The organism is Faecalibacterium prausnitzii, assembly GCF_003324185.1.
Taxonomy (GTDB): domain Bacteria; phylum Bacillota; class Clostridia; order Oscillospirales; family Ruminococcaceae; genus Faecalibacterium; species Faecalibacterium prausnitzii.
Genome location: NZ_PXUP01000001.1, coordinates 1 through 229,566, shown reverse-complemented (window position 1 = coordinate 229,566; position 229,566 = coordinate 1). Strand labels below are relative to the sequence as shown.

Genomic DNA, 229,566 nt, shown 5'->3' with positions numbered 1-229,566 from the left:
TTGCACACTTTTTGCACACCGGCGGGAAAGCCGTGTTTTTCCTTGCATTGTCTGCATTCTGTGCATCGTGAGCGTTTTTTCCATACTTTTTTCAGGCGAACAGCAGGCGGGTGAACTCACGCCGCTGCTCGGGGTTCATCTGTCGGACAACTTTCAGCATCCCTTCCGGGGTGATCTGGATGCTGTCCGGCAGATTTTCTTTTACCGGCACAGAGCCGGATTTGGGGGAGCTGATGTCCTGTGAATAGAAGTCTGCTTCCAGCTTCTCAGCCAGCTCCAACCGGGGCTTGTCCTGCGTGTGGGCGTAGGTGTCCATCAGGATGCCGGTGGTGGCGTGACCGGTGTTGCCCTGCACGGCTTTAATGTTGCCGCCGGATTCAATCAACTGGTAAGTGGCACTGGAGTGGCGCAGACCGTGGAACACGATCTTCTCAAACTCCGGGTGCTCTGCACGCCAAGTGCGGTACCATTTAGAAAGGGCTTCCGGGGCAACAGGCATACCGTTGGGCAGGCGGAAGAGCTGGCCACAGTTGCGATATCTGCCATCCATGGCAAGCTCGTCCTGACGGAGCTTTTCCAGCCAAGCCAGCAGTTCCTCCTTCAAGGGTCTTGTCAGATAAAGGGTGCGGCTGGATTTCTTGGTTTTCGGCTTCTTCAGCACCAGTGCGGAGCTGCTGCCCTCACGCTGGTCGGGGAAGATGTGGTAGATCTGATTCGGGTCGGTCTTTTCCAGTGCAGCCTTTTCGGTGCGCTGTAAGCTCCTGCCGACCGTGATGGTCCCACGTCCATCCGCTGCATCGAAGTCGATGTCTCCCGGCTGCAAGCCAAGGATCTCTCCGACACGCAGCGAGAGAATCATGCTCAGATGGACAGCGAGGTGGAGCGTGGGGTCGGTCATGGTCTGCAACGCAGCAAGCATGGTCTTTTCGTCCCAGATAGCACGTTCTTCCGAGGTCGATTTCGGGGCTTCTCTCGGAATCGGTGACTTAAGGAGCAGACCCCACTCAACGGCATAGGAAAAAGCAGTCTTGAGCATAGCGTGGACTTCCCGGATGGAAGCACCCGTCAGAAACTGCCGCTTCTGTTTGTCGGTGAGCGTTTGCTTGACACCCTGCTTATACAGTCCGCGCGGTGTCCGGCTCAAAGTGGCGTAGAACTGTTCAAGGTCATACGTCTGAACCTTCTGAATCTGTTTCTTGCCGAGATAGGGCACGACAAGATTCTGGATCATGGCTACCGTGTGGGTGTAGGTCTTGGGTGCCCACTTGTGCTTGCTGGACTGAATGGGAAGCCACTTGTACAGCATTTCCGCTACCGTCATTGCATCGGGTATGAGGAACGTACCGTCCAAGAGTTCTTTCTCTACCGAGATCTTGCGGTCTTGCGCTTCCTTCTTGGTTTTGAAGCTCTCCCAGCCTTCACAGATCCGGCCAGCATGGTCTTTGTATTTGAAACGAACGGAGTAGGAATCTCCGCGCCTGAGAATAGATGCCATAGATGTTCCCTCCCTCAGACCGCTGCAAACCAATCATCGAAGCTCTGCTTGCTTACCCGGATGCTGGTACCGAGGCGGATCACCTTGAAGTCCTTCGTGGTGTTGCACAGGTTGTACGCAGCACGGTTGGAGATCGCCAAAAGCTGGGCAATCTCCTCCACCCGGTAGACAAGCGGGGCGTGTCGGACGGTTTTTCTGGTCTGGTCAGAAGGTTCTACGGCAGGGGTTTCGGACAATTCCATTGTAGGAGATTCGGGCGCGATTTTCAAGTCCTCGCGGGTCAGTTTAGCGGAATTTTTGCGGACATTCGTCATAGGCATGTCTCCTTTGCACTTCTCCAGACCCGGCGCAGTTCCGGTTGAGCTGCACCCTGTGGGCCGGTAAATATGTAAGGGCCTGCCGCTCCTGACCCGAAGCAGCAACCCAAAAAAGTGCGAGAACTTGAATTTACGCGCCCCACGCGCCCCAAACCACACAAAAGTACCTTTCTGTGTTGATTTTATGGGGCGCATGGCTGAATTGTATGCGCCCTTTTGGGGCGCATCTTGCCTTCTCTCCCGCCCCGAAGGGCGTGTTGCCGCCCTGCATCCGCCCGGAAAGGGCAGATACGCGCCCGGAGAAAACAGCGATAACAAGTCAAAACCATGGCTTTAGGGCGCGTAGGGCGGGAGAATTTCACTTTTCGTGTGTTTTATGCCGCAGCAAAGGCGGGGTGGACGCATACGCCCCGGAAGCCGCGGTACTTTCCCTCGATGTGCTTGGAAAAGGTCAGGCCATACTTCCCTGCATTTTTCAGCAGGAACTGGCTGAACTTCTTTTGAGGAACAGGCGATTCCAGATTATCCTCGCACCACTTGGTGTAGGCGCGGTAGAGATAGGTGGAGCGTTCCTCGGTGTCGGGCTTGAAGCGGACATACGCACTGGCCTGCATGAACTGGGTCAGGTTATCGCTGTCCGCCATGGCTGCTTCAAGGTTCTGGATGGAGCGCTCGCTGATGGTGAACTGATAGCGGTTCGCCAGCAGACGGTGTAGCCCCTCCAGCATCCACAGCAGGATGCCGGGTCGCTCCTCGGACAACTCTTCGATGAGGAACGGGTTATCCACTCGGGCAGGGTCACGGTCTTTCACCGTGATGAGGATCTGTCTGCGCCAGAAGCCGTCGCTGTCATCGTGAGCAGCCACAAGGTTGCCATTGCCGAAGCAGATGAAACGAACGTACAGCAAGCCTTGGACAGCCTGCTTGTTTTTCCGCTCGATGCACAAACGGTCTTCAGCGGTAACGATGGACTTGATGTTCCGTGTTTCGGGCAAAGCCACCATATTCAGATCGTCATCGACCATGACCAGCTTGTACTCCAGATTTGCACTGGCAAAGCGGTTCGTTTCGATGCGGAGGATGGATTCGGAGTGAGAGGCTTCCCCGAACAGCTTCTTCAGCAGCAAGCCGATGCGGGATTTTCCCTCGCCGCCCTTGCCGGTCATGACCAGCATCTTCTGCGCCTTGGTAGACGGGATCAGAAGATAGCCGAGATATTCCTGCAAGGTCAGAATGTCCTCCGGGATGAGCAGACCGTCCAGAAATTCCAGCCACTTGGTCGGTGCAGGGGCATCGGGCTGGTATTCCACGGGGAGCCGGTTCAGGCAGAGTTCCTTTTCCGGCACAAAGCCCCGCTCGTCCAGAAAGTAGGTTCCGTTCTGGAGATGGATGCGGTCAAGCTGGGGTTTCCATTCAGGGGTATAGGTTTCGATACGGAGTGCGTCCAGAACCTGCTTTTCCTTCTTGGCAAGGTTGTCGAGCACAAAGTCACGGAGGTCGCTGTGGACTTCGTAGATCAGTGCGTCCTCGTCTACCTCGCCGTTCTGGTCAAACAGCTTCTGTTTCAGGCACATCATGGGATGCTTCTCTAAAAGGTACTGGCAGTAAGCGGTTTCACGCACTTTGCCCTTGCTGTCTACCCAAGGGCATTCGCATTCTTCCTCTTCTTCCAGTTCGTCCTCATCACGCCAATCTTCGTTCCTCTTTTTCCAGTCGCTCATGCAATCCCTCCCAATACTTCCGTAGCTCGTTTTCGGTCTGCGGGTCCGGGAGCACCGAACAGTCCAGATAATATTCAACGATGTCAAGGTTCTTTATCGCTTCAAGAAAGCAGGGGTGAAGTTCTTCTGTGGGTGACTGCGGTGCATATCGGACCCGCCAACGCTGCAGACAGCGGTAATAGTCCAGCAGCTGCTGCCGAACGGTGGGCGGTCTGTAGGAAGCAAGCCGCACCTTGCCGTCGGCAAGTGCCATGCCGAAGTCGTTCTTCAACTTTTCCACAGTCTTGTAGGGAGAAAGTTGAAAAAGTCTGCCGACAAAATCGATCACATCGCCATCCGCCTGACAGGCGAAACAGTGGAAACGGCTGTCTACCTTCATGCTGGGGTGTTTATCCCCGTGGAAGGGGCAGCACATCATGCCGTTCCGGTTTACGGCGAAGCCGTACAGCTCCGCTGCCTGCCGGGTCGAGATGGCGCTTTTTACGTCCGAAAAGACAGAGGAGCTACCCTCCGTCCCAATGGGTGGGGTACAGGCGAAAGGACGAAGCCCGGTGAGGGGCGTGGGTGAGGTTGGGTTTATTCACACATCGATCCGTCAGAGTGTTGTTCATTTGACCTCCTGCTGCGGTACGGCGTGGCTGCGCTCTTCCTTGCGGAAGAAGGCTTCCACGTTCTGTTGTGCGGTGCGGAGTTCACGCAGTTCGATCTGCGCTTTCTTGTAGCGGGTGTAGAACCCGTTTTTCTCCGAGGAAAGGGTCTGGTATTCGGCATCCAGCTTTTTGAGGTCCGGCAGTGTCCTGAGCCCGTTGGCCTTGAAATAGGCGCAAGCGGCCTCGTACACGGCAAGCTCTGCACGGTGCTGCTCCTTAAACTTGGCGGGATTTCGCACCGTCTGGAGCTTCTGTGCAAGAGGCTTGTACTGCCGATAGACCACAAGATGCCCGCGCAGCTCCTTGAGGGAGACCATGCGGGCATCCAAGTCTTTGACCACCGCCAGTGCATCGTCGTGCTGGGTTTGCAGTTCGGCAATGCGCTGGTGCAGGGCATCTTCGCTGAGCAGCTTCTTCTCCTGCAGGAGACACAGGGTCTGCGACCAGCGTTTGAGGTTGAACTTTTTCGCCCAACGCTCATAGCCGATGCCCTTGCCCGCAGCAACGTTCGCCTGAATGTCAACCAGTTTCCTGATCTTATCCGGCTTCTGTTCGCTGGCGGGCTGGATGGCGGTTGCAAGCTGGATGTTCTGGGAGAGGGCGGTCAGCACCTGCTCCTTTTCCAGCTTCTTGCTCAGTTTCTTGGCGGTGATGAACTTTGTCCGACCGGGCGGGCAGTAACTCAACCGGCCTCGGCTCTCCTTCACGGCGATGCCGTGTTCCTGCATGAGCAATGCAGAAAATTCCTCGAAGGTGGTGGTCTTGTTCAGCACAGCGTAGATCTGCTTTCGCAGCTTGTCCAGCTCGGTCTGGTAGACGGTCTGGGTGGGCTGCTGTCCTTCGGCGGCAAGTTTGGCGTTGGCATGGTCTAGACGGCGTTGTCCGCGCCGCTGCGCCCAATACTCGCGCTCCGAAACATGGTCGCCTTGGGCTTCCAGCAGATTGATCTGGTTCAGGTCGGCTTGCTCGCACATCTCCATGACTGCGACACGGAGGTGCCGGAGCATGGCAGAAGTGCAGCGGTGCTTCTTGCCCGCTTCCCAGTCGCACGGCTTGTCCATGAAGGGCTGCCGTTCCACGGTGCGGACACGCAAGCTGCCGATGACGATGTGGACGTGGATGTTCCCGGCACTGTTGTGCCCATCCGGGTGGGTGCAGACGATGGCGGGATGACCGGGGAAATTTTCCTTGCAGAACTGCAAGCCGAGGGCCTGCGCCCGCTCCATGGTCAGGTCGTTCTCTACTGCGTCCTTCGGGTCGAAGCTGATGATATAATGGTGGGTCTTCACGTCCTCCCGCCCGCCGTTCTTGCCGTATTTGCGATTGGCAATCAGGCAGGCCATAGCAAACGAAGATTCGCCGCACTCAAGGGTGTCGAGCAGGTACGAATCCCGCAGCTTGGGTCTGCCCTTCTCGTCCAGAATGGGCAGACCGGTGTACTCGTTGTGCTGAAAGGTGAGATAGCTTTCGGCGGCGGCATAGTTAGAGTTCTTCGAGCTTAAATGCTTGATGGTTGCCATACAGTTCACCAACCGTTTCTTCGGCTTTCAGCCGAAAGTTCGTGAGTGCGGACAGTTCCTCCAGAATTTGCGCCCGGAGCTGCTCGGTGTCTTTGCCGCCGGAGTTGAAGTGCCGTGCAAGCTGGTTGAGGTTGCTGCCCACCTTGCTGCACTGGGCAGACAAGGCGGCAAGCGCCGCCAGTGCATCCTCGCCGCCCTGCGCCACCACAACGGTGTGCTTGACGTTCACGCCGTACAGGACGCGGCGGACGAGTTTGGATTGGGTGAGGTGGAGTTCTTTGCAGGCGTATGCGATCCGCAGTTTTTCCTCTGCGGTCACTCGGACTTTGATGATGTGTGTCTTTCGTTTTCGCGGCGTGTCATTGCGGTTCTCTCGTGCGTGTGCGTTCGTACTTTTCATTTCAGCCATATTCGACCTCCTGTGAAAATGATAAATGCCCGCTCCGGGATGGAGAGGGCTATGTAAAACGACACGCCGCTTTCGCACCAACGGTGCGAAGCTAGAGCAGGGTTTGGGGAAGGCACTCCCCAACAAGACCGCGGTTGCGTAGCAACGAAAGCCCCAGTGGGGCTTTCAAGTGGCAGCGCGGTCTGCGACAGCAGATGGAGGGGCTTTGCCCCGACAAGCGCTTGCCCCAACAAGGATGACTGAGTGGACAGCAATTTTTCAAGCATTGAAAATTTGTGGCCACAGGTCGATACTTGCTTTCGCCCTTTCCGTGCAACACTGAAAATTTCAGAAGTCGAACCGCAATGCACGTTGAAAATTTTGCAGAGCAAAACGTGTGAAAAGGCAAAGCCCCTGCTCATGGTCACCGTTCACACCGAACGCAGTTCCTGCCCCTGTTTTGCAGCGGCGTTGTCCGGCTCGCCCACAGAAAGCGTGAGGTCATGGCGCAGTATCTCGTTCAGACGGCTTATGTAAGATTCAAGGTACAGTATGAAGAAAGCCGGACGCAGTGCGGACACTACAACCTGCTTCTTTCAAGCACAAGAATAACACTTTACAGTTGTGCAGTCAACAACTAAAAACAAATTTTGGAAGATTGAACAACTACATAAGATTTTATTTGTGAAAAAGAAAAATACCGCCCACGCAACGCAGCGATGATTTTGTCGGGTGAATCGGCGGCAAAATAGATCGGGTGTGTTGCGGGGCGGTAAAAATCTTCATGGGGAATAAATCCTCGCCGTTCTGTACTTTTCTGAAAGTCCGCGTTTGCGTAGCAATGAAAGCCCCAGTGGGGCTTTTAAGCGGCAGAGCGGTCTTGCGCAAGCAAGATGGAGGGGCGTTGCCCCGACAAGCTCGGTGGGATTTGCGATAAAGGGTATCATGGATTGCAGCGAGCGTCAAGATGGCTTTGCAAATTTTATTGCAGTAAAGCAGTGATAGTAGGACTTATATTTAACACACAGCAAGAAACAATTTCCGTTTCGCACATTGTAATGTTCGCAGAAAAAACTTATAATGCTTTTGAACCTGTAGGACACACAAAACGCGGAAAAGAGAGGAAATCATGAGAAAACTGTTCCTTTTGGAAGATGATCTGAGCCTGATCAGTGGGCTGACCTTTGCATTCAAGAAACAGGGCTTTGCACTGGATACAGCCCGGACGCTGGCAGAAGCCGAGGTGCTGTGGTCAGACAGAAAATATGACCTGCTGGTGCTGGATGTTTCCCTGCCGGATGGCTCTGGCTTCGATTTCTGCCAGAAGGTGCGGCGCACATCCAACGTGCCGATTCTGTTCCTGACCGCTTCGGATGAGGAAATGAATATCATCATGGGACTGGAACTGGGCGGGGATGATTACCTGACCAAGCCGTTCAAGCTGGGTGTCCTGTTGTCGCGGGTCAATGCACTGCTTCGCCGTGCAAATGCGTCCAGCGCAGGAGAACCCGTGCTGGAATCGGGCAGCATCACCGTCCGGCTGTTGCAGGGACAGGCGTACAAAAACGGAATCTTGCTGGAACTGACCGGCGCAGAGTACAAGCTGCTCTGCTTCTTTATGCAGCATCCGAATGCCGTGCTATCCAAGGAACAAATTCTGGATGCACTGTGGGACTGCGATGGGGATTACATTGACAGCAGTGCCTTAACAGTGTATATCCGGCGGCTGCGGATGAAGATTGAGGACGACCCCGGCAAACCGCAGATGCTGCTGACTGTCCGCGGCATGGGCTATAAATGGAATGGATAAAGGTGCCGTATGAAAGTATTCGCAAACCGGGAAATCCGGATTTTGTTCCAAGCCGTGCTGGCGGTCTGGGCGGTGGCATTGGCTCTCACGCAGGGCATCGTATGGCATACGACGCATGTATTTTCTTTCGGGTTACTATTGGTTTTTCTGCTTCTGGGCGGCTGTCTCTGGGGCGTGCTTTTTCGCTATTTCCAAAGGCAGAGCGCGCTTCTGGAACAGGCAGTCCAGCAAATTCAAAGCTGTCTGGATGGCAACCCGGATGCACGACTGGACTGCGACCGGGAGGGAGAACTTTACCGTCTGTTTCACTCCGTTAATGCATTGGCGGCAGTTCTGAACGCACACGCAGACAACGAGCAGCGGGAGAAGCGTTTTTTGAAAAATACCATTGCAGATATTTCGCACCAGCTCAAAACACCGCTGGCGGCGTTGAATATCTACAACGGTCTGCTTCAGGACGAAGCTGTTTCGCCGCCGGAGGTCAAAGAGTTTGCAGACCTGTCCGAACAGGAGTTGGACCGCATCGAAACGCTGGTGCAGAATCTGCTCAAAATCACCCGGCTGGATGCCGGTTCGGTCGTCTTGGAGAAGAAAAACGAAAATGTTGCTGAAATGGTGCAGGACATCGCGCGGCAGTATAACTATCGTGCAGAGCAGGAGCAGAAAAAGCTTGTTCTGTCCGGCTCAGAGGTGGTTACACTTTGGTGCGACCGTGACTGGATGCAGGAAGCTGTGGACAATCTTGTAAAGAATGCCCTTGACCACACAAAGAGCGGAGATACGATTCAGGTAGAGTGGAATGCACTGCCGTCCATGGTTCAGATCAAAGTGCGCGACAACGGCAGCGGCATCCACCCGGAAGATTTGTACCATATCTTCAAACGGTTTTATCGCAGCCGCTTTTCTCAGGATACACAGGGCATCGGGCTGGGTCTGCCGCTGGCAAAAGCCGTTGTGGAAGCCCATCACGGCACCATTGAAGTAGACAGCGAGCTGGGAAAGGGCACGACCTTTACTCTGAATTTTCCGATTCCTACAAAATTGTAGGCTGCGTGTAGGCTTGCAGTAAGGTTGACGTGTTATCCTTTTCTGCACAGACAGAGATAATCCGTCTGAATCGAAGGAACCTGCAAAGTGAGGGATACACTATGGAACTATTAGAAGTCAACCATCTCTGCAAGACCTACGGCAGCGGAGAAACCGCTGTCCATGCGCTGAAAGATGTTAGCTTTTCAGTGCCGAAAGGCGAATATGTGGCGGTCGTTGGCGAATCCGGCTCCGGCAAAAGCACCCTGCTCAACCTGATTGGCGGACTGGATACGCCGACTTCCGGCAAGGTGCTGATTGATGGCAAGGATGTTTTTGCCATGAAAGACCGGGAGCTGACGATCTTCCGCCGCCGCAATATCGGTTTTATCTTTCAGGCATTCAACCTCATCCCGGAACTGACCGTAGAACAGAACATCCTGTTCCCGGTGCTGCTGGACTACCAAAAGCCGGACAGAGCATATCTGGAAGAACTGCTGACCGTGCTGAATCTGAAAGACCGTCGGAAGCATCTGCCAAGTCAGCTTTCCGGTGGGCAGCAGCAACGGGTAGCCATTGGCCGCGCCCTGATGACCCGCCCTTCCCTGATTTTGGCGGATGAGCCGACCGGCAATCTGGACACCCAGAACACCAGCGAGGTCATTGCCCTGCTAAAAGAAACATCCCGGAAATACGAGCAGACCATCCTGATGATCACCCACAACCGCAGCATTGCGCAGACGGCAGACCGGGTGTTGCAGGTATCGGACGGCTGCCTGACCGATTTTGGGAGGTGCCGGGAATGAGCAGCACAGAAATGAAAAGCTATCTGAGCCTGATCCCGATTTCTGCCAAGGTACGCAGACGACAGAACCGTATGACGATTTTGTGCATCGTCCTTGCGGTGTTTCTGGTCACGGCGGTGTTCAGTATGGCAGATATGGCGATTCGGATGGAAACCTCAAACCAGCTGAACAAAAACGGAAACTGGCATATCATGGTAAAGGACATCTCCCCTGAAACAGCCGCAGAGCTTGCCGCACAGGAGGATGTTGCTGCATTTTCGGCGTATAGCGACATCAACGCTTCCCTTACGGAAAACTATTTTGCCGGAGATAAACGTGCCGCACTGGTAGGAGCAGATGATGCGATCCTTCAAATCTTTCCGGGAATGCAGTGCAGCACTGCCCCGGCGGATGGCGAAGTGCTCGTGACAGCAAACATCCGGGATTGGCTGGATGTTACGGTCGGTACAGCGATTCCGCTGACGCTCCCGGATGGACAGACCATTTCGCTTACTGTCGCAGGTTTCAATGAGGATACCTCCGATGCGAACCAGTATGATGCTGTTGTGCTGGTGATGAACCGCAGTACATTTTCTCAGATTGCCGCACAGGTAGAAGAATCCTTTGAAACACAGTATTTCATCCAGTTCAAGCCACGTACCAATTTGCGGCAGTCCATTGTGAACATCGAAAACAAGTACGGAATTTCAGAAGAAAAAATCTCCGAAAATACTTACCTGATGGCGTTGAACGCAAGCAGCAACAACGATTATATTGTAGGCTTATATGCGGTAGCGGCTGTGTTGGCTGGCATGGTCGTCCTTGCCGGAATTTTTATGATTACAGGCAGCATCAACAGCAATGTAGCGCAGCGTACCAGCTATTATGGAATGCTGCGTTGTCTTGGGGCAGGAAAAAATCAGGTTCGGATGCTTGTCCGGCTGGAAGCTCTTTTCTGGTGTAAAACTGCTGTTCCAGCAGGATGTGTGCTGGGAATCGTTTCCACATGGGGATTGTGTTCCTTTCTGCGTGGATTTATCGGCGAGGAGTTCAGCTCTTTACCAGTGCTTGGCATCAGCCCGGTCGGTATTATCTGTGGTTCCGCGCTGGGACTTATCACGGTTTGGTTCGCGGCATCTTCTCCGGCACGGCGGGCGGCAAAAGCTTCTCCGATCACAGCAGCAACTGGGAATGCGGTGGAAAATGCAGCGGATTTTCCGCGTCATGCCCGGTTGTTTGGAAGTCGTGCAGAGCTTTCTTTGGGCGTGAGCCATGCAACCTCGTCCCAAAAGAACTTGCTTCTGATGACAGGTTCCTTTGCGTTAAGCATTCTCCTGTTTTTGAGCTTTTCGGTTTTGCTTCGATGGGTTGGATTTGCGCTGAATCCGTTGCGGCCCTACACACCGGACTTATCGGTGGCTGAAACATCCGGGCAAAATGTCCTTGACCCGGTGCTGGTGGAGCAGCTGGAAGCTCTGCCGGAAGTCAAACACGCATTCGGGCGGATGTATTGCCCGCTCCCGGCGGAATATCAGGGAAAACAGGGGTCCATCGACCTGATTTCATACGATACGATACAGTTTGGCTGGGCGAAAAAAGACCTGATTGGAGGAATCCTTCCGCAGGAGCCGGAGGATGGCACATACCCTGTGCTGACGGTATTCGACAAAAGCAACTCCCTGACCGTGGGTGATACCATTCAACTGGAGGATGCAAAGCTCACAGTCGTGGGTGTATTGAACGACAGCCCGTTCAGTAGTACCGATTCCCCGATTGTTATCTGCACCGAAGAAACCTTCCGTCAGCTGACCGGGCAAAACAGCTATGCGGTGATCGATATTCAACTAAAAGATACCACAGCAGACGCAGCCATTGCACAAATACACACCCTGCTGAGCGACACGTTAAACAAGCAGGTTGTCTTTTCCAACCGAATCGAAGGAAATCGGATGATACAAAGCACCTACTGGGCGTTCCATCTGGTGGTCTATGCGTTTCTCATCGTGATTGCAGGAATCACCATTCTGAACATCGTCAACAGCATTTCCATGAGCGTGTCGGCACGAATGAAGCAGTATGGCATCCTGCGTGCCATCGGGATGGATGATGCACAGCTGAAACGCATGATCTCTGCCGAAGCTGGCACCTATGCGGTGTCCGGTCTTGTGGTGGGCATTGCGCTGGGTCTTGTGCTGAATCGGAAGCTGTATATCCTGCTCATCACCCATTATTTCGGTGCAGCGTGGCAGATGCCGTGGGGCTGTCTTGCCGTGATTGTCGTAGTCGTGCTGGCGGCTGTGGTGCTGGCAGTATATAACCCGGTCAGGCGAATCCTCATGCAGCCCATTACTGCAACCATCAGTGAATTATAAGCCAGAACAACAGATGCCCACCAGCTTATGGCGAAAACCATAGGTCGGTGGGCATCGTGTTCTTTATAGGGGCTTAATCTTCCGGTCTGCCGTGGTCACAGCCAAGCGACAGATAACGCTCCATCTCCCCTCTCAGTACCATCTGTGCATACTCCAAAGCAGCCAGTCCAGCTCTGCCCGCTGTGCCGGGGTGTTGCCGTACTCGTCCTCGACGGCGATGCAGTCGATGGCAAGGGTAGTGTATGACGTTCGCAAACGTAGCAATGGCCAAACCCCTTTAGCATATAATATGATTGAGTGCTTTTAAATTTAAGCGCTTGAACTTACGTCCTTTTGTGGTATAATAAAGCTAGAGGATAGCGGCATTGACCAGCTATCGGTGGCGATGAAGCAGTGGACTGGTTCGGTATCAGCCGATTGTGGAGCCAGACCGTGGGTTGAGCGATAACCACAAGCCGAATAGATTCGATGAATCGAAAGAAAACGCTTAATAGGAGCCTTGCCTTTCGGCAGGGCTTCTATTTTTTTGAGGGAAGGTGAAAATGTGCAGGACGAACAGCAAGATATTTTGTATCGGGCAGCAGAAGTCTGGAAAGAACTGACTGAGTACCACTATGTTTTCACCTACGGCTATAAGGGTGAACTGCACGAGATCAAGCTGACATTTTCACCAGAGGACTTCCCTCACCTTGCTGGGTTCCACTACCTGAAAGACATCGCCTTGCCCCGGTATAGTCCACGCAAGACGGTTGATATGATTCTGTCTGATAAGATCACCTACGACAAGGTAAAGAAGGGCACACTCTATCAGGAGTATGTGAAACCGCGTCTGCTGGCACTGGTGCGGTTGAAAGAAATACTGGAACAGGGGTTCGATTTGTTCTCCTATATGCCCCAGTTTTATCCGTTCGTGACCAAAATCAAAGCGGATTACCTGATTTCCAGCCGAATCGAACCAACTGCCTTTGTGTTCATTATCCGGGAATCTCCCTACGGCAATGCGGTATGTGACTTTCTGTGTTGTTCTACTTTTGAAGAAAGCGGCCGTGACTACCGTGCAAACCAACGTTCTCGAACGCTCCTGAAGAAAGAGCGTGTACATATTGAAACGCAGGACACGGTGGTTCTGTATGACCGCTTGCCGAAAAATCTCGATTAACAAAACGATGCCCACTCACTCATGGAAAAACCATGGGCGGGTGGGCATCACTTGTTACCCTTCTGTCAGAGCAGAAATGGTAGGTTGTCCATTTGGCATAAAATGATAGATGGGACAAGATTCAAAGAACTTCTGTGATTCTTCAGGTAGCTTATCAAAGTGAATTTTAGCCGCAACAGGATTATCTAATAGTAGATATGCACCAACGTAAATAGACTCATTGTCTTGGGCTACTTCAATAAGAGAAAGAATTTCGGCTTGTTCAGTCGAAGTCAATATGCGAGAGCGTTTGACGGACTGAAGATAGTTGAGAATAGCAATCGGATGCTCTGTATATGGATCAGAATCCTTAATCCAAAGCGCGAGGGTAGTCGCAGTGGATAGTAGCTCAATGCGACTATTTTTACTTTCATCGTATGCTTTAAGCATTTCAAGAAGAAGTGCATTGAGCGAATGAGAATAATCTTCGGAAAAAGGAACGTGCTGAACGGCATCAAGTAGCGCGTTATAGTCGATATTGCAGTACTTCAACATTGCATCTTTATTTAACATGACGAAGTGAGTGGATGGATATTCTTTATCATTTTTGTCAAACTCGCGATATATCAGTGGTACATAGTTAAAATCATAGATGTTATGGTATTCACTATTTTCTTCAGTCGGAACAACCCATAAAAGAAGTTCTAGATTAGCAATATGGCAGCTTCGAAGAAGCGATTGGCTTGAACACATCTTGATTGGTTCTTTGTCGATTAGTGCAGCTCTCAAGATGCTAAGATTAGTATTGTCTGTGACAGAAAGGGAAGAACAGTCGAGGTCGGCTGTTGCATGAACTGCCTCTAGCGTCTTTTTCACATCTAGAAGAAAGGAAAGCTTTTTTTGAAGTGTAGGAAGATTGGCACAATCAGCTTCACTGAAAGCGATTTTTCCACCATTGATTTCATAGTGATGGGCAGAAAGGGCAGCAACCATAAACTCTGCATCTTTGATACGCTCTGATAGTGTTCCGGATAAAGTAAAATTGAATTTTGTAGGCAAGGATTGCGCTGTACTGAAACTCATCTGTATTCCCTTACCAAAACGAATGACCGTAGATGATTTAGAACGTGTGACAGTATAACTCTCAAAATAAACTTTAGAATCAATGCTGATAGGAGCATCTCGTGTAAACGAAAATAACTCAATACGGTCAAGATGAGCAATGGGCAGTTCGACTTTTTGAGGGAGAACAGCATAAATGTAAGTTTCGTGGTCAAAAAAATAATCAAGGGGCAAATCGTAATGTTTTGCTGCACTAGTAGAATAGCCTAGAGAAATAGTGTTGGTGGGTAAGTCTGAATCGAAGGATAAGAGCGCGCTATTGATAGCGGCGCGTTGCCTATTCATGTGATGCGCGAAATTAAGGAAGATATCATCGATATCTTCTTTTTTGGTCGGAAAAACTTTTAATTCAATGCTTTTGCATTTAGAGAAATCTCCTTTATAGTCCTTGAGCATTTTTTTGAGGTCGAACGGAAGAAGTCCAACATAGTATATAGTATAATGCTCATCTTCCTTATCGAAATACACGACAAAAAAGATGGTTCCTCCAACATAAAGATAGTTTCTTAAATCAGAATATTGGATAGAATACTTTATGCTCTTTTTCTTTAGATTTGGTTTAATATGACCTTTGACCTGAACAGGTACTTTTAAAATCAAGTCAGCTTTTGCATGAACGTGGCCGGACTTTTTATAGACTTCTACATCTCCATCCCATGAGGGCTCTTTATCATTGGAATTGATGTGAGAAACCAAGTGACCCGTTTTGCTTATGGCAAGTTCAACATGATTTGTAGCAATCTTTTCAGAATCCATATTAGACCTCCAGATAAGGTGATTGCAGAAATATGCATGAGAGTGCAGTTTCTTGTTTGTACTGATTATACACCTAAAATCAGAAAAATTAACAAAACATCTGAAAAATCTTGAAATTGTGATAGTCTTGACAAAAACTGAATTTATGGAAGATAATGGAATAGGTCTGCTATCGGTAGCGAGTTGAGCAGAAATAAAAGGGGCATCTACAACACCGTGGTGCTGTCCGATGTCCCTTGTGACTGATTTTATCGTTGTCCGCCAACCTCAGGCTCCTATGTCCTGCATCGCTTTCGGGTTTTATCGCTGCCCGCCAGCCTCAAGCCCTTACGTCTTGCATCAGATCGGATTTTAGGTGTCAGCCACACCAGCGGAGTGACGTCCGCTCTCCTGTTTATAGTATATTCAATTGGTACTCAAATGGCAATGGCCTTTCGAAGTAATCAATCTTCCAGTCTGCCATGGTCGCAGCCAAGCGACAGATAACGCTCTATCTCTCCACCCAGCACAAGCTGGGCGTACTCCAAGGGCTTATTATACAGCAGCCAGTCCAGCTCTGCCCGCTGTGCGGGGGTGCTGCCGTACTCGTCCTCCACGGCGATGCAGTCGATGGCAAGAGTGGTGCCATCCTCGAACCGAGCTTCCACCCGGTTGGTGTCCATATTGAAGCGGCAGGAAAGCAGTTTGTTCATGGTGAACCTCATTTCTATATCAAACGGTGTCTGTTCGGATGTCCTAAACCCTGCCATAAAACCGGTGGTTGATTTGTCCATTGGGCTTTGTTTTGCCCGTCTGCACATTTTTGCACACTTTTTGCACACCTGAATAGCTGGATAACGGTTGCAAAGTATTACACTGTATGCAAACAATGCGGTGTGTGCAAAGGCGTGTTTTGCGATGATGCGATAAAAATAACGCTTCTTCGAACTTTTAAAATTTGACGAATGATGCACCTTGGATTCTTTTAATCAGAGGGCCAGGGATTCGAGTTCCCTCGAGCGCACCAAAATCCCACGAAGAATCGCAAGATTCCTCGTGGGATTTTCTTTTTATACGCCATTTGCACGGTCTCTGCACGGTTTTTGCACGGTCCGCATTTTTCGTGTCAGATGGAGTAAGTCCGTGAATTACTCTGCAATCCGTGCTATTTTTTGCAATTCAGGTCAGCAGAGCAAGGCGAAGCTGCGCTTTTACAGAGGGGTCTGCGTCCTTCAGAAGCTCCAACAGTGCCAACACGGAGATGGTCGGCTCTGCTTCAACCGGGGCAGCCTGCACAAGTGTTGCTCCCGGCTTGTAGAAGCCTTCCTCGAACTTTTTGCCCAGCTTTTTGCGGGAATCCTGCTGGATGTGTGCATAGGTGTTGACCAGAAGATTAGCGCTGGCATGGCCCGTTGTGCCCTGTACCGCTTTCACATCGCCGCCGGAGATCATCAGCTGGTAGGTGGCACTGGAATGCCGCAGGCCATGGAACACGATGCGGGTGAACTCCGGGTGTTCGTCCTGCCACTTGATGAACTTCTTGCGGATGAGGATCGGCTCTACCGCCAAACCGTTGGGCAGGCGCAGGAGCATCCCACTGTTGCGGTAGCGTTCCGGGTCAACAGCTTCGTCCATTTCCAGACGCTTTAGCCAGTGCTTCAATTCCTCTTTCAACACGGCTGTCATGAAAATGGTTCGGTTGGAAGATGCTGTTTTGGTCTTTTTGAGCACCAGCGTTGTGGTACTGCCCTCACGCTTATCTTCAAATTCTTGCAAGATGCAGTCCTTGCTCGTTTTTGCCAGCGATATCTTTTGGACACGCTGCATACACTTGTTGATGCGGAATGTGCCGGTGCCGTCCACTCCCTCAAAATCAAGATCTTCCGGGGTCAGACCAGCGACTTCGCCCTCACGCAGTGCGCCCACCAGTGCGAGGTGAACAGCCAGATGCAGAATCGGGTCCTCCATGCTGGCAAGTGCGGCCCACATCTCGTCCGCATCCCAGATGGCACGCTCTTGAATTGACTTTTTGGGGCTGTCCACCGGAACGGGGCTTTTGATGAGGATGCCCCACTCCACCGCATACTGGAACGCTGTCCGCAGCAGGCGGTGTACCTCGTGGATGGTCGTGCCGGAGAGAAACCGCTGCTGTTGTTTTTCCGAGAGTACCTGCTTTTTGCCCTCAAGATACTGGCCGCAGGGCGTTTTGCTGAGGGTAGAATACAGGTCTTCCAGATGGTAAGGCTTGAGCTTTTGCATCTGCATATCGCCGATATACGGAATAATGAGGTTCTGGACGGTTCCCAGATTGGATTGATAGGTGCAGGGTGCCCACTTGTGCTTGTTGCATTGCTTGGGAAGCCACTCCATCAAAAACTCTTTGACGGTGATGGTGGACGGAATCAGAAAGGTTCCGGCCGCCAGTTCATGCTCGATCTGTTTCTTTCGGTTCGTTGCCTCCTCTTTCGTGGAAAAACTTTCCCATTTGTTGCAGTTTTTACCCTGCTCGTCTTGGTAAGTATAGCGGACACCATAGGAGCTGCCGCGTTTCGTAATATATGCCATACGTTATCTCCTTTTTCAAGCTGCCCGGAGCCACGCATCGAAGCGGTCTTTCGGGATGCGGATGCTTCCGCCGACCCGCAGAACACGAAATTCGGTCGTGCTGTTGCACAGGTTGTAGGCAGAACGCAGGCTGATGGACAGCATCTGCGCGATCTCTTCCACCGTGTACACCAGTGTTGTGGCTTTCAGGCTGTCAGTCGGAGACTTGACGGCATTGGTTTGAGTGACCACTTCCATTGTATCGTTATTCGGAATGGTCTGCAAGATATTTTTCGTATAATACAAAGATTTCACAGTTTCGGTCATTGCTGTCCTCCTTTTGTCAGGTGCATATTCGTTTAGTGAACCAGCCGATCAACGATTTCATGGATTCCAACTTTTTCTGTGCGTTCTCTTTGCGAAGACTTGCCCCGATGCAGGAAATTGGAACGCACATTTCCAGAAGGCGGTCATAAATGCGGGCGTGAGCAGTATCCTGTGGATGCCGTATCTCGTTCAGCGGCAGGTTGGTGGTGACGATCAGCGGTTTTTGGCTGCGGTATCTGCTAGGGCTTAATTGAGCGTCCAGCAAAAACTTTGGAAATGGCAGATACCGGGGTAGCGGAGTACAAACGGTCAAATCATCAAACAAGCCAATCACCCTCCCTGTCTCTGCGATTCCAGCATTTTCAAGTGCTTCGAGCGGATAAATTCCAGATAGCGCTGCAGATTGTCAGAATACTTTTCAATTTGCTTCCAGTTTTCCTGGCCTGTCAGAAGATCTGGGTACTCACGAAACGTGAGTTCCCAATTCTCGATAAAGGCGTCATAAGCACCTTCAATCGCAGCGATGTGGATGGAATGATCCGCAGGTGCTTCAACAGATTTTTTCAGGGCTTTTTGATCACTTTCGGTCAGTGCCCTTTTGTGCCCTTGCATTTTTTGGAAATGCCGATCAGAAATCGACTTCCGTCATCATCAAAAGATTCGACCTTCACGGAAGGGCTTTTCGTAGAGGAAGCAAGCTGCTTATCTCGCTCACTTTTCGGCACGTCGTACCGTCGCAGACCCAACACCATGTTCTACGGCGATTCGTTCGCAAGTGCGTTTTTCTGAATCGATGTGATCATTTTGATCACATCGATTTACTTTATTGCAATTTCCGGGCTGCCCGCCCACTGCCAGCTTGGTTGATTCATACTCTTTGCCCAGAAGAAACTTCTTTCGTTCCGGGCTGAGATTTCTGCGGCCAAGCTGATTTTTGCAGATCCATGCAAGCGCTTCGTACTTGTTCGCAAGTTGGATTTCTTCCACTTCAAACTTGATAAAGCCGTGCTTTTTCAGGATGCGGTAGCGGGTGTGCCCGTCCAGAATGGTTTTGTTCCACACAATGATCGGGTCTGTGAGCTTTCCGTCTCGAATCATGTTCATTTTAAGCTGCTGGAGTTCATCAAAACTCAGCGGCAAAATTTGAGCGGAAAACTCGGGGTCTATTTTGAGACTGCTTAGTTTCAGCATATTGTTCGCCTCCTTTGACAACAGTGTACCGGTTTCTGCGGAAAAAGTTTATGGACTCGTAGTCCATGTTACCCACCCTCTTAGTCCATGTATTGTATACAATGAAGCAAAAATAAAAATCCGACCTGATTCTACGATGCTATAGTGTCATGTGGGTCAGATCAGGGAAACGGTGAAATTTGATAAGTCCAAAATGATGTTATTTTAAATTATGACAAATGAATTTGTAAAAAGCACTTGACATTGATAATCAAAGCAGAGTATACTTAGCCCAATGACAGAGTGAAATCCGCTCTGGCTTTCTTTTTCAAAAGCTTTTGTTCTTTATTGCACGTGACAACTGAGGTGTGAAATGAATCTTGGAGAAATTGCAGATATCCGTAGCGGACTTGTCCTTTCTCGAAAACAGGCAAGCTCCGACTCCCCGCAGGCGATACGATACCACCAGCTTAGTCTACGGGCGGTAAAAGCGGAAGGCGAGATTGATCCTGCTGAATTGGAGCCGTACTTTGCGAAAGAACCATTGTCCATGGACTATCTGACGCAGCCAAATGACATTGTAGTGCGCTTGACTGCCCCCTACACAGCAGTTTTGATTGACGACACCACACGCAACTTGGTGATCACGTCGAATTTTGTCGTAATTCGCATTCGGGGAACAGAGCTTATGCCGGGGTATCTTTATTGGTATCTGAACACGCCGAAGGCAAAAAGGCAGATCTATCAAAATACCACAAAAAGTATGATCAGCTCCGTAAACGCAAGGTATTTTTGCCGCTTGGAGCTTCAGCTGCCATCGCCGGAAATACAACGCCAGATGGAAGCGCTTCGCTTGCTGGCACAGCAGGAACTACGCCTTCTGCGTAAGTTGGAAGCTGAAAAGCGAAGCTGCTATGAGGCGATGCTGGAACAAATGAATTACGCACAGAGGAAAGGATAACGACTATGACGACAAAATCAGAAATCGAACGCGTTCTTTGGAACGCCTGCGACAGCTTTCGCGGTAAAATTGACAGTTCCCGTTATAAGGACTACATTCTTTCCATGCTGTTCGTAAAATATCTGAGCGACGTTTCGGAGGAAAAGCGAGAGCAATACCGGGAGCAATACGACGGTGATGAACGCCGTGTCGAGCGTGCCATGAGCCGTGAGCGTTTTAAGCTGGATGATACATCTACGTTTGGGTACCTTTATAAAAATCGCCATGATTCCGAAATCGGGCTGAAGATCAACACGGCACTGGCTTCTATTGAAGATCATAACAGCAGCAAGCTTCGGAACGTGTTTCGCTCCATCGATTTCAACTCCAATGTGGACTTTGGTACAGACATCAAGGCAAAAAATGCGACCCTCTGCAACCTGCTGGAAGACTTCCACGGACTTGACCTGCGTTCTTCTGCGCTGGACGGTTCTGACATTATCGGTGATGCCTACGAATATATGATCGGCAACTTTGCTTCGGACGCCGGCAAGAAGGGCGGAGAGTTCTTTACGCCGAGCAAGGTCTCCGAACTGGCAGCGGCATTGGTAGATCCGCAGGAAAATGACCGTATCTATGACCCGACCTGCGGCAGCGGTGGTCTCCTGCTCAAGGCATGCAAGCGCGTGCCGGACGGAAAAGTGGCAGTTTACGGTCAGGAATTAAACGCACAGACATGGGCTCTGTGCAAGATGAATATGTTCCTGCACGAGGTAGACGATGCCCGCATCTGGCAGGGCGATACCCTGAGCAATCCGCAGAACATCGAAAACGATAATCTAATGTTGTTCCAGTGCATTGTAGCAAACCCGCCATTCAGTTTGGACAAATGGGACAGCGGCTTCCTTTCCAATGCGGTTCTGGATGCCAAGGGAAAAAAGCCGGAAAAAATGAACGCTTCTCTGGATCCATGGGGGCGCTTTGATTGGGGCGTTCCACCATCTTCCAAGGGTGATTATGCTTTTGTTCTGCATATGCTCAACAGCCTTGACCACAGTCATGGCCGAATGGCTGTCGTGCTGCCCCACGGTGTACTGTTCCGTGGTGCGAGCGAGGGCAAAATTCGCCGCCAGATTGTTGAACACAACCTTCTGGATGCTGTGATCGGTCTGCCTGCCAACCTGTTTTATGGCACGGGTATTCCGGCCTGCATTCTGGTGTTCCGCAAGGATCGCATTAGCCGAGGTGTCGATAATGTTCTGTTCATCGACGCTTCCGCAGAGGGCAACTTCGAGAAAGGCAAGAACCAGAACCTTCTGCGAGACACGGACATCCAGAAAATTGTGGATGCCTACAAAAAGCGTGAAACCACGCCGAAGTACAGCTATCGTGCGACGCTGGATGAAATCCGGGAGAACGACTATAATCTGAACATTCCCCGCTATGTGGATACTTTTGAAGAGGAAGCTCCGGTGGATATTCAGGCGGTGAAGAAAAATATTGCGGATATCGAAGCTGAGCTGGCACAGGTACAGGAGCAGATGAAAAAGTATCTGGATGAGCTGGGGCTGTAATGGATACATTAATTTGAAAAAGGACAAAGTAAATGAAAAATTTCTTCAAAAATTACGATGCGAGCCATATTCATTTTTCGCAATCGGATGGAATTAAAGTGCGATCTATTAAGTGTGGATACTGTGAAAACACTGTTGCTCCAAATAGTGGATTTAACATGATTTATCGTGCGGATAATGCGCCGTCCAGCTATGGAACATGTTTGGCTACAATTTATGAATGTCCATTATGTGGCTGCCCCACAATCTTTTATACTGAAACCGAGGAAACTATTCCAGGAGAGCTTTGGGGAAGAACTATCAAGAATCTTCCGGATAGTATAGCGAAACTGTATGATGAATGCCGTACTTGTTATGCGAATCAATGTTATACAGCTTCGCAGATGATTGCGAGAACACTGCTGATGCATATTGCCGTGGAACAAGGGTCTGTTGAAGGACTTTCGTTTGCCAAGTATGTGAACTATTTGGAGGAACGCAACTTTATTCCACCAAACGGAAAAAAGTGGGTAGACTATATCCGAAAAACAGGTAATGTTGCCAATCATGAAATTGTCATAAAGGAAAAAGAAGAGACCAAAAGGGTTATAACATTTTTATCATCACTTTTAATGTTTATCTATGAGTTGCCGAATGAGCTTGAGGAATAAACGAATCGTAAATGATTCTACCAAATATGGAAGGCTGACAATCATGCAACAACCTATAGTACACACTTACTCGCTCGGTGAACTTTACACGGAACGAAAAGAAAAGGGCGACCCGTTGCTTCCAATTTTAACAGTATCCATTCATACAGGAGTTTCCGAAGGTGAACTGGATGAAGACAAGCTTGGAAAAAAGGTAAAACGAATCGCCGATAAAACTCAGTATAAGACTGCTCGCAAGGGGGATCTTGTTTTCAACATGATGCGTGCATGGCAAGGAGCCATTGGCGTTGTAAGGTCGGCTGGACTTGTAAGTCCAGCGTATATCGTGGCAAAACCTAATGAAAAAATATGGCCGGAGTACATGGACTACTGCATGAAAACGCCCCGAATGATCCATGCAATCCATCGACAGTCTTACGGTGTCACCGATTTTCGGCTTCGCTTGTATTGGGATTCGTTTACGCCCATCACTTGTCAGCTGCCGCCCCTTCCCGAACAGCAAAAAATCGCTACTATCCTCTCCACACAGGACAAAGTGATTGAGCTAAAAGAAAAGCTCCTTGCTCAAAAACAGCAGCAGAAAAAATATCTGATGCAGCAGTTGTTGACCGGGAAAAAGCGGCTGCCGGGATTTTGTGAGAAATGGACGAGAAAACAGCTCGGTGAGTTATTTGAAAATCGAGTTGAAATCAATCGAAGTGATCTTGGTCTCCTTGCAATAACAAGCACAAGAGGAATTTTGCCTAGGGACTGTCTTGATTTAAAAGACAATTCGAGTGAAGACAAATCAAAATATCTAAGAATTTGCCCAGGCGATATTGGTTACAATACCATGCGGATGTGGCAAGGCGTTTCTGCCTATTCGGAGTATGAAGGTATTGTAAGCCCGGCATATACCATTCTCGCACCGATGGAGGGTGTATATTCACGCTATTTTGCATATCTTTTTAAGACACAGTCTGTGATTTTTTCTTTTTACCGTTTTTCCCAAGGACTTGTAGATGATACAAGAAATTTGAAATATGAGAATTTTAAAAAGATCAGCGTGTCCATCCCTTCAAAGGTGGCTGAACAAAGAGCAATCGTTCAAATCTTAAGCACTGCCGACCACGAAATTGACCTGCTCCAAAAATCCATCGAGGCTGAAAAGCAGAAGAAAAAGGCGCTGATGCAGTTGCTGCTGACCGGGAAAGTGAGCGTGCGAATATGACATTAGAAGAAAAAACATACAAAGAACTATGCAAGCAAATTGTTGACCGAACAAATCGCCCCCTGACCGAAACACAAAAAGAAATTATAAAGGCAACAATTGATCAGGCAAGGAATCCGATTGAGTTGATGTCGTCCATAGAGGCGCTGTTAATTGTTTGGAGGTGCTAAAATGCAAGGAATTTTAGAATTTGTAAAGCAGCATTTTGATACGATTATCACAGTATCAATTACGATACTAGGTTTTATTGTGACTTATTTCATGAATAAAAAGAGTGTACAGGATGAATTGAAGAAAGACAAGGTGATGCACACTACCGAGCTTATGGAAACGCTTCCGTACGATGTGTGTCAATTTATGAATGAGTTGTTTCACAACAAAAGCAGAACTATCACGAAGCAATCTATAGATGTACATGAAAAAATATTATCTAAAATTATTGCTTATGGCAGTGTCGACGCCGTAAAACTAGCAATTGTTGTTCAGGAATGTGCGTATGAAAAAGAGCGCCAATCGTCACAGGCGGGAGTGGATGATGGAACGCGTCTAATGGCTGCATATGCGCTCCTAATTACGCAATTGAAATTTGATCTGACATCAGAAGTGATTCCTGCAACTTCGTGGTTTCGAATCAAAATCAAAGATTATGAAAAAATACGAATTAAAACTGAAGCTGCAATTAACGCACTTGTTGATGAATTGGGATTGAATAGCAAATTTAAAATCTGAAGGAGGTCACCATGAACCTCGATAAATCCATTTACTCCGAAGCTAACATCAGCAAAAAGCCTGCGCTGGAACTGCTGCAGGCCATGGGGTATACATATCTCTCCCCGGAAGAATGCCGTCAGCAGCGCGGAAGTGGCTACCGGGTGCTGTTGCGGGATGTGCTGCGCGGTCAGCTGCGGAAACTGAACCGCTATACCTACGGCGGTGTGGAAAATGAATTTTCTGCAGTCAACATTGAGCACGCCATGGATGATCTGGAAATACCGCTGACGGACGGTCTTGTGCGCACCAGTGAGAAAATCTATGATGCGCTTATGCTGGGCAAAAGCTATCCCGAAACTGTAGGCGAAGGAAGGCTGCTGAACTTCAACTTGAAGTACATTGACTGGGAGGATCCGACGCAGAACCTTTACCATGTCACGGAAGAATTTGCGGTGGAAAGCACCGATGGACAGCATGATGCCCGCCCGGACATCGTGCTGTTTGTCAATGGAATTCCGTTTGCGGTGATTGAATGCAAGGCTCCGGATATCCCGGTGGAACAGGCCATTGAGCAAACCTGCCGTAACCAGCAGCCTCACTATATCCCCCAGCTTTATGCGTTTGCGCAGATCGTAATGGCGACCAATAAAAACGAGGTACGCTATGCAACAACGGGAACACCGAAAAAGTTTTGGAGCATCTGGAAAGAGCAAGATGCAGATTTCCTGAACCGGGAAATGGCTCGACTGACCCCGGTTCGGACACCAACGGTGCAGGATAAAGATATTGTTTCTCTGTTTACACCGGTCCGTTTGTTGGAACTAACAAAGTATTTCGTGCTGTTTGACTACAATGTGAAAAAGATCTGCCGATATCAGCAATATTTTGCGGTAAAGGAAATTCTGCACACAGTCAAACAGCGTGATGAAAAAGGAAATCGGCGCGGCGGTGTGATCTGGCATACACAGGGCAGCGGAAAAAGTCTGACCATGGTGATGGTGGCGAAATATTTGCTGCTGGAGCTGCAGGCAGACCATCCACGTGTAGTGATCGTCACCGACCGAAAAGAGCTGGATAAGCAAATCACGGCGACATTCGCGCACACGCGGCTTCGCCCTGCGCGTGCTACCAACGGGCGGCATCTGCTGGGATTGGTTACGGATGAGCGGGTGGACATCGTCACCAGCATCATCAACAAATTCAGCACTGCCGAGCGGCTGGACGGTTGCAACAAATCTCGGGACATCTTTGTTCTTGTGGACGAAAGCCACCGCTCCAATTACGGCAAAATGTCACATAAAATGCGGACGGTTTTTCCAAACGCCTGCTATATCGGTTTTACAGGAACGCCCTTGATGAAGAGCGAGAAGAACACCTTGAAAAAGTTTGGCGGACTGATTCACAAGTATACGATTCAGGACGGTGTAGCCGATGGTGCAATTGTTCCACTGATCTATGAAGGCCGCTTTGTGGAGCAGAAAGTTGACGAAAAGAACATCGACCTATGGTTTCAGCAAACAACAAAACGCCTGACGGAATCACAGCGGGATGATCTCGCCCGGAAATGGAGCAGCATCCGACGGCTGACCTCTACGGATGCACGCATCAAACGGATCGCTTTGGACATCAACGAGGACTTTTGCCGAACCTATAAAAATACAGGCTTCAAGGGAATGGTCGCCACCAATTACAAGCGGGATGCCGTTCGGTATCTGGAATACTTTGAGCAATTTGGCGATCTGAACTGCGCTGTCGTAATCTCGGCTCCGGATCTGCGCGAAAGTGTGGATGATGCAGATGAAGGAGCAGACGACAAGGTAGTTGCCTACTGGAATCGGATGATGCAGCGCTATGGCAGTGCCGATGATTATGAAGAAGCAATCAAGGCACAGTATCATGCCGGAGAACTGGATCTTGTGATCGTGTGCAGTAAATGGCTTACCGGCTTTGATGAGCCGCTCTGCCAAGTGCTTTACTTGGACAAAGAACTTAAGGAGCACGGTTTGCTTCAGGCCATTGCCCGCACAAACCGCCTGTGCGAGGGAAAAAGCTATGGAATGATCGTGGATTACCGGGGCCTGATCAAAAAATTGGATGAGGCAATGGAGCTTTACAGTGGTGCCGGGCTGGAAAACTTTGATGGGCATGATCTGAAAGGCGTTGTGGTGGACGTGCTCTCTGCGATTGGAACGGTACGCAGCGATTATTCTGCACTGATGGAGTTGCTTTCGGCTGTTCCCGGTCTGACACTTGCCGGAACCGATGCAGAGGCGGTGGAGGTTTTCTTAGCGGATAGTTCGAAGCGGGAAGAGTTTTACAAACGGCTGTGTAACTTTGGTCGCTCCTTGAATCTTGTTCTGAATTCTGAAAAAACCTATGAGGCGCTGGCAGTGGAAGAGCGGGAAAAATATATCAAAGCATTCGGCTTTTTCTCTGCGGTACGGCGTAGCGTGAAACCTCGTTATGGGGATTCAATTGACAATCGGGAATACGAACCACTGATGCAAAACCTGCTGGACGTACACCTTTCAGTAGAGGGTCTGAAGCGAATCACCGAGCCGGTAGACATTCTGGACAGAGATGCGTTTGAAAAGGAATTAAACGAGTTAGGCTCACTGCGTGCCAAAGCTGATGCGATTCGCACACGGCTCGCCAAGAGTATCAATACGAAGTATCAGGAGAACCCAGCATACTATGAAAATTTTTCCAAGCGCATCAAGGAAGCGCTTGAGCTGTATAAAGCCCGGACGATAACGGAGGCAGAATATCTGGCCAAGATGCGGGATATTCTGGAGGATTACCGCACGGGAAAAAGCGCTATCGCATACCCGGATCGTATCCGAGCCAATGTCCATGCACAGGCGTTCTATGGTGTACTGACCGCGATTTTCTCCAATGAAAGATTGTCAGTGGAGCCTGATTTTGCCGCCGAGATGGCACTGGATATTACGACAATCATCGAAAAGCATAGCCAGGTGGACTGGACCCATAACCTGACGATTCATGATCGAATCTCACAGGATATTGATGATCTGTTTTACCGCTATCAAAAAGAAAAGGGCCTGGTACTTTCTTTTGATGTGATTGACATGATTATTGAAAATGTTAAAACAGTTGCGTTGCGGAGGTTTGCATGATACAGATTTGTGCGGTTGAGACTGAGCATGGTTGTATCTGCTATCAGCTAGAACGAAAGAACGTACGCAATATCAATCTTCGGATTCGGACAGATGCCTCTGTTTATGTTTCTGCTCCGAAAGATGTCTCGGAAAGCGTTGTTACGCAATTCGTGAAACGACACAGCCGTTACATTGCAGAGGCACAGCAGCATTTTCGAGAATTCCAACAGTATGCACCGCAGCCTCGACATTACATCAGTGGGGAAAGCTTTTCCGTTTTGGGACGCAGTCTGCGTCTGCGGGTAGAGCAAGGAAAAAAAGACGATATACGTTCCGATGGCGTTTATCTCTATCTTACCGTAAAAGACACAGAAGATCAGGAACAAAAAAAGCGTCTTGTTGACCGTTATCTGAATAAGATGTGTCGCGAAATATTTCAGCAGACGGTGGATCAGCTTTATCCGATATTTCGAAAATATGATGTGCCATTTCCACGAATCCATATTCGATCGATGGATACTCGCTGGGGATCTTGTCTTCCACAGAAAGCTATCATTACATTGAACCGGCACTTGCTCGAAATGCCCGTCAGTTGCATTGAATATGTAGTATTGCACGAATTTTGTCATTTTCTGTACCCAAACCACTCGAAGGATTTTTATGCGATACTGTCGACACTTATGCCAGATTGGCAGCAACGCAAAAAACTGTTAGACAAAAATGCACAGTTTGAATGGAGTCAAAAATATGAAACGTTTTGTGGTGGTGAGAGCTGAAGGGTATATGACCAGCAGACCCGCAAGCAGTGTCTTCGTATATACAAAGACCATTTTGCGTTGCAAAATACTTGTTGGGAAATCCCAAACCCTTCAAATCTGCACCGTCCCGGCGCAGGCTGCGCGATGGAATCGCTGAATAGCACAAAGGCATGTTGGAGTCCAGATGTGAAAAAACGGCAAAGCAGATAAAATCCCCTTTACAAATATTCTATTACGCTGTGATTGCGTTGGCGTTGACCTGCTTACAGCACTGACGATATCCGCTTCACCTTCAAGAACGGTCAAGAAATCAAGGTATAAAAGAACCGCCCCACCATCGGATTTACTCCGGTAGTAAGGCGGTTTTTCTGTGATATTATTCGGATTGCGTTGTTTTCAAAAATTCATCATAACTCTCCTGTAGTCTCTTATTTAAGTCACCATAGAAATATTGTTGAATCTCTTTTTTATGGGTAGGAACATATTCATCCACCCAATTTTCCAAACACGTTGTCACATTCACTAAAAGCTCATTCAGATGCATATGGTAGGACCCTTCATGCGGCTGAGCTTCCTTTAGATAATTACTCTCCATCATCGCTCTCCAAGTATCGACAAATGTATCCGAATTGTCCATTTTTTTAGCCGCCATATTGATTGCCTTTATTTGGTCCTGTGCAATTCTGTACTGTCCCAATTCATAGCACATTTGATGGAATTCTAAAGGTACTTCATAAAACAAATTGCTTTCTAAAACATTAGACCAAAACCCAACTAAATCTCTTTTTATATCTTCCGGTAAATCTTCTATTAGCCTTCTGACCGATTTTTCAGATAAACCTGTTGCTTCACAGAATCTAATAACATCTGGATTTTCACTTTTAATTGAAGATAAGCCAAACAGGTAATCTGCTGAACATCCAAAAAAATCACAATACGCTTTGACATATCTACCCTGCAATTTATCTGTACCTTCTAAATTTAAGTGTTCCTGTATTCTGCGTGTCATACTTCCTATTATAGATATCTCGTCTTCAGATGCACTGTCTACAGGGACTATCTCCTCGGCATATAAAGCCTGCGCTAATTCTCTTGCCGTTGAAAGGTTTCGCTCCTCCATCAATTTCCACAGTCTGTTATAGAAAATCTTTTCATCATCATGATTTATAGATTTGAATGCCATTATATCACCTCGCCAAAGACATATTTATCTTTTTTGTGTTTACAAACGATTGAAACAGACGATTTTAAAGATTGATTCATCCGTCATCTAGTAGTATGATATAGCTACACCAAGGAACTGTCAATCCCAGACAAACATATATTTAGGAGGTTATCTATGAACAAACAAAATACTATGCAGCCACTCGGCGAAACGAAATCTCTTCAGAACATAGTCATCGATGAAGTCTGTCAAAAAATTTCTGATGCAGTAATCGATGCCGAAGCCACATCAGAAGAGAAATATATAACAAAACAAAAATTAATTGTGTCGGCCGATGACATGAACACCCAAGAACAGCTGGATGCTATGGACAGAAATTACGACCGCAGAAATCAGGAGCGTTGGCAAAACGTACTCTATTTTGCCGTAGTATCTTTTAGTGTAGTTGGAATAGCAATTGGTAGCCCTATTGCAATCAAAAACGTCCACAGACTTCTCTCAGCCGCATAAGTTGAACTGAAAAAAGCCCGGAGTTTTCTACATTGTATGAATTTGATGTTGAAAATTCGATGCTTCGTCCTATTGACGGTTTTGTACAGAGCAGCTATAATATAATCGATATTATCATAATTCAAATTATATTAAGCAAGAGGTGAACGGTATGGACTTCATCGGCAGAACATCCGAACTGGCAACGCTGAATGCGGAGCTAGAGCACGGCAGCGGCTTTGTGGTGATTTACGGCAGGCGGCGTGTTGGAAAAACGACGCTGATCAAAGAGTTTATCAAAGATAAACGCGCGTTCTACTTTTTGGCAACCACAGAAAGTGAAGCCCAGAGCATGAAGCGGTTTGCCGGAGTGCTTTCCCGTACCACGAAGAACCCCATGCTCAGCAAAGTCACATTCACCGACTGGCTGGATTTATTCCAAGTGGTAGCAGACGACCACCCGGACGAGAAAAAGGTGCTTGTCATTGATGAATTTCCGTATCTGGTCAAAACGAACCCGGATTTTCCGTCCATCCTGCAAAACGCATGGGATGAAGTGCTGAAAGACCACAATGTGATGCTGATCCTCTGCGGTTCCCTGATCAGCATGATGAAAAAGCACGCTCTAGCCTACGACAGCCCGCTCTATGGCCGCAGAACGGCGCAGATTCGGCTGATGCCGCTGCAATTCATGGACGTGTATGCGGCGCAAAACCTGTCGTTTGAGCAGGCGGTGGAGCAGTATGCCATTACAGGCGGTGTACCGAAATATATGGAGTTTTTCCAGACGGACGAGCCGCTGGTGGAGCAGATTCGGCGTGTGGTACTGTCGAAAAATGGCTTTTTGTATGAAGAACCTGATTTCCTGCTCAACGAGGAAGTGCAGACGCCCATCAACTATTTCTCCGTGCTAAAAGCGATTTCGGACGGCAACCACAAGCTGAGCAAGATCGGCATGACGATGGAACAGGACACTTCGGCTATTACGCCGTACCTTAAAACACTGATCGACCTTGGTTTTGTTATCAAGAACGTTCCCATCACCGAAAAGAATCCAGAGCGTTCCCGGAAGAGTCTGTACTATGTTTCGGACAACTTCATCCGCTTCTGGTTCCGCTATGTGTACCCGTTCAAGGGAGAGTTGGAACTGGACAACCAACAGATCGTGCTGGACGAGATGGGCAAAGACTTTAAGCAAAAATTTGTGGCTTTCGCTTATGAGAGCATCTGCCGGAACATCTTTGCGGAGCTGTGCCGAAAGGGGCAGATCGATTTTGCACCCTCACGCATTGGTTCTTACTGGCGCAACGACAACGAGGGAGACACAGAGATCGATGTTGCAGCGGTGGACCATCAGCATAAGCGGCTGTTCCTCGGTGAGTGCAAGTACCATGCGAAACCTGTGGATGTGGCGGTCTACTCTGCTTTGCAGGAAAAGGGGCAGTCCAAAGAACTTACAGCGGCCTTTAAGGGCTACGAAATTGTGTACGGGCTGTTCTCCAAGAGCGGCTTTACAGATCGACTGGTGGAAATGGCAGCGGAGAATTCCAACCTGATTCTGATTCAGGAAGATGCAGTTTACAAGAAATAATATAATCTGGATTATCATAAGTTTAATTATATTATTGCGGGATTTTCTGTGCGCTATGTTTAGTGACCTTGGACTAAGATATAGCATCCTTTGGGCAAGGTTTAGCAACCATACCCCAAAAAAGTAGCAATCTCTGAAAAAGTTTGGCAGGTGTTCATATCTCATGGGGTACGGAAAGTGTGGAAAGTAATGCGGAAAGTGCGGAAACTTGCCATAGAAAAGTGGCAACCTCTACGCTAAAAGTGGCAACTTCATCTCAAAAAATGGCAAGCTCCATGCTAAAAGTGGCAAGCGACATATACAAAACGCCATTATACAGAACTGCCCACTCCCCTGAGAATTCCTCAGACGAGTGGGCATTCTTCTTTCCGTGTATCAAATTTACCTTTGTGGTCACTCAAATCGCCACCAAGTCATGGATCAAAAATCATCATTTTTTATTTGTCCCAGAGTAAGTGCACTGTTTTTGCACACTTTTTACACACCGGCGAGAAAGCCGTGTTTTTCCTTGCATTGTCTGCCTTACTGGAGTTTTCACTCTCCAGAACGGCCCGGTGGGCGGGCATTCTTTTGCTCCTTGGCGGTGCGCTGCACGGCGGCACTATAAAAGGCCGCCTGCAGCACTCGTCTTGGATTCGGTCTTATTTACACCACTTGGCAAATTCTTCATCCGTGCACTTGACGTAGTGGCTGCCCTCCACATGGTGGCTGGTACCCTTGGAATAGTCGATGCCGGAAGTGGCATAGTCATAAGTCTCAGCCACGCGGCGCTTTTCGACCACCGGGTTCGGCAGCGGAATGGCCGACAGCAGGCTCCGGGTGTAGGGGTGGATGGGGTGCTCGAAAATCTCCTCGGTGGTGCCGGTCTCCAGCAGATGCCCCAGATGCAGCACACCAATGCGGTCGGAGATGTACTTGACCATGGACAGGTCGTGGGCGATGAACAGATAAGCCGTGCCGGTCTCCTGCTGGATATCCTTCATCAGGTTGACTACCTGTGCCTGAATGGATACATCCAGCGCCGAGATGCACTCGTCCGCGATGATGAGCTTGGGGTTCATGATGAGGGCGCGGGCAATGCCCACGCGTTGACGCTGACCGCCGGAGAACTGGTGGGGGTAGCGCTCGGCGTGTTCCGGGGCAAGGCCGACCTTGGCAAGGATCTTTTCCACCTTTTCGCGGCGCTCTGCCTGCGTTTTGCACAGATGATGGATATCCAGACCCTCGCCGATGATGTCCTCCACCTTTTTGCGGGGGTTCAGGGATGCCATGGGGTCCTGAAAGATCATCTGCATCTGGGTGCGCAGGGTATTGTTCTGTGCATAGGTCAGACGGCCGCTGATATCCTGCCCGTCAAAGGTGATCTTGCCCGCAGTGGGGTCGTACAGGCGGATGATGCTGCGGCCGATGGTGGATTTGCCCGAGCCGGACTCGCCCACCAGACCGTAGGTCTCGCCGGGGTAGATCTCAAAACTGACATCGTCCACCGCCTTGACCGTGAAATTCTTATTGACGCGGAAATACTGCTTTAGCCCTTCGACCTTCAGCAGCGGGGTCGTGCTCTGTGCTGCCATTTATTCCGCCTCCTCGATCTTTTTTGCTTCTGCTTTCATGCGGGCAATGCGCTCCTTGAGCTCCGGCGGCATCTCCACCTTGGGGGCACGGGGGTCCAGCAGCCATGTTGCCGCATAGTGGGTATCGCTGATCTTGAACATGGGCGGGTCGATCTCGTCGTCGATGTTCAGCGCAAAGCGGTTGCGGGGTGCAAAGGCATCGCCGGGCTTCTCGTGCAGCAGGTTCGGCGGCGAGCCGGGAATGGTATACAGACGGTCGTCGGCGGTGTCAAGGTCGGGCATGGCCGACAGCAGGCCCCATGTATAGGGGTGCTTGGGGTCGTAGAAGATCTCGTCGATGGTGCCGGTCTCCACGATCTTGCCGGCGTACATCACGTCCACATAGTCTGCCACCTTTGCCACAACGCCAAGGTCGTGGGTGATGTAGATGACCGAGATGCCGCGCTCCTTTTGAATGCGGCGGATCAGCTCCAGAATTTTGGCCTGAATGGTCACATCCAGCGCGGTGGTGGGCTCGTCGCAGATGAGCAGGTCGGGGTCGCAGGAGAGCGCAATGGCAATGACCACGCGCTGGCGCATACCGCCGGACAGCTGGTGCGGGTAGTTTTTCATCCGCTTTTCGGCATCGGTGATGCCCACCTCTTCCAGCAGTTCCAGCGCCTTTTTGTAGGCTTCCGCCTTGGGCATTTTGAAGTGCCAGAGCATGCCCTCCATGATCTGCTTGCCGATGGTCATGGTGGGGTCAAGGCTGGTCATGGGGTCCTGAAACACCATAGCGATGCGCTTGCCGTTGATGTGGCGGCGGATCCACTTTTTGTCCTTTTGCAGCAGGTCTACGCTCTCCGGGCTGCCGTCGGCGTGGTGGTAGCTGAACCGGATGCTGCCGCTGTTCACGGTGGCATTCTTGGCCAGAATGCCCATGGCGGCTTTCATGGTGACGGACTTGCCGGAACCGGACTCGCCCACCAGCGCGACCGTCTCGCCCTTGTACAGGTCGATGTTCACACCGCGGATGGCGTGCACCGGGCCTGCGGTGGTCTTAAAGGTGATATCAAGGTCTCGCACCGACAAGACCTGTTCTTTTTTTGCTTCAGGCATGGGGTGTTCCTCCTTACATACTCTTCATCTTGGGGTCCAGCGCCTCGCGCAGACCATCCGCCTCGAGGTTGAAGCTGAGCATCAGCAGGCTCATGACCACAATGGGCGGGATGATCTGATAGGGGTGGGTGGTGAAGCTGTTGTACAGCTCGCTGATCAGAGAGCCCAGCGAACACTGCGGCACCGGGATGCCCAGACCCACAAAGGAGAGGAACGCCTCGGTGAAGATAGCGGTCGGGATGCTGAACATGACCTGCGTGATGATGGGTCCGATGATGTTGGGCAGCACTTCCTTGAAGATGATGAAGAAGCTGCCGGCGCCCAGCGTGCGGGAGGCCAGAACGAACTCCTGATCCTTCAGCTTGAGCATCTCCGCGCGGGCGATGCGGCTCATGCCCACCCATTCGGTCAGCATCAGGGCAAAGATGATGGTCACCATGCCGGGCTGCAATACCAGCAGCAGCAGCGTGACGATGACCAGCCGGGGGATGCCGTTGGCTACCTCCAGAAAGCGCTGCATCACCATATCCACTCTGCCGCCGAAGTAGCCCGAGATCAGGCCGTAGCTCATGCCGATGACCATATCAATGATGGCCGCCGCCACCGCGATGATCAGGGAGACCCGGGCGCCTTCCCATGTACGGGTCCAGATGTCGCGGCCGTACAGATCGCTGCCGAACCAGTAGTAGACGTCCAGCTTGTCTTTTTCCTGATAGGCGTTGGTCACCTTGGTTCCGGTGGTGGTGCTCATCTTCTCGCTGCCGTCCAGAATGCCGAACTGCTCAATGCCCGGCACGCGGGGCGCAAAGTTTTTCTGGCTCAGATCCTGCCCGGAGTAGGTGTAGCTGTTCATGCCCGGGCCCAAAACGGCCAGCAGTACGATGATCACAATGAGGACAAGCCCCAGCACGGCACTCTTCTTATTGAAAAAGCGGATGAGCGCTTCCTTCCAGAAGTTCTGCGCCGCAAAGTTGGTATCCACGCTGATCTCGTCCTCGTTGTGCTTGAGGGCAAAATCCTTTTCCGCAAAGGTATGCTCCGTGTACATTGCGTCCACGGCGCTGACAATGGCATCGGCGGTGGATTCGCCGCCCAGCCGGATCGCTTTTTCTGCCATTTAGTCGTCCCCCTTTGCCAAACGAATGCGCGGGTCGATGATGCCGTACAGCAGGTCAACGACCAGCATGATGCCAATGTACATGGCACTGTAAATAAAGCTCAGACCAATGACCACGTTGTAATCGTTGGACTGGATGGCTGTCACCAGCAGGCTGCCCACGCCGGGGATGGCAAAGATCTTTTCCACCACCAGCGAGCCGGTCATCAAATCCACGATCAGCGGTGCCAGCACCGTGATGATGGGGATCAGGGCGTTGCGCAGCGCGTGGCGGAAGATCAGCGCCGGGCCGGAAATGCCCTTACTCTCGGCCAGCAGCATATAATCCGAATCCAGTACCTCGATCATCTCACTGCGGGTAAAGCGGGCAATGGACGCCATGGTGAACATGGAAAGCGAGATACTGGGCAGCACGCTGGAGCCAAAAATGTCCTTGGCGGAAAACAGCATGGGGAACCAGCGGAACTTAAAGCCGAAGGTGTAGCTCAGCGCCAGCGCGAACACATAGGATGGCACCGATACGCCGATGACCGAGATGATGGTGGCGATGGAGTCCACCACGGTATCCCGCTTCAAAGCGGCAAGAATGCCCAGCACCAGACCTGCGATGGCACCCAGCGTGACCGCCATGCCGCCCACCTGAATGGAGATGGGCAGACGGGACTGGATGAGCTGGGAGATGGGCGTATTTTTGGAGATATTGTAGCTGACACCCAGATCGCCCCGGAGCATATTGCCCACATAGCGGAAGAACTGGATATAGATGGGCTGGTCAAGGCCGTACTTTGCATACAGGGCTGCCCGCATATCGGGCGTCAGCTTTTCATCATTGAAGGGCGAACCGGGCATCAGCTGCATCAGGATGAACAGCACCAGCAGAATTGCCAGCAGCGTGAACAGCGAGGTCAGGATTCGCTTGAGCGTATATTTTTTCACGTCGGGTGGACCCCCTTTTTCCTTCCGGGATCTCGCGGTCAGTCGTTTGTCTGCCGCGGACAGGCACAATGCCAAAAAGGCGCACAGTGGCTTTTTGCGGGCCACTGTGCGGCCTTGTTCAGTGTGCTTTCAGTTTTACTCGCTCTTAGCGGCGTTCTTGTACACGCGGTTCAGTGCCACGGGGTGGAACGCTACACCGGTAACGGCAGAGGAGACCATCTCGGCATTGCACTGACCGTACAGGGGGAAGATGACCGCCTGCTCCAGAACGATCTGCTCTGCCTCGTACAGGGCAGCCCAGCGGCCCTCGGGGTCGGTGCACAGGTCGCCGGTGGTGCACTCGTCAATGATGGCATCGTAGTCGGCATCGCTCCACAGACCGTAGTTGTTGGAGTTGCCGGTCACCCCCATGCCCAGATAGGTCATGGGGTCGGCGTAGTCGGGGCCCCAGCGGGTCAGGCCGATCTCAAAGTTGCCGTCCTGCATATCCTGCACGCGCTGCTTCTTGGGTTCCACGGTCAGGTTCAGGGTAAAGCCTGCCAACGTGGTCTCCAGCTGCTCCTTGACGACCTGTGCCACCTTCTGGGGTGCATCGTCGGCATCCACCACCATGTTGAAGGTGAAGGAGTCCTTGCCCAGCTCGCTCTTGGCCTGCTCGTAGTACTCCTTGGCCTTGTCGGCATCATAAGCGCAGAACTCTGCAAACTTGGTCTGGTCGGCGCTGAAATCGCTGCCATCGGGGCCGGTAGCAAACTGCGGCGGAACGACGGTGTAGCAGGGTGCAGAGCCGTCCTTCAGCACGTCTCCGGTAATGGCGTCACGATCCAGTGCAAAGGTGATGGCCTTGCGTAGGTTCTCGTTGGCCAGCTCCGGCACACTGCCGATGTTGGGGCTGATGTACCACAGGTAACCGGCACCCACGCTGGTAAACTCGGGGTCATCCTTGACCTGATCCACCTGCTCGCCGTTCAGCAGAGTCATGTCCAGAGCACCGGTCTGGTAGCTCATCAGTGCCTGCTGGCTGTCCTTGATGACCTGATAGGCCAGACCGTCCAGAGCGATCTTGCCGGCATCGTAGTAATCGGGGTTCTTTTCCAGCGTAAAGGCGGTTGCGGCAGGCTGGTAGTCGGTCAGCTTGAACGCACCGTTGGACAGCACCGTGTCGGGGCTGGTGCTGAAGGTGTCCTTGCAGGTGTTGTAGAACGCCTCGTTGACCGGATAGAAGGTGGGGAAGTACATCAGGCTCAGGAAATAGCTGACGGGAACGTTCAGCTGGACTTCCAGCGTCTTGTCGTCCACGGCAGTCACGCCCAGATCGGTGACGGACTTCTCGCCTGCAATGATCTCGGCAGCGTTGACCACCTGACCGATATCCGACAGCATATAGGAATACTCGGAAGCGGTGGCGGGGTCCACGGCGCGCTGCCAGCCGAACACGAAGTCGGCAGCGGTAACGGCTTCGCCGTTGGACCACTTGGCATCCCGCAGGTGGAAGGTGTAGGTCTTGCCGTCCTCACTGATGTCGTAGGTCTCTGCAATGGCGGGAACTGCTGCGCCGTCTGCATCCATCTGCATCAGACCGTCGGTGTAGTCTGCGATGACCTCAAAGGAGGTGCCGTCGGTGGCTACCTGCGGGTCCAGCGACTGGACCTCGGTCTCCAGCATGATATTCAGGGTGCCGCGCTGTGCGTTCATTTCTGCGGTTTGTCTAACGTAACGCCCAAAAAATCCCATGATTTTTGTACAATTTCAGTCCATGAGCATATTTCACTTTTAAACAAATATACTTGAACAATCGTGTTATTTCTTTTTTATCTCTTGCTTTTGAACAGTTCTATTTGTTTTATAAATCCAGTCGCACATTTTTCTTTTCGATATAAAATGCAGACAAAGCGCAGGCTTTCATTTCGCAGTTGTTCTTGTGCGGAGGACAGTTATGGGGACAAAAAGAAGCCGCCGCACAGTGTTTTGTGCGGCGGCTTTAAAAATCGAATTCGTACTGCTGTAAAAAGCGCTTACTTGCCCAGCATCTCGTGGGCAGTCTTGCAGATGGTGGCAGCGTCCAGACCGAACTTCTTCAGCAGATCCCATGCAGGGCCGGAGCAGCCGAACACGTCCTGCACGCCCACGCGGCGCACGGGGGTGGGCAGCTTCTCGCTGAGGACGGCGCAGACAGCTTCGCCCAGACCGCCGATGACGTTGTGCTCCTCGGCGATGATGACCTTGCCGCACTCCTTTGCCGCCTTGATGACGATCTCCTCGTCCAGGGGCTTAATGGTGTGGATGTTGATGACCCGGGCGTGGATGCCCTCGGCAGCCAGCTGCTCGGCAGCCATGCGGGCTTCGTTGACCATCAGGCCGGTGGCGATGATGGCAATATCGTTGCCCTCGGTCAGCTGCTCGCCCTTGCCCAGCTCAAAGTGGTAGTTGGCTTCATCGTGGAACACCGGCACAGCCAGACGGCCGAAGCGCAGGTAGACGGGGCCTTCCATGGCGTAGGCGGCGCGCACAGCGGCGCGTGCTTCGATATCATCGGCGGGGCAGATGACGGTCATGCCGGGGATGCTGCGCATCAGGGCAAAGTCCTCGCAGCACTGGTGGGAAGCGCCGTCCTCGCCCACGGAGATGCCGCCGTGGGTAGCGCCGATCTTCACGTTCAGGTGAGGATAGCCCACAGAGTTGCGCACCTGCTCGAAGGCACGACCGGCTGCAAACATGGCAAAGCTGGAAACAAAGGGCACATAGCCCATAGCGGCCAGACCTGCTGCCACGCCTACCATGTTGCCCTCGGCGATGCCGCAGTCAAAGTGACGGTCCGGGTATGCCTTCTGGAACATCCCGGTCTTGGTAGCGGCGGCCAGATCGGCGTCCAGCACCACCAGATCATCGTGGCCTTCCGCGGCCAGCTCCTTCAGGGTGTTGCCGTAGCTGTCGCGGGTCGCGATCTTTTTCACGTCTGCCATCTCAGTTCTCCTCCTGTTCCAGCGCGGCATAGGCGGCGTTCAGCTCGTTCATGGCCACCTGATACTCTTCATCGTTGGGGCCCTTGCCGTGCCATGCAACGGAATTGGTCATATAGGAAACGCCGGTGCCCTTGACGGTATCCAGAATGATGCAGGTGGGCTTTTCGGTCTCGGCGTGGAAAGCCTGCACGGCGCTCTCGATCTGGTCAAAGTCGTGGCCGTTGATGGTGACCACGTTGAAGTTGAAGGCGCGGAGCTTATCTTCCAGCGGGGCGCTGTTCATGACCGTCTCGGTGGTGCCGTCGATCTGCAGATGGTTGCGGTCCAGCATCACGCACAGGTTAGAAAGGCCGTAGTGGGCGGCAAACATAAAGGCCTCCCAGCATTCGCCTTCTTCTACCTCGCCGTCGCCCAGAATGGCGTAAACGTTCACGGCAGAGCCGGCGTGCTTTGCGCCCAGCGCCATGCCGCAGGCGGCAGAGATGCCCTGACCCAGACTGCCGGTGGACATATCCACACCGGGCACACTGTTCATGTTGGGGTGGCCCTGCAGGCGGCTGCCGATCTTGCGCAGGGTCTTGAGCTCTTCCACCGGGAAGAAGCCCCGCTCTGCCAGCGCTGCGTACAGTGCCGGGGCGGCATGACCCTTGGACAGCACCAGACGGTCGCGGTTTGCCATCTTGGGCTGGGCAGGGTCTACGTTCAGTTCCTTAAAGTACAGATAAGACAGCACGTCTGCGATGCTCAGACTGCCGCCCGGATGACCACAGCCTGCACTGTGGGTCCCTTCGATCACGCCCATGCGGATGTGGCAGGCGTGCTTTTTCAGGGTAAGTTTTTCAGCATTTGTCATGATGGTCCTCCCGTATGAACCTCAGAATTCATGCGCTCAAAAAAGCCTCTCGTCAGCGCCCCGGCGTCAAGACTGCCGCAGCGCGCTTTTTTTCAATTTTATATTATCCATTCTGCGCAAAAAGGTCAAGCTTCTTCCAGCAAAATGTACAGCCCCGGGGAAATTTTTTTGCGAACAGGCCGATTTTTGTCTATTTTGCAGACATCCTGCCCCGCTTGACAGGGGCAAAATGGTTTGTTATACTTTTGACCATCGTTCCGGCAGGAAGCCGGGCACGGGCGGGCAGCAGCCTGCCGCTTATCCCAGCAAGCATATTTTTTTAAAACAGACGCCACGAAGGGGTCTGCCTTTGGCATGGAATGCCGGGGCAGGCTCCTTTTTATTTTGCGGCTGAAAATGGAGGGACCCTTATGAAAACCAAAAACACCAAAACCGTGCGGCAGCTGGTGCTGGCTGCCCTGTTTTTAGCGCTGGCCTTTGTGCTGCCCCTGCTCACCGGTCAGGTGCCCAAGGTGGGCAATATGCTCTGCCCGATGCACTTCCCGGTGCTGCTGTGCGGCTTTGTGCTGGGCGGCCCGTGGGGGCTGGCTGTGGGCTTTGCCGCCCCGCTGCTGCGCTCGGTGCTGTTCGGGATGCCGCCCATGTTCCCGGTGGCCATCTCCATGGCCTTTGAGCTGGCCACCTACGGGCTGGTGTCCGGGCTGCTGTGGCGCAGGGCAAAGCACAGCCTGCCCGCGCTGTACGCCGTGCTGCTGACCGCCATGGTGTCCGGGCGCATCGTATGGGGCATCGTGCGCTTTGTGCTGGCGGGGCTGACCGGCGGCAGCTTCCCCTTCAGCGCCTTTTTGTCCGGGGCACTGTTCACCGCCGTGCCGGGCATCGTGGCGCAGCTGGTGTTCATCCCGCTGCTGCTCACTGCTCTGCAAAAGGCCGGGTTTGCAGACTGACTCCCTGCGCACCCCCTTTGTGCAAAAGAACGATACTTCAACCGGTTTTTAAGGCACTTTTTCCAAAAGAAACGGAAAATCGGAAAAATTGTGCCGTTTTGTGGCTTTCCGTCGGCAAATGTGATAAACTTGGACTAGATGCGGGCGTGTGCCGCTGTGCGCCGCCCACAATGAGTAAATGAAGAAGAGAGGTCGTTTATCGTGAAGATCATTCGTACAAAGGACTACGCTGATATGTCCCGCAAGGCAGCAAACATCATTTCTGCGCAGGTCATCATGAAGCCCGACTGCGTGCTGGGTCTGGCTACCGGCGGCACCCCCGTGGGCACCTATGAGAAGCTGGTGGAGCGCTACAACGAGGGAGATCTGGATTTTTCTGAGGTCACCTCCGTCAATCTGGACGAGTACCGCGGCCTGCCCAAGGAGCACCCGGAAAGCTACTGGAGCTTTATGCACCGCAACCTGTTCGACCATGTGAACATCGACCCCGCCCATATCAACCTGCCGGACGGCACCAATCTGGATGCCGAGGCCGAGTGCAAGCGCTATGATGAGGTCATCCGCAGCGTGGGCGGCGTGGATCTGCAGCTGCTGGGCATCGGTCATGACGGTCACATCGGCTTCAACGAGCCCCACGACGCCTTTGATCTGGGCACCCACTGCGTGGATCTGGCCCAGGAGACCATCGAAGCCAACAAGCGCTTCTTTGACGGCAACGTGGATCTGGTGCCCAAGCAGGCTTACACCATGGGCATCCGCACCATCATGCAGGCACGCAAGGTGCTGATGGTGGTCAACGGCGCTGGCAAAGCCGAGATCGTCAAGAAGGCTTTCTTCGGCCCCGTCACCCCCGAGGTGCCCGCAAGCATTCTGCAGCTGCACCCGGACTTCATTCTGGTGGGCGATGAAGAAGCTCTGAGCCTGATCTGATCTTCCCTATTTAAACTTTGGAGCACCGGAACACCTGCGGGCGTTCCGGTGTTCCTTTTTTTGAAGGAGCACAACGGATAGCATCCTCGCCCTCTCCGTCTTTGCTTCGCAAATCCACCTCTCCCAAAGGGAGAGGCCTTGGCAAGGAGATGAAGTTTGCGTGGACTGCCAAAGGCTCTCCCTTTGAGGAAAGACTTCCCCCGCGCCGGGGGAAGATGTCGCGCAGCGACAAAAGGGGGAATCTGGCAAAGCCGACAGGCTTTGCCTGAGAGGGCGAGCCCGCTAAAGGCAATAACAAAAATACGCTGCCCTTCTCTTTACATTCCGCCGAAAAAGCGGTATTCTTTTTTCAAGAACAAACTTTCCCGGGAGGAGACCATGGATATCCGCCAGCTGCACTACTTTTTGACCCTGTGCGAAGAAATGAATTATACCCGCGCCGCACAGCGGCTGTTCCTGTCGCGGCAGGCGCTGCGCCAAAGCATCTCTGCGCTGGAAGCCGAGATGTGCGGGCCGCTGTTTATCAGTGCCCACCACAAGCTGGCGCTCACCGACCGGGGCATGAGCCTGCAGCGCCATGCCGCCCCGGTAGTGGAGCAGTTCCAGCAGATGCAGGCCGCGCTGCGGGCGGAGATCCAGTCTGCCCAGCCGGTACGCATCGGCATCAGCGTGGCGCTGGTACCGGACTATCTGCCCGGGCTGGAGACCCAGCTGGACAAGTTCCGGCAGCAGTACCCCCATGTGGAGATGCGGTTCCGTCTGCTGGACAACGACGCCGTGGCCGATGGGGTAGAGCAGGGCGAGCTGGACGCGGGTCTGGTCATCGACCTTGGTTGTGCCGCGCCGGTGCTGGCGCGCACCACCCTGCGGGCAGACCCCGCCTGCCTGCTGGTGCCCCGGGGACACCCCTTCTGGGAAAAAGAGCGCATCCCGCTGGCGGAGCTGCGCGGGCAGCGGGTGCTGCTGCCCAGCCTGCGGCAGGATCTGTTCAGCCCGCTGTGGGCGGCCTGCGCCCGGGCGGGCTTTGCACCCAACGCCGAGATCGGCCCCAGCTTTTATCAGGCCTACTATCTGGTGCAGGAGCAGCTGTGCACCTGCCTGACCCGCTACGAGCCCGGCGCCCGCCGGGAGCTGGACCGGGTGCGGGACGTGCTGCTGGAGGATATGCCCCCGCTGTGCGTCTCGCTGGTGCAGCGGCGGGATACCAGCTCTGCCTATATCGACCTGCTGCGCAGCTACCTGTTAGAGGTTCTGGGCAGCACCGCCAGCCTGCCGCCCCGCCGGGGACGGCCCGCAAAGCCCTTCTACACCGCGCCGGTGCTTTCCAGCGCCGCCGCCAAGGCTGCCCCGGAGCATCCCGTCCCGGGCACCCAGCTGCCCTTTGCGGGCGGCAACAACTTCCGGGAGCTGGGCGGCTACCATGCCGACGAAGGCAAAACCGTAAAGTGGGGACAGATCTACCGGGGTTTTCCCACCGGGCGGCTGACCACCGAAGCCGACCGCGCCCGGCTGGACGGGCTGGGGCTGCGGCTCATCCTTGACCTGCGCAGCGGCGCGGAAGCCGCAAAGCTGCCGGACTATGTGCCGGACGGCGCGCGACTGGTGCAGATCTGCGGCCTGCGGGACGCCACCGGGCAGGAGATCGATTTTTCTCCCAACGACATCCAGCGGCTGGTGCAGAGCGCCCCCGCCGGGATGAGCCTCACCCAGCTGATGTACCGGCAGATGCTCACCGGCAACAAGGCGTTCAAAGAGCTGTTCCGGGCGCTGGAAGCCGGCGAGACGCCCATCCTGTTCCACTGCACGGCGGGCAAGGACCGCACCGGCGTAGCCGCCATGCTGATCCTGCTGGCGCTGGGTGCTTCGGACGAGACCATCTGCGCGGATTATGCCCGCACCAACCTCTGCCGCGCCGCCGAGATCGAAAAGGCCATGGCTGACCATGCGGCGGAGATCGCCGCCGACCCGGCGCAAAAGCTGCGCTGGCAGACTTCCGCCGGGGTAGACCCGGAGATTGCGCCCTTTGTGCTGCGCACCATCCGGCAGGACTACGGCAGCGCCGAGAGCTATCTGGAAGCCGAATACGGCCTGACCCCCGCCCGCCTGATGCGGCTGCGGCGGATGTATCTGGAGTGAGCCGATTTTGAATGGCCTCCGCTTGCGCTCTGGCCATGTTCAGCGGAAAAATAATTTTAAATTTCGGGGTTCAGAAACGCCTGCGGGCGTTTCTGAACCCCATTTTCACGGGGAGGGGTCGTGACGGCAAACGGCAGCTGCCGCGCTGGTTTCCTGCGGAAACAGCCGCGCGGCGGGGGAAGCCTTCATGCGGAAAATTGATTTCCGTGGTAAACGTCGATTTCCTCTTGAAAAAGAGCCTGTTGTCCGATACACTGAATATAACGAATCTTTTAAGAAGGAATGAAGCTGACCATGGCTGCAAAAACGCCTGCCCAGTGGAAAACACTGTTTGAAAACGAGCCCTTCCACCGCGAAAACTATTATACCGGCCCCCTCGGCCCGGACTACACCCCCGGCGGCACCTGTCTGCGGCTGTGGGCCCCCACCGCCGAAGCAGTCACCGTGACCTTATACCACAAGGGAGACGGCGGTGCCGTGCTGGACACAAAGCCCCTTGTGCGCGGAGCGCAGGGGGTGTGGAGCGTCTGGCTGCCCGGGGAGCAGCACGGCCGCTACTACACCTTTGCCGTCACCGTGGACGGCGTCACCCGCGAGACCGGCGACCCCTACGCCCGGGCGGCGGGGGTGAACGGCGTCCGCAGCATGATCGTAGACCTTGCCCGCACCGCGCCCTCCGGGTGGGAGCGGGATGTGCGCCCCAATATCCCCCCGGCGCAGCGCGCCGTGTGGGAGGTGAGCGTGCGGGACTTCTCACAGGATGCCGCCAGCGGGGTGCGCCCGGCGTGGCGGGGCAAATATATGGCCTTTACCCAGCAGGGCACTACCCTGCACGGCGATGGCATCCACCCCACCTGCCTGAACTACCTCAAGCGGTTGGGGGTAAAATACGTCCAGCTGATGCCCATTTTTGATTTTGGCAGCGTGGACGAGGCAAAACCCCTGCTGCGGCAGTATAACTGGGGCTACGACCCCACCAACTTCAACGTACCGGAGGGCAGCTACTCCACCGACCCCACCCGGGGCGAGGTGCGCATCCGGGAGTGCCGGGAGATGATCGCCGCCCTCCATGCGGCGGGCATCGGGGTGGTGATGGACGTGGTGTATAACCACACCTACCGCACCGAAAATCCTCTGAACAGCACCGTGCCGTACTACTTTTTCCGGCAAAACCCGGACGGCAGCTTTTCCAACGGCAGCGGCTGCGGCAACGAGTTTGCCAGTGAGCGCCCCATGGCGCGGCGGTACCTCATCGACTCCATCCTCTACTGGGCAAAGGAGTACCACATCGACGGCTTCCGGTTCGACCTGATGGGCCTGTACGATGCCGAGAGCATCAACGCGGTGCGCACTGCGCTGGACAGCCTGCCCGGCGGGCGGGACATCCTGCTGTACGGCGAGCCGTGGCAGGGCGGTGCCAGCCAGCTGCACCGGTACGAGGCCAACAAGGCGAACCTTGCCATGCTCAACGAGCGGGTGGGCATCTTCTGCGATGACACCCGGGACGCCATCAAGGGCGGCTGCTTCGATGCCCGGGAGCCGGGCTATGTGGAGGGCAAGCCCGGCAGCTTCTGGGATATCGGCGGGGCGGTGGCGGCATGGTGCCGCAGCGACCATCTGCCGCCCCACGCGCCCAGCCAGATCGTGAGCTATGTTTCCGCCCACGACAACTTCACCCTGTGGGACAAGCTGCTCTGCGTCCGGTACGAAAAGCCGGAGTTCACCGCCCGGGACACTGTGGCGCTGGCACAGAACCGGCTGGCGGCGGGCATCTACCTGACCAGCTTCGGCCTGCCCTTCATGCAGGCGGGCGAGGAGTTCGCCCGCACCAAAAAGGGCGTGAGCAACAGCTACCGTTCTTCTCCCGCCCTGAACCGGCTGGACTGGAACCGCGCCGAGCAGTACCACGCCCTCGTGGACTACTACCGGGGGCTTCTGGCGCTGCGGGCAGCCTTTCCCCGGCTGGGCAGCACCGACCGTCACGCCCCGGAGGCTTTGCAGTTCTTTGCGTTGGAGCAGCCGCTGGTGGGCTGGACGCTGCCCGCCGTCTGGGGCGACGGCGCAGCGTGGAGCGCTTTGTGCGTCTTTTATAACCCCACCGATACCGCCTGCACCGTCTCCCTGCCCGCCGGGCAGTGGAAGCTGCTGAGCGACGGCACTTCTTCCAGCCTGTGGCGCGGCCAAAGCCGCATTTTTACCGGCAAAGCCGCCCTTGCGCCGTACAGCACCACTATTTTTGGTGCGGTGTAAGACGATTTGAATGCGCGGCGCTGTGGGTGTGCCCGCTCCCCCTTGGGGGAGCTGTCGCGCAGCGACTGAGGGGATTCAAATCGGCGGAGCCGGAAAAAACGGTTAAAAGATCTTCACGCCGAACAGGCGTGAATCTTCAGTTTTTTCCGGTGTAGCCCACTTCTTTGGGGTTAAAAGGGGCGAGCAGCCCCTTTTTCGTGGCTCCAGCGCGTCGAAATCGCTGGCACTTTTCTGGTTCTCTTTTGGTGTCAAAAGAGAACATCCCTCGGCAACAGCCTCTGCCCCCGCGGAGCGCGGTACAAACAAAAAAGCGAGAGCCTTCCGAAAAAACGGAGGACTCTCGCCTTTTTACTATTTTCAGTTATTCTCTGCGCCCTTTTCGCCAAGGGTGACGTTAACGGTCTGCATCTGGCCGCCGCGTGCGACGGTGATCTCGATGGTGTCACCGGCCTTGTGGTTCTGCATCAGGGTGCCAAGGTCGCTCTGGGTGGCCACCTCGCTGCCGTCTACGCTCACGATGCGGTCACCGGCCTGCAAGCCCGCCTTGTCGGCGGGGCCGCCCTTGACCACTTCCACGATGTAGACACCATAGGCGTTCACGCCCAGCTGGGCAGCGGTCTGGGCGTCGGTCACAGCATAGTAGCTGATGCCCAGATAGGGACGCCCGGTCACATAGCCGTTTTCCAGCAGCTCCTGCGCCACCTTGACGGCGTCATTTACCGGGATGGCAAAGCCCAGACCCTCGGCATCGCTGTCGGAGGACTTTGCATTGACGATGCCCACCAGCTCACCGTTCATGTTGAACAGGCCGCCGCCGGAGTTGCCGGGGCTGACGGAGGCATCCATCTGGATCAGGGACATGGTGTTGACAGAGCTGGAACCCTGAATGCTGACGCTGCGGTTCAGGGCGCTGACGATGCCGCTGGTCACGGTGCCGCCCAGCTCACCCAAGGGGTTGCCAACAGCCATGACGCTCTCGCCCACCTTCAGGTTGTCGCTGTCACCCACGGTGGCGGGGGTCAGGCCGGTAGCATCGACCTTCACCACGGCGATATCACTGGTGGTATCCTCGCCCACCAGCGTAGCGGGGTAATCCTTGTCGCCGATGCTCACGGTGATGTTGGAAGCGCCGCTCACCACATGGGCGCAGGTGAGGATATAGCCGTCCGAGCTGATGATGACGCCGCTGCCCGCGCCGCTCTCCACCTGACTCTGGCCGTACCACGACCACTGAGAGTAGACCACCTGCTCGGTGGTGATGACCACCACGCTGGGGCTGACCATCTCGGCTACCTGTGCGGTGCTCAGGCCGGTGCCGCTGGTGGCACTGATGGAATTGCCGGTGCTGTCGGTGCTGCTGTCAGAGCTGGCCGGGCGCTCCACCTGCTGGATGACCACCTTGCTGCCGCCGCCGTATTTTGCACCCACAAAGCCGCCTGCAAAGCCCATAGCTGCTGCCAGCACCAGCGCCACGGCGCTGCGTGCCAGTTTTCCGCCGTTGAACTTCTTCTTGCGGCGGGGCTTTTCCGGCTGCGCCGGGGCGCTGTACTGCGGCTGCTCCGGCGGGGTGGGCGGCACGCTGCCGCCATCTGCCGGGGCGGTATCGGCCGGACGCACAGGCTGTGCTTCCGGCTCGTTATACTGGTTTGCCGTATTCATGCCGCTGCTGCCCACGTTGGGGTAGCCGGTCTCGTTATTGGAAGCGGAATAATCGTATTCCCACTTGTTCTCGTTTTCCATGTTACTACATCCTTCCCTCAAAGGCCGGTCCGCAGGGACATCTGTTCCTTTGAACTGTCCCTATTGTAACTGTCAAATGTGAAAATGAATCGCTTGCGCCGTGAAGAATATGTGAAATGCGGTCCTGTTTTTCCGCCCTTGACAGCAGCGTTTCCGCTTGCTATTGTAAGGGAAGAACATTGGCCCGTCAAGGAGGAGCTTTTTATGGAACTGCACCGCACTGAGCAGGGGTTTGCCCTGTATAAAGAAAAGGACTGCATCGGAGAGTGCACCCTCTCTGCCGCCCCCAAGGGCGCACGGCTTGCCGCCCTGTGCATCCTGCCCCAGTGGCGGCGCAAGGGCTACGGCTCCTACCTGTTAAAAGAAGTATTGCGCAGCTTTGGCGGCTATGACCGGGAAGCTGCCACGGTTTTTACCGCCCCGCTGCCGGAAAACGCCGCCGAGCTTGCCTTCTGGGGCAAATTCGGCTTTGCCGCCGAGGGCGGGCAGCTGGTGCGCCGCCGCACCCCGGACCTGACGGCAGTAAAATTTGTGCAGGACTTTTTAGCCGCCCGGCTGGTGCACCCGCAGCTGTGTGTGGACGCCACCTGCGGCAACGGCGGCGACACCGCCTTTCTGTGCGGGCTGACCGCCCCCGCCGGGCGGGTGCTGGCCTTTGACGTGCAGCCCGAAGCCATCCGCTCCACCCGCACCCGGCTGGAACAGGCAAATGTGCCCGCCGAGCGGTACGAGCTCATCTGCGGCAGCCACGCCGACTTATTACAGTATGTGCAGCCCGGCACTGCCGATGCAGTCATGTTCAACTTTGGCTGGCTGCCGGGGGCGGACCACGGGGTATTCTCCACCGCGCAGAGCAGCATCCCCGCCTTGCAGGCGGCGCTGCAGGCGGTGCGCCCCGGCGGCATCGTGAGCGCCATCCTGTACAGCGGGGCGGTCATCGGCTCGGACGAAAAACAGGCGGTGCTGCGTTTTCTGCGCGCACTTCCACTGAAAAGTTTCACCGTTCTGGTGTGTGATTTTGCCAATTGGGCCGAAACTGCCCCTCTGCCCTGCCTGATCCTGAAAAAATAACGAAAACCCTTGCATTATCACGCGTTTTCGTATAGAATAAGGTGCGTATGTGTAAAAATGCTTCTTCCGGCATCGCGCAGCGATGCCGGAAGAAGTTCTATCCATTTCAGGAGAAATATCATCTATGACAAATCGTGAAGAGATCGAACGCCGCAGGACGTTCGCCATCATCAGCCACCCCGACGCAGGTAAGACCACCCTTACCGAAAAGCTGCTGCTGTACGGTGGAGCCATCAATCAGGCTGGTTCCGTCAAGGGCAAGCAGAGCGCCAAGCACGCCGTGTCCGACTGGATGGACATTGAAAAGCAGCGTGGTATCTCGGTCACCTCTTCGGTGCTGCAGTTCAACTATGCCGGCAAGTGCGTGAACATTCTGGATACCCCCGGCCATCAGGACTTCTCGGAGGATACCTACCGCACCCTGATGGCGGCAGACTCTGCCGTCATGGTCATCGACGCCGCAAAGGGCGTTGAGGCGCAGACCATCAAGCTGTTCAAGGTGTGCACCCTGCGCCATATCCCCATTTTTACCTTCATCAACAAGATGGACCGCGAAGCCCGCGACCCCTTTGAGCTGATGGAGAACATCGAGGAAATTCTGGGCATCAAGACCTACCCCATGAACTGGCCCATCGGCTGCGGCAAGGAGTTCAAGGGCGTGTTCGACCGCAACGCGCGCAAGGTGCTGGCTTTTTCCAGCGATGGCCGCGCCAACGGCGTGAAGAAGGTCAGCGAGACCGAGGCCGAGCTGGGCGACCCCGCACTGGACGAGCTGCTGACCCCCTACCTGCACCAGCAGCTGGTGGACGAGATCGAGCTGCTGGACGGCGCTGCCGAGGAGTTTGATCTGGACAAGGTGCTGCGCGGTGAGCTGAGCCCCGTGTTCTTCGGCTCTGCATTGACCAACTTCGGCGTGGAGCCCTTCCTTGAAAACTTCCTGCGGCTCACCTCTGCCCCGCTGGCCCGCGTGGACAGCCTGACCGGCGAGCCGGTGGACCCCTGCCGGGACGAGTTCTCCGCTTTCATCTTTAAAATTCAGGCCAACATGAACAAGGCCCACCGCGACCGTATTGCCTTTATGCGCATCTGCTCCGGCAAGTTCGAGCGCGGCATGGAAGCCTACCATGTGCAGGAGGGCAAGAACATCAAGCTGGCCACCGGCACCCAGCTGATGGCGCAGGACCGCGCCATCGTGGACGAGGCCTACGCCGGCGACATCATCGGCCTGTTCGACCCGGGCATCTTCTCCATCGGCGACACCCTGTGCACCGGCAAAAAGAAGGTCCAGTTCGCGGGCATCCCCACCTTCTCCCCGGAGCACTTTGCCCGCATTGAGCAGAAGGACACCATGAAGCGCAAGCAGTTCGTGAAGGGTATGGAGCAGATCGCGCAGGAAGGCGCCATCCAGATCTTCCGCGAAGTGGGCGGCGGCATGGAAGAAGTGGTGGTCGGCGTGGTCGGCGTGCTGCAGCTGGAAGTGCTGGAGTACCGCCTGAACACCGAGTACAACGTGGAGATCCGCATGCAGCAGCTGCCCTTTGAGCAGCTGCGCTGGGTGCAGAACGACCCCGACACCTACAATCTGCGGGATCTGGACCTGACCAGCGACACCAAGGCTGTGGAGGACATGAAGGGCAACCGTCTGCTGCTGTTCACCTCCGACTGGGCGGTGCGCTGGGCCGAGACCCACAACGAGAGCTTGCAGCTGAGCGAGTTCGGCAACATCTGATAAAAGAGCGCTGCGGAGTGCATCTGCGCTCCGCAGCCTTTTTTATATAGCAACCAAGAATACAACATAGAATGCCAGACATCAGAATGAGGGTTCCCATTGCGGGGAACACTGCTGGCACGGAGGGTAAAGTATATGCAGAATATCAACATTGGCAAAAGCGGCATCGCCGTGCCGTTTCTGGGCATGGGTACATGGGCCATCGGCGGCGGTGCATGGTGGGGCGATAACGACGACGCACTGTCCGTAAAGGCCATCCAGACCGCCGTGGAGCAGGGCATCCAGTGGATCGACACTGCACCCATCTACGGGCTGTACCACAGCGAGGAAGTGGTGGGCGAGGCCATGAAGCACATCGACCGCGACAAGGTGGTGCTTTCCACCAAGTGCGGCCTGGAGTGGCGGCACGAGACCCCCATCCTGCACAAGGTAGTGGACGGAGTGCAGGTGTACCGCGACCTCTCCGCCAAGAGCATCATCGAGGACGTGGAGGACAGCCTGCGCCGTCTGCACACCGACCATCTGGACGTGCTGTACACCCACTGGCAGAGCCCGGACTTCGGCGTGTACCCGCTGGAAGAGACCATGGAAGCCATGATGAAGCTGAAGGAGCAGGGCAAGATCCGCGCCATCGGTGCTTCCAACGTCACTTCCGACATCATCCGGGGCTACTGCCGCTACGGCCAGCTGGACGTCATTCAGGAAAAGTACAGCCTGCTGACCCGCCGCATTGAAAAGCAGCTGCTGCCCACCTGCAAGGAGCTGGGCGTTTCGGTACAGGCGTATTCCCCGCTGGAACAGGGGCTTCTGACCGGCAAGGTGACCATGGACACCACCTACCCGGAGGGCAGCACCCGCAACACGAACCCCTGCTTCCAGCCCACCCGCCGGGCACAGGCGCTGGAACTGCTGGCAAAGTGGGACGATCTGACCGAGAAGTACGACTGCACCATGGCGCAGCTGGTCATTGCCATGACCGCCCGCATGATCCCGGGGCTGCACGTTCTGTGCGGTGCCCGCAAGCCGGAGCAGGTACTGGACAACGCCGGTGCGCTGCACATCAAGCTGGACGGCGCCGACGCCGTCCGCATGAAGTGGGACGTGGACGCGATCTCCTGAGGATAAACCAAACAACACCGGAGCATCTTCGGACGCTCCGGTGTTGTTTTTTATCTCTTATTCTCCTCTTGCCAGCGCTTGCAGTTTTTTCTTATCCAGCACCTGCACGCCGCCGCGATACAGCCGCACCCAGCCCTCCTGCGCAAAATATTTGAGCATCCGGCTCACTACCTCGCGGGCAGAGCCCATGTACTTTGCCATCTGGTCATGGGTCATGCGGAGGTCCGCGCCGCCGGTCTTGGCAAGCTCGTCGGTCAGAAAGATCGCCAGCCGCCGGTCGGCACTCATGAACAGAATCTGCTGCATCGTCCACATGGTATCGGAAAAGCGCTCTGCCGTCATCTGGTAGGCGTAGCAGCGCACATAGACGTTTTCCTGCATCAGCTGCCGGAAGATGCCCGCGCTGATGCACAGCGCTTCGGTGTCCTCCTCCGCGTCGATGTAGAGGTCGATGTTCACCGCGTCCATCACGCAGGAGGCAGACAGGATGCACACCTCCCCGCCGAACAGGCGGTACAGCGTCACGTCCCTGCCGTCCTCGGACAGCAGATAGGAGCGCAATTGCCCGCTGCGCAGCAAAAGGATGCCCACACAGCTTTCCAGCGGGCTGTGCACCCGGGCGCCCTTGGCGTAGTGCACCGGGCGGGTAAAGCGGCACAGCCGCTCCTGTTCTTCCGGGGTCAGCTGCTCCCAGAACGGAAACGCACAGGCCAAGCACCGGGCGTGCGGAGATGCTTCTGCCATACGGTTCACCCCTTTCGCAGCGCCTTGGCGGCTTCCGTACCCGCCAGTGCGCCCTCGTAAACGGCCTTTGCCACCTGCAACAGCCCGCCGGTGCAGTCTCCGGCGGCGTACAGGCCGGGCACGGTAGTCTGCATTTTGTCGTCCACCACGATGCGGCTGCCCTCTACGGCAGCGCCCAGCTTCCGGGCCAGTGCGGTGCTGCCCGCCACGCCCAGCGCCACAAATACGCCGGATACTGCCCGCACCGCGCCGTCCGCCAGCTGCACGCCGGTGACGGTCTGCTCGCCCAGAATGGCCTCCACCTTTTGGGTGCAGACGCTCACCTCGGGCGGGAAGTCTGCGGTCAGGGCTGCGCCGTTCGTCAGCAGGGTGACGCTTTTTACCACCGGCAAAAGCGCCTGCACCTCATGCAGGGCGTACTCGCCGCTGCCCAGCACCGCCACATCCTTGCCGCGGTAGAAAAAGGCATCGCAGGCGGCGCACCAGCTTACGCCGTGGCCTTCCAGCCCGGTCAGCCCCGGGATGCGGGGCACCGCGCGGGAAGCGCCGGTGGCCAGAATGACCGCGTCTGCCGGGTACGCGCCCGCCAGCGTTTCCACGGTCAGACGGTCGGTCCATGTCAGCCCCACGGCCTCGGTCTGCACGAATTGCACCCCCAGCCGCCGGGCGTTCTCGATGCTGCGGCGTTCCAGCTCCGGCCCGGAGACCGGCTGGGCGAAGCCATAATAATTTTCGATTTTTTCGGCGCGTGCCAGCGCCCCGGAGCCCTTGGTCAGCACGGTGGTCTGCACCCCGGCGCGCACGGCATACAGGGCAGCGGACACCCCCGCCGGACCGGAACCTACGATGACGATGTTGGACATGGTGTTGCTCCTTTGCATGGTTCTTTTGCCCTTATTATACACCAAAGCCGCGCAGATTTCTGTGACCGGGTCGCAAAAACTTTTTGGGCGGCGGGCACTGTTCAAGCTCCGGGGCGTGTGCTATACTGTTGTCATGTTAAAATTTCTGCCACAGGGGGCTTTTGCTTTATGTCCAAACAACGTCTGCTTTTCATCACCACCGGCGGCACCATTGCCAGCGTGCGCACCCAGCAGGGGCTGAAGCCCGTGCTTTCCAGCGAGGAGCTGCTTGCGCATCTGCCGGAATTGAAGGAGCTGTGCTGCCCGGAAACGCTGGCGCTGTGCAGCATCGACAGTACCGACCTCGGACAGGAGCACTGGCTCATGATGGCACGCGCCATTCAGGAAAACTACGCCCTGTACGATGGCTTTATCATCTGCCACGGCACGGATACGCTGGCGTACTCTGCGGCGGCGCTCTCTTATCTCATCCAGAACGCGGATAAGCCCATCATCCTCACCGGCGCGCAGCAGCCCATCTCCAACGAGATCACGGATGCCAAGAAAAACCTGCGGGACAGTGTGGTCTGCGCCATCGACCCGGGCAGCCGGGGCGTGATGGTGGTGTTTGGCGGGCACGTCATCGCGGGCACCCGCGCCAAGAAGAACAAGACCATCAGCTACGACGCCTTTGCCTCGGTCAACTTCCCGGAGCTGGCGCTGGTGCAGGGCGACCGGCTGGTGCGGTACATCCCCTCGCCGTGGCCCACCGGCCCGGTGGAGTTCAGCCGCACGCTGGACAGCCGGGTGTTCCTGCTCAAGCTGACCCCGGGCATGTCCCCGGCACTCATCCCGGAGATCTTCCACCTGTACGACTGCGTCATCGTGGAAAGTTTCGGCGTGGGCGGCATCCCGCAGCAGCTGATGGACGCCTTTGCCGCCGGGCTGGGCGATTACGAGACCACCCACAAAGTGCTCATCATGACCACGCAGGTCACCTACGAGGGCAGCGACGTGGGCGTGTACGAAGTGGGCAAGCGGGTGCGCAACCGTTTCCGCTTTTTAGAGGCCCACGATATGACCATCGAGGCGGTGGTGACCAAAAGTATGTGGCTGCTGGCGCAGAACTGTGAAAGCTTTGACCAGCTGCAGCAGCGGTTCTACCGTCAGGTGAACTTTGACACCTTCTATCACTGAGCCATTTTTCAGAACACCAGCTGCACCAGCAGTACATAACATAACGTGCCCCCGGCCACGCTGAGCAGGGTCTGGTGCTTCCACTTGTGCAGCGCAATGGTGGCCAGCAGCGCAAGCGCTTCCGGGATGCCGTGACTGCCGGAGAACGGGGTGACCCCCTTCAGGCAATAGACGATGAGCATCCCGAAGATGGCGGCGGGCAGCACCCGCCCCAGATACCGCACCACCTCCGGCGGCTGCTGCTCCTTGCTGGAAAAGATCAGAAACGGCAAAAAACGGGTAAGCATGGTGGCGGCGGTGCACACCGCAATGGTAAGCCCCATCTGAACTGCCGTCATTCCTCTACCTCCCCGGCTGCTTTTTCCATCGGACGGCGCAAGGCCAGCAGCAGCACCAGAATGCCGCCCATGGACGGCAGCAGAAAGCTGCCGGAGCCAAATACCATCAAGCACACCAGCGGCACGGCAAGCCCGATCAGGGCACTGCCGTGCTGCTGATCTTTTTCCCACTGGTTCAGGAAGATGACCGTGAACATTGCGGTCATGACAAAATCCACGCCCTCGGTGCTGAAGGGCAGCACCGTGCCCAGCGCAGCCCCAAGCCCGGCGCTGCCCACCCAGTAAAGCTGATCCAGCAGGGTGATGAAGAACATGAACCAGCCCTTGTCCACCCCTTCCGGCGGCGTTGCCGAGCAGGTGATGGAAAAGGTCTCGTCGCTCATGGCAAAGATCATGTAAAAGCTGCGCCAGCCGTAGCCCTTGTAGCGCTCCAGCATGGCAAGGCCGTAGAACAGGTGCCGCGCCTGGATCATCAGCGCCATCAGAAAGGCCGACAGCGGCGAGAACGCGCCCAGCAGCAGGCTTGCCAGCACGAATTCCAGCGAGCCGCCGTACACGACAGTGCCCATGAGCATGGGCATCCACACCGGCAGCCCCAAGGACTGCACATAGATGCCGTAGCCCAGCCCCAGCACAAAATAACCTGCCAGCACCGGGATGGTCTGCGGAAAAGCCGCCCGCAGCGCCCGCAGGCAGGGGTGCGGCAGGGTGGGGGAAACGGTTCGGGACAGATGCTGCATAAAAAAGCTCCTTGCTTTGCGGGAACAGCGGGCGGCCGCCCATATACCCACATAGATTGTATGGAATAAGTAATTTCTATTATAGCACATCCCTGCGCATTTGCAAGACGGCGGACTGCGCCCTCTCAGTCAAAGCCTACGGCTTTGCCAGCTCTCCCAAAGGGAGAGCCAAGAGCACTGCCGGAAGCTTTCTCATTTCACCTAATACTTTAGCAACGAACGTGATGGCTTGGCTCCCCCTTCGGGGGAGCTGGCGCGGGAGCGCCTGAGAGGGCGCACGCTAAAGAAAAGCAGCCAGACCGGGCGGTCTGGCTGCTTTTCTGCTTATAAAAATATTTTACTCTACCTCTTCATCCGCGAAGATCCACAGCACCTCGTTGATGTGGGAGCCGCTGCGGGAGTAGGGGGTCACACGGATGCAGAAGCTGCGGCCATCCGTCTTGCGGTAGCGATGCTCCAGCAGGTTGCTGCTGAACACGGTGCTGCGCACAAGGCCGAAATCGAACAACTTTGCAAAGTTTTCTCTGTCCTCGGGCGCTACCAGCTTGTCGCGGTAGTTGGTCAACGCAGCGCGGAAAGAGCCGCCGCAGGTGTCCAGAACGGACTGGAAGTCGTCCGGCACAATAACGGGGCGCACGGTGTCCTCCTGCAAGTCCACCACGATTACTGTCTTGTATTTGGGGGCAAGCACCTTTAAAAAGTGTTCGGCATCCCGCTTTTCCTGCAGGGTGCGCTCCATCTTTTCGTTCAGGCCTTCCAGCTGGCGGGCGCGGCCGTTGTGGTCGTAGTAAGCCTGCCGGTCCTGCCGCATGGCAGCCTCAGCCTTGGCCACAGCTTCGTCCAGATGGCGCAGGTCGGCGGTCTGCTGGATGCCTACGGAAATAACATAGTCCTTTTCCTTCAAAAAGGCGCGCATCCGGTCCGCAGTGCTCCACACGCTGTAAGGCGGCTCGTTGGGGGTCAGGATGACAAATTCATCGCTGCCGATGCGGTACACCCGGCTGGTGGCAAAGAACTTGCGGGCGGCATTTGCCAGACAGCACAGCAGGGTGTCGCCGCTGCGGTGACCCAGATGCTCGTTTACCTCGTGCATCCCCACCACATCAATGTAGGTGCACACCACGGATTCGTACCCGCTGTTGGGCAGCTCCCGCAGGTCGGCTTCGTACCGGCTGCGGTTGGCAAGGCCGGTCAGGGTATCGTGGCTGTAAGAGAAGTCCAGCTCCTCGCTGAGCTGGTCGGCCTGTGCGTCGTTGCGCACCAGCACGGTCGCCCACGGGTTCTGGGCGCAGCAGCCCCGGCAGGGCAGCACCTCTGTGGTGACCCAGATATACTGGCCGGACACGTTCTCGCGGTAGCGGTAGAACTCCGGCGCAGTGGCGTGGTACAGCACAGAGCGCAAGGCCTCCAGATCGGTCTGCTCCAAGAACAGGTCTGCGTCCTCCTCGTGCACGATCTTCTCGTTCACCAGACGGTCGCAGTAGTTGACAAAATCTTCTTCTTTTTCCAGATCCGGATCCAGCAGGCGGGCGTCCCGCTTGATCACCCGGTACGCACCGGTGGCAAGGTTCAGCAGCGCGATCACCAGCACGTTATCGGTAAAGATCTGGTAGGCCTGCAAGGCCAGCGCAGTCTTTTCGGTGCCCGGGTTCTCCACCCGGCGGTCACGGCGCATCAGGTCGCGGCGCAGATCCCAGTAATCCTGATTGGTGGGATCTGCCAGCAGTTTTTCGGCGTTTTCCACCGGCATGGGCTTGAAGAAGTAGTAGCCCTGCGAGTACAGGCAGTCTGCCGCCTGCAGCATGGACACCTGCTCCGGGGTCTCCACACCCTCGGCGATGATGGGCAGGTTCAGCCGGTGTGCCATATCCACCACCGACTCCACGATCTGCACGCCCTTGCTGCGGTTCTCCTGATTCATGTCGATGAGCTTCATGTCCAGCTTGATGGCATCGACGTTGGTATCCTTGAGCATATTCAGCGAGGAATACCCGCTGCCGAAGTCGTCCATCATCACCGCAAAGCCCTTGCGGTGCAGGCCCTGAATGGCGTTTTCCACCATCTGGGTGTCCTCGGCCACCATGGTCTCGGTGATCTCAGCCAGCAGGAGTTTGGGCTCCAGCTTATATTTTTCCACCAGATCTGCAAAGATCTGCGGCACATCCAGATTGAGGATATCCTGCACCGAAACGTTCACCGACACCGGCACAAGGTTGCTGCCGCTCTCCTGCCACTTCTGCAGGGTCTGGCAGACGGATTCCCAGATGTACTGGTCCAACCTTGTCACAAGGCCGGTGCGCTCCAGCAGCGGCATGAACTCGGCAGGGGGAACACAGCCCCGGGTGGGATGGTTCCAGCGCACCAGTGCCTCCATGCCCACGATGGCGCGGGTGATGCTGTTACACTTGGGCTGCAAAAAGAAGCAGAATTCGTGGTTGTCCAGTGCGTGCTCCAGCTCGCCCAGCAGCTGCTGCTGTTCTTTCAGCTCGTTGAGCATGGTGGGCTCAAAGCGGTGCAGGTAGCCGCTGTCGGTCGTCACACCGGCGATCTGCGCGTAGTTGCACAGGGTGGCGGCATCTGCACCGGGGTTTGCCTGCACAGGGCACACGCCCATTACCATAAAGAAGGTGACATCCTGCCTTCCGGCAGCCATGCAGGCCTGCAGCGTAGCAAGCACAGCAGTCTGCTCGGCCTTTTCGTCCGGCAGGCACAGGAAAAAGTCATCGTTTCCAAAATAGCCCACAGGATAGCCGGTCTGCCTGCTGTAACCCAGCAGACAGTTTGCCACAGTTTCCAGCAGAGCATCGCCCTTTTCGGTGCCGTAAAGCTCGTTATAAAGTTTGAAGTGCTGGATATCCACAGCGGCAACAGCCCATTCTGTTCCCTGATGCGCGGTCAGGAATGTATGCAGGGCCTGTAAAAATGCGTCCTTGCGGTCGATCCGCTCCAACGCAGCAGATGCCGGTGCGGCGGCATCTGTTTTGGTCTTTCGTTCCTCTGACATAACGATTCCTCACAATTTGGATAGTTTCAATACGGATAAGCCGATTGCGGTCGGTTTGTATACTTTATAATCAGTATAACACGGTTTAAGTCGTTTTGAAATAGTTTTTTCACACTTTTTAACAACATTATTCGAGCGAAGTGCAACAAAAATGCCACACACAGCAGCGCCGGTGTGGCATTCGGGGTCATTTGGTATTCTTGTTGTCGTCCTTGTTTTCCTGTTCGGCGCGGTGCAGCATCTCCCGCAATGTGGGCAGACTGCGCAGCTTGCTGCCGTGCCGGAGCTTCGGGTAGGCACGCAGCATACGGCGCGGGCCCACGATGCGGGGGGTGCGCAGCAGCTGCGCCTGCATTTCCTCGCTGCGGGCTTGCAGCTCTGCGGCCAGCTGTTCCAATTGCAGCAGCTCGGCGGCGCGCTCGGCAGTGCCCTTGGCAGCAAGGCGGGCGGCGTTGGCAGCTTCGGCAGCGTTCAGGCGGGCGTCCTCGCTGGCGCGGCGGGCAGCCTCGGTAGCCTCAGCGGCCTTGGCGCGGATGGCAGCCATGGTCTCACGGGCAGAGGGGCGCTTTCCGGCAGCATCCCGCGCTTCGGCGGCGGCAAGCTTGAATTGCAGCCGTCCCTCGTCCAGCTTCTTGTCGGCGTTCAGAGTGGTGGTGCCCAGCAGCTGGGTCATGGCATCGCTGACGGCGTGGATACTGTCGCCCAGCTGCTCCATGGTGTCCAGCGTATCGGCCAGCGCAGAAGCAGCAATGGCGGTAGCCACCACGTCCGCCGCGTACACGGCGTACAAAAAGCACATGAGGATAACCCCCACAAAGGGCGGGATCAGGTCTACAAGGTCAGCCACCACCGGGTGCACGATACGCATGACCACCAGCGTGCCCACGCCCCACAGCAGGCAGAATTCCAGACAGATATAGCCCCCGATATTAAAGGGAAAATCGCTGTAATCCCACCAGCGGGTGTGGTAGATCTTATACAGTGCCCAGCCGCCCACCAGTTCCAGCGCACTGGGCAGGATGACGCCGCCTATATACAGCAGCAGGATGCTGTGCTGCAAGGGCGTAAGGGCAAACAGCACGATGATCATGCCAAAGCCGTAGATGGGGCAGACCGGGCCGTTGAGGAAGCCCCGGTTCACCAGCTGACCGGTGGTGGCGGCGGCATAGATGACCTCCAGACACCAGCCTATGCAGGAATAGATCAGGAAATAGGCCAGAATATGGTACAGCGAAAAGCCGCATACCACGGTATCGGTAAGAAAGCTTACCATAGGCACCTCCGTTCTTCAGTTCTGTTTGGATACGATCTTATATTCGTCCCCCGGCTCAAAAAAGGGACAGGCAGCGGTATTATGCGCAAGATAGCGTGCCATCTCGTCCTCGTCCAGCGCAGCGCCCTGCGCACAGTAGTAGCTGCCGTATTCGTCCTGAACATTATTCAGGCACAGCTCACAGGGGTCAGACATTTTCTTCGCCTTCCTGTGCGGCGGCTTCGGCAGCGGCAGCTTCGCGTGCCATCCGCTTGAGCACCTTGGGGTCTACCCATGTCACGCTGTCGGCACCGGGCTTTTTGCGGGCAATGAGCGCTTTGATCTTGATGCCCATTTCGGTGAACATGCCCTCGTGCTCGGTGCGGATGTTCCATTCCGGCTCGTTCTCGTGGAGGTCGTAGGTGATCCACTCGATGTCGTAGCCGGAAGCGGGGAAGTACTCCACGCTGTCCCGGAACAGATCATCGTCGTCGGTCTTGAAGTAGATCTCACCGCCGTCCTTCAGAAACTCGCGGTAGGCGATCAGCTGGCGCGGGTAGGTAAGGCGGTGCTTGTGGGAGGAGTCGTTCTTGCTCCACGGGTTGCAGAAGTTGATATAGATGCGGCTGACCTCATCCTCCGGGGTGATGACGCCCTTGATGCGCTCGATATCGGTGCTCATGATCTTCACGTTGTCGATGGGGCGCCCCGCTGCCTGATAGGCGGCTTCGATCTTGCGCTTGGCAAGGATAAGCACCTTGTCAGTGATGTCGATGCCCAGATAGTTGTTTTCCGGGTGGGCACAGGCCAGCTGAGAGATGAAGCCGCCCTTGCCGCAGCCCAACTCCAGAATAAAGGGCTGCTCCGGGCGGGCATACTGGCCGTGCCACTTGCCGCCCCAGATGAGGGGTTCGTGCACATGGAAATCCGCGGCCATCAGTTCGTCGTGGGCATAGGGTTTGAAACGCATTCTCATAGTTTGTTGTTCTCCTTCAAAAATCTCTCCACCTGCTCCGGGGTGGCGGCACAGCTGCCCTGACAGATGCCGGGCTTGCCGCCGCCGCGTCCGTTCAGGGCGGCATTCAGTGCTTTGGTCAGGGCGCGCACATCGCCGTCCCGCCGGGCAAGGCAGTAACCGGTGCCCTTTTCGGTGGGGGTCAGAGCGGCGCACAGGCCGGTGGTGGCCTCGGTCAGACGGACAGCCAGCCGATGCAGCCCGTCCGGGTCCAGTCCCGGCAGGGTGCGGATGGCGTCCGCATCGGGCGCGGTCAGCTGCGCAAGGGCGTCAAACAGCTGGCTGCACAGTCCGAAGTGTGTAAACTTGAGTGCAGTATACTCGTCGTAGACCCGGTGCACCGCCACAGCGGTCTGGTCGGCCTTGGCAGAAAGCAGCGCGCCGATCTCCGCCTGCCGGGCGCGCATGGCCTGCGCCGCCGCCAGCGCACGGGCACCGCACACCACGCTCAGCCGCACACCGCCCTTGTAGTTCTCGCTGGCAAGGATCTTGATCTGCCCCACCTGACCGGTGGTGCGGGTGTGGGTACCGCAGCAGGCGCAGACGTCCGCGCCCGGGATGGTCACGATGCGCACCTGCCCCTCGATCTCTTTTTTAGAGCGGTAAACAAGGGCGGCAAGCTCCTCCCGGGTGGGGTAGCTGATGAGCACCGGCACATCCTGCCACACGATGCGGTTGGCGGCAAGCTCTGCCTGCCGCAGCCCCTCGGGGCTGATGGGCACACTGGTGTCCATGCGCACGGCCTCGGTGCCCACATGGAAGCCCACATTCTCCGCCCCGAACATCTGGTGCAGGATGCCGGAGAGGATATGCTCGCCGGTGTGCTGCTGCATCTTATCGAACCGCCAGTCCCAGTCGATGCAGCCGGCAACGGCTGCGCCGGGCGCGGCGGCAGCGGGCAGGGCATCCACCGTATGCCAGATGACGCCCGCCTGCTCGTGGACGTCCAGCACCCGCAGCACCGTGCCGTCCGGCAGGGTCAGAGTGCCCCGGTCGGCGGGCTGACCGCCGCCCTCCGGGTAGAACACCGTGCCGTCCAGCGCAATGCGCCCGCCGCCGGTCTTTTCGTCCGGCTCTGCGGCAAGGATGACGCCTTCGCATTCGGTGCGGAAAGCGTCCTGCTCAAAATATTTTTCTGTGCGCTGCATCGCGCGAGTACCTCCTGTAAAATAGAACGATTGAAAATGCCCTCCGCTTGCGCTCTGGGCATATTCAGCGGAAAATTATTTTTTATTTCGCGTTTGTCGCGCTCTGCGGAGCGCTCCAAACGCTATTTTCACGGAGAGGGGTCGTAACCCCAAACTGCATTTGCAGCGCCGCTTTCTACGAAAGCGCGGCGCTGCGGGCGAGCGCTTGCTCCCCCGAGAGGGCCGACTTCCCCCGGCCGGGGGAAGATGTCACCGCAGGTGACAAAAAGGGGAATCTGTCGCGCAGCGACTGAGGGGCTTTTAATGGAGAAGCGAAAAAAGCGTTAAAGCGATAGCGCCGACTGGCGCAGCGCTAGCTTTTTTGTGCTTCGACTTCTTCTTTAGGATTGTTAAGGGCGTGTAGCCCTTGACCCGTTGCGGGGTGGGTGGAGTCCAGAGGTAGGGAGGGGGGAGTCGGAACCCCCCTCCCTACCTCTGGCCCAGCGGAGCGTCTTTGCACGCTGAAAGCAGGCAGGAACTTTCCGGTCAAACCACAAACTTTCCAACCATGCCAAAGGCGCCCCCTTGGGGGAGCTGCTGAGCGCAGCGAAGCTGAGGGGGTATCCCATAAAAACCAGTATACCACGATTTTTGCCTGTGGAAAATAGTTTACAGTTATGTTATGATAGGAAACAACGAATATTCCCGAAAATTGACAGCGAGGAAGGTAACGGATCATGCGTGAAAGTGGTATTCTGATGCCGGTATCCAGTCTGCCCGGCCCTTACGGGATCGGCTGCTTTGGCAAGGCGGCATTTCAATTTGTGGATTTCCTGTCTGCGGCAGGGCAAACGATCTGGCAGCTGCTGCCGCTCAGCCCCACCGGCTACGGCGACAGCCCCTACCAGAGCTGCTCTGCCTTTGCGGGCAACCCCTATTTTGTGGACTTGGAAGCGCTGGAAAAAGAGGGCCTGCTGACCGCCGCAGACCTCAAGGCGGAAAGCTGGGGCAAAGACCCGCTGGAGGTGGACTACGGCACCTTGTACGTCAGCCGCTTTGCGGTGCTGCGCAAGGCCTACGCCGCATGGCGCAGCCAGTGCGCCGGGCTGCACGGCTGTAGCTACTACTACCCCGACGACTACTACGCCTTCACCCTTGCCAACGAGGACTGGCTGGAGGACTATGCCCTGTACATGGCGCTGAAGGTAGCCAACAAGATGAAGAACTGGGTGGAGTGGGACGCCCCCTACCGCCGCCGCGACAAGGCCGTACTGGCTGCCTTTGCCGCCGCAAACGAAGAGGAGATTGGCTTCTGGAAGTTTGTGCAGTACAAGTTCAGCGTCCAGTGGCAGGCAGTCAAAACCTATGCCAACAAGAAGGGTGTGCAGATCCTGGGTGATATCCCCATCTACGTCTCTGCGGACTCGGTGGACGCATGGGTGGGCGGCAAGTTGTTTGAGCTGGATGCCGACGGCCGCTTTGCCCGGGTGGCGGGCTGTCCGCCGGACTACTTCTCCGCAGACGGCCAGCTGTGGGGCAACCCCCTGTACGACTGGGCGTACCACAAAAAGACCGGCTACGCATGGTGGATCCAGCGGGTGCGCCACGCACTGGGCATCTACGATCTGCTGCGCATCGACCACTTCCGCGGCTTCGACACCTATTGGGCCATCCCGGCCACCAGCACCACCGCCCGCACCGGCAAGTGGGAGAACGGCCCCGGCATGGAGCTGTTCGATGCACTGGAGGCCGCACTGGGCAAGCTGCCCATCATTGCCGAGGACTTGGGCGAGCTGTTCCCCAGCGTGCGCAAGCTGCTGGCCGACAGCACCTTCCCGGGCATGAAGGTGCTGCAGTTTGCCTTCGGCGGCGGGGACAACGAGTATCTGCCCCATAACCACGTCAAAAACGGCGTGGTCTACCCCGGCACTCACGACAACACCACCCTGACCGACTGGTGGGAGAACGGCGCTTCCAAAAAGGAAAAGGCCACCGCCGCAGCCTATCTGCACCTGACCTCCTGCAAGCCCACCGCCAAGGAAGTGGCCGCGGTAAAGACTGCCGCTGCGCGCACCGCGCTGCTGCGGGCGGCGCTGGGCTCGGTGGCCGACAGAGCCATCATTCCCATGTACGACTGGCTGGGGCTGGGTGCCGAGGCGCACCTGAACACCCCGGGCAAGCTGGGCGGCAACTGGGCATGGCGTGCCAAGACCGGTTTTGACTCCAAAGCCCTTGCCGCACAGATCAAAGCCGAGTGCGCCGTGTACTGCCGCTGCAATGCAGACGTTCAAAACGTGAAAGAATTAGCAATTTGACAGAATTGTAAAAACTGCCGTAAAAATTTGTGCGTTTTGCTGGAAAAATCTGTATTCCAATGGTATAATAGCCGTAAGTTCCCGGATTTGTGGGAAAATTGGAATTTCGCCCGTCGGAAGCGGCGGCGCGTACGGATGATGGGGAAATTACAGATGGACAGAGAATGGACAGAGCAGGATCTGCGTACCTTTGCCGAGGGCGCACAGGCTGCGTTTGAAACGGTATTGCTGGACGAGCTGCCACAGGACACCGGCTGGCAGGACGAAGGCCTGCAGGTGAGTTATAGCCTGTGCAACGGCCGGGTAAGCTGCGTGCTGCACCGCACGGTGCGGGCAGACGGCAAGCTGTGGCGGATCACCATGTCTGCCCCGCTGGCAGGCAACCTGCTGCCGGAGGAGCGCATGAGCGCCCGCGAGCGGGAACTGTGCCGCGAGGACCTGAACCACGATTTTCTTTCCGGCGTGTACAACCGCCGCTACCTTGAGACCGTGATCGCCGCCGAGCTGGATCGCTGGGCAGAGCAGGGGCGCAAGGCCGCTGTGGCGCTGATATCGCTGGATCACGGCGCACAGCTGCGGGACACCTACGGTCAGCCGGTGATGGATCAGCTGATCTGCTTTGTGGCAAACCAGTGGAAAAAATATTTCGATATCCCGGGCAGTCAGATCGTCTGCCGCCTGACCGGCACCACCTTTGTGGTAGGCTGTCTGGACTTGGACGGCGGCCAGCTGGCCGAGCAGATGCGGAACATCTACGCCGAAATGCCCCACGAGTGCATCACCTCCATGGGCATGATGAAGCGGGTGCCCTTTACCCTGAGCGTCGCAGTGGCAGGGCTGGACGAGCTGGACAGCGCCGCCAACTGCTGGCAGCGCCTGTACGCCATCTGTGACGAGCGGCTGCGCGGCATCCAGATCTCCGGCGGCAATAAGATCTGCTGAGAAACAACGTATAAAATCCCCCTTCGGGCACATACTAGGTGCCAAAGGGGGATTTTTTTGTATGGAAAACCAGAAAAACGATAACCTCAACCTGCTGGAGGCGGTGGTGCAGAACACCGAGATGGGTAAGAACACCTTGGAGCAGATCTTACCCATGACCAGCGATGTGCAGTTCAAGGCCGAACTGCTGCGCCAGCGCAATATTTATCACCAGCTGAATCAGGAGGCGCACACCGCCATAGAAGCCTGCGGCGGCAGCGCGCAGGGGCAGAGCACCATGGCAAAGCTGAACACGAAAATGGGTATCGGGCTCAAGACCCTTACGGACAAATCCACCCGCAATCTGGCCGAAATGCTCACACAGGGCAGCGGCATGGGGGTGGTGGACTGCGTAAAAAGCTGCAAGGACTACCCCAACGCCGCCCCGGGCGCAAAGCGCCTTGCCCAGCGGCTGCAGGATTTTGAAGAGGATAACCGCATCCAGCTGGAACGGTTTTTGTGAATACGTTCCACCCCATAAAAACACAAAGTCGGGCAGCCCGCAGGCTGCCCGACTTTGCTATGATCTAAATATTTTTCCGCTATTTCGAAGCATTTACTCCCACAGTTTTTCGGGGTACTGGCCCTCGGCGGTCTTGCGGGCAATGGCCTCCACCACCAAAGGCTTATCCTCCCGGTAGGTGACGCCGAACCACTTATCCGTGCTGCGCAGCACCTGAATTTTTGCCTTGTTCTCCTCGATCAGCTCGGTCACCACCAGCGGCAGGAAATACTCGCACTTCAGGGGGTTCACCGGCAGATTCTCGGTCAGCCAGCCTGCAAAGCGCTGCTCGGCCTCGTCCAGAAAGCTCTTGCCGAAGCCCCACAGGTTCATGCTCACAGGGGTGTCGCCGGGCAGGTCCACCCAACTCTCGCCGCCGTCCTCGGTGTAATGTGCGCCGCCGTCGCAGGGCTCGATGCGGGTGCGCTCGGTCACGCTTTGCAGGGTGCCGTCCTCGTTCTTGATGCACACGCCGCGTGCCACGCTGCCGTTCTCGGACAGGGTGTTCTTCAGCAGATAGCTGACCATGCAGTAGCGGTAGAAATCATCATCGGCGTGGGTGGACAGGTAATCGTACATCACCTGAAACGCCTCCGGGCCGTAGTAGTCGTCCGCATTGATGACCGCAAAGGGGCCGTCAATCAGGGGCTTTGCAGCCAGCACGGCATGGCAGGTGCCCCAGGGCTTTACACGTCCCTCCGGCACGGCAAAGCCTGCGGGCAGCTCTTCCAGCTGCTGGAAGGCATACTTCACCTTCATCGCCTTGGCCACACGGTCGCCGATGGCTGCCTTGAAGGCGTCCTCGATCTCGTGCTTGATGACAAAGATCACGGTCTCAAAGCCGGCGCGGCGGGCGTCGTAAAGGGAATAGTCCATAATGACCTGTCCGTTGGGGCCCACCGGGTCGATCTGCTTCATGCCGCCGTAACGGCTGCCCATGCCGGCAGCCATGACGACCAGTACCGGTTTATTCATCTGCAATTCCTCCTGTATCTGCCGGGGTTTCCGGCATTGTAGCGTTCTGAGGCTATTATACACTGCTTCGCCGCCGGTGGCAAGGCACAGAAGGGGGGGAGAGGATCAGAAATGCGCGCCGCGTGCGCTTTGCGCATATTCAGCGGAAAAGTTCTTTTTTAATAGCGCAATGCCGGAGCGTCTGCGGACGCTCCGGCATTGCATTTTCACGGGAGAGGGCGCGGCAGGGCAGCTCCATCTATGAAAAAGGAGATCGGAAACGCCCGCAGGCATTTCCGATCTCCCAAATCAAACTGTTTTTCCGCTCACCCCAGCTGGCTCTGGGTCAGGGACAACCGCTGGTAGGCGATGCGCGGGGTGCCGTCCTCCACATGGATGATGCCGCAGCGGGTAAAGCCCTCGCTTTCCAGCAGGTGCTGCATCACCTTGTTGTCGGCGTGGGTGTCGGCGCGCAGGCTCTCGCAGTGCTCCAGACACCACTCCACCACCGCCTTGCCGATGCCCTTGCTCTCGCCCGCCGAAGCCAGCCGGTGCAGCGTACCGTAGGGCAAAGTGTCGTTGAGCCACTGCCCGTCCTCAATGACCTTGTAAGTGGGGTCCTCGCCAAGGACAAAGGCAAACACCGCCTGCATCTGGCCGTTCACCATGTACACGAACAGCCGGTTGGTGTCGATATCCTCTTCCAGCAGCTCCGGGCTTGGGTAATTGTCCCCCCACTGGGTGGGGTTGCCGTTTTTCGCCATGAATTCCCGCGCACGGGCATAGATATCCAAAATCCGTGCCATATCTGCTCTTACCGCTCCGCGAAACATATCCACTCATCCTCTCTTGCCCGCGCCCTGCCGCGCGGGGTACATTTATTTTAGTATAACACAATATTCCATAAAGTACCAGATTTTTCTCCATTTCGCGGCAAAAACAGACCGCCGTGCGCGGGGCAGCAGCACGACGGTCGGGGCAGCAAATCAAAAGAGGGCTTCATGCGGTGGGGCGGCGGGAAGCAGTGCCGGTGCGCACCAGCCGGTACTCCCGTGGACTCAGGCCGTAGCGCTCGTGGAACAGGCGGTAGAAGTAGCTGGTGTTCTCGTAGCCCACCTGTGCAATGATCTGCTGAATGTTCAGATCGCTGCGGCGCAGCAGCCGCGCGGCGGTCTCCATGCGGTGCTTTTGCAGCAGCTCCTTGTAGGTGCGCCCAGTCTGGGCGCGCACGCACTCGCTGACATACGCCAGCGAAACACCATAAGCCCTTGCCACATTGGAAAGGCTGGCCTCACGATAATTTTGGGTGATCTCCTGCAGCGCCGCCTGCACCAGTGCATCGCGGCTCACGGCCTCCATGCGGGCTTGCTGCGGGGAGCGTTCAAGCTTTGCCATCATTGTATCTGTCCTCCGTAACGGTGCGGCAGGCGGGGGACTGGGGGAAGCCGGACCACCCGCCGCACGATAACTGCGGAGCCCCTTCCGGGCTCTTATACCCTGAATACGAATCACCCGCCGCAAACATTGCAGAAAAGATAAAAATTTTTTAGTCAATTTTCGTTGTAGAGGGAGCTTTCCCACAGAAAAAGGCTGCCCGCCAAACGGCAGACAGCCTTTTCCAGAAGAAAATAAGGAAAACACGCGCCCAAAAGGGCAGAGTGAGTATCAGAACATGCTTTCGTCCTTGTAGCGCCCGGTGCGCACGAACTGCACCCACTCGGCTACGTTCACGGCGTGGTCGCCGATGCGCTCCAGATACTTGATGACCATCAAAAGATCCAGCGCGGCGTCCACCTTGGCGGGGTCGGCGGCGATCTCCTGTGCCAGCGTGTGCTTGATGGCGTTGAAGTCGTAGTCCACGGCGTCGTCTGCGGCGATGACGCGGCGGGCGGCGATCTCATCCTCGGCGGTCAGGGCGTCCATGGCGTCTAAGATCATCTGGTAGGCCTTACGCCCCATGGCAATGGCCTGACTGACAGCGGGGTCGCCCTCCTTGCGCACGGTGACAAGATGCGGGATGATCTCGGCGATATCCGAGGCGTGGTCGCCCATGCGCTCGATATCGGTGACCACCTTCATGGCGGTGGAAATGTGGCGCAGATCGCCCGCCACCGGCTGCTGGCGCAGCAGCAAGGTCATGCAGCGGTGCTCGATGTCCCGCTCCATGTTGTTGATGCGGTCATCCCCCTGCACGATCTTCTGGGCGGCTGCGGTGTCGGCGGTGCACAGCGCTTCCAGCGCGTTCTCCACGGCCTCGGCGGCGTTCTGCCCCATCTCCACCAGTGCGGTCTTGAGGGCTTCCAGATCGCTGTCGTATTGTTTGCGAATGCTCATTGCTTTGTTCCTCCCTGCATTAACCGAACCGGCCGGAGATGTAGTCCTCGGTGCGCTTGTCCCGGGGTGTGCTGAAGATCTGGTTCGTGGGGCCCACTTCCACCAGCTCCCCCAGCAGGAAGAAGGCGGTGCGGTCGCTGATGCGGGCAGCCTGCTGCATATTGTGGGTGACGATGACCACGGTGTAGTTCTTTTTCAGCTCGCTCATCAGCTCTTCCACCTTCATGGTAGAGCCGGGGTCCAGTGCGCTGGTGGGCTCGTCCATCAGCAGCACCTCGGGCTTGACCGCCAATGCGCGGGCGATGCAAAGACGCTGCTGCTGCCCGCCGGAAAGGCCAAGGGCGCTCTTTTTCAGGCGATCCTTCACCTCGTCCCACAGGGCTGCGCCCCGCAGCGAGGTCTCCACCAGCTCGTCCAGCTCGGCCTTATTGCGCACGCCGTGCAGCTTGGGGCCGTAAGTGATGTTGTCGTAGATGCTCATGGGGAAGGGGTTCGCCTTCTGGAACACCATGCCCACGCGGCGGCGCAGGTCGGTCAGTTCCATCTTGCGGGCAAAGATATCCTCGCCCTTCAGCCGCACATCGCCCTCGATGCGCACGCCCGGCACAAGGTCGTTCATGCGGTTCAGGGTCTTTAAAAAGGTGGATTTGCCGCAGCCGGAGGGGCCGATGAGTGCGGTGATCTCCCGCTCGCCCACGTCCAGCGAAATGCTCTTCAGCGCCTTGAAGTCGCCGTACCAGAGGTTCAGATCCTTTGCCGATATCACCGGCACATTCGTGTTTTCCATAGAGTACCTCATATTTTATAGGACGATCGCGTTTTTTCAGCATCCTCGCCCTCTCCGTCATTGCTTGCGCAATGCCACCTCTCCCAAAGTGAGAGGCCTTGGCAGTCCATGCGAAGCTTTCGGTTTCGCCAGAGGCTCTCCCTTTGGGAGAGCTGTCGAGACACGAAGTGCCGAGACTGAGAGGGCGAGGCCGCTATCAAATATCTGCAATCTTTTACTGCTTCTGTTTCAGTTTGGTTTTCGCCAGACGTGCTGCCAGATTGATCAGCAGCACCAGCACCAGCAGCACTGCGCCGATGCCCCATGCGGAGGTGAAATCGCCGTCCTCAAAGGCGCGCAGATACAGCAGCACCGACAGGGTAGCGCCGTTGGAGGTGTAGGCCTTGAACACACTCTTGGCGATCACCTCTGCCGCACCGGCGGTGAACAGCAGCGCAGCGCTTTCGCCCACGATGCGTCCTACCGCCAGAATGCAGCCGGTGACGACGCCATCGATGCTGCAGGGCAGCACGATGGTGCGGATGATGTGCCACTTGCCCGCACCCAGACCCATAGCACCCTCACGGTAGCCCTGCGGCACCGTTTTGAGGGATTCCTGCGTGGTGCGGATGATGGTGGGCAGGTTCATCACCACCAGCGTCAGACTGCCGGACAAAAGACAGGTCTGGAAGCCCAGCGCCTGACTGAACACCAGCATACCCACCAAGCCGTAGATGATGCTGGGGATACCCGCCAGCGTTTCGTTGGTGAACTCGATGATCTCGATGAGCCGCCGGTTGGAAGCGTATTCGGTCAGGTAGACCGCCGCACCCACGCCCAGCGGCAATACGATGAGTAATGTCAGCAGGATGACATACAGGGTGTTGAGGATGGCGGGCAGAATGCCGTCGGTCTTTTTCAGCACACTGGCGGTGGTGGAAAGGAATTTCCAGCTGATGTGGGGGATGCCCCGCACCAGCACCATGCCGATGATCCCGGCCACCAGCACCATCACCAGCACTGCGCTGGCCCAGACCAGCACGGTCATTACCCGGTTCCATGCCCGGCGGGAGGGCGAAAAGCCGTTATTCATCGCGGTTTCCTCCCTTCAATACCACATTCAGCACAACGTTGATGAGCATGATGAACACGAACAGCACCAGCGCGATGCTGAACAGTGCCTGCCGCTGCAAGCCGCCGGCGTAGCTCATTTCCTTGGCGATGGCGGTGGTCAGCAAAGTGACGCTGCGGAACAGGCTGTCCGGCATATTGGGGCTGTTGCCCGCCACCATCATCACGGCCATGGCTTCGCCGATGGCGCGGCCGATGCCCAGCACAACGCCTGCGGCAATGCCGCTTTTCGCCGCCGGGATGCTGATCTTGAACCATGTTTCGGTGTCGGTAGCGCCCAGCGCCAGACTGCCCTGCTCATACTCCGGCGGCACGGCGTTGAGCGCCGTCACCGACACGGACACGATGCTGGGCAGGATCATGATGGAAAGCACCACGATGGCGCTGAGCAGGCAGGCACCGGAAGCCTTGCCGAAAGCTTTTGCCACGGCGGGCACCAGCACCTGCATACCCAAAAGGCCGAACACCACGCTGGGGATGCCGGACAGCAGCTCGATGGCGGTGACCACCACGGTGCGCAGCTTGGGGTCTGCGGCCTTGGAGAGGAACACTGCCGTCAGCAGGCCGATGGGCACGCCGAGGATGGTAGCGCCCAGCGTGCCGTAGATGCTGGACAGGATAAAGGGCAGAATGCCGAACAGCGGCTCTGCCGCGGTAGACGCCCATTTTGTGCCGAAGAGAAATTTGAAAATGCCGATCTTATGGATAGCCGGCACGCCGGAGACCACCATGTACACCGAGATGAGCACCACACAGCACACCGCCAGCATTCCGCACAGGAAGAAGATGAAATTCATCACCGCTTCCAGCCAGTCGGCGGGGGTGCGGGGCAGCCGCACCCGGCGCAGAGAAGAGGTTGTATTTTTCATAACGTGATCCTATAAAAAGCCGCACCAGCCCAGCCTTTTAGGGCAGGCCGACGCGGCGGGGTATTTTGTGAACGGCCTCGCCCTCTCAGTCTCGGCACTTCGTGTCTCGACAGCTCTCCCAAAGGGAGAGCCTCTGGCGAAACCGGAGACTTTGCATGGACTGCCAAGGCCTCTCACTTTGGGAGAGGTGGCATTGCGCAAGCAATGACGGAGAGGGCGAGCCCGCTAACCGTTACTCGTTCACGGGCACAGCGCCTGCGGTGCGGATGAGGTCGGCAGCGTCCTTGCTGGTGGCAAAGTCCACAAAGGCCTGTGCCTGCTCAGACAGGGCAGCGCTCTTGTTGGTGACGAACACGAAGGGACGCTGGATTTTGTAAGTGCCGTCCTTGACGGTGTCCTCGCTGCACTCCACACCTTCCACGGTGACCATGGCAACGGTGTCGCCCACAGCGGACAGAGAAGCGTAGCCGATGGCCAGCGGGTTTGCCTCCACGGCGCTGATGACAGCGCCGGTGGCGGTCAGCTCCTGTGCGTACTTGCAGCTGTCCTTCACGTCCACGATGCTCTCAAAGCCATCGCGGGTGCCGGAACCGGCCTCGCGACCCACCAGAACGATCTCGCCGTCATCGCCGCCGACCTCCTTCCAGTTGGTGATCTCGCCGGTGAACATCTTCTTGAGCTGCTCCACAGTCAGGTCAGCGACCTTGCTGTCCTTGTTCACGATGATGGCGATGCCGTCCAGCGCCACGACAGTGCCGTCCACATCGTTCTTCTCATCGTCCTTCAGGGCGCGGGAGGACAGGCCGATGTCCAGCGTCTTGTCGGTAGCGCCGGTGATGCCTGCGCCGGAGCCGGTGGGGTCGTAGCTGACGGTGACACCCGGCTCGACCTCGGCAAAGCCCTCGGTCAGGGCAGCGATGACGTTCTTCATGGAAGTAGAACCGCCGGTCGCAACGTTGCCGCTCAGGGTGCCGGCTGCCTGCCCGGCAGCGGAAGAAGCGGTGGCGGAAGCAGAAGCAGCGGTGCTGGATGCGGAAGAAGCAGAGCCGCCGCAGGCGGTCAGGGCAGCAGCCGCAGCAGCTGCACCGCAAACGGTCAGAAACGAACGACGAGAGATCTTTTTCATGATAGAATTTCCTCCATTAAAAACCCGGGCTCCCGCCCGGCACTGTCTTTTTGTGTTTTCCTTGGGAACGGCCTTATTCTACCGCTTTGCCGCCCTTGCTGCGACCATGGACGTGCAAAAAGTGCGTAAAACTTTGTGCACAATGCCAGCCCCAATGTAAAGAACAGGTAATGCGGCACAAAACAAAAAGCCGCCGGACACTCCTGTTTCCAGAAGTGCCCGGCGGCGGGATGTATTCGGTTTTACTCTACGCGGCCCGTTACATTTTTGCCGTTATTTCCATAGAGGAATACAGCGGTTTGACCATTGTAGCGCACACGCAGTTCATAAGTGCCGGTGCTGTTCTTTTCCGGCACACCTTCCTTAGTTTCCAGATAGAACTCCTGCGAGCCATTGTAGACGGCCGTCTGCCCCGGCTCTGCGACCAGTTCCTTCCGCTTGAAATACAGCGTTTCCTTGGTGTCCGCCTCCTGGAAGATGCAGGTAATGTCCTCCGGCTTGATAACTACCCTTTCGGCGCTGTTGTTCTGGATGGTGAACTGCGTCAAGTAGGTCAGCTGCTTGACTATGCCGTCGCCCAAGCCGCCGCCCGGAAACGGCATTGCGCAGATAAAGGTGACATCACCGATCTTCGCCACACCGCTGGTCTTTTCGATCACGGTATCCCCGCAGCCGGTCAAAGTCCCTGCGGCGGTCAGCACCAGTGCCCCGGCGCTGAGCTTGAGAAATGTTCTGCGGTCGATCATAGCAATGCACCTCCTGTATTGGGCTGTTTGGGTTCAATTATGCAAGTTTGGAATCCTTCTTAATATAGCCTTCATAAACACCGGTATAGGTCTCGGTGGGATCAACGCCAACCCTAAGCTTGATATCTGCGGTTTGAGCTTCCATTGCCTGATAGAGATTTTTCTGGCTCTCATCCAGACGGAAGGTCAGAATGCCCGTTTTGCGCTCGCCCTTTTTCATGACCAGCGTGATATTGCTCAGCAGATCTCCACCCTGCAGCGCGACTTTCTGACCGTCGATCTTAAGCACAAACACGGATTTTGCGGGGAAACTGAAGCCATTGGAATCATCCAGATTATGAACGCGCACAGTCACTGCGAAATCTGCATACCAGGATTTCCCGGTACCTATGCCCTGATCATGAGGGACAGCGCTCCATTTACCCACAGCAACCGTAAAACCACCCAGATCGGTGCTGCCATCACCATCACTGCAGCCGCCCAGCAGCCCGGTCATAGATACTGCCACTGCCATTGCGGCAGAAGTCTTTAAAAACGCACGACGATCTATTTTCATAGCCATATTATAAGCCCTCCTCAAAAGCATTTTTGCACCCTAAGAGTACCACATTTTACCACGTTGTCAACTATCCGAATTCAGGTTTCACCATTTTATCGTTCCTTTATAAAAGGCAGCATAGAACGGCAGTGGGCGCGGTGTTTGCTGCCGGTCCGGGGCTGCGGTGGAAAAATTTACTTTTTTCAAACAAAATCAAAATTTGCTGTTGACAAAGGGCACTCGGTATGCTAAAATAGCCAAGTCGGGTGCGAACACCTGATGCGAAAATGGACGTATGGCCCGTTGGTCAAGCGGTTAAGACAGAGGCCTCTCACGCCTTTAACATCGGTTCGATTCCGGTACGGGTCACCATTTTATAGTAGTAAAACGGCCACGCGCCGTTTTATATAGATGCCTCTTTAGCTCAGTCGGTTAGAGCACCTGACTGTTAATCAGGGTGTCGCCTGTTCGAGTCAGGCAAGAGGCGCCAGCAAAGCGATGGAAAATTTCCATCGCTTTTTTCTTTTTCCCGGCGGCCTTGTTGACAGCACCGCCCCGGGGGGCTATACTTAGCATTATAATAAAGAAAACGGAAAAAACTCCTTCCGGCAGGGTCAGACGCCTTGCCGTACTGCCAAAGGCTCCCTCCCCGAGGGAGCTGGCTGCGAACAAGGTGAGCAGACTGAGGGAGTTTCCTGTCAAAAGGAGAACATCATGAAAAAAGTTATTCTGACCGGCGACCGTCCCACCGGCCGCCTGCACGTTGGCCACTATGTCGGCTCTTTGAAGGAGCGGGTGCGGCTGCAGAATACCGGCGAGTACGACGAGATCTTTATCATGATCGCCGACGCGCAGGCGCTGACCGATAACGCCGACAACCCGGAGAAGGTGCGCCAGAACATTCTGCAGGTGGCGCTGGACTATCTGGCCTGCGGTCTGGACCCCAACAAGGTGCACATCTTTATCCAGTCCATGGTGCCCCAGCTGACCGAGCTGAGCTTCTACTACCAGAATCTGGTCACCGTCAGCCGTTTGCAGCGCAACCCCACCGTGAAGAGCGAGATCCAGATGCGCAACTTCGAAGCCAGCATCCCGGTGGGCTTCTTCTGCTACCCCATCAGTCAGGCAGCCGATATCACCGCTTTCAAGGCTACCACCGTGCCCGCCGGTGAGGATCAGAAGCCCATGATCGAGCAGTGCTGCGAGATCGTGCACAAGTTCAACTCCGTCTACGGCGAGACGCTGGTAGAGCCCCAGATCGTTCTGCCCCAGAACGCCGCCTGCCTGCGTCTGCCCGGCATTGACGGCAAGGCCAAGATGAGCAAGAGCCTTGGCAACTGCATCTACCTGTCCGAGGAGCCGGAGGAGATCGAGAAGAAGGTCAAGTCCATGTTTACCGATCCCAACCACCTGCGCGTGCAGGACCCCGGCAAGGTGGAGGGCAACCCGGTGTTCATCTATCTGGACGCCTTCTGCCGCCCGGAGCACTTTGCCGAGTTCTGGCCGGAGTACCAGAATCTGGACGAGGTCAAGGCGCACTATCAGCGCGGCGGTCTTGGTGATATGAAGGTGAAAAAGTTCCTGAACAGCGTCATGCAGGCTGAGCTGGAGCCCATCCGCACCCGCCGCAAGGAGTGGGAGCAGCGCCTGCCCGAGGTGGTGGAGATCCTCAAGGAGGGCAGCGCCTACGCCGAAAAGACCGCTGCCGCCACACTGGACGAGGTGCGCAAGGCCATGCGCATCGACTATTTCGAGAACGATAACCTGCTGAAGTAAAATTTATGAGAGAGCCCGAAACGCCTGCGGCGTTTCGGGCTCTCTTTTGCATCGTTTACGAAAATTGCATAGAAAATGCGGTCAAACTATGCTAAAATAGCGGCAACAGGTACAGAAAGCCCCGTTCTGGGGGCGAGAAGAAAAAGGAGAACCACCATGCAAAAGACCATCTGGATCACCGGCGCAAGTTCCGGCATCGGCCGGGAGTTCGCCCGCCGGTACGCCGCCATGGGCTGCCGGCTCATCCTGACCGCCCGCCGCGCCGACCGTTTGCAGGCTCTCGCCGAGGAGCTGCACGCAGCCCATGGCACGGAATGCCGCATCGAGACTGCCGACCTCTCCCGCGCCGAGGAGTGCAGCCGCCTGTGCGAGGTGCTGGCGGACGAGCACATCGACATCTTTATCAACAACGCCGGTTTCGGCGTCTGCGGCAGCATTCTGGAAACGGAGGAAGCCCGCGAAGAAGAGATGATCCAAGTGAACGTAGCCGCTATGGCGCGGCTGTTCCGCGCCGTGGTGCGCAAGATGAACGCACAGGGCGGCGGCACCATCCTGAATGTGGCGTCCTCTGCGGGGCTTCTGCCCGGCGGGCCTTATATGGCGGGCTACTACGCCAGCAAGGCCTATGTGGTCAGCATGACCCGCGGCGTGGCTGAGGAGCTGCGGGAGATGCACAGCCCGGTCTATGTCTGCGCCCTCTGCCCCGGCCCGGTGGATACCGAGTTCAACGACCACGCCGGGGTGGTGTTTGCCCTGCGGGGCATTACCCCGGAGCTGTGCGTGGAGGAAGCTCTGCTGGGCATGATGCACCGCAAGACCATCATCGTGCCCTCTGCCTTTATGCGGCTGTGCACCAGCGCCCAGCGCCTTGTACCCATCCCCCTGCTGATGCCCATCGTGGCGCGCCAGCAGAAGAAAAAGCTGGGGTAAAAGACAAAGGTCGTCCAAACTTGTCAACAAGCCCAAATTAAGCCGGGATATCTTGTGCACCGTGACAAGGTGCGTCAGCCTGCACAAACTATCGCGCTGAAAAGCGACGGTTTTTCGTGCTGTTTTTCGGCATAAAAGCGAAAATCTAAAGAAAGTACAATAAAACTTCACAAGAATGTGCCTTGACACTTCCTGCAAAGGATGCTAGACTGGTATACAAGTAAGAGCGCACTCCGGCACGGCCGGATACGACGCGCTTTGCAAAGCAGCACGGCTGCAATTTGCGCCGTGTAGAATACGATTTTTGACAGGAGGACTTTATTATGGCACAGTGCACTCCCAAATCTTTTGACCTGACCGGCAAGGTGGCGCTGATCACCGGCGCATCCTACGGCATCGGCATGGCAATTGCAAAGGCTATGGCAGCCAACGGCGCTACCATCGTGTTCAATGATATCAAGCAGGAGCTGGTGGACAAGGGTCTGGCTTCCTATGCAGAGGCCGGCATCAAGGCGCACGGCTACGTCTGCGACGTTACCGATGAGGACGCCGTCAACGCCATGGTGGCAAAGATCACCGAGGAAGTCGGCCACATCAACATTCTGGTCAACAACGCCGGTATCATCAAGCGCATCCCCATGACCGAGATGAGCGCTGCCCAGTTCCGTCAGGTCATCGATGTTGATCTGAACGCTCCCTTCATCGTGGCAAAGGCCATCATCCCCGATATGATCGCACAGGGCGGCGGCAAGATCATCAACATCTGCTCCATGATGAGCGAGCTGGGCCGTGAGACCGTTTCTGCTTATGCAGCAGCAAAGGGCGGCCTGAAGATGCTGACCAAGAACATCGCTTCCGAGTACGGCGCTTACAACATCCAGTGCAACGGCATCGGACCCGGCTACATCGCTACCCCGCAGACCGCACCGCTGCGCGAGATCCAGCCCGACGGCAGCCGTCACCCCTTCGACCAGTTCATCGTTGCCAAGACCCCCGCAGGCCGCTGGGGCGAGGCCGAGGATCTGGGCGGACCCGCTGTGTTCCTGGCATCTGAGGCTTCTGACTTTGTCAACGGCCTGATCCTGTATGTGGACGGCGGCATTCTGGCCTACATCGGCAAGCAGCCCCAGTAAGCGCTGAGGGCACTCCGCAGTTCTGAACCCGGGGACTGCCGCACAGCGTTGTGTGGCAGTCCCCTTTTGTTTGTACGGGAAAGGATGTTATGCTATAATGGAAAAAGCACATCAGGATATCCCATGGGTGCCCCATGCCGAGATTTCCCCGGAGCCCTGCGGCCCCGGGGTGCAGCGCCGCGTGCTGGCCTACAGCAAGGACGCCATGTGTGTGGAAAACACCTTTGAGACCGGCGGCGTGGGTGCCATGCACTGTCACCCCCACACCCAGATCACCTATATCGTCTCCGGGCGATACCGCTTTACCATCGGGGACGAGACCCGGGAGGTAGGCCCCGGCGACACCCTGCTCAAGCAGAACGGCGTCATGCACGGCTGCGTCTGTCTGGAGGGCGGCGTGATGCTGGATTTCTTTACCCCCATGCGGGAGGACTTTGTATAATCCCTGCGCACCGCAGGGAAAAATAAGAAGGAGAACCATTGTTATGAAGATCGCACTTATCAACGAGAACAGTCAGGCCGCCAAGAACGGCATCATTGAAGCCGCCCTGAAAAAGGTGGTGGAGCCCATGGGTCATGAGGTGGTCAACTACGGCATGTACGCCGCCGACGATGCTGCACAGCTGACCTATGTGCAGTGCGGCATTCTGGCTGCCATCCTGCTGAACAGCGGCGCTGCGGACTACGTTGTTACCGGCTGCGGCACCGGCGAGGGCGCTATGCTGGCACTGAACAGCTTCCCCGGCGTTATCTGCGGCCACGTGGAGGACCCCGTGGATGCCTACACCTTTGCCCACGTCAACGACGGCAACGCCGTTGCCATGCCCTTTGCCAAGGGCTTCGGCTGGGGCGGCGAGCTGAACCTCGAGTACTGCTTCGAGAAGCTGTTCGGCTTTGGCCACGGTCAGGGCTACCCCAAGGAGCGCGTTGTGCCCGAGCAGCGCAACAAGAAGATTCTGGACGGCGTGCGCGCTGCCACCTTCAAGCCCCTCATCGAGTGCCTGAAGAGCATCGATCAGGAGCTGCTGAAGGGCGCTGTGGCGGGTGCCAAGTTCTCTGAGCTGTTCTTCGCCTCCTGCAAGGACGAGGAGCTGGCCGCTTACGTCAAGACCCTGCTGTAAGCTGCGGAGGAGATCATGCAAGGACTGACCCTGTTCAACCTGAACCTCACCCACCTGCTGGATGCTTTTCTGGAAACTGCAGTGCCCATGATCGCCGGTCTTGCCGAGGTGGTGGGTCTGTTCATCATCATCACCAGTCTGGCCAAGGCCACTTTTTACTATGTCCGCGCCACCTTCTTCAACGACCACCGGGACTTCCACCATGAAATGAGCAGCGGCCTGACCACCGCGCTGGAATTTCTGATGTCGGCAGAGATCGCCAAGACCTTTTTGCTGCAGAATCTGGAGTCCGTGGTGCCGCTGGCGGCCACCTTTGCGCTGCGCGCTTTGATGAGTATGCTGCTGCACTGGGAGATGGAGGGCGGCCACCGCCCGGCCAACGCCAAGGAAAAAGACAAGTCCGGCTCCCCGAAGGACGGCAAAAACGGCTGACAGGCAAAACATTTGCCAAACTTTAGCACGGCAGAGTTTCACCGTGTTGTGAAAAACGTAAAACCTTGAGATGAATACTTGACAGGTTTGCACAAAGAGACTATACTCGTGCCATCGAAAGCAAAGGCGCTGACGGAAGCAATTCCGCCAGCGCCTTTTGTGTTTTCGGGGATACTGCCGCACGGAGAGAATAGAGGGCTCCCTGTGCAAAAAAACGACCGTAGGAGGTAGGAAAGTATGTTTAGCTCCGTCAACACCTGCTGGACGCTCGTAGGAGCGTTTCTAGTGTACTTCATGCAGGCCGGATTCGCCCTATGCGAAGCCGGCTTCACCCGGGCAAAGAATACCGGCAACATCCTGATGAAAAACATGATGGATTTCTGCATCGGCACGCCCTGCTACTGGCTCATCGGCTTCGGCCTGATGTTCGGCGGCACCGGCGCACTGATCGGCGGCTTTGATCCCTTCATTCAGGGCGATTACAGCCATCTGGGTCTGGATATCCCCCTGTGGGTGTACATCGTGTTCCAGACTGTGTTCTGCGCCACGGCAGCCACCATCGTCTCCGGCTCCATGGCCGAGCGCACCAACTTCAAGGCCTACTGCGTGTACTCCGCCGCCATCTCGCTGGTGGTGTACCCCATCTGCGGCCACTGGATGTGGGGCGGCGGCTGGCTGCAGAGCATGGGCTTCCACGATTTTGCAGGCTCCGCAGCCGTGCATAACGTGGGCGGCGTCATCGCTCTGCTGGGCGCATGGATGCTGGGTCCCCGTATTGGCAAGTACGACAAGAGCGGCAACCCCCACGCCATCCCCGGCCACAACCTGACCGCCGGTGCTCTGGGCGTGTTCATTCTGTGGTTCTGCTGGTTCGGCTTCAACGGCGGCTCTTCCCTGAGCCTGTCCACCGATGCCACTATGACCCTGACCGGTCTGGTCTGCTTCAACACCAACCTTGCCGCAGCCGTTGCTACCTGCGTGACCATGATCTTCACTTGGCTGCGCTACGGCAAGCCGGATGTCTCCATGACCCTGAACGGCTCTCTGGCTGGCCTTGTGGCTATTACCGCAGGCTGCGATACTGTCTCCCCCTTTGGCGCTTTCTTCATCGGCTTTGTGGCCGGTATCCTTGTGGTGCTGAGCGTGGAATTCTTCGATAAGATCGCCAAGGTGGATGACCCCGTAGGTGCTGTTTCCGTCCACTTTGCAAACGGCGTCTGGGGCACCATTGCGGTGGGTCTGTTCTCCACCGGCTCCAACACCGCCCACGCCGGTCTGTTCTACGGCGGCGGTCTGGCACAGCTGGGCACCCAGCTGCTGGGTCTGGTCTGCGTGGATGTCTATGTTGTGATCGTGATGTTCATCATCTTCAAGATCATTGATAAGACCCTTGGCCTGCGTGTGCCCGCCGAGGTGGAGATCGACGGTCTGGACATCCACGAGCACGGTCTGGCTTCCGCTTATGCAGGCTTTGCCATCTCGGATGCAAACTCCGCTGCCATGACCCCCAACGAGAACACTGATCTGGGCGAGGATGACATCACCAAGGCTTCGGCAAAGCAGATGGATGCTGCCGTGCCGGTGGTGCGCGAGCCTGTGATCCACGATGGCGTCTACGACACCGGTATGCACAAGGTGTCCATCATTGCAAAGCTGGCAAAGTTCGACCAGCTCAAGACTGCCTTGAATGATCTGGGTGTCACCGGCATGACCGTGACGCAGGTCATGGGCTGCGGCATCCAGAAGGGTACCCCTGAAAAGTACCGCGGCGTGCCGGTGGATACTACCCTGCTGCCCAAGATCAAGGTGGAAGTCATCGTCTCCCGCATCAGCGTGGACGCTGTGGTGGAAGCCGCCAAGAAGGCGCTGTACACCGGCCATATCGGCGATGGCAAGATCTTTGTCTACAACGTGACCCGCGTGGTCAAGATCCGCACCGGCGAAGAGAACTACGCCGCGCTGCAGGATGTGGAGTAATGCTCCACAAGTTTCTCTGCTGTTCCCGCTGCGGCGGCAGCCCGGCTGCTCCGACACAGTTCCCGCCGCCCGGCGTGACAGATAGATCGTTCTCCTTTTTCCTTTTCCTTTTTCCTTTTTTTGTTCGAGTCACCAGTAAGTCGAAAGCCCCGCTCTTGCGCACAAGGGAGCGGGGCTTTTGCTGTGAAAAAAGTACCCCGGAAACGCCTGTCGGCGTTTCCGGGGCACTTATCATTTATACCTTACAGGCTGCGGGTGCGGATCTCGGTGGTGACCTTGGCGATGAAGTCCTCAAGGCTCATCTCGGTGGTCTCGCCCTTGCGGTCGCGCACGGAGATGTTGCCGGCCTCGGCTTCCTTGGCGCCCAGCACCAGCATATAGGGCACGCGGTCCACCTGCTGTGCGGCACGGATCTTGTAGCCGATCTTCTGGTTGTCGTCATCCAGCACAACGCGGATACCGGCGTCAGACAGCTTCTCGGTCACGTCCTGTGCGTACTCCAGCGTCTTTTCGGACACGGGCAGCACCTTGACCTGCGTGGGAGCCAGCCAGGTGGGGAACTTGCCCTTGGTCTCCTCGATCAGGTAGGCCATGAAGCGGTCCAGAGAGCCCAGAATTGCGCGGTGCAGCACCACAGGGGTCTTTTCAGAGCCGTCCTTGTCCACATAGGTCAGGTGGAACTTTGCGGGCAGGCAGAAGTCCAGCTGGCAGGTGGACAGGGTGTACTCGGCACCCACGGCGGGCTTCACGTTCACGTCCAGCTTCGGGCCGTAGAAAGCGGCCTCGCCGATCTCCTCGGTGAAGTGGATGCCCAGCTCGGTCAGCACTTCGCGCAGGGCCTGCTCTGCATGGTTCCACATGGCATCATCGTCGTGGTACTTCTTCTTATCGGCAGGATCACGCAGGCTCAGCACGCAGCGGTAATCGGTGATGTTGAAGTCCTTGTACACCTCAAAGATCAGGTTGCACACGTCTGCGACCTCGCTCTTGATCTGCTCCGGGGTGCAGAACAGGTGAGCATCGTTCTGGCAGAAGTGACGGCCGCGCTCGATGCCCTTCAGGGTGCCGGAGGACTCGTAACGGAAGTCGTGGGCGATCTCACCGATGCGCATGGGCAGATCACGGTAGGAGTGGGGACGATTTGCGTAGATCATCATGTGGTGGGGGCAGTTCATCGGGCGCAGAACATAGCTTTCGCCCTCCATCTCCATGGCGGGGAACATGTTCTCACGGTAGTGATCCCAGTGACCAGAGGTCTTATACAGGTTCACAGTGCCGATGCAGGGAGTCATAACGTGCAGATAGCCGCGTGCACGCTCCTTCTCCTTGATATAGTTCTCCAGCTCCTGCCAGACGGTGTAGCCTGCGGGCAGGAACATGGGCAGGCCGCGGCCCACCAGATCATCGGTCATGAACAGGCCCATCTCCTTGCCGATCTTGCGGTGATCGCGCTCGCGGGCCTCCTGCTGCTCCTTCTCCCATGCGTCCAGCTCCTCCTGATTGCGGAAAGCCACGCCGTTGATACGGGTCAGCATCTTGTTTTCCTTGTCGTTCTTCCAGTATGCGCCGGACTGCTGGGTGATCTTGAAAGCCTTCAGTGCCTTGGTGTAGGTCAGGTGGGGTCCGATGCACATATCCACGTACTCACCCTGCTGGAAGAAGCTGAACTCGGTCTCGTCGGCCAGATCTGCCATGTGCTCGATCTTGTAGTTCTCTTTGCGCTCTTCCATCAGCTTCACGGCCTCGGCGCGGGGCAGGATGAAGGGCTTGATGGGCAGGTTCTCCTTGACGATCTTGCGCATCTCTTTTTCGATGTTGGCCAGATCCTCGTCGCTCAGTTTCTGGTCGCCCAGATCGACATCGTAGTAGAAGCCGTTCTCGGTGGCAGGGCCGAAGGCAAAATCAGCCTGCGGATACAGGCGCTTGATGGCCTGTGCCATAACGTGAGCAGCGGTGTGACGGATAACGTGCAGCTCCTGATCCTGCGGGCACTCGTCCACATGACCGTCCTTGTAGATGATCTTCATAGTAGATTCTCCTTTGACAATGTGGTTTTGAACAAAAATAAAAAGCGCTTCACCCCGTAAAACTCACGGGATGAAGCGCCGATCAAATGTCTGCGTTCCACGGTTCCACCCGAATTGCGCGCTCCCCGGCGGGGAAACGCGCCCCTCGCAGTGCTGTAACGGGCACGCCCGGCAGAGGTTCGCCTCTGCACTCTGCGGTGGTAGAAGCCGGGGTCATGGCAGGCTGCTTGCAGCACCCGGAAACCCGGGGCAGCCCTCTCTGCGGCATGAAAAGCGGGGCTTCAGTTTGTCCGCATCAATGTTTTGGACAGGATGAAACTACGCTGATTGTAGCACGCCGGAGCAAAAAAATCAAGGGATAGCGGCAGAAATATACTTTTTTATGCGTTCTGTTTCTCCGCGCTGCGCACAGCCAGCGCCTTGGCGGGCTTCATCAGCAGCACGCAGACACCGTTAAAGAGCACAGAGCCCACGATGAAGATGATAAAGAACTGCGGCAGATGGGCGGTCAGGGCGGGGATATCAATGCAGGCCACGGTCAGGTAGGCAAAGCCCACGTTGTTCAGCACCTTGGGTGCGTAGGGGTGCAGGATGATGAGGATGAACAGCACCACGGCCAGCGGCAGGATAAAGCCGAGGAAATCGCCCAGAACAGGGGTCAAGGCACTGATGGACAGCAGCGCCGCCACAGTGAGCACCAGACCCACAAGGCCGCCCAGCTCCACAGTGACAAGGCGATCCTTCACATCGCCCTCCAGCGTGAACATCATGATGTTGCTCAGGAAGATCAGCCAGCTGTACTCCATGCCGGTCAGGTGGATGACGGCGTTTGCGACCAGGATCCAGACCAGCAGCATCAGGCGGAAGTAAAGCAGAAAGCGCTTGGTTACGGTCTCGTTCATAGGGGTGTCCTCTCTTTCTCGTCTGTATTGACAAGTGTTTCTTTTCAAATATGCGAACATTTTGGCAAGTAATACTTGCTTCTAACGTGATAAGTATACAATACTTTCCAGTAAAAGACAATAGTTTGGCAAGTAAAAGTTGCATTATATGTAAATTCGGTATGGCAGGGGAGCCGGAGATGCAGACCGAAGGGGTACTTCCCTGAGAGGGTTCTGTTCCTCGTCAAAACCGCAAAACTGTATTTTCTACAAGTACAGTTTTCAGGGCAGTTTTGCAAAAGCTTACAAAAAACGCCGGTTTTGGCTGTAAAATGCCTGAAAACACTTTTTCTTTTTTGCCGTATATGCTATAATGACAACTGTTCTCGTACAAGAAACAGGAAAATGTACGCGATAGGCGTACAGTTCAAGAGGAGTGTTACGATATGAAAACCTTGAAAGCGGTTGTAGCAAAATACAACCAGACCAGCCTGATCCTGCGCATCCTGATCGGCCTGGCAGTCGGTTCGGTGCTGGCGCTTGTTGCGCCGGGCGCAGGTTGGGTCGGCGAGCTGGGCAGCCTGTTCGTCGGTGCGCTGAAGGGCATTGCCCCGGTGCTGGTGTTCGTCATTGTGGCAAGCGCACTGGCACAGGGCTCGTCTAAGCTGGACCGCCGCTTCGGCACCGTGATCTGGCTGTATATGCTCACCACCTTTCTGGCGGCAGCCATTGCGGTCATCACCAGCTTTATGTTCCCGGTCAAGGTGGTGCTGGCCGATGCGGCACAGTCCGACGTGATCCCGCAGGGCTTGGGCGAAGTGCTGAGCACCCTGCTGACCAACTTTGTGGCCAACCCCGTCAGCGCCCTGATGAACGGCAACTACATCGGCATCCTGTTCTGGGCCTGTATGTTCGGCATTGCCATGAAGAAGATCGGCGCAGAGAGTACCAAGGTCTTTCTGGCAAACACCGCCGATGCTGTTTCCCAGATCGTGCGCTGGATCATCAATCTGGCACCCTTCGGCATCATGGGTCTGGTGTACACCAACGTTTCCGGCAACGGTCTGGCCATCTTTACCCAGTACGGCAAACTGCTGGCGCTGCTGGTGGGCACCATGCTGTTCATGGCGCTGATCGTTTCCCCCTTTATCATGTTCGTTTACCTGCGCCGCAACCCGTACCCGCTGGTATTCCGCTGCCTGAAGGAATCCGGCCTGACCGCCTTTTTCACCCGCAGCTCTGCAGCCAACATCCCTGTGAATATGTCCCTGTGTGAAAAGCTGGGTCTGGACAAGGATATGTACTCCGTGTCCATCCCGCTGGGCGCTACCATCAACATGGACGGTGCCGCCATCACCATTACCATCATGACGCTGGCAGCGGCCAATACGCTGGGCATTCAGGTGTCCCTGCCCGCCGCCATCGTGCTGAGCGCCATGAGCGCTTTGGGCGCCTGCGGCGCTTCCGGCGTGGCTGGCGGCTCCCTGCTGCTGATCCCCATGGCCTGCTCGCTGTTCGGCATTTCCAACGACATCGCCATGCAGATGGTGGGCGTAGGCTTCATCATTGGCGTGGTGCAGGACTCGGTGGAAACTGCGCTGAACTCTGCCGGTGACGTGGAATTTGCCGCCACCGCCGAGTATCACCAGTGGCTCAAGGAGGGCAAGCCCCTGCCGGCTTTCCTGAAGGGCTGATAACCTTTACAACATAAGCAAAGCAGCCGCTGCACGAGAAAGTGCAGCGGCTGCTTTGTTTGTTGTAATGAAATTCACCCAAACAGCACCACGGCGTAGCTTACGCCGTCCTTTACCACATAGGCAACGCCCAGTTTGGTCTTGCCCTTTGCGGCTTTGGTCATGGCTTCGGGGTAAGTGCCGTCCTTCGGCAGAACAAAGGTGATAGACTCGTCCTTCGACGACCACTCGGCGGTTTTGATATCGAAGCCCGGAACAAAATCGTTCAGACCAAAAGTCCCCATGCTCAGGTTTTCAAACGCGGCGGCATAGTTTTCCTCTTTCAAAAATGCTCGTGCCTCATTATTTGCATTACCGACGCGGTAAAGTTCGGTCTTATTAGCATTGGTCGAGCAGGACACCGAGGTGCCGGCGATCCAGTTCGCAATGCTGTAAGCTTTTTCGCTCAGGTCCTCGTTGTAAGTCATTTCCACGTTGTATGTCATTTTGAATTTATCGCACAGCGCCTTTGCGCTTTCGGCGTCCGAGCGCTTGGGGCTCATCGGTGCGCCAACGCTGGCATCGCAGGCGGTGAACACGGTCAGTGCCATCAAGCCGACCAGCAGGCAGGCCAGTAATTTCTTCCAGTTTTTCATAGAACGATGCTCCTTTCCGTTCCGGGGTCGTTGCGGGTCTGCGTCCGCACGGACGCAGTTCTTTTTGCTTTCTTCTGCATCCATGATACCTTTTTTTAACAGGAAATGCAATCATTTTGGCGCAAAAAAACAGGCTGCCGTGCAAAAAACACGGCAGCCTGCGGAAAAAGCTTTATTTTGCGTACTCCACAGCGCGGCTCTCGCGGATGACGTTGACCTTGATCTGGCCGGGGTAATCCAGCGTATCCTCGATCTTTTTGGCAATGGAGCGTGCCAGCAGGATGACCTGATCATCGCTGATGACGTCGGGCTTGACCAGAATGCGCACCTCGCGGCCTGCCTGTACGGCAAAGGCCTGCTCCACGCCCTCGAAGCTGGAGGAGATCTCCTCCAGATTTTCCAGACGCTTGACGTAGCTTTCCACGTTCTCGCGGCGGGCACCCGGGCGGGCGGCGCTGATGGCGTCGGCAGCCTGAATGATGAAGGCCAGCGGGGTCTTGGGCTCCACGTCGCCGTGGTGTGCCTCAATGGCGTGGATGATCTGGGTGTTCTCCTTGTACTTGCGGCAGATGTCCACGCCGATCTGGACGTGGCTGCCCTCGATCTCGTGATCCAGTGCCTTGCCGATATCATGCAGCAGACCGGCGCGGCGTGCCATGGTAACGTTCACGCCCATCTCGCCTGCCAGCAGACCGGCCACCCAAGCCACTTCCATGCTGTGGGTCAGGGCGTTCTGGCCAAAGCTGGTGCGGTACTTCAGCCGACCGATCAGCTTGATCAGGTCGGGGTGCAGGCCGTGGATGCCCAGCTCCATCACCGCACGCTCGCCCTCGCGCTTCATCTGCAGTTCCAGATCGTGGCGGCACTTTTCCACCGTCTCCTCGATGCGGGCGGGGTGGATACGGCCATCGCCGATCAGGCGCTCCAGCGTCATGCGGGCCACCTCGCGGCGGGTCTGGTCGAAGGAGGACAGGGTAATGGCCTCCGGGGTATCGTCGATGATCAGATCCACGCCGGTAGCGGTCTCCAGTGCGCGGATGTTGCGGCCCTCGCGGCCGATGATGCGGCCCTTCATCTCATCACTGGGCAGCGGCACCACACTGACGGTAGTCTCGCTGCAATGGTCGGCAGCGCAGCGGCTGACGGCCTGCCCGATGAGGTTGCGGGCGATGTTATCGCAGTTTTCCTTCAGGTCGGTCTCGTAGGCGGCAACGCGCACGGCCTTTTCGTGGGTCAGCTCCTCGTCCACCTTATGCAGCAGCACCTCGCGGGCGTCCTCCTGGCTCAAACCGGCCAGCGTTTCCAGACGCTCCATCTCCTTGGCGCGCAGAGCGTCGATCTCTGCCAGACGCTCCTCGGCCTCGGCAGCGCGCTTTTTCAGCTCTTCTTCCTTCTTTTCCAGCGCTTCGGTCTTGCGGTCCAGCGCTGTCTCCTTCTGGTCGATGCGGTTCTCCTGACGGCTGATCTCCGCACGGCGCTGCTTGATCTCCTTGTCGGCCTCTGCCTTCTGGGCATCGACCTCGGCTTTCAGACGGAAAGCCTCATCCTTTGCTTCCAGAACCGCTTCCTTGCGCTTCTGGTCGGCGGTCTTGATCGCCTCGTTCACCAGCCGGGTAGCCTCGGCCTCGGCGCTGCCGATCTGGGCTTCGGCGGTCTTTTTACGGTTGTTGTAACCAATAAAATAGCCCGCAGCCACACCGACAACAGCAACGATCAAGGCCACGATCACTCCGATCGCGGTCATTGCGTTCACTCTCCTTTGTTTCAATTCAATGCAAAATTAAAAGCAGGAGACGCTGCGCAGCAGGACACGGGCAATGATATAGAAAGAGCTTTCAATGCAAAAAGTGACACCAAAACCATACGCACCACCCAAAACCGGCGGCACGGGCAAAAGCATACGGCTTTTCTCTTTACGGTTCCATTTTATATCAAACAGGCACGCTTTGCCTGAAACGGGTACAGGGTCACACTGAAACCTGCGTACAGCGTCTTTGATTCCATACTACTAAATATAGTACGAAACATTTGCCCGCTTGTCAAGAGGAAAACCCTGCCCGCAGAACATTTTGTGCAGAAAAACAAAAATAAGATGACTGAGGCAGGCACCCCCTCAGTCATCGCTGCGCGATGCCAGCTTCCCCGAGGGGGGAGCTGGCACGCCGTCAGGCGTGACTGAGAGGGTTCTCTTCCCAAACCAAAAAGGCTGCCCCGGAGAACGGAGCAGCCCTTCTGGTTTATGATGAAGAGAAGAAAATGAAGGAGAATAGCTTATTATTTGGCGGCTTTTTCGCCCTCCGGGAAGATGATCTTATTCACAAAGAAGAAGATCACCATGGAGATGCCGCCGTTGAGCACGGTGGTGCCGATGTTGTAGATGAAGTCCGGTACCAGCAGCCCTGCCACTGCCACCCAGATGCAGTTGATGGAGTTGACGATGCAGGTGATGATGCAGAAGGCCAGCACATACCAGCCGATCTGCTTTGCCAGATTGCCCTTGCTGCGGAACACAAAATTGCGCTGGATGGGGAAGTTGATGCACTCGCCGATGACCATGGCGATCATGTAGGCGCAGAAGTAGGGCAGGCCGCCGTGGGCGGCATCGTAGCCGAGGATGTTCCATTTGAAGGTCTCGCCGAACAGGGTAATGTCGATGCCCGGCCAGCCGAAATCCACCATCGGCAGGCTTGCAAAGGCCTTGGGCAGAAATTGCAGCAGCAGGTACTTGAACACAGTGATGAGGTTGGACACGATGACGAACAGGCCACCCTCGCGCACCCACTTGGCAGCGGCGGGGTGCTTTGCCGCGAAGTTATTCCAGAAATTCATAGCCTGCTTCCTTTCAGCTGTTTTTCAAGCGCTCTTCCATGCGGCTGTTCAGCACGAGGTTCTTCACGGCCTCCACGATCACCCGCACAAGGCCGATGATCCAGAAGCCCTGCAGCTCCATCACGATGCCGTCCACCATGCCCATGCTGATGGCGCCGTTGGTCATTTTGGCCAGCGCCCGCAGAGGCATATTGTACTGGAACAGGATGTTCAGGTCGGGCTTGCCCTTTTTGATGCTGCGGCGCAGCAGGGTGCCCAGCACGGCAGCCGCCAGCCAGCCGATGGGGCTGCGTCCGTGCCCCATCTCGCCCAGCGTCATGTTGCGGTCGATGTGCACCTTGTTCTCCGGGATGGGACGGCCCAGCAGCGCCTCAAACTCCGCGTCCGGCACGTTCTGCACCTGTGCAGTGCGGTAATGTGCAAGGTCTTTGCCCGCGTAGGGGTCGGGTGCGCCGGTGCCCGCCACCGTGACAGCGGCAGTCAAGCGGATGTCGGCGCTGGAAGCGCCCACCAGCAGCTGATAGCTGCCGCCCTCCACCTCCCAGCGGTCGGTCTTGACGTTCCAGTAGCGGAACGCCTTATCGTCCAGCGGGATGGTGACGGTCTTGCTCTCTCCGGCTTCCAGCTGCACCTTGGTAAAGCCCTTCAGCTCCTTGACGGGGCGGAAAACTTTTGCATCCGGCTTTGCCACATACAGCTGCACCACCTCGGCACCTGCACAGCTGCCGGTGTTGGTGACAGTCAGGGTCACGCCGGTTTCGTCTGCTTTCAGGTCACTGTACGCAAAGCTGGTGTAGCTCAGGCCGTAGCCGAAGGGGAAGGCGGTGGGCACACCGGCGGTGTCGTAGTAGCGGTAGCCCACATACAGACCCTCGCGGTACTCCACAGTGGGGCCGTCGCCGCCGAAATGCGCTTTTGCGGGGGTGTCGGCGTAGCTGCGCGCCCAAGTCTCAGCCAGCTTGCCGCAGGGGTTCTGCGCGCCGGTGAGCACCTCGACCAGTGCGCCCGCACCGGCCTGACCGCCCAGGCAGCCGTAGACCAGCGCCTTGCAGTCCTTGACCCAATCGCTTTCCAGCGAGGAGCCTGCACTCAGCAGCAGCACCACGTTGGGGTTCGCCGCCGCCACAGCGGCCAGCAGTTCCAGCTGGTTTTCTGCCAGCTTCATGTCGGCGCGGTCGATGCCCTCGCTTTCCTTGATCTCGTCCAGACCCATGCACAGCAGCACCACATTGGCGTTCTTTGCCAGCAGCACCGCCTCGGCCTTCAGTGCCTCATCGGGCTTGCCCTGCCGGTCAAAGCCCTTGGCGTAGCCGACGCTGTTCAGGCCGCTCTCGGCAAGGCAGTCCAAGAAGGAATCCACCTTGATGGAGTTGACGGCGCTGGAACCTGCCCCCTGATAGCGGGGCGTCTGGGCAAAGTCGCCGATGACCGCCACCTTTTCCCCCTTTGCAAGGGGCAGCAGGCTGTTTTCGTTCTTCAGCAGCACGATGCTCTGGGCAGCAGCCCGACGTGCCAGTGCGTGGTGGGCGTCGGCATCGAACTTGCTGGGTGCGGCGTCCACCGCCGCCTTGGTGGTAAACACCAGTTCCAGCAGTTCCTCCAGCCGGGCGTCCACGTCCGCTTCGGTGATCTTGCCGGTCTGCACTGCTTTCATCAGCTCCCGGATGGCGTCCCCGCCGGGGGCGGGCATTTCCAGCGTAGAGCCGTTCTTTACGCCGAGGGCGTGGTCGTTGCTGCCGCCCCAGTCGGTGACCACTGCGCCGTCAAAGCCCCAGTCCTTGCGCAGGATATCCATGAGCAGGTGGGCGTTCTCGTTGGCGTAGGTGCCGTTGACAAGGTTATAGGCGGACATGATGGTCTTGGGCTGCGCTTCTTTGACCACCATCTCGAAGCCGGTCAGGTAAATTTCCCGCAGGGTACGCTCGTCCACAATGGAATCCGAGGCCATGCGGCGCAGCTCCTGACTGTTCACGGCAAAGTGCTTGGGGCAGGCGGCAATGCCGTTTTTCTGGATGCCGCGGACGTAGGCCGCCGCCATCTTACCGGCAAGGTAGGGGTCCTCCGAGAAATACTCGAAGTTGCGGCCGCACAGGGGGCTGCGCTTGATGTTCAGGCCGGGGCCCAGCAGCACCGACACGCCCTGTGCCGCTGCCTCTTCGCCCATGGCTGCGCCCACAGCCTCGCCAAGCTCCGGGTCCCAGCTGTTGGCCACGGTGGCTGAGGTGGGGAAGCAGGTGGCGGGCACACTGGGGTTCAGGCCCAGATGGTCCGCCGCACCGGCCTGCTTGCGCACGCCGTTGGGGCCGTCCGACAGGGTAATGGCCGGGATGCCCTTGCCCGGCAGCGCCCGGGTGGTGAACACCGTGCCGCCGCTCAGCAGGGCGCATTTCTGTTCCAGATCCAGGCTGTTGATGATATCTGTGTGTTTCATGGGTCTCTCCTGACAATCAAAAAAGGGGGCGGGCGTTTGCCCGCCGCCCCTTCTGTTCCTATGTGTTGATCAGACGGTTTTTACGTCCTCTTTCTTTTTACGGAAGCGGAGGATCGTCAGAACGACCAGAACTGCGATCAGACCGCCGCAGACACCATCCACTGCGTAGATGACCTTCTGGTAAGGCTCAACCTTTGCCAGATAGCGGCTGCCCGGCATACCGCCGTTCATCGTTTTGGAGTTTGCAATGGTGTACAGGATGTTATGGATTGCTTCACGACCGTAGTGGTAGTCTGCAACGTCATCCTTGTTAAAGGTGTACCGTGCGCCGGTGGGCAGGTTCGTCAGCTTTCCGTCTGCACCAGCCCGAATCATCTGACCCGCATCCATGAACACGCCGGTATTTGCATTATCGGTGATAATGAAGCCGTGGAAGCCCCACTCGTTGCGCAGCAGGCCGGTGATCATGTTGTAGTTGCCGCCGGCCCAGGTATAGCCAACGCGGTTGAAGGAGGTCATGATGCCGGTGACGGACGGGATCTCGGTGGTGGCATTGCTGTAAGTGCCGTCGCCGTTGTCCTTTGCATAGTTCATCTCGACCTTATCAGACTTGACGCACATCTCAAAGGGCTTGAGGTAGATCTCGCGGGCCGCCTGCTCGTTCAGGAAGGTCGCAATGCTGTACTGGCCTTCACGGTCGCCGCGGTGGTCCTCCTGATCGTTGATGGCGTAATGCTTGACAAAGACATACATACCGCGGGAGGCGACACCCTCACACTCGAGGGAAGCAATGTGACCGCCGATGAACGGATCCTCGGAGTAATACTCGCTGTTGCGGCCGGAGAATGCAGTGCGGTGCATGTTGACTGCCGGTGCATACCAGCCATCGACATCCAGATAGTAGGACTCGTCGCCAATGTTCTCGCCGTAGTGAGTGGCCAGATCATCGTTGTAGGTCTGTGCCAGAACGATCACGCCGCAGTGCGTGATGTTGCCCTTGAAGTAGAGGTTGCCGCTTGCATCAAAGCCGTAGTTGATCAGGCCGGTGGCAGTGTCGCGGTCGGTCGTGGAGGGCTTATCCACCGACTTGATGGCAGCCGTGCCATAGCCGGACTGCGTGATCAGGGTCTGATAATCGCTGGGGGTCAGCTGGTCGAGCAGTGCGTCCCACTTTTCATCATCGTAATCCAGACCGCGCATATCGATCAGACCCAGACCGTTGTCCTTGCCGTAAACGATCTCATCGGTCAGGGTGGAGAAGTCGGTGGGGTTCAGGGAATCAAAAGAATCCAGCTTTGCAAGGTCCTCCTTGCTGATCGTCTTGCGGTAGGTATAGGATGCAGCCTTGCCGCTGGCATCGGTACCATTGATGGGGTTGCCCCAGGTGCTGATCTGGTCGCTGACCTCGCCGTCAACGGTCGGCCAGGTGCCAGTCCAGTCACTGCGGGAGAGATACTGCAGCCCGCCGTTTGCATGATCCAGCTGGTTGGTGACCTCCACGCCGGTGGTGGTGTCGTTCTTATAGGTCGTGGTATCCACGGTGCCGTTGGCCGGGGTGTAGATTTCAACAAAAGCAGTGTCGCCATCCGCGGTCATACCGTCTGCCACGCTCTTTCCCTTGGCAGAGAGGATGTTGTTGACCGCTTCGTGTGCGTTTTTAGCCGCAGTGATATAGTAATCACCTGCGTCCAGAATGTAGGTCTTGGCATTGACGTAGTCGTAGGACTTCAGCTGTTCCTGGTCGAAGGTGACCGTCACGGTCTCGCTTGCACCGGGAGCCAGCTCCGAGGTCTTGGCGTAACCGACCAGTTCAACGGCAGCCTTTTCCACCTTGTTGGCCTTGTCATAATCGGTGTAAGGGCTCTGTGCGTAGACTTCCACAACGTCCTTGCCTGCAACAGAACCGGTGTTGGTGACCTTGACCGTCACGGTGCAGGTATCGCCATCCCAGCTGGTGTTGTAATCCGACCAGTCAAAGGTGGTGTAGGACAGGCCGTAGCCGAAGGGGTACATCACAGCATCGTCGTAGTTGTAATCGCCCGCATTGCCCTGACCGAGGACTTTATCCTCGTAACGGGTCTCGTAGTAGCGGTAGCCAACATAGATGCCCTCTTTGTAGCTGACGTAGTTGTACTTGGTGAGGTTGCCATTCTCATCGTAGTAGGCAAAGTCGCCGAAGTTCTGCGCCGCCGGGCTGTTCATGGCATCCACTTCATAGGTATCCACGGTGCGGCCGGAAGGATTGACCTTGCCGGAGAAGATCTCAGCCAGAGAGCACAGGCCGTAGTCGCCCATGGCAGGAGCCGAGATGACCGTGTGGATGCTGGGATAATCCTCCACCCAGCTCAGATCGACCGCTGCACTGGAGTTGAGCAGCAGCACGACATCGTCAAAGTTGTCGTTCAGATACTGCAGGATCTCCAGTTCCGTAGAATCCGGCTCCAGATAAGTCTTGGTCTTGTCCTCTTCCACATCGGTGTGGTTGTACATGGAGCGGGGCATATCACGGCCTTCGCCCGCCACACGGCTGAACACAAAAACAGGAACCGTATTCTTCATGGAATCGGTCAGACCCGGCTCTGCTTTCATAACAGACAAGGGGCATTCGTTGATGGAAAAGTCCTCGTCATCACCGTAGGAAACGGAACCAACGCCCAGACCGTAATCCTTGCCGTTGCCTTCGGAATAGAATTTCCAGAGGTCCTCGTTGACACCGAACCCGGCATCTTCAAAGGCCGTTTTCATATCGACTTTGTTGCCGCCGATGTAGCTGACTGCCGAATGGCTGACAAAACTGAAGGTGGTATCCGTGCTGTACGGCATTCTGCCTTCATCGTTCTTCAGCAGGACGATGCCCTCTGCTGCAATCTGCTTGTTCAGGGCGATCTCATCCTCAACCAGCGCATCCTCTGTGTCAAAGCCGGGCTTGCCGTATTCCATATTAATGCCTTCGGTCTTTGCCTTGCTGTTGTCGATGCCTCCGCTCTTCAGGCCCAAAATGCTCTGCACGCTGCTGGCGTTGGGCGGGATCAGCACATTGGCCGCAACTATACCGCCCGCCAATGCGACACACAACACACCCGAAACGGCAGTTTTGATGATCTTGCCCATCATCTTACCGTCCTTCTTTTTCTGTGCCATAACTGTTAACTCCTTCTCTTTTGTGTACACGACCCGGTTCATGGCTGTTCTCAGGAGTGCGTCCACTCCTTTGCTTGATGTCATTTTATCATATAAACCGCAAAACGAACCGTTCGCCGCACAATCTGTCGTTTTGGATGCATAATTTGCAGAAGTTACAATAATGTTTCAAATTTTATTGTGCACATACACAAATATCACCGTATTGCATTTGTGCACCCTGCCAGACAACAAAAAAAACGGCAGGGGATACCTGCCGTAAAAATTATTTGTTTTTGGGCAGCGGAAATAAGATCCGCAGGGTGCACCAGTTGTTTTCCCAGTGCATCGTCATGCTGCCGCCGTGCTGCCCGACGGTGGTGCGGACGCTTTTCAGGTCCGACCCCTGCTGCGGCAGACCGTCCGCATCCAGTGCGGGGGCGGCCTCTATATAATGCTCGAACCGCAGCATGGCAAAGCCGCCCTGACTGTACACCGCCACCTTGATAAGCCGCTTTTCGGGGTCCGGCTCGGCGCGCACGGCGGCAATGGCGTTGTCCAGCGCCACGCCCACGATGGTGCACAGCTCCCGGATGGTGAGAAAGCCCAGCATCCTGCCGTCTGCCACGCTGGTCATGCGGATCTGCTTTTCCTGACATTCCATGCTCTTGGCGGTGAGCAGGGTATCCAGCACCGGGTTGCCGGTCTTGTTCTCGGCCTCGTACTGGCGGATGTTCTGCTCCATGGCGGCAATGGCGGCGTTCTGCTTGGTCTGGTCCTGCTCCTCCCGGATGCGGGCAAGCTGGATCTTCAGCTCATGGTACCGCCGGTTGATGAGGTTGATGCCCTCCTTGCTGCGCTTGTACTGCTCGTACTGGCGGTGCAGTACCTCGTCCATGGCGGCAAGCTCGCTGTGCAAAGCGTTCTCCTGCAGCTGCTCGTGCTGCACAGATAAGATCAGCACGCCGGAAAAATCCACCAAGGTGCGGATGGAAAAAATGCTCATGTTGATCTCGCTGCCGGGCAGAAAGCCCAGATTGCTCACCGCAAAGGCAGTCAGCGCCAGCATGACCGCCGTCAGGGCGGCGCTGCCGCCGATCTGTAAGTGCCCGGCGGGCTGGGGACGGCGGTGCTGCAGATAGCACATAATGCCGAACAGCGCCCCATACACCAGCGCCAGCAGCAGCAAAGACAGCGGCTCCCATGGGCCGCGGGCGGGCCAGAGGGCGCAGTGCAGCTGCCACTCCACGCTGGCGGCAAGCTCTGCCAGAATAAACGCCCGTGCGCAGTGATACCCGGCTTCCAGCAGAGTAATGCTCCACACGCCCCATAAATATAAGTAAGAAAGCCCGATGGCCGTTACCATGCAGGGGATCCAGAGCCCGCCGGGCACATTGCCCGTCAGCCCCAGAAAGGCCGACAGCACCGCCGCCCACAGCAGGGTGATACCCCCGGTGACCGCTCTGGAAAAGCGGGGCGCAAGCGCCGGGGTGAACAGCAGCACCGCCAGACACTCGGCAAGGGCGGTGTACAGCCGGGGGATATCCGGCAGCGCGGTCATGAGCCTTCACCTCCGATGTAGTCGGTCAGTGCGGCAAGAAAGGCCTTGCGCTTGGGGCGGCTGACCTGCAGCTCGCAGGGGCCCACCTGCACGGTGCTCTGCCGCAGCTCCCGCACCTGTGCCAGATTGACAAGGTAGCCGCTGTTGCACCGGGCAAAGGGGCAGTCTGCCAGCTTTTCCTCAAAGGCCTTGAGGGCGCCGGGGGCGGAAAAATCGCCCTCATCGGTGTAAAAGTGCACCCGGTGCCCCTCGCTTTCCAAGTAATAGATGCTTGCGGTGTCCAGCCGGCGCAGCCCGCCCTCCACCGGCACGGTCAGGTAGTGCTTTGCCCGCTTTTCCAGCCGGGCAACCGCCTTGAGCAGCTGCTGCGAAAAGGCAAAGTAGGGCACCGGCTTCAGCACATAGTCCAGCGCTCCCACCGAGTAGCCCCGGATGGCGTACTGCGCCATATTGGTGATGAAGATCAGGATGACGTCTGCATCCATCTGCCGGATGCGCTCTGCCGTGGTCATGCCGTCCAGATGCTTCATCTCCACATCCAGAAAAATAATGTCGTAGACCGCGCGGTAATCCTCCAGAATATCCACGCCGTCCGCAAAGACCGTCACTTCAAATTCTGTCCCGTACTGCCGGGTATACCGCCGGACATACTCCTGCAATACCCCCTGCACCTCCGCGTCGTCCTCTACGATCGCCACCCGGATCATGACCGCACCTCCCTTACCACACCTTTGTGGAACTGTTACGGCTCTATTATAGCGCAATCCCGTCCGGTTTGCCAAGGGGGCACTCCGCAACAAAGGGCAGGGCAGCCCACAGCTGACCACCGTGGACGTGAACCCCTACCAGCTGGGCATGGAGGCTGCCAGCCAGACCATCAACCACATCGAGAACCCGAACCTTCTGGCCACAAAGATCATCGTGCCGCACAAGCTCATCCCCCGGGAGAGCTGCTGCCCGCCGGAGGAGCAGCGCTAGGAAGTGCTTTTTCAGCAAGACAGTGTCCGCTTCCGGGAGCTGCCGCGCAGCGCTTGCTATCCTGCCCCCAGAGTAGACAGCGTAAAAAACGCTGCATCCTCCGGAGGTATTTTTATGCCCCAAAAGGCACAAAAGAATGCCCGCCCACCTGTGGAAAACCACGGTGAGCGGGCATTTTGCGTTTTATTGTTTGTGCCGCTGTAAAAGCGTTCAGAGGGCGGTGGGCTGGGGTACCAGCCGGAAGAGCATTACGGGCAGCGCGCTGTTTGCAAAATCCAGCGTAAGGATGATCGTTCCGCGCTCTGTTTCAAACGGCATCTCCGTCTGTGTGCCGTCCGGGGCAATGCGCACAAGCGTTTTGCCTTCCAGCAATCCGGCGGGCAGCGCGAGTCTTACCCGACCGGTGGGCTGCGTCAGGCTGCCTGCGGTCTCAAAGGCCACACTCAGGTATTCCCCATTCGTCCGTGCGGTCACATCCTCCGCAGAAAGACTGCCGCTGTTAGCCCACGCCGTTGCGGCTTCGATCTTTTCCAGCTGCGCGGCGTTTTCTGCCTGCCCGCACACGGGGCAGAAGGTCAGCGTTTCGCCTTCCGCAGTGCGGAAAGTAAACTTCCGGCAATCAGTGCTGCCAGTGTGCGCGCAGCCCTGCCGCAGACAACTGGCGCTCTGAGAGCCGGTTCCGTTCGGGGACCATGCACCGAACTGGTGTCCCAGCTGATCCGTCGGGTCTGCGGTGTAGCTGTCTTTGCAGCGGCTGCAAGTAAAGATGGTATAGCCGTCTGCTTCACAGGTGGGATCTACGGTAACAGCCTGATAGTCGTGTCCCAAGATGGGCAGCTCCGCGTAGGTGGTATAGTCACAACGGGAGCAGGTTTCGTAGGCATCCCAGCCGATTTCCGTACAGGTGGGCGCTTTTGCTGCGTGCTGCTCCAAATCATGGTTCAGCGCGGGTAGCTCTGTATAGGTGGTATAGTCGCAGCGGGAGCAGGTTTCGTAAGCATCCCAGCCGATTTCCGTACAGGTGGGAGCTTGCGCTTCGTGCTGCTCCAGAGCATGGTTCAGTGCGGGCAGCTCTTTGCGGGTGGTATAGTCGCAGCGGGAGCAGGTTTCGTAAGCATCCCAGCCGATTTCCGTACAGGTGGGAGCTTGCGCTTCGTGCTGCTCCAGAGTATGTTTCAGCGCGGGCAGCTCCGCATAGGTGGTATAGTCACAACGAGAGCAGGTATCGTAAGTGTCCCAGCCCTTTTCCGTACAGGTAGGGGCTTTTGCTGCGTGCTGCTTCAAATCATGGTTCAGTACGGGCAGCAACGGAGTGGCGGAATAGTCGCAGCGGGAGCAGGTTTCGTAAGCCCAGCCCATTTGCGTACAGGTGGGGGCTTTTATCACGCGCTGCCTCAGATCATGTTTCAGCGCGGGCAGTTCCGCATAGGTGGTATAGTTGCAGCGGGAGCAGGTATCGTAAGCATCCCAGCCGATTTCCGTACAGCTGGGGGCTTTTGCATCGTGATGCACCAAATCATGATTATTTGGGTCTTTTTCGCCGTATTCCGCGCCGCATTTTTCGCAGGTTTTGCCTTTGGTGCAGGTGGGCGTTTCGGTACCGCCGGTATGTACCTGTAAATACGAAACATTGCCATCGTTGTGGCAGTTCTGGCATTCAGTTACATAAACCCTATGACTGTTCGAATCATATTTTCTGTATCCGAGGATCTCACGTGTCTCCGTACTCCCACAGCGGGCGCAGCGCCTCTGGACTGTTTCTGCCGCTTTAACGTTTAACACGGTCCCCGGTATCAGGCACACCATTGCCAGCACCGTCAAACACCGGATCAGCCATTTTTTCATGTTACTCCCTCCTTGTCATCAAACCTTGTTATCCTTTCAGATCAAACTGCACGGACAGCGATGCAAGCACGGCATCTACCACCTTCCGCGCCTCGGCAAGCATATCGATCTCCGCCACAAAAGCGATGACCTGCTCGCGCTCCTGCGCGGGGACCTGCAGCGCACTCAGGCTCATGCTCAGGAACCGCCGTATTTTACGCTCCAGCGTAAAGTAGGGGTCACACCGCCGTGCCATGTAGCCGCGCATCATGCCAGCCGTGCCCAGCTCCATCTCGTAGAAATCACACTCGGCGCACCCGGGCAGATACGCGCTGAACGCCGCCTGCAGCTCCGCCGTGGTGCTGCGGTGGATGATCTCCGCCGTAGCGGGGAAGGTGTACGCTTCCACATAGATATCCCGCAGATTCTCGCTTAACTCGCTCAGCGCCAACTGCAAAGCCGTTTCCACCGCGTAGAGGTACACCGGCGAGGGGGCGTTTGCCGCCAGCGGCCTTACCGCGCCGAACTGCCTGCTGAACATCATGCCGATCAGCTCGGTCAGCACACCGTCCTTGGTGCGGAAAATATTCTGGAACGACCCGGCGGAAACATCTGCTTCCTTTAAAATTTCTGCCACCTTGGTGTTCGTGTAGCCTTTTTCCAGAAAAAGCCGGACACAGGCGGTCAATATCCGCCGTTTTGCTTCCTTGCTGTCGTATCTGCGCGCCATTGGGAATCATCCTTTTCTATGATTGGTTTCTGACCCAATTATATATTGATTTGAGAATTGCGTCAAGTAAACTTTTAAGGGCGTATTTTGGGCAGTTTGACGAGGGAGAGCTTTCTGCGGGTGCGCATCCGGGCAAAACAAAGCGCAATGGACATTGCTGTTATCCGCTGCCGCAGCCAGACAGTTCGCGGCAGCAAAAAAGAGGCCACCGATCGGGGCGACCTCTTTTCAGCGTATTTTCAGCGTAAATCCCGCAGCAGCCCTGCCTGCGGGTCGGTAAGCTTGCCGTAAGGGGTGGGGCGAGCTTTGCGGTACTCCCGGTACCCACCATCTCCATGACGGCTCTTTTGGAGTTGCTCTTTGCGTAAGATTGCAAGATAAATCTTATTTCTGACAGAAAGAGCCGAACCCGTGCAACGAGTCCGGCTCTTTCTGTGCTTTGGTTGGATCTTGAGCAAAGTTATGGTAAATGAAGAAGTTGGCTTTGGGATTTTACAGCAGGCTCAGTGCTTCCTCGTCTGCCACAAGGATGCAGTCCGGATGCAGCTGCAGGATGCTGCCGGGGCAGGCAGGGGTCACAGGGCCGGTCACGGCGTCCTTGACGGCCTGTGCCTTGGCTTTACCGTTGGCTACCACCAGCACCTTGCGTGCCTGCATGATGGTCTTGATGCCCATGGTGTATGCCTGTTTGGGGACAAGGGCCTCGTTGCCGTCAAAGAAGCGCTTGTTGGCTTCGATGGTAGTGGGCGCAAGGTCGATGCAGTGGGTCTCCAGCTCAAAGGCTTCGCCCGGCTCATTGAAGCCGATATGACCATTGGGGCCGATGCCCAGCAGCTGCAGGTCGATGCCGCCCAGCTTGTGGATGATACCGTTGTAACGGGCACACTCGGCGGCAGTGTCCAGATTGGTGCCGTCCGGCAGGTTGGTCTTGGCCGGGTCGATATTCACCTTGCTGAACAGGTTCTCATTCATGAAATACCAGTAGCTCTGGGGATGCTCCTTGGGCAGGCCGCGGTACTCGTCCAGATTGACAGTAGTGACCTCGGAGAAATCCAAATCGCCTTTGTTGTACCAGTCCACCAGTTGGGCATAAGTGCCCACCGGGGTGCCGCCGGTGGCAAGACCCAGTACACAATCCGGCTTCATGATGACCTGTGCGGAGATGATGTTGGCCGCTTTGCGGGACATATCCTGATAATCTTTTGCGCGGATGATCTTCATAATAATGCTCCTTTTATAGTACTGTTACGCCTGCGTTCCGGCAGGCCTGTAAAAATTCTACGGGCAGCTTTCCGTCCGAGATCACAATATCAATATCGGACAGCCCGCAGATATGGAATGTGCTTTTCAGTCCGATCTTGGAGGAATCCAGCAGCACGGCTTTCTGCTCACAGCGGCGAAGCACGGTCTGCTTGAGCCGTGCTTCATCCTCCACGCCGCAGGTAAAACCGGTTTCCGGGCTGTAACTGGTCACGCCCAGCAGCAGCAGATCAAAGTTGATGCCCTCCATCGTCTGGATGCTCTGTGCACCGCAGACGCTCAGGCTGAACCGGTTCAGGCTGCCGCCCGGCAGGGACACATGGGGCTTTTCCAGCTTTGCCAGCTCCATGGCGCAGCTCAGGCCGCTGGTGTAGATGAGCATGGGCTGATCCGGGATGCACCGGGCCACTGCTGTGGCGGTGCTGCCGGAATCCAGAAACAGGGTGGTGTTGGGGCGCAGCAGAGCAGCGGCTTTTTCGGCAATGATCTGCTTTGCTTCGGCATTGCGGGCGGAACGGCGGCTCAGCAGGTCGTCTGTGCCTACCACCTGCTCCACCGACTTGACACCGCCATGCACCCGCACCACACGGCGGGCTTCATCCAGTGCTTTCAGGTCGGTGCGCAGGGTCATTTCCGAAACGGAAGGGAAAGCTTCCTTGAGCTGGGCAAAGCTAATGCTGCCTTTGCGGTTCACCAGCTCCACGATCTGATTGCGGCGTTGTTCCATGGGGGATTCCTCCTGTCTGCGTTTGTCCTGTCCCATGGCACGTTCTGCTTAGTCCTCCGGGTTGAAGTTTGCCAGCAGATATTCCTCTGCTTCCGGGCACCACAGGCCGTTGTGGGCATCCACGATGTCAGCCAGTGCGGTATAGCGGGGGTCGTTGTCCTGTTCGCCCTTGGCACGCAGATCGGTCAGGGCGATGAGGGGCATGGTCAGGTGGGTGTAGATCAGCTTTTTGCCGCCGGGGATCTTGGGCAGGTTGAGGGTGGTCTCGGCAGCGGCGTTCAGACCGCCGATGTGGGTGACCATCACAGCCGGATCGATGCGCTTAGCGGCGGTCAGCTCCAGCGACTCGATCATGTCGGCGGTATTACCGCCGGTGGTGCCCATGACATGGGTAGAATTGTAGTGCACATCGTAGAAGTTCATCTTGGCGCTGAACTGCTTGTCGGTGGGGCCTGCAAAGAAGTTCAGGCAGCCGTCACGACCCAGCACAGCACTGGACAGCTCCACCACCGGCGCGATGGGGGCGTAGCAGAACACATCATCAAAGCCGGTACCGCCGGTCAGCTCCCGCAGCTCGGCAGCGGGGTCTGCCATGTTGGCGGTATTGACGAAGTACAGGTCGATGCCGTCCTTCTCCTTGACCTCCTTCGGGGGGAAGAGGGACTCCGCACGGGCCAGACGATCCTCGTTGATATCGGTGACCACCACCATGCCGGGGCGCACATCACGGTGCAGTGCGTAGGTCAGAGCACCCAGACCCATGGGGCCTGCACCGGCCAGAATCGCCAGCTTGCCACCCTTCTTGATGCCCATATCGTGATGGTACACACCCATCTTGGTGTGGTAGGCGGCGTTGAAAGCACCGATGGAGCAGCTCATAGGCTCGGCCAGAGAAGCCTCGTAGTAAGCACGGCGCGATCCGGTTCCAGCAGGGAAGGGCTGATGCACACCGCCGGGTAATCCAGTTCCAGCGGCACGGTGGAGATAATGAAGTCGATTTTTCTCCGACGCAGGTCGGCGGCGTTCAGCTCCCGCACCGAGCAGCACCCCTCCACCTGCAAAGAGGGAAACTCGTTTCCCAGCCGGGAAGTCAGAAAGCGGCTGGAGCCCATGCCCAGCGGACAGGCCACTACCACCCGAAGCCGCAGCCGGAACATGGCATTCTGTTCCAGCACTGCGCCAAAGTGCATGGCAAGGTAGGCCGCTTCGTCGTCCGAGATGGCGGGCAGGACGAATTGCTGCTGCACCGCATCACAGGCGGCGCGGGTGGCTTTCCACAGGCCGGGGTAGGCGGTGCGGATGGTGTCCAGCTGGGGGTTTTCGGTACGAATGTTCTGCTCCACCCGCAGCAGCATGGGGCGCAGGTGGCAGTACAGGTCATCCCGCAGGGAGGTGTAACCGGAAAGGTCTGTGTGCAGCGCCTTTTCCATTTCCCGGATAAGGGCGGCTTCCAGATTCCGCAGTTCCATCTCCTGCGCACTGCCCCAAGGATCCTCCGCACCCAGATAAGCAGCGAGATAAAGTTCCAGATACTGCGCTTCCTCAGGCGGCAGGGTCAGCCCGAAGGCGCGGTTCAGCGCCGCCACCAGCCGGGCAGCATGATTGCCCGCCGGGCGCAGCCCTCTGGGGGCGCTGCCCTTGTCGCCGCCCTGCCGCAGCTGCTGAATGGTCAGGGTGCAATGGATCGCCAGCGCCAGAAAGCCTGCATCCGGCAGATGGAGCTGCTCTTCCTGTTCAAACTGCTGCAAAACCGCCCAGACCTTTTCGGCCGTTTTTGTATCCAGCAGGGTCGAGAAGATCTCGTTTTCCGGCATCCGTCCGCAGAGCACCTCTGCCAGTTCCTTTTCCGGCATACTGCTGCGCAGCAGGGCAGACACCACCCTCCGGTAGGAAGAAGCATCCCCCTGCAGCCAGACCCCCACGCCGGGGCGGCGGAACATCTCCACCCGGTAGGGGTGTAGCTTAGTCTCAAGTTCATCCAAGTCTGCAGACAGCGTGCTTTCCGAAACGCCAAGCGCCCGTGCCAGTACCGCTGTTTTGCAGGGCTCCTGTTCGCTGAGCAGCCTTGTCAAAAGCTGCTGCCGCCGCTCTGCGCGGGAAAGTTCTTTCCTGTCGCCGCTGTTCAGCTGGGTGCGCAGTGCGTCTCGCCGCTCCGGCGCTTCATCCAGCAGCAGACCCTTGCCGGGATTTCGCACAAAATGCGCCCCGGCAGCCTGCATCCACTGCTCCACAGCGGGCAGCTCCCGCAGCACGGTGCGGCGGCTGACCCCGATGCTTTCAGCCAGCGCCGCCGTGGTGGGCTGCATCTGCGGCTCGGACTACACCATGCTGATGGGCGCCATGGTCATGGGCCCTCTGGCCGGCTGGGTCATCAAGCAGTTCGACAAGAAGGTGGAAGGCCATATCCCCGCCGGTTTCGAGATGCTGATCAACAACTTCTCCATCGGCATTCTGGGTATGTTGCTGGCCATCCTCGGCTACTACGTCATCGGCCCGTTCATGACTGCCATCCTCACCGTGCTGACCGCCGGTGTGGACTTCCTTGTGGCGCACAGCCTGCTGCCGCTGGTGTCCATCTTTATTGAGCCTGCCAAGGTATTGTTCCTGAACAACGCCATCAACCACGGCATCTTCAGCCCCATCGGTGCAAGCCAGGCCGCTGAGACCGGTCGTTCCATCATGTATATGCTGGAAGCCAACCCCGGTCCCGGTCTTGGTGTCCTGCTGGCCTACTGCTTCTTCTGCAAGGACGACACCACCCGCCAGTCCGCTCCCGGTGCTGTGATCATCCACCTGCTGGGCGGCATCCACGAGATCTACTTCCCCTACATCCTGATGAATCCCGTGATCATCATCGCCCCCATCGTGGGCAACTTCTGCGCCATCCTGTTCTACTCTATGACCGGTGCAGGTCTGTCCGGTCCTGCTTCTCCCGGTTCCATCATCGCCTACATGGCAATGGCTCCCCGGGATTCCATTCTCACCGTTCTGCTGGGCGTTGTCATCGCCGGTGCTGTTTCCTTTGTTCTGTCCTCGGTCATTTTGAAAGCGACCTCCGGTCACACCAAGAGCCTGACCGACGCCCAGAACGAAATGAAGGAGATGAAGGCACAGGCTAAGGGCGAGATTCCTGAGCCTACTGCCGTAAATGTCGGTCAGATCCGCAAGATCGTCTTTGCCTGCGATGCCGGTATGGGTTCCAGCGCCATGGGTGCTACCAAGTTCCACAACCGCATTAAGGCGGAGCGCCCCGACTTGACCGTGACCAACTCCAGCGTGGATACCATCCCCGCCGACGCGGACGTGGTGGTCTGCCAGCGCGTTCTGGCTGACCGTGCCGCCAAGTGCGCCCCGCAGGCACAGCTCATCACGCTGGACAACTTCCTTGCAGATCCGCATCTGGACGCATTGTACAATGCACTGACCTCCACTACCCCGGCACTGGATGCCAAGGCCGAAGCTGCCGCCAATGAGGAGATCGTATCCGACCTGCGCAATGCAGCCGTAGCCCCTCTGGCGGCTGCCGTGACCGAGGCTTCCAAAGCCAACGGTTCCGTGATGAAGATCCAGGCGGAGGACATCCAGCTGGGTCTGCCCTCCGTCACCAAGGAGGAGGCCATCCGTGCCGCCGGTGCGCTGCTGGCAAAGCGGGGCTATGTGGATGACAGTTACGCCGATGCCATGGTGGAGCGCGAAAAGCTGGTGAGCACCTACATGGGCATGGGCGTAGCCATTCCCCACGGCACCAGCCAGAAGAAGGGCACCGTTAAAAAGTCCGGCGTTGTCCTGCTGCAATATCCGCAGGGCGTGGACTTCGGCGATGAAAAAGCCTACCTCGTGTTCGGCATTGCCGGTGTCGGCAACGACCATCTTGACCTGCTGGGCAATGTCTGCGAGATCCTTGAAGACGAGGATGCGCTGGAACAGCTCAAGACCACTTCCGATATGAACTATGTGCTGGAGCACTTACAATAACGATTCCAAGAAGGAGAGATTTTTATGAAGAGCATCGATATCACCATTCAGGACAAAGAAGGCCTGCACGCCCGTCCCGCCGGTATCCTGAGCAAAGCTGCCAAAGGCTTTGAGAGCAAAGTCACTATGACTAAGAACGGCAAAGTCGCCGACATGAAGAAGATCTTTGCCGTAATGGGTCTGGCCGTGAAGTGCGGCGAGACCGTGACCATCGCCGCCGATGGCCTGGACGAGGATGCCGCCATCGAAGAATTGACCAAGCTGTGCAAGGACGCATGACTTCTCCCTCCGTCTATGACCGTTCTGCATAAATACTGCTGACGCAAAACCGCTCCGGGCAGAACGCTCGGAGCGGTTTTACTGTCAGTATGCGTTTTTCATCACCGTGTTTTCCAGAAAGCTGAAAAACACATCGTATTCATTTGGGGTCAGCATTTTGGGAGAACGCATGATCACAAGATCATGCCCGTGGTTTCCCACATGATAGGGTGGATGAGTGTGAGAATAGGGGTTTTCCAAAACCCTCTTGACGAATTTCACATACAGTAGTATTTTTTCTGTAAATCCCACCGTCTTTGTGGATTGGTTTGAAACCACCCACAAAATGTGGTCGTGTTCATTTTGAACACAGGCACAGAAAGTGGTTGGTTATCACCGTGAGACCCACCACTTCCGTGAGGAAAAGTCCACGAAAGAACTTACCGTCCCGCAACATACCCGATTCATTTTGCCGCTTACTTCACCCGACAAAATCATCGCTACGCTGCATGGGCGGTATTTTTCTTTTATGGTCACTTGTCGGGGCGGAGGCCCCTCCATCTTGCTAACGCAAGACCGTTCGGTCGCTCAAAAGCCCCACTGGGGCTTTTGTTGCTGCGCAAACGCGGCATTTTGCTTTCCGAAGAAACAAAAAATCCGAACCCTTCTCCTATTGAGAAAAGGTTCGGATTTTCATGGTTTGGTGCGATGGAAGGGACTCGAACCCCCGGCCTACTGATTCGTAGCGCACGCCGGGCGATTCCCTCAATTTTTGGAAGTTACGTTTTAGCGTCATTTCTTTGCGATACATCGCAGGTTTTGAGCTTCGAGTTTCTGCACCCTTTGTCCGATTTTGCAACGATTTGCACCCTTTGCACGTTTTGAAACCGTGCAAAAACCGTGCAGAAACCGTGCACTTACTCCCAGACAAACTAAAATCCACTTCATCCGACAACGACTTGACGGCATTGGTTCGAGTGACCGCACACCAAAAATCAAGTCTTGGAGGATACGACTATGACGAAATTGCTTTCCTGCCGCTACAACATGGACACCAACCGGGTGGAAGCCCGGTTCGAGGATGGCACCACTCTTGCCATCGACTGCGCCGCTGTGGAGGACGAATACGGCACCACCCCGGCACAGCGGGCAGAGCTGGACTGGTTGCTGTACAATAAGCCCTTGGAGTATGCACGGATGGTGCTGAGAGGGGAGATGGAGCACTATCTGTCGCTGGGTTGTGACCATAGCAGGCTGGAAGATTGAGCCTTAGAAAACGCGCGGCAAAAATGCTAATCGCGCGGCGCGCGTTTTTATCGCTGACTTTTATTCAGGCAACATTGCACGCGCGCATTCCAGCGTGCGATTCCACTTTTCCGAAATTCAATCGTATTACAGTTTATTTTTACAAGTTCCAACTTTCACGTCGCACCTTCCCACGCATGAAGAATGCACGCCCGTGCGATCTTTGTTCGCGGTTTATTCGCGGTCAGCCGGATTTATTCGCGCTTTGTTCGCGCGATTGCGCGTTTTCAGCGTAAATTCAGCGTAAACCATGCCAAGTCAGCGTATTTTCAGCGTAAATCCCGGGAAGTCAGCGTAAACAACCATTTACCATATATAATAATGCCCGCCCACCTGTGGAAAGCCACAGTGGGCGGGCATTCTGCGTTTTCAGATGGACTGGAACCCTTTGCCGATGATCTCGCTGGAGTTGACAATGGTCAGAAAGGCCTCCGGGTCCTCCCGGCGCAGGAAATCCCGCAGCAGCCCTGCCTGCCGCCGGGTCAGCGCCACCATAATCATGGTGCGGGGCTCGCCGGTGTACACGCCGGTGGCGTTCTGCTGGGTCGCTGTGCGTCCCAGTGTTTCCGTAACGAAATGCCGGATGGGCTCCGGCCTTGAGGTGATGACCGTACACACCTTGCGGAGATTCAGGCTCTCGATAGCTGTATCCACGATGGTGCTGCGCCCGATGAGTCCCAGCACGCAGTACATCCCGGTCTGCGGGCCGTAGAGGTAAGCCGCAAACAGCACTGTGCCGATATCGCTGAGCAGCAGAGCCCTGCCGATCTCCACCTTGATGTACTTGTGCAGGATCATCGCCACGATCTCGGTGCCGCCGGTGGATGCCCCGATGTTGAATACGATGCCGCTGGCAATGGCAGGCAGCGCCACCGCAAAGCACAGCTCCAGAAGAGTGTCATCCGTCAAAGGCTGCGACACGGGAAACATCTTTTCGCACATACTGGAATAAAAGCTGAGCATGAAGGAGGAGTACAGTGTCCAACCCATGGTCTTTATGCCCAGAAAGACGCAGCCCAGCACATCCAGCACCGCATTGGTGATCCACATAAAGGTGCTGACGCTCAGAGCCGGAAAGCAGGTGGCCAGAACGATGGAAAGACCGGTGGTGCCGCCAAATACAAAGTGGTTGGGCGCACAGTAAAAGTTCAGTGCTACTGCATAGATGATAAGTCCCAGATTCAGCAGCAGAAAAAAGCGTGCGCCGCTCCACAGCTGTGCTGGGGTCAGGTTTTTGCGCAGGCCGTTCTTGATCGCTTCCATCTCAGTCCAGATGCTCCTTTACATCCATCAGCTGGGTGATGATGCAGTCTGCGGCGGACTGGTCCAGCGGCTCGCCGTGGCGGGGCTTCAGTGCCAGAACCTTTAATCCTGCCGCCTTTGCGGAGGCGATACCCGTGGGAGAATCCTCCACCGCAATGGCCTTGTCTGCCGTCAGCCCCAGTGCATTCAGCGCCTTGAGATAGATGTCCGGTGCAGGCTTATGGGCGGCGCAGTCCTCGCCGCTGAAAGCAAAATCCACCATGGCTTTCAAGCCGCCCTCCGTGAGCATCTTCATGATATCCGGTGCTGCGCTGGAGGACGCCACCGCCACCTTCAGCCCGCAGCTGCGCAGCGCATTCATCAGCGGCTCTGCCTGCGGATCGGTAAGCTTGCCGTAGGGAGTGGGGCGAGCCTTGCGGTACTCCCGATAAGCCATCAGCATCTCCTGACGGCGCACAGGGTCGTTGGGAACAATGGCTTCCCAGATGGCTTTTTCGTTGGAGCCGATGAAGTTGCCCTCCGGGATGGGGATGCCGTTTTCCAGCAGAAAGTTTTTACGGCGGTTCTCGTAGTAATATTCCGTATCCGCCAGCACCCCATCCATATCAAAAATCACTGCTTCAATCATTCTTCATTTCCCTCTTCATCAAAAAAGGGGGAGGGGCAAGCCCCTCCCCCAAGCATGGGTCTATTGATCCCGGATGACCGCTTAGTACTCCAGCTTCCACATATAGCGGCGCAGGGTCAGCGGATGCTGACGAACGTAGGACAGCTCCTCAGCATAGACGCGGAACACAGCGGTGTGCATCAGCGGGTTGAAGTAGGTGATGACGCTGCTGTCCACAGCATTGCCCAGACCGTAATCCTTTGCATCCACAACGGTGGTCAGAGCATCGAAGCGGTGCAGGAAGGTCAGTGCGCGGGCATCCACGGGACGGGTCTTGCCGTCGTTCATCAGCAGGATGAAGGGCACGTCCTTGTCCACGATCTCGAAGGGGCCGTGGAAGAACTCGCCGCTGTGGAAGGAGCCGGAGTTGACCCACTGCATCTCCATCATCAGGCAGATGGAGGTGGAGTAAGCGACCTCCATGGAAGCGCCGCTGGACATGACGTAGACGACGGGAGCGTCCTTGTACTTCTCAGCGAACTCCTTGGCAGACTTGCGGGCAGAGTTGGCAGCGTTCTCGGCAGCCTCGAACACGTTGGTCAGGCCCTCGATCATCTTGTCGTACTTGTCAAAGCCCTCCACCTGCTGCAGGATCTCCACAGCCAGTGCCAGAACGTAGCCCATCTTTTCCAGCTTGGCGGCGTAGTTTGCCTCAAAGCCGTGGACGATGGTGTAGTCAGCTTCCTTGGTCAGGGCAGAACCGGCAGCGTGGGTAACGCTGACAACGGTTGCACCGGCGGCCTTTGCCACGCTGTTGGCCTTGACGGTCTCAGGGGTGCTGCCGCCCAGAGAAGCGGTGATGACCACAGTGGTATCGCCCAGCCAATCGGGGGTATCGTAGTTGAACTCGTTGGCGGTGTAGTGTGCTACACGCAGCTTCTTGCTGCAGTTTGCAAGGAAGTACTTTGCGGGGTACAGCTCTGCCTTGGAAGCACCGCAGCCAACAAAGGCCACGTTCTCCACGTTGTGCTTTGCCACGATGTCTGCCACGATGGACTTGACGTTTGCCAGATCAATGTTATACATAATGCAATCCTCCAAATTATTTTTCTTTTTGTTCTGATGAATCACAAATTACAGGCGTACGGATATCTATGTAAGCCGGAAACCCGGTTACACCAACAGACCAAGGGCGTTGATGGCAACACCGCCCACGATGCAGATGCCCAGCAGCCAGCCGGTCTTGACCTTTTTGCGGATCAGGGTGTACATCAGCATCACGATGCCAAGGTTCAGAAGGTTCGGCAGAATGCTGTTCAGCACATCCTGCAGCACCAGACCGGTGCTTGCGAAGGTAATGGGGGTAGTCAAACCCACCATGCTTGCCACCATGGCACCAATGACCATCAGGCCTACGATGCCGCAGACGTACATCAACTTGTCCATCATGCCGCCGTTGAGCTTGGTCAGGTACTTGCTGCCCATGGTGTAGCCCAGCTTACCGGCAAACCATGTGACCAGCACAGAGGGGACGATGGAGATGATCATAGCCAGAATGGGGCCCAGAACGCTGCCCTGCTGTGCCAGAGAGATGCCCAGACCAAAAGCGATCAGGCGGACAGTGCCCTGGAAGAAGGAGTCGCCCACGCCGGACAGGGGGCCCATCAGCGAGGTCTTGACGGCGTTGATGGTCTCCGGGTTGAAGTTCTCACGGTCGGCGGCGTACTGCTCCTCCATGGAAGCAGCCAGACCCAGCGTAAAGGCACTGGTCTGGGGGGTGCAGTTGTAGAACGCCATCTCACGCTCGTAGGCTTCCTTTTTGTGCGCCAGCTGCTCGGGGTCGTTCTCGTTGGGGTACAGCTCGTCCAGCGTGGGAGCGATGCCGTACAAAAAGCCCATGTTCATCTGACGTTCGTAGTTCCAGGAGGCCTGAATGTTCAGGGAACGCCACATAAACTGGAAGTATTTCTTGAAGTCGCTGCGCTTTGCAGTCTTGGTTGCGTTGCTCATTTCAGCTTCCTCCTATCAAAGATCGTCGTCATCTTCCAGCGGGTCGTAATCCGGGTTGGCAGCAGCTGCACCGGCAGCGGCTGCGGCGGGTGCGCCCTTGCCATACTTCAGACCGGTCAGGATCACAGCCAGAATTGCGGCGAAGATTGCCACAGCGGTAACATCCAGACCCAGATAGCCCACAAAGAAGAAGCCCAGCAGGAAGTAGACGGTCAGGTCGCGGTTGAGCATGGTGGACAGCAGCAGGGCAATACCGTAAGCGGTAAGGAACTTACTGCCGAGGTTCAGGCCATCGGTCAGCCATGCGGGGATGAAAGCCACGATCTTCTGCACCAGATCTGTGCCGAAGTAGACGGACAGGAAAATGGGGATGAAGTACATCAGGCTGTACAGCACTGTGCCCCAGACGATGTGCATACTCCATGCCTTGCGGAACTTGCCTTCTGCAATGGCGTGGTCGGCAACGTGGGTCAAGTTGGACAGGATGGTGCGCATCAGCACGCCCAGCATCTGGCCCAGAACAGCGATGGGGATGGCCAGCGCCAGTGCAGTCTCGGCAGAAGCATCGGTCAGGATGGCAAAAGCTGCGCAGATGATGGCAGCCATGTTCATGTCCGGGGGTGCGGCTGCGCCGATGTTCACGATGCCAAGGCTCATCAGCTCGATGGATGCGCCAAGGGTCAGGCCGGTCTGCAGATCACCCAGCAGCGCACCGACGATGGTGCAGGTGATGAGCGGACGCTCGAAGTTCATGCGGCCCAGAATGCGCGAGTCCAGAATACAGAACACGCCAACCAGACCCAGAAGCAATGCGGTAACAAACATGGGTCAAATCCTCCTTCTTATCTCCTTACGATCAGGTGTGATCGATGGGTACTACCTTAAAGGTGGGGGTCTGCTGGCTGTAGATCTTAATGCCCATATCCAGCAGCTTCTGGGTGTCTGCCTGCTCCTCCGGGGTCAGGAATACCGACTGGTCAAAGGCCTTGGAGCCGGGCTTATTTGCCACAGCGCCGTAGTTGATCTCTTTGATCTTGGGGTATGCCTGGCAGAACTTGAGCAGCGCAGCGGTGTTGCCGAAGATCATCATGATCTTCTCGTCCAGCTGCTCCACCTTTGGCATCTTGGCGATGGCCTTGTCCACCGTAAAGATGTTCACCCGGACACCGGCAGGCTTGCTTAGCAGCAGGGCGGACTTTTTCATCTCGTCGCTGGCAGCGTCATCGTCCACCACGATGATGCGCTGTGCGCCCACATGGCCGGTCCACGAGAATACCACCTGACCGTGCAGCAGGCGGTAGTCCAGACGTACTAATTTGATCATAGGTCATCCTCCTCATCTTGGGCTGCGTTTTTCAGCAGCAGGTTGCAATCAATGATCTGCGCCTTGGCATCTGCAATGCACTCGGCCAGTTCGTCCTGTGTCAGGGCTTCGTCGTTGGAAGCAAGGGTCAGCACCAGAGAAGCGTTCATGCCGCAGATCAGGTGCACCGCCGGATACTCCGGCAGCAGGGTCAGCATCTCGTTGTTCACGCTGCCGCCCATCACATCGGTCACGATGTACACAGCATCCTCTGCTGCAAAGCCATCCAGCAACCGGCGTGCCGCCACCGTGATAGGCTCGGTCTCATCCCGCAGGGTGGCAAGGGCATAAAGGTTCGGCAACTCACCAAGGATCATCTGCACGGTGTCCTTCATTCCGGCGGACAGCCCTCCGTGCGAAGCAAGAATGATTCGGTTCATACGCATCCACGACCTTTCTTGTGTTTCCTTCATCTCTTCGACGTCTGTATCATCCTATTCGTTATAGACGTCATAATCGTCATGTACATAGTACCACATTTTGCACAGACGTCAAGAGGTTTTTCTAAAAAAATCTTTACTTTGGTAAAGTGCACAAAGCATCTCCCCTATATTTTAGCAGTTTCACCAACAATTCTCCTTGGAACGACAAAAAGAGCGTCTTTTCCGGGTGGAAAAGACGCTCTTTTTGGACAGAATTCTGCCCTTAAAACTCAAACATATACCGGCTTCCAATGTAATACTGCCGCCCGATGCACAGCGGGTGGTCATATTGGTCATGGAAGTAGGCGTTCAGATACAGCAGCGGCTCGCCCAGCGAAAGGTTGAGCAGCTGTGCCTGTTCTGCTGTGGCTCGCACTGCCTCGATACGCTGGCGGGAGGTCGTTGCAGGGCGCAGCCCGGAGATGTGCTCAATGGCGTCAAACATGGAAACATCATTGAGGTTCTCGCTCATCAGGCTCTTATAAGGCTCGTAGGGCAGGAACAGGTTCTCCAGAAAAACCGGCTGACCATCGGCGGTGCGCAGACGCTGGATATAGATGAGCAAGGCTTCCGGGCCTACATGGAAGAAGGCTTCCTCATCCTTACGCACCGGCACGATCTGACGGTTCAGCAGCCGGGCACCCGGCACCATGCCGTTTTCTTTGCAGATCTCCGTAAAGCTGGCAGCACCTCTGCCGCTGGTAAACTTGCGATGGATGCGGGGCTTACTGACAAAGGTGCCCCGCCCCTGCATTTTGACCAGATACCCTTCGGCGCACAGTTCTTCCACGGCACGGCGCACCGTGATGCGGCTGACCGAATACTCCGCGCTCAGTTCCGGCTCCGGAGGGATCTTTTCGTTGGTTTTGTACTTGCCGCTCTCGATCGCGGCACGAATGTCATCCTTTACCTGCTGGTAAAGCGGGACGACAGCACTATCATTGATCGCCATGAAATACCTCACCCTCAAATTGAGTATATCGTTATAAACATTATATTCATCTTATGGCTATGATAGTGCATATTCCGCGAATTGTCAAGTAAAACTTGCAGTCAATTTTTTGTGCGAGGTAACGGATGCGCCCCGTGCTGCACAGGGCACCCCATTTTCCAGTGCCCTGCCGGGAAGAATCCAAAGAGCGGCGGAACGCTCGTTGGCACACGACTTTGCCTGCAAAGTCTAGTGTGTTACACCTTGGTTCCGGCTGATGCGGAAAAGGGGCTGCGAGAGGCTCCGGCAAGCACCTGTTCTGTGGCAGAAGGATGCGCGGATGGGCATGGCAGTTGACGATCTCCGCCCACCCAGCGCAGGCTTTCAGAGGAACCAATGGTGTACGTTCTCCTTCCTGCCGCAGCAGCGTTTTTCCCTATCTGGCGCAGAGCAAATGATCAGCGTCTGTGCTTGCCCCGGTTGCCTGCAAGTGTCCCCGGTTTCAGCATTGCCGTTTTATAAAGGATCTTCTTTATCAGCTTTCTTTCATCTTCTGTCAGCTTATCGTAGTTGATGCCGATCGCCTTCAATGCTGTTCGAATCTTCTTTTCATCCGCAGACCCTTCATGTTTCTGTGCATCCTCCAGTTCCTTCATCAGGTTGTCGATCATTGAACCATCCGAAGTGGTCTTGTCCTTGCGGTGTTCCGTCTTGATGTTCTTCAGGATGGCCACCAACTCATCGTACAAGACCCGGCCAAAGTACTCATCTTCATCGATCTGCCCCAGCTTCAAGGTGCTCATGTATAGATCGTTTTCATCTGCTGCATACTTCTTTTTCAGCATTTGCCGGGTCGCTTCCAGACCAGCATTGAGGTTTTGAATGTTTGCGCTGACATATCCGTCCACATAGATCTCCAGATCGGTCATGAACCTCTGAAAATTCTCATGCACGATCAGCTCACACAGCAGCCGATGATTGAATTTTCCATTCCTTAATACGTCCACTGCGCCATCGCTCAGATGCAAGTCCGAAAGGACTGCATCTGGGCGTTTTTTGTTTTCCGTCACCCCCAGCAGGTAGTCCGTGGTCACGCCATAGAACTCAGCCAGCGTTGTCACTGCATAAATGCTGAGATCGGTCACGTCGTCGCTCTCGTATTTCGACAGTGCCGATTTGGACAGACCCGTCTGCTCTGCCAGCGTTTCCAGCTTCAGATTCCGCTCCACACGCAGGTCTTTGAGCCGTTCTCCCAGTGTCAGCTTGATGTTCATGGTCGCACCTCCGATGTTTTTTGCACAGTATACCACTTCCGGCGGTTCCTGTCCATAAGCGTGGAATTTTGCAGTTTCTGCACCTGTTTTCCGACATTATGGATATACGGCACAGCGGCCATTGCGGTGCTATCCTATAGACAGAAAGAAAACATATTAACTCCCCGGCAGCGAACATATTAAGGGCTTCCCGCGAAAGCCCTCTGAAATATCTTTCATAACAGGACCTTGACAACAGAATGACCGTCCGAACTGCCCAGACCGCCAAGACCTCCCATCGGGGGAGCGAGCGCCCTGCATAGGGCCGACACAGAGTCCAAAAAGATTTCCTGTCGGGAGACAGCAAGGGAGACCGGCTTCACCGAAGTTCCCATTTTGGGGAACGCCGGTGACTTTGAACGTGGCAGGGATCAAATCGATCCGTGCCAGAGCCTTTGACCAAAGGAGAAATTTTGAGTTTATATCAAAAGATCAAGTCCGCCATCACCGTTCGGCAGGTGGGAGAGATGTACGGCATGGGACCCGACCGCCATGGCATGGTGTGCTGTCCGTTCCACTCCGACAACCACCCCAGTATGATGCTGAACGAATCCTACTATTATTGCTTCGCTTGCGGGGCCAATGGAGATGCCATCGACCTCACCGCCAAGCTGTTTGACCTGAACCCCCGGCAAGCCGCCGAGAAGCTGATACACGACTTCGGGCTTGACCCGGACAAGCCGCCCGCCAATGCCATCGCTCTGCTGCCGCCCAAGCGCGGCCTGACAGACGAGCAGTGGGCAGACATCGCCTACTGCCTGCGGGTGCTGACCGATTATCTCGACCTGTTGCACGACTGGCAGGAGCGCTACAAGCCCGCCACCCCGGAGGAACCGCATGACCCACGGTTTGAAGAAGCCCTCCACACGACCGAGACCATCGAGCACCTGACGGACTGCGTTGCATTTGGGACGCCCCAGCAGAAGGCCGCTGCCGCCACACAACTGCTGTCCGGGTCGTACCTGCTGATGCTGGAGGAGCGCACCGACCGCCTTGCTCAGGCAAAGTGCGCCTGACGATTGATTCACCTGAAGTGGTAGGTCTCACCGTGAGACCCGCCACTTCACTTTTCTAAAGGAGAACCACCCTATGAAGAAAAACATTTCCCGCAACCCCTTATGGCCGGACTGGTACAACGGCAAGAAAATTGACGAAGTCCAGTTTGGACGTGCCTTTCTGGAACAGTGGCCGCTGAAATGCGTCAACGGAACGCTGTACACGCTGGACGGACCGGTGGAGGACGAAAGTGAGATCAAGCAGCGCATCTTGGAGAACATCGAGGAATACGTCACCTCCGGCCTGTCCAAAAAGGTCACCAACATTCTGGAGACCATCAAGCTGCTGGCCTTTTCCGACCCGTTTCCCATCGAGCAGGACTGCATCCACCTCCAGAACGGCGTGTACCATCTGCCGGACGGCTCTTTTCAGGAGAGTCGGCTGTTCTGCCAGAACCGTCTGCCTGTGAGGTATGACCCGAAAGCTGCCAGCCCGGACCGTTGGCTGACCTTTCTGCACGAGCTGCTGGACGATGCTGACATTCCCACCTTGCAGGAATATCTGGGCTACTGCCTTATCCCCAGCACCAAGGGGCAGAAGATGATGCTCATTGTCGGCAAGGGCGGCGAGGGCAAGTCCCGCATCGGGCTGGTGCTGAAACGGCTCATGGGAGATGCCGCCAGCAATGGCAGCGTCCAGAAAGTGGAGAACAACCGCTTTGCCCGTGCCGATCTGGAACGCCGCCTGCTGATGATCGACGACGACATGGACATGAACGCCCTGCCCAAGACCAACTATATCAAGACCATTGTGACCGCCGAAGCCAAGCTGGACTTGGAGCGCAAGGGTGTCCAAAGCTACCAGCGGGACATTTACGCCCGGTTCCTCTGCTTTGGCAACGGTGCGCTGACTTCACTGTACGACCATTCGGACGGCTTCTTCCGCCGCCAGCTTATCCTGACCACCAAGGACAAGCCTGCCGACCGCACGGATGACCCCTTCCTTGTGGAGAAGATGTGCGCCGAGTTGGAAGGCATCCTGCTCTGGTGTCTGGAAGGGCTGCACCGGCTGGTGCAGAACGATTTCCGCTTCACGGTCAGCGAACGTGCCGCCGCCAACGTGGACACCATCAAGCGCAGCAGCAACAATGTCATCGACTTCATGGAATCCGAGGGCTATTTCCGCTTCAAGGCGGACTACTCCATCAGCTCCAAGGAGTTCTACGACATTTACAAGCAGTGGTGCGAGGACAACGCCTGTCACAGCGTGTCGGCCATCCGTTTCAGCGCAGAACTGCGCCAGAACGACCGCCGCTATAACCTTGAAGCCACCAACAACATCTACCTGCCCGGTGGCCGCAGGGTGCGGGGTTTCGTGGGCATCGAGCCGCTTGTCCACCCCTGCCCGTAAAAAGTGCATTTTTTACGGAAGAAGTTCGTACAACCTGTACGGTCTGTACTTGTACGCATCTGTACGGCAAATCGAAACAAATTAAAACGTGTCATCGTTTGTATTTTAGATTTCTGTACGCCGTACAGACCGTACGGGTTATTTGAAGTTCGTACAGATTTTTTGTACACCCAAAGAAGGAGCGTGATCTATGAAAGCCCAATACGGCATTTTAAGATTCAAAAAATACAAGGGGCCTGCCATCAGCCCCATCGAGGCCCATAACGAGCGCACCAAGGAGCAGTACGCCAGCAACCCGGATATCGACACGAGCCGGAGCCGCTACAACCTCCATCTGGTGCAGCCGCAGGGCAAATACCGGGAAGAAGCCGACCGCATGATAGCCGCCGCCCACTGCCGTGTCCGCAAGGACAGCGTGCGGGTGGTGGAGGCTCTCGTCACCGCCAGCCCGGAGTTCTTCAAGGATAAAAGCAACCGGGAGATCAGGGCGTACTTTGCGTACGCCTTGAAATTTTTGGAGGGCAGACAGCGTCCGGACACTTTTCTCTCTGCCGTTGTCCACATGGACGAGAAAACGCCCCACCTGCACCTCTGCTTTGTGCCCTTGACCGCAGACGGGCGGTTGAGTGCTAAGGAGATCATCGGCAACCGCAAGAACCTTGTGAAGTGGCAAGACGAGTTCTGGCAGCACATGGTCAAGCAGTACCCGGAACTGGAACGGGGTGAAAGCGCCAGTCAGACCGGGCGAGAGCACATCCCGCCCCGCATCTTCAAGGAGATGACCCAGCTGACCAAGCAGAAGGAGCAGTTGGACGCCCTGCTGGTGGGCATCAACCCCTTCAACGGCAAGAGCCGTGCGGCGGAGATCAGCAAGGTGCTGGACAGCTATATCCCCAACGTGGCACGGATGAAGGACCAGCTGCGGAAGTACAATGTAGCCTTCACCAAGACCGCCGCCGAAAACGAAAAGCTGAAAGAGAAGAACAAGACGCTCTCTGCCTCGCTGGACAAAGCGAAGGAGGGGAGCGTCTTGAAGCGTCTGGAGGATGCCAAGCTGCGACAGGACTATGAAGCCGCCCTGAAAACGCTGGACAGCATCCCGCCGGAGGTCATTCGATTTTATGAGAACCGCACGCAGGAGCCTGCGATGCACCATGATAAGTAAGGAGCAATGCCTATGTGTAATAAAATGTACGAGAATGTGAAATCTTTGGATTATACGAAAAAGTCCTTGCAGTCGGACTCTGATCCGACTACAATGGAGGTGGTCACTCGAACCAATGCCGTCAAGTCTCCGACCAACAGCCCTAAAGCCCCGACGCTGGTGTACACGGTAAAGGAGGTCGCACAGATGCTGGCCATCAGCCAGCGTGCCGCCTACAACCTGTGCAACAGCACCACCGAGTTCCGTGTCCTGCGGGCAGGCGGAAGCATCCGCATCCCGAAAGACAGCTTCGATGCGTGGCTCTACCGGGCAGCTTGATAAGGAGGCAAATCTATGGCATATATCACGAAACGCGGCAGCTCTTACAGCGTCCGCTACACCTATCAGGACGAGCACGGCAAGAGCTGCGACAAATGGGAGAGCTTTCCCACCAAGGAGGAGGCGGTGAAACGCCAGAAACAGATCGAGCATGAGCTGGCGACCGGCAATTTCCTGATCCCGTCCACCGTGACGGTGGCGGAGTTCCTGATGGACTGGCTGCCCAAGCAGTGCAGCAAGCACAAGTGGGCACCCAAGACCTACCAGTCCAATCTGGCGCTCATCCAGAACCTCATCATCCCTTATATCGGGGAGATGCAGATGCAGAAGCTGCGGCCCTACCACATCGAAGCCCTGTACGACACCCTGAGCAAGACCCCTTGCGGACAGTATGTGGGCGGCAAGCGGCGAGACCTCTCGCCCAAGCAGCAGAAGCGCACCCTCTCCGGCACTACCCTCCATGAAGTCCACCAACTGCTGCACAATTCCTTTCTGCTGGCGGTGGAGTGGGGCATCCTCATCAAAAGCCCCGTCCCGGTGGAAGCACCCAAAAAGACCACCCAAGAGCGCAGCATCTGGGAGGTGGACGAGATGCGGGCAGCGCTGGACAGCATGGAGGACCCCATCCTGCATCTGGCGGTGCACCTGACGCTGGTGGGTGCGCTGCGAGAAGGGGAGGTGGCAGGTCTGACCCCGGAGGACATCGACTTTGATGCCGCCAACGGCATGGGCACCTTCACCGTCAACCGTTCCATGCAGCGGGTGCAGAAGGACACGCTGGCACAGGTGGACAAGGGCTGCATCCTCCGCATCTTCCCGGACAAGCTGGAGGGCAGCAAGACCTCCCTCATCCTGAAGGACACCAAGACCGAGGCCTCCTGCCGCACCATCTTCATGACCGCCGCCCTGCGGGAGGAGCTGAAGCAGTGGCTGGAACGGCTGAAGCGGGAAGAAGCCCTCGACCCGGAGCGGTACCGCAACAGCGGGATGCTGCTGCGGCTGCCCAACGGTCTGGCGGTGGAGCCGGTGCTCATCCGCAAGAAGTTCCTGAAGTGGCAGGACGCACACCCGGAGTTCCCCCGCATCGTGTTCCACGGTCTGCGGCATTCCAGTGCCACCTACCAACTAATGATCTCCGGCGGCGACATCAAGGCGGTGCAGGGGACTACGGGACACGCCAGTGCGGATATGCTGGTGAACACCTACGCCCATATCCAGCAGTCCTCCCGTGTGGAGCTGGGCAAGAAGTTTGAAAGCGGCTTCTATGCCAAGCCCGACACCCCCAGCCCGCAGGCTGTACCCGCCGCAGGCGAACCCACCATCTCCATGACGGCTCTGCTGGAGTTGCTCAAGGATGCCGACCCGGAAATGAAGGCAAAGCTCCGCCTGGCCCTGCTCACCTGATGCAAAAAAGGGCACTGATTGCAATGCAATACAGCGCCCTACATCATCGGACATGGATAACACCGACCGTGCAAAAACCGTGCAGAAACCGTGCAACCATGGCTTACAAAACAAAAAAGCCATGAAATCTTTCGATTTCACGGCATTTTCTGGTGCGATGGAAGGGACTCGAACCCCCGGCCTACTGATTCGTAGTCAGTCACTCTATCCAGCTGAGCTACCAACGCATACGTTCCGTTCGGAACATGATGTATTTTATCACGAAGGGCGGGGTTTGTCAACAGCTTTTTTAAAATATTTTTATATTTTCCAAAAAAGAACGTCTTTTCTTTGATTTTACTGCGGCTTTTCTGTAATTCTTCTGCCGCATCGGCGCAAAAAGCGGCTTCTACGGCTGCTTTTTGCCCGCCGGGCGGGGGAGAGTGGGCGTGGCGCTCAGCCCTCCTGCGCCAGCTGACGGGCGATCTTTACACCGGTGGGAGTGGCGGCAAGGCCGCCCTGACCGGTCTCGCGCAGGTCGGGGGAGAGCAGACTGCCCACGCGGCCCATGGCGTCGATGACCTCGTCGCAGGGGATGGCGTAGTCCACCCCGGCCAGTGCCATGTTGGCGCAGGAGACCGCGTTCACCGCGCCCACCACGTTGCGCTTGATGCAGGGCACTTCCACCAGACCCGCCACGGGATCGCAGACCAGACCCAGCAGGTTGCCCAGTGCCATGGCGGCAGCAGCGGCGCACTGCTCCGGGGTGCCGCCCTTCAGGTTACACAGGGCGGCGGCAGCCATGGCGCTGGCTGCGCCTACCTCGGCCTGACAGCCGCCCTCTGCGCCCGCCAGCGTGGCGCGGGCGGCGATGACCTGCCCGAAGCCTGCCGCCACATACAGTGCGTCGCAGACGGCGTCCTCGTCTGCCTGCCCGGCGCGCGCCAGCGGCAGCAGCACCGCCGGCAGCACCCCGCAACTGCCCGCCGTGGGCGCGGCCACGATGCGCTTCATGCAGGCGTTGCACTCGGCGGTCTTCAGGGCTTCTGCCGTGACAGCGGCCAGATAATCATCGCCCAGCAGGCGCCCCTGCTGCCACGCCTGCTCCACCTTGGCGGCATCGCCGCCGGAAAGGCCGCTGCGGCTGCGCTGCACGGGGTCGTATTCCTGACTGGTGGCCTGCATCACCTGCCACAAATGCCGCATGGCGGCGCGGCTGTGCGCCTCGGTCAGGCGGCTCTCCTCCAAATCGCTGCGCAGCACCGCTTCTGCCAGCGTGATCTTCTGGCTGCGGGCGGCAGCCAGCATCTCTTCACAGGACAAAAATGCCATGGCTCATTCCTCCGTTTCTTCCGGCTCGTCCACGTTCAGGCAGGTCACCTTCAGCAGACCCGGCATCACCGCCAGCTGCCGCTCCAGCGCGTGGGGGATGTGGGAGTCGCATTCCAGCACCATCACCGCATAGCCGCCCGCAGCGGCGCGGAACACCTGCATGGACGCGATATTGATGCGCCGCAGTGCCAGCGCCATGGTCACCTCGGCAATGCAGCCGGGGGTGTCCTCGTTGTGGATGATGAGGGTGTTGCTGTCCCCGCCGAAATCCGCCGGGACGCCGTCAATTTCCGTGACGCGGATGCGTCCGCCGCCCACCGACGCCGCCTTGAGCGAAAGCTGCCGCCCGGTGCGGCTGGTCAGGGTGAGCACGGCGGTGTTGGGGTGGGCAGAGCGCAGCTCTACCGGGTGGATGCTGAACTGCATCCCCCGCTGCGCGGCCAGTGCAAAGCTGTCCGGCAGGCGGGGGTCGTCCGGGCGCAGGCCCAGCAGCCCCGCCACCAGTGCACGGTCGGTGCCGTGGCCTTTGCCGGTGGTGGCAAAGCTGCCGTACAGGCCAATGTCTGCCTGCGCCGGCACCTCGCCCAGAAGCTTTTGTGCAGTATAGCCGATCTTTGCCGCACCGGCGGTGTGGCTGGAGGAGGGTCCGATCATCACCGGGCCCAGAACATCAAATAATCGCATAGGGGACAGCCTTCCTTTCCTGAGGGTTTTCCCACTTTTGCGCGGCAGCTGCTGCCGCAAAACGCGCTTTTTTCCTGCTTGAATGGACTAAAATTGCCAAAACGGCACATTTTTATCAAGTTTATTATACCGCTTTTGCTGCACTTGTGCTATAATAACTTTATTAATGTTTGAAAATGTCCCCAAAATGGCGTTCTGGCTGCTGCCTTGCAGCGCCGCCCCGCCGCCAAGGGAACAACACGGAGGGTAGATCCTATGAAACTGGTAAGCGTGGAAACTCCTGAAAAGAGTGTCTGCAAAATGACCTTCAGCGCTACGGCTGAGGAACTGGAGGCCGCCTCCAATGCGGTCTATGAGCGCACCCGCGCCACTTATACCATCAAGGGCTTCCAGAAGGGCGAGGCCGACCGCGCACAGATCGAGGCTGACCGCGGCGAGCACACCTTCTGGTACGATGCCATCAACGACCTGATGGATCAGGATGTGCCTGCTTTGTACGAGGCTGCTTTGAAGGAACACGGCTTTGCGCCGGTGGATGATCCCAGCTACGATCTGGTAAGCGTGAAGAAGGACGAGGGCTTTGTGGCTACCGCCACCGTGGCGCTGCAGCCCGAGCTGAAGCTGACCAAGACCACCGGCTTTACCTCCCAGTGCGTCACCCCGGAGGTGACCGACAAGGAGATCGACACGGTGCTGGAGCGCCGCCGCAATTACGCCGCAGAGCTGGTGCCCCACAAGGGCCCCGCTGTAAAGGGCAATGTGGTGCACATGGACTTTGAGGGTCTTCTGGACGGTGTGGCCTTTAAGGGCGGCACGGCAAAGGACCAGTCGGTGCAGCTGGGCAGCGGCCGCATGATCCCCGGTTTCGAGGATGGCATTCTGGGCCACAAGGCAGGGGACGAGTTCGAGATCAACGTCACCTTCCCCAAGAACTACCCCAACAAGGAGCTGGCTGGCAAGCCTGCTGTGTTCAAGATCAAGCTGCATGACGTGTGCGTGCGTCAGCTGCCTGCCCTGAACAGCGACTTTGCCAAGAAGATGGGCAAGGAGACCATGGAGGAGTACCGCGCTTTCGTGAAGCAGCAGCTGTTCGACGGCCGCCACGGCGGTGCGCTGAACCACGCCAAGGACATGATCCTTGGTCAGCTGGCCGATGCCGCAGAGGGCGAGATCCCCAGCATTCTGGTGGAAAACGCCTACCAGCAGCAGATGCAGGTCATCCAGCAGCAGCTGCAGATGCAGCGCATGAGCCTGACCACCTATCTGAGCCAGATCCACGAGACCCGCGAGAGCTTTACTGCCAAGGTGCGTGCCGCCGCAGAGAAGAACACCCGCGCCCGCATGGCACTGCTGCAGATCGCACAGCAGGAGAACCTGCTGCCCACCGATGAGGAGATCGACAAGCAGCTGGCTGAGCGCGCTGAAAAGACTAAAAAGACGGTGGAAGAGATCAAGGCAGGCACCGACGTTGCCGCCCTGCGCCGCAACGAGGGCATCCGCAAGGCTGCCGATTGGGTCATCGACCACTCCACCATCGAGGAAAAGGTAGAGAGCAAGTAAGCTTAAGATACAAAAACAGCCAAGCCTGCGGGCTTGGCTGTTTTTTGTTATAGATCATGAAAATTGCAGCAGGATCTCGTCCAGATTTTTCCCGATGACTTCCATGGTGCGGAAAAACGCCTCCCGGGTGGCGGCATCGGTGTTTTGCAGCAGACGGGCAAAAAAGCGTTCCTGCACCTCGCGCCCCCGTGCGATGACCGGCTGCGCCTTTTCGGTGCACAGCAGCTGGGTCTTGCGGCGGTCGCCCGCCACGGCGCGGCGCTCCAGATACCCCTCCTGCACCAAGCGGTCCACGTTTACCGACACAAGGTTCGCTTTGATCTTGCGGATCTCCACGATATCCCGGGCGGTGGTGCAGTCCGGGTTGTTGGCTAAAAACATCAGGATATCAAAGGCGGTCTGGGGCAGCTTTAGTTCCTGACACAACGGCTTGCACATGGCGCTGTACGCCTGCGCGGTCTTGAAACTGATTTCTATGGTAGGGTTCATGGAATGCTCCTTTTGTTCTTATATGGACAGTTCATTTTTGAAGTATTATAGTGCAGATGCAGGGAGATGTCAAGAGAAAAAGAGAACCAGCACATCCTGCGGACGCGCCGGTTCTCTTTTTCAATATGATGATTGCGTTCAGAACACCGCCACAGCGACCAGACGCACCAGCAGGGCACACAGCCATGCCACGGCGCACTGGTTGACCACCATGATGGTGGCCCACTTGCCGCCAAGCTCCCGCTTGACCGAGGCCACCGCCGCGATGCAGGGGGTGTACAGCAGGCAGAACACCAGCAGCGGTGCGGCCTGTGCCGGGGTGAGGGCTGTGGTCAGGGCAGCCGTAGAGCCGAAGAGGACCAGCAGCGAGGACACCACGCTCTCCTTGGCCATAAAGCCGGAGATAAGGGCGGTGGAGATGCGCCAGTCCGCAAAGCCCAGCGGGGCAAACAGCGGGGCGATATCGCCCGCGATGCGCGCCAGAATGCTGGTCTGCGGGTCGGCGGTCAGCGACAGGCGCAGGTCAAAGTTCTGCAGGAACCAGATGATGATGGTGGCACCAAAGATGACCGTAAAGGCTCTCTGCAAAAAGTCCCGCGCCTTTTCCCACAGCAGCTGCGCCACGTTTTTCAGGCCGGGCAGGCGGTAGTTGGGCAGCTCCATGACAAAGGGCACGGCTTCGCCCTTGAACACGGTGCTCTTGAGCAGCAGCGCCGCCAGTACGCCCACCAGAATGCCGGTGAAGTACAGCAGCACCATCACAAGCCCTGCGTACTTGGGGAAGAACGCCGCCGCAAACAGGCTGTAAATGGGCAGCTTTGCGGAGCAGCTCATGAACGGGGTGAGCAGAATGGTCATTTTGCGGTCGCGCTCCGAGGGCAGGGTGCGGCTTGCCATCACGCCGGGCACAGTGCAGCCAAAGCCGATGAGCATGGGCACGATGCTGCGGCCGGACAGGCCGATGCGGCGCAGCAGCTTATCCATCACAAAGGCCACACGCGCCATGTAGCCGGTATCCTCCAGCATGGAGAGGAAGAAGAACAGCACCACGATGATGGGCAGAAAGCTCAGCACGCTGCCCACGCCGGTAAAGATGCCGTCGATGACCAGCGAGTGCACCGCCGCGTTGACATTCCAGTTGGTCAGGGCGGTGTCCACAACGCCGGTCAGGGCATCAATGCCCATTTCCATGAGGTTCTGGAAGAACAGGCCGATGACGTTGAAGGTGAGGAAGAACACCAGACCCATGATGGCGATAAACGCCGGGATGGCGGTGTACTTGCCGGTAAGGAACTTGTCGATGCGGTTGGAGCGCAGCTGCTCCTTGCTTTCGTGGGGCTTGACTACCGTCTGCGCCACCAGTTCCTGAATAAAGGAGAAGCGCATATCCGCAATGGCGGCGGCGCGATCCAGCCCGCGCTCCTGCTCCATCTGCACGATGATATGCTCGATCATTTCTTTTTCGTTGGGGTCCAGCTTCAGCGCTTCCTCAATGCGGGGGTCGCCCTCCACCAGCTTGGTGGCGGCGAAACGCACCGGGATGCCCGCCGCCTTGGCGTGATCCTCGATGAGGTGCAGGATGCCGTGGATGCAGCGGTGCACCGCGCCGCCGTGGTCATCCTCGCTGCAAAAATCCATGCGCCCGGGGCGCTCCTGATACTTTGCCACATGGACAGCGTGGTCTACCAGTTCGTCCACGCCCTCGTTCTTGGCGGCAGAGATGGGGATGACCGGGATGCCCAGCATGGCTTCCATCTTGTTGATGCGCACCGTACCGCCATTGCCGCGCATTTCGTCCATCATGTTCAGCGCCAGCACCATGGGGATATCCAGCTCCATCAGCTGCATGGTCAGGTAGAGGTTGCGCTCGATGTTGGTGGCATCCACGATATTGATGATGCCGGTGGGCTTTTCGCCGATGATGAACTGTCGGGTAACGATCTCCTCGCTGGAATAGGGGGACATGGAGTAGATGCCCGGCAGGTCGGTGACCTCAGTCTCCGGGTGCCCCTTGATGGCACCGCTCTTGCGGTCCACCGTCACGCCCGGAAAGTTACCGACGTGCTGGTTGGAACCGGTGAGCTGGTTGAACAGGGTGGTCTTACCGCAGTTCTGGTTGCCCGCCAGCGCAAAGGTCAGGGTCTTATCCTCCGGCAGGGGATGCTCCCCCTCCTTGGTGTGGTATTTGCCGCCCTCACCAAGACCCGGGTGCTCCACCATCTTCTCTGCCACCGGGGCGTGCACCGCCGGGGTCTTTTCGGTGGGGGTCACGGTGATCTGTGCCGCGTCGTCCAGACGCAGGGTCAGCTCATAGCCGTGGATGCGCAGCTCCATGGGGTCGCCCATGGGCGCCAGCTTTACCAGCGTGACCTCTGCTCCGGGGATCAGACCCATATCCAGAAAATGCTGCCGCAGTGCGCCTGCACCGCCCACAGCGTCCACTATGGCGCTTTTGCCGATCTGTAACTCTTTTAACGTCATATCCGTTGCCTTCTTTTATATGTACTGTTCTTATGTGTTAGTCTGTGTTAACAAATGTAGTATAGGCTAACTGACAGCGGATGTCAATAGAGAATATAGACACAAAAAAAAGCACCGCACACTCTCAGGCGAGAATATGCGGTGCTCCGGTTCAAATCATGATTACTTCACGGTGTGGTAGCCATCGGGGTTGTTCTTCTGCCAGTTCCAGCTGTCGGCGCACATCTCCTCGATGCCGTACTCGGCCACCCAGCCCAGCTCGTTCTTGGCCTTGGTGGGGTCTGCGTAGCACTCGGCGATATCACCGGGGCGGCGCGGGTCGATGACGTAGGGGATCTCCTTGCCGCAGGCCTTGGAGAAGGCATGGATGACATCCAGCACGCTGTAACCCTTGCCGGTGCCCAGATTGCAGATGAAGAGGCCGCAGCCGGTCTCCAGCTTGCGGATGGCGCACACATGGCCCCGGGCCAGATCCACAACGTGGATGTAGTCACGCACACCGGTGCCGTCCGGGGTGGGGTAGTCGTTGCCAAAGACGTGCACCTTTTCCAGCTTGCCCACAGCCACCTTGGCAATGTAGGGCATCAGGTTGTTGGGGATGCCGTTGGGGTCCTCGCCGATCAGGCCGCTCTTGTGGGCGCCGATGGGGTTGAAGTAGCGCAGCAGCGCCACATTCAGGCTGGGGTCAGCCTTGCAGACGTCCTGCAGAATGCGCTCGGTGAAGGCCTTGGTGGTGCCGTAGGGGTTGGTGGTAGCACCCACAGGGAAGTCCTCGGTGATGGGCACACTGGCGGGGTCGCCGTAGACGGTAGCGGAGGAGCTGAACACGAAGTTGTGGCAGTCGTGATGGCGCATCACGTCCAGAATGACCAGCGTGCAGTTGAGGTTATTATAGTAGTACTCGATGGGCTTGGACACGCTCTCGCCCACAGCCTTGTAGGCTGCAAACTGGATGACAGCGGTGATGTCCGGGCACTCGGAGAAGATCTTCTCCACGTCCTCGCGGCGGGTCATGTCTGCCTTGTAGAAGCGGAAATCCTTGCCGGTGATCTGCTTGACCCGATCCAGAACCACGGGAGAAGCGTTATAATAGTTATCTGCCACTACGATATCGTAGCCAGCGTTCAACAGCTCAATGCAGGTGTGGCTGCCGATGTAGCCGGCACCGCCGGAAACCAAAATTGCCATAGCCGAGTACCTCTCTCACATAGTATTTCTTGCTTTTTCTCTTTGCGCCGGGCGCTGCCCGGTCTGCTTAAAGCATACCGCTTTTTGCCGCCGACTGCAAGGGGCGCTTTCTTTATTCAGATATATTTTTGTTGCATCTTCGCGCATTGCACTTTTGATTGACAGAGATTTTTCGCACTTTTCACATGGAGAGAATGCGCTGTTTGTGCAAAACATAGAAATGGAGAGGGAAACTCCCTCAGTCGCATCCTCCCACCATGCAAAAACGTCTGCTTCGGCAGACGTTTTTGCATGGTGTATCATTTTTAAAGCTTTCCGCACTGCTTGCCGGTGAAGAACCGCAGGGTGGTGGTGGCGCGGAACACCTTGCCTGCCCGCAGCACCGTGGAGGGGAACTCCGGGTGAGAGGGGCTGCACGGATAGTGCTGGGTCTCCAAGGCAAAGCCGCCGTACTTCCGCATGGGCTCGCCGCCCTTGCCCGGGGCGGGGCAGTCCTGCAAAAAGTTGCCGGTGTACAGCTGGATGCCCGGCTGGGTGGTGTACAGCTTCATGCTGATGCCGGTCTTATCACTGGTCGCCCATGCGCAGATGCTCTGGCTGGAGCCGCGTGCGCGGTCGATGACATAGCAGTGGTCGTAGCCGCCGCCCACCATGGTGGTCTGGGAGAAGCCGGTGTCGATCTCCTTGCCGATGGTCTTACCGGCAGTAAAGTCCATGGGGGTGTTTGCCACGGGCAGGATGTTGCCGGTGGGGCAGGTGGTATTGTTGCCCTCCAGATAGCGGGAGGCGTAGATGCGCAGCTTCTGGTTCAGCACGTCGCCGCCGCCGTCCAGATTGAAGTAGCTGTGGTTGGTCAGGTTTACGATCGTGTCAGCGTCCGAGGACACACGGTAGTCCATGCGGAAGGTGTTGTCATCGGTGAGGGTATAGCGCACCGCGATCTTCAGGGTGCCGGGAAAGCCGTCCTCGCCGTCAGGGCTTACAGCCTCCATCAGCAGGGTGTCGCCGAAGTACTTCACCTCATAGATTTTCCGGGAAAAACAGCCGTGCAGGTGGTTTTCGCCGTTGTTTTTTTCCAGCTGGTAGGTCTTGCCGCCCAAGGTAAAGACGGCGTTTTCGATGCGGTTGGCGTAGCGCCCCACAAAAGCACCGCAGCAGGTGCTGCCGGACGAGGTGAAGTCGTTCTCGTAATCTGCCATGGTGTCGTGACCCAGCACCACATCCACCGGGCCGTTCTTGGCCGGGACGATGATATTTTTGATCACGCAGCCGTAATCCAGCACACTGACGGACATACCGCCGGGGTTCGAGAGGATGTACTCGGTAACATTAGCGCCCTCTTTGGTCACACCGAAGGGCTTGGAACGGATCTGTGCCATTGGGCCTCGCCTCCTAAAGCTTTTTTCGGAAATGCAAAAGGGGCAGACTGCCCCCTTTTGCATCTTGTCTGTATTTATGATTATATCACAGTTTTACAGTTTTGTGTTGGAATCCTTTTAGAATTACCATCCAATTTTTGCGGCGATTTTTTGTTGGAATCATCGAAAGTGCCTACAATAGCAAAAAGCGCCCCGCACTTCCGGTGGAAATGCGGGGCGCTTTGGTGATACAGGCTGTAAGCCTTATGCCTCCGGCTGAGGCTGTGCCGCAGAGGACTGGGCGGCAATGAACTCGGCGGCATCGTCCGGGATGTCGTCCAAGTCCTCGTCGCTGCCGATGTCCACGTTGAGCGGCGGCTTCTTGAACAGGATATCGTACAGGATCGGCACGATATACAGGGTCATCAGGGTGGCATAGCTCAGGCCGCAGATGATGACGATGGCCATACCGCTCATCAGCTGGCTTGCCATATCGTTGCTGAACACCATTTGCAGCATGGCCAGCACGGTGGTCAGGGTGGTCATCAGAATGGGGCGCATACGGGTCTTGCCGGTAGCCACCAGTGCGGCGCGGCGCTCCATGCCGCCCATGCGCAGCTGGTTGGCGTAGTCCACGAACACGATGCCGTTGTTGACGACCGTACCCATCAGCACGATGAAACCCATCATGGAGATCATGGTCAGCTGCTGGCCGGTGAGCAGCAGACCCAGCAGACCGCCGGTAAAGGCCAGCGGCACGGTGAACAGCACGATGAAGGGGGACAGCAGGCTCTGGAACTGTGCCACCATAACAAGGTAGACAAAGGGCAGGGCCAGGGCCATCCACTGGATCATCTCGTCGGTCATATAGTTGACGCTGTCGCTCTCGCCGCCCATGGAGAAGGAGCAGCCCTCCGGCATCTCATCAGTGAGGGCAAAGGCATCCAGCGCCTTTTTCACGGCACGCGCCTGCACCGTGGTGTTGTAGCCCGGGGCAGTCTCGGCAGTGACGGTGACGAACTGGTTCCGGTTCTCGCTGGTGATGGAGTCCGGTGCGGTGCCGGTGGTCCAGCTGGCGATATCCGACAGCTTGCAGGTTCCGGTGGCGGTGGTGCCGTCTGCGGACATGACGGTGGTCTCAAAGGTCATGTCCATCATGTTTTCCTTGGTCAGCGGGTCCAGATTGTTGCTGATCTGCACATCCATGGTGGTGCCGTCCACGGTAACAGGGGTCTGTGCCGTGGTGGTGGTGGTCAGCTTTGCCGCGATCTGCTGGTACACCTGCGCAACGGTCAGGCCGTTGGCGCGTACCTTATCGCGGTCCACCTGCAGGATGATGGTGGAATCGCCCGCGCCCAGACCGTTGGTGGCGTTCTGGAAGCCCTCGGTGTTGTTCACGATGTCTACCACCTTCTCGGACAGAGCGGTCAGGGTCTCGGCATCGGTGCCGTAGATCTTGATGGTCAGACCGGTGGACAGCTGACTGGTCAGGTCATCAGTCATGCCGTACTGCTGGACGGTGGCGGTGCAATCCGCCACCCCGGCCACAGCGTCCTCCATGGCCTTGCAGGCGGCGTCGATCTTGGAAGAGGAGAGCTCCTCGTTGAGCTTGACGTTGATCTTATACTTGCCGTAGCCGTTGGCGGCGTTCAGCAGGTCAGTGATGGTGGAGGGCAGGCCGAGGTTGGAAACATCCATGCCCGCCACAGTGTTGTCGGGGGTAATGCCTACCTCCTCCACGCCGTCCACAGCCATCACAGCCTGCACCACCTTACCGGCTACATCGTAGGACTCCTCCTTCGAGAGGGTATCGGTGGTGGAAAGGGTGATCATGGCCTCGTTGCTGGTGCTGGTGGGCAGCAGCACGATGCCCATGGAGACCACCCGCCAGCAGCAGAACACCAGCAGCAGCACTGCGGCTGCCAGCGGTACAAAGCGATTTTTCAGCGCCTTTTCCAGACTGCGGCCGTAGGCGTTCTGAATTTTATCGAACCATGCCAGCTTTTTGGGCTGGGCATTCTTCAGCACGGTAGCCGAGGCAGCAGGCACCACAGTCAGTGCCACGATGAGGGAAGCCATCAGGCAGTAGCCGATGCACAGGGACATGGGACCCATCAGGCTGCGGATGAGGCTGGCAGAAAACACTGCCGGCAGGAACACACACACCGAGGTAAGGGTAGAGGCCACAACGGACATACCCACCTGACGCGCACCCTGCACCGCAGCGCGGGCGGCGGGCACGCCGCGGCCGCGCAGACGGTAGATGTTCTCGATGACAACGACAGAGTTATCCACCAGCATACCGATGCCCAGCGACAGGCCGGCCAGCGTCATGACGTTCAGGTCCAGCCCGGTGAAGTACATCAGCACCACGGCAAACAGCACCGACAGGGGGATACTGACGCCGACCACCAGCGTGGGCTTGACGTCCTTCAGGAAGATGGCCAGCACGACGATGGCCAGTGCGGCACCCACCAGCATACTGGTGAGGATGCTCTTGATCAGGATGCTGATGTAGTTGCCCTGATTGGACAGCACCACAACGTGCAGACCCTCGTACTGGGCTTCCAGCTCCTTGAAAGCGTCCAGACAGTTGGCAGATACGTCACCTGCGCTGGAACTGTCGTCCTTGTAAATTTTCAGCACCGAAGCCTGCTCGCCGTTCAGGCGGGTGTAGCTGTCGGCGGCGTTGTCGATGATCTCCACGTCTGCCACATCGGAAAGGCGCACGTCGCCGTAGCCCTCCACATGGAGCAGCAGTGCACCGCGGATATCGTCCACGCTGTCGTATTCCTCGCCCACCTTCAGCAGCCACGACTCGCCGCTTTCATCCTTAACGTAACCGGCGGGCATGGAGAAGTTCTGGGCGTAGATGAGGGTGGCAAGGGTCTTGATATCCAGCTGCTTGGTCACATCGGCGCTGGCAAGCGCCTTTTCCTTGGCGGCCTCGTACTGGGTCTTGGCCTCGCTGAGCTGCTTTTCGTACTCATTCAGCTGCTCGCGGGCTTCGGTAAACTGCATATAGGCGACCATTTGCTGCTGGGTAAAGTTGCCCAGCGCTTTGGAGAACTCGCTCATCATGCCGGGCACGTTGTCCATGGCCTTGATGGTATCTTCCAGCGTCTTATAGATGACGTTTAGGCTGTCCTGCAATTGCAGCTCGTCTGCCAAATCCGCAGCGCCCTCGCCCTGCGTACCGGTCTCGGTGTTGATGCGGTTTTGCAGGGTCTGCAAAGCAGAGGAGAGCTTATCGGTGATATCCCGCAGCTCGGACACGATCTCGATCAGGGAGTCGATATCCCGCATACCGGTGTTGTTGAACTTGTCCATGACCCGCTGCAAACCAGCCTGCACCTCGATGAGTGCCTGCTGCACCTCAGGCTCCTTGACCACGGCGATCAGGTTGTTGACGCTTTGCAGCAGCGCCTCCGCCTGCTTGCGCACTACTTCTACGGCTTCGCCGACCTCGGAGCTGAGGGTGCCCATGACCGTGTTGGACACGGTATTGCCGAAGTTTTTGAACTGCTTATCGTATTCTGCGCGGCCGGCCTTGATCTTGGCCTCGGCCTCCTCCAACTGTGTGTGCGCCACTTCCAGCTGAGTGTCGATAAGCTCCATCAGCTTTTCGTTGATGGCGTCCACCTTTTCCTGATTCAGCTGCACCTGCACCAGCTGCTCCACAAGGCCGCTGGAGGATACGCTGGACACGCCGCCCTTGCGCTGGACGTAGGGAGTCATGGTGTTCTTGATAAAATCAGAAAGGTCGTACACCGAACTGCCCTCGCGGCTGACAGCCACGGTCATAAAGGCGTTCATGTTCATGCTGTACTGTATCACAGAAGGGGTCAGCGCCGTCTCCGGCAGGTCGCTCTTGGCCTGATCCAGCTTGTTGGACACCTGCACCAGTGCGCTGTCCATATCCGTGTCATCCACGAACTGCATCAGCAGCAGGCTGTAGTTTTCAGCCGAGGTGGCGGTGATCTTTGAAACACCCGGCACCGTAAGCGCGTTTTGCAGCACGTCCGAGACCTCGGTCTCCACACGCTCCGGGCTGGCACCGGGATACACGGTGACCACCATCAGATACGGTGTGCTGACATTCGGCAGCAGGTTGGTTTTCATCTTGGTGATCGACACAAAGCCGAGCATCAGCACCATGATGACTGCAACCAGCACCGTAAATGGTTTTTTGACACTGAATTTTTCCATCTTATCCTACCGTTTCTCTGCCGCACCGCCCGGCGCAACAGTTCCTCCCTCTTTGGGGGCAATGGGTTCCTAACATTCCTATTATACACGCAAGGCGCGCGCTTTCAATAGAGGTGCGGCGAATCTTTTTGCGAAAGTTTTGTCAAAATCTGCGAAACGCACAACTTTGCCGCCCCAAAACCGGCATTCTGTCCGCTTTCCTCCCTTCTGCCGCCGGACAAAATTTCGACACCTTTTCCATACTGCATACGGTTGAGCGGGGCGGATCATTGCAGGGGAGGGAAAATTCAGGGGATATAAAGACTTTTCTTTTTGCATAGAAATGTGCTTTTGATTATGGTATACTAACAGCAGACTGAAAAAGCTGCCCCTTGCGGGGCTTATCCGATACAAAAACGAGGAACACTATGAAAAAAGTCATTTCGGTCCGTTTCAAGGAAAACGGCAAAAGCTATTATTTTGATCCCGGTGATGCTGTCATCCATGCCGGGGAGTATGTGATCGTGGAGACTGCCCGCGGCGTGGAGTGCGGCGAGGTGGTGCAGGGCGTGCTGGAGCTGGCGGATGCCGCCGTCCCCAAGGCGCTGAAACCCATCACCCGCATGGCCGACAGCGTGGATATCCGCCGGATGCGCCAGAACCGCGAGGACGAAAAGCGCGCCTACCGCACCTGTCAGGAGTGCATCGCCCGCCACGGGCTGGAGATGAAGCTGGTGGAGGCCGAGTACACGCTGGACCGCTCCAAGATCATGTTCTATTTCACCGCCGACGGGCGGGTGGACTTCCGGGAGCTGGTCAAGGATCTGGCCGGCATCTTCCACACCCGCATCGAGCTGCGCCAGATCGGCGTGCGCGACGAGAGCAAGATGATCGGCGGTCTGGGTATCTGCGGTCAGCCCTTCTGCTGCAGCCGCTTTTTGAAGGATTTCCAGCCCGTTTCCATCAAGATGGCCAAGGAGCAGGGCCTTTCGCTGAACCCTACCAAGATCAGCGGTGCCTGCGGCCGTCTGATGTGCTGCCTTGCCTACGAGGAGAGCGCCTACGAGTACCTGAACAGCATCATGCCCATGGTGGGCAGCACGGTGCGCACCCCGGACGGTCTGGGCACTGTGCTGGAGGTGAACCCGGTATCCGGCTACCTGCGGGTGCGCTGCGGCACCGAGAGCCTTGCGCCCCGGTATTACAAGGTGGGCGTGTGCGAGTATGTGAGCGGCGGCAAGCGCCCGCCCCGCCGTCCCGACCCGGACGATGATTACTCCGGCGTGCGCAACCCCGCCCCGGTGGTGGCAAGCTCCGACGACGAAAAGCGCCCCGCCTGCCCCCGCCGCCGCGCAAGCGAAAAGGAATGAGTGTCCGAGTGGTTAGTATCACAAAACTAACCAGACTTCGTGATTTTCGCTAAAAATCTCCGGCAATTTTGGCTATAAGTTAGGCCGTGCTTTTGTGCAACCCCACAAAATATTTTATTTTATTGTTGTGGCGGCACGGTTAGTCTTGCCTTTTCCGGCCTGCTTTGTTAGAATGCAGACAAGGATACAAATTCCGGGGGGCGTGCGTGGCCGTGCCAAGGTACGTTTCTTCATAATTACATCGGCACGGGATAAAAAAGGAGAGTTTATTATGGCACACAAGGTTTCTGACGCATGTGTTGGCTGCGGCGCTTGCGAGGGCGCTTGCCCGGTTGGCGCTATCACCATCGAGAACGGCGCTGCAGTTGTGAACGCTGATTCCTGCATCGATTGCGGTGCTTGCGAGGGTGCTTGCCCCACTGGTGCAATCGCTGCTGAATAATCAGTAGTTTTTGCTGAAAACGCATCAAAAAGGACTGCTGCACACCTGTGCAGCAGTCCTTTTTTGTGGTATCATAAAGTAAATTCATGAAAAACGCAGTTCGGCGCGTCCGCAGACGCGCCGAACTGCTGAATCAAAAACATTTTTCCGCCGCACATGGCCAAAGCACACGCGGCGGCCATTCCTGATCGTCCACCGCAAAAGAGGCACTGCACAAAATGCTGCGCAGCCGCCGCCCTTTTTGTTTCATGCACAAATTCCGCAGGAAAATACCCTGCATTTTTTGGAAGGGAAACGGCACACTGTCTATGGAACATTCTACGGAAGTTTTGTATAATAGAACTATGGTCTACTGCACCCCGGAGCACCGGTTCGGCTCGGACGCGCTGCTGCTGGCACGCTTCTGCGAGCCGAAGCGCAGCCAGAAAGCCGCAGACCTGTGCTCTGGCTGCGGCATCGTAGCGCTGGAATGGCACGACCGGGGGCACCGCGGCCCCTGCACCGCGCTGGAGCTGCAGCCCGAGGGCAGCGCCCTACTGGCGGCAGCGGTGGAAGAGCAGCAGCTCACCCACATCATTCCCGTCTGTGCCGACCTGCGCACATGGCGGCAGGACGAGGGGCAATTTGACGTGTGCGCGTGCAATCCCCCTTATTTTACCGAGGGGCCGCAGAGCCAGAACGCCGCCCACGCCCTTGCCCGGCACGAAAACACCTGCGCGCTTGAGGATGTCTGTGCCTGCGGCTTCCGGCTTTTGAAGGACGGCGGGCGTCTGGCGCTGTGTCACCGCCCCGAGCGGCTGGCTGAGGTGCTTGCCGTGCTGCGCGCCCACCGGCTGGAGCCCAAGCGGCTGGCCTTTGTAAAGAACGCCCCGGAAAACGCCCCGTGGCTGTTCCTTGTGGAAGCCCAGAAGAACCGCAGGACCGGCCTGCGGGTGGAGCCGGACGTGCTCATCCGCGCCGGAGCGGCGCTGTACGGACGATAAATTCAGGAGGTAATTATGGCAGGAACTCTCTACATCGTGGCGACCCCCATCGGCAATCTGGAGGATATGCCGCCCCGGGTGGCTGCCACCTTTGGCGCGGCTGACTTTATTGCCGCCGAGGACACCCGTGTGACCATGAAGCTGCTGAATTATCTGGGGCTGAAAAAGCCCATGGTCAGCTACTACGAGCACGCCTTGCAGAAGGGCGAAGCCATTTTGCAGCGCATCGAGGCAGGGGAGAGCTGTGCCTTGTGCAGCGACGCCGGCATGCCCTGCGTGTCCGACCCGGGCGAGGTCATCGTGCGGGACGCACTGGCGCGGGGCATCAAGGTGGTGCCCATCCCGGCCGCTTCTGCCTGCGTCACGGCGCTGGCGGTCTCCGGGCAGGACACCTCCCGCTGGGTGTTCGAGGGCTTTCTGCCGGTGAACCGCAAGCAGAAAAAAGAGCGTCTGGCCGAGCTTTTGCAGGAAAAGCGCACCGTCATCTTTTACGAAGCGCCCCACAAGCTGCGCACCACGCTGGACGATCTGACCGCCGCCTTTGGCGCAGACCGCAGCATTACCCTGTGCCGGGAGCTGACCAAGCTCCACGAGGAGATCTGGAAAACCACTCTGGGCGAAGCCGTGGAGCACTACCGCGCCGCCGAACCCCGGGGCGAGTATGTACTGGTGATGGCGGGTGCACCCGCCGGTGCCGCCGAGGAAGAGGAGCTGACCCTGGAACAGGCGGCGCAGCGCGCTTTTGCGCTGACCATTGAGGGCTTCAGCGCTTCTGCCGCCGCCAAGACTGCTGCACAGGGCACAGCCTATTCCAAGAGCGAAGTTTACAAGCAGCTGCTGTTGTTGCAGCAGACTGCCGAATGAGTATAGAGGAGGATATTTTTCCGTGACAAAACTACTGGTCCTGAGCGACAGCCACGGCGCGCGTGACGCCATTAAGCGCATTTTGAACAAAGAGCAGAACAACGTGGATGCTGTGATCTTTTTGGGGGACGGCCTGCGGGATCTGGAACAGGCGCTGGCCTTTTTCCCTCATCTGCGGGTGTACTCCGTGGCCGGCAACTGCGATTACGGTGCGCTGGAGCCGCTGGACGGCTTGGCGGGCTTCGATCAGACGGTGGTTTTCTATACGCACGGTCACATGTACGGTGTAAAATACGATCTGGACACGCTTGCAGATGCTGCCGCAGCCCGCGGGGCAGAGGTGGCGCTGTTCGGCCATTCCCATATTCCCCACGCGGAGCAGCGGGGCAATGTATTTTTGTTCAACCCCGGCTCCTGCGGGCGCTGCTACACCGGCCCGGACACCTACGGTCTGCTGACGCTGGAAAACGGCGCAGTGACCGCCTATGAGCACAAAGAGGTACCCAAGCAATGAGCATCAACGAGGTGCGCTATCTGCCGGAATGCGGCAGCACCAACGCCTATGTAAAAGAGCATTTTGAGGAGTTCGGCCCGGTGGCGGCGGTATATACCGAAAACCAGACCGCCGGGCGCGGGCGGCTTGGCCGCAGCTGGGTAAACGCCGAGGGCAAGGCGCTGTACTACACGGTGGCCATCAAAGAGCCGCTGGCACAGCCTGCCACCCTGCCGCTGCTGGCAAGCCTTGCGGTGCGCCGCCAGCTGCAGCTGCGCTACGGCGTGGACTGCCAGATCAAGTGGCCCAACGACCTTTTGCTGAACGGCAAAAAAATCGTGGGCATCCTGTGCGAGAGTGTAAGCTACGGCTACCAGCAGCAGGGGCGGGGCATTTTGTGCGGCATCGGCATCAACCTTGCCCAGCCCCAGAGCTATTTTGACGCCGCCGATCTGCCCCACGGCACCTCGCTGGCCTTGCAGGGCGCTGCGGTGGATCTTGCCACAGACCCCGCATGGCTGGCCGAGGGGCTGACCGACTTCGGCTTTGACCGCAACCTGTACACCTTTGCCCGGGACGGCTTTGCGCCCTTCCGGGAGGAGTACAAGGCTGCCTGCATCAATCTGGGCCGCCGGGTCACCTTTGACCTGCCGGACGGCAGTCAGGGCGCAGGCGAGGCCGTGGACGTGGACGCCGAGGGGCGTTTAGTGGTGCGCACCGATGCCGGGGAGCAGCACGTTTTCACCGGGGAAGTGTCGGTGCACGGCATCTACGGGGTAGTATAAAGGATAAAAGCGCCTGTCCGGCTTCGCCGGACAGGCGCTTTACGCTTCTTATCTTCTCTTTTTCATCTGACGGCGGCGCTGGTTGAGGGTCATCCCGCCGCCGCAGCGCAGGGTGACAAAGCCCAGTGCGCACAAAATCAAAATCAGGGCGCAGAGCAGCAGCAGGGTGGCCTTGATATCGGTGCGGAAGTCCGACACATACTCCCGGTGGGTCACAAGGTCTACCTGTCCCACCTCGTAGCCGTCCAGATAGACGGTGGCGGTGCCCAGCTTCTGGCCTTCCTTGACGGTAGCGGAGACGCTCTCGGGCAGGTCGAAGGAATAACTCACCTTATCGTCGCTGTGGCCGTAGCCGCTGACCGGCGCGGCGGCGTACAGCTCCACAGCCGGCTCGGTGCGGCACTTGTTCAGGTCTACGGTGGTCAGCACGGTTTGGGTATCCACCAGCGGCCGGTCTGCAAAGCTGGCAAAGGCCCAGTCGAACAGGTCGTCACACGCGGTAAACAGATGGTCCGGCGTGTCGCAGCCAAGGATCACCAGCCCATAGTTGTGGCCGTCCTGCTGGGCAAAAGCCACGATGCAGCGGCCTGCCAGCGTGGTAAAGCCGCCCTTGACCCACTTGACATACTCCCGGTAGTTGGTGCTTTCGCTGTTCATCAGGCTGTTAGAGCTGCTGATGGTGTGCTCTGCCTTGCGCAGATTGGTGGCTGGCAGCACATAGCTGGCGGTGCCCGCCACCTGTGCAAAGGTCTGGTTCTCCGCGCAGGCGGCGGCGATCTTTGCCAGATCCTGCGCGGTGGACACGTTGCCGTAGTCAAACAGGCCGTGAGCACAGGTAAAGTTCGTGCCGGTGCAGCCCAGCTCTGCCGCCCGGGCGTTCATCTGCTGCACAAAACCCACCACGCTGCCCCCCACGTCCCACGCAATGACGCTGGCGGCGTCGTTGGCGCTGACGATGAGCATAGCGTTCAGCAGGTCGATGCGGCGCACGGTCTCGCCGATGCGCAGCCCCATGGTGGTGCCGTTGGCGTTCTGGATATCCTTGAACTCCTGCGTTAAATCGGTGGGCACGGTCACCTCACCGTTCAGGTCCTTGCCGCTTTCCACCAGCAGCAGGGCGGTCATCAGCTTGGTCAGGCTTGCCACATATTTCTGCTGGTCGGCGTTCTGGCTCAGGATGGTCTTGCCGGTGTCCGCGTTGAACAGATACACCGCCTCGGTCTCGGTTGCAGTCTGGACGGGCATGGGGTATACTGCAAATACTGGCAGCACTGCCGAAAGAGCCACTGCCAGTGTGAGCACCAGCGCCGCCAGCCAGCGGCAGAACGTGTTATGAAGCATGAGCGTACCCCCTTGAATCCCGCTCCGGCAAAACCGGCGCGCACATTTTTGTTCCTTACTTATAAGAATACCATAAAAGAGCCAAAAGAGAAAGGTGGTTTTTAACAATGTTCTTATCCTTTTGTGGAAAAACGCCCCGCGATGAGGGCGCAGCTTTTGTAGCCCCCAGCGCTACCGTGCAGGGAGATGTGGTTTTAAAGCCCGGCTCTACCGTCTGGTACGGTGCGGTGCTGCGCGGGGATGACGGCACGTTGACCATCGGCAAAAACAGCAACGTACAAGACAACGCGGTGCTGCACTGCGACATCGGCGGCGGCGTGACCCTTGGCGAAAACGTCACGGTAGGGCACTGCGCACTGGTGCACGGCTGCACCGTAGGGGACGGCAGTTTGATCGGGATGCACGCCACCTTGCTGAACCATTGCGTGGTGGGCAAAAACTGCATCATCGGGGCAGGGGCGCTTGTGCCGGAAGGCATGGTCATCCCGGACAACTCGGTGGCGGTGGGCGTGCCCGCCCGGGTCATCAAGCAGGTGAGTGCCGCGCAGGTGGAAGCCAACCTGCACAACGCCGCGCATTATGTAGAGCACGGAAAGCTGCACGCAGAGCAGATGAAAAACGGGTGAGGGCTTCCTCAAACGTTTCATTTTGTATTTTTTTCGCAGTGCGGTACAAAGTTTCAAGAACTTTTTTGATTTTTCACAGAAATGTAATGACTTTTTTCGTAAAATCGGGTATACTGTATCTTGCAGGGACAGTGGGGCCGCAACCACTTCCCCGCACATGATTCCTCCTCACACCAAAGCAATACCCCAAACAAGAAATCCCTCCGGTGTACCGCAAGCGCCGGAGGGGTTTCTTGTTGTTTCGTTATTTTTAAAGGGTGCGCAGCTTTGCCGCGAACACTGAAAGCACCACCTTGGGGTTCACCTGTGCGCCCAGCCGCTGCAAAGCGGCGTCTGCCAGACGTACCGCCTGCCGCGCCTGTGTGCCCTGCACCGGGGCGTGGGGGCTGCTGCGCAGGCCTGCCGCTGCCACGGCGCGGAAATCGGTCAGCAGGGCAGCGGCCGCCGCCTTGTCCTTTTCGTAGGCGGCAAGCAGCACAGCGGCGGTGTAGCTATCGCGGGCGGCAGCGGCGCGGGCAAGCTCCAGCGCCTTTTCCACCTGTGCGGCGCGCCCTTCGTCCCGGGCGACCGCCAGCACCGTGCCAATATGACCATCGAACAGCTCACTGTACAGTGCAGCTGTTTTTTTGTCCACCCCCTGCGCTGCGCAGTAGCGGGTGCAGTCGGCAGGGGACACCGGCGCCACCGCAAAGCTGACGCAGCGGCTGCGGATGGTGGGCAGCACGCTGGCCAGCGAATCTGCCGTGAGCAGGAACAGCACCCCCTCCGGGGGCTCTTCCATCACCTTCAGCAGGGCGTTGGCGGATTCCTCGTTCATCCGCTCCACATGGTACAAAAGCACCGCGCGCCCCTCGGCGGAAAGGCTGGTGTTGAAAATTTCGCTGCGCATGGCAGTGACCTGACCCACCAGATACTTTCCGCCGCTGCCCATACCGGACACCGAGATGGCTTCCCGCACGATGCCGGTCTCCACCGTGCCGCTGTCGCGCTTACCGGCTTTTGCCACGGCGCGGCAGCACTCGCCCCGCAAAAGGGCTTCGGCGGCGGCACCGCCGGCGGGGTAGAGGTAGTCGGCGGCGATGCAGCGGGCGGCAAAACCGGTGCCAAGCCCGGCTTCGCCCACCAGCAAAACGCTATGGGTCAGCCGCCGGGTGGCCAGCATCTGCTGCACGCTGGTTTTCAGTTCTGCGTTGCCTTCCATGCGGTCCAGCATCATGATGGGGGTACTCCTTTTGTGAGACGGTAAGATTTATTTTATATTTCGGAATACCGGAGCGTCTGCGGACGCTCCGGTATTCCATTTTCACGGGAGGGTTTATCTCCTGTTCTTCCGTTTCCACTGCTCCCGGCGCACCCATGCGCGGAGGGAGCGGTAGACCATGGGGGCAAAGAAGAGCCAGACGTTGAGCATGGACAACAGGTAGTCCAGCTTGCCGGGCAGGGATGCGCCCAGAAAGCTGAACACCCACAGCACCGCTGCGAAAACGCCGAAATACTTCACCCGGATGGGGATGACGAAGAAGAGCAGCAGCTGCACCTCCGGGTACAGCATGGCAAAAGCCAGCAGCAGCGAAAGAGACAGGCAGTAGGTGCTGGCGGTCACACCGGTGAGCAGACAGCCCAGCACCGTGCCCAACACGCCGGACAGCAGATACACCGTGTAGCGGAAATCGCCCCACTCCCGTTCCAGCGCCGTGCCAATGAACCATGTGAAGTAGATGCCCAGCACCACGCTAAGGATGCTGCCACCAGAAAAGGGGATGAATATAAAGCTGATTACCCGCCAGACCTGCCCCTGCAGCAGCAGGCTGCGGCTGAGCCCCAGCCAGAAGGAAATGGTGCGGTCAACAAACAGCTCGATGGCCAGCACTAAGATCTGCCCCGCCACCAGAATATTGGTCAGGTTCGGGATGCCGTAGCGGCCATACTTGCGCTCCAGCCTGTTCAGCCAGTTGTTCATGTGTTTCGCCTCCGTTGCGGGATGCCCCGCCAGTTTCATGTTACCCCTATTTTACCATGACAGGCCCCCGCATTCAAGAAAATCCACGCGGAAGGCGTTGAAACTGCACTTTCTTTCCCGGCAGACAGGCTGCACGCGCAGTTTTTTCACACCGCAGCCGCCGGGGTGTGGAAAAGGCGGGAAAAGCACAGCATTCATGCGGGTTTTAAGTCCCAAAACGACAACCGAAAATTGTATGGACTATCCGTTCTGGAATGAACTTTTCACTTTTTCCACCGGGTTTTCCACCGTTTTTGTGAAAAAGAAGCGCAGTTTCCAACGATGTTTTCCACCTTTTCCACATAGTTTTCCACATTCGATGGAGGAAAGTCCTATACAAGCCGTAATGGATGCCGCCGCATTCTGGAAATTCGTGGGCAAAAATGTGGGCATTCTGCCTTTTATAAAAAAGAAAGTCGAAGGTTTTTCTTTCGTTTTTACAGTTTACTCCGGCTTACGGGTTTGCTTTTCTCCAATCTGGAATCTCCCCCAAGGCAGTTTTCCACAAACCGCCGGGGAGAAAAACCCGGTGTGGAAAACGGACACAAACAGCGGTTTTCCACACTGGAAAAAGCTGCTGCACAAGGGTAGCATCCTCGCCCTCTCAGTCACCTTCGGTGCCAGCTCTCCCAAAGGGAGAGCCTTTGGCAGTCCACGCAAACTTCATCTCTTTGCCAAGGCCTCTCCCTTTGGGAGAGGTGGATGCGAACGCAGTGAGCAGACGGAGAGGGCGAGGATGCTAAAAAAGCACCCCGGACAAGCGAGTTTGCTTGTCCGGGGTGCAGTAGCTGACAGCTTACATCATATTGCGGAACACCAGCTGTGCGATCTGGAAATAGAGGATCAGGCTGCAGGCGTCCACGATGGTGGTGATGAAGGGGGTAGCCATGATGGCGGGGTCGGCACCCAGCTTTTTGGCGGCAAGCGGCAGCATACCGCCCACCAGCTTTGCCAAAATGACGCTGAAGAACAGCGACACGCTGACCACGATGGCGTAGCCCATCACGTTGGCGTACTGACCGGGGAAGAGGAAGGTGTACATCAGGTAGATGCGCAGGCCGTTCACAACGCCCAGCACTGCGCCCACGATGGCAGACACCCGCAGCTCCTTGCCCAGCACCCGCATAAAGTCGGCAGGCTCTACCTCGCCCAGTGCCAGACCGCGCACCATCAGGGTGCTGATCTGGTTGCCGCAGTTACCGGCGGTATCCATCAGCATGGGCATGAAGGACACCAGCAGCGGCAGGCTGACAAAGGCTTCCTCGTAGTGGGTGGTGACCATGCCGGTAAAAGTAGCGGACAGCATCAGGATCAGCAGCCACGGGATGCGCTGCTTGGCGTGGGTCCACACGCTGGTGCCAAAGTAGGTGGTGGCGTCGTCATCCGGGAGAATAGCAGCCATCTTCTGCATATCCTCGGTGCTCTCGTCGGTCAGAACGTCAATGGCATCGTCGATGGTGATGATACCCACGAACATCCCCTCGTTGTCCAGAACAGGCATGGCGGTAAAGTCATAGCGCTGCATCTCACGCGCCACAAACTCCTGATCGTCGGTGACCTTCACGGTGACCAGATTGTCCTCCATGATCTCCGTGATGGGGGTCTTGGGGTCTGCCAACAGCAGATTGCGGGCCGAGACAACGCCCTGCAAGCCGGTTGCTCTCCACCACATAGCAGGTGTAGACGGTCTCGGCATTCTCGCCCTGCTTGCGGATGGCTGCAAAGGCCTGTTCCACCGTCATATCCATGCGCAGACGCACATATTCCGGGGTCATCAGGCTGCCGGCAGAGCTTTCCGGGTAGTTCAGCAGCTTGTTCAGGCTCTCGCGGGTCTCCCGGGAGGATTTTTCCAGCACCCGCTTGACCACGCCTGCGGGCATATCTTCCAGCAGGTCGGCGGCATCGTCCAGGCTCATCTCCTCGATGGCGCTCACCAGCTCCACGTCCGAGAAGGCGTTCACCAGATCGTCCCGGGCTTCGTCGGACATATAGGCAAAGGCTTCGGTGGCAACTTCCTTTTTCAGCAGACGGAACACCACCAGACGGTTGTTCTCGTCCAGCTCCTCCAGCAGCTCGGCAAGGTCGGCGGGCTGCTCTTCCTCAGTCACCTCGCGCAGCTTGACGTACTGCTTTTTGATCAGCAGCTTCAGCAGACGGCTCTTGGTCAGCATCTCGGGGTTTGCCTTGACCTCTTCGTCATTGGCTTCCTCCCGCTCTGCCTCCCGCATATCCTGCTTCAGGTCCTCGGTGGCTTCCTCGTTCAGATCCTCCGCCAGCTTCTGACGCACCTCGGCGGGGATATCGGAGGGCAGTTCCTGCACCGGCAGGTTCTGTTCCGTGTTGGTTTCCAGCTTCTTTTCTTCCATATCCATGGGCTACCTCCTCTGGGCACTATACGGCACGGAGGGCTTTCTCCGCGCCGGAGGATGCAGCAGGTCGGGAAACAAAAAACGCGCCGCCCGGTGCCGGAATGCTGCAAAAGCAGCCGTTTCCGCGCACGCAAAGCCGCGCCTTTCCTATGCCGGGGGCTTTTTAAGCCGCCGGGGGCAAAAAGGCGAACGCAGTACTTTTTGTTGTCCGATCTACCGCATCGGTGGATCTACTTCGACTATGATCAGGGTCCATTGTCCTGCGTTCACCTCCCAGTTTTCGTAAATTCCGCAGCCGCAGCACCCGCGCCGGGCGCTGCACTGGCTATATCCTTTTTTATTATAGCGCCGCAAAAAAATGGGGTCAACCCTAAAGCGAAGTTTTGCAAAGATTTTTACGGCGTCTTACAGAAACAAAACACCCTTCTCCGTGTTGCGGCGCACAGAGAAGGGTGTTTTGCTTGGATATTGCCTTGGTGTGAGGAGGAATCATGTTACTTGGGAAGTGGTTGCGGCCCCGCTTCCCATGGCAAAAGTATAACAGCTTTCACAATTCATTTCGTTAAGAAGCTATGAAGAAACTGTAAAAAGGAAGCGGAAAATTCTGGAAGATTTTGTGATAAAAAATCTTCTTGACAATATTTGTTTTATCCTATATTATAATAGTAGGATACCACCAAACGGAAAGGATGCTGAAAATGTCTGCTTTTGAAGTAAATTTTTATTATAAAGCAGACGGCAGCTGCCCGGTTCGTGATTTTCTGGATACACTGGATGACAAAATGCTGGCAAAGCTTTTAGGCACGATCTCCCTATTGGAAACCAACGGCACACAACTGCGGGAGCCTTATTCCAAATCATTGGGAGATGGCATTTTTGAATTGCGTGCCAAGCAAAGCAGCAACATTACGCGCATTTTATATTTCTTCGTGGTCGGACATCAGATCATCCTGACAAATGGCTTTGTCAAAAAGACACAAAAAACACCGCCGGAGGAAATTGCACTGGCGCAAAAGTATCGTGCGGACTATTTTTATCGAAAGGAGAGTTCCTCATGAGTGATTTTCGGAGTTATTTGAATGAACAATTACAGCGGCCTTCTTTTAAGGCAGAATGGGATGCTCTTCAGCCGGAGCTTACCATTGCGCAAGCTATGATCGATGCCCGGAAGGAAAGCGGTCTGACACAGAAACAGCTTTCGGAGCGCACCGGCATTGCACAGGCCGATATCAGCAAACTGGAACGAGGGAATGCAAACCCTTCTCTGCGCACCTTGCAGCGCCTTGCCGCAGGGATGGGGATGAATGTCAAAATTGAATTTGTGACGAACAAATAACTTTTTTTCGTCAATATATAAGCCCGGAGCGTCCGCAGACGCTCCGGGCTTATAGTTTCATTTACACAAAAATACGCCCCGGTCACCTTGCGGTGAGCGGGGCGCTAAAAACTGATGCAGTTTTTTCACTGAGGCAAGATCCCTGCAAGGCAGGTCTTATGCCGCAGGCGGAGCAAGGTATCTGCACGCAGACCTTATGCTCCTGACACACGCGGGGTGTGCTCTCAAGGGCCCTCGCGGGCGCTTTGGTATCTCAAGCCCCTGCGCAAAAGGAGGGGAATGAAATCAGGTTTTTCGACCGTTCTGTCAGGTACAGGGCAAAACGTTCAGCCTGTTCTGTGCACGGCAAAGGCAAATTCCACAGTTCCGCACCGCTGCATTGCGCAGTAACCGCCGATGCGGGGCTGCCACTCTTCACACGGGAAAGAGCAGGGGCCGCTGGTTCATTTGGTGTCTTTGCCGCCGCTTAAAAACAGCTTACTTGTACAGCTCGACCAGACGGGTCAGGTGCTCGTAGCGGTCGTTTGCAACCTCCTGGTTGCGAGCGAACAGCTCCTTAGCACGCTCGGGGAAGGCGCGGGTCAGACGGCTGTAACGGGTCTCGTTTGCCAGCAGAGCCTGATACTTCTCGTTGTCCACAGCCTTGGAGGTCAGGGTGAAGGGGTTCTTGCCCTGTGCCTTGTTGGCGGGGTTGAAGGTGAACAGGTTCCAGTAGCCAGCCTCGACTGCCTTCTTCATCTCGTTCTGGCAGTTGGTCATGCCGCCCTTGACACCGTGCAGCTCGCAGGGAGCGTAGCCGATGATCAGAGAGGGGCCGGGGTAAGCCTCAGCCTCGGCAATAGCCTTGACAGCCTGGTTCATGTTAGCGCCCAGAGCGATCTGAGCAACATAGATGTAGCCGTAGGTCATTGCGATCTCGGACAGGCTCTTCTTGCTGATCTCCTTACCTGCAGCAGCGAACTGGCAGACCTCGCCGATGTTGGAGGCCTTGGAAGCCTGTCCACCGGTGTTGGAGTACATCTCAGTATCGAAGACCATCACGTTGACATCCTCGCCGGAAGCCAGAACGTGATCCAGACCGCCGAAGCCGATGTCGTATGCCCAGCCGTCGCCGCCGAAGATCCAGACGGACTTCTTGGCGATGTACTGCTTGCTCTTCAGGATCTCTGCAGACTTCTCGCAGCCGGCAGCAGCAGCCTTCTCCAGCTCAGCGATCAGGGCCTTTGCGGGCTCGTCGTTGGCCTTGGTGTTGTTCTTGGTTGCGATGAACTTCTCGTAAGCAGCCTTCAGCTCAGCAGAAGCCTTGTCGGAACCAGCAACCTCTGCGATCTCCTTGATCAGGTTCTCGCGGATGGTCTTCTGGCCGATGTACAGGCCCAGACCATGCTCTGCGTTATCCTCGAACAGGGAGTTGCACCATGCAGGACCATGGCCGCTGTCCTTGTTGACGGTGTACGGAGAGATGGAAGCGGTGCCGCCCCAGATGGAGGAGCAGCCGGTAGCGTTGGAGATGTACATCTTCTCGCCGAACAGCTGAGTGATCAGGCGAGCGTAAGAGGTCTCGGCACAGCCTGCGCAGGAGCCAGAGAACTCCAGCAGGGGCTGGTTGAACTGAGAGCCCATGACGGTGTCATCAGCCATCTTGGTAGCCTTCTTGGAGATGTTGGCCACGCAGTAGTCAAAGACTGCCTGCTGATCGGCCTGGCTGTCCTGAGGAACCATGGTGATAGCCTTGGTGGGGCAGACGGTGACGCACTCGCCGCAGCCCATGCAGTCCAGCGGAGAAACAGCCATAACAAACTTGTACTCGGGGGTCAGCTTGTTATCGCGGCTCTTGGTCTGGGCAGGAGCAGCTGCCAGCTCGTCAGCGGTCAGCAGGAAGGGACGGATGGTTGCATGAGAGCACACGAATGCACACTGGTTGCAGCCAACGCACTTTGCAGCATCCCACTCGGGGACGTTGACAGCGGTGCCGCGCTTCTCGTATGCAGAAGCGCCCTGCTCCCACTCGCCGTTTGCATTTGCCACGAAGGAGGAGACAGGCAGGCTGTCGCCGTCCATACGGGCAATGGGCTCCATGACCTCGCGGATCTGCTTGACCAGTTCCGGACGGCCAGCCAGAGCCTTGGGTGCGGGATCAGCCTCGGGGTTGGACCAGGATGCGGGCACGTCTACCTTGTGGATAGCGTCAACGCCTGCGTCAATGGCCTTCCAGTTCATCTCAACGACGTCCTGGCCCTTCTTGCCGTAGCTCTTCTGAGCGGCCTGCTTCATGAAGTTGACGGCATCCTCGATGGGCATGACGTCAGCCAGCTTGAAGAATGCAGACTGCAGGATGGTGTTGGTGCGCTTGCCCATGCCGATCTCGATAGCCTTATCGATAGCATTGATGGTATACAGCTGGATGTTGTTGTCAGCGATATACTTCTTTGCCTCGGCGTTCAGGTGCTGGCCCAGCTCCTCATCGGACCACTGGCAGTTGATCATGAACACGCCGCCGGGCTTGACATCCTGGACCATCTTCATGCCCATGTGGATGTAAGCGGGGTTGTGGCAGGCCACGAAGTCAGCCTGGTTGATGTAGTAGGGGCTGCGGATGGGCTTGTCGCCGAAACGCAGGTGGCTGATGGTCACGCCGCCGGTCTTCTTGGAGTCATACTGGAAGTATGCCTGAACATACTTGTCGGTATGGTCGCCAATGATCTTGACGGAGTTCTTGTTTGCGCCGACGGTGCCGTCGCCGCCCAGACCCCAGAACTTGCACTCCTTGGTGCCAGCAGCTGCGGTGATGGGAGCGGGCTTGACCTCGGGCAGGGACAGGAAGGTGACGTCATCGGTGATACCCAGAGTGAAACGCTCCTTCGGCTGATCCTTCTCCAGCTCCTTGTACAGAGCGAAGATGGAGGACGGGGGAGTGTCCTTGCTGCCCAGACCGTAGCGGCCGCCGGTCAGAACGATATCGTTCAGGCCAGCCTCACGCAGGGTAGCGGCAACATCCAGATACAGGGGCTCGCCCAGAGAGCCGGGCTCCTTGGTGCGGTCCAGCACAGCCACCTTCTTGGCGGTCTTGGGCAGGACCTTCAGCAGAGCGGAGGACACCCAGGGACGGTACAGGCGGACCTTGATGATACCGACCTTCTCGCCCTTGGCGTTCAGGTAGTCGATGACCTCGTCAGCAACGTCGCAGATGGAGCCCATAGCCACGATCACGCGGTCAGCATCGGCTGCGCCGTAGTAGTTGAACAGATCGTAGTTGGTGCCCAGCTTTGCGTTGATCTTAGCCATGTACTTCTCAACAACAGCCGGCAGAGCGTTGTAAACGCTGTTGCAGGCCTCGCGGTGCTGGAAGAACACGTCGCCGTTCTCGTGGGAACCGCGCATCTTGGGGCTTTCGGGGTTCAGAGCCTTCTTGCGGAACTCCTCAACAGCCTCCATGTTGCACATTTCCTTCAGATCAGCGTAGTCCCACTTCTCGATCTTCTGGTACTCGTGAGAGGTACGGAAGCCATCGAAGAAGTTCAGGAAGGGAACCTTGCCCTCGATGGCGCACAGATGTGCGACAGGGGACAGATCCATAACTTCCTGCACGCTGCTCTCGACCAGCATTGCAAAGCCGGTCTGGCGGCAAGCCATAACGTCGCTGTGATCACCAAAGATGTTCAGGGACTGGGTAGCAACGGTACGTGCAGAAACATCGAACACGCAGGGCAGCTGCTCAGCAGCGATCTTGTACATGTTGGGGATCATCAGCAGCAGGCCCTGAGAAGCGGTGAAGGTGGTGGTAACAGCACCTGCACCCAGAGAGCCGTGGACAGCACCAGCGGCGCCGGCCTCGGACTCCATCTCAACGACCTTGACCTGGTTGCCGAAGATGTTCTTCTGGCCGGCTGCAGACCACTGGTCCACAGAGTCAGCCATCGGAGAAGACGGGGTAATGGGGTAGATGGCAGCCACGTCCGTGTAGGCATACGCTACATGGGCGGCAGCGGTATTGCCATCCATAGTTTGCTTTGCTCTAGGCATTTTTCTTCCTCCATTATTCAGAATTTGGTACCTTTTGCGCGGGGCAATATGCCCGCTGGGACCGGAGAACCCCATAAAAGGCACTATTGCTTGTATACTATAATAGCAGATTCCGGCAATAAAGTAAACGCAAACCGCCCGACAAACGCACCAAAAATTAAGAAATTTTTTAGCGGTTTTGTACTTTCTTTAGTGCGTTAAAGCAAGCAGTGATGCAGATTTTCGGTTTTGGGGGGCGGGCTCTTCCAGAAATTGTGATTTTTTCGCAAGAGGGAACTCCCTCCCCTTGTATTTATCATATCTTTATTGACAACAAACCGTACTTTGCCGTAAACTGAGAGCATAAAACCGGCGCAGCGCCGGAAAAGGGGCGTAAGGTAAATGAACGATACAGTACACTTTGAAAAAACTCTCTCCAGCGAGACCCTGTTCGAGGGGCGGGTCATCACCCTGACCAAGGACACCGCACTGCTGGAAAACGGCAAGACCGCTACCCGCGAGGTGGTGCATCACCACGGCGGTGCCTGCATCCTGCCTTATTTTGCAGACGGCACCATCTGCATGGTGCGGCAGTTCCGCTATGCCATGCAGCAGCAGTTGTGGGAGTTGCCCGCCGGTAAGCTGGAAAAGGGCGAGGACCCCTTTGCAGCCGCCAAGCGGGAGCTGGAAGAGGAGTGCGGCCTGACCGCCGACAACTACATCTCGCTGGGCGAATTCTACCCCACCGTGGGCTACGATACCGAGGTCATCTATACTTGGGTAGCCACCGGTCTGCACGAGACCAAGATGCACCTTGATGCGGACGAGTTCCTGACCCCCGACCGTGTGCCGCTGGAAAAGGCGTATCAGATGGTCATGAGCGGCGAAATTAAAGACGGCAAGACCATTGCGGGCATCCTGAAGCTGAAGGCTCTGCTGGCCGAGGGCAAGCTGTGATCTTATACGAGGACGCCGCCCTTGTGGTGCTGGACAAGCCCGCCGGGCTTTCCAGCGAGGAGGGCGTGCCCGCCGCGCTGCGGGCGCACTGGAACGCACCTGATGCCTTTGTGGGGGTGGTGCACCGGTTGGACACCGGAGTGTCCGGGTTGATGGTCTATGCCCGCACCCCGGCAGCTGCCGCCGCCCTGAGCCGTCAGGTGACCCAAAGTCAGGACGCCTATGCCGTGCAGGATGGCCGCGCCGAGGGCAAAGCCGCCGCGCCGCAGTTCGTCAAGCAGTACCGCGCAATCATTGCCGGTGCGCCGGACGCGCAGCTGCCCGCCGCCGGGGTGCTGCGGGATTACCTGTTCAAGGACAGCCGCAAGGGCAGGGTGTTCCCGGTCAGCCGTCCCCGCAAAGGGGTGCGGGAGGCGGTGCTGGAATACCGCATCCTTGCCACGGCAGGGGAGAACAGCCTTGCCGAGATCACCCTGCACACCGGGCGCACCCATCAGATCCGGGTGCAGTTTGCCAGCCGCAGGCACCCGCTGTACGGCGACGGCAAATACGGCAGCCGCCAGAAGGGCAGCATTGCCCTGCAAAGCTGCGGCCTGCGCTTTGTGCACCCGGACACCGGCAAGCCCATGGCCTTTTCTCTGCCCCTGCCCGCCGCCGCACCGTGGAAGGAGTTTTTGGAACTAGGTGAGTGATATGGAACAGCAATACAAGACTGATGCCGAAATTTACGCCGTGCTGGAACGGGAGATCATCGACCTGACCATCCGTCCCGGCTCTTCGCTGAGCGAGAACCCACTGTGCGCCCGGTTCGGTGCGCCGCGCTCCCTGATCCGGGTGGTGCTGCAAAAATTGCAGGAAAACGGGCTGGTGCGCATCGTGCCCTACAAGGGCACCACCGTCACCCGGCTGAACCGGCGCATCGTGGACGAGCTGATCTACGAGCGCACCGCCGTGGAGGGGCGCATTCTGCGGGACTTTGCCCCCATCGCCACCCCGGCGCAGCGGGCGCAGATCCGTGCGCGGGTGGACGCCTACGAGGCGCTGGCCCGCGCCGAGAACCCGGACTTCAACAAGCTGTACGAGATGGACTGCCGCCTGCACGAGACGTGGTTTGCCGCCATGGATAAGATGTACCTGTGGAGCACCCTGCAGAATGCCCACGCCGATTACAGCCGGTTCCGTATGCTGGACACCATGACCACCGGCGGGCTGGACGAGGTGATTGCAGACCACCGCAACCTGCTGAACGCCATCGAGCGGTGCGACCTTGCCGCCTTTGAGCCGCTGGTGGAGCGCCACCTGTACGGCGGCATCCGCCGCCTTGGCAGCAAGCTGACCAAGGAATATGCCGACTTTTTTGAGCCGGAAAACATGAAATAAGTCAAATTGTTCCACGGGGAACAAAGACGATTTAAAATGCCCTCCGCGTTGCTCTGGGCATCTTCAGCGGAAAAATTATTTTTTATTTGCGAAATGGGAAAATCTGCGGATTTTCCCATTTCGCTTTTTCACGGAAGTAATTATAAAGGGGTATCCATCACAGGCAAAAGCCCGGAGTGTCCGCAGACGCTCCGGGCTTGTTATATTCAGAACACTCCGGTGATGAAGATCTCCAGACCGATGCCGATGAGGATGACACCGCCCAGAATACTTGCCTTGCCGGAAAGCTGTGTGCCGAACTTTTTGCCGATGCGCAAGCCTGCCATGCAGAGGATGAAGGTGACCACCGCAATGATGATGGCAGCGGTAAGTGCCATCAACCAGCCGTATTCCGAGATGGTGAAGCCCACCGAAAGGGCATCGATGCTGGTGGCAATGCCTTGCATGAACAGCGCCCCGGCGCTGAGCTGCGCCGCCTCCTCGGCTTCCTCGCCCCGGATGCCGTCCAGCAGCATCTTGCCGCCGATGTAGCCCAGCAGTGCCAGCGCGATCCACGGGATCAGGGTCTCAAAGGACGCAAACAGCTCCACGATGGTATGCACGCACACCCAGCCGATCATAGGCATTGCGGCCTGAAAAATGCCGAAAGTGCCCGCAATCTTCACCATGGTGCTTTTCGTCATCTTCGGGTCGTGCAGACCGTTTGCCATGGACACCGAAAACGCATCCATCGCAAGCCCCACGCCCAGCAAAACGCTGTTGAGAAAAAATACAAAACTCCATTCCATTCTGTCTGCCTCCTGTTTGTTGACCGTAATCCAAACCAAAACAAAACCCGGCCCCGGGCGCATTGTACGTCCGGGACCGGGTGATTTTTTGAGATCCACTCCATGTGCACGGGCGCAGCAAACACGCACCAAAACACATGAGTCTCGCAAATGAAAGCAAGCCAGACCGAAACAGTCATTATGTTGACTTGCTGCGCTCTGCAAAGCGCCTGCTACTCCCCCACGGGTATTGTGATTTTGTTTATTTTAGCACAGCTTCAAGGCAAAGTCCAGACAAACCTGACGGTGAAACGATTTTAAATGTGCTCCGCTGCGCTTTGCACATCAATAGCGGAAGAATTATTTATAATTTCGCGTTTGTCGCGCTCTGCGGAGCGCTCCAAACGCATTTTCACCGGAGGGGTCGTAACGGCAAGCGGCAGTTGCAGCGCCGCTTTCTACGAAAGCGCGGCGCTGCGGAACACGATCTTCTCCCGTGAAAATGGGATAGCGGAACGCCCGCAGGCGTTCCGCTATCCCGAAAATATAAAATAAATTTTCCGCTGAAAATGCCCAAAGCGCACGCGGCGGGCATTCCAAATCGTCCCACGAAAGGAAATATTATTGCGCAGGCAGATTATTCCTTCTCTTCGGGGTCTGCCTCCGGGGCTTCGGTGGCGGCGGCTGCGTCGGCAGCCTCCATCTCGGCCAGCTGCTCGGCGGTGGGCTCGGCATCGGCCTCAGAAGCGTCGATCTTCTCGGTCTGTGCCTCGTCGTCGTGGTCGGTGCGTGCCAGCACCATCACCTTGTCGTTCTCGCCCAGACGCATCACCCGCACGCCGGAGCCGTAGCGGCTCTGCAGCGGGATCTCGTTGACGTGCAGACGGATGATGATGCCCTCCTGACTGCTCAGCAGCACGTCATCCACGTCATCCACGATCTTCACGGCGGCAACCTTGTCGCGGCTCACATCGTAGTTGCGGATGCCCTTGCCGCCGCGCGCGGTGATGCGGTAGGTGTCGATATCGGAGCGGCGTCCCTTGCCGTTCTCGGTCACGGTCAGCACCGTGCCGCCCTCGCGGCAGATGCACACGCCGACAACTTCATCGCCCTCCGCCAGACGGATGGCGCGCACGCCGTGGCCGTTACGGCCCATCGGGCGGGCGTTTTCCTCGTTGAAGCGGATGGCCTGACCGTTGCGGGTGGCAACGATGAGCATATCATGGCCGGAGGTCAGGCGGGTCCATGCCAGCGCATCGCCCTCGTTCAGGGCAATGCCGATCAGGCCGCTCTTGCGGATGTTGGCGTACTGTTCCAGCGGGGTGCGCTTGATCAGACCCTGCTTGGTGACCATGGTCACATAGCCGCCCGACTGCTCGGCATCCTTGCTCTGGCAGATCATGTTGGTGACCTTTTCGCCCTCCGCCAGCTGCAGCAGGTTGACAATGTTCATGCCCTTGCTGGTGCGGCTGCCCTCGGCGATGGTGTAGCCCTTGATGCGGAACAGGCGGCCCCGGTCGGTGACAAAGAGCACATAGTCGTGGGTGGAGCCTACGAACATCTCCTGCACGATATCCTCTTCCTTGCGGGTCATGCCGGAGATGCCGCGTCCGCCGCGGCGCTGTGCCTGATAGGTGGCCTTGAGCTGACGCTTGATATAACCGGCCTCGGTCAGGGTGTAGACGCACTGTTCCTCGGCGATCAGATCCTCGATATCCACCTCACCGGTCACGGACTGGATCTCGGTGCGGCGCTCGTCGCCGAAGCGCTTCTTCATTTCCAGCAGCTCGTCCTTGACGATGGCAAGCACCCGGGCGTCATCCGCCAGAATGGCTTCCCAGTCCTCGATCTTGGCCTGCAGGCTTGCCAGCTCTTCCTCGATCTTCAAGATCTCCAGACCAGCCAGACGACCCAGCTGCAGCTTGACGATGGCGTCTGCCTGCGGGTCGTCAAAGCCGAACTGCTCCATGATGGCTGCCTTGGCTTCTGCCATGCCGCCCTTGCAGGCGCGGATGGTAGCGATCAGCTCGTCTACGATGTCGGTGGCCTTCTTCAGACCTTCCAGAATGTGGGCGCGCTCCTTGGCCTTTTTCAGGTCGTACTGGGTGCGGCGGCGCACCACCTCATCCTGAAACTCCACATACTTCTGCAGCATCTGCTTCAGGGTGAGCACCTTGGGCACCTTATGGTCGATAGCCAGCATAATGACGCCCACGGTATCCTGTAGCTGAGTGTACTGGTACAGCTGGTTCAGGATGACCTGTGCGTTGGCGTCCTTGCGGATATCCACCACGATGCGCATACCCTTGCGGTTAGTCTCATCGTTCAGGCCGGTAATGCCCTCGATGCGCTTTTCCTTGACAAGGTCTGCCATGTGCTCGATGAGACGCGCCTTGTTGACCATATAGGGGATCTCGGTGATCACGATCTGGGTGCGGCCGTTCTTGGTTTCCTCAATGGTGGCGCGGCCGCGCAGGGTGATCTTGCCGCGTCCGGTGGCGTAGGCGGCGCGGATGCCGCTGCGTCCCATGATGATGCCGGCGGTGGGGAAGTCCGGGCCCTTGATGTGCTCCATCAGGCCGGGCAGGTCGATGTCCGGGTCATCGATATAGGCGATGCAGCCGTCAATGACCTCGCTCAGGTTGTGGGGCGGGATGTTGGTGGCCATACCAACTGCGATGCCCTGACTGCCGTTGACCAGCAGGTTGGGGAAGCGGCAGGGCAGCACGCTGGGCTCCTTTTTGGTCTCGTCAAAGTTGGGGTCCCAGTCGATGGTGTCCTTCTCGATATCGGTCAGCATCTCCACCGCCATGCGGCTCATGCGGGCCTCGGTGTAACGGTAAGCAGCCGGGGGGTCGCCGTCCACAGAACCAAAGTTACCCTGACCATCCACCAGCGGATAGCGCAGCGAGAAGTCCTGTGCCAGACGTACCATGGCGTCGTAGACCGATGCGTCGCCGTGGGGGTGGTAAGAGCCCAGCACCGCACCAACGGTATCGGCGGATTTGCGGTATGCATGGCTGGGGTCGTTGCCGCGCTCATGCATGGTGTACAGGATGCGGCGGTGGACGGGTTTCAAGCCGTCCCGCACATCGGGCAGGGCGCGGGACACGATGACCGACATGGAATAATCCAGGAAGGCCGTCTCGATCTCCTTTTTGACATCGCGGATGATCTTTTTGGTTCCGCTGCCCGGTATCATCACATAATCTTCTTCCATTTGTTCCTCCGTAGGGTTTGACCCTCTCTTTTGTACAGGAAAGGGATTTTTTTCTCGGAAAACAGCCTCGCCCTCTCAGGCGCTTACGCGCCAGCTCCACCAAAGTGGGAGCCCTTGGCAGTCCACGCAAAGTTTATCTTTTTGCCAAGGCCTCTCCCTTTGGGAGAGGTGGCAGTGAGCGAAGCGAACTGACGGAGAGGGCGAGCACGCTTACACGTCCAGCTTTGCGTACTGGGCGTTGGTCTCGATAAAGCGGCGGCGGGGCTCCACCTGATCGCCCATCAGGATGGTAAAAGCTTCATCGGCCTTTTCGGCATCCTCAATGGTGATCTGCACGATGACCCGGTTGTCCGGGTTCATGGTGGTCTCCCACAGCTGCTCGGGGTTCATCTCACCAAGGCCCTTGTAGCGGTTCACCTTTGCGCCGGGCATCTCCTGCGAGAGAATGGCCATTTCCGCGTCGTTGTAGGCGTACTTGATGGTGTTGCCCTTCTGCACCTTGAACAGGGGCGGCTGTGCCACATACACATGACCCTGCTCGATCAGCGGGCGCATATAGCGGAAGAAGAAGGTCAGCATCAGGGTGCAGATGTGGGAGCCGTCCACGTCCGCATCGGCCATGATGAACACCTTGTCGTACCGCAGCTTGGAGATATCGAACTCGTCGCCGATGCCGCAGCCCAGTGCCAGCACCACCGGCATCAGCTTGTCGTTGCCGTAAATTTTATCGGCGCGGGCCTTTTCCACGTTCAGCATCTTGCCCCACAGCGGCAGAATGGCCTGAATGGCAGAGTCGCGTCCCATCTTGGCAGAGCCGCCTGCAGAGTCGCCCTCGACGATGAAGATTTCGGTGCGGCTGGGGTCTTTTTCGCGGCAGTCTGCCAGCTTGCCAGGCATCCGGCTGGTCTCCAGCGCGCTCTTGCGGCGCACCAGCTCACGGGCCTTTTTGGCGGCGGCGCGGGCGCGGGCGGCCTGCGTTGCTTTTTCAAAAATAGCCTTTGCCACGCCGGGGTTCTCCTCAAAGAACTCCATCAGCTTGGAGTAGACCATGTTGGAAACGAGGGTGCGGATCTCGGTATTGCCCAGCTTTGCCTTGGTCTGGCCTTCAAATTCGGCTTCCTGCAGCTTGACCGAGATGACGCAGATCAGACCCTCGCGCACGTCTGCGCCGGACAGGTTCTCGTCCTTGTCCTTCAGCAGGCCGTGGCTGCGGCCGTAATCGTTGAACACGCGGGTCAGGCTGGCTTTGAAGCCCTCTTCATGGGTGCCGCCGTCCGGGGTGTTGACGTTGTTGGCAAAGCTCAAAAGCAGCTCGTTGTAGCTGGAATTGTACTGCAAAGCGATCTCTGCCACGCCGCGGTCGGTCTGTCCCTTGAGGTAGATGACGTTGGGGTGCAGCACTTCCAGCTTGCGCTTTTCGCCCAGATAGGTGACAAAGCTCTTGATGCCGCCCTCGTAGCACATCACCTCGGAGCGGTAGCAGGGGTCGCCCTCCTGACCGTCCTCCAGCACGGGGGTGTACAGCTGGCGCTCATCGGTCAGGGTGATCTTGACACCGGCGTTCAGGAAGCTTTCCTCCCGCAGGCGCTTTTCCAGCGTGTCGAAGTCGTAGACGGTGGTGTCCTTGAACATTTCCGGGTCGGGTTTGAAGGTGACCCGGGTGCCGGTGACGCCCTCGGCTACCGTGCCGATGCACTTGAGCGCGCCGTCCGGGTCGCCCCGACGGAAGGTCTGCTCGTACTCCTTACCGTCGCGGCGCACATTGACGGTGAGCCACTCGGAGCAGGCGTTGACCACCGAAGCACCCACGCCGTGCAGACCGCCGGCCACCTTGTAGCCGGAGTTCTCGCCGCCGAATTTGCCGCCGGCGTGCAGGATGGTGTACACCACGGTGACGGCGGGCAGACCGGTATCGGCCTGAATGTCCACGGGGATGCCGCGGCCGTTATCGGTGACCTGAATGATATTGTCCTTCAGGATCTTGACCTCGATGTGGTCGCAGTAACCCGCCAGCGCCTCATCAATGGCGTTGTCCACGATCTCGTACACCAGATGATGCAGACCGCGCTCACCGGTGGAGCCGATATACATACCCGGGCGCTTGCGCACCGCCTCCAGACCCTTCAGCACCTGGATCTCGCTGGCGTTATACTCGTGGTCGGTTACGGTATCGGCATTTGTACTGGTAATGATTTCTTCTGCCATATCCTTTCTCCCTTTTGTTCATTTTTGCGTTTGTTTTTTCAAATTATAGCAAAGCGGGAACCGGTACACCATGGTGTACTTTTTTCTCGCCGTTTTGTTGTGTTTTCACGCGCTGCCCGCAGAGGGCGTTCCGGCTGGCACGGTGCGGCTTTCCGGGCAGTTCCGGGGCTTTCCCATCCCTCTTTTTCTGTGGATCTTCCGCCCGTTTTTCGCAAATTTCACTCCACCATCTTTTGCGCTCTGCGGCGCATGGCGGCGCTGGACAGCTCCGAAAGATACACCGCATCCACCAGCCCTCCGTCTGCCAGCACATAGCACTGGGGCAGCTCGTCCGAAAGGCTGACCACCGCCCCGTTCTTCTGGGCGTAGTTCAAAAACTCCCGCCCCCGGGGGGAGATGGTGGTGGTCTCCAGATCAAAGATACCAATGATGTCACGGTCGTTCAGGACATAGTCCCGCCCCAGATGAATATACATACTGTATTTTCTCCCGTGTCTTTTGTTTGCATAAAGTCCACGAAAATGCAGCTTTTATGCAGTATTGCTCACAACATTTATCCATGCCGTCAGACCCGGTTCAGCACCCCGCCGTCCATGCGATACACCTCGCCGTCGGTCTTTAAAAAGTCCGTGTCATCGCAGCTGGTCACAAAGGTCTGCTTTTCCTTCATGCAGGTGAGCAGATACTGCTTGCGCCCCTCGTCCAGCTCGCTCAGCACATCATCCAGCAGCAGTACCGGGTGCTCCCCAGTGATCTGCGCCGCCGCCGCGGCTTCGGCCATTTTCAGGCTCAGCACCACGCTGCGCTGCTGTCCCTGACTGGCATACACCCGGGCGGGCTGGTCGTCCAGCAGCAGCTCCAAGTCCTCGCGGTGGATGCCGCACAGGCTCTGCCCGGCGCGCAGCTCCTCCTCCTGCCGCTGGCGCAGCAGGTCGGCAAGTCCGCCCGGCGCAAACTGGGCGGCATAGCGGATGCTCATCCGTTCTGCCCGGTGGGAAAGCTCCGCGTAGTTGGCGCAGGCACGGGGAGCCAGCAGTTTCAGATACTCCCGCCGCCGCTGCTGCAAGGCTTCGCCCTGCGCGGCAAGTTCGGTGTTGAGCACTTCCAGCAGGGTGCGCTTTTCCGCGTAGGGGCGTTCCTGCCCGTTTGCGGAGTGGCGCAGCAGCGCATTTTTTTGTTGCAAAACCCGCACATAGCGGCGGTAACTGGCCAGATACCCGGGGTACAGCTGACACAGCGCAGCGTCCAGAAATTTGCGCCGCCCTTCCGGAGCCCCCTTGACAAGGCTCAGGTGGCCGGGGTCGAACACCACCGCCGGAAAGCTGCCTGCCAGTGCCGCCGCCCGCTTGGGCGCTGCGCCGTTCACCGCCGCATAGCGCCCGGGCTTTGCGGCCTCCGGGGTGCCCACGGTCATGCGGATGTGGGCAGGCTCGGCGGGCTCACAGCCCTCCGGCCGGTCCCGCTGGGTGTCGGCTTCCAGCACCGCGAATGCTTCTCCCCGGCGCACAAGCTCGGCATCCTTGCCGCCCCGGAAGCTTTTGCCGCCGGTCAGCAGCCAGATGGCTTCCAGAAGGTTCGTTTTGCCCTGCCCGTTGTTGCCGCAGATGACGGTAAGCTCCCGCCCGGGCTCCAGCCGTGCCGCACAAATATTGCGATAGTTCTGTACTTCCAGCGAAAGCAGATGCATTTACTGACCCTGCCCGATCTCTACGCTCTGCCCGTCCAGCTCGATGACGTCTCCGGCGCGGCACTTTTTGCCCCGCATGGTGCACACCTCGCCGTTCACCTTCACGGCACCGCCCTGCACCAGCTCCTTGGCTTCGCCGCCGGTCTCGCACAGACCGGCAAATTTGAGCAGGGCATCCAGCTTGATAAACTCGGTATGAATGAGAATCTTCTGCATAAAACGCGCTCCTTAGTCGTTTTTAAAGCGTACCGGCAGTACCAGATACAAAAAGTCGTTGCCCTCTACCGGCAGCACCTTCACCGGGCTCAAAGGTCCGCTGATCTCCATGCGCACCTGCTCGGTGCGGGCGTTGCGCAAAGCATCCAGCAGATAGCGGTTATTGAAGCCGATCTCCACCTCGTCGCCCTCGCAGGCGGCGCTGAACTCGTCCACCACGCGGCCGAGGTTGGTCTGGCAGCGCACCACGACTTTACCCTCTGTAAAGGAGATGCGGAGGGGATTTTTTAAACGCTCTGTAATAATCAGAGAGGCGCGCTCGATGGTGGAGATGAAGTCCTTGGTGTCGATGGTCACCCGGGTGCGGCTTCCGGCGGGGATGACGTTGCGGTAATTCAGGAACTCGCCCTCGATCAGGCGGCTCATGATGGTGTAACCGGCGGTGGTGAACACCACATAGCGGCGGTTTGCACTGATGTGCACATCCTCCTCGTCATCGTTGGCCAGCAGGTGGGACACCTCGGTCATGGTCTTGCTGGGCACGATGATGCGGATATCCTTCACGGCGGTGATGGGGCGCTCCACGATGGCCAGACGATAGCCGTCCAGCGCCACTATGGTCAGCTTGTCCAGCTCGATCTCGAACAGCTCGCCGGTGTGGGCGGGTTTTTTCTCGTCCTGACTGACGGCGTACAGGGTGCGATCGATCATGTCCCGCAGCACGCCGGTCTTGATGGTCAGGGTCTGCTCCGCGCCGGTGTTGGGCAGATCCGGGAAATCGGTGGCGGGCATGGACTGGATCTCGAACTGTGCCACGCCGCTCTGGATGGTGGTCTTGCCGTTATCCGCAGCCACGATGCTGATCTGACCTGCCGGCATCCGGCTGATCATGCTGCTGAGCAGCTTTGCATTCAGTACGATCTCGCCGGGCTCCTTGATGTTGGCTTCGATGGTGGTCACGATGCCCATTTCCAGATCGTAGCCGGTCAGGGTGAGCTGAAAACCCTCGGCCTTCAGCAGAATGCCCTCCAGCACCGGGATGGACGAGCGCATGGTGACAGCTTTGGAAACGCCGTCGATGGCTGCACTGAGCAGTGTTTTATCGCAGACGATGTTCAAAACAGTATCTCTCCTTTTTTCACACTTCCGGCGGAATATCTGTCCTTTGGGCTGCTGCCGGAAGGCAGTAATATATTGAACTTGTTGTAGTAATCGTAGTAGGGGGTGGGGAAGATGTTGAAAACCCGGAAATGTCTTGCCGGGATGCGGGGCTTTGACTTTCCACCGGGTTGTGGAAGGCTCGTGAAGGAAATGTTGAAAGGTGGGGAACGGTGATTCTTTCCACAGCCGATGTGAAGAACTGATGTTAAATGTTGAAAACTAAGTGGAAAGTGTGGAAAGCTTCGCCTTTTTGCCACAAGATATAGGCGTATTTTCCCCTTTTTGTTCCGTTTTCTCCCCATATTTTGGGGTCATACCCTGAAATGAGTATGACTTTTACCCGGTTTTCCCCGATTTAGGCCTTCACGTTCTTGATGATATCGCTCACGGTCTCCCGCAGATGCTGGTCGTTCTTCATGTCCCGTTCCATGGTCTTGAGGGAGTAGACGATGGTGGAGTGGTCACGGCCGGAAAATTCCCGCCCGATCTCCTCCATGCTCATGCCGGTGACCTCCCGCAGGATATAGATGGCAACGCGGCGGGCGGAAGCCACATTGGCGTTGCGCTTGGTGCCCCGGATGTCGGCAGGGGACACGTTGAAGGTGCGGGATACCTCGCCGATGATCTTTTCGATGGTCACCGGTACCGGCTGGGTCTCGTTGAGGATATCCTTGATGGCGTTCTGCGCCACGCTGATCACCGGCTGGATGCCCTCCAGCATATAATAGGCGTTCAGCTTTTTCACTGCGCCCTCCAGCTGGCGGATGTTGTTTTTCAGGTGGTTGGCAATGAACTCTGCCACGTCCTCGGGCAGGTCCAGATGCAGCAGCTCTGCCTTGCGCTTCACGATGGCAACGCGGGTCTCAAAATCCGGCGGCTGCACATCGGCGGTCAGACCCCACTCAAAGCGGGTGCGCAGACGCTCTTCCAGGCTCTTGATCTCCTTGGCGGGACGATCGGAAGCGATGACGATCTGCTTGTGGGCGTCATGCAGGGAGTTGAAGGTGTGGAAGAACTCTTCCTGTGTGGACTCCTTGCCTGCGATGAACTGGATATCGTCCACCAGCAAAAGGTCTGCCACGCGGTACTTCATGCGGAAGTCCTCGGTGCTGCCGGCGCGGATGGCGGCGATCAGCTCGTTGGTGAACTGCTCGCAGGTGACATACATGATGACGAAATCGGGGTGGGTGCGCTTGATCTCGGTCTGAATGGCGGTCAGCAGATGGGTCTTGCCAAGGCCCGAGCCGCCGTAGATGAACAGGGGGTTATAGGCCCCGGAGGGGTTTGCCGCCACAGCCTGCGCAGCAGCAAACGCAAACTGGTTGGACGGCCCCTTGATGAAGTTTTCGAAGGTGAATTCGTAGTTGCCCTGCGGGGAGGCGGGGTTTGCCTCGTACTGCTGGGCCAGCACTACCTCGTGGGGCGGGGTGCTGGGCACCACAAGGGTGATGTCCACATCAAAGCCCAGCACGGACTTGAAGGCCTCCTTGAGCAGGCCAAGGTACCGGTCGGTGACGATCTTGCAGATAAAATCGTTGCGCACCGACAGGGTGATATGGCTGGAGTCCTCAAAGCTGATGGGCTCCAACCCGTCGATATAGAGATTGTACGTTGGCTCGGCCATCTGCGCCTTGCAGTACATCTGGGCCGCTTCTAAAACGTCCTTGAAAGAATCCATAAAACATCCACTCCATTGAATCGGTCGAAGTTTTCAACAATGCTGCTGATACCACGTTAGTATACCACAAAAATCTCCCTGCGTCTATATTACTATAATGTAATTTATAATACATAAGATAAGATGGTACAGCAGCCTTGTGGAAACACGCCAAAAAGACCACAATATCTGGTAGAAAAAAGTTTTCCACAGCAAAATGGTGAAAAAGTTGAAAAGCTTTTAACAGAAAAATCAGAAAAAAGTTTGCAGAAAACTGCAAAAAATGCTTGACAGAACGTCATACTATGCGATATACTGTTGAATTGCAAGCCTGTCCCCAATCTGGGACCGATCAAGACCCCATACCGGGGATAAGTTTTTACGGAGGATACAACCATGAAGAGAACTTTTCAGCCCAAGAAGCGTCAGCGCAAGGAAGTTCATGGCTTTCTGACCCGCATGAGCACCAAGAACGGCCGTAAGGTCATCAATGCTCGCCGTGCAAAGGGCCGCAAGAGCCTGACTGTCTGATCTTAAACCTTGCAGGTGAGATCCGGCGCAGAAATGAATATGCGCACAAAAGACCGCTGATATCCCATTGGCGGTCTTATTTTTTTACCCGTCAAAAGTTTTTTCGTAAAAATGCCCGGATGGGCTTTTAAACTGCAAAAATTTTTGATATACTGGCTAAAGAGTGCACCCATGTGCACCCGGACGAAAGGAGGTGCCGACGTTATGCGCTATCGTCCGATCCGCCGCAACAGCGAGTTTGGCCGTGTGTACGCCCGCGGCAAGTCCTATGTGAACCCGGCACTTGTGCTGTATGTGCTCAAGACCCGGGGCCGCAACACCCGGGTAGGCCTGACCGCCACCAAAAAAATAGGCCACGCCGTGCAGCGCAACCGCGCCCGCCGCGTGATGAAAGCCGCGATTGACGAGCATCTGGATCACAATATCGGCGGCTACGACCTGATCTTCGTGGCCCGGGGCATGACCCCCAAGCTGAAAAGCTGGCAGCTGAGCAGCGTTGTGGCAAAGCTGTTTGCCCAGGCCGGTCTGCCGGATAAGGCCAAGCGCCCGGACGCAAAGCCGCCCGCCACCGTGCCCCCCGCTCGCAAACAAAAGCCGGAGCCCCGCGTGTGAACCGGCTGCAAATGCTCTGCCGCAGGGCGCTGTGCGTGCCCATCCGCATCTACCAGCACACCCTCAGCCCATGGATCGGCCGCAGCTGCCGGTTTTCGCCCAGCTGCAGCAACTACACCATGCAGGCCATCCTGACCCACGGCTGTGTAAAGGGCATTCTGCTGGGCGCATGGCGCATTGCCCGGTGCAATCCGCTGGGCAAGTGGGGATACGACCCCGTGCCGCCGCCCGGCCGCTGGCAAAGCCCCGCCCGCAACCTGCAGCCCGCAAAGCTGTTTGAAAAGCGGCATAGGGGATAAAGTTTTCGCTTCTTGTGACGCGCTGCACTGTGGGCGGCGTGTCCTACGATAAAAAAATAATGCGTCCCGGGCCACAGCCGGGGCAGAATGGACAAAGGTATGAACTTCTTTTACATCCTGAGCGGTCCTCTCGGCTATGTCATGGAGTGGATCTACAAGCTGCTGCCGAACTACGGCTGGGACATCATCCTCTTCACCCTGCTCATCAACCTCGTCAAGATCCCCCTGCAGACCAGCCAGCAGAAGAGCATGGCAAAAATGTCTGCGTTCCAGCCCATGATCGCGGAGATCCAGACCAAGTACAAGGACAAGCCCGAAAAGCAGCAGGCTGAGCTGATGAAGCTGCAGCAGGACTTTGGCTATAAGCCCACGGCCGGCTGCGTGCCCATGCTGCTGAATTTCCTTGTCATGTTCGGTGTTATCGGCGTGGTGTATAACCCGCTGGAGCGCATTTTCCACATCAGCGCCGCTGCACTGGCCAGCGCTGGCGAGGCTATGACCGCCGCCGGCATCTCCTTTACCGCCATCACCCGCGATACCAACATCATCGCCGAGGTACTGGCAGGCAACAGCGGCGTGCTGGGCTGCTTCAGCGTCGAGCAGATCGCTACCATCACCGAGTTCGGCCAGCACATGAACTTCCTTGGCATCGACCTGACCCGCATCCCGCAGATCGGTCTGTCTCTGGATATCGTGCTGCCGCTGCTGTCGGTCATCACCATGTTCCTGTCCACCCACATCAGCATGAAGGCTTCCGGCCAGCAGATGCAGGGCAGCATGAAGCTGACCATGTACATGATGCCGCTGATGTACCTGTTCTTCTGCTTTACCTTCCCTCTGGCATTCTCTCTGTACTACGTCATTTCCAACATCGTCATGACCGCACAGACCCAGATCATGCGCAAGTTCTACGACCCCGAGAAGATGCGCAAGGAAGTGGAAGCGGAGATCGCCGCCAAACGCAAGCAGGAAAAGCGCGGTGTGAAGAACACCACCATCACGGTGACCGACCCCAAGACCGGCAAGAGCGTGGAAAAGAACCTTTCCGCCAGCGAGATGAACAAGCGCCGGCTGGAGTATGCCCGTCAGTTGGACGCCGAGCGCTACAAGGACGAGCGCACCGTGCCGCTGAGCGAGCTGAACAAGCAGGATAAACAGTAACAAGGGAGGTAAACGGTTATGATCCGTACACAGGAATCCACCGGCAAGACGGTGGATGAAGCCCGCGCCAAAGCCTGCGCCCTGCTGGGCGTGCAGGCCGACGATCTGAATGTCAGCTATGAAGTGCTGGAAATGCCCCAGAAGACCGGTTTTCTGGGCTTAAAGACCACCCCCGCCAAGGTGCGCGTGAGCGTAGAGTTGCCGGATGCCCCTGCCGCTGCGCCCGCAAAGCCGGTGGAGCCGGTGGCAGAGCAGCCTGTTGAGACTGCCGCCCCCGTGCAGGAGACTGCTCCTGTGGCAGAGGAAGTTCCCGCTGCTGTGGCAGAGCCTGCCGCTCCCGCCGCAGAGCAGACCCCCGCTGCCCAGCAGCCCGCCGAAGCTGCCGAGGAGACAGAAGAGGTGGAAGAGCCCATCGTCATCGAGGAGAACGCCAAGGTGAAGGCCGCTGTGGACTATCTGCGGGAGGTCATCACCCTGATGGGCGTGGAGAATGTGACCTTCAGCGCCGTGCAGAAGGGCGAAGCCACCATCATCCGTCTGGACGGTGAAAAGCTGGGCGCCCTCATCGGCCGCCGTGGCGAGACCATGGAGAGCCTGTCCTATCTGGCAAGCCTTGTGGCAAACCGTCTGGAGGGCGATTACATCAAGCTGGGTCTGGACGTTGCCGGCTACCGCGACAAGCGCGAGAGCGACCTGACCGCACTGGCACAGCGCATTGGCGCCAAGGTGCGCAAGACCGGCCGCAGCTTTGCCATGGAGCCCATGAACCCCTACGAGCGCCGCATCATCCACTCTGCCATCAGCAAGATGGAGGGTGTGCGCAGCGAGAGCAAGGGCGAGGGCCGTGACCGCCGCGTGGTCATCTACTCCACCGCACCGGATGCTCAGACCGAGAACACCTACGGCGAGCGCCGTGGCCGTGGCGGCAACCGGAATGGCCGTCGTCCCGGCGGCAACCGCAACGGCGGTTATCGCGGTGAGCGCCGCAGCAATGGCGGCTACCGTGGCAACCGCAGCGGTGCACCCCGCGGCCCGCGTTCGTCCAGTGTGCCGGAGCGCACCTACGCCCCCCGCGACGCCGAGAGCGCAGCACCCGTAGCACCCAAGCGCACCGAGCGCGTGGATGACTTTGCAGATTTCAGCTTCGGCAAGATCGAGCTGTAAGCTGTAACCCGAAACAGAACCATGAAGCGCCCCGCATTTCCACCGGAAGTGCGGGGCGCTTTTTTTGGTTTCACAGGAGAGGGTCGTGGAGTAAAACGGCATTTGCAGCGCCGCTTTCTGCGAAAGCGCAGCGCTGCGGGAAAAGTCTGCACAGGTTTTCAGCGGGCTGAACCCTCTCAGCTTCGCTGCGTTCAGCACGGTACGATGCGGTCTATCTCTGCTAGAAATTCGCGTTTCTTTGTCAGCACCTGCGACAACTCATCGCTCAGCGCCGACAGACTCATTTATTTGTTCATATCTGTATTATATCACTTCTGTGGTTATATTGCCATTGTGCGGTATTGCCTTAGCTTGCAATTCTGCCTTCTGCCTTTCCGTTAGAAATATAATGTTCGTAGTATTTCACATTACTATTGCCAAACGCTGCTACAAGATCCGGGTTATTTGTCTTATAGGCAGCCAGGTTGAACTGATAATTTCCCTGCCGCCCCTCTTTCATGCCATTTGTAACAAAATGCTCAAAAAGTGCTTTCTGATTTGTCCCAAATACCTCTGCAAGGTCAGGGTTCAGTTTCAGATAATCCTTGTAATTGTAAACTGCTTGGTACTGTGCCAACTGCTGTACAAACGGCGGGTTCTGCAACCGTATTCCCCGATGAGCGCCATTATCGGCATTTCTTACAGTTTCTCTACTTCCATCCATATAAGTAACTACCGCATAATCCACATTAATGTGGTCGATAATATTGCTTGTCCACATTACGTTATCAAATCTGCATCCGCCGTCACATGTTGCATTTTGAACCTCATCTTCGGACAGATATGTACAACTGTCAATGTTGTTTGTATCTGGCATAACAAAGAAATTCCCATACGAATCACAATAAACCCTCGTCAAAACGTCATCTTCTCCAATTGATACGGCATAGTCCGACTCTGTATAGTATTTAAACGGACTATCATCTGAGAAATTCTGATCCATATACAACTGTGCCCCATTATTTCTCGCCACTCGAAAAGGTTCTATTGGCCCAACTACTGTTAATTTTTTTGTCGCCACGCCCGGAATAGGGTCTCCGACGCGATTGTATGCAGTTGCATAGAAATCAACATATTTCATTGTTTTGTTCGTATTATTGCGGCTATAAATTGTCGGGTCGCATACATAATTATCTTCCCAGTTGACCTGCATTGTTATAATTTCAATACTCGGTTTTTTAGCCGCAAATGCACTGCCACAGAAGCACATACACAGCAGTACTATTGTAAGCAGTGCAGCAGAAAGTTTTCTTTTCATGTCGATTCCTCCTTCTATGGAAAGCCTTTCTTGTCATCAGTATACCGCTGTTTAAACTAATTTTCAATTTGTTTTTTGTGAAATTTCTTAAAGATTATCGCATGTTACCGTTAAAAATATGGACGCTGCTTTTTGCAACAGCCCCTTGACTCCCTCAGTCAAAACCTGACGGTTTTGCCAGCTCCCTCTGGGAGGGAGCCTCTGGCGCGCCCGGACGTTTTGCACTTTAGCCAAAAACTTCGCCGCCATGCCAAAGGCCCCATCTCCGAAGATGACTTCCCCCGGAGCGGGGGAAGATGTCGCGCAGCGACAAAAAGGGGAATCTGGCATCGAGCAAAGCGAGATGACTGGGGGAGTTTCTCGCGGGGTAAACCCTCTCCGCTTCGCTGCGCTCAGCAGCTCCCCCGAAGGGGGAGCTTTTCGCCATCTGGCGGTAAGTAGAGCAAAACCTCCCCCTTTCGGGGGAGGTGGCATCGCCGTAGGCGATGACGGAGAGGGTTCAAGCCGTAAAGTTTAGCACTAAAGTATTAAGTACAAAGAGAAAGTACCCGCCATTTTCGATCTCTTTTTCCACAAACATTTTGGAAGATGTGGAAAAACCGCGTGGCGGGTGTATCTTTTTGCGCAAAAACGTGGTAAAATAAACTGTAAAATCAGAAAGTGTGCGCTGCGGCGGCTCTGCCGTACCGGGCGCACGAATAGCACACCCGCAAGGACGGGTGCGCGGAAAGGAAGCCAGAAAAAACCATGCAGGAAGCGACCATTGCAGCAATTGCAACAGCACCGGGTGCAGGCGGCATTGCCGTGGTGCGGCTCTCCGGTGCGGAGAGCTATCAGGTGGCGGCCCGGGTGTTCCACCCGGCAAACCCGGCAAAAAAAGTGGAAGAGGCCAAAGGCTACACCGCGCTGTTCGGGCATTTTGTGGACAGGGAAGAAGCCTTTGACGAGGGCGTTGCCCTGTTTTTCCGCGCACCCCACAGCTACACCGGCGAGGACGTGGTGGAGCTTTCCTGCCATGGCGGCAGCGCGGTGGCGCGGCGGCTGGTGGAAGCCTGTCTTGCAGCGGGTGCACAGCCTGCCGCCCCCGGCGAGTACACCCGCCGCGCCTTTCTGAACGGCAAGCTGGGTCTGACCCAGGCCGAAGCGGTCATGGATCTGATCTCGGCAGACGGGCGGCAGGGGGCAGCGCTGGCAAACGCCGCGCTGGGCGGTGCGCTGGCGAAAAAGATCAACGCCCAGAAAGCCCAGCTGACCGCCCTGCAGGCGCATCTGGCCGCTTGGGTGGACTTCCCGGAGGAGGATGTCCCGGAGCTGGACCCCGCCCACCTGCGTACCGTGCTGGGCGCAGTGCGGGAGGAGCTGGACGGCCTGATCCGCAGCTACGATGCCGGTGCGGTGCTGCGCGAGGGCGTGGACTGCGCCATCGTGGGACGCCCCAACGCGGGCAAGTCTACCTTGCTGAACCTGCTGGCAGGCTTCGACCGTGCCATCGTCACCCCGGTAGCGGGCACTACCCGCGATGTGGTGGAGCAGGCGGTGCAGCTGGGAGATATCCGGCTGAACCTCTTCGACACCGCCGGTCTGCGGGAGACCGAGGACGCTATTGAAGCAGAGGGTATCCGCCGCAGCTGGAAAAAGCTGGAAGAAACGGGACTGATCTTAGCTGTCTTTGACGGCTCTGAGCCGCCCAGCCGGGAGGACTTGGCGCTGGCACAGCGCTGCGCCGGTCGCCCCGCCATCGCCCTTGTCAACAAGGAGGACAAGCCCACCCGGTTCGATGCAGAGCTCATCGCCCCGTATTTTGCCATGGTGCTGCCGGTCTGCTGCCGGGAAGAGGGGAGCCGCAAGGTCATCGCCGCTGCGGTGGCGCGGCTGCTGGGCACCGGCAGCATCGACCCCCACGCCGCCAGCCTGTCCGGGCAGCGGCAGCTTTCCGCTGCCCTCCGCGCCCGGGACGCCGCAGCCGGGGCACTGGATGCCGCCGCCGGTGGCTTTGGGCTGGACGCCGTCTCGGTCTGCGTGGATGACGCACTGGATGCCCTCTGCGACCTGACCGGCGAAAACGCTTCGGAAGCCGTCATTGAACAGGTGTTCGAGCGGTTCTGTGTGGGGAAATAAATTCAAATCATTGATTAGAGGAAACCCGAAAGTATATGAACCACTTAGGAGATTATGATGTCATCGTCATCGGCGCTGGCCATGCGGGCATCGAAGCCGCCCACGCAGCTGCTGTGCTGGGCGCAAAAACGGCTGTCTTTACCATGAGTCTGGACGCCATCGGCAATATGCCCTGCAACCCCAGCATCGGCGGCACTGCCAAGGGCACGCTGGTGCGGGAGGTGGACGCGCTGGGCGGCGTGATGGGTCTGGCGGCAGACGCCACCTATCTGCAAAGCCGGATGCTGAACAAGGGCAAAGGCCCCGCCGTGCACGCACTGCGGGTGCAGACCGACCGCCGCCGCTACAACGAATACATGAAGCACGCGCTGGAACAGACCCCGGGTCTGGCCATCCATCAGGCCGAGGTAGTGGCGCTGGAAGTCGAGGACGGTCATGTGAAGGGCGTTGTCACCCAGCTGCACGGCGAGTACACCGCCAAGTGCGTGGTGCTTGCCACCGGTACGAACCTCGGTGGCAAAATATTTGTGGGCGATGCGTGGTATGCGTCCGGCCCGGACGGGATGCACGCCGCCAACGCCCTGACCGACAGCCTGAAAGCCGCCGGTCTGCCGCTGCGCCGGTTCAAGACCGGCACCCCTGCCCGGGTGCACCGCCGCAGCATTGATTTTTCCAAGCTGGAATGCCAGCCCGGCGACCCGGACAGCGAATTGCAGCCCTTCAGTTTTCTGACCGATGCACCCATGCACAACAAGGTGGAGTGTTGGATCGCCTACACGAACCCGGAGACCCACAAGATCATTCTGGATAATATCCAGCGCAGCCCGCTGTACGGTGGCATGATCGAGGGCGTCGGCCCGCGCTACTGCCCCTCCATTGAGGATAAGGTGGTGCGCTTCTCCGGCAAGGATCGCCACCCGCTCTTTGTAGAGCCCTGCGGCGAGAACACCGAGGAAATGTATCTGCAGGGCGCATCCAGCAGCCTGCCGGAGGACGTGCAGAACGCCTTCTACCACAGCATCAAAGGCTTTGAGCATCTGGAGATCATGCGCCCCGCCTATGCCATCGAGTACGACTGCGTAGACCCCACCAGTCTGGAAGCCACGCTGGAAAGCAAGGTGGTGCGGGGTCTGTACGGGGCAGGGCAGTTCAACGGCACCTCCGGCTACGAGGAAGCCGCCGCGCAGGGTCTGCTGGCGGGGCTGAACGCCGCCCGCAACGCGCTGGGCAAGGAGCAGCTGGTGCTGCCCCGGCACACCAGCTATCTGGGCACACTGGTGGACGACCTTGTGACCAAGGGCGTCATGGACCCCTACCGCATGATGACCAGCCGCAGCGAGTACCGGCTGACCCTGCGGCAGGACAACGCCGACCAGCGCCTGACCCCCATCGGCAGGGAATACGGCCTTGTGCAGGATGACCGCTGGGCAAAGTACCAGCACACCCAGAACATTTTGGAAGCCGAGCGCCGCCGCCTGCACGAAGCGCATCTGCGCACCGCAGACCTGCGCGCCGCCATGGAAGCCGCCGGTCTTGCCCCCGCCGCCGAGGGCGGCATTGCCGAGGAGCTGCTGCGCCGTCCCGAGATCAGCTACCCGCTGGTGGCGGGCATCATCGGCTGGGGAGAGGAAATCACCCCCATGCTGGCGGAGCGGCTGGAAACCGAGATCAAGTACGCCGGTTACATCGCCCGGCAGGACAGGATGATCCGGGAGGTGGCACGCCACGAAAAGACCCTCATCCCGGAGGATTTCGAGTACGCCGCTCTGACCGGCCTGACGCTGGAAGCCCGGGAAAAGCTTGCCCGCATCCGTCCCCGCAATCTGGGGCAGGCAGGGCGCATCCCCGGCGTTTCGCCCTCCGATGTGGCGCAGCTGAGCATCGCCTTGGCAGGGAAACAACAAAAATAATACGAAATTGCGATAAAATAAACGATTGTGCTACCCCAACCACCTGACAGAAAGGACAACACCAATGATCGACAAACAGCGTCTGGAAGCAAAATGTTCCACATGGAACATCACCCTTACCGGCACCCAGCTGGATCAGCTGGACGCCTTTGCCCAGATCCTTGTAGACTACAACCAGAAGGTCAACCTGACCGCCATCACCGACCCGGAGGGCATCGAGGACAAACACTTCCTCGACAGCCTGCTGTTTGCCAGCCAGCCGGAGGTAGCCGGGCGCATGGTGGACGTGGGTGCCGGGGCGGGCTTTCCGGGCATCGTGACCAAGATCTTCAAACCGGAGCTGGAACTGACCCTGATGGAACCCACCGGCAAGCGGGTGGAGTTTTTGAAGTACGCCTGCGCCCAGCTGGGGCTGACCGGGGTAGAGTTTGCCAAGGAGCGCGCCGAGGAAGCTGCCCGCAAGGTGTGGCGGGAGCAGTTTGATCTTGCTTCTGCCCGCGCCGTGGCAGCCCTGCCCATGCTGGCAGAATACTGCCTGCCGCTGGTAAAAGTGGGCGGCAACTTCCTTGCCATGAAGGGTGCCTCCGGGGAAGAGGAGCTGACCGCCGCCCGGGGTGCCATCAAAAAGCTGGGCGGCGAGTACCGCGAGACCCGCACTTTGCACCTGCCCGGCGGCGACACCCGCACGCTGATTTTGTGCAAAAAGATTTCGCAAACTCCGACAGCATACCCCAGAAACGGCGGTAAAATTGCAAAAAGCCCGCTGAAATAACGCATAATTTGACGCAACCTGTAAGACCCTGCCGAACGAAATTTCTGGCGGGGTCTTTCTTTGTGTGCTACACTGAAGCTGAACAGGTTTTCCACGATTTCCCGGAGAAATGTGGAAAAACCGAAGGTTTATTTCACAGGAAAGGGGCAGCATCATGTTTGAACGCAAGAAACCGTCCGGGAAATTACTCTCTCTGCCCATCGACCAGATCCACCCATCGCCCTTTCAGGCGCGGAAAAGCTTTGACGAGCAGGAGCTGACGGCGCTGGCGCAGAGCATCCGGGAAAACGGTCTGCTCCAGCCGGTCACGGTGCGCAAGGCGGCAGAGGGCTACGAGCTGGTGGCAGGGGAGCGGCGGCTGCGCGCCTGTCAGCTGGCAAAGATGACCACCATCCCCGCCATCCTGTGCAGCTACGCCGACGACCGCACCGCTGCGCTGGGTCTGCTGGAAAACATCCAGCGCGCCGACCTGAACCCCTTTGAGCAGGCGCAGGGGCTGCGGGATGTGATGGTGCTGTGGGACTGCACCCAAGCCGAAGCCGCCAAGCGTTTGGGTATGGCGCAGCCCACCTTTGCCAACAAGCTGCGGCTGTTGCAACTGACGGCAGACCAGCGGCAGTTCGTGCTGGACAATAACCTCACCGAGCGCCACGCCCGCGCGGTGCTGCGCCTGCCGGAGAACCGCCGCAGCGAAGCGCTGATCACCATTGCCAAGCGCCGCCTGAACGCCCGCCAAACCGACAGCTACATCGAGCAGCTGCTGAACAGCCCGCCCAAGGCCGGGCACCGCATCTCCATGGTGCGGGACGTGCGCATCTTTGTCAATACCATCGACCACGCCATCCGGCTGATGACCGACAACGGCGTGCCCGCCACCGCCCACCGGGAAGAGAAGGACGGCTACATCGAGTACACCGTCCGCATCCCCACCGCCGCTGCGGAGAAGTGAATTGTTCCATGTGGAACAGGGGAGGGAACGAACTCCCTCAGTCAAAACCTGACGGTTTTGCCAGCTCCCTCGGAGAGGGAGCCTCTGGCGCTCCCGGAAGCTTTGCACTTCAGCCAGAAACTCTCCCGCCATGCCAAAGGCCCCATCTCAGAGGGGGCTGTCTGCGCAGCAGACTGGGGGAGTTTCGGCAGATACCCCCTCAGGCGCTACGCGCCAGCTCCCCCAAGGGGACGCCTTTGCGCTATGCCGGAAACCTTATCGCCACCACCAAAAGCCGTCCCCTTGGACAGACTCTCCCCGGCCGGGGAGAGATGTCGCGTTAGCGACAGAGTGGGGAGCGGGTGGCATCGCCGTAGGCGATGACGGAAGGGGTAATTTCCACTTTCCCACCCCCAAAAGTTAAAAATCCAGCTGAAAAACGCTCCAGATGGTTCAAAAAACAATTTGGATGTGTTATACTAGAAGCCAAGGTGTCTGCCGGACGGGGAAACCGGCGGGCACGACTGCGTGTTCCACGTGGAACAAATCTTTCCCCGGGAGGAAGAAAAGCGCGTGGCAAAAATTGTAGCGATCGCAAACCAGAAGGGCGGAGTGGGCAAAACCACCACCGCCGTCAACCTTTCGTCCTGCGTAGCGGCACTGGGCAAAAAGGTGCTTATCGTAGACCTTGACCCGCAGGGCAACACCACCACCGGCTATGGCATCCCAAAGCGCAGCGTGGAGGCGGGCACCTATGAGGTGCTCATCGGTCGTGCAACGGCGGCACAGGCCATCCGGCACACCGAGTACCGCACCGATGTCATCGGCTCCAACACCCGTCTGGCCGGTGCCAGTCTGGAAATGATCGACCTGCCCGGCCGTGAGGGGCGTCTGCGCAAGGCGCTGGCTGAGGTGCAGAAAGATTACGACTTCATCTTTATCGACTGCCCGCCCAGTCTGGATCTGCTCACCCTCAACGGCCTGAGCGCCTGCGACAGTGTGCTCATCCCGGTGCAGTGCGAGTACTATGCGCTGGAAGGATTGTCGGAGCTCATCAGCACCCTCAAGACCATCCGCAAAAAGTATAATCCGTATCTGGATATCGAGGGTGTGGTGTTCACCATGTTCTCGCTGCGGTACAACCTGACCGTGCAGGTGGTGGAGCAGGTGCAGAAGTACTTCGGCTCCAAGGTGTACAAGACCACCATCCCGCGCTCCATCCGCATTTCGGAAGCGCCCAGCTACGGCCAGCCCATCAATTTCTACGAGCCGAAGGGCAAGGGCAGCGAAGCCTATATGGACTTGGCCATCGAATTCGTCAAGCACAACCGCCCGCAGGAACCTAAAAAGTCCCGCGCAAAGGCTGCACCCGCCGCAGAGCCGGCGAAAAATGCTCTGGAAGATTAAAACAGGGGGAACAAGGTAAACAATGGCAAGAGGAAAAGGAGGGCTCGGACGCGGGCTGGACAGTCTGTTTGAGGACGCAGCACCGGTCTTTGAGTCAGAGCACGCAGCGGTGGAAACGTTGCCGCTGCGCGAGATCGAGCCGGACCCCGACCAGCCCCGCAAGACCTTTGAGCAGGAGACCCTCAGTGAGCTGGCTGCCAGCATCGCCGAGCACGGCTTGCTGCAGCCCATCGCGGTGCGGCCAAGACCCATGGGCGGTTACAGCATCGTGGCAGGCGAGCGCCGCTGGCGCGCCTCCCGCATGGCGGGTCTTACGGAGGTGCCGGTGGTCATCAAGGATGTGTCCGATGAGCAGGCCATGGAGCTGGCGCTGGTAGAGAACCTGCAGCGCGAGGATCTGGACCCGGTGGAAGAAGCTGCCGGCATCCGGGAGCTGATGACCCGCTGCGACCTGACACAGGAGCAGGCCGCCCGCAAGCTGGGCAAGAGCCGCAGCGCGCTGGCAAACAGCCTGCGTCTGCTCAACTTACCGGAAACGGTGCTGGAGCTGCTGAAGAGCGGTTTTATCAATACCGGCCACGCCAAGGTGGTGCTGGGTCTGCCTACACCGGAATTGCAGGCCGAAGCCGCGCAGATCATCGCGGACAACCAGCTGAACGTCCGGCAGGCCGAGGCGCTTTGCAAAAAGATGGCAAAGCCCGCCAAGGAGCCCCGCGAACCCGCACCCCGCGGCACTTTGCCGGTGGAGGTGGAAGAGAGCCTGAAACAGGTGCTGGGCAGCGAGGTGAACGTGGCCTACCACGGCGGTAAGGGCAAGCTGACGGTGCATTTTTACTCCGACGAGCAGCTGCGCGCCTTTGCAAACCTGCTGGGACAGTACCAGATGGAAACCGAATAATCATGCGATCCAAGGCGGGAACTGCCGCCTTTGAACGGCAGCGGAAAGCCGCAAGTGCACCGCTGCAAGCCCAATAGAGTTAAGGAGAGTCAATCATGCTGGATATCAAATTTGTCCGCGAGAACCCGGACGCCGTTAAGGAAAACATCAAAAAGAAGTTTCAGGATGCAAAGCTGCCGCTGGTGGACGAGGTCATCGAAAAGGATGCCAAGTACCGTGCAGCCCTGAAGGAAGTGGAGGCCCTGAAGGCCGCCCGCAACAAGCTGAGCAAGGCCAACGGCCCGCTGTTCGGTCAGCTGAAGAAGTGCACCGACGAGGCACAGAAGGCTGAGCTGCAGGCACAGATCGACGCCAACAACGCCGCCGTCAAGGCGGACGCCGACAAGATGGCAGAGCTGGAGAAGGAAGAGGAGGCACTGTCCGCCCGCATTCAGGAGATCATGTACTCCATTCCCCAGATGATCGACCCCAGCGTGCCCATCGGCCCGGACGATACCTATAACGTGGAAGCCCAGCGCTTCGGCGAGCCTGTCGTGCCGGATTTCCCCATCCCGTACCACACCGAGATCATGGAGAGCTTTGACGGCATCGATATGGACGCCGCAGGCCGCGTGGCCGGTAACGGCTTCTACTACCTGCTGGGCAACATCGCACGCCTGCACGAGGCTGTGCTGGCTTACGCCCGCGACTTTATGATCAACAAGGGCTTCACCTACGTCATCCCGCCCTTCATGATGCACGGCAACGTGGTGCAGGGCGTCATGTCCTTCCCCGAGATGGACGCCATGATGTACAAGATCGAGGGTGAGGATCTGTACCTGATCGGCACCAGCGAGCACACCATGATCGGCCGCTTCATCGACCAGACGCTGGACGAGAGCAAGATGCCTCTGACCCTGACCTCTTACAGCCCCTGCTTCCGCAAGGAGAAGGGCGCACACGGCATCGAGGAGCGCGGCATCTACCGCATCCACCAGTTCGAGAAGCAGGAGATGATCGTGGTCTGCCGCCCCGAGGAGAGCGCCGACTGGTACGAGAAGCTGTGGCAGATGTCTGTGGAGCTGTTCCGCAGCATGGAGATCCCCGTGCGCCAGCTGAACTGCTGCTCCGGCGATCTGGCTGACCTGAAGGTCAAGAGCTGCGATATCGAGGCTTGGAGCCCCCGCCAGCAGAAGTACTTCGAGGTCTGCTCCTGCTCCAATCTGGGTGACGCACAGGCACGCCGTCTGCACATCCGCATCAAGGGCAAGGACGGCAAGACCTATCTGGCTCACACTCTGAACAACACCTGCGTGGCACCTCCGCGTATGCTGATCGCCTTCCTGGAGAATCATCTGCAGGCCGACGGCAGCGTGACCATTCCCGAAGTGCTGCAGCCGTACATGGGCGGCCTGAAGGTCATGGTCCCCACCAATAAGAAGAACTAAAACTGCACCGGGTTTTCCACAACCGGGCAGAAAAAGGTTGAAAAAAGCACCGCTTTCCGCACAGGGAAGCGGTGCTTTTTGCATGGGAAGCGGGAGCACCCTTTCAGCCAAGAGCACTGCCGGAAGCTTTCTCATTGCACCTGATACTTTAGCGACAGTGCTAACGGCGTGCGCCCTCTCCGCCACCTGCGGTGACACCTCTCCCAAAGGGAGAGGCAAGAGCACTGCCGGAAACTTTCTCTTTACACCTGATACTTTAGCAACGAGCCTTAGACCTTGGCTCTCCCTTTGAGGAAAGACTTCCCCCGCTCCGGGGGAAGATGTCACCGTAGGTGACAAAAGGGGGAATCTGGCGCGGGAGCGCCTGAGAGGGCTTTTTACCCGCAAAAGCGGCGAGAAAACCCGTATTTCAACGCACCTATGTAAATAAATTAAGAATATCAAAAAACTGCAAAATTTTTTGAAAATATGTGTTGACAAAAGGGGCATCTATGGATATAATAATAAAGCACCGTTCGAGTGCAAGTTAAATATGTGGCGGTATAGCTCAGTTGGCTAGAGCATTCGGTTCATACCCGAAGTGTCACCGGTTCAAATCCAGTTACCGCTACCACGTTACAGAGTTTCGCTAAGATAAGGGGGACGGTCGTCCGCAGTAGTGGACGATGAAAGTCGGAGGTTTTAGCGAAGCTCTGTATTTGTAAGGCCCGTTGGTCAAGCGGTTAAGACACGGCCCTTTCACGGCTGTAACATGGGTTCGATTCCCGTACGGGTCATAAAAACGCCTTTGCGCAATGCGCAAGGGCGTTTTTACTTTGTCCCGGATGGGAAGCCTGGCTACATAATACAGGATAGACTTTTTTCAAAAAATAAGATATACTTACGTTGAAAAGGTGGGATGTGTTATGCCGGAGATCAGTTTGTTTTGCGGGATACGGGTCACAATGTTTTACAGTGACCATAATCCGCCGCATTTTCACGCCGAATACGGCGGATTCAAGGCATTGATCGATATTCAAAATTCCTGTGTGATCCGTGGTGCATTGCCGGGGCGGCAGCTAAAGCTGATCCTTGCATGGTGCGAGCTGCATAAGGATGAGCTGATGCAGAACTGGGAACTGGCCAGAACTGCTGCACCGCTCAATCACATTGCACCGCTGATCTAAAAAAAGGAGGCATCTCTATGGATACGTTGTTCCCCAAGGTCTTGCAGGCTGTTGCGGGCGAGGACTTTACGGTGTACCTCTATTTCAACGATGGCTCTGTGCGTCTGTATGACGCAAAGCCGCTGCTTGCACTGGGCGGGGTCTTTGCGCCCTTGCAGGATGAAGCTTTTTTCAAAAGCCGCCTGACCGTCCTGAACGATACCGCAGCATGGGATGTGACCGGTGACCGGGACCCGGGCAGCTGTGTGGACTTGGACCCCATCGAGTTGTACGAGACCTGCCCTGTGGTGGTAGACCCGCTGGAATCGGCATCCTGAGCCGCAAAAATACGCAAAAACACGGGAAGATCCGCAGACCTTCCCGTGTTTTTATTTATTTATTCTGCTCCTGCACATACCGCAGGATATCCTCCGGCACCTCTGCCAGTGCATCCGCACCGGCGGCGGTCAGCTCGGCGCGACCGCGGAAGCCCCACAGCGCGCCCATGGCGGGCAGGTGGGCGTTGTGCCCGGTGAGGATGTCCACGTCACTGTCGCCCACAAAAAGGGTAGCGGCGGGGTCTGCGCCCAGCTCGGTCATCAGGGCGTACAGCCCGGTGGGGTCGGGCTTGGTAGGCACGCCCGGGCGGTTGCCCCGCACGGCGTCAAAGCGGCCGGTGCCAAAGTAGTGGGCAATGATGCCGCCGCACAGGGCATCGGCTTTGTTGGAGAATACCGCGCACTGGATGCCCTCGGCCTTCAGTGCGTCCAGCAGTGCCGGAATGCCGGGGTAGGGCGCGGTCTTGTCCTCCTTGTGGGCGTCGTACCGGGCGGTGAACTGCGCCAGCGTCGCCGCCAGCTGCGCCGGGGTGCGGGCTTCGGCGGGAGAGAATCGCTCCACCAGCTTGGGGATGCCGTTGCCCACCATCAGCTTGAACTGTGCCACCGTAAAGGTGGGCCAGCCGTTTTGTGCGCACACCCAGTTGCCGGCATCGGCAAGGTCGTCGATGGTGTTCAGCAGGGTGCCGTCCAGATCAAATAATACAGTCTTTATCATAAAATAGTCTCCGTTGGTCTGTGATACAAAAAATGCCCCGCCGACCGTAGGTTCAGCGGGGCATCGCAAGTATACTTCTATATCTCCAGAAAATCAAGAGCCGCCAGCGGCACGCTGCGCACGGTGACCTTTTCTTTGCCGGGAAATACAAGGGTCAGGTTGGCACGCTGTACCGTCACCGCCCAAGGGGATTGCAACGCGGTAAAGCCGGTGTCCGGGTGGAACACGCACAGCTGGTGCAGATGGAACTGGTGCTGCCGACAGAGCAGCAGCTGTCCCTGCTGCTGCCATACGCCCTCTCGGTGCCAGCCCACGGCGGCAGCGCCCAGCAGGGCGGCAAATACCCCGGTGGGGATGAGCAGCGGCAGGGTAAGGGCAGGCAGAGTGGTGCGGGATACCGCCGTCAGCAGCAGGCAGAGCGCCAGCGGGATGCCCGCCGGCAGAAAAAATACCATGCTGCGGTCAGTGGTGTCGGTGCGGGTATCCGGAGGCAGCTGCGCCATCTCGGGCAGCAGTTCCCGCAGCAGCGGGGTGCCCTCCCGCCAGACGAACAAGGGCAGCTCCGGGCGGCACGCCCCTGCCGAGACAAATACCGGGCAGTAATGCAGCGCCCATGTGGCGGGGGAGCGGCGCAGGTCGGCGTAGTTCAGCTGGCTGAGCCGCAGCCGCATCTCGTACCGGCGTACAAGCCCGCCCCGACTGCCCAGCTGGGTGTCGGTGCGCCAGACGGTGTAATGCACCGCCTGCAAAGCGCTGCGCACCAGACTGATGAAGAACAGGGTGCCCGCCAGTACCAGCAGCCACGCCGTGCCCAGCGGCAGCCAGCGGGCGGCAAACGCCGCCAGCTGTCCCAGTTGCGCAAGGGCAGCGGTCTGGGCGTCCGGGGCGTAGCTTTGGGTCTGGTGGATGGCCAGCCACCATAAAATCAGGGTAGACAGGCCATTGGCACCCAGCACCGTAAAGGCCAGCTTTTCGCCGCCCTTGGGCGCGTGCCACAGCGGGTCTGTCACCGGCAGCAGCACATCGGCAAGCTCCTCGGCCTGCTGCCGGGTAAGATACAAAGTAATGGTCTTGGTCTGCCCCACAGGGTACAGCACCACCCGGCAGGCACCGGTCAAGCGGTAGAGCAGGGGCTGCTCCAGCATCAGCGCCGCCAGCCCCTCGGCGCGCAGGGCGCGGTCCAGCCGCACTCCCAGCCGCCAGCTGACGTGCACCGTGCCCTTGGCATCCACCTGCCAGCGGCCGCCATAGTACACCGCCCAGCACACGGCGCTGATAAAGAAGAGCAATACAAGCTCCTGCCGCAGCGCCGCACGCAAAGCGTCCCAGTTGCGGTCAAAAAGCACCTGTACCAGCGGCAGAAGGTACACCAGCAGGGTCTTGCGCAGCAGATGCAGTGCCGCCAGCGGGTGGAAGTGCTTTTCCCGGTTCATACGTTGCCCTCCATCAGTACCGCCGCCAGCGCGGTGGCCTGTGCGGCGGGGATGCCGGGCAGCACCAATTGCAGCCCCGGGCTGCGCACAAGGAGCACAGTGCACCCTGCCGCCCACAGCAGTGGGGTGCGCAGCAGCTGCACCCCGGTGACCGCCCGGCGCGGGATGCGGTGCAGCACAGGGATGGCTATTCCGGACTGCACCGTGACGCTGTCTGCCGTCAGGGCGGCGACAAAGCTGCAGCAGCGCGCCCGGACAAGCGCCACCAGCGCCGCCCATACAGCGCAAAAGACTGCGCCCGCCCACACACTCTGCCAGAAGGCAAAGGGCGCACAGAGCAGCCCGGGCACGGCTGCCCAGACGCAGAGCACCCGGCGGGCGCGGGGCGGCAGCACCAGCGCGGTGTGCAGCAGCTCCTGCTCGCTCATTTGTGGGAGGAAAGACCCCACGCATCCATCAGCAGATGCAGGGTGTCGTCCTGTGTCAGGCACAGCAGCCGGTCCCACGGCAGCAGCACCGTGCTGCCGTGAGGGATGATGAACTCGGTATCCCGGGTGATGCTGACCAGAATGGCATCGCCGGGAATGGGGATCTCCTTGATCTCCTTGCCCGCAAACTGAAAGTCCTCCGGCAGCAAAATTTCATTCAGGCTGGCAGTGCCGCCGCCCAGAGAAAGCAGCTGCCGGATGGTGTCGGTCTCGATCTCCCGCTCCAGAATGTGGCTCAGGTTGTCGGTGCCGCACACCACGGTGTCCACGCCCAGCGTGTGCAGGATGTCCCGGTTTTTGGGGTTGGAGGCGCGCGCCACGGTGCGATTCACGCCGAACTCCCGCTTGGCGATCTGGCACGCCACCAGATTGGTCTCGTCGGTGTTGGTCACCGCCACAAAGGCGTCGCAGCTGGCCACATCGGCGGTGCGCAGGGTGTCAAAGCTCAGAGAGTCGCCGCAGATGACCGGGATATCCAGCGTATCCGCAAGGGTGCGGCACAGCGCCTCCTGCGGCTCGATGATGGTCACCTTATGGCGGTGGGACAGCAGGCTTTGGGCAAGATACATGCCCACCCGGCCGCCGCCGGCAATACAAACTTTCATATCGTTACCTCATTCTACGGCTTGTAAAGTGAAAACAGGCTGTTTTACTTGGAAAGAGCCCGGAACACCGCCTGCTCAGTCAGCACGGTGGGGCAGATGGTCTCCAGCTCGTAGGCCTTGTGGTATAAAATTTGCAGATGCGGGTCGGATACCCGGCAGATGACCTTATCCCGGCGGAAGATGTTCTTTGCCAGCTGCGCCGCCATCAGGTTCACCGAGTCCTCCTCGGTCACCGCCGCCACGGCGTCGCAGTTCTCCACGCCGCCCCGGCGCAGGGTGTCCGGGTCGGTAGGGTCGCCCACAAGGGCAGTGCCGTGAAAGGTATAATCGTCAAAGGCATCCAGACGCTTGAGCTGCTCAGGGTCCTTTTCCACCACCGAGATATCATGGCCGATGCGCTCCAGATCGCGGATCAGCGCCGCACCCACCTGATCGCAGCCGATCACCAGTATGTTCATGAAGGTTCACCTCGTTGTTCTCAGTGCTTTCAGCGTCGGGCGCAGAAAGCGGACAGACTTCTTATTTTTATAGTATAGCACATTTCCCGGGGCAGATAAATACAGCGCCCGGGGGAAAATTTCTATAATCTGTATGCACAGGGGCTCATAGTATGGTATACTGAAACTGCTTTTGAAAAAACTACGCATCCAACCGGGTGCTGCAGGAGGGATTTATTACGTTTTTCGAGATCATCAAAGCGATCCTGATGGGTATCGTGGAGGGCATTACCGAGTGGCTGCCCATCTCCTCCACCGGTCACATGATCCTTGTGGAGCAGGTCGTCAAGTTCAATGCCAGTGAAGAATTCATGTCCATGTTCCGGGTGGTCATCCAGCTGGGTGCCATTCTGGCCGTGGTGGTGCTGTTCTGGAATAAGCTGTGGCCCTTCGGGCTGCGGCAGGGCAAGGTCATCTCCAAGCCCAGCGTGTGGATCCTGTGGTTCAAGGTGGTAGCCGCCACCCTGCCGGTGCTGGTCATCAGCCCGCTGGACGACTGGATGGAGGCACACTTCTATAACTACATCACCGTAGCCGCCATGCTGATCCTGTACGGCGTGCTCTTCCTTGTGGTGGAGAACCGCCGCACCACGCCCCGGGTCACAAAGCTGGAACAGATCAGCTACCGGGATGCGCTGCTCATCGGCGTGTGGCAGTGCCTTGCCATCATCCCCGGCACCTCCCGCTCCGGCGCTACCATCGTGGGCGGTCTGCTGCTGGGGCTCTCCCGCGCCTGCGTGGCGGAGTTTACCTTCTATCTGGCTATTCCGGTCATGGCGGGTGCATCTCTGCTCAAGGTGGTCAAGTTCGCGTTTTCCGGTACGGCCATTACCGGCACCGAGATCGCTGTGCTGCTGGTGGGCTGTGTTGTGGCCTTTGCCGTCAGCCTTGCAGCTATCCGCTTCCTGATGGATTACGTCAAGCGCCACGACTTCAAGTTCTTCGGCATCTACCGCATCGTGCTGGGTGTCATCGTGCTGGCTGTGGCAGCCATCACCGCGCTGGCATAAGAGAAAATCTTAATAATGATAACAGGGGCTGCTGCACGGCATTCGGTGCAGCAGCCCCTGTTTTTTAGTATTAAACGCTCACTCTTCCGCTTTTTTCACCTTTACGCGCCACTTGTGGGACATATACTCCGAGCGCAGTTTGTTGGTAACAAAGGTCTGGCTGCTGTACAGGCCGTGGTGGCCGGAGAGCATAAAGCAGATACCGCAGCCCAGCGCGATGAGCTCCAGCCCGGCGCCGCTGAACAGCTCAAAGCCCAGCAGGATGGAGGGGATCAGGACGTTGGTGGCACCGCAGAAGATGGACACCAGCCCCACCGCCGCCGCAAATTCGGCGGGTAGACCCAGCAGCGGGCCGACCACGCAGCCGAAGGTAGCGCCCACAAAGAAGCTGGGCACCACCTCGCCGCCCTTGAACCCGCAGGCAAGGGTCAGCGCGGTAAGGAAGATCTTGCACAGAAAATCCCACGGCAGTGCCTGTCCCTGCTCCACGGCAGCGGTGATGACGCTCATGCCCGCGCCGTTATAGCGCCCCACGCCGAAGAGATAGGAAAAGCCGACGACCAGCACGCCGCCCGCAAAGACCCGCACCCACGGGTTTGGGAGAAGCTTTGGCACGGTGTGCTCCATGAAGTGGAGCGTATAGCAGAACAGGCGGGAAACGGCAGCGCAGGCCACGCCCAGCAGGATGACCAGCAGGGCGGTGCGGACATTCAGCTCCGGCGCAGTGAGGGCAAAGTGGGTGGGCGCGATGCCAAAGACCAGCGAGCAGCCGTAGGCGATGAGGGCAGAGGTAAAGGCGGGGACAAAGGCAGAAGTAAAGGTCAGACCCACATCCTCCACCATCATAGCAAAGCAGGCCGCCGCTAGCGGGGTGCCGAACAGGGCAGAGAAGAACGCAGCCATGCCGCTGATGGTGGCGGTGCGGCGGTCGTGGTCCTTGAGCCGCAGCAGGGTGCCAAGGTTCCAGCCGATGCTGCCGCCCATCTGCAGCGCAGCGCCCTCGCGGCCGGCAGAGCCGCCGCACAGGTGGGTGAGCACCGTGCCCAAAAAGATAGCGGGCACCAGCAGAATGCTGACCGGCTCGCCGCTCTGCACAGCGCGGATAACGTTGTTGGTGCCCACGCCCTCGCACTTTGTTACTTTATAAAGGGCGGTGATGAGCAGACCCGCCACAGGCAAAAGGAACAGCAGCCAGGGCTGCGCGGCACGCAGCTCGGTGGCGTGCTCGACAGCAAGATGGAACAAGGTGCCCAGAAATCCGCAGAGCAGACCCATGGGGACCGCCAGAAAGAACCATTGCAGCGCCACCCGGACGGCGGCTACGGCTTCGCGCCGGAATGTATCAAAATCGTTCATAGAAATAACTCCTGTATCTTGACATCCGTTCTGTTTTTTGGAACCGATATAAGATAACACCGCAGGGCAGGACTGTCAACCCCAAAATGGGCAGAGAAAAACGGCGCTGCTCCATTTTCTGTTTACACCGCTCGGCCGGGTGTGCTATACTGAACAAAAGAGAGACCGCGCGGCAGACGCCGCCGGAAGGATATGGGAGGAAAAACACCATGGAAGCATCCAAAGTTTACTATACGGATTTCCGCTGTCCGGTGGGCACCAGCCTGCTGGAAAAGCTGCGCCGGGTGTGCATTGCCGCCGGCATCAAGGACATCGACATGGACGGCCGGTTCGTGGCCATCAAGATGCACTTCGGCGAGCTGGGCAATCTGGCTTTTCTGCGTCCCAACTACGCCAAGGTGGTGGCAGACCTGTGCAAGGAGCAGGGCGGTATGCCCTTCCTGACCGACTGCAACACCCTGTACCCGGGCAGCCGCAAGAATGCACTGGAGCACCTGAGCTGCGCCCAGCTGAACGGCTTCTGGCCCATGACCACCGGCTGTCAGGTGATCATTGGTGACGGTCTGCGCGGCACGGATGAGGTGGAAGTGCCGGTGCCGAACGGCGAATACTGCAAGACCGCGAAAATCGGCCGTGCTATCATGGACGCGGACGTGTTCATCAGCCTGACCCACTTCAAGGGCCACGAGTCCACCGGCTTCGGCGGTGCGCTCAAGAATATCGGCATGGGCTGCGGCTCCCGCGCGGGCAAGATGGAGCAGCACGCTGCCGGCAAGCCCGCCGTGCAGGAGGGGCTGTGCCGCGGCTGCCACCGCTGCGCCAAGGAGTGCGGCTCGGACGCCATTACTTACAATGCCGAAAACAAGGCGGTCATCGACTACGACAAGTGCAAGGGCTGCGGCCGCTGCATCGGTGCCTGCAGCTTTGACGCCATCTATTCTCCCAACGACTGCGCCAACGAGCTGCTGGACCGCAAGATGGCCGAGTACGCCGCCGCAGTCTGCCACGACCGTCCCTGCTTCCACGTTTCTCTGGTGCAGGACATCAGCCCCAACTGCGACTGCCACGGCGAGAACGATGCACCCATCCTGCCGGATATCGGTATCTTTGCATCCTTTGACCCGGTGGCGCTGGACCAAGCCTGCGTGGACGCCTGCCTGAACGCCGCCCCGCTGCCCAACAGCCAGCTGGGCGCAAACCTTGCAAAGCCGGGCTGGAACTGCTACCACGACAACTTCAAGGACTCCAACCCCAACATCGAGTGGAAGGCCACCCTTGACCAGGCCGAGAAGGTGGGCATGGGCACCCGCCAGTATGTGCTGAAAAAGGTATAAAAATCAGAAACAGAAGGGATGCTGCACATGGTCAGCATCCTCGCCCTCTCAGCCATCGCTTCGCGATGCCAGACTCCCCCTTTTGTCGCTGCGCGACATCTTCCCCCGACCGGGGGAAGTCGTCCCTCAAAGTGGGAGCCCTTGGCAGTCCACGCAGACTTCATCTTTCTGCCAAGGCCTCTCCCTTTGGGAGAGGTGTCACCGTAGGTGACGGAGAGGGCGAGCCCGCTAAAGAAAAAGCATCTGCAACAAAATCGCTGATTCTGAAATTCAGAAGCGATGGTTGCAGATGCTTTTTTGTTTTATTAAGCTTCGCCGTTTGTCTCCGGCACAATGCCGTCCAGCACGGTCTGCAGCGCCTGCCAGTTTTTCAGGGTGCAGCCGGGCAGGGTGTCAGCGTCCAGCCCTGCGTCCGCGATGCGGCCGGTCATGCTGTCCTTGTCGCTGAGCAGGTCCAGCGCGGCGTCCTTGACCAGCGGCCATGCCTCGGCAAAGCCCTCCTGCTGGTTGTCGGTCAGACCGTCGTACCAGCTGTAAAAGGCATCCTGAATGGCTTCCGGGGAGCGGCTGGACATCCGCGCGTCCTCGGCCCAGTGCAGCAGCGATGCCGCCGCGATGACCGATTTCAAGGAGCAGCCGGATACCCCGGGCCCCCAGCCCAGACAGGGCGCAAAGGCGTTTTCCGTGCCGGTGATGGAGAACACCGAGTTCTCGTCAAAGTTGCCGGGGTTCAGCTCTCCGGTGTTGGCTTCTGTGGTGGAGGAAGGCAGCTCACTGCTGCCGGAAGCGGATGCGCTGTCCGAGGCGGGCGCAGCGCTGGATGCGGGGCTGCTTGCAGAGCCGCCGCAGGCTGCCAGCAGACAGCCCAGTAAAGCGGCGCACAGCAGCAGCGCAAGGGAGCGGATATATTTCGATGTCATAAGAAAAACCTCCGTAACTGGTGCCCCGGCAAGCCGCCGGAGCAATGCGGGATCTACACCCTAAGTATACGTTCTGCGCACGGCGTTGTCAATCGTTCCGCGCAGGACGAATTTCAAGCAGCACCTGTGCAGGATATACAAAAATGCAGCTTGAATTTCGGGCAGTTCCACGCATTGACATTCTCCGCGCTGGCTCGTATAATCAAAGGCAGACAAGTGAATTTATCAGTGCGTGTAACTGTTCGATCAGGCATGAGCATCAGAGGGAAGGCGGCAACGGCATCCCTTTGGTTCTTGTGCCCTTTTCTTTTTATAAAAGCTGCGGCATGGAAGCGGAGGAGTGCGGCGATGCAGGCTGTAAAGGTATTCAATAACAATGCGGTGTCGGTGGTCATGCCGGACGGCAGGGAAGCCATTCTCGTGGGCAACGGGCTTGGGTTTGGCCGCCGCCCGGGGGACGTGATCGACAAAAGCCGCGTTTCCAAGGTGTACTATGTGCAGAACGAGCTGCAGACCAAGTTCCTCAAGATGCTGGATAACGTTACCCCGCAGGTGATGCAGGCCGCCGAGCGCATCTCGCTGGCGGCAGAGGAGCAGGGCATCCTGCTCAGCAGCAAAAGCACCATCTCGCTGGTGGACCACATCAGTTTTGCGCTGGAACGTGTGGAAAAGGGTACTTTTCTGCCCAACCTCATGCTCTCGGAGACCCGGATGCTGTACCCGAAGGAGTACGCGGTGGGGCAAAGGGCGCTGGAACTTGTCCGGCAGTTCTGCGGCGTACAGCTGCCGGAGGACGAAGCGGGCTACATTGCCCTGCATCTGGTAGCCGGTGCGGCGGACGGCGCGCTGGCCTACGATACCGTAAAGTTCGTCAAGGCGGTCAAGGAGATCATCTGTGATACCTATCACTGCACCTTTGAGGAAGAAAGCCTTGAGACCACCCGCCTGACCGTACACCTCAAGTTTCTGGCGGCGCGCATTCTGCGGCACACTCCTTGGCAGGACGCCGGGCTGGAGTCCATGTACACGGTGCTTTTGCAGCGCGACAGCCGCAACGAGGTGTGCTTGCAGCGCATCAATGCCTATCTGCGGCAGGAATTTGATTACGAGCTGGATCATCAGGAGCAGGTCTATCTGCTCATCCACCTGACCAAGATCGTAGGATAAAACGCTTCAACAGGGCGTCCGGAAGCCCTGCGGAATAGAAATCATCCCCCAAAACAGTCAAGTCAAAAAGTGAGGAGTATTACACGATGAAAGAAAAAGTCATGAATGGCTTGGAAAAGTTCTCCAAAGCCATGCTCTCACCGCTGTCGTATATCTCGGCAGCAGGCCTGATCCTTGTGCTGGGCGCATTGCTTACCAGCACAAGCCTTAGTGCGATGATCCCCGTTCTGCAGTGGACCCCTATCAAGCTGCTGGGACAGCTGATCTACAACTGCATCATGGTCATCATCAACAACCTCAGCCTGATGTTCTGCGTGGGCATCGCAGCGGCGCTTGCCAAAAAGAACAAGCAGCAGGCTGCCATCATCGGCCTGATGAGCTACTTTATGTACCTGACCGCCGGCAACGTCACCCTGACCCAGCTGGGTATGCTGGCAGAGCCTGACCCGATGGTGGGTCTGTACGGCACCGGTCAGTCCACCGTGTTCGGCATCCAGACGGTGGATATGGGCGTGTTCGGCGGCATCCTGCTGGGCTTGGTCTGCGGCTGGGTGTACAACCGCACCTGTGAAAAGCAGTTCAAGGGCATCATCACCCAGATCTATTCCGGCAACCGCTGGTCCTTTACCTGCATGGTGGTCTTTTCCATCCTGTTCGGCTTTGGCTCCTGCTTCTTCTGGCCGCCGGTGCAGAACGTGATCAGCGCACTGACCGACCTGATCGCCACCTCCGGCAACTTCGGCCTGTTCCTGTACGGCTTTTTGGAGCGCTTCCTCATCCCCACCGGCCTGCACCACCTCATCTACACCCCCTTCCAGTTCTCTGCACTGGGCAACAGCCTGACCGTGGGCGATGCCACCTACACCGGCTCCTACATCGTCATGATGATGGAGTACAGCATGGGTCTGCCCTTCTCGGACGGCATCGTGTGGATGTACACCGGCTTCACCAAGACCTTCGGCTACTTTGGCATCGTGGCGGCCTTCATCTTCTGCGCCCGCAAGGAGAACCGCAAAAAGACCGCTGCCGTTCTGGTGCCGCTGGCCTTTACCGCTTCTCTGGCTTCCATCACCGAGCCGCTGGACTTCATGTTCTGCTTCTCTGCGCCCATCCTGTGGGTGGCACACGCCTGCATTTCCGGCCTGTTCATCGTGCTGCTGCACATCTTCCATGTCACCGGCTTTACCACCAACCTCCTCGGCTCGATTCTGATGAACCTTTCCGCCGGTGCAGATAAGACCAACTATCCCACCCTGTACCTGCTGGCGCTGTGCCAGATCGCAGTGTACTTTGTGGTGTTCACCCTGCTGATCAAGGCCTTCAACCTGCACACCCCCGGCCGGGAAGAGGTGAGCACCGAGACCGCGGGGAGCGATGCACCCGCCAAGAAGGCAAGCGTGAAGAACGCTGCCGAGGTGCAGTGCGTCATCGACGGTCTGGGCGGCAAGGAGAATATCCTGTCGGTGGACAACTGCTTCACCCGCCTGCGGGTAAACATCAAGGACCCCGCAAAGCTGGACGAAGCTGCCATCAACAAACTGCCGAACAGCGGCATCGTGAAAAAGGGTACCGATATCCAGATCGTTTACGGTCTGCAGGTAGCCGATATCAAGCGTGCTGTGGAAGCACAGCTGGAAAACCAGTAAACCGCTTTTCCGCGCCCCGGCGGACTGCGCCGGGCTAACCTGAAAAATACAAAAAAGGAGCGTTTAACTATGGTCATTACCATCGCTGGCGGCGGTAGCACTTTTACCGCCGGTATCGTCAAATCCATCGCCCTGCGCCGGGAAGAACTGGAAGTGGACGAGATCCGTCTGTTCGACATCAACAAGGAGCGGCAGGACAAGGTTGCCGTTGTGGTGGACTGGGTCCTGCACAAGGAGCTGAATACCGACATCAAGCTGGTGGTCACCACCGATGTGCAGCAGGCTTACACGGACACCTCTTTTGTGTTTGCCCAGATGCGCGTGGGCGGCTACGCCATGCGGGAGCAGGACGAAAAGATCCCTCTGCGCCACGGCTGCGTGGGACAGGAGACCTGCGGCTGCGGCGGCATGGCCTACGGAATGCGCACCATCTTCCCCATGATCAAGCTGATCGACGATGTGGAAAAGTATGCCAAGAAGGACTACTGGATCCTGAACTACTCCAACCCCGCCGCCATCGTATCCGAAGCCTGCCGCAAGCTGCGCCCGAAGGCACGGATCATCAACATCTGCGATATGCCCATCGCCATCATTGACGTGGTGGCAGCTGCCATGGGCATCCAGAACAAGAAGGAGATCGTCTACGATTACTTTGGCCTGAACCACTTCGGCTGGTTCACCTCCATCCAGTACCACGGCGAGGATCTGATGCCCAAGCTGCGCGCCTACATCAAGGAGAACAAGATCCTTCTGCCGGAAAGCTACCTCAAGGGCATGGGCGCGCTGACTTCCTCCAGCAGCCAGAACCGCCACACCAAGGGCAGCTGGTACTATGTGTGGAAGGGCGAGTACGAGATCATGGAAAACTTCCCGGAGTACCTGCCCAACACCTACCTGAACTACTATCTGCAGGCCAAGGAGTTCGTGGAGCACTCGGACCCGAACCACACCCGCGCCAACGAGGTGGAGGAGACCCGCGAAAAGAACCTGTTCGACGGCATCGACCACTACCTCAAGACCGGCGAAGTGGACGCCAACACCTTCTATGCCGGCAGCCACGGCGACTGGATCGCAGATCTTTCCGCTGCGCTGAAGAACGACACCAAGGCACGCTTCCTCATCATCACCGAGAACCGCGGCGCGATCCCCAATATGCCCTATGACGCAATGGTGGAGCTGCCCGCTTACATCGGCAAGAACGGCCCGGAGGTCATTGCCCGGGACAACATCCCGCTGTTCCAGCAGGGCTTGATGATGCAGCAGCTCAACAGCGAAAAGCTGCTGGTGGAGGGCTGCGTGGAAGGCAGCTACGAGAAGGTGCTGCAGGCCTTCACCCTGAACAAGACTGTGCCCAGCATGAACGTTGCCAAGGCCATTCTGGACGATATGATCGAAGCCAACAAGGGCTACTGGCCGGAGCTGCACTGAGCAGCCGACCTTACAGCCGCCGCAGGCATTGCCGCCTGCGGCGGCTTTTTTATGCGCATTGACCTTTGCACAGCAAGGGCTTATAATGAGAAAAAACCAGTAAAAGCGAAAGGAAGCACACCCATGCAAAACAAAGCCCCTGTATCCACCAGCCGCCCGGTCACCGGGCGCTTTGCGCCCAGCCCCAGCGGACGGCTGCATCTGGGCAATCTGGCGTGCAGCCTGCTGGCATGGCTCAGCGCAAAAAGTCAGGGCGGGCGCATCGTGCTGCGCATCGAGGATCTGGACGCCGAGCGCTGTCCCCGCGTTTATGCCGACTTGCTGGAGCAGGACCTTGCGTGGCTGGGGCTTACATGGGACGAGGGCGGCAGCACCGGCGGCGCACACGCACCCTATTACCAGAGCGAATGCGGGGACATCTATACCCAAAGCTACCGCAAGCTGGAACAGAGGGGGCTGGTGTACCCCTGCTTTTGCTCCCGCTCTCAGCTGCACGCCGCCAGCGCACCCCACACCTCGGACGGCAACGTCATCTACCCGGGCACCTGCCGGGGGCTGACGCCGGAAGAGATCGCGGAAAAACGCAAAAAGAAAGCCCCTGCCTACCGCCTGATGGTGCCGGATGAGGAGATCACCTTTACGGACGGCTGCATGGGCACCCACACGGAAAACCTGCTGCGGGACTGCGGTGATTTCTATCTGCGCCGGGCAGACGGCGTGTTTGCCTATCAGTTGGCGGTGGTGGTGGACGATGCCCGCATGGGCGTCACCGAGGTGGTGCGCGGGGCAGACCTGCTATCCTCCACGGCGCGGCAGCTGTACCTGTATCGTCTGCTGGGTCTGCAGCCGCCCCGCTTTGCCCACTGCCCGTTGCTGCTGGCAGCGGACGGGCGGCGGCTGTCCAAGCGGGACGGCGACCAGAGCCTTGAAAACCTGCGGGCAAAGTACACCGCCCCGGAGATCATCGGTAAGCTGGCGTATGCCTACGGCTTGCAGCCGGAGCCGGCACCCCGCACCCCGGAAAGCCTTGTGCCGGACTTTGCGTGGACAAAAGTCCCCAAGCAGGATATCTGCCTGCCCGAGGGGCTGTTTTAAAAAAGGAAATGAAAAAACGACCCCTGCCAGCGCCAAAGGCGCTGACAGGAGTCGCTTTTTCTTTCTTCCTTAAGCTCTCCGCACCTGGGGCAGCTGGCTGCGCTCGGCGGCGGTAAAGGCACTGTCCAGCGCCAGTGCCAGCAGCGCACCCAAGGCCACATCGATGCAGCTGTGCTGCTTGAGCAGCACGGTGGAGCAGACGATGGAAATGCACAGCACAGCGGCTGCGGGACGCATCCAGCGGCGGCGCGGTGCATCAAAGATATGGCTGCGGTAGTACGCCAGCAGCAGTGTCACCGAGTTGAACACATGGATGGAAGGGCAGACGTTGGTGGCGGTGTCGGTGCGGTACAAAAAGCGCACCACCCGCGCAAAGATATCGCTGCCCGGCACCCAGTAGGGGCGCAGGTCCAGCGCTGTGGGCAGCACGGCGTAGCACGCCAGTGCAATGGTCATGCCGGAGAACAGCGGCAGGCACAGCCGCCAGAAGTCCTCACGCGGGGCTTTCCACAGCAGATAGAACAGGGTGAAGGGGATCCATACGAACCATGCAAAGTAGGGGATCACCGCATATTTGCAGAAGGGGATCAGATCGTCCAGACGGCAGTGCACCAGAATGCTGCGCAGGGGGACGTTTGCCTCCAGATAGTGAAAAACGGAAAGATAAAATATAGAATACAGCGCCATGAACCCGACCGGGTGGCGCGCAAGCCAGCTGCGTTTCATAGAATAGCCTCCTTTTGCAGAAGAGCAGAACTCGATAGCATTGAGAAATTATACGCCCGAACGATGAAGATTGCAAGAACGAAAGGTGAAAACTTTGTCAAGTGCTGAAAAAATAATTTGTGGAACTTGTAAAAAATACCATCGTTCTTCTGCTGATAATACGAATCAGAGCGGCGGTTTCCTGCAAAAAGAAAAAATCAGATCACACTCTGCTCCAGCCAGCTGCCGCGGCGGAAGCGCAGATAGAAGCACAGCGAGCGGAACACCCAGTCCAGATACATACCCATCCAGATGCTCAGCAGCCCGCCGCCGAAGCACAGCACGGCCAGATAGCAGAAGCCCACCCGGAACGTCCACATGGACACGATGCTCACGGTCATGGTAAACCGGGCATCACCGGCGGCGCGCAGGATGTTGGGCAGGGTAAAGCTGGACGGCCACACGAACAGGGAAACGATGTTAAACCACACCATGATGTCCAGCGCCATGGCCTGCGCCTCCGGCGAGAGGTTGAACAGGGACACCGCGAACCGGTTGGCGAAGAAGAAGGCCGACAGGTTCATCACCCACGCACCGCAGTAGGCGGTCAGCATCAGGCGGCGGGAGTAGTACACTGCCTGCTCCTTTTCGCCTGCGCCCAGACACTGGCCTACCACGGTCAGGGCAGCCATGCCCACGGCGTTGGCGGGGATGTTCAAAAAGGTGGTGGTGGTATTTGCCACCGCATTTGCGGCAATGGCTGCCGTGCCAAGGGTGGAGGTCAGGCTGGAGACCGACAGCTTGCCGATCTGGAACATCCCGTTCTCAATGCCGGCAGGGATGCCCACCCGCAGGATGCGCCGGATCAGCCCGCCGTTCGGTACCATTGCCCGCAGGCTGTCCACCCGCAGGGCGCAGCCCGGCTTTTGCAGCAGATACAACACCACCGCGCAGGCAATGGCGCGGGACACAAGGCTGGCAAGCGCCGCGCCCATGACCCCCATGCCGAAGCCGTAGATCAGCACCGCGTTGCCGCCGATGTTCACCACGTTCATCACCAGACTGGACAGCATACTGATCTTGCTGTTGCCCTGCGCCCGGAACAGCGCCGCACCGGCGTTGTACAGGCCAATGAAGGGATAGCTCAGCGCCGAAAGCAGAAAGTAGGTCTCGGCGTAGTGCATCACGTCCGCATCAATGGAGCCGAAGATGCCCCGCAGGATGGCGTGCCGCCCGCCGATGACCACCGCCGCCACCAGCACACTGAAACTGGACAGCACGAATAAAATCTGCGCCGCCGCCGCCTTGGCGTTTTTTGGCTCCTGATGGCCGATGTACTGGCTGGTGACCACCGCACCGCCGGTGGCCAGCGCGCTCATGATCTGGATCATCAGGGTGTTGAAGCTGTCCACAAGGCTCACGCCGGACACGGCGGCTTCGCCCACCGAGGATACCATCAAAGTATCAGCCAGACCAATGGTCACGCTTAACGCCTGCTCCGCGATCAGCGGCAGCAGCAGCGCCACCAGCGCCTGCCGTGGAAACAGGGGAGTGGATGTAAATTTGGACGATTTCATGCTGTCCTCCGTTGCAAATGACAAAAAAGCTCGAATGCTCCTATCATACAGCGGAAGCTGTCGAAATGCAAGTGTTGTATACAATAATTTTCCTGCTCAGGCAAATTCTTTGCTGGGCACGGCAGGGTAGCCGTAGTAAACAACGTAGTCAAAGGGCACTGCCGGGTCGGCATTCCACTTGCCGGTGCAGCTGCGCACGCTTTCGGCAAGGCTTGCCGGGGTAGGCGGAGTGCCGGGGTCTACCTTGTCGGTGCACACGGTGTTCCACACCGCCGCGCCAAAGGCGGCGCAGTTGTGCCATGCCGACCACTTGTCCGCCTTGGCAAGGGCGGCGTTCACAGCTGCCAGCTGCTCGGCGTTCATGGACAGCTGCAGACAGGTCAGGTTGACATAAAAATCCGGGAGATAGTGCGTATTATAGCTTTCGACGTTGTACCACAGCCCGGCGTGCTCCCGGTTGTTGCCCCGGGTGCCCATGGTAATGCTGGTGCCCGGCGCAATGGAAAGCCCGCCCACCACAAGGTCGGCGTCAGTGTTGTTGGTCACCGCAAGAAACACATGACCGTCAATGTTGACGGGCGTATCCTTTTCCACATAGGTGGTGTAGAGCCGCAGCACCGCCACGGCATCCTCGGCAGGGGCGGTACCGGCGGCGTCTGCCGGGGTCTGCACCGCGCAGGGGGCAAAGCGGTAGGCTGTGCCGTGCTGGGCAAGGAAGGCGTAAGCGTTCCACAGCGAGGTCTCGGTGCCGGTGCGGGCGGTCAGGGTGCGGGGCTCCTTGGCTGTGGGCTGGGCAGCGGGCGCGTCCTCGGCATAGGCGGTAAGGCTTATGCACAGCGCAAGGCCGAGGACAAGCAGCAGGCGGGAAAGCTTTTTCATGGGTGTTCCTCCGTATCAGCAATATTTTCTATAAGCTTAAAGCAATTTGCCGGTCAGGTCAAGCCGTTTGTTTCCCTTTACCCCCGGACATAGTTGTGTTAAAATAAGGTTGCAGCCCGCCCCGCTGTGCAGGAGAGGGGCGCTGTTTGGTAAATGATAAGATATATGATAAGAAGTTGAGGACCCATAAGGGGGTAAACTATGCAGCAAACTGCGCACAAGGTCGTTGTCATCGGGCACCGCAACCCGGACACCGACTCCATCTGCTCTGCCATTGCCTATGCAGAGCTGAAAAACAAGACCAGTGATCTGGTCTGCGAAGCCCGGCGTGCGGGCAAGATGAATCAGGAAACAGAATTCGTGCTGAAAAAGTTCGGGGTCACGCCGCCCCGGATGTGCACCGATGTCAACCCTAAAATTCGGGACGTGGATTACCGCCAGATTCCCGGCATCCCCGGCTCTACCAGCCTGCGCAAGGCGTGGGAGATCATGCGCGACCAGAAGATCGACACCCTTGCCGTGACCAGCGAGGAGGATGAACTGCAGGGCGTCATCACGGTGAAGGATATCGCCACCGCCAACATGGATCTGTTCGACACCGGCATCCTTGCCAAGAGCCGCACCAGCTACCGCAATATTCTGGAAACACTGGGCGCTACCATGGTGGTGGGCAGCGAGGACGCAGTGTGCACCACCGGCCACATCCGCATTGGCACCGCCACCCCGGAAATGCTGGAAAGCAGCATGGAAAAGGGCGATATCGTCATCCTGACCAACCGCTACGAAAGCCAGCTCTGCGCCATCGAGAAGGAAGCTTCTCTCATCATCATCTGCAACGGCGCAAAGGTAGGCCGCACCATCCAGCATATCGCCGCCGAGACCGGCGTAGCCATTATGAGTGCCCCCTGCGATACCTATGCGGCGGCAAAGCTCATCAGTCAGTGTGCACCCATCTCCTATTACATGACCCGGGACAATATCATTAAATTCACCCTCGTCAGCCCGGTGGCAGACGTCACCCGCGTGATGGCAAAGGTGCGCCACCGGTATTTCCCCATTCTGGACGCAGACGGTAAGTACTGCGGCATGATCAGCCGCCGCAACATCATCAACCTGCGCAAGCGCCGCATCATTCTGGTGGACCACAACGAAGCCACACAGGCGGTGGAGGGCTTTGATCAGGCCGAGATCCTGGAGATCATCGACCACCACCGCATCGGCAGTCTGGAGACCAGCGGCCCGGTGTACTTCCGCAACCAGCCGGTGGGCTGCACCGCCACCATCGTCACCCAGATGTACGATGAAAACGGCGTGACCATCCCGCAAAAGACAGCCGGTCTGCTGCTGGCCGCCATCCTGTCGGATACGCTGGTATTCCGCAGCCCCACCTGCACCCCCATCGACGTAAACGCCGCCAACCGTCTGGCAAAGATCGCCGGGGTGGACATCAACGAGTTTGCCAACGAAATGTTTGAAGCCGGCGAAAAGCTGGACGGCAAGACCGCCGAAGAGGTCTTTTTGCAGGACTTCAAGGTGTTCATGTGCGGCGATATCCGCTTTGGCGTGGCGCAGGGCAGCTATATGACCCGCAAGAACCTGACCGCCGCCGAGGCGCTGCTGAAGCCGTATCTCGAGGAAGCACGCAACAAGCAGAACGTGGAAGATATCTATATGCTGCTGACCGACGTGCCCAAGGAGGAGAGCGTGGTCATCTGCAACGGACGCTATGCCGCCGAGGTGCTGTCCGACGGCTTTGACACCCAGCCCGCCGCCGATGCCAGCTGGACGCTGCCGGGCGTGGTGAGCCGCAAAAAGCAGTTCATCCCCGCCCTGATGACCGCTTATCAGGAGCTTTGAGGGAAAGGAAAGCTTCCTCGCCCTCTCAGTCTCGCTTTGCTCGACAGATTCCCCTTTTTGTCGCTTACGCAACATCTTCCCCCGGTGCGGGGGAAGTCTTTCCTCAAAGGGGGAGCCCTTGGCAAAACAGCAAACGTTGCATGGACTGCCAAAGCCTCTCACTCTGGGAGAGGTGGCATTGCGGAGCAATGACGGAGAGGGCGAGCCCGGTAAAGGTTTAAATGCTATGTTCAACTTTTCAAACAAAAAGGACCGCACCCCGCCCGTTTTGCCGGAAGGCACAGTGCGGCGGCGCTACATCATCACCGGGCAGGTGCAGGGAGTGGGCTTCCGCTACCGTGCGCGGTACGCCGCGCAGACCCTTGACCTGACCGGCTGGGCGCAGAACGAGGATGACGGCAGCGTGACGCTGGAAGTGCAGGGCGACCCGGACAAATTTCTCACCCTGTTCGCCATGATCCAGAAAAGCGACTATATCCAGATCACCGGCATCCGCCAAAAGGACATCCCGCCCGACCCGTGGGAGCGCGGGTTCTCGGTAAAGGGGTATTAAAAAAGACGATTTGAAATGCGCGCCGCGTGTGCTGTGCGCATAAGCAGCGGAAAAATTATTCTAAATTTGCAATGCCGGAAGATCTGTGGATCTTCCGGCATTGCCTTTTCCCGGGAGAGAGCTGTAAAAGCAAGCGGTATTTACCGCGATACAAACAAAAAAGCCCCGGAGGGCGGCTGCTCTCCGGGGAACGATGTTAATATTATCAGGTCTTGGGGTATGCGAGGTTCTTGACCTGAATTGCGATTGCAGCATAGCTGCCCTTTTCATTGGTTCTGACAACGACAGCAGCCTTTGCCCACTCGGTGTCGAGCTTCACGTTGCTGTTGGTAGCATCGATTTTGCCAAGCTTCTCGGTGATCAAATTGACAAGGCCAGCTACGAGACCTGCAGTCTTATAGTCTGCCGACAGGGTAACAGTCACATACGGCTCTGCAGGATTGACGCCCTTGACATCAAAATCAACAAGGAGAATGCCAAATGCACTGGTTTCAGCCTTGATTCGTGCATCCAGCAGTTCTGCAGTCTCTTTATAGAGCTTGCTGTCATTCTTGACCTTGCCATCGTTATCGCACAGCTTTACAGCTTCGCTCTTTGTACCGAGCTGCTTCCGGATCGCTTCTTCCTTCTGTGTGTCTGCGCCGCCGCCACCGCCGGAACAGGCAGTAAACATCAGCATGGCCATTGCGCCTGCAAGCAGCAGAGCGACGATCTTTGAAAGTTTCTTCATAAGGGTATCCCTCCAATCAGCTTTTTGTGGTTATGTTTCTTTTTTCGGAAAGACTTTGCGCAACCGTTGTCGTCTTTCTGCCCTGATTATATCCGACCGGTGACGGTTTTGTCAATCGGGAATATAGCTAAACTTCCTGAAACAGTTTCGTGAAAAAGGATGAAAACAGGTCGGGTTTGTTGCAGTTCTGGTATATTTTCAGGCTGATTTTGTCGACAACTTTTCAAACGCCCTTGTCCCCGCCCCGGCGGCGTGGCTTTGCCGGGCACGGAAATACTTAAATTTGGACATATGTTGTGTCAAACCTCTATTTTGCCTTTTTACACATTTTCACCACGTTTTAGTGGTAAAATCATGTCTGAATTGAAACGAACTCGGAGGAAGTACCCATGCAACACTGTCCCGCCCGCGCGGCACAGCGGCTGGCGGCGGCAGTTCTGGCGCTGGTTTTGCTGCTGTGTGCCTTTTTGCCCCGTGCCCACGCCGCTGAGCTGAAGGAGAAAAACGGCATCCGGCTGCTCAGCTTTGACACCAGCCACATCCTTTCCATCGGCAACCAGACCTCCGGCAAGTGCAGCCTGTACGCACTGCGCTACGCCCGCACCATTCTGGACGGCAAGGTCTGCTCCGGCAGCGGGATGTGGTCAAACGGTGCGGTGTGGTCCGCTGCGGGCTACACGGGGTACGCCGGCACCCGCGCCGAGTGCCTGAAAAAGCTGTACAACGAGCTTGCCGCCGGGCGTCCGGTGATCGTGCACCTGAAAAACACCACGGTGAGCGGGGTCAAAAGGCACACGAACCGCACCTCTACTTATGAATACCACCTGACTTCCTCCGGCTGGAGCGAGGTGAACTACCCCCACATTGCCACCAGCAGCACCTACGGCCACTGGGTGTGCGTGGCGGGCATCTCGTCCACTGCCGACCCGGAAAACCTGACCGAGAGCGATTTCTACGCCCTCGACCCTGCCCGGGTCACCGCCAATGGCCGCCTTGCGGTCACCCGCCTGCTGGACGATACCCTATGGGTGGAAAATTCTCCCCTCAAAGTGCTGGGGTGAAATACGCTCCCAAAGCCCGCCTGCCCGGCGGGCTTTTTTGCGTGCCCTCTCAGGCGCTCCCGAAGAAACTCCCCCAGTCTCGCATTCGCTCGACAGCCCCCTCTGGGATGGGGCCTTTGGCATGGCGGTAAAGTTTCCGGCTAAAGCGCAAAGTTTCCGGGTGCGCCAGAGGCTCCCTCCCCGAGGGAGCTGGCAAAGCCGTCAGGCTTTGACTGAGGGAGTTTGCTTTTTTGCGCCTTTTTGTGACAAACCCCGCCCGCTGTGGTACAATAAAAGGGTATCGAACTCACACAGAAAGGACGTTTCCATGCAGCTGTTTGAACTGGTCAGCCCACGGCTGTTCCGCCCGCTGGCGGGGCCCAACCGGGCGTTTTATGCAGAGCTTTTGCTGCTGCTCTGGGAAGAGTGCCGCCATACGGCAGATTACAGCATTTCCCGCGCCGAAGCCGTCTCCCGTGCCGAGGATTATTTTGCCGCGCTGGCAAAGCCGCTGGCGCTGGATGCCGATGGTGCGGGCGATGAGGACGAGCAGCCCACCCGCGACCCCCACACGCTGGCGGTGGGCTTTCTGCTGCGTCTGCGCCGCACCGGCTGGCTGGAGGAGCAGCCCGGCAGCTACGAGACGGAGCCCACCCTTGCCTTTATGCCGGAGGTCACCCCGCTGCTGGATGCGCTGGAAGAGATCCTGAACCCCCGGGTGGTCACCTATACCGGCAAGCTGTACAAGGCGTGGCAGCTGCTGGGCAGCATCGGGCAGGAAAAAAGCCCCTACGAGAACGTGCTGCGGGAGGTGGCGGCAGACCTTGAGACCTTGAACAAGTCCCTGCGCGCCCTCAACGCTTCCATCGGGCATTATATCGACCGCCTGACCCATAACCGCACCCCGCAGGAGGTGCTGGAACTGTTCGACCAGTACGAGGAAAAGGTGGTGGCAGCAGCGTACCATCGCTTTAAAACCAGCGATAACCTGTTCAATTATCGCGCCTATCTGGAAGAAGAACTGGACGACTGCGAGCAGAACCAGCTGCCCCGTCTGGCGCTGGATTACGCCCGGGTGGAGCGCTGCGCCCCCGGCGAGGCTGCACCCCGGGTGCGTGCCCTCATCCAGCAGCAGCGGGACGCGCTGGAGGAGATGAGCACCCTGATGAAGGAAATTGACGCCAGCCACATCCGCTACCGCAAGCGGGCGGTGCAGCGGGCACAGTTTTTGCTGCTGAGCGACCGCTCGGCGCAGGGCAGCGTCACCGCCCTGCTGCGCCGCTACGCCGAGGACATCCGCAGCCCGGAACAGCTGTTTGAGCCGGACGATGGCCCGGTGGCAGCGCGGCTGCACCTGTACCCGGCGGCAGTGTTCGGCGCAAAGCCGCTGTATCCCCCCGCCGCGCCCCGCACCGAAGCACCTCTTGCCCCGGTGCGCACCGAACCCCTGGACCCCGAACGGCTGCGGCAGGAGCAGCAGCTTTTGCTGGACTACGCCCGCCTTGCCGTCACCGAGGAAAACGTGGCGCTGCTGGCGCGGCAGGCACTGGCTGCCCGCGGGCAGGTGAACGCTTCCACCCTTGTGGAGGAATACCCGAACGACTTTACAGGCATCATCGGCCTGCACACCTATTCCCAGTCGCCGCACCGGGAGTATGATATCACCATGACCGGAAACTGGGTGGAGCGCGGCGGCTTCCGGTTTCAGGATTTTGTCCTGACCCGCCGCAAGGAGGTAAACACGGATGGCAACCATTGATCTGCTGGAAGAAACCGCAAACTATCTGCTCAACCACTGCTTTGTGCTGGGCTGCGTAGAGGAACAGCGGGCAAAATATCTGTATATTCAGGATCACCTCAACGAGGTGCGTGCGGTGTTCAAACCCTTGGGCTACGCGGTGCTTTTGTACCCCGCGCCCATGCAGGCGGCGGCGCTGGTCAACGAGCACGAGGGCAGTCAGGCACGGCTGCTCAAGTACGAGAGCATTCTGCTGCTGGTGCTGCGGCTTTTGTACCTGCAAAAGCGGGAAAGCCTTGCCGCCAGCGCAGACGAGGTGCTGGTGACCGTAGAAGAAGTACAGGCAGAGCTGCAAAAGATGAATCTGCCCCGCAAGCTGGATCAGCAAACGCTGGAAAAGCTCATGCGCACCCTGCGCCGGTACAATCTGGCGCGTCCGGTGGGACGGCTCTCCGGGCTGGACAGCCGCATTGAGGTGTTCCCCACGGTGCTGCTGGCGCTGCCGGACGCTGACCTTGCAGATGCCGCCGCCGAGAGCGCCCGCACCCGCACCGAGCTTGGCCTGTACGAGCGCCCGGAGGGCGCAGACATGGAAGCAGGGGAGGGTGAAGCATGATCGAACTCAAGCGCCTGAAACTGATCAACTGGCACAACTTTGAAAATACCACCTTCGACTGCGCCCGCCTGACCTATATGATCGGCGTGAACGCCGTGGGCAAGACCACCATTCTGGACGCCATTCGCTACTGCCTTACCACCAACCGCAACTTCAATGCGCTGGGCAATAAAAAGAGCGGACGCACCCTGCAGGGCTCTGTCCACGCCAAGCAGCGCGGCGAAAACGCCTACCGCCGCCCGGGGCATACCGTGGCCTATATCGGGGCGGAGTTTTGGGACAGCGTAAAGCACACCAGCTTTGTCATCGCGGTGCGGGTGGAGTCCGAAGGCCCCATGCAGGAGCTGCACCCCGGCGACCAGACGTGGTACATCTCGGAGGACGGCATCACGCTGGAACAGCTGCCCTTCATCGACCCGCGCACCGGTGCGCCCAGCGCCAAGGAGGACTTCAAGCCCGCCGAGGGGCGGCTTTCCTATACCCGCAGCCCCAGCGAAGCGCGGGACCGCATCTGCCGCGCATTGGGCATTGGACGTGCAGCCAGCCCGCTGGGTAAAAAGTTCAACGAGGTGTTCCAGATGGGCACCAGCATGGACGAGATCCCGAACTTCCGGGAGTTTCTGTACCAGTACATCCTCCCGCAGCCGGAACTGGACTTGGAAGCCTTGCAGGGTGACCGCTTGGAGCTGGAAAACCTGCACGCCGTTCTGGCGGAAGCCCAGACCCGCGCCGATGCGCTGGACGAGATCGTGCGCTATGGCCGCGAAGCCACCGAAAAACAGACCGAAGCCCTTGTAAACCGGGGTGCCGCCCTGCTGGCGCGGGCTGCTGCCGATGCCGGGGAAAAGGCCGTCTGGCAGGAGCGGGTAGACGCCGGACGCCGCCAGCAGGAAACGCTGCGCACCCGCTACGCCGAAGCCAAGACCGCCGAAGCGGAAGCCCGCCGCGCCTACCTGACCGCCCACAGCGCCGCCGGTGCCAGCGGCGAGGGCCGCGCACTGGATGCCCTCAGCGAGGAGCTGGCGCACCGGCAGACCGCACTGGATGCCGCCGCCCGCCGCGCCGATACCGCCGAAAAAGCCGCCGAAAAGACCGGCAACCTGCTGGCGGTGCTGCGCCGCAGCGGCTTTGCCGCCGGGCAAAAGCTGGCAGACCTGACCCCGGACACCCTGCCCGCCCTGACCGACTGGCTGACCGCACAGGAAAAGCCGCTGGAAGAAGCTTATTTTGCTGCCCGGCAGCACACCGCCGCCTTGCAGCGGCAGCAGACCGAGAAACGCGCCGAGCTGGACGCCGTATCCGGCGGCAAGTGGGTGTATCCCCACGGGGACGCCGCCACCCGGGTGCGGGACGCCGTGAACGCCGAGCTGAAGAGCCGTGGCATGGAGCCGGACGCCCGCATCTTCTGCGAGCTGCTGAACGTGGAGGACGAAAGCTGGCAGGACTGCGTGGAAGCCTGTCTGGGCGACCGCCGGTTCGATATCCTTGTGCCGCCCGCCCACTACGCCGCCGCAAAGAGCGCTTTTGTGGCGCTGAAAGAGAAAGTCGGCCCCATCAGTCTGCTGGACACCCCGGGTCTGCGCAAGGCAAACCGCCGCGCCGACACCGCCCCCGCCGACAGTCTGGCGGCACAGGTCACCAGCGAAAACCCGCTGGCCGCGCAGTACGCCGATACCATCCTGCGCCGCATCGTCTGCTGCGATACCCCCGACACGCTGGAAAATTATCCCGACAGCGCCACCCGGGACCTTCTGCGCCACCATCCCTTCCGATTGGAGCGTCTGCGCACCCCGCAGCGCTATATCGGCTTGGAAGCCCGCCGCGCCCGCGCCGGGGCACTGGCAGGGGAGATGAACGCCCTTGCCGAAGAAGTACGCGCCGCCGCACAGGCGGAGCAGAACCTGAAAGCCGCATACAGCCAGTACCAGACCCTTTTGCGCGGCACCACGCTGGAAGAACTTGCCGCTTTGTGGGACGCCCGCGCCGCCCTGACCGCCGCCCGCGCGGCGGTGGACAAGCAGGCCGCAAAGCTGGCCGAGTGCCGCGAGAATCCGCTTTTGCAGCAGCTGTATAAGGAGGAAGAGGTGCGCGAAGCCGCATGGGAAGCCGCCCGCACTGCCGTGGAGCAGACCGGCGGCGACCTGCGCGTATGCGAAAAACAGATCTCCTCCTGTGAGGCGGAGCAGCAAAAGGCGGTGGACACCGCCGAAAAGAGCGCACAGGCCGCAGAAAGCTTCTTTGCCGCCCACCCGCTGGTGGAGCCGCTCTCCCGCAGCCGTCAGCAGGCGCTGACCGGGCCGGACAAGTCTCCCCGCGCCGCCGCGCAGGCTGCCGAAAAGGCACAGGCCAAGCTGGACGATGCGCTGACCGTCTACCTGAACAGCACGCTGGAACCGGCGCAGCGGGAATACAACCGGCGCTACGTCTGCGATTATCCTCTGGGGCTTGCCGGGCTGGAACAGTACCGCGCCCAGCATGAGAGCCTTGTGCGCATCGACCTGGAGCGCTACGCCGCCCGCCTGGAGCAGGCGCAGCGGGACTGCAAGGACCGCTTCCGCAAGGATATTTTGTTCCGCATGAAGGACGATATCTTCAACGCCCGGCGGCAGTTCCGGGAGCTGAACAAGGTCATGGAGCAGCTGACCTACGGCGAGGAAGTCTACCGCTTTGAGCTGGAGCCCAGCCGCGACCCGCAGCTGGCGGCGTTCTATCAGGTCATCGTGGACAAGGGCAACCAGCAGATGACCGAGGGCGACTCTCTGGACAACCTTGCCGCCACCGCCGACCCCGCCTACGAGCGTCAGGTGGACGAACTGATGGAAAAGATCATGACGGACGTGGACGAGAACACCCGCGCCCGGCAGGAGGGACGCACCGCCGCCGGTGCCACCCTTTCGGACTATGTGGACTACCGCACCTATCTGGACTACGATATCAAGGTGACCAATCAGGTCACCGGGCAGCAGGCGTATCTGTCCCGCGTCAGCCGCGATTCCTCCGGCGGCGAGAATCAGGCACCCTTCTATGTGGCCATCTGCGCAAGCCTTCTGCAAATTTACCAGAAGAGCGAAAACAGCATCCGTCTGGTGCTGCTGGACGAAGCGTTCAGTAAAATGACCAGCGACCGCATCCGCCCCATGATGGAACTGTTCCGCCGCCTGCAATTGCAGGTGCTGCTCATCTCCACCGTGGAAAAGAGCACCGCCATCCAGCCCTACTGCGATATCACCTACTCCATCGTCCGCCACGGCGATGCCAACGCCATCGCGCCCTTTGTCCGCATTGCGGCAGAATGATGCAAAACGGAGCTTGACATAAAAAATAAACTTTGCTATACTGTTTTTCGCTCATCGGAGGGCTGTTTCAACGTAATTGAAAGGCCGGATAAGATGTCATCGTTCGCGCTTCCCGGAGGCTGTGGGCACCGTAGTGCCGCAGCAGAAGAGGGAACGCACCGGAGCGGTGGTTCTTATCCGGCCTTTTTGCATATGTGAAGTTCAAAAAGGAGGAGCTATGCCAAAGAAAACCATCCAATTGTCCGATCATTTTACCTATTCCCGCCTGCTGCGGTTCGTGCTGCCCTGCATCGGCACCATGCTGTTCACTTCCATCTACGGCATCGTGGACGGCCTGTGCGTCTCGAACTTTGTGGGCAAAACGGCCTTTGCGGCGGTCAACCTCATCATGCCGCTGCCGCAGCTGCTGGGCACTGTCGGCTTTATGCTGGGCACCGGCGGCAGCGCCATCGTTGGTATCACGCTGGGCGAGGGCGACCAGGAAAAAGCCGACCGCTATTTTACCATGTTTCTGCTGGCGGCGCTTGTTTCGGTCAGCGTGCTGGCCGTGCTGGGCTTTGTGTTCCTGCGGCCGGTCGCCGTGCTGCTGGGCGCAAAGGGAGAGCTGCTGGACTACGCCGTGCGCTACGGGCGCATCCTGATGCTGGCGCTGCCGCCCTTTGCGCTGCAAAATATGTTCCAAAGCTTTTTCGTCACCGCCGAAAAGCCGCTTCTGGGCTTCTGGTTCACCGTAGGTGCAGGCTGCACCAACATGGTGCTGGACGTGGTGATGGTGGGTATGCTGCACTGGGGCGTGGAGGGCGCTGCCGTTGCCACCCTTATCAGCCAATTGGTGGGCGGCGTGCTGCCGGTGTTCTACTTTATCGACCACCACAATACCAGCCGCCTGCACCTGTGCAGAACACAGTTTTACGGCCGCGTGCTGTGGGATGCCTGTATCAACGGTTCTTCTGAGCTGATGACCAACCTTTCCATGTCGCTGGTCAATATCCTGTATAACTTCCAGCTGCTGCGGCTTGCCGGAGAAAACGGCGTGGCGGCTTACGGCGTCATCATGTACGCTGCCTTCCTGTTTGTGGCGGTGTTCGTGGGCTATGCCGTGGGCAGCGCACCCATCGTCAGCTTCCATTACGGCGCGCGCAACCATGCCGAGGTGCATAACCTCTACCAGAAGAGCCTGCGCCTCATCGCCGTGGTAGCTGTGAGCATGACCGCCGTATCCATGGTGCTCATTCCCTATGTGGCACGCATCTTTGTGGGCTACGACGCCCAGCTGCTGGCGCTGACCAGCCGCGCCTTCCGGCTGTATGCGCTGAGCTTCCTCATCATGGGCTTCAACGTGTATGCGTCCTCCTTCTTCACGGCGCTGGGCGATGGCGTGACCAGCGCCCTCATCTCCTTTCTGCGCACGCTGGTGTTCCAGCTTGCCGCGCTGCTCCTGCTGCCCGCCCTGTGGGGCATTGACGGCGTGTGGCTGGCTGTCACCGCCGCCGAGCTTGCCGCGCTGGCGGTGAGCGTGTATATGTTTGTGACAAAAGACCAGAAATTCCATTACCGTCATGGTTGACGCGCCATAACAGAAAAGCCGCCGGGACCCTGGCGGCTTTCCTGTTATTCAAAGGTGTACTCCACCAGCTGGCAGTTTTTGATGCCCGCAGCGGCGTACTCCTCGTTGGTCATGTCGTAAAAATAGGAGTGCACCACCCGGGCGATGCCGTTGTGCGCCACCAGCAGATAAGTCTTGCCGGTGTCGGCTTTCAATTCGTCCAGCAGGTTGTAGATGCGCTGCGCCAGCTGCATCATGCTTTCGCCGCCGTCATAGCGGTCGGCAAAGTGGGTCTTGGAGATGCGGAACTCCGCACCGTCCCGGGGCGTGCCCTCGTATTTGCCGAAGCACTGCTCCCGCAGGCGGGGCTCGCAGCGGGCGGGCAGACCGGTAGCGGCGGCAATGGCTTTTGCGGTGTCGGCGGCGCGGGAGAGGGGAGAGTACAAGATCTCGTCGATGTGCAGGCCGCTGTCCCGGACAAGCTCGCCCAGCTGCCGCGCCTGCTGCTGCCCGCGGGCGGTCAGCGGGCTGTCGGTCATGCCGCAGATCTTATTTTCCACGTTCCATACCGTCTCGCCGTGGCGGGTGAAATAGATATTATGCATAAAATTACTCCTTACAGCTTGTGCAGGGTGCCGTCCGGCAGCAGACAGACGGTGTCTCCCTCGTCGATGCCAAGACATGTCAGCTCCCTGTCCGGGTAGGGCAGAATACAGGCAGCCCCGGCGGCATCGGTCAGGGTCACATCGCACAGCACCGGCTGCCCGGCGGGCAGCTCCTCGCAGCCGTACAGCTGCTCGTCAATGCGCAGCACGCGGTATTCCGGCATGGTACAGCCCCTCCTTTGTGTTTTTCCTTATTATATAGCACCCGTGGGCTTTGGTGCAAGGGGGAGCGGACTGAGAGGGTTTATTCTCCCCCGCTTGACAGCGATGCGGAGAAATTGTTACAATACAGTTACGACTGCAAACAACGTGGAGGGGTTCATGAATATTACGGAACTGCGGTATCTGGTAGCCATCATGAAATGGGGGTCGGTGTCGGCGGCGGCAAAGCAGCTGTACGCGGCGCAGCCCAACGTCAGCAAGGCACTGAAGAACCTGGAAGAGGAATACGGGTTGCGCATCTTTGAGCGCTCCTCCACGGGTATGATCCCCACCGAGCAGGGCAAACGGTTCATCCGGCAGGCGCAGCGGGTGCTGCAGCAGGTGGACGAGCTGAAGCAGGAGGCGCACCAGCAGCGCAGCTGCGCCGAGCTGCGGGTGGTGCTGACCCATGCCACCTACGCCTCCTATGCGGCGGTGGATTTTTTGCAGCAGGCAGCCCGCAGCGAGCAGCTGCGGGTGCATATCCGGGAGAGCGGTGCCATTGAAGCTTTGGATTTTGTGCTGCGGCAGGGCTACCACATAGCGCTGCTGCGCTATGCCGCCGAGGACGAGGACTACTATCTGCGCTACTGCCAGCGCCACGGTCTGCGGCAGGAGCCTATCATGGAGTTTTCCTACCTGCTGCTCACCAGTCAGGACAGCCCGCTGGCGCGGCGGCAGGTGCGCGAGCTGGACGAACTGAACGATTACATCGAGGTGCTGCACGGCGACGCCCATCTGCCCGGGGAGGAGAGCACCGTCTCCCGCTGGCAGGCGAACCCCAACCGCCGGATCCATGTGTACGAGCGGTGCAGCCAGTTCTCCATTCTGCAAAACCTGCCCACGGCCTATATGTGGTCGTCTCCCATGCCGCAGCGCGCGCTGGAGCAGTACCATCTGGCACTGCATAACTGCCCGGCGCAGAAGCAGCAGATGCGGGATGTGCTGGTGTACCCGGAGCGGGAGCCTTTGCAGCCGGAGGAGCAGCTGTTTGTGCAACTGCTGCACAAGCAGGCGGATGCCACCATTAAGGACAGCGGGTGGAAGAAGATTTGAAATGCGCGCCGCGTCTTCCGGGTTGCGGCACCCAGCATCCGCATCGTGCCTTGGGCGGCACGCGCGTCTTGCTGGCCGCTGCCCCAACAACTCCTCCCTGTTTCCGCCGCTGGCGGCGGTCGTCGTTGTTGCAGCGGAAGAATTATTTATAATTAATTAGAGCAATGTCGGGCAGCCTGCGGGCTGCCCGACATTGCATTTTCACGAGAGGGGGCAGATTTCCCTTCTTTTCGTCTCAAATTCCACGTTTTGGGGAGAAAATCGCAAACGATTAAGCAAAGTGCACAAAAAGGCGGCGCAAAGTTTGGCGGGGGCGGGTTTGACCGTTCCCGGAAGAATATTTTTGAGAAACAATAGAGCAAATTAAAACGAACCATCGCCACAAAATGAAAGTTTACGCAAACAAATAAAATGAGCGGCCATATACTTTTTGATATAGGAACCATACCTAAAAAATATTAACACAATTATGAAAAAGGTGTTAACATGAAGCCAGAGATCGGTCATAGCCGCAGTATGGCATAAGCTGTCGGCGGCTGAAATTCAAAAGGAGGTTTCTGGTATGATTAGTTTCTTACTGTGTCTGGCACTTCTGATCGTAGGCTACTTTGTCTATGGTAAGATCGTGGACAACACGTTCGGACCGGACGACCGCGAAACTCCTGCTGTGCGCATCAACGATGGCGTTGACTACGTTGTGATGCCCCAGTGGAAGCTGTTCCTCGTCCAGCTGCTGAACATTGCAGGTCTGGGCCCCATCTTTGGTGCACTGCAGGGTGCTCTGTGGGGTCCCGTGGTGTTCCTGTGGATCACCTTCGGCACCATCTTTGCCGGCGGCGTACATGACTACTTCTCCGGCATGATGAGTGAGCGCAATGAGGGCGCTTCCATCGCCGAGGTCACCGGCCGCTATCTGGGCCCCGTGATGCAGAACATCATGCGTGTGTTCTCTGTGGTGCTGCTGATCATGGTCGGTACTGTGTTCGCAGTCGGCCCCGCAGGCCTGATCGTTACCCTGTGCAAGAACGGCGGTATGTCCGGCGTGCTGACCACCACCCTGTTCTGGCTGATCATCATTCTGGTGTACTACTTCATCGCAACCTTTATCTCCATTGATGCCATCATCGGTAAGATCTACCCTGTGTTCGGCATCTGCCTGATCATCATGGCTGTGGGCGTTATCTTTGGTATCTTCACCAACCCCGCCTACACCATCCCCGAGATCTGGGCAAACTTCAGCAATATGCACCCCTCCAACACTCCTATCTGGAGCTTCATGTTCATCACCGTTGCCTGTGGTGCTATCTCCGGTTTCCACTCCACCCAGTCGCCTCTGATGGCTCGCTGCATGAAGAGTGAGAAGCAGGGTCACTTCGTATTCTACGGTGCAATGGTCAGCGAGGGCATCATCGCTCTGATCTGGGCTGCTGCCGGCTGCGCACTGTACACCATCACCGATGGCAAGATGGTCGGTCTGGCCGAGGCTCTGGCTGCCGGTCAGTCTGCTGCTATCTACGACGTCTGCCTCAAGACCATGGGTAATGTCGGCGTGGCACTGGCTATGATCGGTGTCGTTATCTGCCCCATCACCTCTGGTGATACTGCATTCCGTTCCGCTCGTCTGACTCTGGCCGACTGGCTCAAGATCGATCAGGACAGCTACGCAAACCGCCTGAAGCTGTGTGTCCCCGTGCTGGGCGTTGGTGCCTTCCTTGGCATCGGCAACGCACTGGGCTTCATCAACTACACCGTCATCTGGCGTTACTTCAGCTGGACCAACCAGACGCTGGCTATGATCGTCCTGTGGGCTGCTTCCATGTACCTGTTCAAGGAGAAGAAGAACTTCTGGATCACCGCCGTGCCTGCAACCTTCATGAGCGCTGTGTCCTGCACCTACTTCGTGCTGGCTCCCGAGTGCCTGGGCAAGATGATCAACACCTATGCGGACGGCAAGCTGGTGGCTTACAACACCGCCGTTGCTTACCCCATCGGCATCGTCTTTGCCATCGCAATGCTGGCTCTGTTCCTCCATGCTACCAAGAAGAGCTCTACTTCCAAGGCATAAGGAACTGACGGCTCCATATTTCCGTAAGTAACTTGCGCCCGCCGCTGCCTGACCGTACAGCGGCGGGCGCTGTTTTTTGAAAAAATCAGGGCTTGCAATTGCCCCCGTCCCGTGGGAAAATAGGGGCGTAGAATTTAAAGCAAAGAAGGGAACTACCCATGATTTTCAAACCCGCACAGCTGGGCATGGCAAAGCTTGACCCGCAGGAGCTGGAGGCAGACAAAAAAGCCTGCCGGAAGATCGGCCCCTGCGGCGTAGGCAAAAAGGCGCTGTACCTGAACAGCTTTTACATCGACCGCCGCTATTATCTGCCCTACGGCAGCATCACCCGGGTGTTCAAGCGGGTGGCTATGAGCTCCGGCGGCTTTTCCGGCAAGGGCGTGTTTGCCTCCATGGCCTATCTTGTGGTGGAGTACGACGGCGGCAAGCAGAAGCAGTGCAACTTCAAGGACGAGCGGGACGTGGACGCCCTGCTGGAAGTGCTTGCCAAGGAGCAGCCGCAGCTGCATCTGCTGAGCGCTGCCGGTGAGCAGGCGCTGGAGAAAAAGGCTGCCGAAAAGGCCGCCCGCAAGCTGCCGGAGCTTTCCGAGGACGCGCAGCACAGCCTTACCGTGCTGCGCCGGGCAAAGGAGTATCTGGATGCAAAGCCGGAACTTTCTGCCGAGCTGAGCGCTGCCCAGCGCCGCAAGCGTGCGCAGCTGCAAAGCAAGCCGGTGTACCGCTATGTGGCGCTGGCCATCTTTGTGCTGGGCGTTGCGGCTGCGGCCTACGGTCTGTATTCCGTGTTCAGCCACACCGGCAGCTACGGCGTGTACTTTGCGCTGTTCGGCTTTGCCGCCATCTTCCTGTTTTCCAGCTACAATATGCTGCCCACCGCCCACAATAACAACAACGCCATCATGAAGCGTGCTGAAAAGGCCGAGGCAGCCATGGCAGAGTATGTCAAGCACTACCCCCACGGTGCTTTCCCGGTGAAAAGCTGGTACGCCCACCCCATCGTGCTTAAGCAGATGATGGACGCCGTGGAGGAGGGCCGTGCTGTCACCGTGCCCGAGGCACTGGATGCAGTCAAGGCGCGCCTGAAATCCTTGAACGCGGACGTGGAGGTGGAGCAGGAGGAATATGACGAGGTGGTGGTCATCAAGGCCCTGTTCCTCAACCACGATTATCAGTAAAACCTTTCGATAGCACAGAAAACCGGACAGCCCGCAGGCTGTCCGGTTTTCTGCTTTTACAGGGCAGGAGCTGCTGTTCAGAACAGGCGGCGAAGCCCTATGACACAAGGGGACTTTTGAACAGTAGCAGCTGCGTCTCAGATCAGCGCCTCCATCCGCAGCGGGTCGGGGTGATGGGCGTATTTCTGCTTGGCGATCTCGATAAAGGACTGCACCTCCAGCCGGGGTGCGTGGCGCATGGCGGCGATCTCCACAGTCACCGGGGGAAAATCCAGCAGCGGCACCTTGACGATGCCCGGGATCACCGCCGTGGACAGGCAGGGCACAATGGACATGGCGGTGCCCATCTGGATCATGATCAGCGCACCCTCAAAGCTGGGGGTGATCTTGCTGCAATCCACCCCCACCTGCGCCAGCTGCTCCAGCGACGGCCCCTGACAGGCGGACAGAAAGCTGTCGAACGCGCCGGAGGACACCACGCTCTGCCCCTTCAGGTCTGCCAGATGCAGCGCCCGCCGGTCGGCAAGGGGAGAGTTGGGATTCATCAGCACATGGTAGCCCAGGGCGAACAGGGGCGTAAAGGAGATGTCCCGGTCGCGGGAGTGCTCGGTGGCGTAGAAAAAGCCGATATCCAGCTGCCCGGAGCGCAGCTGTTCCAGCGGGCGGCGGTTGTCCTGCGGCACAACGTCTACGCAGGCGTTGGGAAACTGGTGCTGGAACTGGGCCAGAATGCTGGAAAAGGTGCTGTAATCGAACAGCTGCCGCAGCCCGACGGTCAGGTGGGAGCGGTCGGCGTCCTGAATATCCTGCGCCTTCTTCAGCGCCTGCCGCCCAAAGCTGGTCATCTGCACCATGTCCAGATAAAAGGACTGCCCGGCAGCGGTCAGCTTGGTGCGGCGGGTGGTGCGCTCGAACAGGCGCAGCCCGGTCTCCTTTTCCAGTGCATTGATCTGGTAGGTGATGGCGGGCTGGGTGGTGAACAGCCGCTCGGCGGCGGCGCTGAAATTCAGCTCCTCTGCTACGGCAATAAAGCACTCCAACTGGTAAATCGTCATAGAACGGCGCCCCTCCTTGTGTAAAAAGCTGGTCATCTTTATTATACAGGATTCCGCACAGGCCGTAAAGGGAAAACGATTTATAAAGAGATTTGATAAATTCTGACACAAATTTGTATTTCACACCGGGGCAAAACTTTGCTATAATCGTATCAATGTTCAAAATGCACGAAGGAACAGGAAAAACGCAAAAAAGAAGAGAAAAGAAAAAGAAAGGCGAACCTTATGGCTAAGATCTCTCGTCGCAACTTTATGCGCGGTGCCGCTGTGGGCACCATGGGCGCAGCTGCTGCCGGTCTGCTGACCGCCTGCGGCAACTCCGCTTCCAGCACCACCGGTGCTCCCGCTTCCTCCGCAGCTTCCTCTGCTGCCTCCTCCGCTGTGACCAAGCCCTCCTCCCCGGTAGACGGCAAGTACGTCACCAAGGCAATGGGTCACGAAAGCTGGGTGCACGTTGCCACCACCTTCTTTGACGGCAAGATCACTGCCTGTGAGGTGCTGTCTCACGAGGAGACCATCGGCATCGGCAACTATGCCTGCTCCCGCATCCCCGCCGCCATCGTCGAGCACCAGAGTGTCAACGTGCCCAACCTGCGCGGCTCCTCCATCACCTCCATGGCTGTCAAGGCAGCTGTGAAGGAGGCCATCGAGCTGGCCGGTTATAACGTGGACGACTTCTCCAAGGAGGTCACCATCGCTGCTTCCAACGAGGTCATCGAGGAAGAGGCTGATGTCGTCATCATGGGTGCCGGCACCTCCGGCCTGACCTGCGCCTGCCGCCTGCTGGAGGCCGGCTACAGCGTCATTCTGGTGGAGAAGCGCGATATCCCCGGCGGCTCCATGTCCATGACCTACGGCGGCGTTGCCACCGCAGGCTCCAAGCTGCAGTACAACTACGATGTGGACGGCAGCTTCCGCAGCTCTGCCATGGGCACGCTGGAGGGCATGATGAACTTCTGGCAGACCATGGAGAAGTACCACCGCACCGAGTTCTTCAACGGTGAAATGCCCTACATGACCAAGCAGTACACCGTCGCCGGTGATCTGGTGGACTGGATGGCAGGCATCGGCATCGGCTTCAACACCATGGGCAACTACGAAAGCGCTACCCAGTACGGCGCTTCCACCCCGTATCTGGCACCCGGCTGCTACGAGGGCGGCGCAGGCTACGCCATGATGTTCATGGCACAGCGCGTGGAGAAGTACGAGAAGGGCAAGATCATCTACTCCACCAGCGTCACCGACCTGATCAAGGACGAAAGCGGCCGTGTTGTGGGCTTCCACGCCAAGGGCGAGAACGGCGCAAGCTATACCCTGCGCGGCAAGGCGGTCTGCCTTGCTTCCGGCGGTTTTGCCAAGAACCCCGAAATGCTGAAGAAGTACAGCCCCGACTACGCCGACTTCTTCTTCAATTGCGCCTCCAGCATGACCGGCGAGGGCATCCAGATGGGTATCGACGCCGGCGGCTATGTGGAGTGCGAGAACCGCGCTCTGCCCGCCTTCCTGTCCAGCTACAAGAGCAAGTTCGAGCTGGCCTTCATCCACCAGTCTGCCCCCGGCATCATGGTCAACATCAAGGGCGACAACATCGGCAACATCGTCTCCGATAACCACTACACCATGGCCAAGGCAAAGCTGAACAAGGACAACGGCGACACCTTCTACTATGTGTTCGACGAGTCCTCTGCCGTCAAGCTGCGCGACAGCGAGTCCTACGGCTTCAACGGTTACGTTGCCATGTTCGAGAAGGGCGAGGCTGTGCACTACGACAGCGTGGAGAAGGCCTCTGAGGAGCTGAACCTGCCCAATCTGGCAGACGCCATCGAGGCAAACAACGCCGCCGCTCTGGCTGGCGAGCCCGATGAGTTCGGCCGCCGCAACTGCCCCTACATCGAGACCCGCGACGGTCTGTGGGCCATCCGCGTTGACCCCACCTTCTACCTGACCACCGCAGGTCTGGCCATCGACACCGATTGCCACGTCCTGACCGAGGACAAGAAGGCCATCCCCGGCCTGTACGCTGCCGGCGACGTCTGCGGCTCCATCGAGGAGAAGGACGCCAAGCAGTACGGCATGGGCTTCGACGCCGCTCTGACCTACGGCTACATCATGGGCGAGACCCTGAAGAAGGAGATCTGAGCTGCGCTCTGACCCCCTGACAAAAGCATAAATAAAGGGCTGCTGCACAAACCGTGCAGCAGCCCTTTTTATATCATATTTCCTCTTACGCCGCCGCGGGCTTGCGGAAAATCGCCATGGCACGCTTGTAGCAGCTGGCGAAATAGGCGATCTCCGCCAGCGCGGTCAGTATCCAGCTGCACGGGTACAGCAGGTACAGTGCCGGGATGGTGTGGAAGTGGGCAAAGATGGTGTACACCCAGATCACCCGGAATACGCAGGAGCCCAGCACCACGATGACGGTGGGCACCACCGTCTTGCCCAGCCCGCGGGAGGCGGCGATGGTGCAGTCCATAAAGGCCGAGATGCCGTAGGCAAAGGCCATCACAGCTACACGCTTCATGCCGGCATCAATGACCGCCGCTTCGGTGGTGAACAGCTCAAGGAAGGCCGGCCCGCAGAAGAACAGCGCCGCGCCCAGTACAAGCCCCACGCCGAAGGAGTAGCCCAGACTGATGAAGTAGCTCTTCTTCACCCGGTCAGGCCGTCCCGCGCCGTAGTTCTGGCTCATAAAGCTGGCGCAGGCCATGTAGAAGGCCGCCATGCAGTCGTAGATCAGCCCATCCGCGTTGGCGGCGGCGCTGTTGCCCTTGACCATCAAAGAGTCAAAGGAGTTGACGCCCGCCTGAATGAACAGGTTGGCAATGGCAAAAATGGCATTCTGCAGCCCGGCAGGTACGCCCAGCGCAAGGATGCTCTTGGCCTGCACCGGGTCCAGCTGTAATTTGTGCGGGTCCAGCGCGTAGCAGTCCTGCACCCGGGTCAGCGCCCGCAGGATCAGAAACGCGGAAACGCACTGGCTGATGGCGCTGGCCAGCGCCACGCCCACCACGCTCAGATCGCACACGATGACAAAGAACAGGTTCAGTGCAATGTTCAGGGCACCGGCAATGGACAGATATATCAGCGGCTTTTTGGTGTCGCCGATGGAGCTGAACACCGCGTTGCCGAAGTTGTACAGCGCCAGCGCCGGCATACCCAGAAAATACACCCGCAGATACAAAATCGCGCCGGGCAGCAGATCCTCTTTGGTGTTCAGCAGCCGCAGCATGGCAGGGGAACCCAGCAGACCGATGAGCAGCAACGCCACACCGGCAACGGCGCTGATGATGGCCGCCGAGTGGACGGTCTTTTCCACGTCCTTGGGGTGGCGCGCACCGTAAAAACGCGCCACCAGCACGTTGATGCCGTTGCTCAGGCCGATGAGAAAGCCGGTGAACAGGGTCACCAGCGTGCTGGTGGAGCCCACGGCGCCCAGCGCCGTGGACCCGGCAAAGCGCCCCACCACCGCCACGTCCGACATATTGAACAGCACCTGCAGCAGGTTGGAAAGCGCCAGCGGCAGACTGACCAGAAAGATCTGCTTGGCCAGAGGGCCTTCCGTCAGCGTATTCGTTTGAGAACTCATACTTTTTTCCTTTATCCTATACATCCTAACCGTACCCGCGCACACCGGGGCACAGCCTCTATTATAAGGCACTGCGCTGCTTTTGCAAGATGGATTCGATAAAATAAATAAAAAGGACTGCTGCACATAACCTGTGCAGCAGTCCTTGGTGCAGTAAAGCAATCCAAATCCGAACCATTTCCCTCGGATGCAACTTCTGTCGCTTCTCCAAAGGTCACGGTCTGTGTGCCTTCTTTATAATTGAAGGTTATCAAAACCTTATCATCATACAGGTAAATCGAATTGATGAAGGTATCCACCAACGCCTGCCGCTGGTCTTTCAGGCTCATATCCAGCTTACGGAACCGCAGCAGCCAGAACCGAATGAATTCTTCGGTCACTTTCGGCTTCGCCAGCTTTTCTTCCGCAATGCGGGCTTCAAGCTCACGCTTGGTTTCTTCCAGCTGCTCCAGCCGCTCCTTGGTGGAACTGGTTAGGATTCCAGCTTGAATCGCGTTCAGCATATTCTGGATACCAGATTCCGCATCCCGAAGCTGCTTCTCATAGAGTGGAATGTTAGTGTTCTCCTTATTTTGCAGTTCCATCACCTTGGCGATGATGGATTCCATAGCGGCATCGTCTTTCACAAGCTGCATGGTCTGGTTGACTACCAAATCTTCCAGCCACTGTTTGCGGACGGTCTTTTTCTTGCAGCCCTTGTGCTTTTTGGCAGTAGCACATTTATAGTAGCGGTGAATTTCACCCGTCCGGCTTGTGCCGCTCTCGCCAAACATCAACGCCCCACAGTAGCCGCAGAACAGCTTGGTGGTGAGCAGATAATCGTCCTCTGCCTTTCTACGGGCAGGGGCTTTCTTGTTTTTTGCGATCTTCTCCTGCACATCCTCAAACAGTTCCAGTGGAATGATGGGCGGGATAGCATCCGGTACGACAACATCCCGGAATTTCAGTTCTCCGATGTACCGCCGGTTCTTGAGCATATGTTCAACGCTGTTATAAGTAAATGCACCGCCCACCGGGTTCTTGATGCCGTTTTCGTTCAGCCAGTCCCGAATCTCCTTCATAGTGGAGCCTTCATTGTACTTCTTGAACGATTCAAGCACAAAAGGCGAGGTGAGAGGGTCGATGTGGAACTTCCGCTCGGAATCCAGCGTGTACCCAAAGGTTCCACGGCCACCGTTGCAGCGGCCTTTCAGGATGTTCTCGGTCTGTCCACGCACGACCTTCTCGGCAAGGTCAGCGGAATAATACTCGGCATAACCTTCCAGCACAGATTCCAGAATAATGCCCTCCGGCCCCTCGGAGATGATCTCGGTGGCAGACATGAGCTTGACGCCGTTCTTCTTCAGTTGGGTCTTATACCGGGCACTGTCGTAGCGGTTCCGAGCAAACCGGTCCAGCTTCCAGACCAGCACAATGTCAAACAGCGTCTTGTCGCTGTCCTTAATCATCTGCTGGAACTCCGGGCGGTTGTCCGTCTTGGCGGAGATAGCACGGTCAATATAGTGCTTGACGATGGTGATGCCGTTTTTCTCGGCATAAGCCGTGCATTCCCGGATCTGGCCTTCGATGGATTCTTCGCGCTGGTTGTCCGAGGAATAGCGAGCATAGATCACGGCAGTCATGGCGGGCACCTCCATTTTATACGTCATTGAACGGTAATACGTTCATCAAAGCAATGTTTCGTATAATGTATATACCACAGCTTTGCCCTGATTGCAAGCCCAATGATTTATTTTCATGATTCCAACAGACAAATTGTCTTAAGATTATATTCCGAGCAAAATGTGAAGTCCAAGCCCGGCCACGCCGCACAGGCACATGGTCAGGATGGGATTCCACTTGAGCTTCCGTAGGACAAAAAATGCCGATGCAAAACTGCCGATGCCGATCCAGTCTACGTTGGCGAGCGCCTTTGCACTCTCTCCGAACACCACCATAGACAGTATAGAAAGACCTGCACCAAAGATAAGCGCTACAATGACCGGACGCAGGCATGCCAGAACACTTTGCAGCAGAGAGATATCCTTGTATTTACGATAGATGTAGGATAGAAGTGAAACAAAGAACAGCGCCGGTGTAATGCAACCTAGTGTTGCAATGATGGCTCCGGGTACCTGCGCGATACGCAAACCAACAAAAGTTGCCGAGTTGACCGCAATGGGACCAGGGGTCATTTCTGCAATCGTGATGAGGTCAGTAAACTCCTGCATCGTCAGCCAGCCATGTTGTTCCACCACTTGGCTCTGGATCAGCGGCATGGCCGCATAGCCGCCGCCTACGCTGAACATACCCACCTGCAAAAAGCTGAGAAAAAGCTGTAAGTAGATCATTTTGCACCACCTTTTTTCCACTGGACCAGAGCCAGCACCACGCCGAATACTGCAGCGGCAAGGATGACCACCACCACATTGACATCAAACACCGTATTTGCGACAAACGCTGCGACCATCAGGGCAATATACACCCATGAGCGGATCTTCAGCACCTTGCCGCCGAGGTCGAATACAACATCCAGAATGACCGCCGCCACACCAGCCTGCATTCCCTTGAGTAACAACGCGATATAGCGATTGGTGGCAAAAGCATTGTAGAACACAGAAATGATTGAAAGAATGACCATAGGTGGGATGATGGTGCCCAACACTGCCACGATCATTCCAATCAAGCCTTCTACCTGCCAACCTACCAGAATTGCAGCATTGACCGCGATTGCGCCCGGAGAGGACTGCGCCAACGCTGTCATATCCAGCATTTCCTGTTCATCGATCCAGTGCAGCTCATCTACAAATTTTTTCTTCATAAAGGTCACGATGACAAAGCCGCCGCCGAAGGTAAAGCTGCTAATGTACAGCGTACTCAAAAACAGCTTCCAAAGCCGTGCTGACCGTGTACCGTATGTTTTATTTTCATCCATACAAGTTTTCTTCTCCTTTTTTGATTTTCGGACAACTATATTCGTTTTCTTACTATTTCAAACAGCTTTTAACTGTTACTGCTTGCGAAAGCCCGTATTTTCCGGTATCCTTGTTTTAAGAACTGCGAAGCACGGAGGGAATCTCTATGAAACATAATACATTTCTCGTCAAGCCAGCGTCCAGCCTGTGCAATCTGCGTTGCCGGTACTGCTTTTATGACGATGTTTCCAACAGCCGAGCCTGCAAAAATATGGGACTGCTTTCCCATGAAATGGCAGGAGAACTGGTTGAAAAGGCTTTTGCAGCCACAGAGGAAGGCGGCAGCGTCCATTTTCTGTTTCAGGGCGGCGAACCGACTCTTGCCGGGTTGGATTTCTTCCGGTTCTTTCTGGAAACGGAGCGTTCCATGCAGCGCAATATCTCTGTGTTCCACAGCATCCAGACCAATGGCATTTGTCTGGATGAAGAGTGGGCTTCCTTTTTCAAAGCCAACTCTTTCCTCGTAGGCCTCTCTCTGGACGGCACACAGGAGAACCATGATCTCTATCGGCTGGACGCAGCTGGGCAGGGCACATGGGATAAAGTAACTCATGCGCTTGCGCTGCTGGATGCCTACAGGGTCGAAACGAATCTGCTCTGTGTTGTGACCGGACAGCTGGCCAGAAAGCCGCAGCGAGCCTTCAAAAGCCTCTGCGAGTTGGGACAGCACAATCTGCAATTCATCCCATGTCTTGACCCACTTGATACGATTGGAGGGCAGGCATATTCTCTAACGCCGGAACTTTATGGTCGTTTTCTGTGCGGCGTCTTTGATAATTGGTATCAGCAGCTGCAACGAGGCAATTATATCAGCGTTCGCAATTTTGAGGACTATCTGCGTATCCTGCTGGGAATGCCGCCTACCTCCTGCGCTTCCTCCGGTTCCTGTGGACATTATCTTACCGTAGAAGGTGACGGAAGCCTTTATCCCTGTGACTTTTATGTTCTGGATGAGTGGAAGCTGGGAAATCTGAGCCACTGTACCGTTGAAGATGCGCTTGATTCTCCCACAAGCCAGACATTTCTGGCACAGGGCCGCAAACGCCCGGCGGAATGCGCAGCATGTGCTTATCAGCTGCTCTGCCGGGGCGGATGCAAGCGAGATTGGGACGCCTCTGGAAGCAACCGCTTTTGCGCAGCGTATAAGCAGTTCTTTGCCTATGTGCTTCCGCGCCTGCATACTGCTGCACATTTTCTGGCACAACAAAACCGGTAAAGAGATTCTCCCGGAGAGCAGTACTGCCTCCGGGAGAATCTTTATTTTACCTTTTTGAGCTTCCGGATGGAATGGCCATCGTAGAGGATGGGCTTCATGACATAAGTGTAGTTCCGGTCATCGCATTCGCCGGTGGAAATCATCTCCATAAGCCGCAGCGCAAGCTGACGTCCCATCTCGAAGCCTTGCTCCACGGAGCAGGTAACATCCTCCTGCCGATAAGTTTCTTCGGAATAATCAAAACAGACCAGCGAATAATCTTCGGGTACAGTCTTCCCCATTTTCTGCAGGGTTTTCATGACCAGCCGATAGATGATGTAGTTGCAGCAGACGATAGCGGTGCATTTAGGGATGCTCTTCAGAAATCTTTCAATGGAACGGACATAGCTTTCGTTGTGGGCTTCGTCCGAAATACACCACTTGATGTAATCATCGTTCAGTTCCAAACCACGATTTCGCATCGCTTCCGCCATGCCTTGAAACTTTTCTACGCTCTGGTAGTTGTCGTACACGAAGATGCCTGCAATGTGGCTGTGTCCGGCATCCATCAGGCGTTCTATCAGCTGATGGGCACATTCGATATCATTGATCGTTACGCGGGGGCAGCGCAAGTTCCGATAGAAGTTGTTGTAGAATATCACCGGGATCTTACGTCGGTAAAGCTCCTTGTAGCAGTCAAGATTTGGGCTGAGGATGCTCGATTTGACACCATCCACGATGAAACCGTGAAAATTCTGATGTACCACAGTCTCCAGACAGCGGCGTTCGTTGCAGAATTTGTTATCGGTCAGAAATACATGGAGGTCAACCTGCTCCTGCGTCAGGACACTGCGAACCCCTTCGATTAATCCCGAATTTGCACTCGTATCCTGACCTTGCAAAACAAGGCCGATCTTATAAAGTGCATCCTCGGTGTTCAAATCGCGCGTCATCACCTTTTCCCGGTGGAAATAGGTGCCGCTCCCTTTGACTTTGTACACGATTCCTTCATTCACCAATCGGTCAATGGCAACTCGAATCGTTTCCCGGCTGACGCCCAGCTTTCGGCAGAGTGCATTTTCCGAGGGCAGTCGTTGATTTCCAGAAAACTTGTTTTCGTCGATATAAGCCAGAAGCCAACGATATACCTGAGCAGATTTTTTCTCAGCAGCCGAGAGCATGGGCAAACGCTCCTTTTCAGTCGGTGATGGTGGGGCGGGTGCCTTCTGCGTGCTGTATCCAGTTCAGCAAGCGCTCACGAAGCTCCGCTTTGACGTCGGCGTATGCAGGATCTGCGACAACATTGTTCAGCTGCCACGGGTCTTTCTGCATATCATAGAGGAAGTCGTCCGCATACACATCAGATGCCGCAGCCTCGCCGCCATTGACACCGGGGGCATAGACAGAGTACATATAATCTGCCGTGCGGATGCAGCGGCCGCAGCGGCTCTCCGAGATTTGGGCGTAGACCTCATTAGCTCTATTATGATTTTTCTTTTCCACAACGTCAAGCAGATTTTCGCCGATCATCTTGTCGCCGACATCCACGCCTGCCAAAGCCAACAGAGTCTTGGGGATGCTCTCGGTGCTGACCAGCTCGGTGACTTCCTTGCCGCCCTTGAACGGGCCGCCGCAGATGACCAGCGGCACATGCAGGCAGCCGTCGTGGCACGAGCGCTTATAGTCATCGTATCCGTTCAGATGGGCGTCGCGGTTGCGGGTCTTGAAATGAGAGCCATGGTCGGAAGCGTAAAGGATAACAGTATTCTCATACAGACCCTTTTCTTTCAGTTTTTCCACCAGCTTGCCGAGGTTCTCGTCGAGGCTTGCGCACTGTCCCAGATAATCCGGATACTCTTCTGCTGCATTGCCGCCCAGAGCCTTCAAGTCTTCGGGGAGGACAAAATCCGCAAATCGCTGCTTCGAGCCGTTGGGGCCTTCGTAGTGGTTGTGGTCATTCTGATGGTGCGGCTCAATTTGGGATACGGTCATGAAGAAGGGCTTTTCGCCGGTGTACTGGTCGAGGTAGTCCAGCGCGAACTGGTTGATGCAGTCAGCACGGTAGCCCTTAAAATCGATGCGGTTGTTGTTCTCGTCGAACACATAGCCGTCGTAGCCGTGGGAGGTAAATTCCAGCACATCGGCTGCACGCCAGTAGCCGGTGTAGCCGCCGCGCAACTCCAACGGAACGGCTGTAATGGTATGGTCAATGGTCGGCTTCTTTTCCAGCTCGCCATCCGAGGCCAGATGCCACTTGCCGACATAGGCAGTTTCGTAGCCGGCATCTTTTTCCATATACTCGCCCAGAGTCTTGATATTCGAGGGCAGCATCAGGTTATTGCGGAAACAGCCTGTCTCAGTGGGGTATTTTCCGGTCTGGAATAGGGCGCGGCAAGGGCCGCACACCGGCTGGGGAGAGAAAGCATTGTCAAATTTTACGCCCTCCTCTGCCAGCTTGTCCAGATTGGGTGTGACGTTGAGCGGCTGGCCGAAGCAGCCGCAGGTATCCCAGCGCTGCTGGTCACTGAAGTAGAAAATAATGTTATATGCCACGGTCTTTACCTCCTTTTACTGTTCCACTTTCGCGTTCTTCGTTTCCTTCATCTTGCCGCGCAGGATGCCGATGATAACCACCACGATTAGCGCGATAAAAATCCAGCAATACACACTGCTGAAGAAGATTTTGGGACTTCCATCCGAGATGAGCAGGGCGCGGCGGAAGTTCGTCTCGGTCATATTGCCCAGCACCATGCCCAGCAGCACAGGGACAGCGGGCAGCTCCAGCTTGCGCATGAACCACGCCATCACGCCGAACACCAGCGCAACGCTCAAATCAAAATAGCTGCTGTTCACCGAGTAAGCACCGGCGAAACAGAAAATCACGATGATGGGAGTCAAGATCTGCTGAGGGATGGAGACGACCTTTGCAAACAGGCTAGTCAGGTATTTGCCCTGCAGGAACATGAAGATGTTCACGAGGATAAGGCCCAGCATGATGGCATACATGATAGCGCCGTCGGTGGTGAACAGCGAGAGACCGGGGTTCAGGCCATTTATCATCAGGGCCGACAACATGATGGCCACGCAGCCGTCGCCGGGGATGCCCAGCGTCAGCAAGGGAATCAGGGTCGCGCCACAGACGGCATTGTTGGCAGACTCAGCAGCCGCAACGCCCTCCACAGAACCGTGGCCGAATTCCTCGGGATGCTTGGACAGGTTCTTCGCAGTGTTGTAGGAGAACCACGAGGCCTCCGACGCACCCGTGCCAGGTACGATACCAACACAGGAACCGATGATAGAACCCATCAGCACTGGTCGGAACATCCGCTTGTATTCATCTTTTGTGATTTTGCCGTCATCATTGCCGATTTTTCCGGCGTGAAGGTTCAACTCATTCCGCTTCAGCTCTGCCTTGCCAATGATTTCCACCAGTGCGAACAAACCGATGAGGGTAACGGCAAGGTCAAGACCCAGATACAGACGGGGAATACCAAATGTAAAGCGGTCATAGCTGGTCATGGGGTCTGCGCCCACACAGGAAATAAGCAAACCAAGGCAGGCGGCGATGATGCCCTTGACAAGGCTCTTACCAGAAACGCCTGCAATAATCGTCATGCCGAACAGGCAGACCATAAAGTACTCCGCCGTGCCGAGCTGTGCCGAAATTTTTGCGACCTGAGGGCCGAGGAAGAGCAGCACCAGCGCAGAGAAGATACCGCCAAAGGTAGATGCATAAAGTGCAATTTTCAACGCCGCCTTAGTGCGGCCCATTTTGGACAGCGGATAGCCGTCCAGCATAGTAGCCGCCGCGTGGGGCGTACCCGGCGTGTTGATAAGGATAGCCGATACCGATCCACCATAGCCACCTGCGCAGTAAATGCCCAACAGGAACATCATGCCGGGAATCGCACGCATGGTATAAGTGACAGGCAGGAATAGGATGATGCAGAGGATAACACTTAATCCCGGGATGGCCGCGAACACGCAGCCAATAAAGACGCCGAGGTTTATCCAGATGATATTTTCGAGGGTGAAAAGCAGCCCGGAGGCCGGGCCGATAAAGTCAAACAAACCCATATTCTGCCTCCTCAGAAACTAACATTCAGCACAAAGTGGAACACGACCCAGATCAGCACAGCCATTGAAACTGTGATGGCATAGTAAAGGGGTTTCTTGCAGCGGAAAAAGACCAGAAATGCCAGTGCGCAGAATACAGCGCCCACAACAAACAGATCCGTGACCTCTGCCAGCAGATAAGTGACCACCAGAATGAGGACGATGACGAGTGCTTTTGTTTCCACCAAAAGATTCAGCGTTTTAGTTTTGGTCGGGCGGTGCATCACCATGTTGTATGCCTCGCGGCCCACCAGAAGGGCGCTCATGGCCAGCATGAGCCAAATCAGCATCGTCGGGAAAGCGCGGCCATTCACAACGTCTTTTTCCGAGATCTGCACCTGCTGCGGCATGATGAGCAGCAGCACGATGCCAATGACCAGAAACAGAATGCCGCAAATCAGGTCTACCGGGTACTCGATGTTCTTCTGTTCGAGCTTTGCGCCCCATTCATCCAGTTTTGCTTCGGCACGTTCTATCAGATTTTTCACTTGTTTCAACTCCTTTTGGAAACATAAAAGCAGGGAGAAGGGGATGTCCCCGTTCCCCCTGCTTCAGCTTTTTGTCGCTATGAGGGCTTTTTATCAGCCTGCCACGATGTCCTTATACTGCTCGACGATGCTCTTGACGTTCTCAATGTGAGCCTTCACATCGTCCTCGGTCATGGTATCGACTTCCAGCAGCATGGTGTCGTTCAGCCACTCGACCATCTCATCATCGGCGAGGATCTTATCATACAGCTCTTTCAGCTCGGCAACCTTTGCGGCGTCAGTACCTTTGCGAGCCATGACAAAGCAGCGGTTGCGGAAGTAGGGGTAGCCCTTGGAGCCAACGCCCTCAACGCCTGCGAAGGGGCCGTTTTCGATAGCCTTGTCATCGAATGCGCAAACCACATCAACGCCGCCCTGCTGGTAGGTCTCAAGAATCTGAGACTGGTGAGAGACCGCGAAGTTCGTTTCACCCTTAGCTACAGCCTGTGCAGCCTCCGCAGCGGACTGGTACGGAGTCAGTTTCAGCTGGTCGCCGGCACCCATAGAGCCGAACAGAGCCGCTGCCAGGAAAGCCTCGGAGCCGGTAGCGCCGTTAACGGCCACGGATACGGGGTTGCCTGCCTTGACATAGGCCTCCAGATCGTCCAGATTCTTGAGGTTCAGTGAAGAATCAGCGGACAGGACGAAGACGGAGGAGTACAAGTTCTCCACGAACTCAAAATCGTCGTAGCTGAACTGCAGCTTGGCCGGATCCAGAGTCTCGGTAATGGCGAACAGACCCTCACCGGCGAAGACCAGTTCCTTATCATTTGCCTTAGTACTGGACACCCAAGTGTTGACAGTAGCAGCATCGCCCTTGACGGCTTCAGCAACCAGTGTGATTTTATTATCAGAATAATCAGGGGACTTGGCAGCAGCCTTTTGGCTGACCATCGCTGCTACACCAGACGGTGCCCACGGGCAGGTAACTTTCCAGCTCTCCTGTTTGCTTCCGCAGCCGGTAAGCATCGACAAAGCAAGGACACCGGCGGTGACCAACGCCGCAATACGCTTTTTCATCATTTTACTCTCCTTTTTTGTTTTGCCTTTTCGTGTGGTAGCAAGCACTTCACCGTGCTTTTGTTACCAACAAGATAACATTTCAAGCAATTTCAAGTCAACAACTTTTTTTATTTTATAAAAAAAGTTGTCTGGTAAAAGAGCTAAATGACCACATCTGTATTTTGCTGTAGAAAACTTATTGTGCACATTGCACATCCGCTTGAATCATCTTTGTGCAGCTTAAATTCTTTCATGATGTAAAGTGTATCATATTCATAATAGAAGTCTTACTATTGTCTCCATTCATAAATAATTTCTTCGGAATCATCTTGACGTACCCTACGAACCATGATATTCTCTATCACAAATCCCACTGAACTTGTAGATTGATTGCAAATCTTCTGCAAAAGTGGTTGGTTATCACCGTGAGCCCCACCACTTCAGTGAGGAAAAATCCACGAAAGAAGCTACCGCCCCGCAACACACCCGATTCATTTTGCCGCCGATTCACCCGACAAAATCATCGCTGCGCTGCGTGGGCGGTATTTTTCTTTTACGGGAGCTGCACATTGAAAATTTCATGAGCCGACCGGACGTGATACCGACTTTTTGTCAACGCCGCTGCAAAACAGGGGTAGGAACTTCGTTCGGAGCAAACGGCGATCAACATACACGAGCAGCGGAACCCTCTACTTATTTTTGCGTCTTAACCATTCGGAAACAATTACCCAGAAATGGTTTTGAGCGCAGCGGTAGAGGGCAAGAACCGTCCCGTGGCCACAAATTTTCAATTCTTGAAAATTTTGTGTTCCACCGGGACTTCACTTTTCAAACTCTTGCGAGTTTTCAAAGTGATCTTGTTGGGGCGTGCCTGCCCCAAACCCTGCTCATAGTTCGCGCCCTGCAGCGCGAACAGCAACGGCGTGTCGTGTTTCCATAACTTCACCGAGGAGTTATCGAACAGACAGGAGGTTCAATGAACAAAACGAATGTCAAAGCGAATCCCAGCACGACCCACCGCCACGACATGCCGAACAACAAAACGCACATCATCAAGTTCCGAGTGACGGAAACTGAAAAGATGGAACTCCAATGCACAGCAAAACTCCTTCATCTCTCCCTGTCCACCCTCATCCGCCGTGCGCTGCACAGTGCGAAGATCGAGCGCACTGTTGTCGTTACCGGCGGCGGAGAAGAAACCCTGACTGCCGTTTCCACCCTGCTTGCCCAGTGCAGCAGGGTGGGCGGAAATTTGAACCAACTCGCACGACACTTCAACTCCGGCGGCGCAGACACTGAACAGCTGCGGGCGAAACTCCTTGAAGAACTTGCAGACCTGACCGCATTCCGGCTCCACGCCGAGAAAGTTCTGGGTGAACTGTATGGCAACGCTGAAGCATATCGCCTCTAAGAATTCGGACTACACCGCCATCGAAGCGTACCTCGTTTACCAGCACGATGAATTTTCCGGCAAGGTAATTCTGGACGAACA

Annotated in this window: 207 protein-coding genes, 5 tRNA genes and 3 pseudogenes; 101 read left to right on the top strand and 114 right to left on the bottom strand. The window is 57.3% G+C overall.

Annotation, left to right across the window (positions count from 1 at the left end; translation table 11 throughout):
- Positions 1-91: 91 nt before the first annotated feature.
- From C7J97_RS01050 to C7J97_RS01025, 6 genes are all read right to left on the bottom strand, one after another.
- Positions 92-1,495 (bottom strand): site-specific integrase, encoded by a 1,404-nt coding sequence (locus C7J97_RS01050; RefSeq protein WP_113991785.1) that lies wholly within the window; start codon positions 1,493-1,495, stop codon positions 92-94.
- A 14-nt stretch (positions 1,496-1,509) separates the two neighbouring features.
- Positions 1,510-1,815, bottom strand: a complete 306-nt coding sequence (locus C7J97_RS01045; protein WP_113991784.1) for a helix-turn-helix domain-containing protein — start codon at positions 1,813-1,815, stop codon at positions 1,510-1,512.
- Positions 1,816-2,186: 371 nt separating this feature from the next.
- A complete protein-coding gene (locus tag C7J97_RS01040; protein WP_113991783.1) occupies positions 2,187-3,533 on the bottom strand; it encodes a DNA primase family protein in 1,347 nt (448 codons plus the stop codon).
- A complete protein-coding gene (locus tag C7J97_RS01035) occupies positions 3,496-3,948 on the bottom strand; it encodes a CHC2 zinc finger domain-containing protein (protein ID WP_278320565.1) in 453 nt (150 codons plus the stop codon). Before C7J97_RS01035 ends, C7J97_RS01040 begins: the two co-directional genes overlap by 38 nt.
- Before the next feature lie 192 nt (positions 3,949-4,140).
- A complete protein-coding gene (locus C7J97_RS01030; RefSeq protein ID WP_113991781.1) occupies positions 4,141-5,703 on the bottom strand; it encodes a relaxase/mobilization nuclease domain-containing protein in 1,563 nt (520 codons plus the stop codon).
- Positions 5,666-6,112, bottom strand: a complete 447-nt coding sequence (locus C7J97_RS01025) for a plasmid mobilization protein (RefSeq protein ID WP_113991780.1) — start codon at positions 6,110-6,112, stop codon at positions 5,666-5,668. The genes C7J97_RS01030 and C7J97_RS01025 overlap by 38 nt, the downstream gene beginning before the upstream one ends.
- Positions 6,113-7,220: 1,108 nt before the next feature.
- On the opposite strand from C7J97_RS01025, the gene C7J97_RS01015 reads away from it, so the two are divergent.
- The 4 genes from C7J97_RS01015 to C7J97_RS01000 all read left to right on the top strand — a co-directional run bounded on the left by C7J97_RS01015 (position 7,221) and on the right by C7J97_RS01000 (position 12,084).
- The gene (locus tag C7J97_RS01015; RefSeq protein WP_005942822.1) at positions 7,221-7,901 is read left to right on the top strand and encodes a response regulator transcription factor; all 681 of its coding nucleotides are present in this window, start codon (positions 7,221-7,223) and stop codon (positions 7,899-7,901) included.
- Between the two features lie 9 nt (positions 7,902-7,910).
- Entirely contained in the window at positions 7,911-8,948 is a 1,038-nt protein-coding gene (locus C7J97_RS01010; protein ID WP_113991779.1) for a HAMP domain-containing sensor histidine kinase, read from the top strand.
- Positions 8,949-9,049: 101 nt separating this feature from the next.
- Positions 9,050-9,733 (top strand): ABC transporter ATP-binding protein, encoded by a 684-nt coding sequence (locus C7J97_RS01005; RefSeq protein WP_005942816.1) that lies wholly within the window; start codon positions 9,050-9,052, stop codon positions 9,731-9,733.
- Positions 9,730-12,084 carry an ABC transporter permease gene (locus tag C7J97_RS01000; RefSeq protein WP_113991778.1) on the top strand — a complete coding sequence of 785 codons (2,355 nt, stop codon included), beginning with the start codon at positions 9,730-9,732 and terminating at the stop codon, positions 12,082-12,084. Before C7J97_RS01005 ends, C7J97_RS01000 begins: the two co-directional genes overlap by 4 nt.
- Positions 12,085-12,157: 73 nt before the next feature.
- On the opposite strand, the pseudogene C7J97_RS15315 reads toward C7J97_RS01000, so the two are convergent.
- Positions 12,158-12,324 (bottom strand): annotated as a pseudogene (locus tag C7J97_RS15315) (DUF6061 family protein); the annotation flags it as partial.
- Positions 12,325-12,628: 304 nt separating this feature from the next.
- Here C7J97_RS15315 and C7J97_RS00995 point away from each other — a divergent pair.
- Positions 12,629-13,243 (top strand): PBECR4 domain-containing protein, encoded by a 615-nt coding sequence (locus C7J97_RS00995; protein WP_242983405.1) that lies wholly within the window; start codon positions 12,629-12,631, stop codon positions 13,241-13,243.
- Between the two features lie 54 nt (positions 13,244-13,297).
- Here C7J97_RS00995 and C7J97_RS00990 read toward each other — a convergent pair whose 3' ends face one another.
- From C7J97_RS00990 to C7J97_RS00955, 7 genes and pseudogenes are all read right to left on the bottom strand, one after another.
- On the bottom strand, positions 13,298-15,100 hold the full coding sequence (locus tag C7J97_RS00990; protein WP_113991776.1) for a DUF4365 domain-containing protein: 1,803 nt from the start codon (positions 15,098-15,100) through the stop codon (positions 13,298-13,300).
- Between the two features lie 443 nt (positions 15,101-15,543).
- Entirely contained in the window at positions 15,544-15,792 is a 249-nt protein-coding gene (locus tag C7J97_RS00985) for a DUF6061 family protein (protein ID WP_097780442.1), read from the bottom strand.
- Positions 15,793-16,258: 466 nt separating this feature from the next.
- Positions 16,259-17,644, bottom strand: a complete 1,386-nt coding sequence (locus tag C7J97_RS00975) for a site-specific integrase (RefSeq protein ID WP_113991775.1) — start codon at positions 17,642-17,644, stop codon at positions 16,259-16,261.
- Between the two features lie 15 nt (positions 17,645-17,659).
- Complete coding sequence (locus C7J97_RS00970) at positions 17,660-17,950, bottom strand: helix-turn-helix domain-containing protein (RefSeq protein WP_113991774.1); 291 nt, start codon at positions 17,948-17,950, stop codon at positions 17,660-17,662.
- A 16-nt stretch (positions 17,951-17,966) separates the two neighbouring features.
- Positions 17,967-18,191 (bottom strand): annotated as a pseudogene (locus C7J97_RS00965) (ATP-binding protein); the annotation flags it as partial.
- Between the two features lie 89 nt (positions 18,192-18,280).
- Entirely contained in the window at positions 18,281-18,562 is a 282-nt protein-coding gene (locus tag C7J97_RS00960; protein ID WP_113991773.1) for a hypothetical protein, read from the bottom strand.
- A 99-nt stretch (positions 18,563-18,661) separates the two neighbouring features.
- Positions 18,662-19,141: a ParB N-terminal domain-containing protein gene (locus C7J97_RS00955; protein ID WP_113991772.1), complete on the bottom strand. Its 480-nt coding sequence runs from the start codon at positions 19,139-19,141 to the stop codon at positions 18,662-18,664.
- 352 nt (positions 19,142-19,493) lie between these two features.
- Between C7J97_RS00955 and C7J97_RS00950 the strand changes: the two genes are divergently transcribed.
- Genes C7J97_RS00950 through C7J97_RS00920 form a run of 8 tightly spaced genes read left to right on the top strand, consistent with a single transcriptional unit; the run spans position 19,494 to position 28,100 of the window.
- Positions 19,494-20,081 (top strand): restriction endonuclease subunit S domain-containing protein, encoded by a 588-nt coding sequence (locus tag C7J97_RS00950; protein WP_113991771.1) that lies wholly within the window; start codon positions 19,494-19,496, stop codon positions 20,079-20,081.
- Between the two features lie 5 nt (positions 20,082-20,086).
- On the top strand, positions 20,087-21,634 hold the full coding sequence (locus C7J97_RS00945) for a type I restriction-modification system subunit M (protein WP_181823386.1): 1,548 nt from the start codon (positions 20,087-20,089) through the stop codon (positions 21,632-21,634).
- Between the two features lie 32 nt (positions 21,635-21,666).
- Positions 21,667-22,284 carry a DUF4145 domain-containing protein gene (locus C7J97_RS00940; protein WP_113991769.1) on the top strand — a complete coding sequence of 206 codons (618 nt, stop codon included), beginning with the start codon at positions 21,667-21,669 and terminating at the stop codon, positions 22,282-22,284.
- A gap of 43 nt (positions 22,285-22,327) precedes the next feature.
- A complete protein-coding gene (locus C7J97_RS00935; protein WP_170126611.1) occupies positions 22,328-23,494 on the top strand; it encodes a restriction endonuclease subunit S in 1,167 nt (388 codons plus the stop codon).
- Positions 23,491-23,664, top strand: a complete 174-nt coding sequence (locus tag C7J97_RS15150; protein ID WP_207657553.1) for a hypothetical protein — start codon at positions 23,491-23,493, stop codon at positions 23,662-23,664. The genes C7J97_RS00935 and C7J97_RS15150 overlap by 4 nt, the downstream gene beginning before the upstream one ends.
- Before the next feature lies 1 nt (position 23,665).
- Positions 23,666-24,223 (top strand): hypothetical protein, encoded by a 558-nt coding sequence (locus C7J97_RS00930; RefSeq protein ID WP_113991767.1) that lies wholly within the window; start codon positions 23,666-23,668, stop codon positions 24,221-24,223.
- 11 nt (positions 24,224-24,234) lie between these two features.
- Complete coding sequence (locus C7J97_RS00925) at positions 24,235-27,342, top strand: type I restriction endonuclease subunit R (RefSeq protein WP_113991766.1); 3,108 nt, start codon at positions 24,235-24,237, stop codon at positions 27,340-27,342.
- On the top strand, positions 27,339-28,100 hold the full coding sequence (locus C7J97_RS00920; RefSeq protein WP_113991765.1) for a M48 family metallopeptidase: 762 nt from the start codon (positions 27,339-27,341) through the stop codon (positions 28,098-28,100). The genes C7J97_RS00925 and C7J97_RS00920 overlap by 4 nt, the downstream gene beginning before the upstream one ends.
- A gap of 358 nt (positions 28,101-28,458) precedes the next feature.
- On the opposite strand, the gene C7J97_RS00915 is transcribed toward C7J97_RS00920, so the two are convergent.
- Positions 28,459-29,265, bottom strand: coding sequence for a hypothetical protein (locus tag C7J97_RS00915; protein ID WP_113991764.1), 807 nt, complete (start codon positions 29,263-29,265; stop codon positions 28,459-28,461).
- 156 nt (positions 29,266-29,421) lie between these two features.
- Between C7J97_RS00915 and C7J97_RS00910 the strand changes: the two genes are divergently transcribed.
- Together C7J97_RS00910 and C7J97_RS00905 are read left to right on the top strand one after the other, a co-directional pair.
- The gene (locus tag C7J97_RS00910) at positions 29,422-29,757 is read left to right on the top strand and encodes a hypothetical protein (protein ID WP_112091683.1); all 336 of its coding nucleotides are present in this window, start codon (positions 29,422-29,424) and stop codon (positions 29,755-29,757) included.
- Positions 29,758-29,908: 151 nt separating this feature from the next.
- Positions 29,909-31,327: an ATP-binding protein gene (locus tag C7J97_RS00905; RefSeq protein WP_113991763.1), complete on the top strand. Its 1,419-nt coding sequence runs from the start codon at positions 29,909-29,911 to the stop codon at positions 31,325-31,327.
- Positions 31,328-31,968: 641 nt separating this feature from the next.
- Here the strand turns inward: C7J97_RS00905 and C7J97_RS00900 are convergent.
- The 7 genes from C7J97_RS00900 to C7J97_RS00870 form a co-directional block, all read right to left on the bottom strand.
- Positions 31,969-32,901: an ABC transporter ATP-binding protein gene (locus C7J97_RS00900; protein WP_113991762.1), complete on the bottom strand. Its 933-nt coding sequence runs from the start codon at positions 32,899-32,901 to the stop codon at positions 31,969-31,971.
- Positions 32,902-33,999 (bottom strand): ABC transporter ATP-binding protein, encoded by a 1,098-nt coding sequence (locus tag C7J97_RS00895; protein WP_097782842.1) that lies wholly within the window; start codon positions 33,997-33,999, stop codon positions 32,902-32,904.
- Between the two features lie 13 nt (positions 34,000-34,012).
- Entirely contained in the window at positions 34,013-35,116 is a 1,104-nt protein-coding gene (locus C7J97_RS00890; protein ID WP_113991761.1) for an ABC transporter permease, read from the bottom strand.
- Positions 35,117-36,052 carry an ABC transporter permease gene (locus tag C7J97_RS00885; protein WP_097782841.1) on the bottom strand — a complete coding sequence of 312 codons (936 nt, stop codon included), beginning with the start codon at positions 36,050-36,052 and terminating at the stop codon, positions 35,117-35,119. It abuts the gene before it with no gap.
- Between the two features lie 135 nt (positions 36,053-36,187).
- Positions 36,188-37,747: a peptide ABC transporter substrate-binding protein gene (locus C7J97_RS00880; protein WP_242983404.1), complete on the bottom strand. Its 1,560-nt coding sequence runs from the start codon at positions 37,745-37,747 to the stop codon at positions 36,188-36,190.
- A 320-nt stretch (positions 37,748-38,067) separates the two neighbouring features.
- A complete protein-coding gene (locus tag C7J97_RS00875; RefSeq protein WP_113991760.1) occupies positions 38,068-39,015 on the bottom strand; it encodes a transketolase family protein in 948 nt (315 codons plus the stop codon).
- 1 nt (position 39,016) lies between these two features.
- The gene (locus C7J97_RS00870; RefSeq protein ID WP_113991759.1) at positions 39,017-39,868 is read right to left on the bottom strand and encodes a transketolase; all 852 of its coding nucleotides are present in this window, start codon (positions 39,866-39,868) and stop codon (positions 39,017-39,019) included.
- Between the two features lie 14 nt (positions 39,869-39,882).
- Between C7J97_RS00870 and C7J97_RS14795 the strand changes: the two genes are divergently transcribed.
- The 5 genes from C7J97_RS14795 (at position 39,883) to pulA (ending at position 46,131) form a co-directional block, all read left to right on the top strand.
- Positions 39,883-40,191, top strand: a complete 309-nt coding sequence (locus C7J97_RS14795; RefSeq protein ID WP_147232741.1) for a hypothetical protein — start codon at positions 39,883-39,885, stop codon at positions 40,189-40,191.
- 87 nt (positions 40,192-40,278) lie between these two features.
- A complete protein-coding gene (locus C7J97_RS00865) occupies positions 40,279-40,815 on the top strand; it encodes an ECF transporter S component (RefSeq protein ID WP_113991758.1) in 537 nt (178 codons plus the stop codon).
- A 201-nt stretch (positions 40,816-41,016) separates the two neighbouring features.
- The gene (nagB, locus tag C7J97_RS00860; protein ID WP_113991757.1) at positions 41,017-41,745 is read left to right on the top strand and encodes a glucosamine-6-phosphate deaminase; all 729 of its coding nucleotides are present in this window, start codon (positions 41,017-41,019) and stop codon (positions 41,743-41,745) included.
- 378 nt (positions 41,746-42,123) lie between these two features.
- A complete protein-coding gene (locus tag C7J97_RS00855; RefSeq protein WP_113991756.1) occupies positions 42,124-43,881 on the top strand; it encodes a tyrosine-protein phosphatase in 1,758 nt (585 codons plus the stop codon).
- A 282-nt stretch (positions 43,882-44,163) separates the two neighbouring features.
- Complete coding sequence (pulA, locus tag C7J97_RS00850; protein WP_113991755.1) at positions 44,164-46,131, top strand: type I pullulanase; 1,968 nt, start codon at positions 44,164-44,166, stop codon at positions 46,129-46,131.
- 357 nt (positions 46,132-46,488) lie between these two features.
- On the opposite strand, the gene C7J97_RS00845 is transcribed toward pulA, so the two are convergent.
- Positions 46,489-47,871, bottom strand: a complete 1,383-nt coding sequence (locus tag C7J97_RS00845) for a S1C family serine protease (RefSeq protein ID WP_113991754.1) — start codon at positions 47,869-47,871, stop codon at positions 46,489-46,491.
- Between the two features lie 204 nt (positions 47,872-48,075).
- On the opposite strand from C7J97_RS00845, the gene mnmM reads away from it, so the two are divergent.
- From mnmM to C7J97_RS00830, 3 genes are all read left to right on the top strand, one after another.
- Positions 48,076-48,942 (top strand): tRNA 5-(aminomethyl)-2-thiouridylate-methyltransferase MnmM, encoded by an 867-nt coding sequence (gene mnmM / locus C7J97_RS00840; RefSeq protein WP_242983403.1) that lies wholly within the window; start codon positions 48,076-48,078, stop codon positions 48,940-48,942.
- A 124-nt stretch (positions 48,943-49,066) separates the two neighbouring features.
- Positions 49,067-50,671 carry a peptide chain release factor 3 gene (locus tag C7J97_RS00835; RefSeq protein WP_006735394.1) on the top strand — a complete coding sequence of 535 codons (1,605 nt, stop codon included), beginning with the start codon at positions 49,067-49,069 and terminating at the stop codon, positions 50,669-50,671.
- A 135-nt stretch (positions 50,672-50,806) separates the two neighbouring features.
- Complete coding sequence (locus C7J97_RS00830) at positions 50,807-51,790, top strand: aldo/keto reductase (RefSeq protein ID WP_113991752.1); 984 nt, start codon at positions 50,807-50,809, stop codon at positions 51,788-51,790.
- A gap of 57 nt (positions 51,791-51,847) precedes the next feature.
- Here C7J97_RS00830 and C7J97_RS00825 read toward each other — a convergent pair whose 3' ends face one another.
- Complete coding sequence (locus tag C7J97_RS00825; protein ID WP_006735391.1) at positions 51,848-52,534, bottom strand: Crp/Fnr family transcriptional regulator; 687 nt, start codon at positions 52,532-52,534, stop codon at positions 51,848-51,850.
- Between the two features lie 5 nt (positions 52,535-52,539).
- Complete coding sequence (locus C7J97_RS00820) at positions 52,540-53,397, bottom strand: NAD(P)/FAD-dependent oxidoreductase (protein WP_015537163.1); 858 nt, start codon at positions 53,395-53,397, stop codon at positions 52,540-52,542.
- Between the two features lie 168 nt (positions 53,398-53,565).
- Here C7J97_RS00820 and C7J97_RS00815 point away from each other — a divergent pair, with 168 nt between their 5' ends.
- Positions 53,566-54,573 carry an asparaginase gene (locus C7J97_RS00815; RefSeq protein ID WP_015537162.1) on the top strand — a complete coding sequence of 336 codons (1,008 nt, stop codon included), beginning with the start codon at positions 53,566-53,568 and terminating at the stop codon, positions 54,571-54,573.
- A gap of 8 nt (positions 54,574-54,581) precedes the next feature.
- Here the strand turns inward: C7J97_RS00815 and C7J97_RS00810 are convergent, their stop codons facing one another.
- From C7J97_RS00810 to C7J97_RS00780, 7 genes are all read right to left on the bottom strand, one after another.
- Complete coding sequence (locus C7J97_RS00810) at positions 54,582-54,911, bottom strand: branched-chain amino acid transporter permease (protein WP_006735387.1); 330 nt, start codon at positions 54,909-54,911, stop codon at positions 54,582-54,584.
- Positions 54,908-55,651, bottom strand: coding sequence for an AzlC family ABC transporter permease (locus C7J97_RS00805; protein WP_113991751.1), 744 nt, complete (start codon positions 55,649-55,651; stop codon positions 54,908-54,910). Before C7J97_RS00805 ends, C7J97_RS00810 begins: the two co-directional genes overlap by 4 nt.
- 337 nt (positions 55,652-55,988) lie before the next feature.
- Positions 55,989-58,655, bottom strand: coding sequence for a bifunctional diguanylate cyclase/phosphodiesterase (locus C7J97_RS00800; RefSeq protein ID WP_113991750.1), 2,667 nt, complete (start codon positions 58,653-58,655; stop codon positions 55,989-55,991).
- Between the two features lie 187 nt (positions 58,656-58,842).
- Positions 58,843-59,928, bottom strand: coding sequence for a putative ABC transporter permease (locus C7J97_RS00795; protein ID WP_097785227.1), 1,086 nt, complete (start codon positions 59,926-59,928; stop codon positions 58,843-58,845).
- 15 nt (positions 59,929-59,943) lie between these two features.
- A complete protein-coding gene (locus tag C7J97_RS00790) occupies positions 59,944-60,123 on the bottom strand; it encodes a DUF6472 family protein (RefSeq protein ID WP_097785226.1) in 180 nt (59 codons plus the stop codon).
- On the bottom strand, positions 60,116-60,883 hold the full coding sequence (trmB, locus tag C7J97_RS00785) for a tRNA (guanosine(46)-N7)-methyltransferase TrmB (protein WP_112121621.1): 768 nt from the start codon (positions 60,881-60,883) through the stop codon (positions 60,116-60,118). Before trmB ends, C7J97_RS00790 begins: the two co-directional genes overlap by 8 nt.
- Entirely contained in the window at positions 60,880-62,070 is a 1,191-nt protein-coding gene (locus tag C7J97_RS00780; RefSeq protein WP_113991749.1) for an alanyl-tRNA editing protein, read from the bottom strand. The genes trmB and C7J97_RS00780 overlap by 4 nt, the downstream gene beginning before the upstream one ends.
- Positions 62,071-62,786: 716 nt before the next feature.
- Here C7J97_RS00780 and malQ point away from each other — a divergent pair.
- From malQ to C7J97_RS00765, 3 genes are all read left to right on the top strand, one after another.
- Positions 62,787-64,364, top strand: a complete 1,578-nt coding sequence (gene malQ / locus C7J97_RS00775) for a 4-alpha-glucanotransferase (RefSeq protein WP_113991748.1) — start codon at positions 62,787-62,789, stop codon at positions 64,362-64,364.
- A 135-nt stretch (positions 64,365-64,499) separates the two neighbouring features.
- The gene (locus C7J97_RS00770) at positions 64,500-65,306 is read left to right on the top strand and encodes a GGDEF domain-containing protein (protein WP_242983401.1); all 807 of its coding nucleotides are present in this window, start codon (positions 64,500-64,502) and stop codon (positions 65,304-65,306) included.
- 61 nt (positions 65,307-65,367) lie between these two features.
- Complete coding sequence (locus C7J97_RS00765) at positions 65,368-65,808, top strand: hypothetical protein (RefSeq protein WP_097785222.1); 441 nt, start codon at positions 65,368-65,370, stop codon at positions 65,806-65,808.
- A 93-nt stretch (positions 65,809-65,901) separates the two neighbouring features.
- On the opposite strand, the gene C7J97_RS00760 is transcribed toward C7J97_RS00765, so the two are convergent.
- From C7J97_RS00760 to C7J97_RS00715, 10 genes are all read right to left on the bottom strand, one after another.
- The gene (locus C7J97_RS00760) at positions 65,902-66,822 is read right to left on the bottom strand and encodes a nucleotidyltransferase family protein (protein WP_006735366.1); all 921 of its coding nucleotides are present in this window, start codon (positions 66,820-66,822) and stop codon (positions 65,902-65,904) included.
- Between the two features lie 305 nt (positions 66,823-67,127).
- Positions 67,128-67,607, bottom strand: a complete 480-nt coding sequence (locus C7J97_RS00755; protein ID WP_333529990.1) for a GNAT family N-acetyltransferase — start codon at positions 67,605-67,607, stop codon at positions 67,128-67,130.
- 193 nt (positions 67,608-67,800) lie between these two features.
- The gene (locus C7J97_RS00750) at positions 67,801-68,199 is read right to left on the bottom strand and encodes a helix-turn-helix transcriptional regulator (protein ID WP_113991746.1); all 399 of its coding nucleotides are present in this window, start codon (positions 68,197-68,199) and stop codon (positions 67,801-67,803) included.
- 267 nt (positions 68,200-68,466) lie between these two features.
- Positions 68,467-69,135 (bottom strand): phosphate signaling complex protein PhoU, encoded by a 669-nt coding sequence (gene phoU / locus C7J97_RS00745; protein WP_113620637.1) that lies wholly within the window; start codon positions 69,133-69,135, stop codon positions 68,467-68,469.
- A 19-nt stretch (positions 69,136-69,154) separates the two neighbouring features.
- The gene (pstB, locus tag C7J97_RS00740; protein WP_113991745.1) at positions 69,155-69,922 is read right to left on the bottom strand and encodes a phosphate ABC transporter ATP-binding protein PstB; all 768 of its coding nucleotides are present in this window, start codon (positions 69,920-69,922) and stop codon (positions 69,155-69,157) included.
- Positions 69,923-70,136: 214 nt separating this feature from the next.
- A complete protein-coding gene (gene pstA, locus C7J97_RS00735; protein ID WP_113991744.1) occupies positions 70,137-70,994 on the bottom strand; it encodes a phosphate ABC transporter permease PstA in 858 nt (285 codons plus the stop codon).
- Entirely contained in the window at positions 70,987-71,901 is a 915-nt protein-coding gene (gene pstC, locus C7J97_RS00730; protein WP_113991743.1) for a phosphate ABC transporter permease subunit PstC, read from the bottom strand. The genes pstA and pstC overlap by 8 nt, the downstream gene beginning before the upstream one ends.
- Positions 71,902-72,133: 232 nt before the next feature.
- Positions 72,134-73,027 (bottom strand): phosphate ABC transporter substrate-binding protein, encoded by an 894-nt coding sequence (locus C7J97_RS00725; RefSeq protein ID WP_113991742.1) that lies wholly within the window; start codon positions 73,025-73,027, stop codon positions 72,134-72,136.
- Positions 73,028-73,269: 242 nt separating this feature from the next.
- On the bottom strand, positions 73,270-73,773 hold the full coding sequence (locus C7J97_RS00720) for a twin-arginine translocation signal domain-containing protein (RefSeq protein WP_113991741.1): 504 nt from the start codon (positions 73,771-73,773) through the stop codon (positions 73,270-73,272).
- A gap of 37 nt (positions 73,774-73,810) precedes the next feature.
- Entirely contained in the window at positions 73,811-74,335 is a 525-nt protein-coding gene (locus C7J97_RS00715; RefSeq protein ID WP_170126610.1) for a twin-arginine translocation signal domain-containing protein, read from the bottom strand.
- Between the two features lie 273 nt (positions 74,336-74,608).
- Here C7J97_RS00715 and C7J97_RS00710 point away from each other — a divergent pair.
- The 9 genes from C7J97_RS00710 (at position 74,609) to C7J97_RS00670 (ending at position 81,680) form a co-directional block, all read left to right on the top strand.
- Positions 74,609-74,683, top strand: a tRNA-Glu gene (locus C7J97_RS00710).
- Between the two features lie 41 nt (positions 74,684-74,724).
- Positions 74,725-74,801: transfer RNA gene (locus C7J97_RS00705), tRNA-Asn, on the top strand.
- Positions 74,802-75,025: 224 nt separating this feature from the next.
- Positions 75,026-76,087, top strand: a complete 1,062-nt coding sequence (trpS, locus tag C7J97_RS00700) for a tryptophan--tRNA ligase (RefSeq protein WP_055186866.1) — start codon at positions 75,026-75,028, stop codon at positions 76,085-76,087.
- A 156-nt stretch (positions 76,088-76,243) separates the two neighbouring features.
- A complete protein-coding gene (locus C7J97_RS00695) occupies positions 76,244-77,017 on the top strand; it encodes an SDR family NAD(P)-dependent oxidoreductase (RefSeq protein ID WP_113991739.1) in 774 nt (257 codons plus the stop codon).
- Between the two features lie 323 nt (positions 77,018-77,340).
- Positions 77,341-78,150 (top strand): gluconate 5-dehydrogenase, encoded by an 810-nt coding sequence (locus tag C7J97_RS00690; protein WP_006735344.1) that lies wholly within the window; start codon positions 77,341-77,343, stop codon positions 78,148-78,150.
- Positions 78,151-78,247: 97 nt separating this feature from the next.
- Positions 78,248-78,592 (top strand): cupin domain-containing protein, encoded by a 345-nt coding sequence (locus C7J97_RS00685; RefSeq protein WP_081028488.1) that lies wholly within the window; start codon positions 78,248-78,250, stop codon positions 78,590-78,592.
- 43 nt (positions 78,593-78,635) lie between these two features.
- Positions 78,636-79,271 (top strand): RpiB/LacA/LacB family sugar-phosphate isomerase, encoded by a 636-nt coding sequence (locus C7J97_RS00680; protein WP_015537141.1) that lies wholly within the window; start codon positions 78,636-78,638, stop codon positions 79,269-79,271.
- Positions 79,272-79,286: 15 nt separating this feature from the next.
- Complete coding sequence (locus tag C7J97_RS00675; RefSeq protein ID WP_015537140.1) at positions 79,287-79,703, top strand: DUF1622 domain-containing protein; 417 nt, start codon at positions 79,287-79,289, stop codon at positions 79,701-79,703.
- Between the two features lie 237 nt (positions 79,704-79,940).
- Positions 79,941-81,680 (top strand): ammonium transporter, encoded by a 1,740-nt coding sequence (locus C7J97_RS00670; protein WP_113991738.1) that lies wholly within the window; start codon positions 79,941-79,943, stop codon positions 81,678-81,680.
- Between the two features lie 242 nt (positions 81,681-81,922).
- On the opposite strand, the gene thrS is transcribed toward C7J97_RS00670, so the two are convergent.
- Positions 81,923-83,707 carry a threonine--tRNA ligase gene (gene thrS, locus C7J97_RS00665; RefSeq protein WP_112121608.1) on the bottom strand — a complete coding sequence of 595 codons (1,785 nt, stop codon included), beginning with the start codon at positions 83,705-83,707 and terminating at the stop codon, positions 81,923-81,925.
- 380 nt (positions 83,708-84,087) lie between these two features.
- Positions 84,088-84,609, bottom strand: a complete 522-nt coding sequence (locus C7J97_RS00660) for a hypothetical protein (RefSeq protein ID WP_113991737.1) — start codon at positions 84,607-84,609, stop codon at positions 84,088-84,090.
- Between the two features lie 434 nt (positions 84,610-85,043).
- Between C7J97_RS00660 and sstT the strand changes: the two genes are divergently transcribed.
- The gene (sstT, locus tag C7J97_RS00655) at positions 85,044-86,282 is read left to right on the top strand and encodes a serine/threonine transporter SstT (protein WP_207657493.1); all 1,239 of its coding nucleotides are present in this window, start codon (positions 85,044-85,046) and stop codon (positions 86,280-86,282) included.
- A 74-nt stretch (positions 86,283-86,356) separates the two neighbouring features.
- On the opposite strand, the gene C7J97_RS00650 is transcribed toward sstT, so the two are convergent.
- Positions 86,357-86,917, bottom strand: a complete 561-nt coding sequence (locus C7J97_RS00650) for a hypothetical protein (protein WP_113991735.1) — start codon at positions 86,915-86,917, stop codon at positions 86,357-86,359.
- 172 nt (positions 86,918-87,089) lie between these two features.
- Positions 87,090-88,661, bottom strand: a complete 1,572-nt coding sequence (gene rny, locus C7J97_RS00645; protein WP_113991734.1) for a ribonuclease Y — start codon at positions 88,659-88,661, stop codon at positions 87,090-87,092.
- A gap of 15 nt (positions 88,662-88,676) precedes the next feature.
- Between rny and C7J97_RS15145 the strand changes: the two genes are divergently transcribed.
- Positions 88,677-88,871, top strand: a complete 195-nt coding sequence (locus C7J97_RS15145; protein ID WP_192918707.1) for a hypothetical protein — start codon at positions 88,677-88,679, stop codon at positions 88,869-88,871.
- Between the two features lie 320 nt (positions 88,872-89,191).
- On the opposite strand, the gene C7J97_RS00640 is transcribed toward C7J97_RS15145, so the two are convergent.
- The 5 genes from C7J97_RS00640 to C7J97_RS00620 all read right to left on the bottom strand — a co-directional run bounded on the left by C7J97_RS00640 (position 89,192) and on the right by C7J97_RS00620 (position 97,565).
- A complete protein-coding gene (locus C7J97_RS00640; RefSeq protein ID WP_097785207.1) occupies positions 89,192-89,746 on the bottom strand; it encodes a GtrA family protein in 555 nt (184 codons plus the stop codon).
- Positions 89,747-89,759: 13 nt separating this feature from the next.
- Complete coding sequence (locus C7J97_RS00635; protein WP_113991733.1) at positions 89,760-92,177, bottom strand: glycoside hydrolase family 3 C-terminal domain-containing protein; 2,418 nt, start codon at positions 92,175-92,177, stop codon at positions 89,760-89,762.
- Positions 92,178-92,246: 69 nt separating this feature from the next.
- Positions 92,247-95,318 carry a glycoside hydrolase family 3 N-terminal domain-containing protein gene (locus tag C7J97_RS00630; protein ID WP_242983400.1) on the bottom strand — a complete coding sequence of 1,024 codons (3,072 nt, stop codon included), beginning with the start codon at positions 95,316-95,318 and terminating at the stop codon, positions 92,247-92,249.
- Positions 95,319-95,583: 265 nt separating this feature from the next.
- A complete protein-coding gene (locus tag C7J97_RS00625) occupies positions 95,584-96,858 on the bottom strand; it encodes a GHKL domain-containing protein (protein WP_113991731.1) in 1,275 nt (424 codons plus the stop codon).
- The gene (locus tag C7J97_RS00620) at positions 96,855-97,565 is read right to left on the bottom strand and encodes a LytR/AlgR family response regulator transcription factor (protein WP_097780964.1); all 711 of its coding nucleotides are present in this window, start codon (positions 97,563-97,565) and stop codon (positions 96,855-96,857) included. The genes C7J97_RS00625 and C7J97_RS00620 overlap by 4 nt, the downstream gene beginning before the upstream one ends.
- Before the next feature lie 112 nt (positions 97,566-97,677).
- Here C7J97_RS00620 and C7J97_RS00615 point away from each other — a divergent pair, with 112 nt between their 5' ends.
- A complete protein-coding gene (locus C7J97_RS00615; protein WP_341458534.1) occupies positions 97,678-97,836 on the top strand; it encodes a hypothetical protein in 159 nt (52 codons plus the stop codon).
- A 210-nt stretch (positions 97,837-98,046) separates the two neighbouring features.
- On the opposite strand, the gene C7J97_RS00610 is transcribed toward C7J97_RS00615, so the two are convergent.
- Together C7J97_RS00610 and C7J97_RS00605 are read right to left on the bottom strand one after the other, a co-directional pair.
- Entirely contained in the window at positions 98,047-99,351 is a 1,305-nt protein-coding gene (locus C7J97_RS00610) for a hypothetical protein (protein ID WP_147232794.1), read from the bottom strand.
- A 358-nt stretch (positions 99,352-99,709) separates the two neighbouring features.
- Positions 99,710-100,390, bottom strand: a complete 681-nt coding sequence (locus C7J97_RS00605; protein WP_113620619.1) for a TetR/AcrR family transcriptional regulator — start codon at positions 100,388-100,390, stop codon at positions 99,710-99,712.
- 147 nt (positions 100,391-100,537) lie between these two features.
- Here C7J97_RS00605 and C7J97_RS15140 point away from each other — a divergent pair, with 147 nt between their 5' ends.
- On the top strand, positions 100,538-100,681 hold the full coding sequence (locus C7J97_RS15140) for a hypothetical protein (RefSeq protein WP_207657551.1): 144 nt from the start codon (positions 100,538-100,540) through the stop codon (positions 100,679-100,681).
- Between the two features lie 201 nt (positions 100,682-100,882).
- Here C7J97_RS15140 and nagB (C7J97_RS00600) read toward each other — a convergent pair whose 3' ends face one another.
- Genes nagB (C7J97_RS00600) through C7J97_RS14790 form a run of 4 tightly spaced genes read right to left on the bottom strand, consistent with a single transcriptional unit; the run spans position 100,883 to position 104,683 of the window.
- Positions 100,883-101,611 (bottom strand): glucosamine-6-phosphate deaminase, encoded by a 729-nt coding sequence (gene nagB / locus C7J97_RS00600; protein ID WP_006735306.1) that lies wholly within the window; start codon positions 101,609-101,611, stop codon positions 100,883-100,885.
- Positions 101,612-101,624: 13 nt separating this feature from the next.
- A complete protein-coding gene (locus C7J97_RS00595; RefSeq protein WP_170126609.1) occupies positions 101,625-102,377 on the bottom strand; it encodes a DeoR/GlpR family DNA-binding transcription regulator in 753 nt (250 codons plus the stop codon).
- A 48-nt stretch (positions 102,378-102,425) separates the two neighbouring features.
- The gene (locus tag C7J97_RS00590; RefSeq protein ID WP_015537128.1) at positions 102,426-103,256 is read right to left on the bottom strand and encodes a zinc-binding dehydrogenase; all 831 of its coding nucleotides are present in this window, start codon (positions 103,254-103,256) and stop codon (positions 102,426-102,428) included.
- Entirely contained in the window at positions 103,253-104,683 is a 1,431-nt protein-coding gene (locus tag C7J97_RS14790; protein WP_147232739.1) for a BglG family transcription antiterminator, read from the bottom strand. The genes C7J97_RS00590 and C7J97_RS14790 overlap by 4 nt, the downstream gene beginning before the upstream one ends.
- On the opposite strand from C7J97_RS14790, the gene C7J97_RS00575 reads away from it, so the two are divergent.
- Both C7J97_RS00575 and C7J97_RS00570 read left to right on the top strand, forming a co-directional pair.
- Positions 104,649-106,352: a PTS mannitol transporter subunit IICBA gene (locus C7J97_RS00575; RefSeq protein WP_113621646.1), complete on the top strand. Its 1,704-nt coding sequence runs from the start codon at positions 104,649-104,651 to the stop codon at positions 106,350-106,352. The two genes, C7J97_RS14790 and C7J97_RS00575, sit on opposite strands and share 35 nt — an antisense overlap.
- 24 nt (positions 106,353-106,376) lie before the next feature.
- Complete coding sequence (locus tag C7J97_RS00570) at positions 106,377-106,631, top strand: HPr family phosphocarrier protein (RefSeq protein ID WP_113620615.1); 255 nt, start codon at positions 106,377-106,379, stop codon at positions 106,629-106,631.
- A gap of 84 nt (positions 106,632-106,715) precedes the next feature.
- Here the strand turns inward: C7J97_RS00570 and C7J97_RS15135 are convergent, their stop codons facing one another.
- On the bottom strand, positions 106,716-106,892 hold the full coding sequence (locus tag C7J97_RS15135; protein ID WP_207657550.1) for a hypothetical protein: 177 nt from the start codon (positions 106,890-106,892) through the stop codon (positions 106,716-106,718).
- Between the two features lie 735 nt (positions 106,893-107,627).
- On the opposite strand from C7J97_RS15135, the gene C7J97_RS00565 reads away from it, so the two are divergent.
- Positions 107,628-107,876, top strand: a complete 249-nt coding sequence (locus C7J97_RS00565; RefSeq protein ID WP_113991726.1) for a DUF6061 family protein — start codon at positions 107,628-107,630, stop codon at positions 107,874-107,876.
- Positions 107,877-108,284: 408 nt separating this feature from the next.
- Here the strand turns inward: C7J97_RS00565 and C7J97_RS00560 are convergent, their stop codons facing one another.
- The 9 genes from C7J97_RS00560 to C7J97_RS00520 all read right to left on the bottom strand — a co-directional run bounded on the left by C7J97_RS00560 (position 108,285) and on the right by C7J97_RS00520 (position 115,785).
- Positions 108,285-109,178 carry a YitT family protein gene (locus C7J97_RS00560; protein ID WP_015565011.1) on the bottom strand — a complete coding sequence of 298 codons (894 nt, stop codon included), beginning with the start codon at positions 109,176-109,178 and terminating at the stop codon, positions 108,285-108,287.
- A 1-nt stretch (position 109,179) separates the two neighbouring features.
- A complete protein-coding gene (locus C7J97_RS00555) occupies positions 109,180-109,806 on the bottom strand; it encodes an HAD family hydrolase (RefSeq protein ID WP_113991725.1) in 627 nt (208 codons plus the stop codon).
- A gap of 81 nt (positions 109,807-109,887) precedes the next feature.
- Complete coding sequence (locus C7J97_RS00550; RefSeq protein ID WP_015565013.1) at positions 109,888-110,871, bottom strand: SIS domain-containing protein; 984 nt, start codon at positions 110,869-110,871, stop codon at positions 109,888-109,890.
- Positions 110,872-110,958: 87 nt separating this feature from the next.
- Positions 110,959-111,795: a PTS system mannose/fructose/sorbose family transporter subunit IID gene (locus C7J97_RS00545; protein WP_055186627.1), complete on the bottom strand. Its 837-nt coding sequence runs from the start codon at positions 111,793-111,795 to the stop codon at positions 110,959-110,961.
- Between the two features lie 15 nt (positions 111,796-111,810).
- Positions 111,811-112,620 carry a PTS mannose/fructose/sorbose/N-acetylgalactosamine transporter subunit IIC gene (locus tag C7J97_RS00540; RefSeq protein ID WP_113991724.1) on the bottom strand — a complete coding sequence of 270 codons (810 nt, stop codon included), beginning with the start codon at positions 112,618-112,620 and terminating at the stop codon, positions 111,811-111,813.
- A gap of 31 nt (positions 112,621-112,651) precedes the next feature.
- The gene (locus tag C7J97_RS00535) at positions 112,652-113,119 is read right to left on the bottom strand and encodes a PTS sugar transporter subunit IIB (protein ID WP_113991723.1); all 468 of its coding nucleotides are present in this window, start codon (positions 113,117-113,119) and stop codon (positions 112,652-112,654) included.
- Positions 113,116-113,538, bottom strand: coding sequence for a PTS sugar transporter subunit IIA (locus C7J97_RS00530; protein ID WP_181966900.1), 423 nt, complete (start codon positions 113,536-113,538; stop codon positions 113,116-113,118). The genes C7J97_RS00535 and C7J97_RS00530 overlap by 4 nt, the downstream gene beginning before the upstream one ends.
- Positions 113,539-113,803: 265 nt before the next feature.
- Complete coding sequence (locus tag C7J97_RS00525; RefSeq protein ID WP_113991721.1) at positions 113,804-114,532, bottom strand: GntR family transcriptional regulator; 729 nt, start codon at positions 114,530-114,532, stop codon at positions 113,804-113,806.
- Between the two features lie 437 nt (positions 114,533-114,969).
- The gene (locus C7J97_RS00520; RefSeq protein WP_113991720.1) at positions 114,970-115,785 is read right to left on the bottom strand and encodes a helix-turn-helix domain-containing protein; all 816 of its coding nucleotides are present in this window, start codon (positions 115,783-115,785) and stop codon (positions 114,970-114,972) included.
- Between the two features lie 452 nt (positions 115,786-116,237).
- On the opposite strand from C7J97_RS00520, the gene C7J97_RS00515 reads away from it, so the two are divergent.
- The 5 genes from C7J97_RS00515 (at position 116,238) to C7J97_RS00495 (ending at position 121,117) form a co-directional block, all read left to right on the top strand.
- Entirely contained in the window at positions 116,238-116,840 is a 603-nt protein-coding gene (locus tag C7J97_RS00515; protein ID WP_242983399.1) for a CHC2 zinc finger domain-containing protein, read from the top strand.
- A 73-nt stretch (positions 116,841-116,913) separates the two neighbouring features.
- Positions 116,914-118,230, top strand: a complete 1,317-nt coding sequence (locus C7J97_RS00510; RefSeq protein WP_055187078.1) for a DNA primase family protein — start codon at positions 116,914-116,916, stop codon at positions 118,228-118,230.
- A gap of 190 nt (positions 118,231-118,420) precedes the next feature.
- Complete coding sequence (gene mobV / locus C7J97_RS00505) at positions 118,421-119,395, top strand: MobV family relaxase (RefSeq protein WP_113991719.1); 975 nt, start codon at positions 118,421-118,423, stop codon at positions 119,393-119,395.
- Between the two features lie 24 nt (positions 119,396-119,419).
- Entirely contained in the window at positions 119,420-119,713 is a 294-nt protein-coding gene (locus tag C7J97_RS00500; protein ID WP_113991818.1) for a helix-turn-helix domain-containing protein, read from the top strand.
- A gap of 15 nt (positions 119,714-119,728) precedes the next feature.
- Entirely contained in the window at positions 119,729-121,117 is a 1,389-nt protein-coding gene (locus tag C7J97_RS00495; RefSeq protein ID WP_113991718.1) for a site-specific integrase, read from the top strand.
- Between the two features lie 150 nt (positions 121,118-121,267).
- Here the strand turns inward: C7J97_RS00495 and C7J97_RS00490 are convergent.
- The 3 genes from C7J97_RS00490 to sdaAB all read right to left on the bottom strand — a co-directional run bounded on the left by C7J97_RS00490 (position 121,268) and on the right by sdaAB (position 123,112).
- A tRNA-Arg gene (locus C7J97_RS00490) sits at positions 121,268-121,344 on the bottom strand.
- 208 nt (positions 121,345-121,552) lie between these two features.
- Positions 121,553-122,428 carry an L-serine ammonia-lyase, iron-sulfur-dependent, subunit alpha gene (gene sdaAA, locus C7J97_RS00485; protein ID WP_113991717.1) on the bottom strand — a complete coding sequence of 292 codons (876 nt, stop codon included), beginning with the start codon at positions 122,426-122,428 and terminating at the stop codon, positions 121,553-121,555.
- A gap of 3 nt (positions 122,429-122,431) precedes the next feature.
- Positions 122,432-123,112 carry an L-serine ammonia-lyase, iron-sulfur-dependent subunit beta gene (gene sdaAB / locus C7J97_RS00480; RefSeq protein ID WP_006735266.1) on the bottom strand — a complete coding sequence of 227 codons (681 nt, stop codon included), beginning with the start codon at positions 123,110-123,112 and terminating at the stop codon, positions 122,432-122,434.
- 255 nt (positions 123,113-123,367) lie between these two features.
- On the opposite strand from sdaAB, the gene tig reads away from it, so the two are divergent.
- Positions 123,368-124,672 carry a trigger factor gene (gene tig / locus C7J97_RS00475; RefSeq protein WP_006735262.1) on the top strand — a complete coding sequence of 435 codons (1,305 nt, stop codon included), beginning with the start codon at positions 123,368-123,370 and terminating at the stop codon, positions 124,670-124,672.
- Between the two features lie 54 nt (positions 124,673-124,726).
- Here the strand turns inward: tig and C7J97_RS00470 are convergent, their stop codons facing one another.
- The 6 genes from C7J97_RS00470 to C7J97_RS00450 form a co-directional block, all read right to left on the bottom strand.
- Positions 124,727-125,161, bottom strand: coding sequence for a MarR family winged helix-turn-helix transcriptional regulator (locus C7J97_RS00470; RefSeq protein WP_113991716.1), 435 nt, complete (start codon positions 125,159-125,161; stop codon positions 124,727-124,729).
- 138 nt (positions 125,162-125,299) lie between these two features.
- Positions 125,300-127,642: a ferrous iron transport protein B gene (feoB, locus tag C7J97_RS00465; protein ID WP_113991715.1), complete on the bottom strand. Its 2,343-nt coding sequence runs from the start codon at positions 127,640-127,642 to the stop codon at positions 125,300-125,302.
- A gap of 162 nt (positions 127,643-127,804) precedes the next feature.
- Positions 127,805-128,830 carry a UDP-glucose 4-epimerase GalE gene (galE, locus tag C7J97_RS00460; RefSeq protein ID WP_006735254.1) on the bottom strand — a complete coding sequence of 342 codons (1,026 nt, stop codon included), beginning with the start codon at positions 128,828-128,830 and terminating at the stop codon, positions 127,805-127,807.
- Between the two features lie 15 nt (positions 128,831-128,845).
- Positions 128,846-129,133 carry a hypothetical protein gene (locus C7J97_RS14780; protein WP_147232737.1) on the bottom strand — a complete coding sequence of 96 codons (288 nt, stop codon included), beginning with the start codon at positions 129,131-129,133 and terminating at the stop codon, positions 128,846-128,848.
- Between the two features lie 2 nt (positions 129,134-129,135).
- Positions 129,136-130,209: an aldose epimerase family protein gene (locus tag C7J97_RS00455; protein ID WP_113991714.1), complete on the bottom strand. Its 1,074-nt coding sequence runs from the start codon at positions 130,207-130,209 to the stop codon at positions 129,136-129,138.
- 243 nt (positions 130,210-130,452) lie between these two features.
- Entirely contained in the window at positions 130,453-134,397 is a 3,945-nt protein-coding gene (locus C7J97_RS00450) for an efflux RND transporter permease subunit (RefSeq protein ID WP_113991713.1), read from the bottom strand.
- Between the two features lie 407 nt (positions 134,398-134,804).
- Here C7J97_RS00450 and C7J97_RS00445 point away from each other — a divergent pair, with 407 nt between their 5' ends.
- From C7J97_RS00445 to C7J97_RS00420, 6 genes are all read left to right on the top strand, one after another.
- Complete coding sequence (locus C7J97_RS00445; RefSeq protein ID WP_097782778.1) at positions 134,805-135,746, top strand: PSP1 domain-containing protein; 942 nt, start codon at positions 134,805-134,807, stop codon at positions 135,744-135,746.
- Between the two features lie 271 nt (positions 135,747-136,017).
- Positions 136,018-136,188 (top strand): DUF362 domain-containing protein, encoded by a 171-nt coding sequence (locus tag C7J97_RS00440; RefSeq protein WP_006735241.1) that lies wholly within the window; start codon positions 136,018-136,020, stop codon positions 136,186-136,188.
- Positions 136,189-136,496: 308 nt separating this feature from the next.
- A complete protein-coding gene (locus C7J97_RS00435; protein WP_242983398.1) occupies positions 136,497-137,171 on the top strand; it encodes a tRNA1(Val) (adenine(37)-N6)-methyltransferase in 675 nt (224 codons plus the stop codon).
- Positions 137,172-137,186: 15 nt separating this feature from the next.
- On the top strand, positions 137,187-138,035 hold the full coding sequence (gene rsmI, locus C7J97_RS00430) for a 16S rRNA (cytidine(1402)-2'-O)-methyltransferase (RefSeq protein WP_113991711.1): 849 nt from the start codon (positions 137,187-137,189) through the stop codon (positions 138,033-138,035).
- A gap of 22 nt (positions 138,036-138,057) precedes the next feature.
- Positions 138,058-138,549 (top strand): metallophosphoesterase family protein, encoded by a 492-nt coding sequence (locus C7J97_RS00425; protein ID WP_006735233.1) that lies wholly within the window; start codon positions 138,058-138,060, stop codon positions 138,547-138,549.
- Positions 138,546-139,313, top strand: a complete 768-nt coding sequence (locus tag C7J97_RS00420; RefSeq protein WP_113991710.1) for a biotin--[acetyl-CoA-carboxylase] ligase — start codon at positions 138,546-138,548, stop codon at positions 139,311-139,313. Before C7J97_RS00425 ends, C7J97_RS00420 begins: the two co-directional genes overlap by 4 nt.
- 48 nt (positions 139,314-139,361) lie before the next feature.
- On the opposite strand, the gene C7J97_RS00415 is transcribed toward C7J97_RS00420, so the two are convergent.
- Entirely contained in the window at positions 139,362-140,654 is a 1,293-nt protein-coding gene (locus C7J97_RS00415; protein WP_113991709.1) for a D-alanyl-D-alanine carboxypeptidase family protein, read from the bottom strand.
- 107 nt (positions 140,655-140,761) lie between these two features.
- Between C7J97_RS00415 and C7J97_RS00410 the strand changes: the two genes are divergently transcribed.
- The gene (locus C7J97_RS00410; RefSeq protein ID WP_113991708.1) at positions 140,762-141,280 is read left to right on the top strand and encodes a gamma carbonic anhydrase family protein; all 519 of its coding nucleotides are present in this window, start codon (positions 140,762-140,764) and stop codon (positions 141,278-141,280) included.
- A gap of 250 nt (positions 141,281-141,530) precedes the next feature.
- Here C7J97_RS00410 and C7J97_RS00405 read toward each other — a convergent pair whose 3' ends face one another.
- From C7J97_RS00405 to C7J97_RS15540, 4 genes are all read right to left on the bottom strand, one after another.
- Positions 141,531-142,496, bottom strand: coding sequence for a hypothetical protein (locus C7J97_RS00405; protein WP_113991707.1), 966 nt, complete (start codon positions 142,494-142,496; stop codon positions 141,531-141,533).
- A 99-nt stretch (positions 142,497-142,595) separates the two neighbouring features.
- The gene (locus C7J97_RS00400; protein ID WP_242983397.1) at positions 142,596-143,240 is read right to left on the bottom strand and encodes a rhomboid family intramembrane serine protease; all 645 of its coding nucleotides are present in this window, start codon (positions 143,238-143,240) and stop codon (positions 142,596-142,598) included.
- Positions 143,241-144,075: 835 nt separating this feature from the next.
- Entirely contained in the window at positions 144,076-144,897 is an 822-nt protein-coding gene (gene mgtE / locus C7J97_RS15545; protein ID WP_341458707.1) for a magnesium transporter, read from the bottom strand.
- Positions 144,806-145,651 carry a magnesium transporter MgtE N-terminal domain-containing protein gene (locus C7J97_RS15540; RefSeq protein WP_341458706.1) on the bottom strand — a complete coding sequence of 282 codons (846 nt, stop codon included), beginning with the start codon at positions 145,649-145,651 and terminating at the stop codon, positions 144,806-144,808. Before C7J97_RS15540 ends, mgtE begins: the two co-directional genes overlap by 92 nt.
- Positions 145,652-146,346: 695 nt before the next feature.
- On the opposite strand from C7J97_RS15540, the gene C7J97_RS00385 reads away from it, so the two are divergent.
- Both C7J97_RS00385 and C7J97_RS00380 read left to right on the top strand, forming a co-directional pair.
- Positions 146,347-146,706, top strand: coding sequence for a type II toxin-antitoxin system RelE/ParE family toxin (locus tag C7J97_RS00385; protein ID WP_015537096.1), 360 nt, complete (start codon positions 146,347-146,349; stop codon positions 146,704-146,706).
- Positions 146,703-146,984 (top strand): helix-turn-helix domain-containing protein, encoded by a 282-nt coding sequence (locus C7J97_RS00380; protein ID WP_113991703.1) that lies wholly within the window; start codon positions 146,703-146,705, stop codon positions 146,982-146,984. Before C7J97_RS00385 ends, C7J97_RS00380 begins: the two co-directional genes overlap by 4 nt.
- A gap of 477 nt (positions 146,985-147,461) precedes the next feature.
- Here C7J97_RS00380 and nifJ read toward each other — a convergent pair whose 3' ends face one another.
- A complete protein-coding gene (nifJ, locus tag C7J97_RS00375) occupies positions 147,462-151,007 on the bottom strand; it encodes a pyruvate:ferredoxin (flavodoxin) oxidoreductase (protein ID WP_044960397.1) in 3,546 nt (1,181 codons plus the stop codon).
- Between the two features lie 381 nt (positions 151,008-151,388).
- On the opposite strand from nifJ, the gene C7J97_RS00365 reads away from it, so the two are divergent.
- From C7J97_RS00365 to C7J97_RS00355, 3 genes are read left to right on the top strand one after another with little or no spacing between them, the layout of a single operon-like run.
- Positions 151,389-151,943, top strand: coding sequence for an NUDIX domain-containing protein (locus tag C7J97_RS00365; RefSeq protein ID WP_113991702.1), 555 nt, complete (start codon positions 151,389-151,391; stop codon positions 151,941-151,943).
- Complete coding sequence (locus C7J97_RS00360; RefSeq protein WP_005924221.1) at positions 151,940-152,635, top strand: RluA family pseudouridine synthase; 696 nt, start codon at positions 151,940-151,942, stop codon at positions 152,633-152,635. The genes C7J97_RS00365 and C7J97_RS00360 overlap by 4 nt, the downstream gene beginning before the upstream one ends.
- Position 152,636: 1 nt before the next feature.
- Entirely contained in the window at positions 152,637-153,323 is a 687-nt protein-coding gene (locus C7J97_RS00355; protein ID WP_113991701.1) for a GntR family transcriptional regulator, read from the top strand.
- A gap of 206 nt (positions 153,324-153,529) precedes the next feature.
- On the opposite strand, the gene C7J97_RS00350 is transcribed toward C7J97_RS00355, so the two are convergent.
- Positions 153,530-154,111, bottom strand: a complete 582-nt coding sequence (locus tag C7J97_RS00350; RefSeq protein WP_113991700.1) for a manganese efflux pump MntP — start codon at positions 154,109-154,111, stop codon at positions 153,530-153,532.
- A gap of 150 nt (positions 154,112-154,261) precedes the next feature.
- On the opposite strand from C7J97_RS00350, the gene C7J97_RS14930 reads away from it, so the two are divergent.
- Entirely contained in the window at positions 154,262-154,411 is a 150-nt protein-coding gene (locus tag C7J97_RS14930; protein ID WP_170126607.1) for a hypothetical protein, read from the top strand.
- Positions 154,412-154,727: 316 nt separating this feature from the next.
- Here C7J97_RS14930 and gyrA read toward each other — a convergent pair whose 3' ends face one another.
- The 7 genes from gyrA to dnaA form a co-directional block, all read right to left on the bottom strand.
- A complete protein-coding gene (gyrA, locus tag C7J97_RS00345) occupies positions 154,728-157,310 on the bottom strand; it encodes a DNA gyrase subunit A (RefSeq protein ID WP_113991699.1) in 2,583 nt (860 codons plus the stop codon).
- 210 nt (positions 157,311-157,520) lie between these two features.
- On the bottom strand, positions 157,521-159,515 hold the full coding sequence (gyrB, locus tag C7J97_RS00340) for a DNA topoisomerase (ATP-hydrolyzing) subunit B (protein ID WP_113991698.1): 1,995 nt from the start codon (positions 159,513-159,515) through the stop codon (positions 157,521-157,523).
- A 218-nt stretch (positions 159,516-159,733) separates the two neighbouring features.
- On the bottom strand, positions 159,734-159,991 hold the full coding sequence (gene remB / locus C7J97_RS00335; protein ID WP_097785149.1) for an extracellular matrix regulator RemB: 258 nt from the start codon (positions 159,989-159,991) through the stop codon (positions 159,734-159,736).
- An 89-nt stretch (positions 159,992-160,080) separates the two neighbouring features.
- Complete coding sequence (gene recF, locus C7J97_RS00330; protein WP_113991697.1) at positions 160,081-161,202, bottom strand: DNA replication/repair protein RecF; 1,122 nt, start codon at positions 161,200-161,202, stop codon at positions 160,081-160,083.
- Positions 161,203-161,418 (bottom strand): RNA-binding S4 domain-containing protein, encoded by a 216-nt coding sequence (locus tag C7J97_RS00325; RefSeq protein ID WP_005924246.1) that lies wholly within the window; start codon positions 161,416-161,418, stop codon positions 161,203-161,205.
- 12 nt (positions 161,419-161,430) lie between these two features.
- Positions 161,431-162,537, bottom strand: coding sequence for a DNA polymerase III subunit beta (dnaN, locus tag C7J97_RS00320; RefSeq protein ID WP_005924249.1), 1,107 nt, complete (start codon positions 162,535-162,537; stop codon positions 161,431-161,433).
- Positions 162,538-162,934: 397 nt separating this feature from the next.
- Positions 162,935-164,257: a chromosomal replication initiator protein DnaA gene (gene dnaA / locus C7J97_RS00315; RefSeq protein ID WP_005924255.1), complete on the bottom strand. Its 1,323-nt coding sequence runs from the start codon at positions 164,255-164,257 to the stop codon at positions 162,935-162,937.
- Between the two features lie 123 nt (positions 164,258-164,380).
- Here dnaA and C7J97_RS14925 point away from each other — a divergent pair, with 123 nt between their 5' ends.
- The 6 genes from C7J97_RS14925 to jag all read left to right on the top strand — a co-directional run bounded on the left by C7J97_RS14925 (position 164,381) and on the right by jag (position 168,003).
- The gene (locus C7J97_RS14925; protein WP_170126606.1) at positions 164,381-164,527 is read left to right on the top strand and encodes a hypothetical protein; all 147 of its coding nucleotides are present in this window, start codon (positions 164,381-164,383) and stop codon (positions 164,525-164,527) included.
- A gap of 105 nt (positions 164,528-164,632) precedes the next feature.
- Positions 164,633-164,767, top strand: coding sequence for a 50S ribosomal protein L34 (rpmH, locus tag C7J97_RS00310; RefSeq protein ID WP_005924258.1), 135 nt, complete (start codon positions 164,633-164,635; stop codon positions 164,765-164,767).
- A gap of 204 nt (positions 164,768-164,971) precedes the next feature.
- Positions 164,972-165,379 carry a ribonuclease P protein component gene (rnpA, locus tag C7J97_RS00305; protein ID WP_097785147.1) on the top strand — a complete coding sequence of 136 codons (408 nt, stop codon included), beginning with the start codon at positions 164,972-164,974 and terminating at the stop codon, positions 165,377-165,379.
- Positions 165,376-165,678 carry a membrane protein insertion efficiency factor YidD gene (gene yidD / locus C7J97_RS00300; RefSeq protein WP_242983396.1) on the top strand — a complete coding sequence of 101 codons (303 nt, stop codon included), beginning with the start codon at positions 165,376-165,378 and terminating at the stop codon, positions 165,676-165,678. Before rnpA ends, yidD begins: the two co-directional genes overlap by 4 nt.
- A gap of 99 nt (positions 165,679-165,777) precedes the next feature.
- The gene (locus C7J97_RS00295; RefSeq protein ID WP_242983395.1) at positions 165,778-166,839 is read left to right on the top strand and encodes a YidC/Oxa1 family membrane protein insertase; all 1,062 of its coding nucleotides are present in this window, start codon (positions 165,778-165,780) and stop codon (positions 166,837-166,839) included.
- Positions 166,840-166,857: 18 nt separating this feature from the next.
- On the top strand, positions 166,858-168,003 hold the full coding sequence (jag, locus tag C7J97_RS00290; RefSeq protein WP_113991695.1) for an RNA-binding cell elongation regulator Jag/EloR: 1,146 nt from the start codon (positions 166,858-166,860) through the stop codon (positions 168,001-168,003).
- A gap of 346 nt (positions 168,004-168,349) precedes the next feature.
- Here the strand turns inward: jag and C7J97_RS00285 are convergent, their stop codons facing one another.
- Positions 168,350-169,300, bottom strand: coding sequence for a hypothetical protein (locus C7J97_RS00285; protein WP_097778938.1), 951 nt, complete (start codon positions 169,298-169,300; stop codon positions 168,350-168,352).
- A 747-nt stretch (positions 169,301-170,047) separates the two neighbouring features.
- Here C7J97_RS00285 and mnmE point away from each other — a divergent pair.
- The 11 genes from mnmE (at position 170,048) to C7J97_RS00230 (ending at position 180,243) form a co-directional block, all read left to right on the top strand.
- Complete coding sequence (gene mnmE, locus C7J97_RS00280) at positions 170,048-171,418, top strand: tRNA uridine-5-carboxymethylaminomethyl(34) synthesis GTPase MnmE (protein ID WP_113991694.1); 1,371 nt, start codon at positions 170,048-170,050, stop codon at positions 171,416-171,418.
- A gap of 35 nt (positions 171,419-171,453) precedes the next feature.
- Positions 171,454-173,328: a tRNA uridine-5-carboxymethylaminomethyl(34) synthesis enzyme MnmG gene (gene mnmG / locus C7J97_RS00275; RefSeq protein ID WP_113991693.1), complete on the top strand. Its 1,875-nt coding sequence runs from the start codon at positions 171,454-171,456 to the stop codon at positions 173,326-173,328.
- A gap of 64 nt (positions 173,329-173,392) precedes the next feature.
- The gene (gene rsmG, locus C7J97_RS00270) at positions 173,393-174,100 is read left to right on the top strand and encodes a 16S rRNA (guanine(527)-N(7))-methyltransferase RsmG (protein ID WP_113991692.1); all 708 of its coding nucleotides are present in this window, start codon (positions 173,393-173,395) and stop codon (positions 174,098-174,100) included.
- 154 nt (positions 174,101-174,254) lie between these two features.
- On the top strand, positions 174,255-175,049 hold the full coding sequence (locus C7J97_RS00265) for a ParB/RepB/Spo0J family partition protein (RefSeq protein ID WP_113991691.1): 795 nt from the start codon (positions 174,255-174,257) through the stop codon (positions 175,047-175,049).
- A 552-nt stretch (positions 175,050-175,601) separates the two neighbouring features.
- Positions 175,602-176,435, top strand: coding sequence for a ParA family protein (locus tag C7J97_RS00260; RefSeq protein WP_170126605.1), 834 nt, complete (start codon positions 175,602-175,604; stop codon positions 176,433-176,435).
- 22 nt (positions 176,436-176,457) lie between these two features.
- Positions 176,458-177,333, top strand: a complete 876-nt coding sequence (locus C7J97_RS00255; protein WP_005924304.1) for a ParB/RepB/Spo0J family partition protein — start codon at positions 176,458-176,460, stop codon at positions 177,331-177,333.
- Positions 177,334-177,428: 95 nt separating this feature from the next.
- Positions 177,429-178,760 (top strand): serine--tRNA ligase, encoded by a 1,332-nt coding sequence (serS, locus tag C7J97_RS00250; protein WP_113991690.1) that lies wholly within the window; start codon positions 177,429-177,431, stop codon positions 178,758-178,760.
- A gap of 536 nt (positions 178,761-179,296) precedes the next feature.
- A tRNA-Met gene (locus C7J97_RS00245) sits at positions 179,297-179,373 on the top strand.
- Positions 179,374-179,464: 91 nt separating this feature from the next.
- Positions 179,465-179,536: transfer RNA gene (locus tag C7J97_RS00240), tRNA-Glu, on the top strand.
- Positions 179,537-179,665: 129 nt separating this feature from the next.
- Complete coding sequence (locus C7J97_RS00235; protein WP_055186396.1) at positions 179,666-179,926, top strand: DUF4160 domain-containing protein; 261 nt, start codon at positions 179,666-179,668, stop codon at positions 179,924-179,926.
- 17 nt (positions 179,927-179,943) lie between these two features.
- Positions 179,944-180,243 (top strand): DUF2442 domain-containing protein, encoded by a 300-nt coding sequence (locus tag C7J97_RS00230; protein ID WP_055186397.1) that lies wholly within the window; start codon positions 179,944-179,946, stop codon positions 180,241-180,243.
- 55 nt (positions 180,244-180,298) lie between these two features.
- Here C7J97_RS00230 and C7J97_RS00225 read toward each other — a convergent pair whose 3' ends face one another.
- The 5 genes from C7J97_RS00225 to C7J97_RS00205 form a co-directional block, all read right to left on the bottom strand.
- Complete coding sequence (locus C7J97_RS00225) at positions 180,299-180,961, bottom strand: HAD family hydrolase (RefSeq protein WP_113991689.1); 663 nt, start codon at positions 180,959-180,961, stop codon at positions 180,299-180,301.
- 77 nt (positions 180,962-181,038) lie between these two features.
- Positions 181,039-182,394: a YdbT family protein gene (locus C7J97_RS00220; protein ID WP_113991688.1), complete on the bottom strand. Its 1,356-nt coding sequence runs from the start codon at positions 182,392-182,394 to the stop codon at positions 181,039-181,041.
- Positions 182,391-182,822, bottom strand: a complete 432-nt coding sequence (locus tag C7J97_RS00215; RefSeq protein WP_113991687.1) for a PH domain-containing protein — start codon at positions 182,820-182,822, stop codon at positions 182,391-182,393. Before C7J97_RS00215 ends, C7J97_RS00220 begins: the two co-directional genes overlap by 4 nt.
- Complete coding sequence (locus C7J97_RS00210) at positions 182,819-183,487, bottom strand: potassium channel family protein (RefSeq protein WP_055186401.1); 669 nt, start codon at positions 183,485-183,487, stop codon at positions 182,819-182,821. Before C7J97_RS00210 ends, C7J97_RS00215 begins: the two co-directional genes overlap by 4 nt.
- A gap of 44 nt (positions 183,488-183,531) precedes the next feature.
- Positions 183,532-183,945, bottom strand: coding sequence for a potassium channel family protein (locus C7J97_RS00205; RefSeq protein ID WP_005924324.1), 414 nt, complete (start codon positions 183,943-183,945; stop codon positions 183,532-183,534).
- Positions 183,946-184,142: 197 nt separating this feature from the next.
- On the opposite strand from C7J97_RS00205, the gene C7J97_RS00200 reads away from it, so the two are divergent.
- The gene (locus C7J97_RS00200) at positions 184,143-184,994 is read left to right on the top strand and encodes an undecaprenyl-diphosphate phosphatase (protein WP_113991686.1); all 852 of its coding nucleotides are present in this window, start codon (positions 184,143-184,145) and stop codon (positions 184,992-184,994) included.
- Between the two features lie 78 nt (positions 184,995-185,072).
- Here the strand turns inward: C7J97_RS00200 and C7J97_RS00195 are convergent, their stop codons facing one another.
- A complete protein-coding gene (locus tag C7J97_RS00195; protein ID WP_113991685.1) occupies positions 185,073-186,350 on the bottom strand; it encodes a chloride channel protein in 1,278 nt (425 codons plus the stop codon).
- 209 nt (positions 186,351-186,559) lie between these two features.
- Between C7J97_RS00195 and C7J97_RS00190 the strand changes: the two genes are divergently transcribed.
- Positions 186,560-187,684, top strand: a complete 1,125-nt coding sequence (locus tag C7J97_RS00190) for a DUF362 domain-containing protein (RefSeq protein WP_113991684.1) — start codon at positions 186,560-186,562, stop codon at positions 187,682-187,684.
- A 305-nt stretch (positions 187,685-187,989) separates the two neighbouring features.
- Here the strand turns inward: C7J97_RS00190 and C7J97_RS15310 are convergent, their stop codons facing one another.
- Complete coding sequence (locus tag C7J97_RS15310) at positions 187,990-188,604, bottom strand: hypothetical protein (RefSeq protein ID WP_242983394.1); 615 nt, start codon at positions 188,602-188,604, stop codon at positions 187,990-187,992.
- Positions 188,605-188,747: 143 nt separating this feature from the next.
- On the opposite strand from C7J97_RS15310, the gene C7J97_RS14920 reads away from it, so the two are divergent.
- From C7J97_RS14920 to gluQRS, 5 genes are all read left to right on the top strand, one after another.
- A complete protein-coding gene (locus C7J97_RS14920) occupies positions 188,748-188,978 on the top strand; it encodes a hypothetical protein (protein ID WP_170126604.1) in 231 nt (76 codons plus the stop codon).
- A complete protein-coding gene (locus tag C7J97_RS00175; RefSeq protein ID WP_015537071.1) occupies positions 188,953-189,771 on the top strand; it encodes a PRD domain-containing protein in 819 nt (272 codons plus the stop codon). The genes C7J97_RS14920 and C7J97_RS00175 overlap by 26 nt, the downstream gene beginning before the upstream one ends.
- An 86-nt stretch (positions 189,772-189,857) precedes the next feature.
- Positions 189,858-191,417 (top strand): PTS transporter subunit EIIC, encoded by a 1,560-nt coding sequence (locus C7J97_RS00170; RefSeq protein ID WP_113991682.1) that lies wholly within the window; start codon positions 189,858-189,860, stop codon positions 191,415-191,417.
- Positions 191,418-191,486: 69 nt separating this feature from the next.
- Complete coding sequence (locus C7J97_RS00165) at positions 191,487-192,845, top strand: 6-phospho-alpha-glucosidase (protein WP_112091479.1); 1,359 nt, start codon at positions 191,487-191,489, stop codon at positions 192,843-192,845.
- A 123-nt stretch (positions 192,846-192,968) separates the two neighbouring features.
- Positions 192,969-193,940 carry a tRNA glutamyl-Q(34) synthetase GluQRS gene (gene gluQRS, locus C7J97_RS00160; protein WP_113991681.1) on the top strand — a complete coding sequence of 324 codons (972 nt, stop codon included), beginning with the start codon at positions 192,969-192,971 and terminating at the stop codon, positions 193,938-193,940.
- Between the two features lie 69 nt (positions 193,941-194,009).
- On the opposite strand, the gene C7J97_RS00155 is transcribed toward gluQRS, so the two are convergent.
- The 3 genes from C7J97_RS00155 to C7J97_RS00145 all read right to left on the bottom strand — a co-directional run bounded on the left by C7J97_RS00155 (position 194,010) and on the right by C7J97_RS00145 (position 197,101).
- Entirely contained in the window at positions 194,010-194,666 is a 657-nt protein-coding gene (locus C7J97_RS00155) for a phosphatase PAP2 family protein (RefSeq protein WP_113991680.1), read from the bottom strand.
- A 197-nt stretch (positions 194,667-194,863) separates the two neighbouring features.
- Positions 194,864-196,222, bottom strand: coding sequence for an MATE family efflux transporter (locus tag C7J97_RS00150; protein ID WP_113991679.1), 1,359 nt, complete (start codon positions 196,220-196,222; stop codon positions 194,864-194,866).
- Positions 196,223-196,318: 96 nt separating this feature from the next.
- Positions 196,319-197,101 carry a hypothetical protein gene (locus tag C7J97_RS00145; protein WP_113991678.1) on the bottom strand — a complete coding sequence of 261 codons (783 nt, stop codon included), beginning with the start codon at positions 197,099-197,101 and terminating at the stop codon, positions 196,319-196,321.
- Between the two features lie 201 nt (positions 197,102-197,302).
- Here C7J97_RS00145 and C7J97_RS00140 point away from each other — a divergent pair, with 201 nt between their 5' ends.
- Positions 197,303-198,958: a putative manganese-dependent inorganic diphosphatase gene (locus C7J97_RS00140; protein WP_113991677.1), complete on the top strand. Its 1,656-nt coding sequence runs from the start codon at positions 197,303-197,305 to the stop codon at positions 198,956-198,958.
- Between the two features lie 268 nt (positions 198,959-199,226).
- The gene (locus C7J97_RS00135; RefSeq protein WP_242983393.1) at positions 199,227-199,511 is read left to right on the top strand and encodes an acylphosphatase; all 285 of its coding nucleotides are present in this window, start codon (positions 199,227-199,229) and stop codon (positions 199,509-199,511) included.
- Positions 199,512-199,716: 205 nt separating this feature from the next.
- On the opposite strand, the gene C7J97_RS00130 is transcribed toward C7J97_RS00135, so the two are convergent.
- Positions 199,717-200,241, bottom strand: a complete 525-nt coding sequence (locus C7J97_RS00130) for a hypothetical protein (RefSeq protein WP_113991675.1) — start codon at positions 200,239-200,241, stop codon at positions 199,717-199,719.
- Positions 200,242-200,630: 389 nt separating this feature from the next.
- Here C7J97_RS00130 and C7J97_RS00125 point away from each other — a divergent pair, with 389 nt between their 5' ends.
- From C7J97_RS00125 to C7J97_RS00105, 5 genes are all read left to right on the top strand, one after another.
- Positions 200,631-201,302 carry a hypothetical protein gene (locus tag C7J97_RS00125; protein ID WP_113991674.1) on the top strand — a complete coding sequence of 224 codons (672 nt, stop codon included), beginning with the start codon at positions 200,631-200,633 and terminating at the stop codon, positions 201,300-201,302.
- A 307-nt stretch (positions 201,303-201,609) separates the two neighbouring features.
- On the top strand, positions 201,610-203,040 hold the full coding sequence (locus C7J97_RS00120) for a Wadjet anti-phage system protein JetA family protein (protein ID WP_113991673.1): 1,431 nt from the start codon (positions 201,610-201,612) through the stop codon (positions 203,038-203,040).
- Positions 203,027-203,635, top strand: a complete 609-nt coding sequence (locus tag C7J97_RS00115; RefSeq protein ID WP_015537060.1) for a DUF4194 domain-containing protein — start codon at positions 203,027-203,029, stop codon at positions 203,633-203,635. The genes C7J97_RS00120 and C7J97_RS00115 overlap by 14 nt, the downstream gene beginning before the upstream one ends.
- On the top strand, positions 203,632-206,931 hold the full coding sequence (locus tag C7J97_RS00110; RefSeq protein WP_113991672.1) for an ATP-binding protein: 3,300 nt from the start codon (positions 203,632-203,634) through the stop codon (positions 206,929-206,931). Before C7J97_RS00115 ends, C7J97_RS00110 begins: the two co-directional genes overlap by 4 nt.
- Before the next feature lie 217 nt (positions 206,932-207,148).
- On the top strand, positions 207,149-208,498 hold the full coding sequence (locus tag C7J97_RS00105; RefSeq protein WP_113991671.1) for an MATE family efflux transporter: 1,350 nt from the start codon (positions 207,149-207,151) through the stop codon (positions 208,496-208,498).
- A 44-nt stretch (positions 208,499-208,542) separates the two neighbouring features.
- Here C7J97_RS00105 and C7J97_RS00100 read toward each other — a convergent pair whose 3' ends face one another.
- Entirely contained in the window at positions 208,543-209,082 is a 540-nt protein-coding gene (locus C7J97_RS00100; RefSeq protein WP_097782741.1) for a histidine phosphatase family protein, read from the bottom strand.
- A gap of 11 nt (positions 209,083-209,093) precedes the next feature.
- On the bottom strand, positions 209,094-209,306 hold the full coding sequence (locus C7J97_RS00095) for a hypothetical protein (RefSeq protein ID WP_113991670.1): 213 nt from the start codon (positions 209,304-209,306) through the stop codon (positions 209,094-209,096).
- Between the two features lie 157 nt (positions 209,307-209,463).
- On the opposite strand from C7J97_RS00095, the gene C7J97_RS00090 reads away from it, so the two are divergent.
- From C7J97_RS00090 to C7J97_RS00080, 3 genes are all read left to right on the top strand, one after another.
- Entirely contained in the window at positions 209,464-210,399 is a 936-nt protein-coding gene (locus C7J97_RS00090; RefSeq protein ID WP_097782740.1) for a LysR family transcriptional regulator, read from the top strand.
- A gap of 562 nt (positions 210,400-210,961) precedes the next feature.
- Complete coding sequence (locus C7J97_RS00085; RefSeq protein ID WP_113991669.1) at positions 210,962-212,464, top strand: carbon starvation CstA family protein; 1,503 nt, start codon at positions 210,962-210,964, stop codon at positions 212,462-212,464.
- 158 nt (positions 212,465-212,622) lie between these two features.
- Positions 212,623-213,639 (top strand): ATPase P, encoded by a 1,017-nt coding sequence (locus C7J97_RS00080; protein WP_097785121.1) that lies wholly within the window; start codon positions 212,623-212,625, stop codon positions 213,637-213,639.
- Positions 213,640-213,776: 137 nt separating this feature from the next.
- On the opposite strand, the gene C7J97_RS00075 is transcribed toward C7J97_RS00080, so the two are convergent.
- Positions 213,777-214,694, bottom strand: a complete 918-nt coding sequence (locus tag C7J97_RS00075; protein WP_242983392.1) for a LysR family transcriptional regulator — start codon at positions 214,692-214,694, stop codon at positions 213,777-213,779.
- Positions 214,695-214,919: 225 nt separating this feature from the next.
- Between C7J97_RS00075 and C7J97_RS00070 the strand changes: the two genes are divergently transcribed.
- On the top strand, positions 214,920-216,833 hold the full coding sequence (locus tag C7J97_RS00070; RefSeq protein ID WP_005924459.1) for an FAD-dependent oxidoreductase: 1,914 nt from the start codon (positions 214,920-214,922) through the stop codon (positions 216,831-216,833).
- 85 nt (positions 216,834-216,918) lie between these two features.
- Here the strand turns inward: C7J97_RS00070 and C7J97_RS00065 are convergent, their stop codons facing one another.
- The 4 genes from C7J97_RS00065 to C7J97_RS00050 form a co-directional block, all read right to left on the bottom strand.
- Positions 216,919-218,280 carry an MATE family efflux transporter gene (locus tag C7J97_RS00065; RefSeq protein WP_113991667.1) on the bottom strand — a complete coding sequence of 454 codons (1,362 nt, stop codon included), beginning with the start codon at positions 218,278-218,280 and terminating at the stop codon, positions 216,919-216,921.
- 11 nt (positions 218,281-218,291) lie between these two features.
- On the bottom strand, positions 218,292-219,902 hold the full coding sequence (locus tag C7J97_RS00060) for a recombinase family protein (protein WP_242983408.1): 1,611 nt from the start codon (positions 219,900-219,902) through the stop codon (positions 218,292-218,294).
- Between the two features lie 144 nt (positions 219,903-220,046).
- The gene (locus tag C7J97_RS00055) at positions 220,047-220,610 is read right to left on the bottom strand and encodes a chromate transporter (protein WP_113991666.1); all 564 of its coding nucleotides are present in this window, start codon (positions 220,608-220,610) and stop codon (positions 220,047-220,049) included.
- On the bottom strand, positions 220,607-221,194 hold the full coding sequence (locus C7J97_RS00050) for a chromate transporter (protein WP_113991665.1): 588 nt from the start codon (positions 221,192-221,194) through the stop codon (positions 220,607-220,609). The genes C7J97_RS00055 and C7J97_RS00050 overlap by 4 nt, the downstream gene beginning before the upstream one ends.
- Before the next feature lie 146 nt (positions 221,195-221,340).
- On the opposite strand from C7J97_RS00050, the gene C7J97_RS00045 reads away from it, so the two are divergent.
- A complete protein-coding gene (locus tag C7J97_RS00045; protein ID WP_113991664.1) occupies positions 221,341-222,450 on the top strand; it encodes an anaerobic sulfatase maturase in 1,110 nt (369 codons plus the stop codon).
- A gap of 41 nt (positions 222,451-222,491) precedes the next feature.
- On the opposite strand, the gene C7J97_RS00040 is transcribed toward C7J97_RS00045, so the two are convergent.
- From C7J97_RS00040 to C7J97_RS00020, 5 genes are all read right to left on the bottom strand, one after another.
- On the bottom strand, positions 222,492-223,610 hold the full coding sequence (locus tag C7J97_RS00040; protein WP_113991663.1) for a GntR family transcriptional regulator: 1,119 nt from the start codon (positions 223,608-223,610) through the stop codon (positions 222,492-222,494).
- A gap of 16 nt (positions 223,611-223,626) precedes the next feature.
- Complete coding sequence (locus C7J97_RS00035) at positions 223,627-224,982, bottom strand: sulfatase family protein (protein ID WP_097776425.1); 1,356 nt, start codon at positions 224,980-224,982, stop codon at positions 223,627-223,629.
- A gap of 15 nt (positions 224,983-224,997) precedes the next feature.
- Positions 224,998-226,506: a tripartite tricarboxylate transporter permease gene (locus C7J97_RS00030; protein WP_015536705.1), complete on the bottom strand. Its 1,509-nt coding sequence runs from the start codon at positions 226,504-226,506 to the stop codon at positions 224,998-225,000.
- Positions 226,507-226,517: 11 nt separating this feature from the next.
- Positions 226,518-227,033, bottom strand: coding sequence for a tripartite tricarboxylate transporter TctB family protein (locus C7J97_RS00025; protein WP_113991662.1), 516 nt, complete (start codon positions 227,031-227,033; stop codon positions 226,518-226,520).
- Between the two features lie 93 nt (positions 227,034-227,126).
- Entirely contained in the window at positions 227,127-228,095 is a 969-nt protein-coding gene (locus tag C7J97_RS00020; RefSeq protein WP_005941123.1) for a tripartite tricarboxylate transporter substrate-binding protein, read from the bottom strand.
- A gap of 388 nt (positions 228,096-228,483) precedes the next feature.
- Here C7J97_RS00020 and C7J97_RS15130 point away from each other — a divergent pair, with 388 nt between their 5' ends.
- The 3 genes and pseudogenes from C7J97_RS15130 to C7J97_RS15305 all read left to right on the top strand — a co-directional run.
- The gene (locus tag C7J97_RS15130; RefSeq protein WP_207657552.1) at positions 228,484-229,014 is read left to right on the top strand and encodes a hypothetical protein; all 531 of its coding nucleotides are present in this window, start codon (positions 228,484-228,486) and stop codon (positions 229,012-229,014) included.
- A gap of 36 nt (positions 229,015-229,050) precedes the next feature.
- Entirely contained in the window at positions 229,051-229,485 is a 435-nt protein-coding gene (locus C7J97_RS00010) for a plasmid mobilization protein (RefSeq protein ID WP_113991661.1), read from the top strand.
- A pseudogene (locus tag C7J97_RS15305) lies at positions 229,457-229,566 on the top strand (relaxase/mobilization nuclease domain-containing protein); the annotation flags it as partial. The gene C7J97_RS00010 and the pseudogene C7J97_RS15305, both read left to right, overlap by 29 nt.

Excerpts from the sequence above, each read along its gene's own strand:
- C7J97_RS00880 (WP_242983404.1), bottom strand. The coding sequence starts at position 37,747 with ATGAACGCACAGCGCGGCACCCTGAATATCATGCTGGAGACCGAGGTC.
- C7J97_RS00875 (WP_113991760.1), bottom strand. The coding sequence starts at position 39,015 with ATGGCAGACGTGAAAAAGATCGCGACCCGCGACAGCTACGGCAACACC.
- trpS (WP_055186866.1), top strand. The coding sequence starts at position 75,026 with ATGAAAAAAGTTATTCTGACCGGCGACCGTCCCACCGGCCGCCTGCAC.
- C7J97_RS00440 (WP_006735241.1), top strand. The coding sequence starts at position 136,018 with ATGGCACACAAGGTTTCTGACGCATGTGTTGGCTGCGGCGCTTGCGAG.
- C7J97_RS00155 (WP_113991680.1), bottom strand. The coding sequence starts at position 194,666 with ATGAAACGCAGCTGGCTTGCGCGCCACCCGGTCGGGTTCATGGCGCTG.
- nifJ (WP_044960397.1), bottom strand. The coding sequence starts at position 151,007 with ATGCCTAGAGCAAAGCAAACTATGGATGGCAATACCGCTGCCGCCCAT.
- malQ (WP_113991748.1), top strand. The coding sequence starts at position 62,787 with ATGCGTGAAAGTGGTATTCTGATGCCGGTATCCAGTCTGCCCGGCCCT.
- gyrB (WP_113991698.1), bottom strand. The coding sequence starts at position 159,515 with ATGGCAGAAGAAATCATTACCAGTACAAATGCCGATACCGTAACCGAC.
- C7J97_RS00040 (WP_113991663.1), bottom strand. The coding sequence starts at position 223,610 with ATGCTCTCGGCTGCTGAGAAAAAATCTGCTCAGGTATATCGTTGGCTT.
- C7J97_RS14780 (WP_147232737.1), bottom strand. The coding sequence starts at position 129,133 with ATGATACACCATGCAAAAACGTCTGCCGAAGCAGACGTTTTTGCATGG.
- C7J97_RS00100 (WP_097782741.1), bottom strand. The coding sequence starts at position 209,082 with ATGCATAATATCTATTTCACCCGCCACGGCGAGACGGTATGGAACGTG.
- C7J97_RS01040 (WP_113991783.1), bottom strand. The coding sequence starts at position 3,533 with ATGAGCGACTGGAAAAAGAGGAACGAAGATTGGCGTGATGAGGACGAA.
- C7J97_RS01000 (WP_113991778.1), top strand. The coding sequence starts at position 9,730 with ATGAGCAGCACAGAAATGAAAAGCTATCTGAGCCTGATCCCGATTTCT.
- C7J97_RS00855 (WP_113991756.1), top strand. The coding sequence starts at position 42,124 with ATGGATATCCGCCAGCTGCACTACTTTTTGACCCTGTGCGAAGAAATG.
- C7J97_RS00080 (WP_097785121.1), top strand. The coding sequence starts at position 212,623 with ATGATTTTCAAACCCGCACAGCTGGGCATGGCAAAGCTTGACCCGCAG.
- C7J97_RS00170 (WP_113991682.1), top strand. The coding sequence starts at position 189,858 with ATGAAAGAAAAAGTCATGAATGGCTTGGAAAAGTTCTCCAAAGCCATG.
- C7J97_RS00820 (WP_015537163.1), bottom strand. The coding sequence starts at position 53,397 with ATGTCCAACATCGTCATCGTAGGTTCCGGTCCGGCGGGGGTGTCCGCT.
- C7J97_RS00910 (WP_112091683.1), top strand. The coding sequence starts at position 29,422 with ATGAACAAACAAAATACTATGCAGCCACTCGGCGAAACGAAATCTCTT.
- C7J97_RS01035 (WP_278320565.1), bottom strand. The coding sequence starts at position 3,948 with ATGTGCTGCCCCTTCCACGGGGATAAACACCCCAGCATGAAGGTAGAC.
- C7J97_RS00680 (WP_015537141.1), top strand. The coding sequence starts at position 78,636 with ATGAAGATCGCACTTATCAACGAGAACAGTCAGGCCGCCAAGAACGGC.
- C7J97_RS00920 (WP_113991765.1), top strand. The coding sequence starts at position 27,339 with ATGATACAGATTTGTGCGGTTGAGACTGAGCATGGTTGTATCTGCTAT.
- C7J97_RS00810 (WP_006735387.1), bottom strand. The coding sequence starts at position 54,911 with ATGACGGCAGTTCAGATGGGGCTTACCATTGCGGTGTGCACCGCCGCC.
- C7J97_RS01050 (WP_113991785.1), bottom strand. The coding sequence starts at position 1,495 with ATGGCATCTATTCTCAGGCGCGGAGATTCCTACTCCGTTCGTTTCAAA.
- C7J97_RS00455 (WP_113991714.1), bottom strand. The coding sequence starts at position 130,209 with ATGGCACAGATCCGTTCCAAGCCCTTCGGTGTGACCAAAGAGGGCGCT.
- C7J97_RS00770 (WP_242983401.1), top strand. The coding sequence starts at position 64,500 with ATGATGGGGAAATTACAGATGGACAGAGAATGGACAGAGCAGGATCTG.
- C7J97_RS00890 (WP_113991761.1), bottom strand. The coding sequence starts at position 35,116 with ATGGCAGAAAAAGCGATCCGGCTGGGCGGCGAATCCACCGCCGATGCC.
- C7J97_RS00570 (WP_113620615.1), top strand. The coding sequence starts at position 106,377 with ATGAAGAGCATCGATATCACCATTCAGGACAAAGAAGGCCTGCACGCC.
- C7J97_RS00805 (WP_113991751.1), bottom strand. The coding sequence starts at position 55,651 with ATGCAGCATCTGTCCCGAACCGTTTCCCCCACCCTGCCGCACCCCTGC.
- C7J97_RS00540 (WP_113991724.1), bottom strand. The coding sequence starts at position 112,620 with ATGTTTGTTACCGCATTGCTTCTGGGTCTGGTTGGCGTGTTCTGTATT.
- C7J97_RS00675 (WP_015537140.1), top strand. The coding sequence starts at position 79,287 with ATGCAAGGACTGACCCTGTTCAACCTGAACCTCACCCACCTGCTGGAT.
- C7J97_RS00045 (WP_113991664.1), top strand. The coding sequence starts at position 221,341 with ATGAAACATAATACATTTCTCGTCAAGCCAGCGTCCAGCCTGTGCAAT.
- C7J97_RS14795 (WP_147232741.1), top strand. The coding sequence starts at position 39,883 with ATGAACCTCAGAATTCATGCGCTCAAAAAAGCCTCTCGTCAGCGCCCC.
- C7J97_RS00825 (WP_006735391.1), bottom strand. The coding sequence starts at position 52,534 with ATGGCAGAAGCATCTCCGCACGCCCGGTGCTTGGCCTGTGCGTTTCCG.
- rnpA (WP_097785147.1), top strand. The coding sequence starts at position 164,972 with ATGCGCTATCGTCCGATCCGCCGCAACAGCGAGTTTGGCCGTGTGTAC.
- C7J97_RS14790 (WP_147232739.1), bottom strand. The coding sequence starts at position 104,683 with ATGCAGCCCACCACGGCGGCGCTGGCTGAAAGCATCGGGGTCAGCCGC.
- C7J97_RS15140 (WP_207657551.1), top strand. The coding sequence starts at position 100,538 with ATGGACATTGCTGTTATCCGCTGCCGCAGCCAGACAGTTCGCGGCAGC.
- C7J97_RS00520 (WP_113991720.1), bottom strand. The coding sequence starts at position 115,785 with ATGAACATCAAGCTGACACTGGGAGAACGGCTCAAAGACCTGCGTGTG.
- C7J97_RS00020 (WP_005941123.1), bottom strand. The coding sequence starts at position 228,095 with ATGATGAAAAAGCGTATTGCGGCGTTGGTCACCGCCGGTGTCCTTGCT.
- C7J97_RS00845 (WP_113991754.1), bottom strand. The coding sequence starts at position 47,871 with ATGGAAAACGAGAACAAGTGGGAATACGATTATTCCGCTTCCAATAAC.
- C7J97_RS14920 (WP_170126604.1), top strand. The coding sequence starts at position 188,748 with ATGCAGCTTGAATTTCGGGCAGTTCCACGCATTGACATTCTCCGCGCT.
- C7J97_RS00940 (WP_113991769.1), top strand. The coding sequence starts at position 21,667 with ATGAAAAATTTCTTCAAAAATTACGATGCGAGCCATATTCATTTTTCG.
- rny (WP_113991734.1), bottom strand. The coding sequence starts at position 88,661 with ATGACCGCGATCGGAGTGATCGTGGCCTTGATCGTTGCTGTTGTCGGT.
- C7J97_RS00060 (WP_242983408.1), bottom strand. The coding sequence starts at position 219,902 with ATGACTGCCGTGATCTATGCTCGCTATTCCTCGGACAACCAGCGCGAA.
- C7J97_RS00925 (WP_113991766.1), top strand. The coding sequence starts at position 24,235 with ATGAACCTCGATAAATCCATTTACTCCGAAGCTAACATCAGCAAAAAG.
- C7J97_RS00140 (WP_113991677.1), top strand. The coding sequence starts at position 197,303 with ATGCAGCAAACTGCGCACAAGGTCGTTGTCATCGGGCACCGCAACCCG.
- C7J97_RS00595 (WP_170126609.1), bottom strand. The coding sequence starts at position 102,377 with ATGGAACAACGCCGCAATCAGATCGTGGAGCTGGTGAACCGCAAAGGC.
- C7J97_RS00835 (WP_006735394.1), top strand. The coding sequence starts at position 49,067 with ATGACAAATCGTGAAGAGATCGAACGCCGCAGGACGTTCGCCATCATC.
- C7J97_RS00625 (WP_113991731.1), bottom strand. The coding sequence starts at position 96,858 with ATGACCGCGCTGCCGGATATCCCCCGGCTGTACACCGCCCTTGCCGAG.
- C7J97_RS00385 (WP_015537096.1), top strand. The coding sequence starts at position 146,347 with ATGTCTGCTTTTGAAGTAAATTTTTATTATAAAGCAGACGGCAGCTGC.
- C7J97_RS00830 (WP_113991752.1), top strand. The coding sequence starts at position 50,807 with ATGCAGAATATCAACATTGGCAAAAGCGGCATCGCCGTGCCGTTTCTG.
- C7J97_RS00050 (WP_113991665.1), bottom strand. The coding sequence starts at position 221,194 with ATGGATGAAAATAAAACATACGGTACACGGTCAGCACGGCTTTGGAAG.
- C7J97_RS00495 (WP_113991718.1), top strand. The coding sequence starts at position 119,729 with ATGGCATATATCACGAAACGCGGCAGCTCTTACAGCGTCCGCTACACC.
- C7J97_RS00915 (WP_113991764.1), bottom strand. The coding sequence starts at position 29,265 with ATGGCATTCAAATCTATAAATCATGATGATGAAAAGATTTTCTATAAC.
- C7J97_RS00620 (WP_097780964.1), bottom strand. The coding sequence starts at position 97,565 with ATGATCCGGGTGGCGATCGTAGAGGACGACGCGGAGGTGCAGGGGGTA.
- thrS (WP_112121608.1), bottom strand. The coding sequence starts at position 83,707 with ATGAAGATCATCTACAAGGACGGTCATGTGGACGAGTGCCCGCAGGAT.
- C7J97_RS00800 (WP_113991750.1), bottom strand. The coding sequence starts at position 58,655 with ATGTCAGAGGAACGAAAGACCAAAACAGATGCCGCCGCACCGGCATCT.
- C7J97_RS00195 (WP_113991685.1), bottom strand. The coding sequence starts at position 186,350 with ATGAACGATTTTGATACATTCCGGCGCGAAGCCGTAGCCGCCGTCCGG.
- C7J97_RS00605 (WP_113620619.1), bottom strand. The coding sequence starts at position 100,390 with ATGGCGCGCAGATACGACAGCAAGGAAGCAAAACGGCGGATATTGACC.
- C7J97_RS00715 (WP_170126610.1), bottom strand. The coding sequence starts at position 74,335 with ATGGCTATGAAAATAGATCGTCGTGCGTTTTTAAAGACTTCTGCCGCA.
- C7J97_RS00400 (WP_242983397.1), bottom strand. The coding sequence starts at position 143,240 with ATGAACAACTGGCTGAACAGGCTGGAGCGCAAGTATGGCCGCTACGGC.
- C7J97_RS00865 (WP_113991758.1), top strand. The coding sequence starts at position 40,279 with ATGAAAACCAAAAACACCAAAACCGTGCGGCAGCTGGTGCTGGCTGCC.
- C7J97_RS00815 (WP_015537162.1), top strand. The coding sequence starts at position 53,566 with ATGTCCAAACAACGTCTGCTTTTCATCACCACCGGCGGCACCATTGCC.
- C7J97_RS00590 (WP_015537128.1), bottom strand. The coding sequence starts at position 103,256 with ATGAGCTGCTCCATCGGTGCTTTCAACGCCGCCTACCACACCAAGATG.
- C7J97_RS00205 (WP_005924324.1), bottom strand. The coding sequence starts at position 183,945 with ATGAACATACTGGTGATCGGCTGCGATCAGGTGGGTGCGGCGCTGATC.
- C7J97_RS00630 (WP_242983400.1), bottom strand. The coding sequence starts at position 95,318 with ATGGCACAGAAAAAGAAGGACGGTAAGATGATGGGCAAGATCATCAAA.
- C7J97_RS00945 (WP_181823386.1), top strand. The coding sequence starts at position 20,087 with ATGACGACAAAATCAGAAATCGAACGCGTTCTTTGGAACGCCTGCGAC.
- C7J97_RS00150 (WP_113991679.1), bottom strand. The coding sequence starts at position 196,222 with ATGAAATCGTCCAAATTTACATCCACTCCCCTGTTTCCACGGCAGGCG.
- C7J97_RS00420 (WP_113991710.1), top strand. The coding sequence starts at position 138,546 with ATGAGCATCAACGAGGTGCGCTATCTGCCGGAATGCGGCAGCACCAAC.
- C7J97_RS00750 (WP_113991746.1), bottom strand. The coding sequence starts at position 68,199 with ATGATGGCAAAGCTTGAACGCTCCCCGCAGCAAGCCCGCATGGAGGCC.
- C7J97_RS00285 (WP_097778938.1), bottom strand. The coding sequence starts at position 169,300 with ATGAAAAGAAAACTTTCTGCTGCACTGCTTACAATAGTACTGCTGTGT.
- C7J97_RS00695 (WP_113991739.1), top strand. The coding sequence starts at position 76,244 with ATGCAAAAGACCATCTGGATCACCGGCGCAAGTTCCGGCATCGGCCGG.
- C7J97_RS00350 (WP_113991700.1), bottom strand. The coding sequence starts at position 154,111 with ATGGAATGGAGTTTTGTATTTTTTCTCAACAGCGTTTTGCTGGGCGTG.
- nagB (WP_006735306.1), bottom strand. The coding sequence starts at position 101,611 with ATGAAGATCATCCGCGCAAAAGATTATCAGGATATGTCCCGCAAAGCG.
- C7J97_RS00970 (WP_113991774.1), bottom strand. The coding sequence starts at position 17,950 with ATGACCGAAACTGTGAAATCTTTGTATTATACGAAAAATATCTTGCAG.
- C7J97_RS01025 (WP_113991780.1), bottom strand. The coding sequence starts at position 6,112 with ATGGCTGAAATGAAAAGTACGAACGCACACGCACGAGAGAACCGCAAT.
- C7J97_RS00950 (WP_113991771.1), top strand. The coding sequence starts at position 19,494 with ATGAATCTTGGAGAAATTGCAGATATCCGTAGCGGACTTGTCCTTTCT.
- C7J97_RS00220 (WP_113991688.1), bottom strand. The coding sequence starts at position 182,394 with ATGAACCGGGAAAAGCACTTCCACCCGCTGGCGGCACTGCATCTGCTG.
- C7J97_RS00685 (WP_081028488.1), top strand. The coding sequence starts at position 78,248 with ATGGAAAAAGCACATCAGGATATCCCATGGGTGCCCCATGCCGAGATT.
- feoB (WP_113991715.1), bottom strand. The coding sequence starts at position 127,642 with ATGACGTTAAAAGAGTTACAGATCGGCAAAAGCGCCATAGTGGACGCT.
- C7J97_RS00255 (WP_005924304.1), top strand. The coding sequence starts at position 176,458 with ATGGCAAGAGGAAAAGGAGGGCTCGGACGCGGGCTGGACAGTCTGTTT.
- C7J97_RS00990 (WP_113991776.1), bottom strand. The coding sequence starts at position 15,100 with ATGGATTCTGAAAAGATTGCTACAAATCATGTTGAACTTGCCATAAGC.
- C7J97_RS00795 (WP_097785227.1), bottom strand. The coding sequence starts at position 59,928 with ATGGTAAGCTTTCTTACCGATACCGTGGTATGCGGCTTTTCGCTGTAC.
- C7J97_RS00555 (WP_113991725.1), bottom strand. The coding sequence starts at position 109,806 with ATGATTGAAGCAGTGATTTTTGATATGGATGGGGTGCTGGCGGATACG.
- C7J97_RS00355 (WP_113991701.1), top strand. The coding sequence starts at position 152,637 with ATGGAACAGCAATACAAGACTGATGCCGAAATTTACGCCGTGCTGGAA.
- C7J97_RS00265 (WP_113991691.1), top strand. The coding sequence starts at position 174,255 with ATGTTTGAACGCAAGAAACCGTCCGGGAAATTACTCTCTCTGCCCATC.
- C7J97_RS00030 (WP_015536705.1), bottom strand. The coding sequence starts at position 226,506 with ATGGGTTTGTTTGACTTTATCGGCCCGGCCTCCGGGCTGCTTTTCACC.
- C7J97_RS00065 (WP_113991667.1), bottom strand. The coding sequence starts at position 218,280 with ATGAGTTCTCAAACGAATACGCTGACGGAAGGCCCTCTGGCCAAGCAG.
- C7J97_RS14925 (WP_170126606.1), top strand. The coding sequence starts at position 164,381 with ATGGTACAGCAGCCTTGTGGAAACACGCCAAAAAGACCACAATATCTG.
- C7J97_RS00790 (WP_097785226.1), bottom strand. The coding sequence starts at position 60,123 with ATGTCTGACCCCTGTGAGCTGTGCCTGAATAATGTTCAGGACGAATAC.
- C7J97_RS00900 (WP_113991762.1), bottom strand. The coding sequence starts at position 32,901 with ATGGCAGCACAGAGCACGACCCCGCTGCTGAAGGTCGAAGGGCTAAAG.
- C7J97_RS00960 (WP_113991773.1), bottom strand. The coding sequence starts at position 18,562 with ATGCAAGGGCACAAAAGGGCACTGACCGAAAGTGATCAAAAAGCCCTG.
- C7J97_RS01010 (WP_113991779.1), top strand. The coding sequence starts at position 7,911 with ATGAAAGTATTCGCAAACCGGGAAATCCGGATTTTGTTCCAAGCCGTG.
- dnaA (WP_005924255.1), bottom strand. The coding sequence starts at position 164,257 with ATGGATTCTTTCAAGGACGTTTTAGAAGCGGCCCAGATGTACTGCAAG.
- C7J97_RS00690 (WP_006735344.1), top strand. The coding sequence starts at position 77,341 with ATGGCACAGTGCACTCCCAAATCTTTTGACCTGACCGGCAAGGTGGCG.
- C7J97_RS00650 (WP_113991735.1), bottom strand. The coding sequence starts at position 86,917 with ATGAAAAACTGGAAGAAATTACTGGCCTGCCTGCTGGTCGGCTTGATG.
- C7J97_RS00765 (WP_097785222.1), top strand. The coding sequence starts at position 65,368 with ATGGAAAACCAGAAAAACGATAACCTCAACCTGCTGGAGGCGGTGGTG.
- C7J97_RS00435 (WP_242983398.1), top strand. The coding sequence starts at position 136,497 with ATGGAACATTCTACGGAAGTTTTGTATAATAGAACTATGGTCTACTGC.
- C7J97_RS00145 (WP_113991678.1), bottom strand. The coding sequence starts at position 197,101 with ATGAAAAAGCTTTCCCGCCTGCTGCTTGTCCTCGGCCTTGCGCTGTGC.
- C7J97_RS00070 (WP_005924459.1), top strand. The coding sequence starts at position 214,920 with ATGGCTAAGATCTCTCGTCGCAACTTTATGCGCGGTGCCGCTGTGGGC.
- C7J97_RS14930 (WP_170126607.1), top strand. The coding sequence starts at position 154,262 with ATGAAAGCAAGCCAGACCGAAACAGTCATTATGTTGACTTGCTGCGCT.
- C7J97_RS00955 (WP_113991772.1), bottom strand. The coding sequence starts at position 19,141 with ATGCTGAAACTAAGCAGTCTCAAAATAGACCCCGAGTTTTCCGCTCAA.
- C7J97_RS15540 (WP_341458706.1), bottom strand. The coding sequence starts at position 145,651 with ATGGATATGGAAGAAAAGAAGCTGGAAACCAACACGGAACAGAACCTG.
- pstB (WP_113991745.1), bottom strand. The coding sequence starts at position 69,922 with ATGGAAAACACGAATGTGCCGGTGATATCGGCAAAGGATCTGAACCTC.
- rpmH (WP_005924258.1), top strand. The coding sequence starts at position 164,633 with ATGAAGAGAACTTTTCAGCCCAAGAAGCGTCAGCGCAAGGAAGTTCAT.
- phoU (WP_113620637.1), bottom strand. The coding sequence starts at position 69,135 with ATGAGCATTCGCAAACAATACGACAGCGATCTGGAAGCCCTCAAGACC.
- C7J97_RS00755 (WP_333529990.1), bottom strand. The coding sequence starts at position 67,607 with ATGGCACGGATTTTGGATATCTATGCCCGTGCGCGGGAATTCATGGCG.
- C7J97_RS00055 (WP_113991666.1), bottom strand. The coding sequence starts at position 220,610 with ATGATCTACTTACAGCTTTTTCTCAGCTTTTTGCAGGTGGGTATGTTC.
- C7J97_RS00295 (WP_242983395.1), top strand. The coding sequence starts at position 165,778 with ATGAACTTCTTTTACATCCTGAGCGGTCCTCTCGGCTATGTCATGGAG.
- rsmI (WP_113991711.1), top strand. The coding sequence starts at position 137,187 with ATGGCAGGAACTCTCTACATCGTGGCGACCCCCATCGGCAATCTGGAG.
- C7J97_RS00870 (WP_113991759.1), bottom strand. The coding sequence starts at position 39,868 with ATGACAAATGCTGAAAAACTTACCCTGAAAAAGCACGCCTGCCACATC.
- C7J97_RS00575 (WP_113621646.1), top strand. The coding sequence starts at position 104,649 with ATGCTTTCAGCCAGCGCCGCCGTGGTGGGCTGCATCTGCGGCTCGGAC.
- jag (WP_113991695.1), top strand. The coding sequence starts at position 166,858 with ATGATCCGTACACAGGAATCCACCGGCAAGACGGTGGATGAAGCCCGC.
- C7J97_RS00165 (WP_112091479.1), top strand. The coding sequence starts at position 191,487 with ATGGTCATTACCATCGCTGGCGGCGGTAGCACTTTTACCGCCGGTATC.
- C7J97_RS00125 (WP_113991674.1), top strand. The coding sequence starts at position 200,631 with ATGCAACACTGTCCCGCCCGCGCGGCACAGCGGCTGGCGGCGGCAGTT.
- trmB (WP_112121621.1), bottom strand. The coding sequence starts at position 60,883 with ATGAGAATGCGTTTCAAACCCTATGCCCACGACGAACTGATGGCCGCG.
- C7J97_RS00760 (WP_006735366.1), bottom strand. The coding sequence starts at position 66,822 with ATGAATAAACCGGTACTGGTCGTCATGGCTGCCGGCATGGGCAGCCGT.
- C7J97_RS00105 (WP_113991671.1), top strand. The coding sequence starts at position 207,149 with ATGCCAAAGAAAACCATCCAATTGTCCGATCATTTTACCTATTCCCGC.
- C7J97_RS00010 (WP_113991661.1), top strand. The coding sequence starts at position 229,051 with ATGAACAAAACGAATGTCAAAGCGAATCCCAGCACGACCCACCGCCAC.
- recF (WP_113991697.1), bottom strand. The coding sequence starts at position 161,202 with ATGCATCTGCTTTCGCTGGAAGTACAGAACTATCGCAATATTTGTGCG.
- mobV (WP_113991719.1), top strand. The coding sequence starts at position 118,421 with ATGAAAGCCCAATACGGCATTTTAAGATTCAAAAAATACAAGGGGCCT.
- C7J97_RS00225 (WP_113991689.1), bottom strand. The coding sequence starts at position 180,961 with ATGATAAAGACTGTATTATTTGATCTGGACGGCACCCTGCTGAACACC.
- C7J97_RS00525 (WP_113991721.1), bottom strand. The coding sequence starts at position 114,532 with ATGGCGATCAATGATAGTGCTGTCGTCCCGCTTTACCAGCAGGTAAAG.
- C7J97_RS00090 (WP_097782740.1), top strand. The coding sequence starts at position 209,464 with ATGAATATTACGGAACTGCGGTATCTGGTAGCCATCATGAAATGGGGG.
- C7J97_RS00550 (WP_015565013.1), bottom strand. The coding sequence starts at position 110,871 with ATGTATAACATTGATCTGGCAAACGTCAAGTCCATCGTGGCAGACATC.
- C7J97_RS00720 (WP_113991741.1), bottom strand. The coding sequence starts at position 73,773 with ATGATCGACCGCAGAACATTTCTCAAGCTCAGCGCCGGGGCACTGGTG.
- mnmE (WP_113991694.1), top strand. The coding sequence starts at position 170,048 with ATGCAGGAAGCGACCATTGCAGCAATTGCAACAGCACCGGGTGCAGGC.
- mnmG (WP_113991693.1), top strand. The coding sequence starts at position 171,454 with ATGAACCACTTAGGAGATTATGATGTCATCGTCATCGGCGCTGGCCAT.
- C7J97_RS00085 (WP_113991669.1), top strand. The coding sequence starts at position 210,962 with ATGATTAGTTTCTTACTGTGTCTGGCACTTCTGATCGTAGGCTACTTT.
- C7J97_RS00670 (WP_113991738.1), top strand. The coding sequence starts at position 79,941 with ATGTTTAGCTCCGTCAACACCTGCTGGACGCTCGTAGGAGCGTTTCTA.
- mnmM (WP_242983403.1), top strand. The coding sequence starts at position 48,076 with ATGGAACTGCACCGCACTGAGCAGGGGTTTGCCCTGTATAAAGAAAAG.
- C7J97_RS00215 (WP_113991687.1), bottom strand. The coding sequence starts at position 182,822 with ATGAGCGAGCAGGAGCTGCTGCACACCGCGCTGGTGCTGCCGCCCCGC.
- tig (WP_006735262.1), top strand. The coding sequence starts at position 123,368 with ATGAAACTGGTAAGCGTGGAAACTCCTGAAAAGAGTGTCTGCAAAATG.
- pulA (WP_113991755.1), top strand. The coding sequence starts at position 44,164 with ATGAAGCTGACCATGGCTGCAAAAACGCCTGCCCAGTGGAAAACACTG.
- C7J97_RS00115 (WP_015537060.1), top strand. The coding sequence starts at position 203,027 with ATGGCAACCATTGATCTGCTGGAAGAAACCGCAAACTATCTGCTCAAC.
- C7J97_RS00190 (WP_113991684.1), top strand. The coding sequence starts at position 186,560 with ATGGAAGCATCCAAAGTTTACTATACGGATTTCCGCTGTCCGGTGGGC.
- C7J97_RS00640 (WP_097785207.1), bottom strand. The coding sequence starts at position 89,746 with ATGAATTTCTGGAATAACTTCGCGGCAAAGCACCCCGCCGCTGCCAAG.
- C7J97_RS00175 (WP_015537071.1), top strand. The coding sequence starts at position 188,953 with ATGCAGGCTGTAAAGGTATTCAATAACAATGCGGTGTCGGTGGTCATG.
- C7J97_RS00780 (WP_113991749.1), bottom strand. The coding sequence starts at position 62,070 with ATGCAGCGCACAGAAAAATATTTTGAGCAGGACGCTTTCCGCACCGAA.
- C7J97_RS01015 (WP_005942822.1), top strand. The coding sequence starts at position 7,221 with ATGAGAAAACTGTTCCTTTTGGAAGATGATCTGAGCCTGATCAGTGGG.
- C7J97_RS00725 (WP_113991742.1), bottom strand. The coding sequence starts at position 73,027 with ATGAAAAAGATCTCTCGTCGTTCGTTTCTGACCGTTTGCGGTGCAGCT.
- C7J97_RS15150 (WP_207657553.1), top strand. The coding sequence starts at position 23,491 with ATGACATTAGAAGAAAAAACATACAAAGAACTATGCAAGCAAATTGTT.
- C7J97_RS00235 (WP_055186396.1), top strand. The coding sequence starts at position 179,666 with ATGCCGGAGATCAGTTTGTTTTGCGGGATACGGGTCACAATGTTTTAC.
- C7J97_RS00500 (WP_113991818.1), top strand. The coding sequence starts at position 119,420 with ATGTACGAGAATGTGAAATCTTTGGATTATACGAAAAAGTCCTTGCAG.
- C7J97_RS00560 (WP_015565011.1), bottom strand. The coding sequence starts at position 109,178 with ATGGAAGCGATCAAGAACGGCCTGCGCAAAAACCTGACCCCAGCACAG.
- C7J97_RS00935 (WP_170126611.1), top strand. The coding sequence starts at position 22,328 with ATGCAACAACCTATAGTACACACTTACTCGCTCGGTGAACTTTACACG.
- C7J97_RS00510 (WP_055187078.1), top strand. The coding sequence starts at position 116,914 with ATGAAGAAAAACATTTCCCGCAACCCCTTATGGCCGGACTGGTACAAC.
- serS (WP_113991690.1), top strand. The coding sequence starts at position 177,429 with ATGCTGGATATCAAATTTGTCCGCGAGAACCCGGACGCCGTTAAGGAA.
- C7J97_RS00405 (WP_113991707.1), bottom strand. The coding sequence starts at position 142,496 with ATGATGCTGGACCGCATGGAAGGCAACGCAGAACTGAAAACCAGCGTG.
- C7J97_RS00110 (WP_113991672.1), top strand. The coding sequence starts at position 203,632 with ATGATCGAACTCAAGCGCCTGAAACTGATCAACTGGCACAACTTTGAA.
- galE (WP_006735254.1), bottom strand. The coding sequence starts at position 128,830 with ATGGCAATTTTGGTTTCCGGCGGTGCCGGCTACATCGGCAGCCACACC.
- C7J97_RS00895 (WP_097782842.1), bottom strand. The coding sequence starts at position 33,999 with ATGCCTGAAGCAAAAAAAGAACAGGTCTTGTCGGTGCGAGACCTTGAT.
- C7J97_RS00535 (WP_113991723.1), bottom strand. The coding sequence starts at position 113,119 with ATGATCAAATTAGTACGTCTGGACTACCGCCTGCTGCACGGTCAGGTG.
- C7J97_RS00975 (WP_113991775.1), bottom strand. The coding sequence starts at position 17,644 with ATGGCATATATTACGAAACGCGGCAGCTCCTATGGTGTCCGCTATACT.
- C7J97_RS01005 (WP_005942816.1), top strand. The coding sequence starts at position 9,050 with ATGGAACTATTAGAAGTCAACCATCTCTGCAAGACCTACGGCAGCGGA.
- C7J97_RS00210 (WP_055186401.1), bottom strand. The coding sequence starts at position 183,487 with ATGAAAGTTTGTATTGCCGGCGGCGGCCGGGTGGGCATGTATCTTGCC.
- C7J97_RS00415 (WP_113991709.1), bottom strand. The coding sequence starts at position 140,654 with ATGCTTCATAACACGTTCTGCCGCTGGCTGGCGGCGCTGGTGCTCACA.
- C7J97_RS00450 (WP_113991713.1), bottom strand. The coding sequence starts at position 134,397 with ATGGAAAAATTCAGTGTCAAAAAACCATTTACGGTGCTGGTTGCAGTC.
- C7J97_RS00565 (WP_113991726.1), top strand. The coding sequence starts at position 107,628 with ATGACGAAATTGCTTTCCTGCCGCTACAACATGGACACCAACCGGGTG.
- C7J97_RS00380 (WP_113991703.1), top strand. The coding sequence starts at position 146,703 with ATGAGTGATTTTCGGAGTTATTTGAATGAACAATTACAGCGGCCTTCT.
- C7J97_RS00445 (WP_097782778.1), top strand. The coding sequence starts at position 134,805 with ATGAAAAAAGTCATTTCGGTCCGTTTCAAGGAAAACGGCAAAAGCTAT.
- C7J97_RS00120 (WP_113991673.1), top strand. The coding sequence starts at position 201,610 with ATGCAGCTGTTTGAACTGGTCAGCCCACGGCTGTTCCGCCCGCTGGCG.
- C7J97_RS00905 (WP_113991763.1), top strand. The coding sequence starts at position 29,909 with ATGGACTTCATCGGCAGAACATCCGAACTGGCAACGCTGAATGCGGAG.
- C7J97_RS00985 (WP_097780442.1), bottom strand. The coding sequence starts at position 15,792 with ATGAACAAACTGCTTTCCTGCCGCTTCAATATGGACACCAACCGGGTG.
- C7J97_RS00410 (WP_113991708.1), top strand. The coding sequence starts at position 140,762 with ATGTTCTTATCCTTTTGTGGAAAAACGCCCCGCGATGAGGGCGCAGCT.
- C7J97_RS00095 (WP_113991670.1), bottom strand. The coding sequence starts at position 209,306 with ATGCCGGAATACCGCGTGCTGCGCATTGACGAGCAGCTGTACGGCTGC.
- C7J97_RS00635 (WP_113991733.1), bottom strand. The coding sequence starts at position 92,177 with ATGAAACACACAGATATCATCAACAGCCTGGATCTGGAACAGAAATGC.
- gyrA (WP_113991699.1), bottom strand. The coding sequence starts at position 157,310 with ATGGAAGAAGATTATGTGATGATACCGGGCAGCGGAACCAAAAAGATC.
- C7J97_RS00470 (WP_113991716.1), bottom strand. The coding sequence starts at position 125,161 with ATGAACCCTACCATAGAAATCAGTTTCAAGACCGCGCAGGCGTACAGC.
- pstC (WP_113991743.1), bottom strand. The coding sequence starts at position 71,901 with ATGAAAAATACAACCTCTTCTCTGCGCCGGGTGCGGCTGCCCCGCACC.
- C7J97_RS00230 (WP_055186397.1), top strand. The coding sequence starts at position 179,944 with ATGGATACGTTGTTCCCCAAGGTCTTGCAGGCTGTTGCGGGCGAGGAC.
- C7J97_RS01030 (WP_113991781.1), bottom strand. The coding sequence starts at position 5,703 with ATGGCAACCATCAAGCATTTAAGCTCGAAGAACTCTAACTATGCCGCC.
- sdaAA (WP_113991717.1), bottom strand. The coding sequence starts at position 122,428 with ATGGCATTTTTGTCCTGTGAAGAGATGCTGGCTGCCGCCCGCAGCCAG.
- C7J97_RS00130 (WP_113991675.1), bottom strand. The coding sequence starts at position 200,241 with ATGAAGAAACTTTCAAAGATCGTCGCTCTGCTGCTTGCAGGCGCAATG.
- sdaAB (WP_006735266.1), bottom strand. The coding sequence starts at position 123,112 with ATGCGATTATTTGATGTTCTGGGCCCGGTGATGATCGGACCCTCCTCC.
- gluQRS (WP_113991681.1), top strand. The coding sequence starts at position 192,969 with ATGCAAAACAAAGCCCCTGTATCCACCAGCCGCCCGGTCACCGGGCGC.
- C7J97_RS00530 (WP_181966900.1), bottom strand. The coding sequence starts at position 113,538 with ATGAACCGAATCATTCTTGCTTCGCACGGAGGGCTGTCCGCCGGAATG.
- C7J97_RS00545 (WP_055186627.1), bottom strand. The coding sequence starts at position 111,795 with ATGAGCAACGCAACCAAGACTGCAAAGCGCAGCGACTTCAAGAAATAC.
- C7J97_RS15310 (WP_242983394.1), bottom strand. The coding sequence starts at position 188,604 with ATGACATCGAAATATATCCGCTCCCTTGCGCTGCTGCTGTGCGCCGCT.
- C7J97_RS01045 (WP_113991784.1), bottom strand. The coding sequence starts at position 1,815 with ATGCCTATGACGAATGTCCGCAAAAATTCCGCTAAACTGACCCGCGAG.
- rsmG (WP_113991692.1), top strand. The coding sequence starts at position 173,393 with ATGATCGACAAACAGCGTCTGGAAGCAAAATGTTCCACATGGAACATC.
- C7J97_RS00930 (WP_113991767.1), top strand. The coding sequence starts at position 23,666 with ATGCAAGGAATTTTAGAATTTGTAAAGCAGCATTTTGATACGATTATC.
- C7J97_RS00325 (WP_005924246.1), bottom strand. The coding sequence starts at position 161,418 with ATGCAGAAGATTCTCATTCATACCGAGTTTATCAAGCTGGATGCCCTG.
- C7J97_RS00365 (WP_113991702.1), top strand. The coding sequence starts at position 151,389 with ATGAACGATACAGTACACTTTGAAAAAACTCTCTCCAGCGAGACCCTG.
- C7J97_RS00075 (WP_242983392.1), bottom strand. The coding sequence starts at position 214,694 with ATGACGATTTACCAGTTGGAGTGCTTTATTGCCGTAGCAGAGGAGCTG.
- remB (WP_097785149.1), bottom strand. The coding sequence starts at position 159,991 with ATGTATATTCATCTGGGGCGGGACTATGTCCTGAACGACCGTGACATC.
- pstA (WP_113991744.1), bottom strand. The coding sequence starts at position 70,994 with ATGAATAACGGCTTTTCGCCCTCCCGCCGGGCATGGAACCGGGTAATG.
- C7J97_RS00660 (WP_113991737.1), bottom strand. The coding sequence starts at position 84,609 with ATGAACGAGACCGTAACCAAGCGCTTTCTGCTTTACTTCCGCCTGATG.